This window comes from Ochrobactrum sp. XJ1, from assembly GCF_024701725.1.
Classification (GTDB): Bacteria; Pseudomonadota; Alphaproteobacteria; order Rhizobiales; family Rhizobiaceae; genus Brucella; species Brucella anthropi.
Genome location: NZ_VDGD01000007.1, coordinates 115343 through 346028 on the forward strand (window position 1 = coordinate 115343; position 230686 = coordinate 346028).

The window sequence follows — 230686 nt, forward strand, 5'->3', positions numbered from 1 at the left end:
AAGACAGAAGGGTTTTCATTTCATTTTCTCCTAAGTGATCGTATCGCGATCACGGGCGATGCCCGTTCCGAGCGCCCGGCTGGACGCATCTTTCCAGATCGTCGACGCCCGACGGGCGACGGCAAATTTCTTGGGAAAACAGATTCGGAACAGGCAAGAACGATATGCTCTGGTTACCCAGGAGCGGGAGAAAGAAAAGCTCCATCGATCCACCTCCGAAATTCCCCTTGCCGGTTGCGTTGCTTGCTTATCCGGCTTGTTTGTTTTCAAGCACGCTAACGGAGCAAAGGATCAACGAAAACGTCAATTCTGTATAGAAATGTCCAGCAATCTGCGATAAACGCAATCAAACTGACGAAATCGTCAAATGGCGGTGTGGTGATGGATGATCTGGATCAACGATTAATATCGGAACTGCGCATCAATGCGCGTGCGTCCATTCCGACTCTCGCCAGCATTTTGGGTGTGGCGCGGGGCACGATCCAAAGCCGGATGGAGCGCCTGATCGCATCGGGCGTCATTGCAGGCTTTACAGTCAGATTGAAGGATCATGGTGCCACCGACATGATCCGCGGCATCATGATGATCGAATTGACCGGGAGAAACATCAAAAGCGTGATAGCGACTTTACGCAAGAACCCCGGCTTTTCCGCGGTGAACACCACGAATGGTACGTGGGACCTGATCGCCGAGATCGAAGTCCCCAACATGAATGAATTTCACCGGCTGGTAACAGGTATCCGCGCCATGGACGGGATCGCGAAATCCGAGACACACATCTTTCTCGGACCCGCCTGAACCTTCGGCTGCCTATTCCGCCGCTTCAGCCACATAACCGAACTGCATGATGGCATCCGGCGCAGCAACACCCGGCAGAATACGACCGTCATTCACCGGCGCGCCCATCTGGGTGGTCATGGGAATGACGCCCGCCCAGATTGGCAGGGCATAATCGGCATCGTCATCCTTCGGCGGACCGGAGCGAACCTTTGCTGACGCTTCATTCAGTTCCAGTTCCAGAAGCATGGTGGCCTTCAGCTCCTTTGCCATCATCGGCCGCAGGCTTTCCCAGCGACCCGGAAAAAGGCCGTTTACGAAGCTGCGCAAGTGATGTTCCTTCACCGCGATGTCCGAAACTTTGCGCGCTGTCCCGAAAGCCATGACCGAACGGTAATTGCAGGAGTGGTGAAACGCCGAGCGAGCGAGGACCAGCCCGTCGAGCAACGTAAAGCTTACGCACACTTCTGCTTCGTCGCAGCTTTCCAGCATACGACTGGCGGATGATCCGTGCCAGTAAATGAAATCGCCTTCACGCCAGACCAGCGTGGGCGTGACATAGGGCGTTCCGTTGAACACATAGGCCACATGCGCCAGAGGCTGCGCATCGATGATTGCGTGAACCGTGGCTGCGTCATAGGCACCGCGCTCATGCAAGCGTTTTACACGGCTGCGTTCTGAAGGGGCTGTCGTCATGGCCGATTTTTCTCCTTTGTATTCGGCCAAACTGCCCTCATAGTGGCTTTGAGAAAATAGCCACTTTAAGAGAATACTATGATGCCAATTTCGAATACACTTCCAGAATTCGGGATTGATCGCTCCAGCGATGTCTCGCTGACCGCCCAACTGGTTGATCAGATAAGACAAGCGGTTTTAGCCGGACGCCTGAAACCCGATTCAAGATTGCCGTCTACCCGCGCCTTATCTCTGGAACTCGGCCTGTCACGAACAACCGTTCTCGCGGCATTCGACCAGTTGATTGCCGAGGGCTATCTCGAAGGACGTCAAGGTTCCGGAACCCATGTCACCGCCGAACTTCCCGACACCAGTCTGACAGTCGACCATCCGCCCCTCGACGCGATAGTCCAGCCGCAGTTACATCAAGAGGAAGCCAAACCTTTTCATCTTGGTGTATTTGATAGTGATCATTTCCCACACGACGAGTGGGGGAAGCTGCTCGGGCGCATCTGGCGCAACCCATCCCCTGAGCTGCTAAGCAGTGATGATGTGTTCGGCTTTCATCCTTTGCGATCTTCACTTGCCCGTCATTTGCACGAGTGGCGCGGGATGATTGTGTCACCAGAGCAGATTATCATTACCGGCGGCAGCGCGGACGCTCTTTCCCTCATTCGGGAGGCCCTGTTTGTACCGGGTGACAGACTGTGGATGGAGGAACCGGGCTACCCGCCTGCGCGCAAGATCCTTGGCGTCAATGGCCTTGACATCATTCCCGTCCCCATTGATGGCGGGGGTCTCGATGTTTCGACCGCGCGAGACAAGGCCAACAATGCGCGTGGAGCGTTTGTCACACCGGCACGGCACCACCCGACAGGCGTGACCATGCCATTAGGGCGCCGGCTGGAGCTGCTTGCCTGGGCAAGGGAACGCGACGCCATCATCATCGAGGACGATTATGACAGCGAGCACCGTTATGTCGGCCAGCCATTGCCATCTCTGATGTCGCTTGATCCAGATCGCATCCTTTATATCGGAAGTTTCTCCAAGGTCTTTTCGCCACTCCTGCGGCTCGGTTTTCTGATTGTACCGTCGCACATGACCACTCGATTCAGGGCGCTGCGACAAACCTTGTTCCCAGCGCCATCGCCCTTGGCCCAACCGGCATTGGCCAGTTTTATCGAAACGGGAGCCTTTGCACAGCACATCAGGCGCATGCGGCGCATACATGCATCGCGGCGGCGTAAACTGATTGCAGCACTGGCGCCCGGAGAGCCGGAACTGTTCCAGATTGAGGCCCCTCCTGCCGGGCTTTCATTGCTGCTGGCTTTGCCAGACGGGAAAAGCGATACGCGCCTTGCCACTGTTCTCGCAGATGCTGGTATCGAGGTTTATCCGCTATCAACGCTCTATACAAAACTGACGCCACGTCAGGGGCTTATCCTCGGATTCTCAGGATTTGATGAAACCGCATTGGAGAATTCGGCAACAGCGCTGATAAAAATTCTTCAACAATCGAATTAGAGAATGTGCATTAGCAATTTCGTAAACTTTGGATTCAGCATTTCCCGGTAAGCTTTGATTAGCAATTAGCTCGGAGGGAGCGTTGCAGCCCATTTGTTTTGCGTTACGGGTGCTCATGCGTTCTTCGGTTGTATCAGTCATTGCCCTTGCCTGCGCCGCTTTGACGGGCTGTACGTCAAGTTCGGGCATCGACAGCATTATGCTCCAGTCGAAGACATCGGCTGAGACCACAAGTTCGGTGGCTCGCCCGGTTCCGCCCGCCCCCTTGAGCGAAATGGCGAGCGCACCGCAGCCGATGCCAGCTGCCGAGCAGGAAGAAGTTCTGGCTTGGGCCGGCCCCATTCCGGATGCGGGTCCGTTCAAGGCAGAACCGCCTGCTCCCGTTACACCGCAACCGCAGTTGCAGGAACGCCCTCAGGTGCGCATCTCTGTTCCAAAGCCGGAAGTCGCAGCCTATCCGCCGGTGCGCCTCGCACCACAGGAACGATCGAAAGTCTACAGCCACCGCTTTCGTGATGCGAAACCAATCAATTTCGGACGCTCATCGCCGCGCAAGCTGGCAGTGCACGGTGTGGACGTCTCCCGCTGGCAGGGTGATATCGATTGGGTGAGACTGCGCACGCAAGGTGCAAACTTCGCCTACATCAAGGCGACCGACGGCGGCGACCACCTCGATCCCATGTTCCGCAAGAACTGGCGCGAAGCGAAAGCAGCGGGCATCAAACGCGGTGCATACCACTTTTTCTACTGGTGCCGCGTGGCAAGCCAGCAGGCCGATTGGTTCATCCGCAATGTTCCAAAGGAAGCCGATGCGCTTCCACCTGTCATCGACGTAGAATGGAACGGCGATTCCTCCTGCAAGCGTCGGCCTTCTCCGGCGCAGGTGCGGGAAAAGATGCAGGTCTTCATGGACAGGCTGGAGCAGCATTATGGCAAGCGGCCAATCATCTATACAGCTCCGGACTTCTATGACGATAACCTGAAAGGTGCCTTCACCAACTATCCATTCTGGCTGCGTGCCGTTGCCCAGCATCCGTCGAAGGTCTATCCGGGTCGCCCATGGACCTTCTGGCAGTATTCCGGGTCGGGTCTGTCGCAGGGCGTGAACGGTAAGATTGACCTGAACGTTTTCCACGGCTCAGAGGACGACTGGCACAGATGGCTGGCGCGTGCCGCCAGCTAAACAGCAAGAAACTGGCCAGAAGCCGGTTTGGATGTTATGAAGTTATATCAGGGATAACCGAAGCTTTGCCTCGAAACCCGGCATGCAATATCGCCATGCCGGGCCATTTGCTGCCCGCATGGTGTTACCATGAAAGGGAATGGCAAATATGGACATCCGGTTATTTGTGCTGGCGCTGGCAACCTTCGTTACCGGCACCGCCGAGAACATTATCGTCGGCATTCTTCCGGGCATCGCACCCGGTTTGAATGTCTCAGTCAGTGCTGCTGGGCAGCTCACATCAATCTTCTCGATTACCTTTGCGCTTACCGCTCCAATGGCACTCGTTCTCACAACGCGCTTCGAACGGAAAGCCATCCTCGTCTTCGCCTTGGGCGTTTTCGTCGCAAGCAATATCATCGCGAGCATTAGCTCCAATTATGCTGTCCTGTTTATCGCGCGCATCGGCATGGCCTCCGCAAGTGCAGTCGTCTGCCTGATTGCCACCATGCTGGCGACAGAGCTGGTTAGTCCCGCAATGCGCGGACGCGCCATCGGGATCATATTCATGGGTATAAGCGGATCGATGGTGGCCGGTGTCCCCACGGGAATGATTGTCAACGATTGGCTGGGCTGGCGTGCGGTCTTCCTGTGCCTGGCACTGGCGGCAGCTTTGGTGCTGCTCCTGTCGTTGCTTTCCCTGCCCCGTGCAGGACGAAGCCTGCGTGGCTTGCCACCTTATATGCCGCACCTGAAATCCTTTCGGCTGGTATCAGCACAATTGGTTTCCATCCTGATGATCGGCGGTCATTTCGTCTTGTTCGCCTATCTGTCACCCTATCTTCTGGAGGCTGTCCACATCTCTTCACAGAAAGTCATCTGGGCGATGGTGGCGTTCGGCATGGCCGGAATGACAGGCGGTTATCTCGGTGGTTTGCTCGTCGACAAGTTGTCGCCTCGGCTGGCTATCGTGCTGACGCCGCTCCTCTATTTGACGGCGTTAGCAACGATACCACTTGCAACAGGGTCCAGCACTATTTTCGGCGCGGTACTGATGATCTGGGCTTGTATCAGCTGGATGATATCACCCGTCGTTCAGAGCTTTCTCATCACGACCGATCCCGCAACGGCAGATGCCGGTGTCGGGATCAATCTATCTGCCATGCACATAGGCGTAGCGCTTGGCACGGCCACGGGCGGACTTGCTTTACGGCACTGGCACTTGCAAGCCCTGCCGTGGATCGGATGCATTCTGGTCGCGCTTTCCTTACTGTGTGCCCTTAACGCTTCCCGATATTTTGCAGGTCGTAAGGCGTCGATTGATACATCTCGTTGATCCAGTTTCCAAACAGAAGATGCGCGTGGCTGCGCCAGCGGTTTTCCGGCTGGCGCGTCGCGTCATCTCCGGGGAAATAGTTCGCTGGAACCTTTGTTTCAGGCTGAGCCTGAATGTCGCGGAAATACTCATCGGCAAGCGACGTTGTGTCGTACTCCACGTGATTGAACATATGCAGCGCGCGATGACGTGGATCGTCCAGCAGGCAAAGGCCCGTTTCCGGACTATCGACCAAAACCTTCAGCTCACTCTCGGCTGGAATGTCGCTCTTGCGCACTTCGGTCCAGCGTGAAACCGGGATTTTGAAATCATCCGAGAACCCGCGAAGGTAGGGAGACGACGGCGCAAGATTGCGCTGGCTATAGACGCCCGACGCCTTGCCCGGCAGCTCGTACTTGCCCATGCCGTGGAAATGATGGACCGCAGCCTGTGCGGCCCAGCATATATTCAGTGACCGGTGCACATGGGTCTGCGTCCAATCGAAGACACGCTGCATCTCATCCCAATAGGTGACTTCCTCGAACTCGAGGCGTTCGACCGGAGCACCGGTGATGACAAAACCGTCAAAGCGTTGGTCCCGCACCTCTTCCCACGGCTGGTAGAACGACAACATGTGATCGGCAGGCGTATGGCGCGCCACATGGTTGGTGATACGAACAAGAGTTAGCTCGACCTGCAGCGGTGTCGCGCCAAGCAGACGCGCAATCTGCGTCTCTGTCGTGACCTTGTTCGGCATCAGATTGAGAAGGCCGATCTTCAGCGGACGAATATCCTGACGAATGGCATCTGCTTCGCGCATGACCATGACGCCCTCGGCCTGGAGAACACTGGTTGCTGGCAGATCGTCAGGAATTTTAATCGGCATGTCGCGTCGGTCCCTAGTTTATGTTGGGGGAGGACGCGAGTGGCTTTATCCGTATATTTGCCGGTTTGGCCACATCCTCTCTTTACAGAGAGTACCACCTTGCCCGGAGAGGCAGGTTGGCGTTGGGCGTCTCCCCAACTCTTGATGTGATGTCACTTCTACTCAAACTCTTTCGGAGTGGCAATAGGGTTTAAGTGTCGCCTTAAAGTGTATGAGAAATTTCCATTTCTTTTGCCGATCAGTTTATGAATGTTGCACTCAGCGACTTACAAAATTTGGAATGAACGTCCTTCAAATTTTTTCTATGGCGGCTTTCAACGCGCTTACACGCTGAACTGATGTCCGAAATGATTGTTCTGCGGCAAAACCGAAAGCGATAGCGCGAGAATCCTTCTCTTCGACCGGGACACGGCATGAAGCATGAATCTCTGCCGCGCCCGTTGCCTCCACGATCCGTCTCGCATTCTCCGCGTTGACGCCGCTGCCGGGCATGATGCGGATTCGGCCACCAGCCAACTCAGCCAGCACCCGCAGATTATCCAACCCCTTTTCCGCAGTTTGTGACAGACCAGACGTCAGAATGCGCTCGAAGTCGAGTGCAATTGCTTGCTGTACGGCAATCTCCATATTCGGAACGAGATCGAATGCGCGATGAAGCGTCGTTCCAAGGCCTTTTGCTTCTGCAACCAGTCTTTCCAACATGGCGACATCAAGAGAACCGTCGCTCAGCGAAGCTCCAATGACAACACCGGCCAAACCGGCATTTCTGGCATTACGAATATCCGACACCATGATGGCTTCATCTTCTGTCGAAAAGCAGAAATTGCCCGCGCGCGGTCTGATCATTGCGTAAACCGGGATTGGCGCTTTCAAGGCAAGCTCCATCAATCCCAGCGAAGGCGTCAAACCACCAAGCTCAAGCGCAGAACAGAGCTCGATACGATCCGCACCACCTTCTATTGCCGACCGCAACCCTTCGGCGCTATCTACGCAGACTTCAAGTAACACGCTCACGTCTGATGCCCCAATATTGCGGCCCCAACCAAACCGCCATCACTGCCGAATACACCCGGAACGACCAATGGCTGGTTCATTTTCCGCAAAATTCTGGCCCTGACGGCCGTATCAAGTGCGGAGATCAATTCGGAAGCAGTAGCAAGTCCACCACCAACCGGAATAATCGACGTGCCTGTTATGTTGACGACGGCTGCAAGCGGATCGGCAACCAGCTGGAGATAAGCGGTAATCGTCCGTCTCGCCTCCGGTCTGCCTTCCAGCCATTCCTGCAGGACCGCATGGCTACTCGCATCTATACCGTTCAAAAACTGGTGCAGTTTTTCGATCCCGCGCGCGCCGCCAATCGTATCGACGCAACCGCTCTGGCCGCAGCCGCAATCGAAGCGAGGAACCGACACTGTTTGTCCGTCTATTTCTACATACGTGTTGAGGATCGGGCCATGCCCCCATTCGCCAGTCAAACCGGCTTTACCGCGAACCAATCGACCGTCGATAACAAGCCCGCCGCCAACACCTGTGCCCAGCACTGCGCAAAAAACTATGTCGTGCCCCTTACCGGCCCCTTCGATAGCTTCTGCAAGGGCCAGACAATCAGCATCATTGGCGGCGATCACCTGTCGCTCCAATCGCTCGCCGAGTTCAAGGCTTAATCTGTGATCGGTGATGCAAGGAATGTTCGCCGAGAAAGCGGAACTTGTTACTGGATCAACCAATCCAGCGATGGAAAGTGCAAGTGGCCCCACCTCGTCCGATGCGCGGGTTCGAAGCACAGTTTCCAATGCGCCCCCGAACTCATCCCAACTGCTTGCAGGGGTCGGCAACTTTTCAAGAAGTTCGATGTGTCCCGGATGTACAGAGCGGGCCAGCCGAATGAAGGACCCACCAACATCCGCGGCAAAAACAGTACCTGCCTGCCGAGACTGACGCATCCTTCTGTCGTGCATGATCGATCTTCCGCCGATACGTTTCGATGGTCCAACCAATCATCGCAAATGTATCGGCAGTCAATCGCAAGGCGCAATTATCCTACGGTTTTGGCGCCACGAGCGAGATGTTCACACCTTGCGGATCCTTGCATTGAACAACCCATTCCCCGTTCGGCACTTCCATCGGCTCTTGCAAAACCGCTCCGCCGAGAGACTTGACCCGGCTGGCAGCATTCTTCACGCCATCGACCATGAAATAGAAACCCCAGCCAACAGGAGTGCCGGGAGGTGCGGTCATGATACCGCCGTGATCGGCGCCATCGACACTGAACACCTTGTAATTGCCCATAGGCCCCATGTCGAAATTTCGTGAGAGCTTCCAGCCGAAAACTTTCTCATAGAACGGAAATACCGTCTCGCAGTTTTGAGCATACAGTTCATGCCAGCCCGGATGCCCCGGTTTGCGCGAACCGAAGTCAGCCGGTGGCGGCATGTCGTCTTTCGGTTCAAAAAGTGCAAAGATACCACCTTGCGGGTCCGAAACGATCGCAAACCGTCCAATGTCCGGGATATCCTGCGCTGCTCTGAGCACCTTGCCACCTTCAGCTTCAACCTTTTTGGCATATTCGTCTGCATTTGCGACACCGACATAACCGATCCAGCCGGGTTCGCCTCCGCAATCTTCCTTTGGCATATCCGCCATCGACATCATGCCTGCAATCATGCATCCGGGCACTTCGAACAATGTATATTTCATGCCGGGAACCCCGGCATCTTTCGCTGTCCAGCCGACAACTTTTGTATAAAAATCCTGTGCGTTGTCAGTATCTGTTGTCATAAGTTCGTACCAGACGAACGGAGAAGAGCCGTTTTTCATTGAAAGTACTCCCTTGGATTTATTTTACGGTTGAATGATCAGCCGCAGCAGCTGTGCTTGGAAGCCTGTGCTTCATACTCATCATGCCGTTTGACGAAATGCATCGTGCCATTTTCATTCCGGCCCTTGGGGGCTCGGTCGAGGATCATCAAAGTGCCTATCCACTCCTCGATGCCTCGGGCATAGCTGGAATAGGTGTGATAGATGGCACCGCTTTCGTCCTTGTAGAAAGCGCTCATGCCGGGCAGCTCATCAAAAGCATCTTCTGCAGCCAGCTTGTCGAAATTGTAGAAAACGCGGTTATTCTCGAGTTCATCCTTGGTAAAGGAGACGTGGTAATCGAAGTTGAAATCACTGCCTTCTGACGAAACCCATGGGAAATGCCAGCCCATCCGCTTCTTATAGGCTTCCAGCTTTGCCAGAGGCCCGCGCGAAACGGCAACTAGCGTGACGTCGTGATTGTTGAGATGAGTCACGGCACCATCAAGATTGTCGGCAAGGAACGAACATCCGGTGCAACCTTGATCCCAGTCGGGTCCGAACATGAAATGGTAGATCAGCAACTGGCTACGCCCGTCGAACAGTTCGGAAAGCGACTTCCGACCCGAAGGCGTATCGAATGCATAATCCTTATCAACCTTCACCCATGGCAGTGCCTGCCGCTCACGATTGACCTTGTCGCGCAGATGGGTGGCTTCTTTTTCACTTGCCAGAAGCGCACGTCGCGCCTCAAGCCAAACTTCTCGGGATACGACCTCATTCATGGTGCAAGCCCTCCTCCGGCTTTTGCTCCCTGTCTATGCCCAGATATCAATGTTCCCGCTTGACGATTTACATTGATATCAATATTAATAAGTCATGTCAAATAGCCTCGATGTACCTTTTGAAACAACACTTCTGGTTCGTGATACCTGCCTTTGCTTGCATGTTCAGCGCGCCGCACGTGCGCTCGCCCGCCGCTTTGACGACGCTCTGCGTCCAGTTGGGCTGACCAACGGTCAATTCTCGCTGATGATGTCGCTCAATCGCCCGTCACCGCCGCCAATGAAGCCGGTGGCAGAACTGTTGGCCATGGATCAGACGACTTTGACCGCAGCGTTGAAGCCATTGCAACGGCAAGGTTGGGTGGAGATCGTTATCAACCCGAAGGACAGGCGCGAGCGTTTATTGCAACTCACGCCTGAGGGAAAAGCAGCTCTTGCTGCAGCGGTGCCGATATGGAAGGCCACACATGCGGATATCGAGAAGCAGCTCATAAGCGGCAACGGTGATGACGTCCGCCGCGACTTGCTGGTTCTGTCGTCAGCCTAATGGCTGAAGGGGCGCTTTTCGCGCCCCTGCCCAACAACTTATTTGTTTTTCTTCTTTGGCTTGAATTCCTTGTCGTAAACCTCTTCCGCCATACGCCGGAGCGAACGCCCGATAGCGGCATATTCATACTCATTGAGGTTCGCCAGCGAGATACGCCCTGCAGGCTGCAAAGTACCGAAGCCAGTGCCCGGAAGCATAACAATGCCGGTTTCATCTGCGATACGGAAAAGCAATTCTGTTGGAGAGATATTCTTCTTCACCCAGGCCGCGAAATCATCGCCATAGAGGCGGCGAACGATATCCTCCAGATCGAGCAGCGTATAATAATCGACTTCATTCTCGTCGGACTGTGGTTCCAGCCCAAGCTCGCGGTAAAGCGCCGCTTCACGGTGACGGATCAACTTCTTGAGTTCGGCCTTGTAGGAATCCTTTTCGTCCATCAGACCGAAAAGCGAGAACAGAACCATCTGCACTTGCTGCGGCGTTGATAGCCCTGCTGTGTGGTTAAGCGCGACAGTGCGGCTGTCGGCAACAAGCCTGTCAATAAACTTCAGTTTTGAGACATCCGGCGTTAGTGAGGAATAGCGCTCATTCATTTCCTTCTTCGCCGATGACGGGAGGTTCTTGAGCTTTTCATCCAGAAGATTGTCCTTCTGCATGGCGACAACACCAAGACGCCAGCCGGTTGCTCCGAAGTACTTGGAAAAAGAATAGACGAGCATTGTATTGTAAGGGCAGATCGCAAAGAGCGACTTGAAGTCATCTGCAAAAGTGCCGTAGACGTCATCCGTCAAGATCATGAGATCGGGACGCTTTTCCTTGACGATCCGCGCGATTTGCTCAAGGCCGCGTTGATCCATCTTGACCGACGGCGGGTTGCTCGGATTGATCAGGAAGAAGACCTTGACCGACTTGTCGAGCAGCTTGTTCAGCTCCGCTTCCGGATATTGCCAGCCCTGGTGCGGGTCGGCATTGATGTGCACTTCTTTCAACCGATAATTGTTCAGTTCCGGTATTTCGATGTAGGGCGTGAAAGCTGGCATGCCGATGGCGACTGTATCGCCTTCATCAAGTATCTTGTTCTGTTTCAGCGTGTCGAAAATATAGGTCATGGCAGCAGTTCCGCCTTCGACCGCGAATATATCGAGTTTATCGGAACTCATGTAACCGCCGATCATCTCGCGCACGAGATAATGCTTCACGATCTCTTCGCTGATCTTCAGCATGCGCGGTGGAACCGGATAGTTACACCCAAGAATGCCTTCCACCATTTCATGCAGATATTCTGATGGGGAAAGGCCCAGCTGATCGCGTACATAAGACAGTGCACGCCCGAGAAACTTCACCCCGGGCTGGTCGCCATTATCTGAAAGAAATCTCTGGAAACGCCCTTCAATTCCCTCGACTTTCGGCAAACCGCCCACGCTTGTCGACATATAGGAATAGGAAAGTTCGGCTTCTGCGACTGCAAATAGCCCCAGCCGCAGAAAGGCACGACGTGGTAAGGTGGCAAGAAAGTTCGGATTGCCGCGCCCGGCGTTCAGCATGGTCAGATCAGCTTTGCTTGAAGCCAGCTGGATCAGTGCGTCCTTGAGTTCGAACGGGCTTAGCTTTGCATATTTGCTATAATCAGTCTTCGCCATGATCTACTCCTCAGGAGAAAGCGACCACCAACGGCCCGAGCAATGTCAAAAAGACATTGGCAAGCGCATAGGTGATTGCGAACGGGGTGGTAGGAATGGAATTGCCTGCCTTGTCGAGCACTTCGCCGAAGGCAGGATTTGCGCTGCGCGACCCGGAAAGAGCGCCAGCAAATATAGCCACATTGTCATATTTCAGCACGTAACGGCCAAAGAACATCGTGATGATCAGCGGCAGAATGGTTACGACCACACCGATCAGGAAAATGGTGAGACCGCTGCTGATAATTGTCTGCACGGCCTGCAGACCTGATTGGAGGCCGACAACTGCAACAAAGCCAGCGAGGCCCAAATCGCGCAGCAATGTGGAGGCACCCGTCGGCATGTTGCCGATGGTCATGTTCCGGCTGCGATACCAACCGAAGAGCAGACCTGACAGAAGCGCTCCGCCGCCGCTGCCGAGTGTCAGCGGTATCGAACCAATGCGCACGACAGCCAGACCAATCAGAAGACCGAATGCGATACCAAGACCATGAAACACGAAATCGGTCTTGTCACTCGGAACGATCACCGGACCGATAGACTTCGCCGCACGCTGCAAATCCTGATCGGTTCCGTAGAGTGAAACGACATCGCCAGCACTGATGACCGTATCAGGTTGCAGCGGCAAAGGCTTGTCGGCACGTTTGACACCGATAACATAGACGCCATGGCGCAGTTCAGAGCTTATATTCTCCTTGATCGCAGCAACGGTCTTGCCGACATAATCCGGTGAAGTGATCGTCACGTCACGGATTTGCACGACGACATCCATGCCTTCAGAAGATTGCAATTCGGTGCCGATCTTGTTGCCAGAAGCGACAACGCCTGAGCGCCTGCCGGCCACAAGAACGATGTCGTCCCTTTCCAGATGGAGATTGGGTGCGAGGCCGATGATCTTGCCAGCACGTTTGACCCGTTCAATGGTTATGGCGTCTTCAACAGAGGTCATCGCCTCAATCTGGGCCACGGTCTTTCCTGATGCCTGTTCCACCTTATAGATGCGCCCCACAAGATCAGGAGCTGCTTCGCTTTCGCCCTGCCCCAAGACCCTTATGCCAGCCAAAAGTTCGGCTTCCGCCTTGATGGCATCGTCGCGGATAGTGCGTCCCATGAATTTCGGCAGCAGATTGACGCAGACAATGATCGCTCCGAAGGAACCGAAAATATAGGTCACAGCATATCCAACAGCGACATTGGCCTGCAATCGCTGTACTTCGTCAGCTGCCAGACCAAGCTTGGAAATGGCCGAACTTGCCGTTCCGATGATTGCAGATTGCGTCAGCCCACCTGCTGCGATACCCGCCGCAAGACCTTTGTCCAAACCGAATATGCGCGCCATGATGACGACGGTCGCGAGACCGCTGATAGCGAGCACCGCGGCCATTGCGATCTCACGCAAGGATTGCCGCCCGAGTGATCTAAAGAATTGCGGACCACTTTCGAAACCGACCGCATAAATAAAAAGGGCGAAGAGCAGAGCCTTCACCCCATTATCGATCTGAACGCCCACCTGGCTGATTATCACCGCGACAAGCAGTGACCCGGCAACCCCTCCTAACTGGAACTTGCCGAAGTGTATCTTGCCGACCGCATACCCGCCGGCCAGGGAAAGGAACAAAGCAATTTCGGGTGCCTGCTGAAATATTGCCTGAAGCCAATGCATCCGTCCCTCCAAGCTCCGATAACAACCTAGGGTTAGCTAGAGCGGAAACACCAAAGACAAGAGGCCGCAAACACAAAATGTTAAAAGAAATGACAGCAAACACAAGATCGCTCAAAAAGTTGAAAGTGCTTTCTGGAATTGTTCTATTCTGGAACGGAGACAATCTCTTTACACCGTTCTGTGATGAAAACTTAAAATAGATCAATATCGGGGTAAGATGTCTGGAAAAAGCAGGACACAGACATAAAATATGTCTGACGACGATCCTCCTCTTGCAACAGGGTGATTGACGAGCATTTTAAGGATGAAAGCAGGCTGAAGTAATGAGTGAAAAGCGAGCCCCCCATCTCGTTGTCGTCGGCGCCGGTTTTGGCGGATTGCAACTGATCCACGATCTTAGAAACGTCGACGTGCGAATAACGCTGATCGATCAGCGTAATCATCACCTGTTCCAGCCGCTTCTCTATCAGGTTGCAACAACTATCCTGGCCACGTCCGAAATTGCCTGGCCGATCCGGCATCTGTTCAAAGATCGCAAGGAAGTGACCACGCTATTGGGCACAGTCACCGATGTTGACACCGAGCACCGTCAGGTGCTGCTCGAAAACGGCACCGAAATTTCGTACGACATGCTCGTACTCGCCACCGGAGCACGACACGCCTATTTCGGCAATGATCAGTGGGAGGCGCTAGCACCCGGACTGAAGGCGCTTGAGGACGCAACCACCATTCGCCGTCGCCTGCTTCTCGCCTTTGAGCGTGCAGAACGTGAAAGCGATGAAGCAAAGCGGCAAGCATTGTTGACATTTGCCATCGTGGGTGGCGGGCCGACGGGCGTTGAACTAGCAGGCATTATCGCTGAGTTGGCCAAGCAAACCATATGGCCGGAGTTTCGCAATATAGACACGCGGCAGACACGCGTGATGCTGCTTGAAGCCGGTCCGCGCATTCTGGCGGCGTTTCCAGAAGACCTGTCCAGTTATGCGTTGAAAGCGCTCGAAAAACTGGGGGTGGAAGTACGGCTCGGAATTCCGGTCAAGGACATCACAGCCGAGGGCGTGACTGTCGGCGAAGAGTTCATTCCATGCCGGACGGCAATCTGGGCAGCAGGCGTGGCTGCCTCTCCAGCTGCGACGTGGCTCAACGCCGAGAGTGACCGAGCGGGGCGCGTAAAGGTGTTATCCAACCTCAATGTACCTGGCCATGAGGATATCTTCGTCATTGGTGATACCGCATGGGTCGAGGGACCGGACGGCAAGCCGGTTCCGGGTATTGCCCCTGCCGCCAAGCAGCAAGGTGCCTATGTTGCGAAGGTCATCAAAAGCCGCATTGAAGGAAAGACCCCACCGATGCCATTCCGTTATAAGCATCAGGGCAATCTTGCGACCATCGGCAGAGGCGCCGCTGTGGTCGATATGGGGCGCTTCAAGCTCAAGGGACTCATCGCCTGGTGGTTCTGGGGCATTGCGCACATCTTCTTCCTTATTGGAACGCGAAGCCGTGCCGCCGTCGCCTGGAGCTGGCTCTGGACTTACATCTCCGGCCAGCATAGCGCCCGGTTGATAACGCAAGGCAAACCTGTAGAACGCTAGATGGAAGACGGCCCGCCAGAAGCGGGCCATTTCTCTTACTGTCTGACGTGCTGATATGGCGTTATTCGGCAGGTTCCATCTGCGGAACAAGGTCTGTGACAACAGGCGTTCCGTTCATCGCTGCGGCCAACTTGTCGGTGTCGAGTTCATTTTCCCAACGTGCCACGACGATGGTTGCGACCGCGTTGCCAACGAGATTGGTCAGAGCGCGGCATTCTGACATGAAGCGGTCGATACCGAGGATCAGGGCCATGCCCGCGACTGGAACGGCTGGAACGACGGACAGTGTCGCCGCAAGCGTGATGAAACCGGCACCCGTAATGCCTGCTGCACCTTTTGAGCTCAGCATTGCCACCAGTAGAAGCAGTATCTGATCACTCAGTGACAGTGGAATATCCGTCGCCTGCGCGATGAAGAGGGCTGCCAGCGTCATGTAGATATTTGTGCCGTCGAGATTGAACGAATAGCCCGTCGGAATGACGAGGCCAACGACAGAGCGCTTGCAGCCAGCCTTCTCCATCTTGTCCATCAGCGCGGGAAGTGCGGCTTCAGACGAAGATGTGCCCAGAACCAGCAGCAGCTCTTCCTTGATATAGCGGATAAGCGCGAGGATCGAGAAGCCATTGTAACGGGCGACAGCTCCCAGAACGACAAGCACGAACAGCAGGGCCGTGAGATAGAATGTGCCGATCAAAAGCGCGAGATTGGCAATCGAGCCGATGCCGTATTTGCCGATGGTGAATGCCATGGCACCGAAAGCCCCGATTGGAGCGGCCTTCATGAGGATCGAAACCAGCTTGAAAACGGGTGCTGTCAGGACGTGAAGAAAATCGGTGACAGGCTTGCCCTTGTCGCCGACCAGAGCCAGCGCAATACCAAACAGAACCGAGAAGAACAGCACCTGCAGAATGTCGCCGTCTGCGAATGCTCCAACAATCGTTGTCGGGATGATGTTGCTCAGAAAGCCGGTGATGGTCTGCTCATGTGCCTTGGCGGCGTAGTTGGCAACGGCCTTCGGATCAAGCGAAGCCGGGTCGATGTGCATCCCGGCGCCCGGCTGCACGACGTTGGCGACGATAAGCCCAATAATTAAGGCAAGCGTCGAAAACGTCAGGAAGTAGATCATTGCCTTACCGGCAACGCGACCGACCTTTTTCATGTCGGTCATTCCGGCGATGCCGGTTGCAACGGTCAGGAAGATGACAGGCGCGATAATCATCTTCACGAGCTTGATGAACGCATCGCCAAGCGGCTTCAACTGCGTGCCCAGCTCGGGATAAAAATGGCCAAGCAGAATACCGGCAGCAATAGCCACCAATACTTGTACATAAAGATGCTTATAAAAGGGGATTGGGCCGCGCGGCGCAGCCGCGGCACCTGTCGGTACTGCAATCATGATGTCCTCCGTTCGGCTCAGTCCGGAACCTGTCCAGCCTCCCAAGCCTTCAGTCTCGAATTCCAGCGGTCCCAGCCGCTGCTGAACTAATTGATTGCAATGTCCGTGCCAGTTTGGAGATAGATCACTAACGTGTTGTTTTCTTTAAATTTGTGAGTTTTCGCATCGAAGTAAATCTAGCAGAAGTGCGATTATCCGCACATTTGGATTTCCTATTTGTGTGAAATATTGCACAATGAGAGCAATGAGTTCGAACCCCTCCCCAGCGGACAGCCGCACCCGACCCACAAACATCAACCGACGGACATGGGCGTTGTTCGGATTGTTTTGGGCTGCGGTTTTCGCGCTTGCATTCTGGGTCGTCGGCGACATGGCACGAGACAAGGCCGTCCTCGCATTAAGCGAGCAGACAAGGATCGATGCCAACCTCAACACTGCGTTGTTGCGCGCTGTTCTCGACAAGCAACGTGCTTTGCCTCTGGTGCTGTCAAAGGATAAGGCGCTGGAAGCTGCATTACTGGACAAAACAGCCACAACAATCGATCCCTTGAATGAGAAACTCGAAGCATTGGCGGATGGGACACAAGCGGCCGTCATTTATCTTGTCGGCATGGACGGCATTGCCATCGCGGCAAGCAACTGGCGCGGACCAACGAGTTTTGTCGGCAACGACTACAAGTTTCGCCCCTATTTTCACAACGCTTTGAAAAACGGGGATGCAGAGTACTTTGCGCTCGGCAATGTCAGCAATCGCCCCGGTCTTTACATATCCCGTCGCATCGATGGCCCAAGCGGTCCGTTGGGGGTGATCGTTGTCAAGCTGGAGTTCGACAGGCTGGAAAGTGACTGGAACAATGCCGGACGACCGACCTTCGTGACGGATGAACGAAATATCGTTCTGATTACAAGCTTGCCGTCCTGGCGTTTCATGACCATTAGCTCGATCAATCAGGAGCAGCTTCAGTCTATCCGCGATAGCCTGCAGTTTGGTGACGCGCCACTTAAACCCTTGCCCCTGTCGATCAAGTCAATTGACGGCGAGGATGTACAGTTGATTGATGCGCTGCTGCCCGGCAATGCGCGCAATACCGACTTTCTCGCAATCCGTTCGATCGTGCCTTCCACTCCCTGGCAGATGTACAGTCTCGCGCCAATTCGCCCGCAGATTCCTTCCGCCATTCGTGAATCCCGGTTGTTCACCTTTATCATCCTTTCAGCTATCGCAATGGTTGCCGGACTTCTTCTACGTCGCAGGCAGAAAATCGCGACACGCATCGCCAATGCACAGCGTACACAGATAGAACTGGAAGAACGCGTGGAAGAGCGCACCCGCGATCTCAGTCTGGCACGCGACAGACTGCAAGCTGAGATCAGCGACCATCGTCGCACCGAAACAATGCTGCAAGGGGTGCAGCAGGACCTCGTGCACGCCAATCGCCTGGCCATCATGGGGCAAGTAGCGGCTGGCGTGGCGCATGAAATCAACCAGCCCGTCGCAACTATTCGCGCCTATGCAGACAACGCAAAAACCTTCATCGAACGGAAATGCCTTTCCAACGCAACCGAAAACCTCAGTGAAATCGCCGCATTAACAGACCGCATAGGTACAATCACGGGTGACCTTAAAGCACTTGCCCGCAAGGGACGTACTCCTTCCGAACCGACTTCGCTCAGTCAGGTCATTTCGGGTGCGCTGGTACTGTTGCGAAGCAGGTTCTCTGGGCGCATGGATCAGCTCGATATCGCACTACCACCGCCGGAACTGCAAGTTATCGGTCATTCAATCCGGCTGGAACAGGTTTTCATCAACCTGTTCCAGAATGCACTGGAAGCCATTGATTTAAAACAGAATGATGGAAAAATAGAAGTCCGCACTCATGTAGATCGTGACAAAGTCATCATATTGGTTTCCGACAATGGACCGGGTATGCCGCAGCATATTCGCGACAATCTGTTTTCGCCTTTCAATACATCGAAGGAAAAAGGTCTCGGTCTAGGTCTTGTGATCGTCAAGGAGATCGTCACTGACTATGGCGGGACCATCTCTGCCGAAAGTAATGCCGCAGGCACGTCTTTCCGTATTGAACTGAGAAAAGCATGATGGACAAGTCACCCTTCGTTATCCTTGTCGACGATGACAAGGCCCTCCGCCGCGCCACTCGTCAAACGCTTGAGCTTGCCGGTTTCGAGGTTGCTGATTTTCCAAGCGCACTGGATGCGTTGAACAGCGTTACTTTTGAGTATGATGGCGTTGTTGTTACCGATGTCCGCATGCCGCAGATCGACGGTCTCCAATTCTTTGCCCGGATCAAAACCATTGACCCCGATTTGCCAGTAATCCTGATTACTGGCCACGGTGATATTCCGATGGCGGTGCAAGCCATTCAGGACGGTGCCTATGATTTCATCGCCAAGCCGTTTGCAGCCGACAGGCTCGTGCACAGCATCCGTCGTGCATGGGAAAAGCGACAGCTTATCGTTGAAAACCGCGCCTTACGCGAAGCCGCCGAGAATGTGGAGGGCGATCTGCCGTTGATCGGCCAGACACCGGCGATGGAAAATCTGCGCCGTACCTTGCGCGATATAGCCGATACGGATGTTGATGTGCTCGTGGCTGGTGAAACTGGCAGTGGCAAGGAAGTCGTCGCACAGTTGCTGCACAACTGGGGCCATCGTCGCAAAGGCAATTTCGTAGCACTCAACTGCGGGGCCTTGCCCGAAACGGTGATTGAAAGCGAACTGTTCGGTCACGAGGCAGGTGCTTTCACGGGAGCTCAGAAAAAGCGGCTCGGACGGGTTGAACATGCAAGTGGTGGCACGCTGTTTCTCGATGAAATTGAAAGCATGCCTGCAGCAACGCAAGTGAAACTGCTGCGCGTCCTTGAGATGCGCGAAATCACTCCACTCGGCACGAATGAGGTTCGCCCGGTCGATCTGCGGGTTGTGGCTGCAGCAAAGATCGACCTCGGTGACCCCGCCCAGAGAGGCGACTTCCGTGAGGACCTCTATTACCGGCTGAATGTCGTCACGCTTTCCATCCCGCCGCTGAGAGAAAGACGAGACGACATTCCGTTGCTTTTCGCACATTTCCTGACGCGAGCGTCGAAACGCTTCAATCGCGATGTGCCCGCTATCGATGCAGCGACACACCGACATCTCATGAACCATAGCTGGCCGGGAAATGTCCGCGAGTTGGCACATTTTGCCGACCGCGTAGCGCTTGGCGTTGCGAAACCGGCTCACTTGCTGCAATCGATGGTCGGCAATCAAGAAACACTTCCAAAACGGCTCGAGCGCTACGAAGAAACGCTTATCCGCGAAACGCTTGCCGCCCATAATGGCAATGTTCAGGAAACGATTGAGGCGCTCGGTATTCCGCGAAAGACCTTTTACGATAAGATGCAGCGTCATGGCATCAATCGCGCGGACTATCGCGCCAACGGCGATTGAAGTTCATCTGCCATCTGTCTGGGAGGACCACGATGACCTTGAAACTCTACCTTCATCCCTTTTCGTCATACTGCCAAAAAGCGATAACCGCCTTCTATGAAAAGGACATAGCTTTCGAAGCAAGAATTCTTGATGGTACGGAACCGGTAGCGAGCGAGTTCAACGCCGTTTGGCCCTTCGGTAAATTCCCCGTGCTAACGCATAATGGAAAACTGGTGTTTGAAGCGACCGGTATCATCGAGTATCTCGACGCCACCCATCCCCACACCAGACAACTGATCCCATCGGACCCGCTTGTCAGCGCGGACGTGAGAATGTGGGATCGTTTCTTCGATAATTACATAAACTACCCGCAGCAACGCCTCGTCTATATCGCACTTGGTCGCGAGCATGACGACGGGGGCAACCGCTGGCGAGCAGCCTTCGATACAGCCTATGCGTTTCTGGATCGACATATGGAAGGGCGCAAATGGGTCTCGGGGGATGATTTCAGCCTTGCCGACTGCGCTGCGGCGCCTGCCCTGCTCTACGCAGACTGGACCTATGCCATTCCCGAAAAATTCGCCAATGTGTGGACCTATCGCAAACGTCTGCTTGCACGGCCGAGCTATGCCCGCGCACTCGATGAAGCGCGACCATTCCGTCATCTGTTTCCGTTAGGAGCGCCCGAAGAAGGTAGGGACTGACAGCCTATCGCGGCGAAGCGATCAACTGTCCCGTAGAAGTGTGCTGCATGACTTCCATCGGAATGCCATAGATTTCCTCCAGGCGTTCTGGCACCATAATTCCCTTAGGCGTGGATTGTGCGATCAATCTGCCGCTGTGGAGTGCAAACACTTCATCGCAAAAGCGTGCGGCCATATTGACATCATGCAAGACGACGAAGACGCTCAGGTCCCTTTCGTGTGACAGCTTACGCACAAGCGAGAGAACTTCGATCTGGTGCGCGATATCCAGCGCCGAAGTCGGTTCATCAAGCAGAAGGCATTCCGCATCCTGAGCAACCAGCATGGCGAGCCAGACGCGCTGACGCTCACCGCCCGAAAGGGTGTCGACCAATCGGTCCGCGAAGGCTCCGATCCCGGTCAGTTCGATGGCTTCTTCCACCTTCTGACGGTCTGTTACACCGAAGCGCCCAAGAGCACCGTGCCAGGGGTAACGCCCCAAAGCGACAAGTTCCCTGACCAGCATGCCTGCCGCAGGTGCAGTCTGCTGTGGCAGATAGGCAAGCTTACGCGCAAACTCACGGTCACCCCAATCACCAAGCGCCTTACCCGCAAAGCGTACAGTCCCGCCGGACACTGGCTGCTGCCGAGCCAAAATTTTCAGAAGTGTTGATTTGCCTGAACCATTATGCCCGATAAGCGCTGTCAGACTTCCCACCGGTATCGACATCGTCAGCGGTTGCAACAGGATGCGCCCGGCGGCTGAAAAGGTGACATTCTCGAGTTCGAACAGAGCGGAGGTCATCATTCTCATTCCTGATTTTGGTCCACTCTAGGGTCAGGACCTAGATATCTGCCCTGCAATAAAGCAGTTCATCGAAGGTTGATAGCAAAATATGAGAAAGATATACATGTTTTGAGAAACACCATCGGGAAGAAGAGTTTGGGCTTCCATCCGCATATGAAAAGTCACATTGAAGACGTCAGCTTACTGGACGATCTCCATTATCGCGTTTGGAATGGCGCAATAGCCGACGTATGGTCGGTCGATTGCGGACCAGGCGCACGTGGAGAATATGTTTCGGAAGCGCCGCGCCTTTTTCTTGTGCTTGAAAGCCGAGGGGAACTGGCAATCCGCCCCGAACAAACCAACCATACGCTGGCGAGTGTTCAACCGCGGCAAAGGCTTTGCTACGTCCCTGCTGGCATGACGATCTGGAGCCGCGTAACACGTCCGGGAAAACTAAAGCATCTCGATCTGCATTTCGATATTGCTGCCCTACAACAACGCTTCGGTCACGTACTGGACAAAAGTAGCATCGAAAAGCCTCGCCTGTTCTTTTCGAACTCGAAGATCGAACAGATTGGTTCCTTGCTGGCCGAAGAATGCATTTCAAAAGCACCGATGCATGACCTTTATGGAGAGGGCCTGCTAACCGCACTTGTAACAGAACTCTTTGAAGCGCAGTTGGAACAAAGGACACTTAACAGCAAGCTTTCACCGCGACAGCTTCGCCGCGTTACTGAATTCATGGAGGATAATTACGCGCGCGTTATCCGCCTTCAAGAACTGGCAACGCTCGCCGGATTGTCCGAATCCTATTTCTGCAGCGCCTTCAAGGCCTCGACAGGCGTTTCACCGCACGCCTGGCAGATGCGGAAGCGCATTGATCAAGCGCAGATGCTGCTTCTGCAACCAAACGTGTCCCTACCCCATATCGCAGCTCTCACGGGCTTCGCCGATCAGGCGCATTTCACCCGTGTTTTCAAGAAACTGACCGGCACTACGCCTGCCGCCTGGGTCAGACAACACCAACAGTAAACCCAGCGCGAGCGATATTTGAGGACATTTTACATTAGCCAAAGATCATTCAATTGGGCGAAATAACGAACAATCTTCTAGCAATATCTTGATGTAAATACTCATATTAATTCGCAATGCGTTGCAGCGCTGACGCATTCGCCGTACCTGGCTGTTGTCTTATCGGACGTTGGCAAGTTGGGTCAGATATAGGATTTCTCAAGGGGCTTGCACCGAATGACCACATCGATAAAGCAACACTTCCTGATGCTGCTGGCCGGCAACGCAGCATTTGCGTTTCTGCCGCTTTCGACAACCTACGCGCAAGAGACTAACAATACAGTTCGCCTTGACACGGTTGTCGTACAGACGGGAAATGGTCGTAGTGATGAGGGTATTGCGCCGGTAAACGGCTTTGTTCCAACAGTAACGACAACCGGCTCGAAAGACAGCGTTGCCATCGAAAAGATTCCACAATCCGTATCAGTTGTAGGGCGCAAGCAGATGGATGCCATCGGCGCGCAAAAGCTGGACGAAGCATTGCGCTATACGCCAGGTGTGCTCGGACAGCCTTTCGGTGTCGATAACGATACCGACTGGCTCTATATTCGCGGTTTCGAAGCCACCCAATACGGCACCTATCTCGACGGTTTGCAGAACTTCAGCTACGGCTTCGGTGGTTTCCTGATCGATAGCTTTGGCATTGAACGTATCGACGTTCTGCGTGGTGCATCGTCTGCCCTTTACGGCGGGTCCAATCCGGGCGGCATTGTCAACTATATCAGCAAGCGTCCGACCGACGAGCGGCTGCGATATCTAGAAACGGGCGTCAATAGTTACGGTAATGCCTATCTTGGCTTCGACATCGGCGACAAAGCCAGCGATACGGTCAATTACCGTGTGAACGGCAAGATTCAGGGTGGCGATAATTATACAGACTTCGCCAAGGAATTTCGCGGCGTCATCTCGCCAAGCATTGAATACAAGCCGGACGAAGCGACGAAGCTGACCATTCTCGGCAACTATACCCATCTTGATCTGACCCACGATGGCGGAGGCTTTCTTCCCTACTACGGCACTGTCGTTCCAACCGAGTTCGGCAAGATTTCGCGCAAGCGAAATTTCACCGAGCCCGACATTGATTCCTACGAGCGCGAGCAGGCCTCCATCGGCTATGAATTCGAGCATCAGTTCGACAATGACTGGACTGTACGGCAGAACGTTCGCTATGGTTTTTCACATGTGAAAGAACACACCCTTTACGCCTATGGTTATGAAGGTTTCTTGCCGCAGCCGGCACCAGGAAATCCGAACATTGCGCGCATCAATTTCAGGCACGATACGACGGTCAATACCTTCCTTGCCGGCAACCAGCTTGAGGGAACAGTCGAGACCGATGCTCTGACACACAATCTTCTGTTTGGTGTCGAGTACCGTTATTTCCGTATTGAACAGATGCAGCAGACCGGCGGGGCGACTGTTATCGATGGTTTCAATCCGGTATATGGTGAACCACAGGGCCCGATGTTCGACCCTTATATCGATCAGGATCTGCGACGTCACCAGATCGGCATTTACGCACAGGATCGAGTAGAGTTCGGCGACGGCTGGATCGCAACATTCAACGGTCGCTACGACTATGTCAAAACTGACGCGGCAGGATTGCCGAGCTACGAATATAACAAGGGCAAAGCTTCAGGCCGCGCTGGACTGGGCTACGAGTTCGACAATGGCATAACGCCTTATGTCAGCGTCGCGACCTTCTTCAATCCGATCATCGAAACGCTGGCAGATGGCAGCTATGCTCAACCGGAGACGGGAACACAGTATGAAGTGGGCGTCAAATACCGTCCGGAATTGTTCGACGGCTTGATCACCGCTTCACTGTTTGATTTGACCAAGGAGAATGCCCTCACTGGCTCCAGCTTCGCGCGTGAGCAGCTTGGCAAGGTCAACTCGCGCGGTTTCGAACTGGAAGTTCAGGCCAATATCACCGATGCTTGGAAAGTGACTGCTTCGGTTACTGCCTACGACCTGAAAATCAAAGAGAATGACAGCAACCCCGATATTATCGGCAATCGTCCTTACCTCTTGCCGGAACAACAGGCCTCCGTCTTTGTCGAGTACAAGGTGCCAGACGGTGCTTTTCAAGGGGTGACGCTCGGCGGCGGTGTACGCTACCTCGGTTCCTCTTATGCCGATGAGGAAAATACACTCAAGGTGCCAGCTGTGGCGCTTGCCGACCTGAAGCTCGGTTACGAAAAAGACAATTGGGGGGTCGACCTCAACGTCACCAATCTGTTCGACAAGAACTATGTCGCTGGTTGTCAGGGCATTTATGTCTGCGGCTATGGTGAAGGGCGTAAAGCGCTACTCAAGGTCCACACCAAGTGGTGATTTTGAGATTGAATACCAAAGAGTGCCACGGTTGTGGCACTCTTTGAGGCCGTCTACAGAGTTTGCATGAATTCATGCAAGACGACAGCTTGATTATGCTCTTCGTCTTTCGCGCCATATAAGAGCGTTAGTCGCCCACCTCTTGCCTTGGCGGTCGCGATCAAATCCTTCAGTGCTGGCTTGTTACCTTCCAACTCTTCGCGATATTTTATCTGAAAATCATTCCATTTCGCCGGATCATGGCAGAACCATTTGCGAAGATTGGCGGTCGGGGCAATATCTTTGGCCCAAAGATCTATATCCGCCTTCTCCTTTGTCATACCGCGCGGCCAAACACGATCCACGAGTACACGGTAGCCATCGTTCGGTGAAGGAGCTTCATAAATACGCTTCAAGCCAATCGTCGTCATAGGAATGGTTCCTCAATGCCTCACCAACACATATGGCGAATGGAACGGCTTCGACAAGGCGACATTTCTGTTCTGGCGAACAAAGAGAAAAGCCGTGGCTGTCAGACATTGAATATCCGACAGCCACGGCTTTTACTGGCTCAAGCAAAGACGGTCGCAACCGCCTTTTTCGTCGCGGCAACAACCTTGTCTGCTTCTTCACGCGTCAAGCAGAGTGGTGGAGCAAATCCGAGAATATCGCCTTCAGGCATAGCGCGAGCGATAACGCCGTTGGCAAGAAGTGCCGTTGAAACCTGTGCGCCGATCTTCAGCGAAGGATCGAAGAATTTGCGGTCGTCGCGATCTCCCACGAATTCGATTGCCGCCATCAGACCTTCGCCGCGAATTTCGCCGACATGCTTGTGATCGCCAAGAGCATCCTGCAGTGCCTTGCGGAAATAGGCGCCTGTGGAGCCGGCATTTTCAACCAGTTTCAACTCGTCGATGAGCTTGAGATTGGCTACGCCTGCTGCAGCGCAGATCGGATGGGCAGAATAGGTCCAGCCATGGCCAATTGGCCCCATCTTGTCTGATCCCTGAACCAGCACCTGCCACATGCGGTCCGATACAATCGAGCCGGAAAGCGGTGCATAGGCCGAGGTTAATCCCTTGGCGATGGTAATCAGATCTGGCTTCATGCCGTAATGGTCGGAACCAAACATGCTGCCGAGACGGCCGAAGCCGGTAACGACCTCATCGGCAACGAGCAGAATATCGTAGCGATCAAGAACAGCCTGAATCTTCTGCCAGTAACCAGCCGGTGGCGGCACAATGCCCCCCGTACCCAGAACCGGCTCACCAATAAAGGCAGCAATCGTATCCGGACCTTCAGCAAGGATCATTTCTTCGAGCTTGTCGGCGCAATGTTGCGAAAACTGCTCTTCGCTCATCGAGCGGTCCGCGCGACGGAAATAATAAGGGGATTCAGTATGCAAGATCGGAGCGCGCGGCAGATCGAATGCATTATGGAAGGTTGCAAGACCCGTCATGCTTCCCGTCATCACGCCCGAACCATGATATCCGCGCCATCGAGAAATGATCTTCTTCTTTTCCGGGCGGCCAAGAATATTGTTGTAATACCAGATCAGCTTGATGTTGGTTTCGTTGGCATCCGAACCGGACAGACCAAAATAGACGCGGCTCATATGGTCTGGTGCACGGTCGATGATCATCTTGGCAAGCGTGATCGACACTTCAGTGCCATGACCGACATAGGCATGATAATAGGCAAGTTTGCGCGCCTGTTCTGCAATCGCATCCGCAATTTCTGTGCGGCCATAACCAACATTGACGCAATAAAGACCCGCGAAGGCATCAAGGCTCTTCCGACCATTCACGTCGGCAATATACACGCCCTCGCCGCCTTCCAGCACGCGCGTTGGCGTTTCACCACGGGCATGCATCCCCATATGCGTGGACGGATGAAAGAAATGATCCCGATCCCAAGCGGTCAGTTCATTGCTATTATTCAACATGGTTGTGTTCCTTTCCTGTCGCCACGCTTTCACGCGGCGGTATCGATGCAGAGATACTTGAGTTCGGTGAAGGCTTCGATGCCCTGATGGGAGCCTTCGCGGCCAAGACCGGATTGCTTCCAGCCGCCGAAAGGGATCGGTGCGCCGGTAATTTTTGCGCGGTTGATGGCTACCATTCCATATTCGAGTGCGCGCCCCATACGGAGCTGTCGGGCGCCATTCGCCGTTACGACATAGGCAACGAGACCATATTGTGTGGCATTGGCGCGGGCGATGACTTCGTCCTCATCGTCAAAAACCGTGACGGCAGCTACCGGTCCGAATGTCTCTTCGTGCATAATCGCCGCATCGTCAGGCACATCGACCAGCAATGTCGGTTCAAAGAAAAGCGAATTCTCTCTCAGCCGGTTGCCGCCGACGAGTATCTTACTGCCTCGCTTTTCAGCGTCCCGCACGTGCTCTTCGACCTTGTCCACCGCCCGGCTGTGCATCAGAGGCCCAATCTCCACCGTCGGATTAATCCCATTGCCGACCTTCAGCGCCTCAATGCGCACAGCAAAAGCCTTTGTGAACGCTTTCAGGATACCGCGCTGAACAAAGATACGGTTTGCAGCAAGGCAATCCTGACCAGAGGTCGCAAATTTGGCGGCCATAGCAACATCGACCGCCCGCTCGATATCGGCATCATCGAAGATGATTAAAGGTGCATGTCCGCCAAGCTCCATGACAAGCCGCTTCATCGTGTTCGCACATTTGGTGGCAATCAGCCTGCCGATGTCCGTAGAACCGGTGAAGCTCAGCGCCCGTACACGCTCGTCGCGGCACAATACATCGACGATAGGCGCGGCTTTGCCCGTCACCACATTGAATATGCCCGCAGGCATTCCCGCACGTTCGGCCAGTTCGGCGAGGGCGAATGCAGAAAGCGGTGTTTCAGAAGACGGATGCACGACGACCGGGCAACCGGCGGCAATCGCTGCAGCCGCCTTGCGGGTGATCATGGCATGCGGAAAATTCCATGGCGTTACAAGTGCTACGACACCCAACGCCTCGCGGCGCACGAGCATCTCGGCATTTGGGAGATGGCTCGCTATGGTTTCGCCGTTAAGACGCTTGGCCTCTTCTGCAAACCATTCGATGAAAGATGCGCCATAGTCGATTTCGCCGCGCGATTCCGCCAGCGGCTTGCCCTGCTCCAGCGTCATCAGCAATGCGAGATCTTCGCGATTTGCCGTGACCAGCTCGAACCAACGCCGCAAGACCGCGGATCGTTCCTGGGGCAGCTTATCACGCCAGGCCGAAAAGGCCTTTACTGCCGCATCGATCGCGAGCGTCGTCTCAGCTTCGCCAAGACTAGCCACACGGGCAAGCCGTTGACCCGTTGCAGGATCGAGAACAGGGAAGGTTTCGGCCTTTTGTCCCGCAAACCAGCGTCCATCAATATAGCCAAGCTCGCGAAAAAGATGCTTATCGCGAAGCCTGCCAAGCCCATCATGTTGTATCGGATGATCCAGAACGGCATTCATTGTTCTTCTCCCAATTCAGGAAGAAGTTTGTCACAGGATAGCTCTGGATTCGGACCAAAGGCAGCCCGACGAACATGCGAATTGGACTAAATTTAAAAGCAAGACAGCCTGTTTGGGCTAGTCCGCGACTTCCTTGAACAGCGACAAAGGTGCGCTCGCTTTCTCGTCCTTGACCAGCTTGGTCACGATATAGGTGAAGTAGCGTTCTATGCCGATATTCTGGTCCAGAAGACGGTCAATCAGACGCTGATAGCCATCAATATCGCGCGCCACGATCATCAGAAAATAGTCCACCCCACCGCCAACCGACCAGCAGGACACGATTTCGGGTACTACTGTGACGGCTCTTTCGAACCGGTCAAAATCGCTTTGACGATGATTGCCCAGAGTGATCTGCACAATGACATTCGCGATGGGAGCAATTTTACGGTAGGCGATGCGTGCATGATAGCCCGTGACAATCCCCGCCTCTTCCAGCTTGCGCAGTCGTAGCCAGCAGGGTGTCGCAGAAAGCCCGACCTTCTCCGCCAAGGCAAGCTTGGTGATCCGCGCATTCTCCTGAACGGCTTCGAGAATACGCAAATCGACGGCGTCGAGCTTCAAGGCGGCTTTCATTCTGTTGATCCAGCATCTGCAAACATTCCAGTTCTCATTGGCACGCGCCTGCGCCGCTGACAAGGCTCCAACATCGAAAAGTCGTGACAGATCAAAATTGTAATGATCCAATATAATTATTGACATGATCCTATAGGTCTTTCACACATAGAGCCAAGAACAAAAAATCAAACATATGGGGAACGAGGATGCGGCCTTACGGTTTCGCACGTGGTGTATTATTGCGCCCTCAATTTGCTCGCCTGCAGCGAAGACGTGCTTTGCTTGGTGCGGCGCTCCCCATTGTCACGCCGCTTTGAACGGCGGTGCGGATGTCGGGAAGTGTGTCGCAAATGATCAGTCTCAACGAAATAGAGCAAGCCCAAGACAGGCTGAATGGTCATGTCCAAAGAACACCGCTGATCCACTCCGAAAGTCTCAGCAGGCGATCAGGCGCGCCGGTTTTTCTCAAGCTTGAAAACCGACAACCAACGGGTAGTTTCAAGCTTCGCGGTGCAACAAATGCCGTTCTCAGCCTGTCCGAAAATGAACGCAAGCAGGGACTCGTGACCGCGTCTACCGGCAATCATGGGCGCGCGTTGGCTCATGCGGCGTCCATGCAAAGGTTGACCGCCACAATCTGTCTTTCATCGCTTGTACCGCGCAATAAGGTCGAGGCAATCCGCGATCTTGGTGCGGATGTGCGCATCGTTGGGAACTCACAGGACGATGCGATGGAAGAAGTCGTGCGACTTGTGCGTGATGAAAGCATGAATGCCATCCCACCATTCGACGATCCGCGCATCATTGCCGGACAGGGAACGATGGGATTGGAAATTGTCAAAGACCTCCCTGAACTGGACACCGTGCTTGTTCCGCTTTCTGGTGGTGGACTTGCCGCCGGAGTGGCTGCAGCAGTGAAAGCAAAACGCTCACTAGCGCGGGTAATTGGAATTTCCATGCGCCGCGGCGCGGCGATGCAAGCGAGCCTTGAAGCGGGCAGACCAGTCAATGTTGAGGAACAGGATACGCTGGCAGATTCCCTCGGTGGTGGCATAGGCCTCGATAACCGTTGGACTTTTGAGATGTGCCGCTCGCTGCTGGACGACGTGATCCTGCTGGACGAGGAAGAGATCGCAGCAGGCATCCGCCATGCGGCGCGGCTGGAAAGCGAGATTATTGAGGGCGCGGCAGCTGTTGGTATTGCCGCCTTGCTTGCTGGAAAAATCAAGCCGACAGGACCGACCGTCATCATAGTCTCAGGTGGCAATATCGATCCTGAACAACACCGCGCAATCATGGAAGACCGCTATCGGAGGGCAGGCTGATGGCTGAAATGCGAATTCTGACCGAAGCTGATCTGCGACAGATCATAGCCCTCGAACTTGAAAGCGTGGCGTGCGTGGAGGATGCTTTCCGGGCACTCGCGAGTAGCGGTGTCAGCATGCCGCCCATTCTTCGGTTGGATATCCCCGCAGAACGTGGCGAAGTCGATGTGAAGACGGCCTATATTCCCGGGATAGACAGCTTTGCCATCAAAGTAAGTCCCGGCTTCTTCAATAATCCTTCCATCGGCTTACCATCCACCAATGGGCTGATGATCCAGTTTTCGGCAAAGACAGGGCTTATCGAAGCATTGTTGCTGGATAATGGCTATCTGACCGATGTGCGTACAGCGGCTGCCGGTGCTGTCGCAGCAAAATATCTGGCGCGGGAAAATGCCCGTGTCGCCACCATCATCGGTGCGGGCATGCAGGCTGGAATGCAGCTTGAAGCGCTGACGCTCGTGCGCCCCATCACCGAGGCGCGGATTTGGGCACGCAACTTCGATAGCGCGAAAAAAGCCGCGCAAAACTTCACCCAAAAGCTCGGAATACCGGTGACGGCGATTGCAGATGCAAAGGAAGCTTGTGATGGCACTGACATCATCGTCACGACCACGCCATCGGAAACGCCACTCATAAAGGCTGAATGGCTTGCACCCGGTCAGCACGTTACTGCTATGGGATCGGATGCCGAACATAAGAACGAGATCGACCCCACCCTTTTCCAGCGATCAATCATCTATGTCGCTGACAGCCTCTCCCAGACACGCAGGCTTGGCGAACTGCACCACGCAATTTCGGCTGGGATTGTTGCAGCGGATACTGTCTTTCCAGAACTGGGCCAGATCGTTCTCAATGCCCCCACATTCCAGCGGAAGGCAGAGGACATAACCTTCTGCGACCTCACGGGCACCGGGGTTCAGGATACTGCAATCGCCCGTCTTGCGACGGAGCGCGCCAGCCTGCGCGACGCAGGCACGAAAATTGATTCAACCAAAACTGCAGGAGCCAGTCGATGAGTGTGGAACTCAACTTCACCCGCGCGGAATATGATGAGCGGATAGCCAAAACCCGTCGCGCCATGGAGAAGGCAGGCTTCGATGTCATCATCGTCACAGACCCGTCCAACATGCACTGGCTTACCGGTTATGATGGCTGGTCCTTCTATGTCCATCAATGCGTTGTGCTTTCGATGGAAGGCGAACCGATCTGGTATGGTCGTGGTCAGGATGGCAACGGTGCTAAACGCACCGCGTGGATCAGCCATGACAACATTATCGGCTATCCCGACCATTACGTGCAATCGCTGGAACGCCACCCGATGGACCTTCTGGCCTCAATCCTTGAGGAAAAGGGATGGGGTAACAAGACGATAGCCGTCGAGTTCGACAATTACTGGTACACTGCTGCGGCCCACCATGCTCTGCAGAAGCATCTGCCCAATGCACAGTTCAAAGATGCGCAAGGTCTCGTCAACTGGCAGCGGGCGGTGAAGAGTTCAACCGAGATCGGCTATATGCGCAAAGCCGGTCGCATCGTGGAAGCCATGCACCAGCGCATCGTCGATAAAATCGAGCCGGGCATGCGTAAATGCGATCTGGTTGCCGAAATCTACGATGCAGGCACGCGCGGCGTTGACGATTTCGGCGGCGATTATCCTGCCATCGTGCCACTGCTGCCTTCTGGACCTGATGCCTCCGCCCCGCATCTCACCTGGAATGATCTACCGATGAAGACCGGAGAAGGTACTTTCTTCGAAATCGCCGGCTGCTATAAGCGTTATCATTGCCCACTGTCGCGGACTGTATTTCTCGGCAAGCCGACGCAGGCTTTTCTTGATGCAGAAAAAGCAACGCTCGAAGGTATGGAAGCGGGACTTTCTGCTGCTCGCCCCGGCAACACGTGCGAAGATATCGCCAACGGCTTCTTCGCTGTGCTGAAGAAATACGGGATCATCAAGGACAACCGCACCGGCTATTCAATCGGTCTGTCCTATCCGCCGGATTGGGGCGAGCGCACCATGAGCCTGCGCCCCGGCGATCACACCGAGTTGCAGCCCGGGATGACCTTCCATTTCATGACAGGTCTCTGGCTGGAAACCATGGGGCTGGAGATCACCGAGAGCGTCGTGATCACCGAAACCGGCGTCGAATGCCTGTCGAATGTGCCACGCAAGCTCGTGGTCAAGGATTAGGACGCTGCGATGATGCTTAGCTCGCCTCCATCACGTCCCTCCCCGATCACGCCGACTGTCGATCTTGACCGCGACGGCGTACAGCACGGGCATTTGCGGCTGCCTTGGTCCAGAGACGATTCCGCCTGGGGATCGCTGATGCTGCCCATCTGCGTCATTCGCAATGGCGATGGACCCACAGCCCTTCTTACGGGTGGCAATCACGGCGATGAATATGAGGGGCCGGTTGCACTCTACGATCTAGCCGCCAATCTGAAACCAGCTGAGATCAACGGACGCGTTATCATTGTTCCTGCAATGAATTTCCCGGCCTTCATGGCCGGAACACGCACATCGCCGATAGATAAAGGCAATCTCAATCGTAGTTTCCCCGGCCGCCCGGATGGCACGGTAACTGAAAAGATCGCCGATTATTTCACCCGCTATCTGCTGCCCACAGCCGATATCGTCATGGATTTTCATTCCGGCGGACGAACACTCGATTTCCTGCCCTATGCCGCAGCACATGCCCTGCCCGATGCAACTCAGGAAGCCCAATGCTTTGCTGCCGTCAAAGCATTCTCCGCCCCCTTTTCCATGCGAATGATCGAGATCGATGCTGTAGGCATGTACGACACGACCGCTGAGGAAGCCGGGAAGGTGTTTGTGACGACCGAGCTTTCCGGCGGTGGCACGATTTCAGCACGATCGGCAGCAATCGCCAAGCGTGGCATTCGCAACCTATTGCGCCACGCTGGCATTTTGCATGGTGATGTGGAGTATTCGCCCACTACATGGCTCGATATGCCATCGCAGGAATGCTTCGGCTTTGCCGATACCGAGGGGTTGCTTGAACCTTTGGTCGATCTTGGCGCGGAAATACGCAAAGGCGACCTCATTGCCCGCGTTCATAATGTGGCGTGCACCGGCGTGGCTCCGCAAGAGTACCGCGCGGCACTCGACGGAATTCTCGCGGCACGGCACTTTCCGGGTCTCATCAAGATGGGTGATTGCCTTTCGGTCATCGCCACGATCAGCGAGGAGCCGTCTTCGTCTTAAATCAATCAGTACCGACCAATTGAAAAGCCGGACCAAAAACAACCGGCATCCATAAAGAGGAGTGAACACCATGCGCATGAAACTTCATACGATTTCCGCTCTGCTTTCCGCGGCAGCATTTGCAGCTCTTACAATCCCGTCACAGGCCGTCACCATTGACGATCTGAAAAGCGCAGGGTTTGTGCGAGGAGCGACCGCCAACGAAGTGCCCTATGGTTATATGGACGCGAGTGGCGCAGCCAAAGGCATCGGCCCAGACGTTGCCGCAGCAATCTTCAAAAAACTCGGAATTGAAGAAGTCGATTGGACTGTTACGCCTTTCGGCTCGCTTATTCCCGGATTGAAGGCCAAACGCTTTGAGTTTGTCGCCGCCGAGCAGAATGTTTTGCCCGACCGCTGCAAACAGGTTCAGTTCACGGTCGCCAATTCCAGCTACGGTGAAGGTCTCCTGGTGCCAAAAGGCAATCCAAAAAACATTCATTCCTATGATGACATCAAGAAAGATCCGTCTCTGAAAGTCGCAATTGTTTCGGGTGCCGATCAGATCGATTTCCTGCATGGAATGGGTATCGATGAATCGCAGATCGTCATGATTCAGGGCAATGCTGACGCTCCATCCACGGTTCAGACTGGTCGTGCGGATGCCTACGCCGCTACAGAGCTGACAGTGGCCAAGCTCGTTGAAAATTCGCCACAACTGGAACAGGCACATCCGTTTACCGACCCGGTTGTGGATGGCAAGTCCGCGCGCAGTTTTGGCGCTTTCAGCTTCCGTCCGGAGGACAAGGAATTCTACGACGCCTTCAACAAGGAACTCATCGAGTTCAAGAAGACCGATGACTACAAGAAAATCCTGATGACCTATGGGCTTAGCGAAGAGAGCGTCGAAGCGGCGCGGACTGTTGATACAGCCAGCCTCTGCAACGCAAAATAACGCTTTTGTCGCCCGCCGTGCCATGATGATTGGTTCGGCGGGCCTTGTCTCATCTCTATCGGGAGAAGACCATATGCACTGGACGGAGTATCTTCCCGCCCTTTTCAAAGGCGCACAAATCACCGTCGTTCTTGCCCTCAGTTCGATGGCTATCGGCACTCTGCTGGCGTTCGCAGCCGGTATTGCCCGTTTTGCGGGTGGGCCGATCCTTTCCACGATTGCGGTGATCTATATCGAGATATTCCGGGGTACTTCACTGCTCGTGCAATTGTTCTGGCTCTATTACGCCCTGCCATTGATCGGCATTTCATTCGATCCGATCACGACCGGCATTATGGGGCTTGGCCTTAACATTGGTGCTTATGGTGCTGAGGTCGTGCGTGGTGCCTTGCAGGCCGTTCCTGAAGCGCAACATGAAGCCGCAAGAGCCCTCAACTTCAGCAGAGGCCACACATTGTTTCACATTGTCCTGCCACAGGCGGTTGTCGAGATGATGCCGGCTTTCGGCAATCTGGCTATTCATAATCTGAAAGATACAGCACTCGCCTCGCTTATCGCCATCAGCGATCTCACTTTCCAGGCCCAGCGTTTGCGCAATCTGACGCTGGACAATGTAACGATCTACTCACTGACATTACTCGGCTATTTTGCAATGGCTCTGGTGCTCGCCTCCGCTATTCGCTGGCTTGAGCGACGACTGAAACGCCAGACAATGGCAGGAGGTTTCGCATGATCTACGGCTATGCATGGGACACCTCGTCCACGCTTTCCTTTGCGATTTCTATTCTGCCAATTTTGGCAATTGGTCTGACGGTAACCCTGAAAGCGGCAGCCACCGGCTTTGCTATTGCATTGGTGCTCGGCCTTGTCTTTGCGCTTCTGCGCCGCAGCCCATACAAAATCATATCCTGGCCGACTGTGGTCGTTGTGGAGTTTCTGCGCGATACGCCGCTGCTGGTACAGTTGTTTTTCCTGTATTACGTGCTGCCTGTCTATGGCATTGTTCTGCCCGCATTCCTGACCGGCGCTCTGGCGCTTGGCCTTCAATATTCGGCCTATACGTCGGAGGTTTACCGCGGAGGTATAGAGGCCATTCCGCGCGGACAATGGGAAGCAGCGCGCGCCCTGAACCTTACGCCATGGCGCACTTATCGCGACATTGTCATTCCGCAAGCCATACCCCGGATCATCCCGGCTATGGGCAATTACCTCGTCTCGATGCTGAAGGAGACCCCGGTTCTGTCTGTCGTCAGTATCGTCGACATGCTGAACCTCGCCAATCTGATCGGCGACCGCACCTTCGAATATCTGGTGCCGCTGTCGATGGTTGGCCTGATCTTCCTCATCCTGACACTTATCTGCTCGGCGCTCATACGCCTGCTCGAACGCACACTTCCAAAGAACGGGATCGCTCTCAAATGACCCAGGAAATTATCCGCTTTCAGGACGTAGCCAAGCGTTTCGGCGCACTGACTGTGCTGGATCAATTCAATTTCTCGGTCAAGACAGGCGAGAAAGTAACACTGATCGGCCCATCAGGATCGGGAAAATCGACGGTGCTCCGTATTCTCATGACACTGGAGCCGTTTCAGGAGGGTACGCTCGAACTCGCAGATATGTCCTATCACCAACCAAACGGCAAAGGACAGTTTCGGGCGAGCGAAGCCCACTTGCGTAGAATCAGATCGCATGTCGGTATGGTGTTCCAGAGCTTCAACCTGTTTCCGCACATGTCTGTGCTGCGCAATATCATCGAAGCGCCAGTACACGTTCTCGGTATGAAGCGGGACGAAGCCGAGGCACGTGCACTCGATCTTCTCGCTCTTGTCGGCCTGACAGACAAGAAAGATCACTACCCTTCACAGCTGTCAGGTGGCCAGCAGCAGCGCGTTGCGATTGCGCGTTCATTGGCTATGCGTCCGCGTGTTCTACTCTTTGACGAGCCTACATCGGCACTTGATCCGCAACTTGTCGGCGAAGTTCTGGCGGTCATTCGCAGTCTGGCACAAGAACATGATCTGACAATGCTCCTCGTCACCCATGAGATGCGCTTTGCACGCGAAGTGTCTGATCGTGTCTGTTTTTTCGACAAGGGACGCATCTGCGAACAGGGCACGCCCGAACAGATATTCCAGTCTCCGACCGAAGAGCGGACGAAAGAGTTTCTGCAGTCAGTTCTATAGCGCTCAGGCTATAGAACTGACATCATAGACCGGCGGCAGTTGCGCGAAGGTTTCGCGAATAGTTTCAAGAGCTGTCTGCAAGGCAGATCGCGAAAGCCTTCCGCCGAGGCAAATGCGGATGCCCCCATCCCCCCGCTCACCGCCCGCCACGAACGGATCAGAAGGTGTGACAGCAACGCCTTTGCTTGCCAGAGCACGGACCAGACCATCCTCCGACCAGTTGCGCGGGATCTTCAACCACGCACAAAGCGACAGCGGATTGCTGCCTGCAATGTGCGGTTCAAGAATATCGGCTACCAATGTCTGCCTTGAACGCAATTCGCTACGCTGAATATCCAGAAGCCCGGTCGCCGTTCCGTCCTCGATCCAGCGGCTGGCCATCTCTGCAACGAGATTAACGCCGCTCCAGCTCGTGACGCGCAAAATCGACGTTACGCGGATGGAATAATGCGCAGGCACCACAAGATAGCCTGTCCGCAAGCCGGTCATAACCGTCTTGGTGAAGCTGGTTACGAAGAAGCCCAGTTCTGGCAGCAGTTCCGGCATTGATGGCAGAGGCTCTTCAAGGATCGGCTTATAGACTTCATCCTCGATGACACAAACGCCGTATCGCCGGGCAATATCCGCAACAGCAATGCGCCTTTCAGCGCCCATCAAATGACTGGTCGGATTGCCAAGTGTCGGGATGAGCACCAACGCCCTTACATCTCCCGCCTTACATGCAATTTCAAAAGCATCGGGCAGAATACCTTCTCTATCCGTCGGCAGCGCACGCAGCGTGAAGCCAAGCACATTGGCAAGACCAATGATTCCATGGTCGGTCAGGCTTTCCGTCAGTACCACCTCTCCCGGCTGGACGACAGCAGCGACGGCAAGAAACAAGCCATGAGCAGCGCCATTCGTAATGATGATCCGGCCCGGATCGACATCCACGGAAAGACCACGCAACCAGTCCCGCGCGACAGCACGATGCCGATCCAGCCCCGCAATCGGACGGCAAGGGCGCATGAAGCTCGCATTGTCCGACTGGCTCATTTCCTCCAGCAGACGACGCGATGCATTCTCGTGGGCTTCTGTATAGACGGCGCGAATGATCGACAGATCCGCCGTCCCGCTCGGATCCCGATCAAGCATGAAGCGATCAGCCCGCTCCGTCACCCGGTTACAAACATAGGTTCCCCGGCCGACTTCGCCGCGCAAATAGCCGCGCCGCTCGGCTTCCTTGTAGCTGATACTGACCGTCTGTACCGAAAGCCCGAGTTTGTGTGCCAGATCGCGATGGGTCGGCATACGCGTGGCGGGCAAAAGAACACCCTTCTCGATGTCGTCGACAATTTTATCTGTCAAAAGCCTATGCTTGGTGACGCCCTTGCGCATTTCCAACATGGGTTCCCACATGCGTCTACCAACTCCATCATGACATATCCAGAATTGTCCTATTATACTGAAATTTATTCATGACAATCTAGTCAAAACAGCGTTCAAGGAGAAGTTCTTATCGCTGGCAATGACAAGCACCGAGACGATGGAAAGCATGCCTCAGCGAGTACGTGCGGAGCGCAATAAAAACCGTTCGAAATGGTATCTGAAAATATCGATTCAACATCATAAAAGATGACAAGTCCGTTAAAACAAGCTATTGATAGATAAAGCGAATTCTAGCTTTTTCCCGTACACATCGTTCCTCGCTGCCGGACGAAATACGCATGAATGAAAAACGGAGCCCGCAGGCTTCCAAGCCGCAAAATCCAGCCAAATCGTTCTTTGAAAATGAACGTCCAACGCTGAAGACAATTGCATTCATGACCGGCCTTGGCGTGACCACGGTTTCGCGTGCTTTAAAGGATGCACCGGAAATCGGTCCGGAAACACGAAAACGCGTACAACTGATCGCCCGACAGATCGGCTATCGTCCCAATCGTGCCGGTGTGCGCCTTCGAACCGGCAAGACGAATGTCATTGCCCTTGTCCTGAACACACAGGACGAGATCATGGGCTTTACCAGCCAGGTCATTCATGGCGTCGCGGATGTTCTTGCCGAAACGCAATACCATCTCATTCTGACACCCTATTTTCATTCGCGGGCACCAATCGAACCAATCCGCTACATCGTGGAAACGGGTTCAGCCGACGGTATTATTTTTTCGCGTACAGAACCGGACGATCAGCGCGTTCATTATCTGACGGAACATGATTTTCCGTTTGCCACCCATGGTCGCACTGATACGGGCATTGAGCACCCTTTTCACGACTTTGATAATTTCACTTTCGCGCTGGATATGGTTGGCAAACTGGCGGCGCGCGGACGAAAGCGGCTCGCTTTACTGACTCCACCCGCGCATCTCACCTATTACCGGCATATGGTAGGTGGATTTTATGAAGGTCTGCGTGCCTTTCACTGTGGTGGATCGCCGCTCGAAGACGTTGATCTCGATACACCGCTTGAGGATTTGCGACAGCATATAGCTCAATTGATGAAAAGACCTGATCGACCGGACGGTATCATCTGCTCTGGCAGTGCAGCCGCTCTGGCAATTGTTGCCGGTGTAGAAGATGCGGGATTGAGTATCGGTAATGAAGTCGATGTCGCAGCCAAACAATCGACGCAGATTTTGCATTGGTTTCGCCCGGGGCTGATTGTCGTCGAGGAAAGTTTCAAGCTGGCCGGGCAGCAGCTTGGCAAAGCCATTCTGGGCCGGATTAACGGCATCGATGTGAGGTCCTTGCAGACCATCGGATAAGAATGGGCGGAGGCCACTCCGGACCCGTGAGCCCTGAATAGCCTCCTATCGCTCGGGAGGAGCGATGCAAAATCAGTTCGCCGCCCGTTTTTCTCGGTTTTCTGCTGGTCGAAGCAAAGCTTCTGCCGCGGCAATATCCAGTGCCTCCGGGCGCGTACAGCGCGTTTCGATGTCAATGAAACGCTTTTCCTCGCCTGATCTCAAAATAGCCAGCATGACATCGACCCCATGCAGTGCACGCTCCAGTGAACAACGTATATCGCGGCCATTCAGAATAGCAGCCGCCATATCTGCCAGACCAGCCGTTCTATAGTTAGCCATCATACCTTGAGAATGCTGTTCATTGGCAACACCAAATGGATGCTCCCAATTTTTAACTGGCTCTACTGGTTCGCCCGGCTTAGCCATTTGAACTTCTCCGCCAAAAAAATTGGGATCGGGCAGGTAAAGCGATCCTTCGGTGCCATACAACTCCATGTTCGCATGGCGATGCGCCCAGACATCCCAACTGGCTGATAGTGTTACTGTTGCGCCCTGTTCGAATTCCAATAATGCGTGAATGGTCGTCGGCGTCTCCACAGGAATGGCTTCGCCCTTGCGTGGTTCAGAGCTAATCGTCCGCGTCGGTGTAGCTGCAGAAGTCAAAGCGGCGACGCGCTTCACGGGGCCAATCAGATTAACGAGATTGGCGATGTAATACGGTCCAAGATCAAGGATCGGCCCACCGCCCTTTCGGAAGAAAAAGTCGGGATTCGGATGCCAATGTTCCATGCCATGGCTCATGACATGGCATGTACCGGAGGTGATGCGACCGACATTACCATTATCGATTTCGCGCCGCGCAAGCTGATGGGCTCCACCCAGAAACGTATCCGGCGCGCACCCCACTTTCAGGTTGCGACCGTCAGCAAGCGCCTTCAGTTCCAGCCCCTGCTCCATCGAGAGAACCAAAGGTTTTTCTGAGTATGCATGTTTGCCTGCGGCCAGAATTTGCTTCGTGACAGCATAATGAGCATCGGGAACTGTCAGGTTGACGACGATATCAATGCCGTCATTCTGAAGCAGCTCGTCGATAGTCTGCGCCTTTACACCAAACTCGTCTGCGCGCGCTTTTGCTGCAGCAGGATTTATATCCGCGCACGCCATTATTTCGATACCTCGAAACATGGGAGACAGTCGCAGATAGGCAGCGGATATATTACCACAACCGATAATGCCGACACCAAGTGTCTTGGTCATTTCGTTCTCCAACTCAGAAATTCTTTACGGTTTCGATGGAACGGCTCGCAAATCGGGTGTCGTCCGACGGATTATCGTGTTCCATGATGAAATAGCGGACGGGCGTCTTGCGCAAAGCCGTAAACAATTCAGCCCAGTCCACAGTGCCATGTCCGACGTCTTCCCAGCCGTCTTCGTCGGTTTTTTCACCGGCTATGGCGATATCTTTGACATGGACCGCAAGGATTCGGTCGCCATAGCGCCTGATCCATTCAAGCGGGTCGGCACCACCTTTGATAATCCACGCAATATCCGCCTCCCATGCAAGATCGGGGGAAGCATCGAGGATATGTTCCTGTGGTACGGAACCGTCGGCCAACGGGCGGAATTCGAAATCATGGTTGTGCCAGCCAAATGCATAGCCCGCCTTGCGATAATGCTCTCCAGCGATAGCAAGGCGTTTTCCGAACTCCTGCCAACCGGCAACACTATCCGGGCGGCGGTCTGCATCGAGATATGGGCAGAAAATAGCCTTCATATCGGCGACCTTGGCAATCTCCAGAACACGGTCGACTTCGTTCTCCAGCATATCCAGACCAAAGTGCCCGGTAGGCATGGAAAGTCCCAATGCGTCGAGGTCCTTCTTTAATCGAACAGGATCACCATAAATCCCCCCATAGCCTTCCACCCGACGATAGCCGAGATCCCGCAGCATGGTGAGCGTTCGTTCCAACGGTTGGAAGTTGCGGGAGCTGTAAAGTTGATAGGAATATCCGTTCATGTCCTCGTCCTCAGAACTCTATCCAGAATTGTGTCGGGCCTTGTTGCGAGCAAAAAATCCCCGCACGGTCCGAGGCAAGCCCTCGTGCCGTCCATTGAAAGCCAATAGCCTCGCCTCTCGCAGGAGAGGCTCTTAAGGGGAGCGTTCTTCGCTATTCATCTAAAGCCTCTCCTCCGTTTGCGCATCGAAAAGCGACAGGGCATCCGGCTTGAAACCGATCCTGACCTTCTCACCTGCCCGATAGCGCTTCCCCGCTTCCACCCGTGCGGATAGCGAATGTCCGTTCAGGCGAAGCCAGACCAAACTGTCGGCACCCATCGGCTCGTCCAGATCGACGGTCGCCTCAAAACCATCTTCGACATCAAGTCTAGTATGCTCAGGACGAACCCCGAGAGTGGCCTTACGTCCGGGTGTCAGCCCACCGTCATATCCATCAAGCTGAACGGCGGTCTCGCCAACATGGAAGACTGGCTTGCCATTTGTAGCCGTAATTTCTCCCGTAAAGAAATTCATCGACGGCGAGCCGAGAAAACCCGCTACGAACCTGTTCTTTGGGCGATTGTAAATCGTCGACGGATCAGCCAGTTGTTGGACCACCCCACCTTTCATGACTGCGATGCGGTCCGCCAATGTCAGGGCTTCGATCTGGTCGTGCGTGACGTAGATCATGGTATTGCCGAGTTTCTGGTGAAGGCGCTTGATCTCAACGCGTAACTCAGAACGTAATTTTGCATCCAGATTGGAAAGCGGTTCATCGAACAAAAACACGTCGACATCGCGCACCAGCGCACGACCGATCGCAACACGCTGACGTTGTCCGCCGGACAGGGCTGAGGGTTTACGTTGCAGCAAAGGTTCGATCTGGAGAATTTCAGCAGCACGCTTGATACGCTTATCGATCTCTCCTTTGGGCAGCCCGGCAACACGTAAACCAAAGGAAAGGTTCTTTTCGACAGTCATCTGCGGATAAAGCGCATAGGATTGAAACACCATGCCGATACCGCGATCCTTCGGTTCTTCCCACGTAACGTTACGCCCCTTGATGAAGATGCTGCCTTCCGAAATATCGAGAAGGCCCGCCACGCAATTGAGCAGCGTAGACTTGCCGCAACCGGAAGGCCCAAGAAGCACGAGGAATTCACCCTCCCCGATCTCCAGATTGAGATTTTGCAGCACATTGACCGAGCCGAAGCCGAGCGATAGGTCCTGGATGGAAACGCTGGAGTTCATCAGTTCATCCTTTCACTGCGCCAGCGGCAATGCCGCGTACAAAATACCGACCAGAAACAAAATAGACGAGCAATGGCACAGCCCCGGTAAGAATGGTGGCGGCCATATTGACGTTGTATTCCTTCACGCCCTGCATGGCGTTGACGATATTGTTCAGCTGGACGGTCATCGGAAAATTCTGGGTTCCCGCAAATACCACGCCGAACAGAAAGTCGTTCCAGATACCGGTCACCTGCAGAATGATTGCAACCACGAAGATCGGCAGCGACATCGGCAGCATGATCTGAAAGAAAATGCGCCAGAACCCGGCTCCGTCGACACGCGCTGCCTTGAAGAGTTCCGGCGGCAGGCCGGCGAAATAGTTGCGGAACAACAACGTCAAGATCGGCATTCCAAAGATGGTATGGATGAAGACAACGCCTGTCAGTGTACCGAATATGCCAAGCTCGCGGGTTATGATCACGAGCGGATACAGCATGACCTGATACGGAATGAACGCCCCAAACAACAAGACTGAAAAGAATATTTCCGATCCTTTGAACTTCCAGTTGGCCAGCGCGTAACCATTGACCGAAGCAATGGTGATGGAAACGATCACGCTCGGCACGGTGATCTTGATCGAATTCCAGAAACCCGCGCTAATGCCTTCACAATAAAGGCCGGTACAAGCCTGACTCCATGCCTTGACCCATGGCTCAAAGGTGATTTCGACTGGCGGTGAAAAGATGTTGCCGAGCCGGATCTCCGGCATACCCTTCAGAGAAGTGACTACCATCACGTAAAGCGGCAACAGATAATAGACGGCAGCAACGAACAAAATGCTGTAGAGCATGATGGTGGCCGGTGCAAAGCGCCGTTTTGGCTTACGACCCCACGGCTGCGAAGCCCGCTTTTGTGCCGGACGAGCCTGGGCTGCTACAGCCTCAGTTTCGGCTGGCCTCTTCCTGTTGAGGACAGCTTCAGTCATCGCGCTTTCCTCCGACTATATTCCAGCATTGTCCAAGGAACGAGAATGATCAGAACCGTGGTCAGCATGACGGTAGAAGCAGCAAGCCCCTGCCCCAAATTGGCCCAGCCGAACATGAAGTCGTAAACATATTTTGCTGGTACTTCCGACGCTATGCCGGGTCCGCCATTGGTCATGGCAACCACCAGATCGTATAGTTTGACGATGCCTGTCGCGATAAGAACGACGGTCGTCACCAGAACGGGGCGCATCATCGGCAGGATGATGAAGAGATAGGCTTTCCACTTCGGAATGCCGTCAACTCGTGCAGCCTTCCAGATTTCATCATCGACATTGCGCAGCCCGGCCAGCATCAGAACCATGACCAACCCCGTCATCTGCCAGAGCCCGGCAATGACAATTGCATAGATGACGTAGGTGCGGCTCGACAGGATAGCCATCTGGAAGTTGTCGAAGCCTATATCGCGAATGACTTTCTCCAGTCCGAGTTGGGGATTGAATATCCACTGCCAGACAAGGCCCGTCACAATGAACGACAGGGCATAGGGATAGAGGAAAATCGTGCGAAATGTGTTCTCGAAGCGGATTTTCTGGTCCATCAGGGCAGCAAGGACAAACCCCGCCACAAGGGAAAAGCCCATGCAGAGGACGCCATAGATCGCCAGATTGCGGACTGACACATGCCAGCGGGTCGCAGAAAACAGGCGCGTATATTGATCGAAGCCGACAAAATTCAACATAGGCAGCGATTTGGAGGACGTGAAGGAATAAACAACCGTCCAGAGCGTGCAGCCAATGAAGACCACGAGAACCGTCGCGATCATCGGAAGTGCTGCAACCTTTGCATTCAGATTGCGAAATATTCCCGACGGCTTTCCACGACTGCCCTCTTCCATGACGGCCATGATACTCCTCCCTGTTCCGGTTCTCGGAGTGTCCTGTACCGTCGTCCTCATCGACAGCGCAGGACTTGAACGTGACTATTGTGCCTGTTCGATAATCTCCGCAAAACGTTCCTGAATATCATCGACCGTCATGTCTGGATTGGAGAAAAACTCGGCAGCCAGACTTTCGATTTGCCCTTGGGTATCCGGCGCACGCAACTGCTCCACAGAGGGAACGATGTTGTCCGGGTTCTTCAGAATATCGATACCCGCACGCATGCAGCTCGAGGCTGAATCGAGATCCACATCGCCACGGATCGGCAGCGAACCCTTGGCCAGATTGAAGGCAACCTGCGTCTCCTTGGAAACGAGCATGCTTGCCAGCTTGAGCTGTGCCTTGGTGACTTCCTGATCCTTGTTCTTCGGGAAGTAGATCGCATCACCGCCAGTATCCAGATATTGATGAACGCCGAGTCCTGGCAAGCAGTCATAATCCTTGCCTGCAACCTTGCCTGCTGTCCCAAACTCGCCTTGCGCCCAGTCTCCCATGATCTGCGTACCGGCGCGGCCGGTCAGCACCATGTTGGTCGCCTCGTTCCATGAACGGCCCACATAACCCGGGTCAGCCAATGAGCGCGCCTGAGCCAGCGCTTCAAAAACCTTCTTCATTTCAGGACCGCGTGCCGCATCGGCGTTCTTGTCCTTATTGACCTTTAGATAGAGGTCCTTACCGCCAATCGCAGTTGTCAGGACAGTCAGCATGCCATTCACCTGCCAACCGTCACCGGTCGCCAACGGCACAATGTTCTTTTCCTTCAGCTTGGGAGCTGCAGCTATAAGGTCATTCCAGTTCTTTGGAGGTTCGGTTCCGGCCTCGCGAAAGGCTTGCGGATTGATCCACATCCATTCCCACGAGTGAATATTCAGCGGTACACAGTAGAGGCGCCCTTCATAAGTACAGGATTCCAAGAGACTCTTCGGGCGAATGAAGTTGGCCCAGTCTTCCTTTTCGGCGAGCTCGGTCAAATCCGTCATCAATCCGCCCTGAACCAGTTCTTCAGCCTGCCGTCCATGATTGAGCTGGGTCGCTCCCATTGGATTACCGCCGAGAATACGGCTGATAATGATCGGGCGGGCTGTAGCGCCGCTACCGGCAATCGCCCCATCGACCCACTTGTCGCCGCCGAGCGCATCATATTTTTCAGCGAGAACTTTGACAGCTGCCGCTTCACCGCCAGATGTCCACCAATGCGTAACTTCAAGATTAGCCGCAGAAGCTGAAGCTGCCATTGTCAACGTTGTCATAGCGAGACAAACGGATGTGGTGAGAACTTTTGCTCTTTCTGGTAACATTCCATATCCTCCCAAATCTGAAACGTTACAGATATGGTATTCAAAACGATTTCGCTTGCAAGTCCTTAATTTCCAACGAGTGGAATCTAGCGCTCAGGAAGAGTTTAACATATTGATATTCTGTTATTTTCCTGAAAGAGATTTTTCGGCGCGAAAGGATCATCTTGTGTTTTATATCGTTTGATATTCAGTATGAAACACTCAAGATCTATGAATCTGTAACGTTACAGTTTGAAACAATCACAAACGAAAAGGGCGCTCGTGAGAGCGCCCTTCCTGCATTTCGAAATCGACTTGAATCAGGCCACCTTGCTCAAAAGGCCATGCGGATCGAGAACGAATTTCTTCGCAGCGCCCTGATCGAAACTTTCATAGCCCTTCGCCGCGTCTTCAAGTGAAATGACCTGAGCGTTTACGATCTCGGCGATATTCAGGCGCCCATGCAGGATCGCCTGCATCAGCTGGCGATTGTACTTCAGAACCGGTGTCTGTCCGGTATGGAATGACTGCGCCTTGGCCCAACCGAGGCCAAAGCGTAACGACAGGCTGCCTTGTTTCGCAGCATTGTCGACAGCACCTGGGTCTTCGGTGACATAAAGCCCCGGAATACCGATTGCCCCGGCGGGACGAGTTATCTCCATCATCTGGTTCAGCACGATCGCCGGTTGCTCGCCACCGCTATGACCGCGCGCCTCGAACCCAACAGCATCAATAGCACTATCCACTTCGTTGCTGCCTGTGACTTCTGCAATCATGTCGCCGAGACGATCACTTGCCGAAAGATCGATTGGTTCGAAACCCACTTTCCGCGCGTGATCGAGCCGTTCCTTGTTGAAGTCACCAACCATAACGACCGCAGCGCCCAGAATGCGAGCGGATGCCGCAGCAGCAAGCCCCACCGGTCCCGCACCCGCGACATATACAACCGAACCAACCCCGACGCCGGCTTTCACCGCACCGTGAAAGCCGGTCGGCAAGATGTCAGAAAGCATCGTCAGGTCGCGGATTTTTTCCATCGCCTGCTCGCGATCGGGGAACTTGAGCAGATTGAAATCGGCATAGGGCACCGTGACATAGCGGGCCTGCCCACCAATCCAGCCTCCCATATCAACATATCCATAGGCGCCCCCGGCACGCGACGGGTTGACCGTCAGGCAAACACCTGTGTCCTGGGATTTGCAGCAGCGGCAGCGACCGCAAGCGACATTGAACGGGACTGAAACGATGTCGCCCACATCGAGCATCTCAACATCGCTGCCTTTTTCAATAATTTCACCGGTAATTTCATGCCCCAGCACGAGACCGGGCATCGCAGTCGTGCGTCCGCGAACCATATGCTGGTCGGAACCACAAATATTTGTCGAGATTACCTTCAATATAACGGCGTGGTCCAGCTTCCTCCCGTCCGGTGCCGCTAACGCTGGATCTTCAATATCGCGTACTTCGACTGTCCCGGGCCGCAAATAAACGACGCCACGGTTCTTGCTCATGTCTACCTCCTCCAGGTCGAACAACACTGACAGATTTCAAACAATGCAATGATCGATGGTCTCCGGACGCAAATTGACAACGCCCGTTTCAGGGAGGTTACAGACGGAAAGCGAGCGGCTCAGTCCCAATCGCGACACGTCTCATTCAAATTGAACTTGAGGATTTGGTGCATCACCGTCAGTGTGCAGTAAGCTTCATGTTTCCCGCGCCGTCATCAAAAATGAAGGCAGGGCCGACAACACGTACACTACGGTCTGTTATGGGAGCAAAAGACGCCGCTGAAGCAGCTGTGTCATCACTACGAGTCGGTCGAGCATTTGGCATGGGAACAACGACATTTTTGAGCGCGCGACCGCCCTTGCTACTGGCCCGCAGCTCACTGATCTTGTCGACATAACCGGCCCAGTTGCATCTTCTGAAATCACCGCTTCCCTGATAGTTATATGCGGTAGACAACTCGACATAGGGCTTACCGTTCGAGACCGACACCATATCGGCCGTTTCGCCGTTCGGATCATTCAGAACGTAGAGATCGACATTCTCCCCCTGACAAATAAAACGGCATTGTGCCACTGTTTCCGTCACGCTGTCGGACTTCTGAAACTGTGAATGCGGAGCTGGGAAAAGATAACCATCCGACAAACGCACACAATAAGTCAGGGCGCCTTTGATACCATTCGGCACCCATGGCTTGTCGTTCGTTGCGACAGACGCAACTTTGGGACGGTCAAGTTTCACTTTTGCTGCCGGACTGGCAGCCGGTTGCTCTACGCATGATCGGGAAGAAAGCGAACTGGATGAAAGCTGCCGCTGTATTTCAGCTATTCTTTGAGAAAGATCGCGGCAAGGATTGAAAAAACCGCCGCGTTCGTCGCCACCCTTGCAACCACGGCTGCGTTCCAGCGCGCGCAGTGCCGAAAGCTGGCGCTGCGTCATCATATCCGCAGCACCGGCTGCACGCGTGCAGGACGCGGCAGCCAATTGCGGGAAACAGAACAGTCCAATCAAAAGAAGCAAGGCGAAAGATTTTGCCACCACAACACCTTTGAAACCCATAACTTTTGATGATCACCTCACCGACAAGAGCTGACGAGGTGCTTCCATTTCTGAACTCCCTCGTTTGGAGTTCAGCACTTGATCCGGATCCATTTCCGATACCAAAGCGGCCAATGCCAATCGAAGATAAAGCGGCGCATCAGTGCGATCTATCGCTTTCAGCGCAACTCGCGAAATACCGAGAGAGTGGGCCAGCTCCTGCTCGGATGTGTTTAGGGATGCACAGATTCTCGCGAGCTTTTCGTATGCACGTCTACCCATTACCGTTGTTCCCTCCTCTGTCATTACAGCGATCATCTCCGATCGCCATTGCCTTCACCATTTTATATTCAGCCCCAAGTTACCCTCCCATATCCGGTTGCGTTCGCCACCAAGATTGGTCGTGTAGTCCGCAGTCGCAAACAAACTGGCTTTCTCGGTAATATCCAAGGTCAGCCCACCACCCAGTTCCAGCGATGTGCCCTTGAGATCAGTCACAATCGGATCGGTGGCAAAACGCACAGTCTGATCCGATGAAAAATTCTGCCAAAGATTGGCTTTCAGATATGGCCGTAATTTCCCGACCGAAGTTTCTTGTTCACCCTGCAATCTGAACCCGATCCGGCCCGTCCACGCATTATCTGTATCAAACGCTACCGAGGAATAACGATCAGCTTGATCATCAAGCGAGAGATGCTGCCAGATCAGTTGCGCCTGCGGCTCCAGTGTCCAGCTTTCGCTTAGGGCGACAGGATAGCCTCCTTCGAGCGAAGCCGTAACCCCATGCCCGTCGAGGTCAATACTCTGACCTTCATTCGAGGTTGCATCACCACCGAACCACGTTCCCATAAGTATGGCGTCGAGATACCAGCCTTGCGGCCCGATATGAGTCCAGTACCCGCCGAAACTCGTACCCGTAACTTCGAGATCGCCAACAGCGAGATCGTTCCAGCCGAGCGCTTGCCCGGTGATATCACCTGTTGCGCGGGCATAACCGAAAAACAGACCGAAACGGTCAAAATGTCCGCCATCCGTTTCGCGACCCAGAATATCCTGTCCCGCCTGAATACCAAAGAGCTTTCCGTCGAGACCCGGTGCAACCGTTCCTCGCCATTTCATATCAATATCCTGCCCGAAGACTCTGCCCCAGCTCGCAGGCAGATATCCGGCAGTTTTCAGCAAATCCTGCTCGCCACGACGTTCATGAAACGTACCGAGAGTAGAAAGCGCCAGATGGTACGCCACAGGCGGCAATGCTGAATAAACCGGCACTTCCTTGCGATAGAGAGAAATCACGTCGCCCTTAACCCTCGTTGCACCAGGTGAAGGCGGAACTGCTCCGTCGAATGGAAGGACAACATTCCGTTGTTGACCCGTCGTATTGTCGGGTGGATTAGGAGCCTCCGCCGATACGGGAGGTGGAGGCGCATCGGGAGCAGAAGCATCTTCTGTTACCGGCGTTTCTGTATCCGGGTCGACAGGCAAAGCCGCTGGAGGCTGCTCGAGTGCGGGTGGCGGCGCAGTTGTTTCGGGCTCTTCCGGCGAAACGGATGTTCCCCCCGTCGAAGCAGGCGGCTCGCTTCCACGAACCAAAGTTGATCTCAGATACCAGTTCTCGGTGGTATTCGCCGTTACCCCGCCCTTGAACAGAAAATATTCGTAGGCACCGGCAGCAGCACGACCGTTCAGCGAAAAAGCATTCTGACTGGTGGAACCACCATTCAATGCTTGTACGACCATAATGCCGTCCGCATTTGTTGCAGCGCCTGCCCCACCCGCGTTGGTAACCGCAATGGCGGTGTTACCTGATGCAACACCTGTATCGATCACAAGCTTGTCCGAAGGAGCGCCATCAGAAGCCAGAACGGTATCTAAAAACAGAAGACCGTTCTGCCCGACGTAATTGCCCTTGATCGTAAATGTGTCAGTAGTGCTCGTCCCTCCATTGGTGAGGTCAATACGCCCGGCGTTGAAGACACTAGCCAGTTGGCTTACTGCGAACGGGTTCACACTACCCATTGCAGCACCGCCATAGACGGTGCTCGTCGCATCGATATTGAGCGTCCCCGTTCCCGTTCCGGCGTCGCCCAACGTAAGAGCGCTGTCGAAAACAAGGCGCGTATCGTCAGTAAGGTTGATTGTTTCCCAGCTGTCAAAACGGGAGACTTTTCCTGTTTTCACATTATTGAACGTGAGAACATCATTCCCCTCGCCGCCGCTAAGCCGTGCAGTAGCGCCTATATTGGCATCGGTAAGGTTGGCAAGAACGGCCGTATCGTTATCCGGGCCAAGATCAATCTTCCCATAGATTATGCCGCCACCACTCCATGAAAACTGATCATTACCGAAACCGAGCAGAACATCACCTGCAACCGTGCCGCCCGTCATGGTTACACTGTCGGTTCCACTACTGATGCTTATATTGCCGCCGATCATACCGCCAGAAACGATAATCGTATCATTACCAAGTCCGGCAATCAGGTTGCGGTCAATTGTTCCGCCAGACATGTTGAAATAATTATCATCTAGCTTGAGATTGACGCGTCCGATGCGTCCATCCGTCATCACTGCATAATCGCCATCGTCAAAGGCATCGACGATACGTCCACCCGACATAAAAAATTGGTCGTATCCGTTACCCTGATTGAGCGAACCAATCTCGCCGCCCGTTATACGGAACTCGTCAATATCATTTCCCTGACGAACATTGCCTGTAACGCTTCCGCCCGTAATGAGAAAGCTGTTGAGACCATCGCCCTGATTGACATTCCCTACAATCGAACCGGAATGGACTTCCACGCGGTCCACACCGGAGCCGAACGCTACATCTCCGCTGACGGTGCCTGTCCCTCCAGTCGGCAAAAGCAATGTATTGTTACCATTGAGGTCGGTAAGACCGCCGGGAGATGTGCCGCTGTCGCAAATGAATGTGTCATCACCTAGCGTCGGCGAAAACGAACATGCAGCCATGCCGGGAGTGCTTTGTAGCAAAACCGTTCCTAAGGATATGAGCGCTGTGCTGGACAGAAAACGGATGGCGCGCGAGCCGATGTTGCGACAATGCATTGAAACCCCTCAGCTCTTTGCAGTGCTCCACTCAAAACAATAGAAGGGTATTTTCTTTCATTAGGCAACGTAAAATATCACTTCAAAAGTGAAACTACTTCCACAAAACAAAGATAATCAAAAGTTCAAAGCAACCATATCGATTACCAAAATATGACACCTTTTCTTCCGAGTAAAATAGTATGAAATATATTTTATAGCGTAAACTGCTAATTTTGCTCATATATTCGCCTTGACCCCCCTGAATAGGGGGATTCACACGCTACCGCACACAGCGCGCTCTGGTTGAAATTGGTGTAAGCAACCGAATACCAACTGAATGTGATCGAAACCTTCTAAAAGAGCCCAATATTAGCTTTATCTACGAAACCCCTGTCAGCCGGACAGATTTGAACGTCTCTTGACCCAGAATCCGAGAAGCGGATTCATTAACAATTAAATCAATGTAGATTCGCGGGCGAGATGAACGGCAGCACAATGACGAGCAAAGCGGACTTGATCAGAATTAGAACATTCCAGACGGGCGACGCGGACAGTGTTTTTGCTGTAATCTTGCCAATACAACAATGCGAGTTCGACATTCCGATCAGCGCAGACGACCAACCTGATATACGAGACGTGGAGGGGTTCTATCGTCAGGGAAGCGGTGAATTTTGGGTAGCCGAAGCCGATGGTCACATCGTCGGCACCATAGCCCTCAAGGATATAGGGCAAGGTCAGGCTGCTTTGCGGAAAATGTTTGTCGCCAAGGCTTATCGCGGTTCCGAATTCGGTACTGCGCACAAATTGCTTGCAACGCTCATTTCGCACGCTCACGAACGAGGCGTTACCAAAGTATTGCTTGGAACGACCGAGAAGTTTCTGGGCGCACATCGGTTTTATGAAAAGAACGGCTTCGTGGAAATCTCCCATACAGATTTACCGGAAGATTTTCCGCGGATGGCTGTCGATACAAAATTCTATGCAATAGAATTATCTTGAAGCACGCGACCACTCGCCTGCTTCAAGATAAGAGCAGCTTTCCGTCAGCTATGCTTGCGTTCTAGAAGTCGTCCCTATGCCGTATCGATTGCACATAAGCGTAGGCAGTGCCCAGAAGCACAGGAACGATTACCAAAGCGGTCCAGAATAGAATGTTGCTCATCTCTGCCCTCCCTCCCGTGGTGCGTAGCGATGTGCTTTCTGCATTTCTGCAGGCTCTATTCTAACACGTAAGAAGCCATCTTGTTCCAAATTCTTAATGAGGGGTTAACGGCCTCAATTGTTCTGACGGGCGAGTATCATGGCAATCCAGTCGATAAATACCCTGACCCGGGGAGAAAGTTGCCGATCGCGCGGATATACAACAGATACCGGTGAGGAGCTGGGCGGATAAGCGTGGAGTATCTGTACTAATTTTCCATCCGCAATATGTCGTATCGCATGATAGCGAGGTATCTGAATGATCCCAAGGCCCAAGCTGGCCGCAGCCGTATAGCTTTCAGCGGCATTGACCGAAACCGGAGCCGGTATCGTCACTGTTCGCAATTTGCCGTCGACCATAAACTCCAGGGGCATACGGGCTATGCTGCCGCTGGCTCGGAAGCCGATCATCTGATGGCCATCAGTCAGTTGATCTGGATGTCGGGGTTCCCCAAATCGTGCAAGATAGGCAGGAGATGCGACGGTAACCTCATCCAGCATCGCAACACGCCGGGCAATCATGTCGCTATCCTGCAGGAGACCCACACGCAGAACGCAATCGATACCTTCCCGAACCGGATCAACGAACCGATCGCCCTCGGTCATATAAAGTTCAATATCCGGATACTTTTCCAGAAAAGCTGGCAATTCCGGTAGCAGAAAATGCCGCGCAAGCGTGCCCTGCACTTCCACCCGAAGCAAACCTCTCGGCATTGCGCCAGAAAATCCGCCTTCGGCATCCTCGATACTAGCTATGATTTCTATGCAGCGCTGATAATAGGCCTGACCATCAAGCGTTGGATTAACGTGACGCGTAGTGCGCAAGAACAATTGCGTGCCCAATCGTCTTTCGAGCTGCTTGATCGCGTCGGTGACGGTTGAACGCGGGATCCCTAGATCTTCCGCCGCCAATGTGAAACTGCGTCGTTCCAGTACACGGGTAAAAACCCGCATCGCATCAAACCGGTCCATCTGATTGTTCGCTACTTTCGGATAGTAATGACAAATAATGCCGGATTAAACGGTGTTAGGAAAGTGCGATCTTGCTGTGGGTTGTACAAACCCAAACCACCGGAACGGAGCAGACAATGTCCGATATGAAAAACAAGGTTGCCATCGTCACTGGAGCATCGCGCGGCATTGGCGCTGCCATTGCCGAAAGACTGAGCCACGACGGTTTTACTATCATCGTTAACTATGCAGGCAATGCCGCTCTCGCCGACGCCGTCGTCAACAAGATCGAGGCTTCGGGCGGCATTGCGCGAGCAGCACAGGCTGATGTTGCCGATCCTGCCGCAGTAAAGAGAATGTTCGATGCGGCCGAAGACGCTTTCGGCGGCGTGGATGTTCTCGTCAACAATGCCGGTATCATGACCCTGTCGCCTCTCGCCACAACAGAGGACGTAGATTTCGACAAGCTCGTTTCGGTCAACCTCAAGGGCACCTTCAATACCATGCGGGAGGCTGGTAAACGACTGCGCGACAATGGGCGTATTATCAATTTTTCCACCACTGTCGTCGGCCTGAAATTGGAAAACTACGGTGTTTATGCCGCAACCAAGGCCGCAGTCGAAACCTTGACGGCGATCATGACCAAGGAAATGCGCGGTCGAAACATCAGCGTCAATGCCATTGCGCCCGGCCCCACTGCGACCGATCTCTTTCTCGATGGAAAATCCGAAGAGCTGGTCGCACGCATGGCCAAGATGAGCCCGCTCGAACGTCTGGGGACCCCGGAAGACATTGCAGGGGTGGTTGCGTTCCTGGCCGGACCCGACGGTGCATGGGTAAATGGCCAGATATTGCGCGCCAATGGTGGGATCATCTAGATTACCCGTGCACGCTCTGCGAGGCATTTACCTCGTAGAGCGTATTATTCCCTAAACTTATCCTAATAGTTGTAGATAATCCCTATTCGCCTTGACAGTTTGTCGCGGTGAGGCTTCACATGAGCCGGATTCTTTTCGCCTTTTCTAATAGAATTGGAAATGGCACCGGTCGTCGTGAGGGGATGCAAATGCTTATTGGTTTCAACCGGCTTTTCTGGGCCTTTGCAGTCACAGCTTGCCTGTCGGCAGCTCCACACACTACACAAGCGGCCGAAACCCGGCGGATAGAGATCACCAAAGATAGCGATTATTTCGGCTTCGACTTGCGTACGGAAAAGAATGTCTCGCTCGACCAGTGCAAAAACATTTGTCTGGGCGACAATGCATGCCTCGCCTTCACCTATAATCCGAAGGTCAAGTGGTGTTTCTTGAAATCCGATTTCAACAAGCTCAATCAGTCCGTTGGCTCTATTGCGGGTAAGGTCGTCACGCAATCCGCTGCAGCCCGCGAAGTAGAAGATATTGGCGCTCCGCCCAGCATCTCGTTCTTCGCCGCCAATCTGATTGACGAAGCCCGTCGTCTGAAGCGCGCAATCAATGGCCTTGAAAGCTCCGACAGCCTGCGCACTTTGCGAAATGAAGCAGGTGCAGCGGGCCTAAATGGCGATCCGCGCACGGCAATGGAAAAGTTCCGCCTGGCTGCCAGCATGTCGCCGGATGAAAGCGAAATCTGGACCGGATATGCGCTTGCAGCGCTTGCGACCGAGCCGTCCAACGGTCAGGAACGTTCCAAGTTCCAGCGCGATGCGACGTCGGCCTCGTGGTTTGCCTACCAGACCTCACGCACCAAGGATGAGCGCGCGCAAGCGCTTGCCGTCATGGCGCAGGCACTGGAAAAGCGCGATGCATCGCGCCCGGCTTTGCAGGCTTATGAAGCGAGCCTTGATCTCGTCAATTCCGCATCTGTTCGTGCAGTCTATGAAGATCTGAAAGCCCGCAAAGGCTTCCGCATCGTCAATAATACGGTCGATAATGATAATGCCGCGCCGCGCATCTGCGCGCAGTTCTCCGAAGAACTGGTGAAAAGCGGTGTCGATTATTCGAGCTTCGTTACACTCGATAATGGCGCGCCAAAAGCTGTTGACGCCAAGGACCGCCAGATTTGCGTCGAGGGTCTGGAACATGGCCGCAATTATACGGTGACTTTTCGTCAGGGTTTGCCATCGGCTGTTGGCGAAGTGCTACCAGCTCCGGTCAATCTTTCGATCTATGTGCAGGACCGCGCGCCATCGGTGCGCTTTACCGGCGACAGCTTCGTGCTGCCTGCGAAAGCCCGTCGCGGCATTCCGCTGGTCAGCGTCAATTTGAGTGCAGCCAAGGTCAAGCTCTACCGCGTCGGCGACCGTTCGCTGGCACAGCTTCTCTCCGGCTACCAGTTCCTGCGCCAGTTGGACAGCTACGACATCAGCACGGTTTCCGATCAGATGGGTGCGCCTGTCTGGGAAGGTGAAATCGAGGTTGCAGGCAATGAGCTGAACAAGGAAGCAACGACCAGTTTCCCGGTTGATGAAGCACTGCCGGAACGCAAGCCCGGCGTCTATGTGTTGACCGCTGAACCTCTGGTTCAGAAGTCCGATGACGAATATGGCACCAAGGCAACGCAGTGGTTTGTTGTTTCCGACATCGGCCTTTCGACCTATACCGGACAGGACGGCATCAATGTGTTTGCCCGTTCGCTGGAAAGCGCAGAGCCGCTTAAAGGCGTGAAGCTGACGCTGCTTGCACGCAACAATGAAGTGCTGGGCGAAGCGACCACCGACAGCGATGGCCGTGCGACGTTTACGCCGGGACTGACACGCGGCACGGACGGCATGGTGCCAGCGGTGCTGATGGCAAGTCAGCATGATGAGGATTTCACATTCCTCGATATGGCGCGCGCCGGTTTCGATCTTTCCGATCGTGGTGTGACGGGCCGTGCCGTGCCGAAAGCGCTTGATCTTTATGCATGGACAGAGCGCGGTATCTACCGCGCTGGCGAAGTTGTGCATGTAGGCGCGCTTGCGCGTGACGACACCGCAACCGCAATTGAAGATCTGCCGCTCACCTTCATCTTCACGCGTCCCGATGGCGTGGAAGATCGCCGTCTCGTTTCCGACAGCAAACTGGCCGGTGGTCATGCCATCGACCTGACCTTGCCGTCGAACGCCATGCGCGGCACCTGGTCTGTATCGGTCTATACCGATCCCAAGCAACCAGCGATTGCCACGCAGATGTTCCTGGTTGAAGATTTCGTGCCGGACCGGATCGAGTTCGATCTGAGGTCTGACAAGCCGGAAATCGCTGTTGGCGAAACCGCCAGTATCACCGTGGACGGTCGTTTCCTCTATGGTGCGCCAGCCGCCGGTCTTGCGCTTGAAGGCGAAGTCACGCTTTCGACCAAACGCCAGTGGGACCGCTTCAAGGGCTATTATTTTGGCCTCGCCGATGAAGAACAGGGCGAAGCCACACGTCTGCCGCTCGATGGTCTGTCGAAGGTTGATGACAACGGCAAGGCGACTTTCCCGGTTGCAGTCGATGAAATGCCGTCAACGACGCGTCTCGTCAATGCAGCCGTCACCGTTCGTATGCGCGAAACCGGCGGTCGTGCGGTTGAGCGTAAGATCGATGTTGCCATTCAGCCGGAAACCGATCTCATCGGCATTCGTCCGGATTTCGCTGGCGATGAAGTTCCGCAGGGTGGCACTGCAAAGTTCAGCCTGATCGCCTCTGACAGCAAGGGTGATCGCAAGGCGCTTGATGGCGCACAATGGTCGCTGGTCAAGATCGAGCGTAATTATCAGTGGTATCGCAGTGGCAACAGCTGGAACTACGAGCCGGTCACTTTCACCAAGGCGATTGCCAACGGCAAGATTGACCTTAAAACCGATAGCGAGGCTGAAATCAGTCTGCCGGTCGATTGGGGTCGTTACCGTCTGGAAATCGAAACAGCTGATGCTTCGGGTCCGGCCACAAGCTATGAATTCGATGCGGGCTGGTTTGTCAGCTCAACCTCGACCGAAACGCCGGACGGGCTGGAAATCGCGCTCGACAAGGAACATTATGCGGCGGGTGACACGGCAGAACTGAAAATCTCCCCGCGTTTTGCCGGTGAGTTGCTCATCACCATTGGTGCAGAAAAGCTGCTCCAGACCATCACCGCCAGCGTGCCGGAAAGTGGTACGACCATCGATATTCCGGTGGGTGAGGATTGGGGTGCCGGCGCCTATGTTACGGCAACGCTGTTCCGTCCGGGTGAGGCGATTGAAAGCCGTATGCCTGCGCGTGCGATTGGTCTTAAATGGCTGAAAGTCGATCCTGCCGACAAGCAGCTTGCAGTCAAGCTGACCCCGCCTGAAAAGATCGCGCCGCGTTCCACACTTTCCATCCCGGTTTCGGTTGAAAATGCGGGTGGCGAACAGGCCTATGTCATGGTCGCGGCAGTCGATGTCGGCATTCTTAATCTGACACGTTATCAACCGCCGAACCCTGAAAACTGGTTCTTCGGCCAGCGTCAGCTGGGCCTTGAAATGCGCGATATGTACGGTCGCCTGATCGATGGCTCGCTCGGTGTCACCGGCAAGCTGCGCACAGGTGGCGATGGTGGCAATATGGCAGCCGAAGGCAGTCCGCCCACCGAAAAGCTGGTTGCGCTGTTCTCCGGTCCGGTTGAACTCGACAGCGACGGCAAGGCAACAGTCACTTTCGACATACCGCAGTTCAACGGCACCGCGCGCGTCATGGCGGTTGCATGGACCAAGAAGGCAGTCGGCCATGCGGTGACCGATGTCATCATCCGCGATCCGGTGGTCATCACCGCTGGTCTGCCACGCTTCATGGCCCCTGGCGATCAGGCCAATATCCGCTTCGATATTGCCAATACGGATGCACCGGACGGCGATTATCGTGTGAGCCTTGAGACCACCGATAATCTCGGTGTCGAGGTTGGCTCCTACCCTGAAAGCATCGCGCTTAAAGGTGGCAAACGACAGTCGATCACCGTTCCGCTCAATGCTGTGGCAACGGGTGCCGGTGGTGTGACGATCCGGCTTTCCAACGATGCAGGTCTCAATGTTGAACAGGCTTTGGCATTGCCGGTGCGTCCGGTCGATCTGCCGGTCACGAGCCGCCATGTCGTCAATCTCACGGCCAATGGCGGAAGTGTGCGAGTCGATGGCGGCCTTCTATCTGAAAGTCTGCTTGATGGTGCTTTTGTCAGCGTTGGTGTGACGCGAAGTGCCGCATTTGATGTGCCAGCTTTGTTGATGGCGCTCGACCGCTATCCGTATGGCTGCACCGAGCAGACCACCAGCCGCGCGTTACCGCTGCTCTATTTGAGCGAAATGGCGGCAGGCACAAAAGCCGCAGCGGGTCTGGAAAGTCAGGAAGAGCTCAAGAAGCGCGTACAGGATTCGATCTTCCGCGTGCTGAACAACCAGTCTTCAAGCGGTTCGTTTGGCCTGTGGTCGCCGGGGTCGGGCGATCTCTGGATGGACGCCTATGTGACCGACTTCCTCACGCGTGCCCGCGAAAAGGGTTATGACGTGCCGCAGCAGGCGATGCTGTCCGCACTTTCTAATCTGCAAAATGCGCTCGGCTATACCACCGACGTCAAGGAACGTGGCAACGACATTGCCTATGCGCTTTATGTTCTCTCCCGCAACAAGAAGGCTTCTGTTGGCGATCTGCGTTACTTCGCCGATACCCAGCTCGAAAACTTCGCAAGCCCGATGGCCGTCGCCCAGCTGGGTGCAGCATTAGCACTTTATGGCGATCAGCCGCGCTCGGAACGAGTGTTCAATGCGTCGCTCCAGCTTGCAACCAACCAGTCCAGCTACGACTATAACCGCTCCGATTATGGTTCGCCGCTGCGTGACGGTGCGGCCATGCTGGCGCTTGCTGCGGAAACCAAGCCTGCGCCGAAAGTGCTGCCGTCGCTGATTACGCTGGTCGAGTTCCAACGTGAGCGCGCGCGTTATCTGAGCACGCAGGATCAGGCATGGATGCTGCTTGCAGCACGTGGGCTTCAGGATGACAGTGGTGTAATCAGCCTCGACATCAATGGCACCGCGCATGAAGGTGCGTTCTCCGAGCGCCTCAATGGTGCAGCCCTTGAAGCGCAGCCTCTCGTCGTCACAAATATCGGCAAAGGCTCGGTCGATGCGGTCGTCACGGCTGTTGCTGCACCCGCTCAGTCACTGCCTGCGGGTGGTGAAGGTTTCAACATCGAGCGCACTTATTATACGCTTGATGGCGAACCGGCCAATGTCACCGGCGTCAACCAGAATGAGCGCTATGTTGTTGTTCTGAAAATCGACGATCTGCAGGAATGGCAGTCGCGTCTGCTTGTGACCGATCTGCTGCCAGCCGGTTTTGAGATCGACAATCCGGGCCTTGTTTCCAGCGCTGATCTTGGCAATTTCTCATGGCTCGAAAGCACGCAAGCGGCCCATCTCGAATTCCGCAATGATCGTTTCGTGGCTGCTTTCGACCGCTCCGCAGGCGAGAAGAAGCCGATCACACTCGCTTATGTGGTGCGTGCGGTGACGCCGGGTCTTTACACGCATCCGGCGGCAACGGTTGAGGATATGTATCGTCCGCAATTTGCAGCGCGCACGGCAACGGGCATGATGGAGGTGGCCGCGCCATAGCGCGGCCAGACGAATGAAAAGGCGGTGGAAAATAGTGATTGGCGGTGCCGTGTTTCTCGGCATCGCCGCTGTAGGAACGGTTGCTGGGCTTGACTGGCTCGACCGCGCTTATCCTCCGCCTTTGCCGGAACGGCTGACCATTTCCATCGAAGTCATGGATCGTGACGGCGCTTTGCTCCGCGCCTATGCAACGCCGGACGGCTATTGGCGGCTCAATACACGGATTGAGGATGTCGATCCGAAATTCGTGAAAATGCTGATCGCCTATGAGGACAAGCGGTTCTACGATCATGGCGGTATTGATGGCTGGGCGCTGTTGCGTGCCGCTTATCAGCTTGCAGGGAGTGCTCGTATTGTTTCCGGCGGCTCCACACTGTCCATGCAACTTGCCCGCCTGATAGAACCGCGCGAAAGCCGCAGCTTCGGCTCCAAGTTCCGGCAGCTGGCGCGTGCAGTTCAAATTGAGCGACGGCTGAGCAAATCTGAAATTCTCGAACGTTATCTGACACTCGCGCCCTATGGCGGCAATCTGGAAGGCGTACGGTCGGCATCATTAGCCTATTTTGGCAAGGAGCCGCTGCGCCTCACCATATCGGAAGCAGCGCTTCTTGTGGCTTTGCCGCAATTGCCGGAGCGCCGCCGCCCGGATCGCGAGATGGAGAACGCGGTTGCTGCGCGGGATCGCGTTCTAAAACGCATGGTTTCGTCTGATGTTTTCACGAGCGAAGAAGCCGAGCGTGCATCGCGTGAGCGCATATCCGCGACGCGTCATCCCTTGCCTTCATTGGCCGCTCACTTTGCCGATCTCGCTTTGAAACAGGCGCCGACCGAGGCCCGGCATCAGCTGACGCTTAAGAAGTCGGTGCAGGCTGGGCTTGAAGTTGTGGCACGCGAAGCTGCTGCGAAGCTTGGGCCAAAAGTATCGGTCGCCATGGTGCTGGCCGACAGTCGCAACGGCAATATCTTAGGCGAAGTCGGCTCCGCTGATTACTTCGATGGCAAGCGGCAGGGCTGGATCGATATGACCCGCGCCGTGCGCTCGCCGGGTTCAACGTTAAAACCTTTCATCTATGGGCTGGCCTTCGAGCAGGGACTGATTGCGCAGGAAACCATCATCGAGGACCGCCCGCAGGATTTTGCGGGTTATCGTCCGCGTAACTTCGATATGAGCTATCAGGGCGATGTCAGCATCCGCCAGGCGCTGCAAATGTCGCTGAATGTGCCGACCATCAGCCTGCTCGATGCAGTCGGTCCAGCACGGCTCACCGCGCGTATTCGTCAGGCGGCGGTTAATCTCCAATTGCCGAAAGGCGAAGCGCCGGGCCTTGCCATCGGACTTGGCGGTGCGGGCATCAGCCTGCGCGATCTGGTGCAGCTTTATACAGGCCTTGCCAATGGCGGTCGCAGTGCAGCCCTTCGTGACGGCACCGAAGGCTCAGAGCCGGTGCAGCCATCGGCCCCTATTCTCACCGAGCAGGCATCGTGGCAGATTGGCGATATTCTGGCCGGTGTCGTGCCGCCGCAGGGTGCTAAACGCCTCGGCCTCGCTTACAAGACCGGCACGTCCTATGGATATCGTGATGCATGGTCGGTCGGTTATGACGGGCGTTATGTGCTGGGTGTCTGGGTCGGGCGTGCCGATGGTGGCTCGGTGCCGGGCCTTGCCGGTTATGTTTCGGCAGCACCCATCCTGTTTGAAGCCTTTGTGCGCTCAGGCGTTGTTTCCGTGCCGTTACCGCGTGCGCCTGCTGGCGCATTTCGCACAGCACGCGCCGATCTTCCTGTAACGCAGATACGCTTTTCGTCTGCGAGCGATCCGCTGCCGGTTCTCAAAGCCACGATTGAGCCTGCGCCGCGCATCGTGTTTCCACCTGATGGCGCGCATGTCGAATTGAAAGCCCTGACCGATAATGCCTCGCCATTGGTGCTGAAATTACAGGGCGGACGCGCACCGTTTCGCTGGCTTGCCAATGGCAAGCCCATTGCTGAGATTGAGCGGCGGCGGACAACAAACTGGCAACCGGACGGAACCGGATATTCGACGTTGACCGTGGTCGACGCTGCCGGACGGGCCGCCAGCGTCAACATTTTCGTAGAATAACAGCTACTGGGCCGCTTCTGATAGAACAGCGCTTACAGCAGCCTTCTTCTCCAGCGACATGACTTTCAAATTGCCGGAAAACAGGATGCCGGTTATCGGAAGCACCGGCTCCACAGGCAGTTCCTCGTGATGGGCACTATCTTTGGGAACATGCAGCTTATGTTCCACGCCCTCTTCGGCACCAGATAGAGTAAGCGCCACATTCCCGCGTGCTTCCAGCAATTTAGTGCCGTAAAGAAACTCGAAACTCAGCATCGAAACCAGAAACTTGTAAGTTCCGTCGCGTACGCCGCCCTTCATCATTGCCGCGCGATGCACCTCCCCGCCCATCGCCACATCGAGCGGTGGAATGCGCGGATCACAGACATAGCCAAGCGCCAGCAGTTGTCCGTTATCAACTTCAAAGCGCATTCTGTCTGAACCGAGATCGAGAGCCGAAATCGAGAATCGGCGATTGCTGTATTGGACCGGCACGCGCCCCAGCCGCTTGCAAAGCTGCTCGCCGCTCAAAGCGCGTGCATTGGCGAAATGGTCCGGGTCGATAGCGAACGGCAGCGCTTTTGGACGATGTGGAACAGACAAGGCCGGTTCGAGAACATCTGCAATCAAGTTCGCAACGATGGTTGTCGAAACTGGGCGCGCATAATGACCCTGATCGAGATAGAAAGCCGGATTGCTTACGACATCACGGCCATATTGTTGCATCAGCATTCGCGAGACATCGGCTGAGATCGTTCCATACCATTGCGAAATGTAGTTGATGCCTGCATCAATAGAGGGAACGGAATTCAGAAATGAGCCATTGCGTGCGCCGAACACAAGCGTTGCAATACGCAAGTTTGGGTTGCGCTCAAGCGCGTAACGAATGATCCCTTCGTAAAACCGTGCCCAATGACGGAATGGACGCCGTTCATCGCCATAAACGAAGGCATCATTGATCGCATATTCGATCAGCAACAGCTCACACTCTTCGAGCTGTTCGAACTGCTTGAGCTGATAAAGGCCAAGAGCACTCGTCGTGCCCCCAACCGCGAGATCAGCGACGATGTCGAGTTCCACGCCGCGTTTCGCCATCGTCGATAAAAGCGTCGGCAGATAGCCGGGCAGCATGACGGTGTTTGAACCACCGATGATTACAGTCTTGAGTTTCATTTCGTCACCGTTGCAGCCTTACCGGCTGGCGTTAGCGAACCGCAACGCCACACACCGTAAGTGCTTGCATCCCAATCAAAATAATAAGCGGCTGCGATCTGGCCGCTATCCATCATCTGCCGAAAACGGTCGCGTGCTTTCTCGACCAGTTGTTCGCGATTATTGTCATTGGCCGGGCAGGCCTTGGACGTATTGGCAAAGCCCCATTCCGTGATCCAACAAGGCTTGCCATCCGCCCCACCGCAGAACGAAAGCGCATTGCTGATGTGCTTTGCACGTGCGGCCCGCGTGCCACTGCTGCCCGGATAGATGTGAATGCCGTAGCCGTCTGCAGCGCCATCCAAACCATACTTCTTGAGAAGATCAGTAAAGGCGGCGGGTTCGACAGTGTCGATTCCGCGCCGGTCGGCATCGATGAAGGGGATGTCGGACAAACCCGCAGATACAACCTTTGCCTCGGTGCTATGCTTGGTTTTCGCCAGCTCTGCCCGGACAATACGCAAAAGTTCAACGTATTTCTCTGCGCCTTTTTCGACCAGAGGAATCTCCTCCATCTCGCTTAAAGAGCGGGCAGTCTTCATCTTTTCCTTGGGCAGAATGGCAAGATCGCCATTATAAGCACCCCAGTTGATCTCATTGCCGGGTTCAATGGCAACGAGCGGAACCCCCAGCGCATCAATCTTTTGCAAGGCGGCACCCATTACCTGCTGAAAGTGCTCGGGGGATATGTCGGAAAGCCGATACATGTCCCAGATACGCCCACGCCCGGAACGGGGCTTCGTTCCTTCAGGATAGAAGTCTGCATTGTTGAGCGATATTTCGAGCAGAATAGCGAGGCCTTTTTCATGGGCAAGGCGTACGGCATCGATGCTTTGATCGAGCGGTCGTGTGAGTGACAGCCGAACCGCCACCACACCGTTCTCAATCATCTGATTGAAAATCAGCTCGCGCTCTGCCGGCTTGAGCCAGGCCATGTTGACCCTGTTGACGCCAAAGCGCGTATCGGCAAAAGCGCTCTCAGATTGGGCTGCTAACAACATGCCGCCTAAAAGCGCCACCGCTGCCACCACCCCACTCCCGATGCTCTTGCAGGTTTCCATCATCGGATACCGATATCCTTCAGCACGCCGTTGAAATTGGCTTCACATTCCGAATAACGATTGATGGCCGCTGGCACATCGATCCTGGAAAGGAAGTCGCGCAGATAGGCTTTTTTCTGCGGCTCGCGATTCCAGACGCTCGCATCGATATGCGGGAAGCCAACAAAACCGAGCATTTCGCGCATGCGATCATCGACAGCGATCATCAGTCCCGGGACACCCGACTGCATTCCGATGATCGTGCCGTGGAAACGGCGGCTCAGGCCGAAATCCTGACTGGAAATCCAGCTGCGCCATTTGTGCGTATCAAAGAACACCAGCAGCTCGTTCTTGCGCTGCCATTTTTCCATGTGTTTGTAATCGACCGGCGCCGTGATGCGGCTTGCGGCCTGATCATAGGCTTCGGAATGATCTTCACCCGCCATGTTCATGTTGTAGACGATGACCTCATCCTGAATGACATAGCTTGCAACGCTGTCCTTTTCGAGCAGTGCATGGGCATCAACAATCGTATCCGCCACACTGCCAAGATAGCCGCCGAAGGAAATTTTCTGCGCGTCTGCAAGGCTGGGATCGGCAAGGCGGCTCAGCGAGAGCTTCATCTGATCCGGCGCATAATAAAGCGATGGGCAGCCCGTCGGACGGACATATTTCATGCCCGCATCTTTCAGGAACTCTTCGGTGAAATGCCCGCGCGTGAGGAAAAAGCTCTCCTTGCGGCGCAGAATTTCGAGGAAACGGCGCGTACCTTCCGGCAACTCCGCTTTCAGATTTTCCTTCTTCTGAATACCGATGCCCATGACCACAATCGGCATGTTCAGCTTTTCAAAGACGAAGGATTCCGTCGTTGCCGCATAGCCGGGCCGCAGAAGATTGGCTGAGGCAAACAGGCAAAGATCAAAGCTTTCGTTGAGCTTCGCATAGGTATCCGGTGAATTGAGGCTGTTGGCCAGATGCCAGAACGGCACATAGGTCACATCATGGCCGCGCACTGCATTAGCTGCACCCTCACCGATGAGATAATTGCCCGTATTGGCAATCTTCTTGACCTGATCGATCACATCCTTCTTCGTGCGGATGGGTTCGAAATAGGGGCGATGCTTGACACTCGCCCCTGAAACGCTTTCGACGGTCCGCATCAAATAGGACGGGATGCCGGTGATCATTATGCGCATGGTGATCCATCTTCGCTGGAGTTAAGGCATGTCTCCCAAAAGTGGGAACCGGTTTTGGGACAAAGACATGCGAACAATAAAAATCTGAAGCCTGCTTCAGACCGAGGTGGACTGGGAGTTATCCAATGCCGATTTCTGAAAGCACGCTTCGGAAATTGCGTTCTCGCGCCGAGTAGTTTTCGATGACTTCGGGGATATTCATCGCGGCGATGTGGTCGCTCACGAAAGCCCTCCGATCGTTGGCCGCATTGAGATCGCGCGCGTCGATCTTCGGCAGACCGGAGAAATTCAGCATCTCTCGCATACGATCATCGACAGCGACCATCAGGCTCGGCACACCAGCCTGCATGGAAATAACATTGCCGTGGAAACGACGACCGAAGGAGAAATCCATAGTCGAGCACCAGGCACGCCATTGATTAGTATCGAGGAAGGCGTGAACGCTGATCTTCTTCTTGAGATCGTCCGAGCCCTTGTAGGTCAACGGACCGACGAGTTCGCCGGTTGTGGAATCGTAGGCGCGGCCATTGGCATCGGATTCAAGCTGCATGTCGAAGTGCAGCAGCTCATCTTGAACCACATAGGCTGAACGACCGTCATCCGAACTCAGCGCGTTCATATCGCCAATGGTTTCAAGTTCCGCCCCCATATAACCGGTGAAAACGGTACGGCCCTCGCCCACCTTCACATCGGGCAGACGGCTGATCGCCTTGCGCATATTATCCGGACGGAAATAGAGCGACGGACAGCCGACCGGACGAACATAGGAAAAGCCTTGATCGCGGAGATATCCGGCAGCATTTTCACCGCGCGTGAGGAAATAATGCTCGCGGGATTTGAGTACTTCCAAAAGCTTCTTCGTGCCCGCTGGCAGGCCGTCTTCGCCTTCAATGTCAGGACGGTTCTGGATGCCGATGCCGAGCATGACGACGGGCATATTAAGTTTGGATAGAACAAGCGCTTCCGCATCTGCGGACAGGCCCTTGCGCAGAAGGTTTGCGCAGGTGAAGACGCAGATATCGAAATCCTTGTTGACCTCTTCGAGACCCGTTCCATTGTTCACGCAATTATAGAGATGCCAGAACGGGATGTGCTTGGCGCTCGGCAGAAGCGCCGTCATCGCACCTTCGCCGATCAGATAATTGCCAGTATTGCTGATATTCTTCAGCTCCTGGATGAAATTATCCCTGGATTCGGAATCCCGCTGTTTTTCCGAATAATGGACCTGCGCTTTATCCGCACGTTGGATAAGGCGCGTCAGATGGCTCGGAATGCCTGTGACGAGGATTCTTGGATTGGTTGGGCGGCTCATAGGTCGACCTTTCTGATATAATCAGGCAACTGCACGGCCGGGAAGAGCGGCGATCGTGCTGGCAGCATCTGCAACATCCGGCTGGGAAGACCGGGATTTCGGATAAGCGGGGCGTATTTCATTCGCCCAATCGGTAAATTCGGAGAAAGCCGAGCTCCATGTGCGGTGAGCAGCGGAGGCGAGCGCACCTTCAGCGGTTCGCATCAGGGCTTCGCGATCCTGCGCAAGAATGGTCAGAATGCGCGTCATGTCGGAGACGATCTGCGCATCGTTGCCATTGCGGATGAGAATGCCATCGCGGCCATGATTGATCAGCTCATCGACAGCACCAACCGCCGTCGCAACCGGCACGCAGCCAAGCTGCTGTGCTTCGGCAATCATCAGCGGCGCACCTTCCCAGCGCGATGGCATCAAGAGAACATCAGCCCATGCGAGATGGTTCGCAATGTCCTTGCCGTCAAAGACTGGTGGCGAGACTTTCACACCCGCATCCTTCAGGCGCGTCATCCAAGAGGCACTTGGATCGTCGGAGAGGATTTCGCCGCCAATTGCCTGCGCTTCGAAGGGAATACCCTGCTCTTTCAGCTTGACGATTGCATCATGCAGCCTGTCGATACCCTTTTGGCGATCGAGACGCCCCATATAGAGCATTCGCATCGGTTCGCCCTTGCGGCCTTGCTTGCGCGCTGCGGTGACTTGCGCACGCAGTTTTGTATCGATTGAAAAACTAGCTCCGTTTGGCACGGAGAACACTTTTTCATACGGCACGCCAAAGCTGTGCAGATAGATTTTCAATTGATCCGAACAGGTCAGGAATGCATCATAGGCATGTTCAAAGGCAATCGCGGCATAGGGCTGCCCCGCCTGGCGGCGGAAGACCGTTTCATCCACCACATGCAGATAGCAGGCGGTGCGCGTGCCTTCAGAGCGAAGTTTACCCATCAACGGATGCGCCGCCATGACGTGATTGTTCACGACAAGGTCGAATCCTGAAAGCTGGCCACGCAGGATGCCCCAATCAAGCGGATGATCGTCGGTGATAAAATCCTGCCCCAAGAAGCGATTTGTGTCTCCCCAGGCGGGAATGCCATCCTTCCAGAAATGCAGGTAGTCGAAGGACTGGTCGAACTCGTCCAGCACATCCATCCGCTCATTGCCAAGCACGAAGAGGTGGGTTTCAAATCCTTGGTTTTTCAACTCACGCCCGGCGGCATAAGCAACCTTCTCCGCCCCGCCGAACGAGGCATTCGGCACCAGAACGGCAGCCGTTTTCTTCCTTGCTGCATTATGCGCAAGTGGCAGCACCGGCCCGCCACCAAGTTCATTGCGCAGCACCTGATACATCTCAGAAAGTGCGGGCAGGCGACGCGGACGCCATGTCCAGCGCATGGCCGCACTTTGCTTGAGCGGGCTGGTCGCAATCGACGTCACCAGATTGAGCATCGATTGTTCAGGCCGTGACAAGGCCCGGCGCTGACGCACACGCGGGAACGGGAAACGCACTTTCATCCGCGCTGATGTGGGCCACAATTGCTGCGTGCCCAATGATGCGAACCAATCCAGCGCATCGTTTTCGATGATGTCCTTGATCAGTTTCGTCGAGACGAAAATCAGATCAGCGTGCGGCTGGCGCGTGCCGGAAGGCATGATCTCAGTATCGATGCGCCGCTCGTCTTCGACATTGGTGAGTTCCACAAAGACGATATTGGCCTGTTCAGAAAGCTTTTCGAGCCGCGACAGGATATTCGGCAACAGTCGTGAACGCGCCAGAAGTTTCAATGTCTCTGTATTCGAAGAGGCTAGAAACGGCGGAAAGTGAAAATTGTCCGGTTCGGACACACTGCCCCAGAAGGCGCGAATGGCATCATCAAATTTAAGATCTGAGGTGCCAAGGCTGAGGTCGGTGAAAAGGCTGACCGTCCCCTCGCCTGCGCGGATCACGCCATAGCGCGGACATTCTTCATGCTCGAAACCCACAAGCGTCGGGCGACGGAACAGCGCCTTGTGCCGCTTGCGCAGGAAACTGATTGAGCCGGAGCGGTCACGATTGGCTTCCTTGAAACGGCTCTCCGCGCGCAGGCGATACTCGAAGCCGGTATCGTGGCAAGGCGCACCGACAAAGCCTGCCTCAATGGCGGACAGCCAGAACTCCCAGTCTTCAAAGCCATTTTGACGATCATCATCAAAACGGACACCGCTGCGGAAAACCTCCGCAGAAATCATCGATCCGGTATCGCAGATATTATCAGTGATGCAGTGGATCAGGCGCGAATAGCTGTCGCCATAATGAGCGCGCCAGTTGACCGAAAAGGTATCGATATTGGTGTAAACCCAGCCCGCATTCGACGCCAAAAGCTTGCGATAGAGCGTATCGATGGTGTGGGGCTGTACCCGGTTGTCGGCATCAACGAAATAAACCGCTTTAACATCCGGCATCTCTTCGAGAATATAGTCGACAGCACGATTGCGCGCCCCGCCGGGCCCTGCATTCTCGCCGAAGATGATGTGAATGTTTGGATGAGCCGCCGCATAAAGCGTCAGGCTATCAAACACTTCGCGGCGCGGATCACCATCGACGGACACCACGATCTGCGTGCGGAAAACCGTTTCTGACGCGAGAACGGTTTCCAGCGCTTCGAGAGCCAGCGCCGCATGACCATAGAGTGGCATGGCGACAACGATCAAATCTTTCGACCTATCGTACATTCGCGGCCTCTTTGGTTATTTCCTGACTGGGGCGCGCCTCAATGTGCTTGACCAGCCGGAAGTTGAACACTTTGAGCCAGGAAAAATCCACGGAACCTGCTGCGGCTTTGCTCAGGACGACGAGATCCATCGTGCGGTCGATCGGTTCCTCAAGCATGAAGTTGATGTCGATCGGACGATTGGGTGCAACTTCCGACCAGCCGCTGAACAACACCTGTTGGCGGCGGCGGTCGAGGCTGGAAATCGCATCGATTTCTTCCTTCACATCCGACGCCAGATTGACCAGCAGCAGTCCCACTGCGCAGGGCTGGCCTTCGGGATGATCAATCACAGCCCGCGCTGAAACTCGTACTGTGCCCGGCGCGACCACACGACGGATTGCAGCTGCGGTGACCCCCTCCTCAAGCGGATGGCAGCCGATGGCATCTTCATGTTCCAGAAACCGCACAGTCGGAAAGTCGGGCGTAATAGGTGTGACGGACACGTTGGCCACGTTACGCAGCAATTCAACGGGCAGACGGTAATCATCAACCTTGCGGCCATTGATCAGCGCAGTCGGTACAATGGCATTCGGCAGCGATGCCGGACGGACGCCCGGCAGGCCGGTGAAAATCCGCAATGCCAGAGGGCGCATGTCAAGATCAGCATGTGGAATACGCGCACGCGCCGCATAACGCTCATTGGCGATCACATTGCCCAACGACAATTCTGGTGGAACCCCGCCCGAAGCTGAGATGCGCAGACGCAATGTCCGATGGCTGCCATCGCACGCCTTCGGAAGCGAGAAGAAGTTCCACTCCGAATGCAGCGCACCGTAAGGCACCAGCCATTCGGCGATCCCTTCACCGTTTTCAAGATAGTCCAGCGTAACGATCAGCTGGCCATTGCGATTAGCAGGCAACTCACGGAAATGCAGGGCAAAACCGGAAACGGCATAGCTCGAAACCGGGAAAAGCTGTTCGATCTCCGATTCGCGCAGCAGACGCGCAAAGCCTTCGTCCTTCGGGTCGACCAGAGGGGCATGGCTGAAGATTTCCGTTGAGGAATCCCAGTTGCGAGCGTGAAACGCGTCTTCAATCGCCCGGTAATTCTCAAACATTGTCTCACGCTCGCGACGCAGCATGGCGAGCTCGGTGTGAACCTTGCTGACGTGGCCTACAAGGCGATCCAAACTGCTCTCAAGCAGTTGGGTGACCAGCAGGGGAACGGTTTCCGCCGTCGCATCGTCGATTCGCACAACGGGAAGTTCCGGAATGGTGCTCAGACGATAAACCTGTTGCAGAACCGTCTTCAGTTCGTCCTCGCCCTCTTGCGAAGCAGCAATCGCGATGAGCGGAAATGTATTCGCCAGCCGAAGACGTTTTCCATCCCCTTCAACAAAAGTGGTCAGCCCGCCCAGAGACGTCGCTTCCAGCGCTTCACGATCACGCATCGAAGCAATGGCATATCGGCGGGATTTCCGCGCCGAGATCGCAGGAAGTGGTGTGCTCAACATAATCATCCATTGTGTGATGGCCGACTTGGGAGTCTCGGCCTGCACTTGCAATGAGAAAATACAGTCAATGTATTGTCAACAGCCTTATAGCATCAACTATATGATAATATTGCGAATATTTGGAACAAGTTTAATTCAAAATTTGAAACAATGTGCATATATATTGCGTTTACGTCGTAAACACGCAGAAATACGGCATTTTATATTTTAGTATCACTGTTTGCACGCCCGATTGTCGCCACATACTGACTATCTCCCGTTCAATACTGCATCGATCAAGGTTTTTTGCTGCTGTAAACAATCCGACAGCCTGAACCGATTTTCGACTGTCCGGCGTGCGGCTGCACGCATCTGGAGGCATGCATCGGGATCGCGAAGGACATTCATGATCACTTCCGCCAACACATCCGAGTCAAAAAACGGCACGAGCAGCCCGTTTTGACCTGAGCGGATCACTTCCCGAACAGGCGGCGTGTCCGAACCGATGATAAGCGCGCCGCAGGCCATCGCTTCCACCACCGACCAGGACAGGACGAACGGATATGTCAGATAAATATGTGCGGTGGATATCTGGTAGAGCTTACGGAGTTGGGCGTGCGGAATTGTACCAGGAAATACAATGCGATCCGGCGGCAGATCCAAATTCTTGACCAGATGCTCGCGCCACGATCCGCCACCGGGCGGCGGCGTTCCATAGCTGACGCCATCACCGCCGACAAACACGAAGATCGCATCATCGTTCTGCCGAACGACCTTGGCAGCGGCTTCGAGTGCTTGCGGAAATCCACGATAGGGTTCGAGATCGCGTGCGACGAATGTAATCACGCGCGATTCTCCTGCCTTCAGCGTGCGTCCATCGGGTAGCTGAATCGTGGCGTGACGGTCTGGATAGAAGAGTTTTGTATCCACCCCTTCGTGCACCACGGCGATGCGATTCTGCACGGAACGCGGGTAGAGGCTTTTCTGCCAGTGTGTCGGGCTAAACCCACCATCGATTCCTTCAAGGGTGACGAGCTGGGCCATGTTGCGCAAACGCAGACGCTTGCGAGTTTCGATGTCTGGTCGGTCGCCGGGCGCAAATCCTACATCCGCACCATTGGCACGGTAGAAAAACTCGCAATAACCAAGAGCTGGTGCTGAGGGCAGCACGTCCTTGACGAACATCATGCTGCCCCAACCAATATGACCGATGACGATATCGGGCGCCTGGCCTTGATGAGCCATGGTTTCCAGGGTTTCGGCCACACGGTACCCGATCCTCGTATGATGATCGGGTACTTCGAGATATCTGGCCATCGCACCGCCGGTACGAGGACCAGATTCCACTCTGTGGCGGATGACGCGGACCGCTGGGAGGCGACGGTCCACTGTCTCGCAGATCAGGCTTACATCATGTCCGCTGGTAGCCAGACTTTCGGCTAAAGCAGCAAACTGGCCGAAACCGCGCCTGTGCACAAATGCTATACGCATGTTACGAAACGTGCTCGGCTAGTGGCCGAAAAGCATCGCAACATATCAAATGCCAAATCGTGCGGCGTTACCCCACACGAGTTCCAGTCTGTGCAGAGTCTGATAGGCGATCTCGAGATTTCTGAGATCGTCATCATCGCGAGTGAGGATATGGTTGTAGGCCCGGCTTGCATTCCGCAAGCTTGCACACAGCCGCTCACCCTTGTCCGTCAGGCGGATACGGGCAGACCGTTTGTCCCTCTGCGAGGCGACACGATCAACATACCCACCATCGGTAAGCTGTTTAAGATAATAGGAAATGTTGGAACCGACGTAATGTCCGCGATCCAGTAATTCACCCACAGTGAGCTCGACATCGCCGATAGCCATCAGAACCAGGGTCTGGGCCGGGCCGATATCTTCCACGCCCAACTTCGTCAGCTCGGTTTTTAGCAAGCTCACAAAGCGGCGGTTTACTCGTTCTATCATCCGGGCCAGTTCGAAATGCGTGATAACGACTGTATGGACCGGATGTCTGCGTTCCTGTTTTTCGGCGGTAACTTCAGGAAAATCAACGGCAGTAAAGCCATCGACTGATGTTTCGACTTCCACTCCCTCGTGTAGAAGTTTTTGCATCTTTTGCTCTCCATTTTCAATTTTACTTCAAATTTTGAAGAAATTTGCAGTTATATTTTCTTTGCTCCTTTCGCATTTCCCCGCCGTAAGAACCTTTTTTCTGTCACATTCTCTGCAGTATTACTTTACTGATCTTGAGAACTAGCACACAGTTTTTAGGGATATCCGCCACCTGTGACCATTCCAAGGCAGATAGCGTATGAATGATACTCGCGAATTCAAATCGATTGGCAAGAGCCCTGCGCACAAAAAGGGGCAGGACGATTCGGTAACTACGCCCAAAGGCCTGATTTTCAAGGCCCGCCGCGTTTTCCTGTCGGGACTACTTTATGCAGTGCTGCTGAGCGCCTGTATCAATTTGCTACAACTCACTGTACCTCTCTATATGTTGCAGGTTCATGATAGGGTGCTGAACAGCCGAAGCATGGACACGCTCACCATGCTGACCGTGCTCGCCATTGGTGCGATGCTGGTGTTCGGCGTGCTGGAATATATCCGCTCGCTTTCCTTCCAGGCCATGGGCAGCGCGCTCGTGCGCCGCCTGAACCTCGCGGTTCTGACAGCAGCGGTGCAGGCCTCTGTGAATCAGGGGATGCCGAAAGCGACGCAGACGTTGCGCGATCTCAACGAGTTGCGCAGTTTCCTTACATCCCCGGCCATCAATGCTCCGCTCGATGCGGCATGGTCGCCGATTTTCCTCGGCGTTCTGTTCCTGCTTCACCCGATGTTGGGCGTGATCGGTCTCGTCGCCGTCATCATTCTGGTGGCGTGTGGTCTGCTCACCGACCTTTTGACCCGAAATCTGATTCAGGAGGCGAATCAAGCTAACATCGAAGCGGTTTCCAAAATCGGCAGCAGCTTGCGCCACGCCGAAGTCATCGAAGCCATGGGCATGCTTCCAGCGCTCGCTCGTCGATGGCGAACGATGCAGGTTCAGGCGCTGGAAGTACTCGATCTTGGTGGAACACGCGCCCGTGCCCTATCCTCGATTGCCCGCACGGCACGTTTCATCATCCAGATTGGATCGCTCGGTATCGGCACGCTGCTTGCCATGCAGCAGGAAATCACTCCCGGCGCCATGATCGCAACCAGCATCATCATCGGTCGTTTGCTGATGCCGTTCGATCGAATCGTTGAAAACTGGCGCCAGTGGGTCAGCGCAATTGCCAGCTGGAAACGCGTTCAGTCATTGCTTTCGGAAAATCTGGCCGTTCGCCAGACCATGCCAACACCGCGACCCAACGGCGATCTCGTGATCGACAAGCTGATCTATGCAGCGCCGGGCGTCGACGTTCCGATCATCAAGGGCATCTCCTTCTCGATTTCGCCAGGTGAAGTGCTGGGCGTCGTCGGTCCTTCGGCTGCCGGTAAATCAACGCTGGCCCGACTGTTGATCGGTATCGTCAAACCCACGTCAGGCGGCGTTTTCCTCGACGGCAATAACGTTTATCTCTGGGAACGTGGCTCTTTCGGAGAGATTGCCGGCTATCTGCCGCAGTCGGTCTCACTTCTTGATGGAACCATCAAGGACAACATCGCCCGCATGGGTGACAGCGACCCGCATCGCGTGCTGGAAGCCGCGCGCCTTGCCGATGTGCACGAGATGATCGGACGCATGCCGCTCGGCTATGACACGCCGGTCGGCGACGGTCGCCTCACCCTCTCTGGCGGTCAGCGCCAGAGAATCGGGCTCGCCCGCTGCCTCTACAACCGCCCGCGCCTGATCGTTCTCGATGAGCCGAATTCAAATCTCGACGCCGTTGGCGAACGTGCACTGATTCGAGCCGTCGAACATGCCCGCGACGACGGCGCCATTGTCATCATGATCGCACATCGGCCATCTATCATGCAGGTCGCCGACAAGCTGCTGGTACTCGAAAACGGGCGGATTTCGCAGTTCGGTCCGCGCACCGATGTCGTCGCATCACTGACACCTGCCAATAACGGCCCGCAAATGGGAGCAGCGAACGCATGATGGGTAAATCAGTCATTTCTCGTCGTGTTTCCAGCCTGCTCGCACCGCGAGCAGAATCATCGGATCACAAAACTCTCACCCGTTTCGGCAGTGTCAAACCTGAATGGGCGCTTGATCTGGAACGAGAGGATTCGAGATCACCGCTGCGCGGTCTCATCATTGCAGGCCTCGCCACAATCGGTGTCGCTTTCGGTGGATTCTTCGCCTGGGCTTATTCCGCCAATCTGGGAAGTGCGGCAGTCGCAATGGGCACGGTGATTGTCGATTCCAAACGCAAGACAATCAGCCATCTCGAAGGTGGCATTCTTGATCGTCTGCTCGTGCAGGAAGGCGACATAGTCAAGGTCGGCCAGCCCCTGCTCCGGCTTGACGACACCAAGGCACGCTCCGATCTCCAATCTCTGGAGAGCAGGCGCATCGGCCTGATCGCAAAACTGGCCCGCCTGCGCGCCGAGCAATCCGGCGAAAAAGAAATCAGTTTTCCGGAAGGTTTCGCCGATGGCGGCGAGAATGCACAGAACGCCATTCGCGCCGAAAACATCTTCTTCCAGAAACGACTTGCGCAGAAACTGAGCAAGATCGACATCCAGCAGAAGACCATTGAGCAATATACTGAACAGGCCAAGGCCTCCACATCGCAGATAGCGGCAACCGACCGGCAGATCGAGCTTATCAGCGAACAGCGCAAGGCGATTGCCAGCCTTGTTGAAAAAGGCTTTGCCCAGAAATCGAAACTCACGGAAATCGATACACGCCTCAGCCAGCTTGCGGGCGACCGCGGTGAATATGCCGGTGACAAGGCGAAAGCCGAACAGGCAAAAGCCGGCGCAGAGTTCGCCCTGACAGGGATCGAAAGCGATCTCCAGTCGGAGATCGCAGGCGAAATCACCTCCAGTCAGGTCGAGCTTTCCGATGTGCAGGAACGTATCGTTGCCGCGAAGGACGTGATGCGTCGCGTGGAAGTTCGCTCGCCGCAGGATGGTATTGTCGCGAATATCCGGCTGCGAACACCGGGCGGCGTCATCGCACCCGGCGAGGCGATCATGGATATCGTTCCTGAGAACGAACCTTTGGTCGTTGAAATGAAGATCAGCCCGCGTGATATCGACAGCATCTCGGTTGGCGCAGGCGCACAGATCCGGTTAACTGCCTACAATCAGCGCTCAATGGCGCCGCTAGACGGCAAACTGACCTATATTGCCGCCGATCAATCACTCGATGAAAAGACAGATACCGCATTTTTTGTCGCTCGAGCCGAAATTACTCCGGCGTCACTTGCCGCAAATCCGACTGCCCGACTTTATCCTGGCATGCCCGCCGAGATAATCATCGTGCACAAGGAGCGTCGCGCCATCGATTACTTGGTCTCACCTATCACTGATAGTTTGAACCGGGCATTCCGTGAAGATTAATGATCAGATAATTTCAAAGTAAAACTCGATCATAGGTTGAAATTCTGAAAAGGAGGGACGCCGCGCATGACATTTCATGCGCGGCGTCATCTCATTGAAATATTTTCATTTTTCTTTTCATCACCTCGATATTTCAAATTTAGAACTATTTTCTCTGTAAATACAACTTAAATAGAAATTATAATGACTATAAATATCATTCATATTTTTGTTTACATAACTGTAATATAAATTAATGGTAATAATTTGTTACTTATCGTTGCCAAATTTATACCAATTACCAATGTTGCAATTCCAGTTAATGCAGAGCAGACTACTAAGAGCATAATGGTCGGAGCATTCCGGCTTGTGGAAACCCCATACAGGAACACAAGGAGAAGCAGATGGCCACTTTAGAAGGCGGCGCCTACGACGACGTGTTGTTCGGCTCCCGCTTTGACGATTTCATCCGCGCCCATGGCGGTGATGATCTCGTATTCGGAGGCGATGGTAACGACACTGTCTTCGGCGGTAACGGGAGTGACATCCTTTTCGGCGGCACGGGTAACGACACCCTGTTCGGCGAAAACGGGAACGACATTCTCTTCGGTAATGAAGGAAACGACGTCCTGAGCGGCGGCAATGGCAGCGACGTGCTGTATGGCGGCAATGGAGATGACATTCTCCAGGGCGGCAACGGCTCCGACCTGCTCTTTGGCGGCGCGCATAATGACATTCTCTACGGTGGGAATGGCAGCGATATCCTCGATGGCGGTGCCGGAAACGACGTTCTCATCGGCGGAAATGGCAGCGATACATTCCTGTTCAATGGTGGCGGCGGAAACGACGTCATTCTCGACTTCAATCCCGGCGAAGACATTCTGCAAATTCAGAAGGGTATCAATGGTCTTGATATCGCTTCCGCAGACGATCTTGCCGATCGTGTCACGCAGGTTGGTGGCAATGTCGTTGTCGATCTCGGCAATGGCGATTCCGTTACCCTCGTGAACACCAATGCAGACGATGTACAGGCTCATCCCGACCAGTACTTCACTGTTCACTGATTGAACAATTGAGAGCGTGCCCGGCAATCCTCCCGTCGGGCACGTTTCGTCTTTACCGGGCACGCATCTTCCCTAGTTTTGCGTGCCCGGAACTTCCTGCAAGCCGAACTTCCTGCAAGAATGAAAGGGCCTCACATTGAACCTCGATCATTCGGCGGACACTGAAAGCAAAACCGAGAACCTCTCTATTTGCCGTCTTTGCGCCGATGTCGCTGTGGTCATCTGGGATATCCCAGGCCCGGCTCGCACAACCACCAAATGTACATTTGAAATAGCGGTCCAGCCGGTTCCGCTGTTGAGCGTCGGCATTCCGCTCGAGAATGGCGGCCTACGCATGTTTTGGGCCATGCGCACGGGTAAAGAGCCCGTCGAACTTAGGCTCTCCGCAGGCTCTCTCGGCCCTACGGCTCAGGCTATCGTGTATCCGGCTAATGAGCTTGCTCCCTTTGACGTCGAGTATGTCGTGAGCGACCTCACCTTACCCGGCCACATCAAGCTTCTGACCAATATTCTGACCACGTGGCGCAGCACTTTCCGGCTGTCGCGAAACCAGACTTTCGCATCCCTCGTGCGTGACCTGACTTTCGCATTGACGCCGGAACCGCGCGAGGCCCAGCATTGCGGCGAACCGGTTCAGGGACATCACCTTCTTGAAACCGCAGTCGACCCGATGCTGGGCGAGATTTCGGCCATTTATGGCATCACACCCGGCAGCGTCACGGTTATTCCGCCACGATTTGTGGTGGGCAGGCAGGCTCGCAATGCCTGGCAGCCATGCCATTTTCTGCTGGAAGCAGCGCAAGACCTGCCGTCATCGCTGCTGCTGGTGTTCACCGGCCAGAAAGGCGTTGCCGTTCGCAAGCTTGCGGCAACGACCGGTGAACAAACAGATTTCGCCAAGTGGTGGACCAAATGGCAGGGCAATGGTGCTTTGCGGGAGTTTTTAGTTCGCCAGCTCGGCAAACTAAGCCCTTCCGGTGCTGCGGTCGCCATCGACCTGCAAACGCGCACTCCGCTCCCTGTTCGCCAGATAGCACAATCGGCCACCCATCCCGCAGCGGAAATCGATCTCGCATTGGCGCTCGATGGCGGACTGATTGTTGGCGGGTGGATGCATGACCCCGCCGCCATGCTTGCCGATATCGAATATATTCCCGAAAACGGAAGCGCACTGTCGCTGAAGCCGAACTTTCACAAGTTTCCAGCCAAAATTGCCAAGCGGGAAGATACGCCACAGCAGGACGTGACGGGCTTTGTCGCCTGGCTTCCTTCGGTGCAGAATCTTGGGCCGCTCTTGCAGCCGCGGTTCCAGATGCGTCTCGCGTCCGGCACCACCGCGCCCCTCGTCCCCGCACCGCAACCCTTCGAGCCATCGGCGCAGCGTAATCGCATCTTGCGGTCCGTGCCGCCGCAGCAGGCAAGGCCTCACGTCTTCTCGCATATTCTGGGACCAGCTCTCACCGAAGTTGAGAAGAAGCTCGCCGCAACGGTGCGGATATCCGAAGTGAAGGATTACGGGACAACGCCCGCCTCCGCACTCGCATCCATCGTTATTCCACTCTACCGCAACCTGGATTTTCTGCGTTTCCAGTTCTCGTCGATGGCGACGGACCCTTGGCTGACGGAGAATGCAGAGTTCATTTTCGTGCTGGATTCTCCTGAAATTCAGGACGACACCGAGCATATGCTGGGCGGCTTGCACATTCTGCACGATATGCCATTCAAGCTCGCCATCATGAACCGCAATGGTGGTTATGCGCGTGCCTGCAATGCAGGCGCCAGCATTGCGACTGGAGCGACTATCGTGATGCTGAATTCCGACGTCGTTCCTGCGGAACATGGCTGGCTGCAGCAGCTGATCCAGCCTCTGTTCGATCAGCCCAAGCTCGGAGCAATCGGTCCTCGCCTTCTTTTCGAGGATGGCTCGCTTCAACATGCGGGGCTTTATTTTGCCCGCGACCGTCAGGGTGTCTGGCTGAACCACCATTATTACAAGGGTATGCCGGGCAACTATCCGCCTGCGCTTCGTTCGAGGGAGGTGCCGGGGGTTACCGGTGCGTGCCTGATAACACGCAAGGATATCTTCGATCTCGTCGGCGGCTTTACGGAAGACTATGTTATCGGCGACTACGAGGACAGCGATCTCTGCCTGAAGATCAGGCAACTTGGCTTCCAGATATTCTATGAACCCGCCGTAGCACTTTACCATTTCGAGCGCCGTTCGATCCGCCGCAGCACGGATTACATGCGCGGCCTCGCCAGTCAATATAATTCCTGGCTCCACACACAGCGCTGGGATGATGACATTACCGAATTGATGGTCCTGCCCCAGGAACAGGAAGGCACTGCCGACCTGTCCAATGTGATCATGACCAAATCTGAAAGGAGCGCCGCTTGACGGACGTGGTAGCGCTGAAACAGCCAGAATTTGAAGCCAAACCAGCAATACCGGATGCGCAGATCGATTGGCTGATGCAGTCTGTTTTGAAGAACCGCTTTTTGCCCTCCCCCGACCCGAACAGCGTGTTCGTCGGCGACGGGGATTATCGTGCAGTCGGCGCCGAATTTCTCGGTCATTTCATTCGCAAGGGCGGGCTTCGACCCGATGCCCGTGTGCTCGATATCGGTTCGGGTATCGGTCGCATGGCAGTGCCGCTGACGCAATATCTCGACTCGGCAAAAGCGCGCTATTCCGGGATTGATCCCGTGGCAGGCGGCGTGAACTGGTGTCGCCAGAACATCACATCGCGTTATCCGAACTTCGAGTTCCGACACATCGATATTGCCCACGACCTCTATAACCCAAAAGGGGCGGTCAACGGGCTCAATCTCGTCCTGCCTTTCGCGGACAAGAGCTTCGACTTCATCATCATGACATCGGTGGTCACGCATCTGACGTCAGACGAGGTCAAGACCTATCTCGATCAGATTTCTCGCGTCCTCGTTCCCGGTGGAAAATTATTCATGACGGCCTTCGTCGTGGACGATGTGGCCGCGCGCGACCGCCTTGGCAAACGGGACAAACGACTTGCATTTGAACGCCATGGCAACGGACCGTGCTGGTTCGTACCGGAATTGCCGCCGCTTGCCGCGGTCGGGTTTGAAAACGGCTTTCTGGATCGTGCGCTTGCCGGCGCGAAACTGACACTAGAGACAAGATCCTTCGGTCACTGGCGCGGCATCGAAGCGGATCACTATCAGGATCTTTTCATCGCCTCGCGAGGTGCTGCCTGATGGCCCAGCGTGTGCTCATAGCAGCCCATAACCATCCATCTCTGCACCCTGGCGGAACTGAAATTTTCGCGCATGATCTATTCCGCGCCTATCAGCGCGCCGGTTGCGAAGCCATGTTCATGGGGGCCACTAACAAGGTGCATCGTGAGGCTCGTCCCGGTACGAGCTTTCAGAGCATCGGCAATGGCGGCGATGAAATCCTGCTCTGGTCCGGTCATTTCGACCGGTTCTACATGAGCCAGATCGACCTTTACGGGATCGTTCCCGACATTGTCGAACTACTGCAGGATTTTCGGCCTGATGTCGTCCATCTGCACCATCTGCTTTTGCTCGGCGCCGAATTCCCGCATATCGTGCGCCGAACTTTACCGGATTGCCGCATCATTCTGACTTTGCACGACTATTACCCCATCTGTCACCATGATGGCCTGATGGTTCGCACCACTGGAAAGGAACTGTGTCATGGGGCCGGTCCTGACCGCTGCCATGCCTGTTTCAAGGACATCGCGCTTGATAAATTCGTACTGCGTGAACGGCATATCAAATCGCTCCTCAGCGCAGTCGATGCATTCGTCTCACCGAGTGAGTTTCTGAAACAACGCTATGTCGAATGGGGACTTGCGGAAGAGCTGATCAGCGTCATTCCCAATGGCCAACCGGAACGCCCCGCAGCCGAAACGCGGCAGGTCGAGCGCAACAAACCGGTCTTCGGCTATTTCGGCAATCTCAATCCGTGGAAGGGCGCAACGGTCCTGCTTGAAGCAGCACAGCAACTTATTTCCGAGGGTTTCGATTTCGAATTGCGCGTGCATGGTGCAGCGCCATTTCAAAGCGAAAGCTTTGTCAGCGAAATCGACCGGCTCTTTGCCGAGACATCGCCGTTTGTCCAGCGTCGGGGTGCTTATCGTCGTGAGGACATTGCCCAGCTGATCCGGTCCGTCGACTGCGCCATCATGCCGTCGATCTGGTGGGAAAATGCTCCGCTCGTCATTCAGGAAGCACAGGGACAAAACCGTCCTGTCATATGCAGCAATATCGGCGGAATGGCCGAAATGATTGAGAATGAGGTCAATGGCCTTACCGTTCCGCCAAATGATCCGCTCGCGCTCGCCCAGGCGATGCGTCGAATGGCGGAAAACCCGGACTTGCGCCAGTCGCTCAGCGAGAATGCGCGTCATCCGGACACCATCGACACGACTGCTGCACGCTATCTCGATCTGATCGGGACACTGCGTATCGCGCGTGTCGAGGCAGCATAAGAGGTAAATCATGAACATCGCGACCAAAGTTCCATCCGAGGGGGAAACCAAACAGGCAGCGGCCCCCAATGCCGCTGCCGCGCCTCAAAGGACCGAAGCCATGAAAGGACGCGTTGACGCCATCGAGGAAGGCCGTCTCTATGGCTGGGCCTTCGATCCATCCGTTCCGACAGAACGGCTTCTGATCCGCGTTCTGCTGGACGATAAGCCTATTGCTGAAGCCCCCGCCGACAATGATCGCCCTGATCTGAAGCGCAACGGTATCGGCGATGGCAAGCATGCTTTTGAAGTGATGCTGCCGCAGTTTGCCGCTGCTCGGGCTGGCGAACTCGTTGTCGTCGCCGCCAATGCGTCTGGCGCGGAGCAGAAGCTACGTGTACCGAAGCCCGACGAACAGGCGGCCGAAGCGCTTATCGCCGCGCCGATGACGCGCATTCTGGACAAGCTCGACATGCTGATGGCAGCGCAGCGCCAGTTGCAAGTCAACCAACGTTCGTTGCAGCGCGTCGCGCCTACCCTTGATGCATCCGGCAATGCCGCCCCGGCAGAACTGCTGGACATTGCAAGCTCCGTCGACGGTCTGCGAACCGATCTCCATCAGCGCATGACCGAACTTGACGTGCACATCATGCGCATGGACGGCGTTGTTGCAGGATTGGAACAGCGTCTGGATGACGTGCGCAAGCGAAGCGGCGGCGACCTCAAGTTCCTGATCTTGCTGGCTGCCGTCTTGACGGGTTTTGTCGCAGGCGCATTGCTGACCCTTGCGGTCATGCCCTGAGGAAAAACCTTATGGCGCAAGACGAGAGACCTATCACGCAGCAGCCGACAGCAAGACCAACTCGTGCACCGGATCGCCCTCCCATGATGATGGAGGGTGAAATGGTCGTCGGCAGCGCGATCGAAGACACGCTGGCATTGGTGCTCGGCATCGGCAGTGCAACAAACGATCAGGTAACAGCGTTCCTGAATGGCGATCCTGCCATGAGCGTGAAGACGAACCTGATTACATGGCCACTCAGGGAGCCTTCACCTGCCGGAACACATGGTTTCGTCGCCATCGTGCCAACGGCTGCTTTGCGCCGTGGCACTCTCAAGACGATCATGTTCCAACACCGGGCAAAGGTCGCCCGCTACAATTTCGCATCGCGCTCCGCTTCTATTGCCGATTTTGTCGCCATGATCGGCGATCTAGCCGGACCGAGCTTGCCGGGCGTCATCGATGAACTGGTGGAAGGTCTGATTTCCGGCCCTATCAGCCGGAAGAAACTTTCGGCCATCACCGTTCTGCTGCAGGCGGGGGCCCGTTCTGACGGCTGCATCGAACTCATCGGCGGCAGCGATGAAGGCGAGATTTTCGTTCAGGGCTGGGCGCAGGATCTGACGCCCGCCGTAACCCGGCTGCTGATCAGCGGCAAGAATCCATCACTTGCGGAATGCGCAGTCAGCGTTTTCGCACGGCCAGATCTCAATGATGAAGCTTCCGGATTTGCAGGCCTTCTTCTTGCCAACGAACCGGTCGAACCGACTGATATCGAACGGCTTCTGTTTCGCGGGCGAAGGGGCTGGCGTTTTACCGAAGTCTACGACCGCAGGCTGCTGTCCGGCTCGCGTGAAACGCCGGGCCATATCCGGGCAATTCTGCCGCGGGTACGCAGCTCGACAGACATCCTGCTGCGCATGCGTTCCGCCGCAAACCGTTTCGATGGTGCCGACACGGTATCCAGCCTTCCCTTTCCTGTCCGGATGGGGATAGACAATGTCTTCCGGGTGGAAGGCAGCGGCATGCTGGTTTCGGGCTGGCTGCTCGATCCCGATAGCCACGTGGAAAGTGTGAAGCTGCGCCGTCATCGCGGTGAAATCCAGATCGATACCAGTTGGACCCGCATCGACCGGCCCGACGTCACCCACGAATTCGACAATCAGCCGCCATTCAATGCCGGGCTGGACCCCAGCCGTCACGCGCATGGTTTCGTTGCCTTTGCACCCGAGCTTGCAGGCGACAGCACATCGCCATTCTATCTAGAACTTGCAATCAGCGACGGACGGCGCGCATTTTTTCCATTGACGCCAACCCGTGTCACCTCGCGTGACGCTATCGTACGGCAAATCCGCGCGACCGATCCAAATGCATGGGCGCTGCGCCATATTGTCGACCAGCAGCTCGTGCCGCTGCTACGCGGCGTCAACCGTCCTGCGCCGGAAGTCTTTGGCGTAGTCGATCTCGGCCCCTTCGAAGATGCGATAGGGCCTGCGATCATCATCGGCATCGACGAGCGCGTCGAGGAAATCGAACCTTTGCTGGCGCTTCTCGCGCTTGATCCCGAAACCCGCATCGCGCCAATCGTAATCGCAGCTGCAACCGAGATCATCGACCGCATCGGCGTACAAATCAGGCGTCTTGCGGATTTCTACCGCCTGCGCATCAGGCTCGTTTCAGCTACGGGGTCGGAAGACCTCTACGATGCACTGGAAGTCGGCGCCCGCACGGTTTCGACAGATCAGGTCATATTTCTGGCCGGATCGCTGCTGCCGCGCCGCTCCGGATGGCTGAACAAGCTCATCAGCGCCTATGAAGCGCACAAGGACTGCGTGCTGTCTCCCACCCTTGCCTATGAGGATGATTCAATTCGCTGGGCGGGAACCTGGGTTGCCGGACCGCAATCCGGCATGTCGGCGGATCGCGCTCTGATTAGCCGCTACGCCGGTTATCCCATCGACGCCGTTTCAGGAATGTTCTTGACGGAAGTCGCAACGGCTACGTTCGAGTGCTGCATCCTTCCGCGTGAAGCCCTGTTTTCCGTCGGTGGTTTCACGCGCGGTTATCTCGGCACCCATGAAAAGGGACTGGATCTCGGATTGAAACTCAAACAATCGGGCTTGCGCTCCTATTGGTTACCATCAGCGCAGATGCTGGGAGCAGACGATACATCCGTAACTGACAGGGCATCGACCATAGCGCTCATTGAGCGCATTGACCGGCAGGTCTTCGATGCACGGTGGTCCTCCATTCTCGCTGGCAGGCGTAACGTACAGGTGGAGGAACCCGCATGAGCGATAAACTCCGTGTTCTCGTCATCTCGCACGCTCACCCATCGATCTCGCTCGGTGGCGGTGAAATCGCTTCCTACAATCTGCACAAGGGTTTGAACACCATTCCCGATGTGCAGTCAGTCTATCTGGCCCGAGCCGCTCATCCGATCCCTCGGCATGGCACGACGGCTCTCATGAGCATGCGGCGCGCCAGCGACGAAATCCTGTTCCATGCCGACGAATACGATCACTTCTATCTGTCGAACAAGAACACCGATGAAATCCGCCGTGACCTGCTGCGCTTTGTCCGCGACTTCGATCCGGACATCGTGCATTTCCATCATGTTCTCGGCCTCGGGCTTGAAACGCTCTATGCCATCCGCGAGGCACTGCCGGATCGCATCATTCTGGTAACGTTTCATGAATTCCTGTCGATCTGCAACAATGATGGCCAGATGGTCAAAGCTGGCACCTCCAAGCTCTGCAACGAGGCGTCCCCTATCGATTGCCACGGCTGTTTTCCGCAGATACCGCCAGCGCGTTTTCTCAAGCGCGAACGTTTCGTGCGCGGCATGCTGGAACTGGCCGACGCATTTGTGTCGCCGAGCGAGTTCCTTGCCAACCGCTATCTGGAATGGGGCCTCAACCCCGACAAGATGGCAGTCATCGAGAACGGCATCGCCATCCGTGATGTTACCCCTCCGCGTGAGCTGACCGGCCCGAACCCGCGTCGCAGTCGCTTTGCCTTTTTCGGTCAGATCAACCCGTTCAAGGGCATAGACGTTCTGGTCGATGCCGTATCGCGTGTGCCGGAACAGGTATGGGGCGAGGATTCCCGCCTGATGATCTTCGGCGGCAATCTGGAAAAGCAGCCACCCGCTTTTCAGGAACGCATGCAGAAATTGATTGAAGAGGCTGGTCCGCGTGTGCGTTTCTATGGTGCGTACCAGAATGCTGAAATGCCGCGCCTCATGCAGTCGGTCGACTGGGTGGTCATGCCCTCAATCTGGTGGGAAAATTCACCCATTGTCATTCAGGAGGCGCTGCACCATCGCCGTCCGGTCATCTGCTCGAATATTGGCGGCATGGCTGAGAAAATCCGCGATGGCGAAGACGGCCTGCATTTCCGTGTTCGCAGCGCCGAGGATCTGGCCGACCGTTTTACAGAAGTGCTCAGCGAGCCGAGCATATGGGATAGACTGCATCATTCCATCCGCAATCCGGTCCACTATGTCGATTGCGCAAAGGAACATCTGGACCTCTACAACCGGCTGCGTGGGTCAAAACCCCGCAGACAGAAACCGGCAGTTACGCAAACTGCTCTTTCTCAGGCAAGCTGAGCCTGGCTTGACCTTAGTGAAACAGAAGGAAGACCGTATGGCACGCGCCCTCGTCATGATCCCTGCGGGAGAAGTGTACGATCACGACAATGTCCGCTGGTATCGTCACACCGACGTTCAGGGCAGCATCAATCATTATCACAATATCGGCGATGCCTTCGTGTTCGAGTCATCGTTGAAACTGATGAATTACGAGAAGGCTTCCGAACTTCCGATCACCAATTTCTCACCTGAGAAAATTGATCAGCTGCGTGAAGAGTATGATTATGTGATCCTGCGCGGTTCGAACTATATCAACAAGGATATGAACTGGCGCGACACGATCCCGGTCTTGCAACGGCTTAAACTGCCGGTCATAGCATTCGGTATCGGAGCACAAGCGCCGGTCAGAGGGGAAATACAGCTTTCCGAAGAGACCAAGGCGGTCCTGCGCATCATTGCAGATTCGACGACATCCATCGGTGTGCGCGGCGCTTACACGGCGCAGGTACTGAACGATATCGGCATCCGCAATGTGCGCATCGTCGGTTGTCCGACTGCGTTTCGCCGCAACAACCAGCATTTGCGTATCAAGTTGCCACCACTGGAAAACGTGACTCAAGTCGGCGTTACGGTTCGCCGCGAGGTTTCACCAGCCTATGCACAGGATATCGAGCAATATCTGACGCGTCACCGCGACCTTATCAAAACCATGGCCGGGCGCTTCGATGTGACCTTGATGGCTCAGGGCGAGATCGATGAGAAGAAGATGGTCTTCGGCACTGCGGAGCAGAAGGAGGAGGCCATTGCAGCGCTCAAGAACCATCGCTGGACAGCAGACTGGTATTTCGACGAGACAATAGAAAACCTCTATCGCCATCGCATGTTCTATTCGGATGTCGTTGCCGATTACGAGGAACTGGTGCGCAGGCAACAGCTCGTTCTCGGCTATCGCTTGCATGGTAATCTGATGGCGCTGGCCAACGGCGTACCGTCCATCTATTTCACCTATGACAGCCGTACAGCCGAATTTGCCGAAACCTACAAGATACCGAGCTATGACGTCTTCAGCGACAAGCCTTTTCGGCTGGAAGACTATTGGGATCAGTCGTTGTTCGACAAGTATAACCGGGCATGGTTCGAGACCTATGCCGAAATGAAGCAGTTTCTCGATGAAAATGGTGTCGACAACAAGATGACCGAAACCGGACTTCCCATCGCGGAACTGAAGGTCGCGTAAGATTTAGTTCTTTGGCAGTTGAGCGGAGCTATTCCCCTTCTGCTCTTCTGCCAGAAGCGACCACGCAGCAATGAACATCGCGGCAATCAGCGGCCCGACCACAAAACCATTGATCCCGATCAGTGAAATGCCCCCAACCGTGGAGATCAGCACGACATAATCCGGCATGCGGGTGCCTTTTCCGACCAGAGGCGGGCGCAGGAGATTATCGACCAGTCCGATCACGAATACGCCCACGAAAACCAGAATACCTCCGCTGATCCATTCTCCGCTTGCAAAGAACCAGGCCGCTGCCGGCACCCAGACCAGTGCTGCGCCGACCGCTGGCAGCATGGAAAGGAATGTCATCAACACGCCCCAGAGCAAAGCCGCCTCGACGCCCAAGGACCAGAAAGTCACACCGCCGATCGTGCCCTGAATGATGGCAATGATGATATTGCCTTTCACCGTCGCGCGGATGACAGCGATGAACTTTTCCAGAAACTGCCGCGTGTAATCATCGTTGAGCGGAATGGCCTGCCTGATCTTCCGTCCAAGGTCCGCACCGTCGCGAAACAGGAAGAACAGCAGATAGAGCATGATGCCGAAGCCGATGAAGAATTGCAGCGTGTTCTGGCCGAAGCTGACCAGTTTTCCGGCAAAAAGCTGACTACCCTGCATGATCGCAGACGATATGCGCGCCCGCCATTCCGCGAAATCACCCAGCTCGAACCGGGTCAGCCACTCCTCCAGCGAATCCGGCAAGGCGCCCAGAACGCGTGAGATATAGCTGTTCAGATCAAACTCGCGACTGCTCAGGCGTTGATAGAGAGAATTCCCCTCCTGTACCAGCGAACCGAAAATCGCGAGCATTGGAATGATGACCAGACAGATGCACATCAGCACGGAAAGCAGAGCGGCAATGTTTTTCCTGCCGCCGAGCAGACGTTCCAGGCGCTGTTGTACTGGCGAAAAAACCACGGCGAGAATGACTGCCCAGAGAACCGCCGAATAATAAGGCAACAGCAGCCATGCAAAGGCGATGGTGACCAGTGCCAGTAGAATATAGAAGCTCGCGCGCTGGACGGACATAATCACCTGCTGCAGATTTCCGGGTCAGGAAACCCTGCCCGGAAAACCATTCCAATTCAATAGAGAAGCGCAGGCCCGGCAGGTTATGCCGCTTTCAGAGGCGCCCGCTTTTCATCGGGAAGTGAACGCGCGAGTGTGCTCAGAAGATCGCTTTGCGACACCAAACCAATGATGCGGCGCATTTCATCAACAACCACGACAGCATGCGCCAATCCATCGGTCAGGCTGGGCAGAAGGCTCATCACCGGATCGGCTTGCGCAGCGGTGGGCGCTTCCACGATATAGTTTCTGAAATCGTCACCCGGATGCATCAATTCGCGCAAACCGACTACGCCTTTCAGGCGACCGTCGGCCGTGTGTACCGGCAAGGTCAGTAGATTATGCCGCAAGATCAGGTCGCGCGCCTGGCTCGCCGTTGCGTCTTCATCGATACTGACGACATCACGAGACATAATATCGGCGCAGGTCAGGTCGCCGTGGGAACGAATGGACACTTCAAGCTCCACTTGCCGCAGCAGACGTCCAAGATCGTTGCGATCGATATCGAAGCTTTCATCCAGTGCAAGCAAGGCGCGGTCGATATCTTCCTCGCGGATACCCATCCGGACCGAAGGCGGCAAATCTTCGGTGCTGTGCTTGTTTACCGGCGCAGCCGCCGCCACGTGCGGATATTTCCGACGCGACAGTTTGTGAAAAAGGATACCAAGGCCGACCAGAAGGCAAGAGTTCAGCGCGACCGGCACAAGCGGAAACAGCAATCCCCACTTGGCAACCGCAGAACCACCCAGAACTGCAGTCAGCGCCGCTGCGCCGCCGGGCGGATGGAGGCTACGGGTAACCGACATTGCCGCGATGGCGAGCGCCACGCCAAGGCCGATCGCCAAAGCCGGATCATCAACAAACTGGGTGACGGCCAGTCCCACAAAGGCGGAAATCGTGTTGCCGCCGATGATCGACCACGGCTGCGCCAGCGGACTGGTTGGAACTGCGAAAAGCAGAACCGCCGAAGCACCGATTGGCGCTACGATCAAAGGCAGATGCGGACCGCTTCCCAGCAGCATGCTCGATATGAATCCGGTCAGCGCGATACCAATCAAGGCACCGAGGCAAGCAATCGAACGTTCTCGCAGCGTTGCACCGGCAAGAACCGGCTTGAACAGTCGGAGCGCACGCGACTGGTGTTGTTCTGGATCTCTCTGGGTCATTCCGTCAATCAGGCCGATGATAGGGGACGCTTCAGCGAAAACCCGTTGAAGCTAAAGACTGTTCTCTTGGAGGTGAGACAATATCCTGCCCTTGCCGGATTCGAACAAGAAAGCAAATCAGCATCCGCTTGCCGGAATAGAAAAATTGTTCCCCGTTCATCAACTCATCGAGAACAATGGTCTCAATGTCATTTCAAGCCCGAGGATCATAAGGCCGATCAGAAACCATCGACGGAAGTTTTCCGGTCGGATTTTGCGGCGACAAGCCTGCCCTAGGAACATGCCAACCAGTGAAGGAACAATGGCCAGAACAGACACCAGCAGGAGATCACCGGAATATGCCTGCCTGCTCGAAAGCCCGATCGCAAGTGCAGCAGTCGAGACAGTAAAGGAAAGCCCGAGCGACTGCACAAGATCATCTTTTCTGAATCCTAGCGATTGCAGATAGGGCACAGCCGGTATGACGAATATCCCTGTAGCGCCCGCAATCAAGCCGGTCAGCAGCCCGATGACAGGTGACAGCAGGCGTTCAAGCTTTTCCGACACCTGTAGCTGGCGGGCGAACAACGTGTAGGCTGCATAGATAACGAGCGAAAAGCCCAGCATCGATGTGGTGACTGCAATGTTCCCCCCGACCAGAACCGCAGTTCCCGCAATGGTCCCGACTGCAATGGCAAGCATCATGCTCCAGAGACGGAGCATAAGCTGACCGAAGCTAGGCCCCGCCAGAAGCTGCCAAAGATTGGTGATGAACGACGGAATAATCAGCAGGCTTGCAGCTGCGAGCGGAGATATCAGCGCGCCCAATATGCCCATGGCGACTGTGGGCAGCCCCATTCCTGTCACGCCTTTGACAAAGCCGGCACCGAGGAATGTAACCGCAATCGTCAGGATCAAGGATAAAGAATAAGTCATGCCCCTGCTATAGCGACTTGGCCATCAGACGGAATGCGGAAGTTCCTTATCGAGCCTTCGGCTTTCCCATAGGCAGAATTCGCGCTAACATTGCTTATGCGCTTTGATCTTACCGACCTTCGCCTCTTCCTCGCTGTCGCCGATACCGGCAGCATCACTCATGGTGCGGCTGAAGTCGGCCTGTCGCTTCCAGCGGCAAGCGAGCGCCTGCGTGACATGGAGGCCTCCGGGCAGGTTTTGCTTCTGGAGCGGGGACGACGCGGCGTTGCCCTTACCGAAGCAGGCGAAGCCCTTGTCCATCACGCAAGAGCGGTCATGCGGCAGATGGCCGACCTGCATAGCGAATTGGGCTCACATGCCAAAGCCATGCGCACAGCCATTCGCGTCGCGGCCAATACCGCTACCGTCACCGAATATCTTCCGGCAAAACTCGCCGCCTGGATGGCAAAAAATCCTCGCATCGATGTGGAGTTGAAAGAACGACAGAGCAGCGATATTGCTCGTGCCATTTTGCGCGGTTTTGTAGAGATCGGAATTTTATCGGATGCGGTGGAAACTGCGGGTTTGGAACTGGTTCCTTTTGCAATAGATCAGCTGGTACTGATCACTGCCAGAAGCCATCCGCTGGCTGAACATAAGCGCGTGAGTTTCTCTGACATCCTGCAGGAACAGTTCATCGGTCTATCAGCTGGCGCACTGCAGGAGCACCTCGAAATTCAGGCAACCCGGCTAGGCGGCAGGCTTAAAATCAGGACGAAACTCCGCACGTTTGAAGGGGTCGGTAATATGGTGGCTGCCAGCGTAGGTGTTGCGATCATTCCGCAGACCGCCGCCCGACGCCTTAGAAAGACACTCCCCATTGCAACGGTCGCTATCTCCGATGCTTGGGCAAGAAGAAATCTGGCAATAGCGGTGCAATCCTTAGAAGAACTAACCACACCGGCCAGGAGCCTCGTCGATCACCTCGTCTTGAATGCTGAGCTTCCCGCAATCAAAACTGCATAAGATTAGCCCCGATCAGAAAGAACCTTCAAGACGATACGCCAGCGCACAGCGAAAACATGACAAGCGAGCTACCCAGACTTTGGTAGTACAAGCGCTTTCATTGAAGGTCAGGCATTGGCAAGCCGCCGGGATACATCTACATTCTTTTTCAAGCGCACCGAATAATTCTGCCGATTCAAGAGCAACAACGGTGCAGAAACATTTTATTGCAGTCATTGAATAGTATCGCATCTGATTGCCCGAAGCGCCCAAAGAGGCGTGGGGAACCAAATTCAGAATACCGGCACGCCCGCCGCAACATAGTCTGGGAGGACGCTATGATGAAAACTATCGCCGCTCTGGCGACAACACTTGCTATTTCCACCGCAGCTTTCACCGCACAGGCACAAAATTATCCGGAACGGACGATCACCATGGTCGTGCCTTTCTCAGCCGGTGGGCCTACCGACACTGTCACGCGACTTGTGGCAGAATCCATGTCCAAGGATCTCGGACAACAGGTTATCGTCGAGAATGTTGGCGGCGCAGGTGGAACACTCGGTGCCGGGCGTGTCGCAACCGCCGATCCGGATGGCTATACGCTTCTGCTTCACCATATCGGCATGGCCACAAGCGCCACGCTTTACCGCAAGCTCGCCTATGACACGCTGAACGCGTTTGAATATGTCGGTCTTGTCACGGAAGTTCCGATGACGATTGTTGCACGCAAAGACCTTGAGCCAACCGATCTCAAGGGGCTGATCGAATATGCCAAGGCCAACAAGGATACGGCGACGGTCGCCAATGCCGGTATCGGCGCGGCATCGCATCTTTGCGGCATGTTGTTCATGAGCGCGATTGAAACGCCGCTCGTCACAGTTCCCTACAAGGGAACCGGCCCGGCCATGACCGATCTTCTCGGTGGACAGGTCGACATCATGTGTGACCAGACCACCAACACGACGAAGCAGATTCAGGCCGGCACGATCAAGGCTTATGCCGTTACCTCGCCTGAACGTCTGGACGTGCTGAAAGACCTTCCGACTACCAAGGAAGCCGGTCTGGACGGCATGGAAGTGGGCATCTGGCATGGCATCTATGCCCCCAAGGGAACCCCGGCGGAAGTCACCGAACGTCTGTCGAAGTCGCTTCAGGTGGCCTTGAAAGACCAGAATGTGGTTGCCCGTTTTGCCGAACTCGGCACAAAGCCGTCTCCGGAATCCGATGCGACACCGGCCGCGTTGAAGGCCAAGCTCGAAACCGAAATCGCGCGCTGGAAGCCGATTATCGAAGCCGCAGGACAATACGCGGACTGATCGTACAGGAAACAATCAAGGCATGTCATCTGACGCGCCTTGATTGTCGTTTTCCCTTCGGCTGCACATCAAACTGCAGTCGACGGGATACACGACCGACGTCATATGCCGATCTTCCGGCATAGCCCTTTCAACGGCAAATCCGAAAGACGATTGGCCATGAACGAGCCCTCAAGGAAATTCTCAATAGATCCGACCAACGGATTGTGCGGTGCACTGCTCGCACTGACAGGTGCCTTTTTTGCCTATCAGTCGCTTGGTCTGGACCTCGGCACATCGTTACGTATGGGACCGGGATATTTCCCACTTGTCCTTTCCGGTGTGCTAATCCTGCTTGGACTGGTCATCCTTATTCAGGCTACACGTGTCTCCGGCGAGCCTATCGGCCCGATCGCTTGGCGCGGCCTGTTCTTTATTCTGCCTGCGCCGATATTCTTCGGCCTGACCGTGCGCGGCCTCGGCTTCGTACCGTCGCTGTTTCTGACCTGTCTCATCGCCTCTTTCGCCTCGATGCGTATGAAACCACTTGCAGCAATCATTCTTGCCGCTGCAATCACGGTCTTTTCGGTCATTGTCTTCAGCTACGCGCTCGCGCTGCCATATCAGCGTTTCGGGCCCTGGTGGCCGTTCTAAAGGGGGCACGAGCATGGAGCTTTTCAACAATCTTGCGCTTGGCTTCTCAACAGCATCGACGCTTGCCAATCTCGGCTTTTGCCTTATCGGCGTATTGCTTGGCACGTTGATCGGCGTTTTGCCGGGCATCGGTGCCACCGCGACCATTGCCATGCTTCTTCCGATCACGTTCCAGATTGGCGATCCGGTTTCCGCACTGATCATGCTTGCTGGCATCTATTACGGTGCCCAATATGGCGGGTCGACAACCGCAATTCTCATCAACATGCCGGGAGAATCCTCGTCGGCGGTGACGGCCATCGACGGCTACCAGATGGCGCGCCGCGGGCGTGCCGGTGCAGCACTTGCAATCGCGGCAATCGGTTCATTCTTCGCCGGCACTGTCTCCACCTTTCTGGTGGCGATCTTCGCTCCGCCACTCACAGAAATCGCCCTGAAATTCGGCTCGGCTGAGTATTTCTCGCTGATGGTCGTCGGGCTGGTGTCGTCCGTGGCACTGGCGCACGGTTCGATCATCAAGGCTCTGGCGATGGTTGTACTGGGGCTGCTGCTCGGTCTTATCGGTACTGACATCTACACCGGCACACCGCGTTTCACGCTCGGCATTACAGAATATGCGGATGGCCTCAATTTCGTTGCCGTTGCTGTCGGCGTGTTCGGCATCGCTGAAATTCTGCGCAATCTCGAAAATGAACATGCGCGCGAAGTGCTGATGGCCAAAGTCACAGGACTGATGCCGACGCGCGACGATTTCAAGCGCATGACTGCGCCAATCCTGCGCGGAACGGTCATCGGTTCGGCGCTTGGTATCCTGCCCGGCGGTGGTGCCATTCTGGCGTCTTTTGCTTCCTACACGGTGGAAAAGCGTATTTCCGATACGCCGGAAGAGTTCGGAAAGGGCGCGATAGCAGGCGTTGCAGGACCGGAATCCGCCAACAATGCCGGTGCGCAGACATCCTTCATTCCGATGCTCACACTCGGCATTCCAGCCAATCCGGTCATGGCATTGATGATCGGCGCCATGATTATTCAGGGCATCGTGCCAGGCCCGAATGTTGCAACAGAACAACCCGCCTTGTTCTGGGGTGTGATTGCGTCGATGTGGATCGGCAATCTCATGCTCATCATCTTGAACCTGCCACTGATCGGCCTGTGGGTAAAGCTTCTGACAGTGCCCTATTATGTGCTTTTTCCGATTATCATGACTTTCTGTTCAATCGGCGTTTATAGCGTCAATTCGAATGTCTACGATCTCTACGCAGTCGCCTTCTTCGGCTTCATCGGCTATCTGCTGGCCAAACTGCGCTGCGAACCCGCCCCCCTGCTGCTTGGCTTCGTTCTCGGCCCGTTGCTGGAGGAACATCTGCGACGCGCCATGATCCTGTCACGCGGCGACCCGGCAACCTTTTTCACCCGCCCGATCAGCGCCATTCTGCTCGCCATAGCTGCGGCCGTTCTCGTGGTCGTGCTGCTTCCATCGGTACGCAAGAAGCGCGACGAGGTGTTCGTCGAGGAAGGTTAACCTAGGTTAAGCCAAAAGATGACGCTGGAGCATTGATATGCTATAGGAACCGGGGGCTTGGCCGGGGGCCTGTATTGTCGTTTGAATCGCCAGCACAGAGGGAGGTGTCATGGCGGACGAACAGCGTCGAAGCTTCCGGCAGCGACTGGCTGCCATCGTCATTGCGGGTATCGGCACGGCCGCCGCAAGCGTATTCTCCTATGCAGCAGCAATTTATGAAGCAGCCAATCCTGAGCCTATGCGGGAACTGAACCCCGGCGAGACGGTCGATACTGGACGCTGGCACGTGGCGATAACCGGCGCGCGCTTTAGCTCTGTTCCACCGACCGGTGTGAAACCTTACGAGCCCAAGAACTACCTCATGGTCGATGTCAATCTGGACAATCGCTCCGCGTCGTCAGCCTATGCATCGCGAAGGCTCCTCACCCTCGATCCGCCAAATCCGGCGCTGAAAGACCCAATCGTTTACATCATCAAGGACAAATGGATTGCGAGCCCGATCAATCCCGGCATGCCGGAAAAGCTGACCGTAGTATGGGAATGGCCGCAAGGTGAAACTCCGCCGCAGAAAGTGCGGCTCCTCATTGGCAGTGAAATCTACAAGAAGCGGGATAATCTCTATGGGGCCTCTACATGGCTTGATCGGGACCCCATCGCGGTCATCCAATTGCCTGTTCATATGTCATCTGCCGAGAGCGAAGGATGATGGGCTGGCTCAAAAACACTCTCATGCTGTGCGTGGCCGCCGCCGCGCTATATGGCATGCAGCATTCCACCCCCTATTACAGCGATATCTTTTCCTCCGTAACCATTGAAGGACAGCAGGGAAAGCCAGCAGAAACCAGTCGTTTTGTCGTCGGCATCGTGAATGTTTATCGGGCCCGGCAACTGACGACACCCGGCATCGGAAGCACCCGCGCCTATAATACGGATGGCGAATGGCTGGTCATCGAGGCCGCAGCCAAAGCAAAGATCGAGAGCCTTGGCCTCGCGGCTGTCGAATGGCTTGGGCCGAACGGTATCCGCTACGCCATGAGCAAACGTCCGACTTATGCGCCCGGTATAGTCGGCTCAGAACGACTGGAGCCGGGGATTCCACGTCCTATACTGATGGTGTTTGAATTGCCGCGTGACCAGATCGCAGGTGGAAAGCTGCTCATTGCCGAATCTTCACTGACCCCTCTTTCAGAACAGGTGCAGATCAGCATGAACTCCACGGCGCAGGACAATGTCAGCCAGTCAATCGCGATCAAACGCATGGGGACCATCATGCCCTGGCAATTGGAGGTCAGCCAATGAGTGAAGCAGCCTCTTCAGGCGAGCGAAAATCGTTCTGGATATGCCTTGCTCTCCTGATTATCGCCCTGCCCCTTGCTGTTTTCGTGCGTTCCGACGGCGGTTTGTTGCGATGGATCGAGCAGAACCTGCAAGAGCCGATTGTCGTGCCGCGTGGCGATGTGCAGACTTATGCTGGTGCCAACTGGAAACTGGTCGCATTGGACAAGTTTCCAGGCACATTGCCAAAGACGAATATCGTGCTTGCAGAAATCGAAGTGACTATTCAGGACGGTGAACAGTTGAAACAGTTGATCCCCTGTTTCGTAACTGTGACGGACACTGAAGGCCGCAGCTGGTCGACGTTGTATGTATCCAATCAAGTAATCCAAAAACTGAAACCGGAAGCCGCCGACAAGCCGAAATGCTACGATCTTGCCAATGAAAATGGCAGCGCCCCGGTTCGTATCGTCGAGAGCTTTCTTGTTCCCGAAAACGTCGGAGAGCTTTCGCTATCGCTCTCTATGCTGGGGAAACAGCCTGAGCATCTGGTTCTAAAATAGCCCTGTTCTTCTGGCTCACCAACGCATATTCGAGGACTGCCGCCAGAAGTGCGATACGTATTGCGTCAAGCAGGATGCCGCCATCAAGCTCCGTCGGGCTACCGATCAGAATAGCCAGAACATTGGCGATGCGTTGCCAAATTTCGATATCGTATGGTCCAAGATAATGGGTCGTACCGTACCAGATCCATGCGCCGGTCCAGCTTATGGCACGGTAGAGAACGATAAACGACAGCAGGGTTCCAAGCCCTGCCCCGACGACCAGTTTCAGGCAGGTCCATACAGGCCGGTAGCGGCTGCGATAACCGCCCAGATAATGTGCAGTGAAGTCGCTCAACCACTTCCGGAAGGTCGTTCCGCGAGATGGGGCTGGCGGAACCGGTGCTTTCCTGGCGGACAGATCATAGCCGTAGATGATTGCGGCCATCACCAGCCAGACCATCGGCAGGAGCGCATAGAAGAACAGATTCTGCGCCTGTACCCAGAAGCTCGGTTGCTGGAACTCCACGGGCACAAAATTTTCGGCAGCGTAAGCGCTCATCGAAAACCATGCAGCACTGACATCGAAACTGTCGAGCAGGGACCCGGCCCCAATCCAGCGGATGAGATCATCCTTCCACTTGTCGAGCGCAAACAGACCTATGAATATCCAGCTTGCGTCGGCGCCGACAATCAACAGCCGCAACCAAGGTGAATGGACTTTCTCATTCGCCCGTTTGGCAATCCAGCGGATCAGCCAGCAGACGAAAATTGCCGCGATCAGGCTACCGGAACGCACAAGGTCGAATATGTGCATCTTCTCGCCAAAGGCTGTGCGCTCAAAAGCAAGCCGCGAATATTCGCGCACTGTGTCGCCAAGAAAGCCCCATGCGGCGTAATAGGCGAAGAACGGCAGAATGACGGCTGCCGTCACCATCAGCATACGGTCGGCCTTGCGATTGTCGGGCGACGGTGCGGTTCCTGCCGTAGCGGTTTGGCGCAACGAAGCAAGCGCTGGCAATCCGGGGCGCAGCGTGGCGAACATCGTCACCACGACGAGCAGCTTCACAAGTACGACCAGCGAAAGCACGACCATTCCGGCGAGCGGAAAGTATCCGCCCGCGCGTACCGCAGCATCGAGCAGCAAGTCGCGTGCAATATAGCCCAGCGTACCGATAAGCAGCAGCTGGGGCCAGAACCGTGCCAGAAGACGGGCTGTCAGAGCGAGCAGACCGCCGATATCCTTGAGCATCGTCATGGCCGCAGTTTAGCCAGCTGATTGGTAGGGCTCAATATATTTTATTTGTCTAATATATAGACCCGCACTTATCCACGCCGCGTGCCGGAAGATACGATGTCGAGATAGACAGCCAGAACAAGAATGCTGCCCTTGATGATCTGCTGCCAGAACGTATCGACGCCGAGCATGGACATGCCGTTGTCGAGGCTCGACATGATGAGCGCGCCGACCAGTGCACCCAGCACGGAACCAACGCCGCCGCGCATGGAGGTGCCGCCGATGAAACAGGAGGCAATGGCGTCAAGTTCGCCGCCCATGCCTGCCGATGGCGTGCCTGCCGCGAGGCGTGAGGTCGTTGTCAGGCCAGCCACCGCCGCCATCAACCCCATCAGTGCGAAGACGGCCATTTTGACGAAATTGACGTTCACGCCGGAAAAGCGCGTCGCTTCTGTGTTGGAGCCGACCGCATAGATGTGGCGACCGAACACGGTCTGTTTTGCAATGACAGTGAAGACGCCAAGGATCACCAGCAGGATCAGCACCGGAACCGGCACACCCTGATAGCTGTTAAGGATCAGGATAAAACCGAGGATCAGGATACCAATACCGAGAAGCCTTGCGACTTCCATTCCGGATGAAAGTGTCTGGAGATTATGCTTGCGCTTGCTGGCCCGCGTGCGCAGTGTCATCAGGATCAGCACGCCGAACAGGGCAATAGCGCAGAGATTGCCAAGCCAGCCCGGCAGATAGCCCTGCCCGATATATTTGAACTCCGGAGAGATCGGCGCAATGGTGACGCCACCCATAATGCCGAGCACGATGCCGCGAAACACAAGCTGGCCGCCAAGCGTGACGATGAAGGACGGTATGCCGAGATAGGCAGTCAGCCAGCCGTTAAAGGCGCCAAGCGCCACGCCGAGAACCAGAACCGTGCTGATCGTCGCCCATAAGGGCCATCCGTAGATCACGTCGAGAACGGCGGCGATGCCGCCCAAAAGCCCCAAAAGTGCGCCAACCGAAAGATCGATTTCACCGGCAACGATGACGAAAACCATCGCCGATGCGAGCATTCCGGTAATGGCCATCTGGCGTAGAAGATTGGAGAAGTTGCGTGCCGTCAGGAACTGCGAACGTCCCATTTCAGGATCGTAGGTAAGGATCGCAAACAATGCCCAGATGAGCGCAACCACAATCAGCAGCGCGACAATCTTATAATCCGCCAGAAACTTCCGAAGGCTTTTGCCCGTCAATGTCATATCATGCACCGGTCAAATTTGAGCATTTCCAGCAAAGATGTGAAACGGTTTTGCATAAGGAAAATGCGTGAAAACAAAGAGTTATTCGAGGATCAGGCCGCATTGGTCATCGGTTTGCCGATTGCAGCGGCAAGCACCTTCTCCTGGGTAAGATTTTCATTGGGGAAATCGCCACGCAGCGTGCCCTCACCGATCACGAGAACACGGTCGCTGATGCCAAGAACTTCCGGCATTTCGGAAGAGACCATGAGCACCGCGACACCCTGTTTCGCGAGTGCGAAGATCAGTTTGTAGATTTCATATTTCGCACCAACATCGACGCCCCGCGTCGGCTCATCGAGAATGAGCACCTTGGGGTCTGGCAGCATCATCTTCGACAGCACCGCCTTCTGCTGGTTGCCACCGGACAGGGATGCAATTTCCAGCATCGGATCGGCAGTCTTCACCTTGAGGCGCAGAATTTCGCGCTGGATCGTGGCCAGTTCCGCTTCCTTGTCGAGCAATCCGCGCAAGGAAAAGCGATCCAGCACGGAGACCGTCATATTATAGCCCACAGGCATGATCGGCAGGATGCCATCCTTCTTTCGGTCCTCCGGCACCATGCAGATGCCCTGTCGAACCGCATCACGCGGTGTGCGGATCTTCAGCTCCTTGCCTTCCAGAAAGACTTGCCCGTCATGCGCTCCGGGCCAGACACCGAACAGGCTGGACACCAGTTCCGTGCGCCCCGCGCCCACCAGCCCGGCAATACCGAGAATTTCACCGCGTCGCAGCGCGAATGAAACATTGTCGACCACCTTGCGATCCGGATTGGTCACATCCCAGCAGTTGATATTGCGCGCCTCGAAAACAACCTCGCCAATATCGTGCGGCTCGCGCGGAAACAGGTTTTTCATCTCGCGCCCCACCATCATGGTGATGATGGCTGGCGTGGTGAGTTCCGCCATCGGCTTCGTCGCGATATGCGTTCCGTCGCGAATGACCGTCACCGTGTCGGAAATTTCGGCCACTTCATCCAGCTTGTGGGAGATGTAGACACAGGCCATGCCTTGCGCCTTGAAGTCCTTGATGAGATCGAGAAGGACGCGTGTTTCGGATGCCGTCAGCGCCGATGTCGGCTCATCCAGAATGAGCAGTTTCGCATTCTTGTTGATCGCCTTTGCGATCTCGATCAACTGCTGCTTGCCACCCGGATAATGATAGACCGGAAGCGCGACATTGATGTCATGGATCTTGAGGCGCGCCAGAAGTTCCGTCGCACGCGCATTCATCTGGTCATAATCGATGAAGCCTCCGCTTGTCGGCTCCGATCCCAGAAAGATGTTTTCCGCAACCGACAGATGCGGCACCATCATGAGTTCCTGATGGATGATGACGATACCCGCGGCTTCCGTATCGCGGATGCCCGTCGCCTTCAGTTCCTGGCCTTCCCAGAAAATTTCCCCGCTCCAGGTGCCATGGGGATAAACGCCGGAAAGCACTTTCATCAGCGTGGATTTGCCCGCGCCGTTCTCACCGCAAAGGCCGACACACTCCCCCGCGCGCACTTTCAGGTAAATACCGTCAAGCGCTTTCACGCCGTTGAAGTCCTTACCGATATTGCGCATCTCTAGAAGATATTCGGACATCGCATATGACCTTGCAGTAACGCAGCAGAATGAGCCGTCCGGTTTCAAACCACACCATCTTCAGGCGGAAATGTTCCGGACAACGCTGTCACAGACAGCATCGACAAGTCGGTGAGGCCAGAAGCTGGATCATGATTTCCAGACTTCCGGCCCCACTATTCTCTCAAGGATAAGTCGCCGGAAAAGCTTACTTCCCTTCAATCTGCTCCTTGGTGTAGAAGCCGTCCTGAACGTAGATGTCGATATTGTCCTTGGTCACGGCAGTCGGCGTCAGCAGAAGCGTGTCGACCTGCTTGCCGCCATTGTCGAGCTTGGAATTGAACTCAGGCGTTTCACCCTTGACCATCTGGACGGTCAGCTTGGCAGCTTCCGAAGCAATGAGTTTCAGCGGCTTGTAGACCGTAACGGTCTGCGTACCGTCAATCAGACGCTTGACGGCGGCAAGGTCGCTATCCTGACCGGAAACAGCAGTCTTTCCAGCCAGTCCCTGCGCGGCAAGAGCCTGAATGGCGCCGCCGGCGGTGCCGTCATTTGAAGCGACAACCGCATCAATCTTGTTCTGTGCAGCCGTCAGAGCATTTTCCATGATGGAGAGCGCTTCCGTCGGGCTCCACTCCTTCACCCACTGCGAGCCAATGACCTTCACCTTGCCGGAATCGATAGCTTCTTTCAGAGCCTTTTCCTGTCCGGCACGGAGAAGCTTGGCGTTGTTATCCGTCGGCGAGCCGCCAAGGAGATAATAATTGCCTTCCGGCTTGGCCTTCAGGACGGCTTCGGCCTGCATGAAGCCGACGCGCTCATTGTCGAACGAGATATAGGCATCGATATCCGCATTGAGGATCAGACGGTCATAGGACAGAACCTTGATGCCGGATGCCTTGGCGTCAGCCACGACCGCATCGAAAACCTTGGAGTTCATGGGCACGATGACGATGGCGTCAACACCCTGCGCAATCAGGTTTTCAACCTGCTTGACCTGCTTTTCCTCGTTGCCGTCAGCCGACTGTACATTGACCTTGGCGCCCAGCTTTTCTGCTGCTTCAATGAAATAGTCGCGGTCACGTGCCCAGCGCTCGACGCGAAGATCGTCGATGGAAAAGCCAATGACCGGGTTTTCCGGCGAAGCATAGACCGGCGTGGACGCCATGGCGCCAATGCCCAAAGCCGCGGCAACCAGCGCGCCGGTCAGAAAATTACGACGTTTCATGCAAATCTCCTCCAAACAACACCGGCTTGCTACCGGCTGATACCAAACCGCGCCCCCGAACGTATTCCGCCCCCGGAGTTCGGCACGATAAAACAGCCCTCTTCAGAGCTGCTTATTCCTTGAATGGCTGATCCTCCCAAAGGCGCGTTACGCCAAGATCACTCCATCGGGACAGCATGCAAAAGACACACTGCCCCATCCTCGGGAACCATTGATACGTGAAGAAAAATGAATAGCAAGCATTTTTTGATTTACGTACCTCATTTTTGATCTTATGGTCCGCATCGAGGAGCGAGGATGAAACCTACAGTCCATGATATAGCCAGAACAGCGGGCGTCAGCCTTGCCACGGTCGACCGGGTGCTGAACGAACGTCCGGGTGTGAGAGCGAAGACGCGCGACCGGGTTATGGAAGCGATGAACACGCTCGGCTATGTGCGCGATGTGGGCGCTGCCAATCTCGCACGCGGACGGCTTTATCAGTTCGATTTTATTTTGCCGGACAATGAAAATACCTTCATGCTGAGCCTGCGCGCGGAACTGCAATCCGCGACAGAACGGGCTTTGGCTGAGCGTGTGCTGGTCAATGTCGTACTCGTTCCGGCCTTCGATGAAGCAGCACTTGTCGCAGCACTGGACGAATGTGCCTCACGCAAGCCCGACGGCGTTGCATTCGTGGCAGTCGACACCGATCCCGTGCGCGAAGCCTGCGCCCGATTGGGTGAGCAAGGTATTCACGCCGTCACGCTCGTATCCGACCTTGGGCATTCCACACGAACGCATTATGTCGGCGTCGATAACGGCGCAGCCGGACGCACGGCAGCGCGGCTTCTGGGGCTCTTTGCCAACGGAACGGAGGGGGCTCTTGCGGTGGTCGCCGGCTCGTTGAAAGTCCGCGATCATCAGGAACGTTTCGACGGTTTTACGGCAGCCATGAAAGCAGACTTTCCGGGCCGTGAGATATTGCCCGTTCTGGAAGGATTCGATGAAGGATCGCGGGTGGAACAGCTTGTCGGCAAGCTGCTTGACGAGCGCAGCGACATTGCCGGGATCTATAGCCTCGGCGCTGGCAACAGCGGTCTTGTGAAGGCGTTGGCTGAACATACATCCAATCGACCGCTCGTCATCGCGCACGAACGCGACAGCGTGACCTCAAAAGCGCTGACAGATGGCATTATCCATGCGGTGCTGGCGCAGGATGCGGGCCATGAAATCCGTAGCGCCATCCGGGTTCTCAAAGCATCTGCGGATCGTCTGGCGATCGTTCCGGGACAGGAACACATCCGCATCGAAATTTTCCTTAAAGACAACCTGCCGCATTTCGACTGACGCGCGGGCCACAACGCCTTTCCAACAGGAGTAAATATGTATCTCGGGCTCGATCTAGGAACATCCGGTGTCAAGGCGCTATTGATCGACCACGCGCAGACGGTGATCGGTTCGGCCCATGGCGAACTGGACGTGTCCCGCCCCCATCCGGGCTGGAGCGAACAGGACCCGGTACAGTGGATCAAGGCCTGCCGCACTGCAATTGATGGCCTGCGCGCGGCCCATCCGAAAGAGTTTTCGGCGATTGCCGGTATCGGCCTTTCCGGCCAGATGCATGGTGCCACCCTGCTGGACGAACAGGATCAGGTATTGCGTCCCTGCATCCTCTGGAACGATACGCGCAGCTATCGCGAAGCGGCCAAACTCGATGCCGATCCGGCGTTTCGCGCCATCACCGGCAATATTGTCTTTCCCGGTTTTACCGCACCGAAGCTGGTTTGGGTTGCCAATAACGAACCGGATATTTTTGCGCGCATCCGCAAGGTGCTGCTGCCGAAGGACTACCTTCGCCTCTGGCTGACCGGGGAATATGTCTCCGACATGTCGGATTCGGCAGGCACGAGCTGGCTCGATACCGGGGCACGCCATTGGTCGCGCGAGCTTCTGGACAAGACCAACCTCGATGAGAGCCAGATGCCGCGCCTTGCCGAAGGCACGGACGCAACCGGACGGCTGCGGGCCGAACTTGCCGCCGAATGGGGTATCGCCGGTCAACCGGTCGTGGCGGGCGGCGCTGGCGACAATGCGGCCTCGGCCTGCGGCATGGGTACGGTCAAGCCCGGCCATGCCTTCGTTTCGCTCGGCACATCAGGCGTACTCTTTGCCGCAAATGGTGCCTATCAGCCGAAGCCTGAAAGTGCGGTTCATGCCTTCTGTCATGCCTTGCCCGACACATGGCACCAGATGGGTGTCATCCTGTCCGCGGCAAGCGCGCTCGACTGGTATGCACGGCTTGTCGGCAAAACGGCACATGAACTCGATAAGGAACTCGGCGACACGCTGAATGCGCCGGGCAGCGCGACATTCCTGCCCTATCTCTCGGGTGAACGCACCCCGTATAACGATGCGAAGATACGCGGCGTATTTTCAGGCCTTGAGCATGAATCCGATCAGCGCGCATTAACGCAAGCCGTTCTGGAAGGCGTCGCCTTCGCTATCCGTGACAATCTCGCCGCGCTGCAATCGGCTGGCACCGATATCAAGTCGCTGACCGCCGTCGGTGGTGGCTCGCGCTCCACCTATTGGCTGAAGGCAATCGCGACCGCGTTGAATGTACCGATTACCTTGCCGGAAGAAGGCGACTTCGGTGGCGCTTTTGGTGCCGCACGACTGGGCCTCATTGCGGCAACCGGCGTCGATCCATTTGCCGTCTGCACGCCACCGCGTACGGAGCGCACGATAGAGCCGGAAGCCGCCCTGCTCCCTGCCTATGAGGAAGCCTATCAGCGCTATCACGCCCTTTATCCGGTACTTCACGCCCTCGCCGGTTAGTGACGCTGCCGCAAACAATCAGACATGACGACATTCGAACGGGAGGACACAATGAGCACCGGATTTTTCGGCGACATTCAAAAGGTTAAATATGAGGGGCCGGACAGTGATAGCCCGCTGGCATTTCGCCACTATAATCCGGATGAAATCGTGCTGGGCAAGCGCATGGAAGACCATCTGCGCTTTGCGGTCGCCTACTGGCACAGCTTTGCCTGGGAGGGTGGCGACCCGTTCGGCGGACGTACCTTCGACCGTCCCTGGTATTCCAACGAGCTGGATGCGGCAAAGCTCAAGGCTGACGTGGCCTTCGAGTTTTTCTCCCTGCTTGGCGCGCCCTATTATTGCTTCCACGATGCCGATGTGCGGCCCGAAGGGCGCAACTTTGCGGAAAACACGCGATATCTCAATGAAATTGTCGATATCTTCGAGAATAAGCAGGCCGAAACCGGCGTAAAGCTGCTCTGGGGCACAGCCAATCTCTTTTCCAACCGCCGCTATATGGGCGGGGCCGCAACCAATCCAGATCCCGATGTGTTCGCCTTTGCCGCAGCGACCGTAAAAAGCTGCATCGACGCGACGAAACGGCTCGGTGGTGAGAACTACGTGCTCTGGGGTGGTCGCGAAGGCTATGAAACGCTGCTCAACACCGATCTTGGACGCGAACTCGACCAGATGGGACGGTTCCTCAATCTGGTGGTCGAATACAAGCACAAGATTGGCTTCAAGGGCACGATCCTGATCGAACCGAAGCCGCAGGAGCCGACCAAGCATCAATATGATTACGACGTCGCGACGGTTTATGGCTTCCTGAAGCGTTACGGCCTCGAAAACGAAGTGAAGGTCAATATCGAGCAGGGCCACGCCATTCTCGCCGGTCACTCGTTCGAGCATGAACTGGCGCTTGCTCGTGCACTTGGCATTTTTGGTTCCATCGACATGAACCGCAATGACTATCAGTCGGGCTGGGATACCGACCAGTTCCCGAACAATGTGCCGGAAATGGCGCTCGCCTATTATCAGGTCCTGCTTGCGGGCGGCTTCACCACCGGCGGCACGAATTTCGACGCCAAGCTGCGCCGTCAGTCGCTCGATCCGCAGGATCTGCTGATCGGCCATATCGGTGGCATGGATTGCTGTGCACGCGGGCTGAAAGCAGCCGCCGCAATGCTTGAAGACGGCGCATTGTCCAAGCCGCTCGATGAACGTTATGCAGGCTGGAACGGCGATTTCGGCAAGAAGCTTTTGACTGGCCTCTCGCTGGACCAGATCACAGCTGAAGTCGAAACGAAGGACATCAATCCGCAGCCGAAATCCGGCCGCCAGGAGTATCTCGAAAACGTCGTCAATCGCTACGTTTGAAGCCAATAATCGACGGATACAAAAAAGGGCGCCACCAGCGCCCTTTCTTCTATTACATGTCAATTTCTAAAGCTTGACCCAGCCGCCGTTTTTCTGTGACGAGCGCACGCAGGCATCGATGAAAGCAACGCCCTTCAATCCGTCATCGACGGTCGGATAGATCACGGCACTGTCCGGCTTTTTGCCGTTGCGATGAGCTTCGATGGCATTGGCCGCTTCCGAATAGATCGTAGCAAAAGCTTCCAGATAACCTTCAGGATGCCCAGCCGGCACGCGGGTCACGCGGGCGCTCGCAGAGCCAGTACCGGCACCACCCCGCGTGATGAGCCGCTTTTGCTCGCCAAAAGGCGTGAACCAGAGATAGTTCGGGTCTTCCTGCGCCCATTCGATGCCGCCCTTTGTGCCATAGACGCGCAGGCGCAGCGCATTTTCATTGCCGGGCGCAACCTGACTGCACCAGAGCATGCCCTTGGCGCCGCCCGCAAAACGCAGCATCACATGCGCATTGTCGTCCAGGCGACGTCCCTCGACAAAACTGTCGAGATCGGCGGCAAGGCTATCAAGCGTCAAGCCGGTCACGAAGGAGGCGAGATTGAACGCGTGCGTGCCAATATCGCCGGTCGCGCCGCCTAGTCCCGATTGCGCCGGATCGGTGCGCCAGACAGCGCCCTTGGCACCGGTTGCCTCAACCGCTTCGGTCAGCCAGTCCTGCGCATATTCCACCTGTACGACACGAAGATCACCAAGATCGCCATTGGCGATCATCTCGCGTGCCTGCCGCACCATCGGATAGCCGGTGTAATTATGCGTCAGAACAAACAAGGCGTCGCTTTCATCGGCAACCTTTTTCAGCTTCTTCGCATCGGCAAGCGTCGAGGTCAGCGGCTTGTCGCAGATGACGTGAATGCCGCGCCGCAGAAACTCCTTGGCAGCTTCATAGTGAACGTGGTTCGGCGTTACGATGGAAACGGCTTCAATGCCGTTTTTCAGCCGCGCCTCACGAATGGCCATGTCCTTGTAGCTGGAGTAGATGCGGTCTTCGGCCAGCCCCAGTTCACGCCCCGAGGCCTGCGCCTTTTCCGCTGATGACGACAAAGCGCCTGCCACCAGTTCGAACCGGTTGTCGAGCCGCGCCGCCATACGGTGAACGCCGCCGATAAACGCGCCAGCCCCACCGCCCACCATGCCGAGGCGGATACGGGGAGCAGCAGTTTCCGTGGTCTTTGCTTCGATGGTCATTGCGTCCTCATAATCCAAGCATACGGCGATTGGCAGCGTCATCGGTGCCGCCGGATGCGAAATCGTCAAATGCCTTGTCGGTGACGCGGATGATATGCGCCTTGACGAACTCCGCGCCTTCACGCGCTCCATCTTCAGGATGCTTCAGCGCGCATTCCCATTCGACAACGGCCCAGCCGTCAAAATCGTTCGCGGCCATCTTGGAGAATACAGCGCCGAAATCCACCTGCCCGTCACCGAGCGAGCGGAAGCGGCCTGCACGATTGACCCAGCCCTGATAGCCGCCATAGACACCTTGCCGCCCGGTCGGATTAAACTCCGCATCCTTGACGTGAAACATCTTGATGCGGTCCTTGTAGATGTCGATATTGTCCAGATAATCGAGGCACTGCAGGACATAATGCGACGGGTCGTAAAGCATATTGGCCCGCGGGTGATTTTTGACCTGCTCCAGAAACATCTCGAAGGTCACACCATCGTGCAGGTCTTCGCCCGGATGGATTTCATAGCAGATATCGACCCCGTGCTCGTCGGCATGATCGAGGATCGGCTTCCAGCGTCGGGCGAGTTCCTCAAATGCGGTTTCGACCAGACCGGCAGGACGCTGCGGCCATGGATAGACAAACGGCCAGGCCAGCGCGCCGGAAAAGGTTGCATGCGCGCCGATGCCGAGATTGCGCGAGGCGCGGATCGCCATCTTTACCTGCTCAACCGCCCAGGCCTGACGCGCCTTGGGATTGCCGCGCACTTCCGGCACTGCGAAACCGTCGAAAGCTTCATCATAGGCCGGGTGCACCGCAACGAGCTGGCCCTGCAAGTGGGTCGAAAGCTCCGTGACTTCGACGCCGTTCTGGCGAGCGACCCCGGCGAATTCGTCGCAATAATCCTTCGATTCAGAAGCCTTTTTCAGATCGATCAGTTGGCTGGCCCATGTGGGAACCTGAACCCCGGCATAGCCTTTTTCGGCAGCCCATTTGGTGATGCCATCCCATGTGTTGAACGGCGCTTCATCGCCTGCAAACTGCCCAAGAAAAATCCCGGGGCCCTTGATCGTCTTCATCAAATTTCTCCTGAATATGCTCGGACCCCGCCATCAACCGGCATCGAGCAATTTGAGAGCGCGATTCGCGCTGCATATCGGGAATGAAAAGAAAAGCCGTGCGCCCGCTTAGACAGGCGCACGGTCTTCAAGCACCTTAGAACGGCGAATCCGGGAAATAGAAATCCTTCGCATTGTCCTTGGTGACGAGTGTTGCATCGAGGATGTAGCTGCCGCTCACAGGAATCTGGTCATAGAAATGACCGGCGGCGAGTTCCATGGCAGTTGAAACCATTGCTGGCGGATAGAGAACATCAACCGGCACAAGCTTGTCGCCATCCATCACCTTCTTGATCATGTCCTTGGAGCCTGCACCGCCCACAACATACTGGATGTCGCTGCGGTTGGCCTGCTTGATGGCTTCGAGAACGCCGACAAGCATGTCGTCATCCTGTGCCCAGACCACATCGATCTTCGGATATTTGGTCAGGAAGTCCTGCATGACACGGAAAGCATCATCGCGGTTCCAGTTGCCATACTGGCGATCCAGAACCTTCACGTTGGAGCCTTCAATGCCCTTGTCGAAACCGTCCTGACGCTGCTGATCGATCGGGATCGGCAGGCCGCGAATGACGACGACCTGGGCATCGGGCGTGGTCTTCTTGATATATTCGCCGGCGACCTGTCCGAGCGCCGGATTGTTACCGGCCACATAGAGATCGCGGATGGAATTGTCGTTGCTGCTCGGTGCGCGGTCGACCAGAGCGACAAAGGTTCCCTTGTCCTTGATTTCCTTGATGGCGTTGACGAGCGGATCGGGATCGGTCGGCAGAACAACCAGCCCGTCGAGGCCCTGTACGGCCAGATCCTGCAACGCATTGGCCTGCGATGCCGCATCGGGCGACGTCTTGACGATGACGTTGAGGCCCGGATGCTCAGCCATCAGAAGCTTCGCCACACGTTCGGCATGATAGACGACACCTGCCGTCCAGCCATGATCGGCAGCCGGGATCGACACGCCGATCGTCACTTTCTTGTCCTGTGCGCTTGCTGCACCGCCAAAGGCCAGTGTACCCGCCGTCAATGCGGCGAAAGCAAGCTTCATCAAATTCCCTCGCATAGTCTTCCTCCCAGTAAACACGGGGCTCTCATTCCTCTCAGGCTGGAATCGCCCCAACAATTCCGCCAATCCTTAAAGCGTGCCGCATTTCATCGTACTCGTAAGACACGCTTTAAGCTTTTGTTTTCATGCATGTCTTTATCCCAAAACCGCTTCCCGCTTTTGGGAGACACACATTAGACCTATCTTCGCGACAGCGAACGCTGCACCAGCATGGCGATAATGATGATCGCGCCCTGAATAGCCCCGAGCAGATATTCGCTGACGAAGTTCGACAGGATCATGATGTTGCCGATGATCTCCAGAATGAACGCGCCGCAGATCGTGCCCCAGATACGGCCCACCCCGCCGCGTAGAGCTGTTCCGCCAACAACGACGGCGGTAATCGCCTGCAGTTCCCACATCAGGCCGGTCGTGGCCGAGGTAGAACCCAGACGCGGCACATAAAGAAGCACGGCCACAGCGACGCAAAGGCCCTGAATGATGAAGGCTATAGTGCGCACTTTCTTGACGGAAATGCCGGAATAGCGCGCTACATCCTCGTTCGATCCGACTGCAATGACATGGCGGCCATAACGGGTCCGATAAAGGACGAATGCCGCAAGTGCCGCCGTCACGAAGATCACGATAACCGGCACCGGCACGCCAAGAATAGAACCAAAATAGGCCGGGCGATAAAGCGCCTGAATGTCCGGATTGCGCAAGGTGATCGCGCCACCTTGCGACAACCATGTGGTGAGACCACGATAGATGCCCATAGTGCCGAGCGTGGCGATAAAAGGCTCGATGCCGCCAACCGTCGTTATCAGACCATTCAACAGGCCGCAGGCTGCACCGACAATCAGCGCCAGCATCACGGCCGCAATCAACATCATCACCGGATCGGCAATCACTCCACTATTCATGAACAGGATCATGATACTGGCGACAAATGCCACCATTGCACCCACGGATAGGTCGAGCCCGCCGGATGAAATCACATAGGTGGCACCAAGCGCGATAATGGCTATGAAAGCGCTACGCGTTGCGACATTGAGAAGATTGTCGATGCTGATGAAGTTCGGGTTGGCAATCGTGCCCAGAACAAGCAGCAGGGCGAGCGCGATGAACGGGGCAATTGCCCGCAGATCCCAATCCTTGGACGTCCTCGCCACTGAGCTTTTATCGGTCGCAACCTGTGTCATCTACTTCCCACTTTATTGTTTTTATGCGGCATTTTCGGCTTCAACGCCGGTTGCAAGCACGACGATGTCATGTTCCGTCATACGGTCGCCTGTCACCTCACCGGCAACCCGCCCCTCCCGCATCACGACGATGCGGTCGCAGATACCGATCAGTTCCGGCATTTCCGACGAAACGACGATGATTGATTTCCCGTCATCGGCCAGATTGGCGATGAACTGATAAATCTGTTCCTTCGTGCCGACATCGATGCCACGTGTCGGTTCATCAATGATGACGATGGACGGATCGAGCATCATCATCTTGGCAAGCAAAAGCTTCTGCTGGTTTCCGCCCGAAAGCTGACCTGCCAGAATGTCCTTGCGGCCTGTGCGAATATCGAACTCGCGGATCGCATCATCGAGCGCGGAGCGTTCCCGATTGCGATCAATCTGCAAACCGCTCACGAATTTCTTCAATGAAGCTAGCGTGAGATTGACGCCCAAGTCCTTGGACAGAAGCAGCCCTTTGCCCTTCCGATCCTCACTGAGATAAACAATCCCCGCCTTCTGGCTTTCATGCGCATTGCGGAAATGGACCGGCTTGCCATTGTGGCGTGCATCCCCCTTACCGGGTCGCAGACCGACGATCCCTTCCATCAGCTCCGTGCGTCCGGCGCCGACCAGACCGGCAAAGCCGAGTATCTCGCCCCGGTTGAGATGGAAGCTCGCATTTTGCACGTAGCCGGGTACGCTGAAGTTATCGACTTCGAGAATGGCAGCGTTGTCATGCTGGCTTGCGCGGTCAGGATAAAGCTTTGAAACGTCACGACCGACCATCAGGCGGGCCATGTCGGACGGCTGTAATTCCGAAGACAGATGTGCTGAAACAAGCTTGCCGTCGCGAAGCACAGTCACGCGATCGGATATTTCCTTCACTTCCGGCAGACGATGCGAGATATAAAGAACAGCGACGCCCTTTGCGCGAATGTCGCGAATGACTTTCAGCAGCGCCTCCGTCTCAAACGGTGTCAGCGAAGCGGTCGGTTCGTCAAAAATCACCACACGATGCGGCACCAGCAGCACGCGGGCGATCTGGACCAGCTGGCGCTGCGCAATCGACAGGGAGCCGACAACCGCATCCGGATCGATATCGGCGCCCAGATCATGAATGGCCTTGCGCGCACCTTCGCGCATCGATTTATCATCGACAACCAGTCCACGGTTAAGCTCGCGACCAAGATAGATGTTCTGCGCGACGGTCAGATCGGGTGCGAGGAGAATTTCCTGATGCACCAGCACAATGCCCTGCGCTTCGGCCTCCACCGGCCCCGAGAAAGTAACCGGCTTGCCGTCGATGCGGATTTCTCCGCTCGTAGGACGCTCATTGCCTGCAAGCAACTTCATCAGCGTCGATTTCCCGGCTCCATTCTCGCCGATGATCGCATGGACTTCGCCGCCGAAAATGCGCAAATCGATATTTTTCAGAACCTGAACAGGACCGAATGATTTGGAAAGCGACACAGCTTCCAACAGTGCTGGCCGGTCATCTTTATCTGGCGCACTCATGCGCAACCGCCCACAGCGAACTGCCGCATTTTTTGCGTCTTTAATATGCTCTTTGCCGATAGTTCTGGCTGCACGTGAACTCCTCCCAAAGCGTCACGATAAAAAGCTTAGCTTTCGTTTTGAGGTACGTAAAGCAAAATATGCACTCCAAGGTGTTATCAAACCGGAGGAGCCCTGACCTTACAAGGCTTCTGCCGTTAAACAGAAAGGTTCTGATCAATCATCCTGATGGATCGGTTCATCGACAAATGTACCGCCCTGATAGACCGCGAGTGCTGAATCCGGCGCTGGTCGCGGCGTTGTCTTCTCCAGCTCGACCCGGAAACGTTCCGCATTGTCCTTGGGGTGCCAGCCGAGAAAACGGGCATGGCTGTTGTTCCACCACGCCGAATCGTTGTTCGAAACACCCCAGATAACGGGACATCCCAGCATCGGCGCCCGGAAAACACACTCAATCAGACCGGCGAAATCGTCATACGACATCCAGGTCGAAAGCATGCGATGATTGCGCGGCTCCTCAAAACAGGAGCCGATGCGAACGATTGCCGTCTCCTGACCGAACTTGTCATGATACATGCTGGCAATGGACTCACCGAAGCATTTTGAAATGCCGTAAAGACCGTCTGGACGTGTGGGCGCCTTTGCGTCGATATATTCGTCCTGTCTATAGAAACCGATCGTATGGTTTGAGCTGGCAAAAATGATACGCGGATGGCCATGCGCCCGCGCAGCTTCATACAGATTGTACATCCCGACGATATTTGCGTTGAGTATTTTGCTGAAAGACGCCTCGGTCGAAATACCACCGAGATGCAGAATACCGTCGCAACCTTCGACAAGACGCATGACTGCATCTAAATCGCCGAGGTCGCATTGAACCAACTCTTCATTGAGTTTGGCTTTGCCGAGATCGGCAACGTCGGACAGGCGCAGCAGCTCGGCTTTGCCGGCCAGTTTATCTCGCATTACGCGCCCGAGTCCGCCCGCAGCACCGGTAATCAGAAGTCTTTTCACGAAAATCTCCAATCGGACGGGATAGGGCAAAATTCGACCGTTCGGCTTGTGGGCGTCAGAGCCCTCGTGAACGGTTATCTTAAGGATGGAAAAGCAGCGTCCCCTCCCAGGTACGTCGCCGCGACAACCATCATACATGTCCAAAAGTGACGGTCAACGCCGACACAGCCAGCAAACTATCGCTTCCGGCGACGGAACGGACATGATTACTGATCCGGCAACAGGCTAGTCAGATTATCGATGAGCGGCGACCGGTTGTTCTTCATCGAAACCAGCCCCAGCCGAGCCAGAAGCGGCTCGCCTTCGATTGGACGGTAAGTCACTCCGGCCAGCTTGATCTGGGCAATGGCAGCGGGAACAATCGAAACGCCAAGATCGGCGGCGACCAGGTTTACGACCGACGGCATCTGCGGTGCTTCCTGCGCGACGATCATTTCAAAGCCTGCATTTCGGCAAGCCTCAACCACATCGTCGTAAAGGCTAAGCCCCACAATGCGCGGGAAAAGCACGAATGCCTCATTTGCCAGAGCTGAAATCGGCAGCTTGGGATGGACGGCAAGCGGATGATGGCTCGGCAGGGCGATCAGCATCGGCTCATCAGCCAGCCGTTTCATGCGCACATCCTTGGGGTTTTCCAAACCGGGTCGGATGAAGGCGGCGTCCACTTCCCCCCTGACCAGCTTTTCCATCAGAAGATGGCTATTCATCTCCGTCAGGGTCAGCCGGACATCGGGCCATCTGGCGCGAAATTTACGGATCGTGCCGCTGACGACCGGATTGAAGGCAGACGAAGCGGTAAAGCCCAATGCCAGCCTGCCGGTTTCTCCCCGTGCCGCGCCTTGCGCTGCGAGCTTCGCCTTCTCGGCGGCAGCAAGAGAAGCCTTCGCTTCATCGAGGAAAGCCGTTCCTGCTGCGGTCAGTTCGGCTCCATGCGGCACGCGATGAAATAGCGCAACACCGATCTCGTTTTCGAGGTCGCGTATCTGCTGGCTGAGCGGTGGCTGGCCGATACCGAGCTTCGCAGCCGCGCGTGTAAAATTGCCCTCTTCGGCCACGGCCAGAAAATAACGCAGATGACGCAGTTCCATCGCCATATCCAAAAGCTATTACAATCGTCACTTCCATATATTGGACAAATGAAACATCTTTGACTAGATCAAAAAGCGGGAGGATTTGAAAAGGCAAAGTCATGTCACGCCTCGCAGAACGCAGCCTCGACAGCGTCAGAACACCGGAAAGCCAGCTCAAGCTCGTTTCAGCTCCCACGGCAACCGAACAGAAAAATTATCTCGTCAAGGGCACGCCGGCATTCCGCAATGCGAGCATCGCGCTGTTCCTGTCCGGCTTTGCGACCTTCTCCCTGCTTTACTGCGTCCAGCCGCTGATGCCGCTTTTCGCGCATGATTTTAACATCACGCCTGCAGCCAGCTCCTTGTCGCTTTCTGTTTCGACAGGCTTTCTAGCCTTTGCAATTTTCTGTGCCGCAGCTGTATCCGAACGCTTCGGACGCAGGACACTGATGTTCGCCTCGCTTCTCGGCTCCGCACTCTGCACAATAGCCAGTGCATTGGTGCCGGACTGGCATATGCTGCTCGTCATTCGCGCCCTGCAGGGCCTGCTGCTTGGCGGCGTGCCTGCGGTCGCCATGACCTATCTGGCAGAAGAAATCGACCCGCGTGGCCTTGGCGCGTCAATGGGACTTTATATTGCTGGCAATGCATTCGGCGGCATGGCGGGCCGTGTCATCGCCGGAACGCTCGCAGAGTATTTCTCCTGGCGCGTCGGCCTGGCAGGTATGGGCCTGCTGGGACTAGCCGCATCCATTGGTTTCCTCCTCCTGCTGCCCGCCTCGCAGAACTTCGTCCCGCGTCCCGGCTTCAATGCACGGTTTCACCTCGGCGCGTGGATCGGTCACATCCGCAACCCGGCCTTGCCACTGCTCTTTGCCATTGGCTTTCTCGTGATGGGTTCGTTCGTCACCATCTATAACTATATCGGTTTCCGCCTCGTGACGGCGCCTTATAGCCTCAGCCAGACAGCGCTCGGCGCCATTTTCACGGTCTATCTGTTCGGCATTGCAGCTTCATGGCTTGCTGGCAGAATGGGCGACAGGCTCGGCTATTTCACCGTGCTTCCCATCGGGCTTGCCATACAGGCTGCGGGCTGTCTTCTGACCCTCTTTGCACCGCTGCCTGTCATCATTGTGGGTATCATCCTCGTGACAGTCGGCTTCTTCGTCAGCCATTCGGTCGCCAGCGCTCTGGTCGGTCGGCTGGCACTCCACACAAAGGGACATGCGTCATCGCTCTATCTGCTCGCCTACTATCTCGGCTCCAGTGTTGCCGGTGCAGCAGGCGGCTATTTCTGGGTTGCGGATGGATGGTCTGCGGTTGCCGAATTCACCTTTGTCATGCTTGCCATTGCGTTCGCAGCGGCACTGGGTGCAGCCCGCCTGTCAAGCCGGAACTGAGATTGGACAAAAAGATAAAATTTTATGGAACCATCTTCATTCCAGCGCGTTCATGCGGCTCGGAAGGAGAATGATTGCATGCAAATTGTCGATGCTCTGGTCAAAAGATGCGGCAAGGAAAATTCCTATCAGGTAGAATTCATCGGTGAAGATGGCGAAACTGTTTGCGTATCCTTCCGCCACGATTCCGAGGAAGAGTTGAGCCACCACGACGCCATTGCGAGCGCGCTTGCCAAGATGGCGCCGCTCACAGCTTATGGTGCAGCGTTCATCAGCATCCTGTCGGCCAACAAGTTGAACACGGCCGCCACAGCGGCCTGATAAGTTCCAATAGGAAAGCCCTGCGCTCCAGCTGGAGCGCAGGGCTTTTTGTGTCTCTTGATCTGCCTTTTTGAACCGCTTTGGGATTGATATCCTTCTGAAAATTGCCTAGCTGCTTGACAGGAGCGAAGCAATTGACGGAGGTTCGGACATGAGCGAATTGGCCGACTGGCTATCGGACACACATCCGGTCACACGAAAGAATGCGGCTGAAGTTGTATTCGACGATATTCGCTCGGCCATCACATCCGGTCGCCTTGCCGTGGGCACCCGCCTGCCCTCTGAAACTCAACTCGCTGGCCGGTTCGGTGTCAGCCGCCCAATCGTGCGCGAGGCGCTGCGGTCACTACAGACACTGGGCCTCACCCAGACCCGGACAGGTAGTGGCACCTATGTCCTGAATGCTTCCCCCGCGAGCGAACTGAATTATGGCGGCTATTCCGCGCGTGATCTGATCGAGGCACGCCCATTCATCGAAGTGCCGGCGGCAGGCTGGGCAGCTTTACGACGCAGCGCCGAACAACTCGCCAACCTGCTTAAACTTTGCGACAAGATGGACCGCCAGACGGACCCACAGAAATGGGAATTGCTCGATTCCGAATTTCACTGCGCGATTGCCGAGGCTTCCGGAAACACGGTCTTCTCCAAGATTGTCGCTGATGCCCGCGAGGCGCTGATCCAGCAATCTGAACTCGTCAACCTGATGTCTGGCCGCCGCGAAGCTTCGAATGTCGAACATCGCCTGATTGTCGAAGCTATTGAGGCGGGATCGGAAACTGATGCCCGCGCTGCGATGGAAGCGCATCTGAGCAAAGTCAAGACTGCTGTAACGACGATCATCGGCAAGGATGAGGTCTGACACCACAATTGCAGGACCACTGCTTTACACAGGATTCGCGCAGATTATTCATGCCAATCTGGCTTGGCGCGGCATTTTCATACCAGATAAGCACATGCCGGTAACACTTTATTCCTGCTGATTTTTTCCCTGCCAGCCTATTTCGGAAATGCATGCGATGCTTCTCATTTGAAGCCGAATACTTGACGCGCGTTCTGCGATATGCGTTAAAACCGGCTTCAAAATCTGTCATGCAGCTTTACAGAATGCCCATCAAATAGGGATGAATTCCATACCCTCATTGAATGACCGGCGGCGCGCCCTAATTGGCCTTTCACGCCGAACGGTCGCCTGTCGAAACCGCGCTCTCAGGGAGGAGCAATGCCGATCGAAACCATGAAGGCCACCCCGGCCGAACGCGAAGTGTTCATTGAAGAGGACCGTGGTTATCACAAAGCCCTGAAACCGCGTCAGATCCAGATGATCGCCATCGGCGGCGCGATCGGAACAGGGCTCTTTCTCGGTGCAGGCGGACGCCTCGCAATGGCAGGTCCGGCCCTGGTCTTCGTCTATGCCCTCTGCGGCTTCTTTGCCTTTCTGGTGCTGCGTGCACTGGGCGAGCTCATCATGCATCGCCCCAGCTCCGGTTCCTTCGTCTCCTATGCCCGCGAATTCTACGGTGAAAAACTGGCGTTCGTGGCAGGCTGGATGTACTGGCTCAACTGGGCCATGACGTCGGTCGCGGACGTAACGGCTGTCGCGCTCTATATGAATTTCTTCAAGCACTATGTGCCGTGGCTGCAAGGCATTGACCAATGGGTGTTCGCACTGACGGCCCTTGTCATCGTGTTGTCGATGAACCTTCTGTCGGTGAAAGTGTTTGGCGAGCTGGAATTCTGGTTCAGTCTCGTCAAGGTCATTGCGCTCGTGACCTTTCTGGTTGTCGGCATTTACTTCGTTGTCTCCGGCACGCCGATTGACGGTCATTCGGCTGGCTTCAGCATCATCACGGATAGCGGAGGCCTTTTCCCGAACGGCATATTGCCTGCATTCATCATCATCCAGGGTGTGGTTTTCGCTTATGCATCCATCGAGTTGCTGGGTACCACAGCGGGAGAAACCGAAGACCCGCGCAAGGTCATGCCCCGCGCAATCCGCACCGTGGTCTTCCGCCTTCTCGTCTTTTATGTAGGTTCTGTTCTGCTGCTCTCGCTGCTTCTTCCCTACACAGCCTATTCTGCTGGCGAGAGCCCGTTTGTGACCTTTTTCGGCAAGATTGGCGTAGAGGGTGCGGATATCATCATGAACCTCGTCGTCCTGACCGCGGTTCTGTCGTCGCTGAATGCCGGGCTTTATTCCACAGGGCGCATCCTGCACTCCATGGCCATTTCCGGCTCGGCACCAGCCTCGCTGGCCAAAATGAACAAGAATGGCGTTCCCTATATGGGCATCGCGGTTACCGCTGTCGTCACTGTCATCGGTGTTGTTCTCAATGCTGTCGTGCCTGCGGCAGCTTTTGAAATCGCGCTTAATCTCTCCGCACTCGGCATCATCACGGCATGGGGTGTTATCGTCCTTTGTCAGCTGAAACTTTGGCACCTTGCGCGTCGCGGCGAAATCGTGCGCCCGGATTTCCGCATGTTCGGTGCACCTTACACCGGCATCCTCACACTCGCATTCCTGCTTGGCGTGCTTGTCCTGATGGCGCTCGACTATCCAGTCGGCACATGGACGATTGCTTCACTGGCAATCATCGGCCCTGCCCTCATCCTCGGCTGGTATATGATGCGTGAACGCATCCATCGACTTGCTACCGAACGTGCTGTAGACGCCAGCATTCCCGGTAAGTGAGAGGATTCGGAAATATGACGCTTGCAAAGCCTTCCATAGCGGTGATCGCCACTGGCGGCACCATCGCCAGCAAGCGTGGGAAAGACGGAGCAAGCACACCGGTCCTGTCCGGTGAGGATCTGCTGGAATTCGTACCGGGCCTTGAAGCGGAGCTTCGCCCGGTCGACCTGATGGCGAAGGATTCTGCAAGCCTCACCCTTTCCGACATGCAGCGCATCAGCGATGCCGTCGGTTCCTGCCTCAAGGATGGCGACGTCGACGGCATCGTCGTCCTGCACGGAACGGATGCCATGGAAGAAACGGCGCTGCTGGTGCATCTGCAGCGCCGCATCAGCAAACCCGTGATTTTCACCGGAGCACAGTTTACCGCCGACCACCCGCAGGCGGATGGGCCGGAAAATCTCGCCACCGCCATTCGGCTTGCCTGCGATCCGGCCAATGCCGACAAAGGCGTCCTTATTGCCTTCGGTGGACGGATCGTACCGGCTTGGGGGGCATACAAGTTCAGCAGCGACAGCGCCGACGCCTTCCGCTCTGCACGTATGATCCCTATCCAGAGCCCGACGCTTCCCGCTCCTGTCGGTGACCGCCGGATCGACACGATTGCCATTTATCCCGGCTGCGATGCCCTCCACATAGAAGCGAGCATTGCAGCCGGTGCCAGCGGCATCGTTCTTGCAGCGCTCGGTTCGGGCAATACCACACCCTGCGTTGTCGAAGCTGTCCGCGAATGCTCGCGCCGCAATATTCCCGTTGCAGTTTCAAGCCGCGTACCGGAAGGCCTATTGACACCCGGCTATGGCGGCGGCGGCGGCGGATATGATCTTGGCGAAGCTGGAGCCATTCACGCACATACGCTTCGCCCGGGTCAGGCGCGCATCCTGCTTGCCGCATTGATCGCGAGTGGCAGCTCAAAGGATGCGATGGTTCACGCTTTCAGCGACGACCGATAAGCAGGTCAACCCGGAAACTGGCGGTAGCATTCTTCCGCCACCTGCCGCAGCCGTTCGCGCGAAATCTCGCCGCTTACTGCATAACCAAGATCGTTGTCGATCCAGTAGAATGTTTCGACACCATCGCTTGAAGCAAAACGGAAACTCGTATCGCGGTTATCCGGATTGCGACCGACGATCACCGAAAGCCGTTTTCCTGCCTCGTCCTCATACATGAAGAAGGCGCCCGCATTGCCGTCAACCGGCAACAGGCGCCCACCGACAAGCTGAAAGCCCAACGAGCGGAGATCGGGAACACGAAGGTCGGGTATGTCGAGCCGTTTGCCAAGCCATGTCGCAAGATGCGCCTCTTCGTTGGAAAAGACCTCAACCGGATGCCGTACTTCGCTGGCATAGATGAGATATGCCGCCTGCGACTGCTGTGGCAGAGTCTGCACGCTCGCCAATTGCGGCTCGGCTTCCGCAAACAGGCGCGCACCTGCAAAGCCGCCTGCGGCGCCGATCAACAAGGCCGCCAGAACCGCTGCGGCAACAGCGCTGCGATAGGTGCGCGACTGGCGTATCCCCGCTGAGCGGATCATTCCGGGATCGTCGTTCTTTGCCTCGGCATAACCGGAAAAGAGTTGCCTGATACCTTCGTTCTGTCTGCGCCATTCGGCAGCCAGCGCCGCCTGCTCGGGGTTGCTTTCAAGAAGCCCGGCAATGCGCGCATGTTCTGCTTCGGACAATTGCCCGTCGACAAAGCCGAGCAGTTCCGCTTCGGTTATGGGAGAATTGCGTTCTGTCATCGGTTTCTCCGAAGCGTTACAATATTCGAGCCGCTCATATGTTCGGCAACGCGATGTCTTGCCCGTGAAAGCCGCGACATGACCGTTCCGACAGGTATGCCCAGCATTTCCGCCGCCTCGCCATAGCTGTAGCCTTCGACGACGATGAGCATCAGCACCGCGCGGTTATCGTCCGGCAGGGTGTTGATCGCCTCTTCAAGCTGCTGCAGCTGGAACGGATCCGTCTCCGTCGCAGCGACACTGACATTTTCAGCGGCATCCAGCGTTTCATGTCGGGTCCGGGCGCGGCTTTTGTAGCCATTGCGATAGAGGTTGGTCATCATCGTGAGTATCCACCCACGCAGATTGAGGCCACGCCACTGGCCGCGCCGCGACAACGCCTTCGCCACGCAATCCTGCAAAAGGTCCTCGCCTTCGGCATCGGACTTGGCAAGGCTACGCGAATAACGCCGCATGACCGGCAGGAGGGCCAGAAGCTGGCCCTCGAAACTTTCGGGAGCGGGATGGCTCACATCGGCCTCATGGCTTTGCTGCGTGCCAGACTCCATTAACGCCGTCTCCGGTGACATCGCCGGGCTTCTTGTCCTTCACCCAGTAATAGAGCGGCATTCCGTCTTTCGCCCATTGCTCGCTGCCATCCTTGCGCTTGACCAGCGTATATGCGCCGGAAGCCTTTGCTCCCTTCATCGCCATGAAGGGCGGCCAGTTCTTCGCGCAAGTATCATAGCAGCTGGATTCACCCTTGCTATCCTTGTCGAAAGTGTAGAGCGTCATATCCTTGGCGCCTGCCAGCACCTGCCCCTTCGAGCTTTCCATCGTCTTGACGGATGGCGCGGCCAGCGCGGCTGACGCCGCCACGGTAGCGATTGCCAGTACGGACATAAAACCAAACGTTTTCATGATCTGCCTCACGGGGTTCCAATCGCGACATGCGATATGGAGATAAGACAATCGACGACCGCGATTTATTCCCGAAGCCGCAAATATTTTTCCGTTCCTGCATCTGAGTGCCATCAAACCCATTGATTAGCAGGTTCTAAACATTATATATAGCTACACATATAATAGATAGCTATACAATGTCTCAGTCAAAACATGATCTCGAAGCGGCTTTCACGATGGAGCTTTCCACGGCCGCGCGCAAAATGCGTAACCTGTTCGATTCCCGCGTCCGGGAACGCGGGCTGACGCTGGCACGTGCCCGCATACTCCTGCTTCTCGCCCAGCAGCGCGACTGGAATCAGCGCGAGCTGGCAGATGCTCTGGAAATCGAGCACCCTTCCGTGGTGCGCCTTCTGGATGGGCTTGAAAAGCAGGGGTTGATCTATCGCGCCGCGGTTGAAAGCGATCGCCGCGCGAAACGTATCGAGCTGACGGGTGAAGCGCAGGCGCAGGTGCGCGAGCTGCAGGAAATCACCCGCAACATTCGGTCGGAGCTCTTGCAAAAGTTCGATCAGAAGTCACTTGAAACTGCCCTTACTGTTCTTCAGGAAATCAGCCAAACGGTGGAAACGACACTCGCGGGGAAAGACCGCTAGAACCATGTCGGAAGAAGACAACGATCAGCAAGGACAACAGGCTTCCCCGGCAAGCCAACCGGCTGCAACGCCTGCCGTTCCGCATATGCCGGTTTACATGTCCGCTATCTACATCGCCGCGTCTGTCCTCATGTGGTCGACGCGCGGTCTCAGCATGTATTTCATCTCGGCCAACACGCAGCAGATACAGGGATCACTCGGCGCAACGCTGACGGAAACCTCGTGGCTTATCGCAGCCTATATGGCTCCCTATGCCAGCCTGACGATCCTTCTCATCAAGATACGCACCCAGTTCGGTCTGCGCCGCTTTGCGGAAATCGCGATTGCCGTTTTCCTGATTTCTTCCCTGCTGCATCTGCTTGTCTATGATATCTGGTCGGCGATCCCGATCCGCTTCATTGCGGGCGCTGCTGCGGCGCCGATCTCGACCATCGGCTTTCTTTACATGCTCGAAGCCTTTCCGCCCGCCAAGAAAATGACTTGGGGCCTCAGCCTTGCGCTCACCTGTTCGGCTGCAGCAGGCCCACTGGCGCGTGTAATCTCACCGCTACTTTTCGATATCGGCCAATGGCAGCAGCTCTATATGGTCGAAATCGGCCTGTCGCTCGCAGCCTTCGCCGTGGTCTATATTTTGCCGATGACACAAGCGCCGCGTGCAAAAGTGTTGCACTGGCTGGATTTCGTCGCTTACGGACTGATTGCCATCGGCTTTGGGCTTCTCGCGGTCGTACTGGTTCAGGGCAAGAACTATTGGTGGTTCGAAGCCCCCTGGATCGGCATATGTCTGGCGATCTCAATCGCTGTTCTTGCCTGCGCTGCCGCAATCGAACTCAACCGCGAGCAGCCGCTGATGAACCTGCATTGGCTGTTCCAACCGGAAATCCTGCGCTTCACGCTGATCCTCTTCATATTCCGCATCGTGCTTGCCGAGCAGACAACCGGTGCGGTCGGCCTCTTTCAGGCATTCGGCCTGCAGGACGGCCAGAGCCGTGGCCTTTATCTCGTCATTCTCGCTGCATCCTTGGCGGGGGGCATTACCTGCGGCATGTGGATGAAGCTTGAACGCGTATCGTTCATCTTCGGGCTGGCGCTGGTCTTCATCGCGGTCGGTGCCTTTCTGGACAGCCATGCCACAAACCTGACCCGCCCGCACAACGCCTATCTCAGTCAGGGCCTGATAGCCTTCGGCGGCGCTCTGTTCCTGCCCCCGGCCATGCTTGCCGGCATCACCAAGGCGCTGAAACAAGGACCGACCTACATGACGAGTTTCATCGTCATCTTCCTGTTCACGCAGAACATCGGCGGTCTTATCGGCTCTGCCGTGTTCAGCACATTCATCGCGATCCGCGAAAAGTATCATTCCGCCTATCTGGTAGAGCAACTGGTCATGTCCAACCCCGTTGTCGCCCAGCGCGTTCAGGCGCTCTCCGGCACCTATGCAAAGGTTCTGGCTGATCAGGGACTGACGAAGGCCGAAGGGCTGGCGCTTCTCGGACAACAGGTCACCAAGGAAGCGACGGTGCTGTCCTATAACGATGCTTTTCTCGCAATCTCCGTCATTGCGGGCCTCTCACTCGTTTGCCTGATCGCCTATCGCTTCTATGAAAACATGCACACCCACCATAACGCTACGGTGGCTGGTTAAATCGACGAGTATTTGAAAATGTCAGTTGGAAAACAGTATATTCGCGGCGGCCTCGCCCTCATCATCGGCCTTGCAGGCGTTCTGATGGTGCTGTGGGCGTGGCAGTTGCCGCCTTTCAAACACACCGTCGAGACAACCGATAACGCCTATGTCCGTGGACAGGTGACGGTTATCAGTCCGCAGGTCGCCGGTTATGTCACCAAGGTCAATGTCAACGACTATCAAACAGTAAAACAGGGCGACCTACTGTTTGAGATCGACAGCCGCAGCTATCAGCAGAAGCTGGATCAGGCGCTGGCCGCACTCAACAGCAAGAAGGCAGCCCTGGCCAATTCAGAACAGAGCCAGCGTTCGGCTGAAGCGACGATCCAGTCGCGGCAGGCACAGATTTCCGGCGCCAAGGCAGCACTTGAGGTGGCCGAAGCCAATGCAAAGCGCGTCGAGGCTTTGCTGCCGCGCGGTGTGACCACGCAAAGTTCTGCCGATACGGCTCACGGCACCCTGCTTCAGGCGCAGGCCTCCGTCGAGGAAGCTCAGGCAGCGCTGGCCGTCGCACAACAGGACCTGCAGTCCATCATCGTCAATCGCGACAGCCTCAATGCCGATATCGCCAATGCGGAAGCAACCGTTGAACTGGCGCGGATCGACCTGCAGAACACCCATATCATTGCACCGCGTGACGGCACACTCGGCGAAGTGGGCGTGCGTCTCGGTCAATATGTGACAGCGGGAACGCAGCTCGTCTCCGTCGTACCGAAGATCAAATGGGTAATGGCGAATTTCAAGGAAACTCAGCTCTACGGCATGAAGATTGGCCAGCCGGTCACATTCACCGTCGATGCGCTGCGTCACGCAGAGCTGAAGGGGCACATCGAAGCCTTCGCGCCTGCTGCCGGTTCCGAATTCAGCGTCATCAAATCCGACAACGCGACCGGCAACTTCACCAAGATCACGCAGCGCCTTTCCGTTCGCATCGCAATCGATGAAGATCAGCCGGATGCGGCACATCTGGCGCCCGGCATGTCGGTGGTCGTCCGTGTCGACACCAATGCAGAGCCAGTTACAAACTAAAACAACCGCAGCTTACGGGCATGAAAAGCCTCGGCGTAGGTCTCAGGTGCACGGCATTCCATGCCGCGTAGCCGGGCAAGCCCGCGAAAGGTTTCCGCGTCAAACCAGTCCTTCGAGCGCTGCGTGCCGAAGTGTTTCATCAACAGGTCGATCTTGCGATCCATGATCGCAGCCGGTAGCGCCGAATAGGCGTTGGGCTGGCCCAGATCGCCATCCCATTTCGGGATTTCATATTCAAGGATCACCTGATCCCGAAACAGGTTCCATGTCAGCTCGTTGACCGTGCGGTGGTCCTGATGCGCATCGCCATGGCGATGAGTAAAGACCATATCCGGCTGCCCTCGCCCGCGCTGTTCGATCAGCCATTGCTTGATCTCACGGCTTTGCGCCGGGAAATAGCTATCCTCGAACGAGGCAAGATGAATGTTGAAACGGTCTATCCCGCGCAGAAAATCGCGCGCGGAAGCCTCTGCCTCCGCGCGCCTTTCCTCGTTTCCCGACAAAACACACCACTCCACATGCAATGGCGTGCCGCTCTCGATCAGGCTCAGAAGCGTGCCGCCGCAACCAATTTCGATATCGTCGGAATGCGCGCCCAGACAAAGCAACTGCAGCGGACGGCTCTGATTTGCGAGCGAGCGCAGATCGATCATAGCGCTATCGCGACATTGGTAGCGCGTCGTTCGGCCTCTTCCGCCTTGTGCCTCTTCCAGGGCATGTCGCCCTTTTCGACCATGTCCTCAAGCGTCTGCCAGTCGCGCAGCGTATCCATCGAGCGCCAGAAGCCCTCATATTTATAGGCCATCAGCTGGTTTTCGGCGATCAGACGGCCGAATGGCTCAAGCACCAGTTCCTCGCCTTCGCGCATATAGTCGAAGATTTCCTTGCGGAAGAGGAAGTAACCGCCATTGATCCAGATATCGGAGGTGTTCGACGTCCGGAAAGCCCGCACGTCGCCGCCTTCGGCAATATCAGCAAGATGATAGGTCAGCGGCGGGCGGACGGCGAGGAAACAGGCAATCTTGCCGCTGGCACGGAAACGTTCCGTCATGTCGTCGAGATCGACATCACTGAGCCCGTCACTGTAATTGGCAAGGAACATATCCTCATTCGCCACATGCGACCGCGCACTCCAGAGCCTCTCGCCGATATTGCGCCAGATCCCCGTATCGAGCAGCGTCACGCTCCAGTCACGATCCACTTCCTCAAGCAATTGCACATTGCGCCCGCCATCGGAAACCACACAGTCCGCGAAGGTCTGCGGGCGGATCGTCAGGAAGAAATCCTTCACGACATTGGCCTTGTAGCCCAGGCACAGAACGAACTCGTTGTGCCCGTAGTCGCTGTAATATTCCATAACGTGATGCAGGATCGGCTGATGGCCGAGCGGAATCATCGGCTTCGGGATGTTCTCCGAATATTCGCGGATTCTGGTTCCAAGACCGCCGCAGAACAGAACGACTTTCATGACTTACCGCTCCTCTGTGAGTAGTGCCGGGTCAATCAACGTGACGTGTGGGATCGGAATGATGAACTTTGCACCCCATTCGACCACGTGCTGCATCTGCCGGATGATCTCGTCCTTGAAGTTCCACGGCAGGATGAGGATGTAATCGGGCCGGTATTTGTCGATCGCCGACACATCGTAGATCGGAATGTGCATGCCTGGCGTGAAACGCCCGTGCTTGTACGGATTGCGATCGACTGTGAAATCCAGGAAATCCGTGCCAATGCCGCAATAGTTCAGAAGCGTATTGCCCTTGCCCGGCGCGCCATAACCGCAGATGCGCTTGCCGGCATTCTTGGCTGCAATCAGGAAGGACAGGAGATCGCGCTTGGTGCGCCGGGTCTTTTCGGCAAACTGCTCATAGGTCGAAATCTCGTTGAGGCCGAAACTCTCTTCGCGCTTCAGAAGGGCGGCCACACGCGGTCCTGCCTTCCGCTTGCTGCTGTTATGCGCAAGATACACCCGGAGCGACCCGCCATGGGTTGACAGTTCCTCCACGTCGATGACCTTCAGGTGATGGCGGTGCGCCATGTACCGGATCGTCAGCAACGAGAAATACGAGAAATGCTCGTGATAGATCGTGTCGAACTGGTTTTGTTCGATAAGATTGGCGAGATGCGGAAACTCCAGCGTAATCACGCCTTCCGGCTTCAGCAACAGCTGCAGACCGCGCACAAAGTCATTGAGATCAGGGACTTGCGCCAGAACGTTGTTACCGATCAGGAGGTCGGCCTTGCGTCCTGTGCCGACCAGTTCGGCAGCGAGCGTCGAACCAAAGAAATCCACGCGCGTCGGCACGCCCTTGGCAATGGCCGTTTCTGCCACATTGGCCGCCGGTTCGATGCCGAGGATCGGGATGCCCTTCGGCAGGAAATGCTGCAGGAGATAACCGTCATTGCTGGCAATCTCGACCACGAAGCTGTTTTCGTTCAGTCCCAACCGCTCGGTTATCTCGTCGCAATAGGTCTTCGCATGGCTGACCCAGCTGGTGGCGAAAGACGAGAAATAGGCATATTCAGTGAAAATCTCGGCAGGCGAGAAATACTCCTTCAACTGCACCAGATAACAATGATCGCAGACAAGCGCGTAGAGCGGGTAGTAAGGCTCCATGCGGTCGAGGCGATCCGCCGTAATGAAGCTTTCGCAAGGCGGCGACATCCCAAGATCAACAAAGGTGTGTTTGAGTAGTTTACCGCACAGGCGACAGCCGGTCTGCTCTTGCGCCATGCTCGTGCTCCGCGAAATATCCGGCGTCTGGATGGTCATACGTCGTTCCTCGCCTCAACGAACCTTCGGACTGGTCCGTTACGGGTTGATGGGGTTGAACTCCGATCCACGTCGGATAATCAAAACTACTAAGCGGCCTAAAAATTGCCGAGACTGTCATCAGGGGCGAGCCGTACATACGATCGGGCGCAACATTCACCGGACGGACTACGAGGAGTAGGTACCCGATCTTCACCCTATGGCGACGTGGGCGTAGGCACCTACCTCATTCGGACAGGTTGGCCTCGCCCGGAAGGCTATTTGGATGCATCGAAGAAACTTCTATCGCCCGATAATCCCGCTGTCAGAATGCGCATGTATGGAAATCGGAGCAAAACATGCGTTTCACTTCGCTCAACATCGATGGCGCCTGGTCTATCGAGCCGGAAAGGCTTGAGGACGAGCGCGGCTGGTTCGCGCGGGTCTATTGCGAAGCCGCCTTCGCGGAGCGACAGATGGAAACACATTTTCCGCAGCACAGCCTGTCTTTCTCACGCGAAGAAGGAACATTGCGCGGCCTTCACTACCAGAACGAGCCACATTCGGAGACCAAACTCGTCACCTGCCTGCAGGGCGTCATCTGGGATGTTCTGGTCGATCTGCGCCCGCATTCACCCACCTACAGGCGCTGGGCCGGCGTGGAACTATCCGCCGAAAACGGCGTCCAGCTCTACATCCCCGAAGGCTGCGCACATGGCTTCCAGACCCTGACATCTGACGTCCTCGTGCGCTACATGATCTCGAAGCCCTATGCACCTGATTATGCGACAGGCTTACGCTATGACGACCCGTCGCTCGGCATACCATGGCCGAACAGGCCCAGCGTCATTTCCGATAAGGATCTGGCCTGGCCGCTGCTTTAGCTCTCCACCAACAAGCCTGCATCGCGGAGCCGGTCTGCGGCATCGGCAAGGGTTGCGAATGGCAGTTTCGCACGTTCTGCCATATCGAGAATGGAGTGCTCGCCATCCGCCAGATTGAGCACCCACAGCAGCGCCATGGCGTTTTGCGCGGCGCGACTGTCTCCGCCCATGTTTCCATAAAGGCCACGCCGCCCGAGCTGCGGCTCCCCCTTTGGCGACGTGTTCAGCGGAAGCCAGTTTCGCTCAGCAATTTCAACAGCCTGCAAGACCATGTTGAACGATTGCTCAAGATAGTCCGGTTTGATGAAATCGAGATTGTCGGCTGATGTGTGATATTCCGGAAAGGTGGCATAAAGACTGCGCTGGAACATACCGACTGGCAGGTTGAATCCCGGAGAACAGAACTGGCGCTCATCATAGCCATAGGGCCAGAAATCATGAAGCGTCGCATTGGTACACTCGGCAAGAACATGGCCCATGATGCGATCAATCTCCGCATCACTGCGACGGCTGCGCTTGTAATTCGGCCCGCCAGCATCGCCGACGCAAGACAGGACCAGCCCGTGCCGGACCAGCCCCAGTTGCTCTTCATTCTGCTTTAGCCATGCAAGAGCGCCGAAAGTCGCCGGGCCGAAAAGCAGCCGATAGGTCAGGCGCGTGCGCTGTGATTGCAGCACTTCGCCAAGACGCGCCAGCAGCGCCAGCCCGGAACAATTGTCGTTGGCCAGCGACGGGTGGCAAAGATGAGCCGACAGGATGAACGTCTCGTCGGTTTCCCCCCGGTGAATGAACTCGCCGAAGGTCAGAAAACCGTCGCGGCGCTCCGCATCGATCACGACATCATAGTCGCCGTCCTGCATCGACAGAAACCCGTTATGCGTCATGCAGAAGCCCCAGCCCTCCGCATGGTAACAGGTGCGATAGGGAATGAGGTCCGGCTGGTCGGGCAGTGTATGAATATGCTCCTTCAACGCGCTGAGCGGTATTCGCGCCCGTACAGGCACGCTGAAATTCACCACATGCAGATTATGCCGGGCAAAGTCGACAATACGCCTGCCGTTCATATCCGCGATATAGGCCTCACGGATGATCCATTCCTGCGGCGCTTTCCAATCATAAAGCGGAGTGCCGGTTGGAACCTGATGAACCGTCAGCGGCAGATGGTCCCCGATGATGGCAAGCGTTTCACGCACGCCATCACCGGCGAGACTGCGGCAGACTGGATAGAGGCGGGCAGCAAGATCGTAGATGGCCATCCCGTTCGACAACGGCGGAATGGCAATTTCAATGCCCCTGTGCCCTGCCCCCGTATCCATCACGCCGTTGCCCGAAGCGGTTGCGGTTCATCGTCGGCGCGCCGCAGATCGGCATCCAAGACCCCTTCCGCAATCAGCTTGCGAATATGCGCGATGCGCTGGAAGCGCGGGCCCTCAAACTCCTCAAGTGTCAGCGTCGAGCGGCTATAGGCGGCAAGCAGTTCGCGTGTACCAGCAACGGCATCCCATTCCGGTTTTGCCTCTGGCAGCACCCGCGCCAGCTTTTCAAAACTGACGCGATAGGAACGCGTATCCGGTCCGGCATCATCCGCATATTCAATACGGCAATCGGGAACATTGTCGGCGACAATGCCCGCAATGTCGCGGATGCGGTAGTTATGCTCCGTCGAACCGACATTGAAAGCTTCGTTCCAGACTTTTTCGCGCGGTGCTTCCATAGCCGCCATGAAGGCGCGGGAAATATCGCGGATATGCACGATGGGTCGCCATGGCGTGCCATCCGATTTGAGATAGATCAGCCCCTTCGTCACCGCCCATGCCACGAGATTGTTGAGCACTATGTCGAAGCGCAGGAAAGGCGAAACACCGTAAGCCGTTGCTGGACGCAGATAGACCGGGCAGAAGCTTGCATCCGCCAGTTCCCGGATCTCCTGTTCCGCCCGCACCTTGGACCGGCCATAGGCCGTTACCGGTTTCAACTCTCCAGTTTCGTCGATCAAATCAGCATCGCTGATGCCGTAATTGCTACAGGATGATGCAAACAGAAAACGCCCGACACCTGCCCGTTTGGCCGCTTTCGCCACGGCGACACTTGCCCGGTGATTGATGTCGTAGGTCAATTCCTCATTGAGATTACCCAGCGGATCATTGGAGAGTGCGGCTAGATGAATGACCGCGTCAAACCCCTCCAGATCGCGCGGCGACACATCGCGCACGTCCTTTCGGATGGTCGGCACGTTCATAACGGCACCGCCTTCTTCAAAGAGGCAATGTTCGTAAAGGCCGATGTCATAGCCGGACACTTCATGCCCCGCATTCATGAGGACCGGTACCATGACCGATCCGATATAGCCCTGATTGCCCGTAACCAGTACTTTCATGTCCGACTCCTCAAGCTTTGATAAATGCATGTTAGCCAGAGAGGACAGGAGCGACGACTTGACCGAAGGCATGCCCGATTAGGACAAGCGTTTATGAAAAGCGTGAAAGGACGTATCGCCTACCTCTTTTGGATGGGTCGCAGACGCTCGTTGCTGCCGATCAGCAGAAGCCAATCGGTTCCGCCGCCGGAATTTTGCACCTGCTTTGGCGTGTAGGTGGCAATCGGCCCCTCCACCCTCGGCTGGCCTGCATCGGCAAACTTGCCGGAAACAGGGTCATACCAGACGGCCTTCCGGCCATCTTTCACGACATTTTTCTGTACCTTGAAATCGTTGGCGTCCCCGTAGACCACCGACAAAGTGCCATCAGGTAGTGATACGGCATAGCTTTTCGCGCTGACCAGAACAGCTCCTTCGCCATCTGGTTTAAGTTGCGGCCAGGGCAGTTTGTCGAAGAGCCTCTTCAACGCCGTCATCGACTGCGCGCCGGGGCTGTCGAGCGCTTCCTGCCAGCTGCGATCAGCAGTGAAAACACCCGGCCCGGTAAAATGCCAGATGGGATTATTGCCAAAGAACTGTCCGGCAGCACCGGCAAGCAAAGCACCATAGGCGTTGCGCCGGATCATTTGCGCGGTCGTCTCCCGCTCGAACTCATAGCCCCCCTCTAGCAAAATGACGGGCATTTTGTTCGGTTTGCGCCGCTCAGAAACCGTGGCATGCACATCGTCATAGGTATAAACCGTATCGAAACTCAGCCAGGACTGATCGGCCCAGAGTTCCGCCGTATTCGTCTTGCGGCCAGAGTGCACCGTCTGGAGGGCGTCTGGATCAACGCGCGCTATACCCTCGGCCATTTCAGAGACAAGCCGCTGATCCGGCGCATTAAAATCACCGCCCAAGACCCAGACTATATTATGAAATTCCTTAAATCGTTGGGCGATCGTCTCGCCATAGACGCGCATTTTCTGGGGACCGGCAACCTCAGCCTTCGAGAACCAACCCTGACTGTTACCGTTCACGCCCAGATAGGCGGGAGCCAGAAAAACAACTATCCCCAATTGCTCCGCCCGCCCGATCACCCAAGCGGCGTGGTCAAAATATTTCGGGTTGAGATCGCCAAAGGCATCGCCCTTGAACGGTTTTTCACCATAGGCATTGGCGGGTGGATCACGGGAGAAATAGTGTTCGACAAGATTGACCAGAATGGCGTTGAAACCGCGCTTCCGGCGATCCTGCAGATAGATCTCGACATCCTCGCGCTTCAGTTCGGCGATCAGCGACCAGGCAGTATCGCCCTGCAGCAAAAACGGCTTACCCGTCGCATCCTCGAAAATGCGCCGATCCTGGCTGATCTTGATCGGGAACGAAGCAGCTGCATCGGACGATCCTGCTGCCATTAACAGCAGGATCGTGGCGATAATGGCGACTACAAAACGCTTCATCGCATCGTCGGCGGATAGGTCGGCGCTTCATTGAAGCGGCGATAGACCACCTGTGAAGGACGTCCGGTCAGATAAGAGCTTACACCGTCGTTCAACGCCCGGACGTAAACGTCGAGCGCACCGTCGATGGCATCCACCGTGCGCGCAATGTCGGTGTCACTGTGCGTATAGCTCACCACCAGCGATGGCATCAGAACGCCGCGCCGGATTGTCTCCTGAAGGAACAAAGTGCGAAATTCCTGCGACGGCTGCCCTTGCTCGTCGAGCGTTCCATAGGCAAGGCAGCACGGACGCCCGAACAGGCGAACATGGTTCTGCAGGCCGTGACTGGCAATCGTTACATTCACACCCTCTGCCAGTTTGGAACCTTGCTCATAGAGCCTTTCGATCACCGGTTCGTCGCGATAGATCGTCATCGTGGCAATCGCCGCAGCCATGGCATGGGTTTCAGCGCCATGGGTGGTCGAAAGCAGGAACACACGTGGATGGTCGGTCTGGGTCAGACCACCAAGCTGCATATATTCCGCCTTACCTGCCAGCGCCGATATTGCAAAACCGTTGCCCAGCGCCTTGCCGAAACAGGACAGGTCCGGCTCGACATCATAAAGCTTCTGCGCGCCGCGCATATGCCAGCGGAAGCCGGTAATCATCTCGTCCAGAATGAACAAGGCTCCGTTTTCATGGGCGATGCGCTTTGCTTCCTGCAGGAAGTTGTTTTGCGGCTCGTCAGCCTTTGCAGGTTCGAGGATAATGGCCGCGATACGCCCCGGATAATCCTCAAACAGGGCTTCAACGCTTGCAATATCGTTGTAACGGAAAGTTGCCGTCAAAGCCGAAACCGAAGCTGGAATGCCTGCATTCATCTTCGTCGTTCCAATGAACCAGTCATCGGTCGAGAAAAATGGATGATCGGCACAACAGGCAATCATGTCACGTCCGGTATAGGCACGCGCCAATCGCACCGCGCCGGAGGTCGCATCCGAACCGTCCTTGCAGAATTTCACCATCTCGGCGCCATCGATCAGCTCCAGAAAACTTTCCGCGCATTCGACTTCGATGGCACTTGGGCGCGTAAAATTACATCCGTCCTGCAAGGCGTCGCGCACGGCGCGCACGACGGGCGGGTAGGCATGGCCAAGCCCGACCGCACGATTGCCCATGCCATATTCGATATATTCGTGGCCATCGACGTCGAAGACATGCGAACCGGACCCGCGCTGGATGAACCCGGGCGCGAGTACCGGATACTGGTCGTCACCCTTGGCATAGGTGTGACAGCCGCCCGGAATGAGCGCGTGCGCCTTGCTGGCGAGCAACTGAGAATTGCGGAACTGCGATGTGAAAAGGTTCATGCCCCTTCTCCTTTCTTATTCACAGATCATGCTGCCGACCATCTCGTATGCAGGCGCTCGCGCACCTGACGCAGCCAGTTCTTTACCGGTTTTGGCAAGCGACTGCGCAAACTGGAATGAAGTGCGTTCGGCATCGACCATTGCGAAAGCGCCAGTGGTGGCGCAATGGCTGGGCGATCCTCCGCGAGATGTTCGAGAAGACCGGCATAGGCTCGACCAGCAATATCGTTGTCGAAGACCGTTTCCACTTTCTGCTGGGCGGCGGCTGCCATGCCGGCAAGTAGCTCTCGGTCGCGTGCAAGCCGGTTTATATGACGCGCAGCCTGACGGAAATCGCCGACGGGAAACAAGAGCCCGTCCTCGCCATCGGTGACAATCGTATCAGTCACACCAGCGATCTTCGAGACGACCGCCGGGCATCCCTGGCTCATCGCTTCAATGAGCGTCAGGCCGAAACCTTCAAAGCGTGACGGCATGATCATGACGTCATGCTGGTTCACCAGCCAGGGAACATCGGCAGGCGCAACCCAGCCACTAAAACTCACCTTGTCGCCGAAAGGCGCAAGACGATGCCGCAGCTGTTCCAGATCGGGACCATTACCGGCGACCGTCAGGTGATAGGAGCAATCGAGCTCGCGCAGAATATTCGGCAGCCAGAAAATGCCCTTCGAGTTGTCTTCCATCCGCCCCAGATAAAGCAGGCGAAGCGGGCCGGACTCATCCGGCTTTTGAACATTGCGCGACAAGTGAATGTCCCGGTTCAGTCCATGCGGGATGACAAGCGTGCGCGACGCATCGAAACCATGCTGGCGCACGAGATCGTCACGGCAGCGTTTTGAAACGCCGACAGTTGCGTGAACATGATCGCGGATTGCCCGCGCCGCCGCGTAGGTGCCGGGTGTGATATTGTGCACGATCATGATGCGCAGAATATCGGCGGGCAGATAGCGCGCCAGATTGGTTTCGAAACGGTTCGCAAGAACATTGACGAAAACGGCGTCGAAATGGTTTTCGCGCAGGAAGCTGATCATATGCCTTGCGCGGGTTTCTTCATCCAGCACACCCATGCGGTCGATGGCATCGCCCTTGCGAAGCGCATCATCAAGGCCCTGCCCTGTCGGCACATTGACCGTATCGCCAGCAGCGCCTGCAGCAAGCCAGCGAAGCTCTATGCCCGACTGGGCAAGCGAGGCGCGCAGACGCGTGAAAACCGAATAGGTCCCGCCTATGTGAGGACGGACAAAGTAAGCACATTTCATGGCCAGAACCTTGTTGCCACAGAAACACCTCAGGGGAGACAAGACTTCGAGGGAACAACTCCCTCGAAGCCTTACTCCGGTATATCGGGGGGCAATGGATATACCGCTGGCCAGTGTATCGAAATTGCTCTGCCACGCATTTCGGCTATGAGGGGTACACCCCATCCTACAATAGAGTATGGTGTTCACCCTTCTGCCAGTTTTCCTGCAGGTCGGTCTGGCCTAAGCTTGTCGGTGCAGCGGGAGACACGCGCATGAGAATAGGACTTTTCGGGCAGTTTGGTTCCGGCAATACCGGCAATGACGGTTCGCTGGAAGCCATGTTGCAACTCTTGAAGCGTAACTGTCCCGACGCCCAGCTTGTCTGCATCTGCTCCAAACCCGATATCGTTGCGCAGACATTCGATCTTTCGGCTCATCCGGTCTCCCAGCCCGATCCATCCAACTGGCTGCTCCGGGCAGCCAACAAAGCGATGCTGCATTTTCCCCGACGAACAGTTGGTTTCAGTTGCGCGCTTCTGCTTGCTTCTCAGCTCGATCTCATCATTGTGCCGGGTACGGGCATACTGGATGACTTCAACGAGAACCCCTTTGGCTGGCCTTTTGCAGTACTGCGTTGGTCGCTGGCGGCCAGACTGACCGGCACGCGCATGATCTTCGTGTCGATCGGCGCCGGACCGGTCGATCATCGATGGAGCAGGTTCTTCATCCGTCAGGCTGCAATGCTGGCGTCTTTTCGTTCCTATAGAGATCAGATCTCTCATGACTTCATGAAACAGCTGGGCGTAAAACCCGCTCAGGATTTCGTCAGTGCTGATATCGCCTTTGCATTGCCAACGGTTCCAGATCAGAACCGGGATAGCCCGGAACAATGTGTGGGCATCGGCGTGATGACTTATCGCGGGTGGAAAAAGATGGAGAAGGATGGCGATGCCATCTACAGGGACTATGTCTCCAAAGTGACGACACTGGTGAACAGGCTTCTGGCCAGTGGGCGTCAGGTGCGTCTGCTGATCGGAGACAAGGGCGACATAGAGGCGGCCCGCGATATACTGGAGCAGCTCGCTCCGGCGGAAGCGAACAAAGTCGCATTTGAACCATCCGCTTCCCTGCACGAACTCATGCAACAGATCGCCAGAATCGACGTCGTTATCGCAAGCCGCTACCATAACATCGTCTGCGCGCTGGCCATGGGACGCCCCACAATCTCCACGGCTTATGCGAGCAAAAATGACGCTTTGTTGCACGATACCGGACTGGCGGCATTCTGCCACCGGATTGACAGTTTTGATCCTGAAACAATCCTCTCCCAGGTCGACTTTGCTTTCGAGCATCGAACGATTTTGACCACGCAGGTGAAAGCCGGTGTGGAGCGCTATCGCAGCCGGCTGGCACGACAGGAAGAGCTTCTTCACACCACATTTCTCGACAATGTCAGGAGTACGGCTGATCCAGCCGTTCAGTCACTACGACCGAACTAGTACGTGTTTGGAAATGCCCTATCTTTTTTACACGCACCTTGATCCGAACATCGTTTCGGATTTCTCGGGATGCGTTCTAGGCGCCACGTCCGCTTCGCCACGCGGAACGCTTCAACAGATAGTCGAAGGGGGGTATGACAGCGAGCAAGGGCTCCCGCTTCAGCGCGAATGCCATCAGCGAACCCGCCACTTTCGGCCTCCGCGCCAGATTGGAGATCGCTGACCAATAAGCCCGTTTGGTAAGGCAATCCTGAACCATTGCAAACAGACGGTATTGATGCGGCAAGCTGGCACCTTCATGATCGAAGAAGGACCGGAATCCAGCCTCGAACTCGCGGTTCCAGGACAGAATACCATTCACCGTCGCCGACCGGTTCTGGGGATGCGACCGCGCAAAAGCCTGTATCTGGCCGGTAGAGGCGACGGAACCGCGTGTGGCGATGCGAAGCCACATTTCGAGATCGTCAGTATGGGAAAGCGACGTGCGGTAATATCCCATCTGTTTCTGGATCGCAGTCCTCACAACCGCTGTCGGGCCTGTAACCGGGTTAAACGCATGCCTGCAGGCAAACTCAATGAATTCTTCCCCGGACCATATCCGCCACTCGTCCGAAGCGGGGGACGTGGCACCAGTCACGCGAGCTTCGCCATCGTCGGCTTTTATCCGGCCCGTCGCGCCATGCGCGAGATGAACGTCGTCGCGTTGCGACAGCATTCTTGTCGCCCTCTCCAGAGCTCCTTTCGCCAGCAGATCATCCGAACACAGGATCAGGAAATATTCCGATGCGGCCCAGTCTATGCCCTCGTTGAACGAAGCATGCGGCCCCAGATTTTTCTGACGGAGCAGCAGCTGGACACGGCTGTCGTCGGCCGCAAGGCTCTTTGCAACCTCGACGCTATTATCTGTCGAGGCATTGTCGATGATGAGCAGACGGACATTGACGCCTGATTGCTGCAAGGCGCTGTTGGCGCAGGCGGAAAGATAGCGACCATAGTTGAAGTTGGGAATAACAACGTCGATTGTCGGCTGTTCCAATTTGCATTTGTCCATGACAGGCCGTCCTATTCTGCAGGGGTCGACGCCGATCGGGGCATAAGCCGCGCCCGAAGCTTTCCGAAAAGCCAGCTCAGCGATGGCTCGACCTCGGCAGCGAAGGGATGGCGCACCACAAATAGCGCGCCCAGCCAACTCACCACCGCGATGAGGCCCATCACGACGCCTCTGGTCCAGGGGATTTCCAGCGAAAAACCATCAGCGGCAACCATTGCAAGCGGTATGGCCAGCGCAATCAGAGTCACAAGACCGCTTTTCAGCAATTCGCGACCAAGCACGGCATAGGAAAAGGCCACGTGCCTGCGCACGAAAACGATGGCTATGACCATCTGTATGGGCAAGCTGATGAACTGACCCAGCGCGACGGCAAGCAGCCCATAAAATGCAGCTGTGCCTATAACGGTGAGTGCGAGCAGCCGCGAAATGAGATTGGACAGGAAAGCTTCGCGGTTTTCACCCAATGCCATCAGCAAGGGATAGGTCAGAATCGCAGGAAACCAGAAGAGGCAGGCAAGGCTGAGGATCGCCACTATGGGCACGCATTCAGTCCAGTCGGGGCCGAGAACGATGTGCACTGCCGGATAGGCGAGCAGCGCCAGCAATGCCTGTGCCGGCCAGTAGGCGACGGTAATATAGGACAAGGCGCGGATGTATGACTGGCTGATATCCGCTCCGGCACGAACTTGCGCCGAAAGCATCGGGAACGCCACGGTGAAGACGGCTGAAAGGATGATGCGATCCGGCAGACCGCTCAAAGTGTCGGCACGGTTGTAAATGCCAACTGCCGATATGGGCATGAAACGCCCGAGCAATAGTTGCGGAAGCGTCATGCAGATCTTGTTCAGACCAGCATTGCCTCCAAGATAAATCCCGAACCGCCAGGCCGTGTCGAAACTGGCCAATGACGGGCGGAACAGATTCTTCAAAGGGTGGATCGAGACAGCCAGCCCCGTTGTTATCAACGCGCTTGCCAGCAGTCCGAAGGCAAAACACATATGCCCGAAACCGCTGAAGGCCATGGCAATGGTTACCAATGCGCCCAGACCGGCCCCGGCGGTGCGGATGCGCGCCAATGTTCCGAAGGCCATGTCGCGCTTCAGCAATGCGACAATCGGTAAGGACAGGCTTTCGACCAGCGCGGCCACAATCGTGATGCTGAGAAAAAGCTTCAACTTCGGATCGTTATAGGATTCGGCGAAGTATCCGAGTGCAAAATACAGGATCAGCGACAGCAGAACCGTTACACCCATCAGAAAAGTAAGCGAAGTCCGGATGTCCTGATCGCGTACCTTGTCGATCTTTATCAAAAATTCGGGACTGGCGAATTCGCGCAGCGAAAACACGACTGCCGTAAGGCTCAAGCCTATCACACCCATTCCGGTTTCGGCTGGCCCCAGAACACGTGACACCGCAGCCACCGTCACAAAGTTGAAGAGCAGCCCTGCATATTGTTCGAGCGCCGCCATGAGGAAACCCCTGCGACTGCCATTCATGATCCGCTCCAACAGGTATTCTCTGGCACCGCCAGCGTTTTCTGCATCATCGTTTCATCCCCCATTCATGACAGCGCGGGCAAAAGCGTCCGCAGGCGCAATTTTCCAATCCTCGCTCAGAATAATCCTTTGCCACAGGCACGAAATGTCGCCCTTGGTGTTAGCACCTGACCTGAAAGGAGTATGCGGCACGCTCTAAAGCCAAGTCGTGGATAGCAGTGTCAGTGCGTAAAAATTTCCGGAGTTTGATCTTTTGCACGCGCCTCGGAGGAGACATGACGAGTCTTTCCTGGATCACGCTTCTGGCCTTCGCTCTTTCCGTCGCTTTCTGCCTCGGCTTTCGGGGGCTGGCACGCGAATGGCATCTCATCGACATACCTGATGCCCGCAAGAGGCATGACGGGAATGTCCCGCTTTGCGGGGGCATTGCCATTTTCCTCTCGTTTTCCGCAGCCACGTTTCTGGCGTTTGGCGTTTCAGGACATGCCAATGCCATGGCCTTGCTGCCAGGGCTTGTGCTCATCCTCGTCGCCGGTGTTCTCGATGACCGTTTCAACCTGCCTGTCGCGCCGCGCCTTGCAATCCAGTTGCTCGCAGCCTTCCTGATAATTGCTATCACCGGGGTGACGCAGACCTATCTCGGGCTTGCTTCCGACGGCATCGAAACTGCCGCCACGTCCACTCCGGAAATGCTTATACAGGTGCTGACCGGACCGCTTTTCCTGATTATCGCGCTTGCTTTCATTGTCGGCCTTGTCAATGCGGTCAATATGAGTGACGGCGTGGACGGACTGGCAGGGTCGGCGAGTGCTGCCGCATTCTTCTGGCTGGCCGTCATCGGCTTCGGGATCGGCGAACATCGCCTCGGGCTTCAGGCGCTCGCCCTTGCTGCTGCCTGCCTCGGCTTTCTGGTCTTCAACATGCGGCATCGCTGGCGCGCACGAGCAAGCCTTTTCCTTGGCGATGGCGGCAGCACATTTCTCGGTGCAGCCCTTGCCGGATTTATCCTCATCCTTGCAAGCGGAACCGCCGCCGTCGCCTTTCCCGTCCTGATCTGGATCGTGATCGTGCCAGTCATTGATACGCTGAGCCTGATCGTGCGCCGCATGTCTGTACGCAGAAGCCCGTTCTCGCCGGACCGGCAGCATCTGCATCATCTGCTGATGGATGCGGGCCTTTCCTGCGGGCAAACAGCCGTAGCGGTCATGGCGCTCAATCTTCTGGCGGGAGCCATCGCCTACATCGCCATCCGGTTCGACATACCCGTCTGGCCGATGCTTCTGGCGCTGGCGATCCCTGCCGCAGCACACACGCTCTTCGTGCTGCGCATGACCAGAGGCGCACGTCCGATCGTTACCGCTTCGATGGCCGAGGCCAACCCGACCACCAAACCGAACATCACTTATCCAGGGGCAACTTCATGACTGTGTCCGTCCTCATCAGAACGCTTAACGAGGAAGTCAATCTACCTGCATGCCTCGCCTCACTCGACTGGTGCGACGATATCGTGGTGCTCGATTCATTCAGCACTGATCGTACCGTGGAAATCGCCAAAGCAGCGGGCGCGCGCGTCTATCAGCGCGTCTATGACACCGAGGACCGCCAGCGCATGTACGGGCTGACGGAAATCGAGTTCAAACATCTTTGGGTCTATACACCCGACGCGGACGAAATCACACCGCCGGACCTGCGAGATGAAATACTGTCGGTCACCGCTGATCCCGACCGACCGGAAGTGTTTTTCCGGCTTCGCTACAAGAACATGTTCATGGGGCGCTGGATACGCCATGCAAGCCTCTATCCGACATGGATCACCCGGCTGGTCAGGCCGGATCGCGTACGCTTCGAGCGTTCGATCCATGCACGCGCAACCGGAGGTCCGAGCGGCCAGTTACAGGCGCATTTCATCCATTACAGCTTCAACAAGGGGCTCGCCGCCTGGTACGACAAACACAATCTCTATTCCACCGTTGAAGCGGATTTGTCGGCAGCGCGGCTTCTTGAGCGGCGCGTCGATTGGGGTGGCCTCCTGTCGGGCAATCCGGAACGGCGTCGGCGCGCCATGAAATCCCTGTCCTACAATTTGCCGTGTCGGCCGACCTTGCGCTTCTTCTACATGTATGTGCTGCGCGGTGGTTTCCTCGACGGCAAGCCCGGCTATCTCTATTGCCGCTTGCTTTCGGCTTACGAGTTCATGATCGTGATCAAGATGGAAGAGCAACGCCAGCGCCAATCGGCGCTTCTGGCTGAATCTTCATCAGTCAGACGCCCTTTGGAAACCGAAGCACCAGAACGGCGTATGGTATGATGCTGCCCATTATTCTGCCCTGTGCCGTTTTGTTCGGACTGGTCGCCATGTTCTTCTCGGAACCTGTTCTGACCTTGCAGGATGATGGCGGCAGAGCTGATGTGATCGTCGTACCCGGCGGAGACGGACCACCCCGCGCGGCGGAGGCCGCACGTCTCTGGAAGGAAGGCCGCTCACCGGTGATCCTTGTTACCGGCGACGGGGATTGTCTCTCCAACAAACGGATCATGGTGCGCAAAGGCGTGACACCATCGGCGATTTTTGTGGAATGCCAATCGGGCAGCACCTGGCAGAATGCCCGATTTTCCGCGCCCCTCATGCGCGAAATACAGGCCAGAAGTGCGCTGATCGTGACCAACTGGTATCACTCGCGCCGCGCCATAGCGAGCTTTCGCGCCGCCTGCCCCCAGATGCGTTTCATCTCGTCTCCCATCGGCGGCGATGACGGTCGGCCCGGTTTTCCGACAACACCCACGGACATGGAACTCGTCGTCAAGGAATATGTGAAACTTGGCTGGTATCTGATTTCAGGCCGCATCTTCCCACACGACCTTTCCACGGACGAACCGGCACCCGATCTTTCGGATGTATGCGCTGATGCGGGGGTTACGCAATGAACCTCTCACTCACCTGGATTTTCGTCGGTTGCGTCCTCTGCCTTCTGGCTGGCGGTCTCTTCTCCAGACCGGAACGCATGTATCAGTTTCCGTTTCTTGCAGGGGTGATGACCTTCGGCTTCCTGCTGCCGCAGCTTCCCGCCCTCGTATATGATCAGTTTCTGCCTTCCGGCGCTTACGCCAAGACGATGATCATGGGCATTCTGTCGTTCGCAATGCTGATGCTTGGATGGCGTCTGACGAGAAAGCCGATTCAGTTTCTCAGCATGAGTTTCAGCGAACGCAGACTGCTCTGGGCTGCAGCCGGATTGTCGGCTTTCGGCGCTGTCTTCTATTTCCTCCTTAGCCGCCTTCCAGGAGACGTCTCCATCGGCGTACAAATGACTGGTATGCCGGTGGTGTACCTCTTCTTTGCACAGCTCATGCCCTATGGCCTGGCCATCGCCGTCCTGTGTTTCGCACGGCGGCCGTCATGGTTTGCCATCGCGATCATCCTGTTCGATCTGGTTTTCTATCTGGACCGTATTCTGGTCACAGGAAAACGCGCAGAGACCATCCAGCTGGTCCTCATGTTCCTTCTCGCCTTCTGGTTCTACCGACGGATTGTCGTACCTCGAACAATCATGGCAATCAGCATTCTGGCTGGCACATTTCTGATGACCAGTATGGGCGATTATCGACAGGTAACCCGTGCGGATGCGAGCTTTGTTCTCGATGAGATTCTGGAGATCGACTATGCCGCCAATTTTCGCGCTACCCTTGACCGTGGTGGTCCGGAAATGCGCAATGCCGTGCAACGTATTGATGAAATTGATCGGCGGCTCGAGTTTGATTACGGCAAATATCACTGGAACCGTATCGTCTTTACATTCGTTCCGGCGCAACTTGTGGGTAGTCGCATCAAGGAAGCGCTCTATCTCGATGTCCCGGAACCCAGCCGCGATTACAACCCTCTGACAGGCTCGACCGAAACGGGATTGGTCGATGCGTTCTTGTCATTCTGGTATTTCGGAGCCCTGAAATTCCTGTTGCTTGCCTGGGCCATGCGCAGACTTTGGGAAACGGCAATGGCAGGCGAGATGCTCGGACAATTGGTGTATATGCTTTCCATTGTTCCGGCCATGCACTCAATTTCTCATCACACGGATTGGGTCGTGCCTGTCTGGATTCACATGGCATTGTTCCTCATTCCCGTTCTGTCGTTCTGCGTAATCCGCAATCGATCAATCCAGCTCCCGCTTCCGCCATCACAAAGTGGCGCGATCAGCATTGCGGGGGCCAGGTTTCAGGAAGGATGGTCATCATGACCGTGACGTCAGACCACAAAGGGACGTTCGCCGGAGAAACCGGTAAATCGCGCCAACTGGATGGCATTTCAGGCAGAATGAACGCGTCGCGCCCCATGGAAGGCGGCGCGACCTTCACACTCGGACACCGTGTTCAGCGTCTGTGCTGGCAGGCAAGCTGGCTGTTACTGGCGGCATGGACGCCATCTTTCCTGTGGCGCTGGCGTGGCGCGGTGTTGCGTGCCTTCGGCGCGAAGGTTCACAAGACCGCCATCGTGCGCGGCAGTGCGCGTATCTGGTGGCCGGGCAATCTGACCATGGGTGCTCATTCATCGCTGGGACCGGGTGCGCTCTGCTATAACGTAGCGCACGTAACGCTTGCCCCATTCGCCATCGTTTCACAACGCGCGCATCTGTGCACGGCGGGGCACAATATCGATCAGGCGGATTTTCCCCTCATAGCAGCACCCATTCACATCGGGCCTTATGGCTGGGTTGCAGCTGAAGCCTTTGTCGGGCCGGGCGTGACCATCGGTGAAGGCGCAGTTCTTGGCGCACGCGGGGTCGGCTTCCGTGATATGGAACCATGGATGGTCTATGTCGGCAATCCGGCCAAGCCCGTGAGACCCCGACGGAAGCCCTGACAATCAGGAAGCAGGAACGGACCGGAGCGCCTTGCGGCCCGCAACGGCGCCGCTTTTTTGCGGTTGAAAGCTCTGATAGGCCGCAATTGTCTGGAGAGCGATGCGTGGCCAGGTGTAGTTGGCCCGCACAAGTCTGGCACCAGCCACACCCATGCGTTTCGCGCGATCCGGGTCTTCCAGAATTTGCTCAAGCGCTGAAGCCACAGCCATCGGGTCGAGTGAACAGACCACACCGGCACCGGCTTCAGCGACTTCCGGAAAATGGCACGCATCGGTAATCGCAACCGGTACGCCGCAGGCCAGCGCCTCGGTTATGGCGACACTGAATCCTTCCTGACGGCTTGGCAGGCAAAAACAGGCCGATTGTTTCAGGGCGGCGATCTTCGCCGGACCATAGAGCCCGCCTGTCATGTGTACCCGCGTCTCAAGCCCGTATTGACGAATACGCTGCCGAAAATCTTCTTCCGCACCACCATCGGGACCCGCGACAACCAGATCCACATCAGGGAACAAGGTGGCAACACGACGAAAGGCATCGGCAAGTATATCAAGACCTTTCTTGTAGTGCAGCCGCGACAGAAAAAGTATGTAGGGCCGTTCCGGCAATCCGCGCACGGCAATATCCTTGTCGCCCTCGACTTCATTGAGGAAAATTCCGTTCGGGATAATCATCGAGGGTGATTTCAGGCCAAGCGGCCGCATCAGCTCGATTTCATCCGCATTCAGTGCGTGGATGAAGGCCGCACCGTCGAGCATACGACGAAAGCCGAGCATCATCGCGATCTTCTTCTTCCATGCGCTCTGTTGCATGCTCCACACGTCGAGCATACCGCAACAACATACGCAATATGGCACACGATAGCGGCGGCAAAGCATTGATGCCCGCAACAGATTGGTTTCCCATATGCCATGAAGATGCACAAAATCTGCCGAGCGCAGCAGCATCTCCATTGCTTTTGCTGCAGCCCCGCCGAACAAGGTTTCCCGCAGGTCAGGCATTGGCAGAAGCAGGGTGCGCACCTTGTCGAAACCGGGGATTGTGGCCGTGGCGCTGACGGCGCGACCGCTCACTTCATCATCGCTATAGCTTACGATTGTCACTTCATGACCGAGCGTTGCCTGCGCTGCTGCAAGCCGCACCACGACGGCTTGCGGGCCGCCCTTGGCAGGGTCGTAGGAACCGATGACGTGGACAATGTTCATGCCGCCTTCTCCCGAAAGATTGCTGAGGTCAACCGTTCGCCATAACGCGATAAAGTAAAATCAGCCGCGCGTTCGCGGGCGCTTTCGCCCATCCGTTCCAGCGCTGCCGGATTGCCTGCAAGTTCCCGCAGGATTTCCGTTGTCTCCATGACATCCCGGATAGGCACGATATAGCCGTCGATACCGTTGCGAACGACACTGCCCGTATTCTCCGTACAAATTACAGGCAGCCCAGCGGCCAGCGCTTCATAAACGGAAATCGCCGACCCTTCGCATAACGAAGGCAACAGAAAAACATCGGCCCACTCAAATTGCTTGCGCATCTCGCTGCGCGGAATGGGGCCTGTCAATTCGACCGAGGCGGCGAGCTTCTTCTGTGCTTCCGGCAACAGTTCCAGCGGGCCGACCATCCGGAATTCCACCTCTCCCGCCAGTAATCGGGAAACCCCGCCGACATAAGGTGAACCTTTGCGCAAGCCAACCGCGCCCACTGTCAGCACGCGCAATTTGCCTGGTGCCCGTGGTTTCCGTTCAACCTGGAAACGCGTATCGACACCTGTCGGAACCACCACGATTTTTTCGGGAGCACAACCTTCTTCAACCACATGACGGGCAACAAAAGGTGATGGACACACAACCACATCGGCCAGCTGCCATTCAGCTCGTTCACGCTCCGCGAAAGCCTCGGAATATCCATCGCTTTCGAGCGGCAATTGCCAACCCGGGTTCAACAATTCCTCTTCATAACCAAGCTGGTCGACGATGGCGCGCGGCGCGATCACCTGATCGACCGCTGTCCAGAGACCCATTTTTCGTGCAGCCGACAACAGTTCAACAGCTTCACCGCTGAAGGCATAGACACCACTTGCGCCGTGAAATCCGCTTTCGGCGACCAGCCTTCCGAAGGTTTCACCAGCCCATATTGCATTGGCAGTGGATTTCGGCCCGGTCTGGTTCGCCAGTCTGCGTACTGCGGAATGCAGTCCGAAGCCCGGAAAGGTTGTCATCTGTTGTTGGGGAATTCCCTGGGGCTTGCGTCCAATCAATCTCCGAACAGAGGATGGGAGTGCATTGGAAGGCAAGCTGTTGAGGAAACGTGGCCATCCCTGAAAAGCGCATATGTCCGTATAAAAATGTGCCAGCTTCTGATTATTCGCAAAAATCCGCGGGACTGCATAGTGCCGGCGGGCGCCCAACTGGCTGACAACGACCGACCCATCCATCATAATTCCCTCGGCTGGAACTGCCGGTCGAGAACCGGCATGGCCTGTGGCACCACCTTTTCCTCAAGCCGCGAAATGGCCGATTGCCAGACGGCTGCGCCATATTCACGCGAATAGGCCGTTTCCATCAGATAGCGGGCATTGTTGCCCATCGACATGCGTCCCACCGGCGAATGGCGCAAATGAAGGATCGCGTTGATCAACGCATCGACATCGCCCGGTCTCAGCGCCATACCGCACTGAAAATCGCGGACAATCGTGCCGATCTCGCCTTCCGTATCACCGATGAAGATTGTCGGACGGGCCGCCGCAAGGACGCCATAGAACTTGCTGGGCACGATACAATGTTCCAGCTCCGGCTTCAGCGAAACCAGATGCACATTGGCCGCGCCAAGGCTCTCGGAGAGCTTTTCCACGGGCTGGAATGGTTTCATCATCACATTGGTCAAGCCGCGTCGCTTGACTTCACTTTCGACGAAACCACGCTGCTGCCCCTCGCCGATCATCAAAAAGACGATGCTTTTCATATGCCGGAGCCGCTCCGCAGCATCAAGCACCGTCTTGAACTCGTGTGCGCGCCCGAAGTTGCCCGAGTAACCGATGACGAATTTTCGACCAAGCCCCCAGCCACGGCGCAAGGGGTTCTGCGACGGCTCCACCGGAACGATTTCGTTGCGGTCGGCCCAGTGGTGAACCACGCTCAGGCTTTCCGCCGGAATATCCCGCGTCGAAAGATAATGCGCCATGCGTTCTATCGGACAGATTGTCAGTGCAGACTGGCGCATCGACCAGTTGCGCAGGATCAGGGCGAGCTTACCGGAAACGGTATCGGACTTGATGAGGCCGAGTTCCATCGCCGTTTCTGGAAAAAGATCCATCACCCAGTTGACCAGCTTTGCCCGTCGCAGGCGAACAGGCAGCGCTGCCGAAACGGAAAGAAGCGGCGGATCGGTACAGACGACGCAGACATCGTCCTTGCGGGCATTGGATGCAAACCAGGCGGCCGCGGACAGATGAAAGGTTGCATAATCGACCGCGCGCCCGACAAGCTTGCCCCGACCAAAGCCCGAGGTCCATATGCGATGCACATCTATGCCGTCGATCGTATCACGCGCGGGCAACACGTCCTTCCGCTTGTCGTGATAGCTGCGGCTTGCCAGCACTGTCGTCTCGATGCCTTCACGCACAAGCGTATGGGCAAGGCTCGTCACCATCCGGCTCGTCGCCGACTGGTCCGGGTAGAAGTAACGATTGGCAAGCACCACACGCATGATTTCACGTCCTGTTGTTCGATCCCGTTGAAACGAGCATCGCAACTGCGCAGCAGATACCGCAAGAAACACAAAGGCATGGCATGCACCGACACCGGGCGAACTGCCTACCTCTTTGGGTGAAACCGGACATACCGGGCGCGCCTCAAGCCTCATCCGAAGAGGGATGTTCCGGCCCGCAATTGCCGTTTTGGAGCCGTTCTGCCCACGCAGGAAATCGCTAACATGGTTTCATTGCAGCTTTGGAAAGCTTTGGTCGGAGGGAAGCCCTTGCAAGAGAAAACAGCTCTCATCGTCGGTGTGACCGGACAGGACGGCGCTTATCTAAGCGAGCTTCTGCTCAAAAAAGGCTATCGCGTACATGGTCTGAAACGGCGGTCTTCCTCGTTCAACACTGCGCGTATCGATCATCTCTATCAGGACCCGCATGAGGAGGACATTCGCTTCCGCCTGCATTTCGGTGACCTGACCGATGCAACCAATCTGTGCCGTGTCATTCAGGAAGTGCGGCCCGACGAGATTTATAATCTCGGCGCGCAAAGCCATGTTCAGGTAAGCTTTGAAACGCCTGAATATACGGCCAATGCCGATGCGCTCGGCACGCTGCGTCTGCTCGAATCCATGCGTATTCTGGGTCTCGGCAAGACATGCCGTTTCTATCAGGCTTCCACGTCGGAACTCTTCGGTAACAGCTCGCCCCAGGCACAGAACGAACAGACGCCTTTTGCCCCGCGCAGTCCTTATGCGACAGCAAAGCTCTATGCCTACTGGACGACGGTAAACTACCGCGACGCCTATGGCTTCCATGCCTCCAACGGCATTTTGTTCAATCACGAAAGCCCGCTTCGCGGCGAAACCTTCGTTACCCGCAAGATCACCCGTGCTGTCGCGGCCATTGAACGCGGCCTGCAAGACAGGCTTCGGCTCGGCAATCTCGATGCCCGTCGCGACTGGGGGCATGCGCGTGATTATGTCGAGGGCATGTGGCGTATCCTGCAGGAAGACACCGCCGACGACTACGTGCTGGCGACCGGCGAAACGCATACGGTGCGCGAGTTTGTCGAACACGCCTTCAAGGCCGTCGACAAGGAGATCGAGTGGCACGGTAACGGCGTGGAAGAAATCGGCCGCGACCGAAAATCCGGCAATTGCCTGATAGAGATTGATCCCCGCTATTTCCGTCCGAACGAGGTCGACTTCCTGCTCGGCGATGCATCCAAGGCGAAAAATCGCCTCGGCTGGCAGCATACAACGGGCTTCGACAATCTTGTCACCGAAATGGTCGACTGGGATTTGCGCAACATCATGCGGGAGGTTGGACGCAATGACTTCTACGGCTGACATCACCCCCGCTCCGTTTTATTCACTCGAAGGCAAGAAGGTGTTCGTTGCCGGGCACAAAGGCATGGTCGGTTCGGCCATTCTGCGCCGCCTGCAAGGCACGGATTGCGACATCATCACTGCAGCGCACAGCGCACTCGATCTGACCCGGCAGGGACCGACGGAGAATTTCATCAGCGGTCGCAAGCCGGATGTCATCATCATCGCTGCCGCCCGCGTTGGGGGCATCCTTGCCAATTCGCAATATCCGGCAGATTTTCTCTATGACAATCTCGCCATCGGCATGAACCTCATCCGCGCCGCCCATCAGAACGGTGTCGAACGCCTGTTGTGGCTCGGATCAAGCTGCATCTATCCCCGCGACGCAGCGCAGCCTCTCACCGAGGATGCCCTGATGACAGGCCCGCTGGAAGCGACCAACGAAGCTTATGCCGTCGCCAAGATCGCAGGGCTTGAATATGCTCGGGCTTGCGCACGGCAATATGGCAATCACTTCATGACGGCGATGCCGACCAATCTTTACGGTCCAAACGACAATTTTGATCCCAACACCTCGCATGTCCTGCCGGCATTGATCCGCCGGATTCACGAGGCCAAGGTGCGAGGGACCGACCATGTGACGCTCTGGGGCACCGGCAAGCCCTTGCGGGAGTTCCTGCATGTGGATGATCTTGCCGATGCCTGCCTGCACATGCTGCGTTTCTATGAAGGCGTCGAGCCGATGAACATCGGGACGGGTGAAGAGATTTCGATCAAGGATCTGGCACTGACCGTTGCCCGCGTCGTCGGTTACGAAGGTCGCTTTGAACACGACCTCAGCAAACCGGACGGTACACCGCGCAAACTCCTCGACACGTCGCGGATGCGGGCGCTGGGCTGGAAGCCGCAAATTCGTCTGGAGGACGGCCTGCGTGAAGTCTATCGCGATTGGTTGGAGGAAGCCGCCGATCCTGTCGCCGCTTGAAGCCCCCGGAAAGCGGGACCCGCTTTTCCGATCAAGCGCGACGTTTTCTTCGACATTGTCGATCCTGGACAAGTCTCCTCGGCATCCCTCATGCCGGGGAGACGCGCAGCGTCGTCCCGAAGCACGAAGAGACGCCCCGCCTTCCTAAGTTTCCATTGAAGTGAAACTCTCAACCTATGACGGCGAGCCGCCGACCCTGCTCATATCCAGCTCGACGCGCAGGATGTCACCCGGTTTGATTTCCGTGCTTTCGTTGGCGACGATATCCTGAAAGCTGCCATTCACGATACGACTGATCGAGAACACCAGTTTCTGGCGCAGCGTGGCTGCGGAAATATTACCGGAAGACTTGGCGATCTCGGCCATAGCCTGGAGTTGTGTATTGCTGCGGCGCTCCATGCGGGCAATGTTGAGGTCAATATCCTGCAAATTGGTAGCCGCTTCGCTTTTGCGAATTTCTTCCAGATTGGCGATGCGCTGCTCCATGGCAAGCTGGTTCTGTCTCGCCCGTGCAAGAAACGAAGCAAGCTCCAGCGCGGCTCGCCGTGTGGCCGACAGATCACGCTCCATATCGCGCAGGTTGGATTTTGCGGCCAGGCCGCGATCCACCAGCGACTTGCTGGAATCCACATTCTCCTGCAACAGCCCGATTTCGGTGTCGTGCAGCTTGATACTCTGCTGCAGGGTCTGGATTTCATCGCCATAGCTCGCTGCTTGCGCTTCAAGCGCCCGACGCTCGGCTGCAAGATTGTTGCGGCGGACGTTGAACACTGTCTTTTCACCGTCCAGCATCTTCTGCGTCAGGGCCACGGTTTCCTTGTTCGCAGCCGCCTGATCCGGCAGAGTATAAGTAAAATCCGTGCCGTTCAGTTCCGCCTCGAAACGGGCCCGCCGGATTGCCATGGCAGTGATCTGCATCTGCAGGTCGACATATTCCTGCTGCGCGGAAATAAGCTGCATCCCGGCAGTCAGGGCTGGAGACTCCGCTTTTCCGGCTCCGCCACCCAGCGCCATGAGTTCAAGCACCACCATTCCGGGCCGGAACTGATATTTTCCCGGCGCCTTCACATCGCCAACGACAAATACCGGCGCATACTGATTGATCGTTGCTGTGACCGTCAGTCCCGGAATATGCTGGGATAGAGATCCCGCGATCTTCTCGCTGATCTCATTGGTAGTCAGCCCGGTGACGGAAATATTGCCCACGACCGGATAACCGATATTGCCGTCCACATCGACCGGGTAAAGCCCGGTGAGTGACGGTTGCCCATAAACGGTTACCTGCAGCACGTCATTTGCGCCAACCCGATAGGCTTGTCCGTCCGCAAGCGCTCCAAAAGTCCCGCCGACCAGAATGAGGCCCGAAAGCATAGTGGACCGAAGATGGGTACCAATGCGATTCTTGATGATCCTGTATGACATGGTTTGCCCTCACGCCTGTTCCTGTGCGCCATCCGCATCTGGTTTCCGGCGCCGCGCGAATATCGCGCTTATGCTCCGCCGTGCTTTCTGCAAGCCCAGTCCGCAAAGCACCACGGGGAGCACTATCCAGCTGCGATAAGACGAAGAATTATGGTTCACGACCGCCAGCGCGGGCTTGCGCCCGAACGACGCCATCGTCTGTATCAATGCATTGGTCGCAAGCTGGTCCTGTCGGTCGGACGGAACCACAAGAAGCGCCGTATCCGTCGCCCGCGACAGGAGAACCGAGCGCTTGTCTTCCATGACCGCCGGCAGATCGACGAGGATGATCTTGTGATCCGCGCGCAACTGGGCAATCAGCTCGGCCAGCCAGTCTCCGTCACGCATCTGCCTGTTCGGCTTGATGATATCGATCCCCGAACCGTGATCATGCACGAGCGTTGCACCGGAAAGCGGACGCCCTGTAGAAACAGCGCCGTAATCGCCATGCGGAAGCCCGAAGGCCTCCGACAGGCCCGACCGCTTGTTTGTCGCATCGATGACTGCAACCGTTAAGCCGGTCGCGGCGATCTGTTGCGCGAGCGCGGTGATCAACAGGGTCTTTCCCTCGCCATCGGACAGGGATACGACGGACAGCGCCAAGGAATCCCGGCCCCGTGTCAGTGCCCGCAGACGATCGTGCACGGATTTGATTGCACGACCGAACGGGCTTGCCGGATCGAGACCGCGATTGACGAGAAGCGGCACAGTCAGCTGCGGCGAAACCGGCAGCAACGTCGCAGCCGGAATGCCGGGCAGCATCAGAGATGCCGTCTGTGCGGGCCTGATCTTGTCGAATGTTTCCTTCAGCATGGTGCCTGCAAGTGAAACCAGTCCACCCAACCCCAGCCCCAGCAGCAGCCAGTTGGCGAGGTTCGGGCTGGCCTTGGCCATCGCCGGCTCCGCAGGCGAGATCATCTGCGCTTCGGGCGCGGCAATGCCGTCCTGTTCGATCAGCTGCTTGTAACGCGTGAGATAGCTTTCATAGACCGTGCGGCTGGCATTGGCCTCGCGGTCCAGCTGCCCGGCCCTGACTTGTGCCTGATTGGCTTCGGCAAGATCGGCTTCCGCATCTTTCAATGCGCCTTCCAGTCCGCTGCGCCGCTGACGCGCAATCTGGATTTCATTGCCAAGGCTCTTGATGATTTCGCCGACCTGGCTCGAAATCTGCTGCTTCAACGCTTCCTGTTCCGCCTTCAGCACAGGAATTTCAGCGCTCTTCAACGCGCCATTCGACTGCAATTCGCCAAGCTGGCGTTCGACGCGTGCTGCCTCATTGCGCAAGGTCTGGATCGCAGGCGAAGCCAGAACCTCGGCCAGTGCAGGCGCTTCATTGTTGTTCTTCAGCTCTGATGCCGTGCGCAATCGCGCTTCGGCGAGCGAAACTGCTCCCGTTGCGGCGACAATTTCATTGTTCAGCGCCGCGACGCGTTGGGCCTGAAAGCTGATCTGTCCCTGATCGCCCGCAAGCCGCGACTTCTGGCGGAACTCTTCCGCAGCACTTTCGGCACTTTCAAGATCGCTGCGCAAGGTACCAAGCTTTTCGCCCAGCCATTCGCTGATACGCCGCGTGGCCGATTGTTGCACGTCGATCTGATGATTGAGATAGGCCGTGGCAAAGGCATTGGCGACCTGGGCTGCATAAACCCGATCGGAAGCGCGATAAGAAATGAAGATCGTATAGGAACGGCCATCATTGGTGACCCGTAACCGCGAAAGAAGAAGGTCGATCTGCTGGCGTTCCCGCATGGCCGGATCGACATCGCGTGCGCTCTTCGCCTGCGATCCTGTATTCGAAGCAGACGACAACACCGTGCGCGAACGGAATTCCGTCGGCACGACAATGTTCTCCGCTTGCAGAATGTCGATGACCTTGCGCGCCATCATACGCGAATTGATGATATCGAGTTCGGAACGCAGAACCGGGCTGTCCTGCGGCAGTGGCGTGATCGCGCTTTCATTGGGAAGCGCCTGCAATCGCCGCATATCCAGCACCAGCACAGACTCCGACACATAACTGACTGGTGCTGTAAGATATCCTGCGAAGCCGACACCGATGCCTGCAAGCACCGGTACAATCAGCATCATCCTTCTACGTTTTATAGTGTCGAGCAGGTCAGCCACCGGCTGCCGCCCGTTTCCTGCTGAAACGTCGGAGATAATCACCAAAAGTCTCCTTCACGGAACAATTCTATCCGTCGGCCGGGCGGCTTCGCTGCCGCCAGTTGCGCCCTACTGCAAGTCGGAAAATGATGTTTCCGACGGGAACAGCTCGTTGATGATGCAAGCCACTTCGGTACGGTTGGACGCCTTCAGCTTCTTCATGATGTTGCGGATATGAACCTTGACCGTGCTTTCCCGCAGCTTCAGCTCATAGGCGATGATCTTGTTCGCCTTGCCCCGGCGCAGCGCATTGACCACTTCGGCCTGACGCTGGGTGAACATTCCGCCGAGAGGTTGCAGCCGCTGTGAGTTCGGATCGGTGGCGTGACGCAGAGCGAGCACACTGCTGGCTGGAACAAAGGTTCCGCCCGCCATGGCAAGCCGCAATGCTTCAACGCAGACATTCACATTCACCGATGTTGGAATATACCCCTTCACGCCATGGTCGAGCGCTTTGAGAACCTGCGAGATTTCTTCCTTGTCGGCCAGAAGAATGACCGGTGCCGGAGCGCAGTCAGTAACAATGCGATTGAGATAATTTCCGACAGCCGGGTCCGAAACCTTCTGGCCACCGATGTTGAAGAGCACGGCACCTGCGGTGCGGCCCTTGCGCTGATGTTGCCACTGCTCGAACGAGCTGAATGTGGCGATCGACATTTCGATGCTGTGGTTTGTCAGTCCATGTGCGAGGCATTCGCGATCCAACGCACGGTTGTCTATGATGACCAGTAGCGGCAACATGCTGTCGTTAGGCTGTTCAGGTTTAAAAGAACTATCTTTTGACGCCCCTAAGCCACTATTCTTTAATTCACTCGTCCTGCTACTGAATTGTGGAGAAATGTTCATCTGTTCGCCCTCTAATCCGACTTATGCGCACGACCCCATTGTTTGCACATCACAATCACGGAAGCGCATCGGTTACCTGTTTTATTTTTCTTCTTGAGATCTAGACAAAACCCCGGAAGCAATTCTTGTTTTTGTTCTTATTTTGATGAAAAGACTGCCTGAAAATTCTTTGAGTGTCATTAACCTAGATTAAGGGTTTCGGCAAAATATGGTTTAGACAAAGCGCGGATATATACCCAATTAGTGGTAGAAATTACTACCTTGCCAAAACAAATGGCCTCGCTGAAACTCTTTAGATACCTGGCCTCCTTGGAAGAGCCGGGGGAAACGAACCGTGGGGGGCGCTCGACTTAAAACTTATATGCACTCATGCTGGGCGAAACGGCAGGTAGGCTCTATGGTGGTAAATGCCGACGAAGCAAAAACGCTGCGCCATTTTCTGGAAAGCGCGCCTATCAGTGCGGTTTTCAATGAAAGCGACCTGAGCGTTCTTAGCGCCCTGCCCATATCCTCAAAAAACTATGCCCCGCACACCGTGGTGAGCAGCCAGGGAGACTGGGCCAATTCGGTTCACATAATAAAGAGTGGTTGGGGCTGCATCTATCGCGATCTTCCCGATGGTGATCGCCAGATTCTGGACTTTCCCATGAAAGGAGATTTTCTGGGTTTCCGAACCGGGCTCGGCTTCAACTATTATACCCTGATTTCGGTTACCGAGCTTTCTGTCCTCGAAATCTCCCTGGATCATCTCACCGAAAGCCTTCTCAACTCCCCTCGTCTTGCCATGACATTCATGGAACTGATGGCGCGTCAGCGTGCCATTCTGATTGAGCATCTCATCAGCATAGGCCGCCGAAGTGCACTTGTGCGTATCGCGCATCTCCTGCTCGAACTGGGGCACAGGGCGCGGATCAACGGAACGGGCGATGAAAACAGCTTTTTCTGTCCGCTGACACAAAGCGAGCTGGCCGATGCGCTGGGGCTTACGCCGATCCATATCAACCGGATGCTGCGTGAACTTCGTGAGGACGATCTTCTCGTCTTCCGCAACAATGAGGTCGAATTTCTGAACCGGTCAGCTCTCGTCCATATTTCAAGCTTCGATGAGCACTATCTGACCATGGAAATTTTCCCGCGCGTAAGGATCAGCCGGTGAGCGACACGCAAAATCACGGATTATTCCAGCAGGAAACTATCGTTGATAAGTCATCAAAACTCGCATACTAAAAATATTATTCATATATAAATTATACCTCAACTTACACACAGAACCAAAGATTAAAGCAGCTGTCATCGCACCGGATATATCGCTAAAGCCTCAAATACGTCGCCACATATTCATATATGCGCTATATATTTATCAGAGAATTGTGACTAGTTTCCGCTTCACCATCGTGCCCGGAGGGGCAGCATTGAGGAGGAGGCTCAACGATGCAAGACAATCTCGTCGATTCCGCCGTTGGCAAGGCGACTAAGCGACTTCTGCCATTTCTGGCAATCATGCTGATCCTGGCCTTTCTGGACCGCGCCAATATCGGTTTCGCCAAGTCCGAGTTTCAGGCTGACACGGGCTTAAGTGATGCTGCCTATGCATTCGGAGCCGGCATATTCTTTATCGGATATGCGCTTTTTGAAGTTCCCAGCAACATCATCATGCACAAGGTCGGCGCACGCCTCTGGCTGAGCCGAATCATGATTTCGTGGGGTATCGTCTCCGCCGCCATGATGTTCGCTCATACGGAAGGCGTCTTCTACACGCTGCGTTTTCTGCTCGGCGTTTGCGAGGCCGGTTTCTATCCGGGCGTCCTGCTTTATCTGACCTATTGGTTCCCCGCGAAGCAGCGCGCACGCGCGACCGGTATCTTCTATCTTGGCGTTCCGCTGGCGCTCGTCCTGGGAAGCCCGCTTTCCGGCTGGTTGCTGACCCATCACGGTATTTTTGGCCTCACCAACTGGCAATGGATGTTCGTGGTCGAAGGGCTTGGCGCATCACTGGTCGGGATCATTGCCCTTTTCTACCTGACGGATCGCCCCGAAAAAGCGCGCTGGCTCTCGGTCGAGGAGCGCGATGCCCTCACACGGGTTATCGCCGCGGAAGAAGCCGCAAAAGAAACACAGGCCCAGCATTCAGCCATGTCGGTACTGAAAGACCGCCGCGTCTGGGCTTTCATTGGCATCTACTTCTTTCTGCAGATCGGCACCGCGCCTTTGACCTTCTATTTCCCATCGCGCTTCGCACAGGCAGCATCGAATGGGCAGATGAATCTTCTTGTCGGCTCGCTTCTCGCCCTTCCCTGGCTGTGCTCGGTCATCGCAACCCGTTATTTCACGGTTCTGGCCGACCAGACCAATCAGCATCGGCTTGTCTGCATGGGCATGGTCATCGCTGGAACAGTGGCGCTCGCCGTCATCGGGCTTACCGGCAACCCATGGCTGATGCTTCTTGCGGCCTGCATTGCCGTGCCGGGCCTCACAGCTTCGCAACCTGTATTCTGGAGCCTGCCTACCCGTTATCTGGGTGGGATCGGTGCGGCCAGCGGCATCGCCTTCATTGTTTCCATCGGTAATCTCGGTGCATTCTTCGCGCCGCAAATCAAGAATTGGGCCGATGTCGCAGTGGGCAATCATGATGCTGGTTTCTACACGCTTGCGGCCCTTTGCGGCATCGCTGTTCTGCTTCTCGCAGGTGCCCGCAAGGCCGCTCCTGCAGAGCGAGTGGTCACTGCCAAATAAGGTTCATCTTCGCGAAATTATTGAAACAGAACCCTCGCTCCGGCGGGGGTTTTTCTGTTCCAAATATGTGAAGTCACTCTATATTCAGCGATCGAAATCAACCTTCGAAAGGACTGCACAATGAGGATAAGCGCCCGCAATCGACTAAAGGGAACAATCGTCGAAGTCACCAAAGGGGCAACCACATCCCATGTCCGGATCGATATCGGCAATGGTGTGATCGTTACCTCGTCCATCACCAATGAGGCTGTCGACGAGCTTGGCCTGAAGGCCGGCGCCGCCGCTTATGCCGTGGTGAAGGCATCCGACGTGATGATCGCAGTTGACTGAACTCTGCAATTGAAGCGTTTGTTGCGTGTGAAGAAAATTTTCTTCGCACGCAACCTCCCTTCTTCAACAGTTCGTCACTTGCGACGGGCTGGAATAGTTGCTCCCTTCGTCCTAGATTCAGGGCACATATCAAGGGAGCGCATATCATGACCTACAGCAAGAACCCCGAAGCGATTGCGAAGCTCACGCCGGAGCAATATCGCGTCACGCAGGAAAGCGGCACCGAGCGCCCCGGGACCGGTGAATATCTCTACAACAAAGAGCCGGGAATTTACGTCGATATCGTTTCGGGCGAGCCGCTCTTCGCCTCGGCCGACAAATATGAGTCCCATTGCGGATGGCCCAGCTTCACCAAGCCGATCGAACCCGCCAATGTTGCCGAACTGAACGATATCTCGCATGGCATGGTACGGACCGAAGTGCGCTCGGCACATGGCGACAGTCATCTGGGCCATGTCTTCCCGGATGGGCCGGTTGATCGCGGCGGCCTTCGCTATTGCATCAATTCGGCCTCACTCCGTTTCGTTCCAAAAGACCGGATGGAAGCGGAGGGATATGGTCAGTATCTCGATCAGGTCGAAGATATCGGTTGATTTCTATGTCAGGCCCGGACCCGTTTCGGGCCTGAATGCTCTCCAAAGATAGAGGCGACCTTGCCAGACGAAACAAAGAATTCCGTTCGGATTTTAAACCCTGACAATGTCGCACCGCCTATAGCGGCCTATTCACATCTGGCAGTCATTCCGTCCGGCACGGAACTTCTGGTTATTGCAGGCCAGGTCGGCATGGACTTGAGCCGTACAGTTCCCGAAGAGCCGGAAAAGCAATATGAGCTGGCTCTGCGCAACATTGTCGGCATCCTCGACAGTCAGGGCCTCACACCGGCCAGTCTGGTGAAGCTGAACATCTTCCTCGTGGACCGGCTCGACCCGGAACGCGCCAAAAAAATCCGCGCTGAGTTGCTGGGTGACAGCCTTCCACCGACCACGCTCGTTTATGTCGCCGGACTGGCACGGCCTGAGTTGAAGGTCGAAATCGAGGGCATGGCCGCGCGAAGTATTTGAAATAAAATGCCTGCGATATGAAAATAATTTGCATACAAATTAATTGATCCACAGGCATTACATCGGGCCATGAAGTAAGACTTCTTTCTGTCGCAATGATCACTAATCTGATCCAGCGCACCGCTTCGGCGGAATCAGGCAAATGCGCAGCCTCGGTATGATTATGCTATCACCACACATACCGAGGCTTTCCGGGGCTTTTGGCCGTTTCATGTCCATTACGCCGCCCCATTCCAGATAATTCTTCACTCTGTTAGGTAAATCAACCGACACAATGGTTGCAGCCACAGCATGATTTCCATTGCAAATAGCGAAAAACTATATTCAATATACTGTCTTACTATTAAAGGACGACCGATTTCGATAACGCAACATTTTGGGAGGCAGCTTGGACAGCGCAGTTGGGGCCTACCGGATTTATTCTGAAAAGGAGTGCTCGGACGCACCTGCACTCGACTGGCCCTATGTTTGCGCACTGCACCTGCTCCGAGAGCCCTTCGAGAACGCGATTTCGGAGTTTCTCGCCTTCGTGGGCAATGCATCGCGGGCTGATCGCGCCTGGATGATTGAGTATTCGCCTGATCTGCTGCGGTTTTGTAACACGCATGAATGGTGCAAAGGCGATACAACCGCCTATATTTCCGAACTTCAGGAAACCCCAACCACGCTGATTGGCTGGCTGCACCGCTATCTGACCGAAGGACAGGCCGTCGCCGTCCACGATGTCAGGGGGCTGCCGCGCACCGCGCGCGCCATCCAGGCTGAATTCCTGCGTCAGGGCAATCAAAGCATACTCAGCATACCGGTTTTTCATCAGCGTCGGCTGCGAGGGATCGTCGGTTTCGATACGACCGTGGAAGCCAGACACTGGTCGCGCGCAGAAATCAAAGCCATGTTCCAATGTGCGTGCCTGATCGCACAGGCGAAATATTCGACCTCCGATGAGGAAGCGGTGTCAGACGAAGAGCCCGACCCGACATCAGTAATCTATGTCAGCAAACGCGGAGTAATGCGCGGAGTGTCCCCGGAGGAAATCATCGGGGTGCGCTCGGCTGGCAATTACAGCGAGATATGGCTTGGCGATGGTTCCTCCGTTCTTGATTCCAGACCGCTTGGCATATGGGCAGGCATTCTTCCCGCTAGCGTCTTCTTTCGCATTCACCGCACGACGTTCATAAACGTGCTGCATGTATCGGACTTGGACAGAAGTACCATCGACAAATGGCTGGTCAGGATGCGCGGCATCGATCAGTCGTGGCCAGTCTCGCGATCCTATCGAAAAGCGTTGCGGGAGCGTCTGGGCTTCTAGCCTTTGTTTCGCCTTGTTTTCGTCCGCCCGTCGCCACAAAATTTGATGCAAAATAAGCAGGTTTTGCTCCAAGAAATGCCGCTTCAGCGCCGAACGGACACAAATCCCGAACTTGCCTTAATTTGAAATCGGCGCTTGGTGCATAATCCGATCGAAGTGAAAAGAGGATCGGTAAGATTATGCTTTGGGAAGAAAGGTTTAGAGCACCGATCTGATTGAATCAGATCGGTGCTCTAAGACAGGTCCAGATGTGCCTTGAGCGGCATGTCGTCATGAACCGGAACAGTCTGCCTTTCGATCATGCGATGGACGAGCGGCGGCTTGTCCCCCTTGTGCAAAGAAAGGAGCCGTTCCGACACTTCGGCATCGGCCTGGGTGCGACGCTGGTTATGGCGGACATACTCGACCCAGGTTGGCACGTGATAACTTTCCGTCCAGGTTTCCGGGTTCTCCAGATCACGCAGCAGCACCCATTGCCGGGCACCGTCGCGGATGCGCATACGGCGGCGCAAAGCCATGGCGGAAAGGAAGGCTGGAACATCTTCCTGTGCGATCTTATAGTCGACCATGATCATGATCGGACCGCTGCGCGAACGCAAATCCAGCCGAAGCTGCGGCTCGCTGAAACGGTTGAGCGGATCGAGATTGAGGTCTTCAAATTCAGGCTGCGGCAGGAGCAGACCGATCAGCGCGCCGAACATCAGCACCACGGCAGCAGCCAGAAGCGCGCCTGGCACGCCATATTCATCTGCGACAGAGCCCCAGAGCCAGCTACCTGCCGCCATCCCGCCGAAAGTCGCCGTCTGATAGAGCGCCAGAGCACGCCCCACCACCCAGCGCGGCGTGGAAAGCTGCACGGTGACGTTGAACAGCGACAGTGCCAGAACCCACGAAACACCGGCAGGCAGCAGGAAAATGCAGCTCAGCCACATATTCCGGCTGATCGACAGCAAGGCACAACTGATCGCAAAGGCCACGAAAGCACCGCGCACCAACCATTCATTGCCGAGAAGTTCGCGAAGCCGGGCACTGAGCAAGGCGCCGCCAATGGCGCCAAGCCCGAAAAAGCCCAGCATGATACCGTAGGTGAGCGCTGTTCCGTGGACGAGATCGCGCGCGACGAGCGGCAAAAGCGCCAGAATGACAATCGCGGACAGGCCGAACAGAAACCCCCGGAACATCACCTTGAGCAGGTTCGGCGACATGGCGACATAACGCAGCCCTGCCACCATGGCCGGTCCCAGCGTTTCGCGCGGCAGGGTGGATTTGACCGTTTCCGGCTTCCACTGCCATAGCGCCAGAATAAGCGCACAATAGCTGAACGCATTGAAAATGAAGGCAAAAGCAGCACCCGCTGCCGCAACGATGATGCCGCCGATGGCAGGACCAATGCTGCGCATGAGATTGAAGCTCATGCTGTTGAGCGCTACAGCTGCGGGCAGATTGGTGCGGGGCACGATGTCCCCCATCGACGCCTGCCATGACGGGTTGTGCAAGGCCCCGCCGCAGCCGATCAGGAATGTGAAGCTGAGCAGCATCCATGGTGTGAGAATGCCAAGATAGGCAAAAACCGCCAGTGCAACCGAAACAATCAGTAGTAAAACCTGCGCGGTGAGCATGATGCGGCGGCGGTCGAAATTATCGGCCAAGGCGCCTGCAGCAACTGAAAAGATCATCACGGGCAGAGTTGTCGAAGCCTGCACCAGTGCAACCATATCGTCCGAATGGGCGATGGTTGCCATCATCCAGCCAGCACCGACCGTCTGCACCAGACCGCCGAGGTTGGAAACCAATGTAGCTGACCAGAGCGCCCGAAATGTTTTGTATTGGAAAGGCGCCAGGGGGGAAATTCTCTGCGGCACCGGACGACCTCCCGTTCCATCTGCCTAATAGAGCGGATACGTGAATCTCTCCCAAGGGACAAGGGGTTAAAACCAAAACCGGCGCAGAACTTCTCCTCCAGTGAGACTTCCAAACGGTTTTTCTCCCCCGATTGACTCCACCTTTCAATTAGGTAGACTGGTCTACCTAATTATTCGGATGAAATATGATGAGCGATCCCGCGACACCCAGTTCAAAACCGGCACGCGAGCGGCTTCTGCAAGCGGCAGCGGAATTGTTTTACGATGCAGGCATTTCGGCGACCGGGATCGACGCAATCATCCAGCGTGCGGGCGTGGCAAAGCAGAGCCTCTACAACAACTTCGCATCCAAGGCGGAGCTGGTGGCCACCTATCTGGAGCATCGCCATGCCGAATGGTTGGGCCTCTATGACAAGCGCCTGGAAAAGGCAGCAAGCCCGATGGATGGAATACTGGCCATATTCGACGCTTATCGCGACCATGCGGAATTTGCCTACGAACACGGGTTTCGCGGCTGCGGGCTGCTGAATGCGGCAGCAGAACTGCCCGCTGGCGATCCGGGCCGCAAGGCGGTGAGAAAACACAAGGAAGAAGTCGAAGGCCTGCTTGTGACACATCTCACCGGCTTGATCCCGGACGATCCGCCCCGGGTCCGCCAGCTCGCCGTGCAGCTCTCCTTCATTCTCGAAGGAGCAATCATGCGGGCTGGCCTTGAAGGCAATAGTGCGCGTCTTGGCGAGGCCAAGGCCATGGTCACGACAATTTTGAAACCAGTGTAAAATGCAATCATCAAAAAACTATCTTCTGGGAGTGACCGCCATCATCGTCGCTTCCACCATCTGGGGCACGACAGGCACCGCAGCAACCTTTGCGCCCGAGGTTGGCGCGGCGGCGATCGGCGCCGCGGCCATGGGACTTGGCGGACTGGCGCAGGCAGCAATCGCCTGGCGCGGGCTGATCGCTTCACGAAAGGCGCTGGCCGATCAATGGCGCGTCCTGTTAGTGGGAGCCGTCTGCGTCGCGATCTATCCCCTCGCCTTCTATGGCTCCATGCGGATGGCTGGCGTGACCATCGGAACGGTCATTTCGCTCGGTTCCGCCCCGCTTCTTTCGGCAGGGATTGAGTATCGGCAAAGCGGCTTTCGCCCTTCGCTGCGCTGGCTGGCAGGTGCGATCATCGGCATTGTCGGCATGGTCCTGCTCAGCATGTCGGAGGACGGCGGCGGCCATACCGCATCAGCAGAGGGCTCCGCGCTCATGGGGGCCTTGGTCGGATTGGTGGCGGGCTTCACCTATGCGCTTTATTCCTCATGCGCGCGCCAGCTGATGCAGGGCGGCATATCATCGACAACCGCCATGGGCGCGACTTTCGGTATAGGCGGTCTTTTGTTGATGCCGGTTCTGCTCGCAACCGGCGGACCGTTCCTCGCCTCGTGGAACAATGCAGCTGTCGGCCTATACATGGCCTTCGTGCCGATGTTCCTCGGCTATGTCTGCTTCGGTTACGGGTTGAGCCGCGTTGAAACCAGTGTGGCGACGACGATCACACTTTTTGAACCGGTTGTCGCCGCATTCTTCGCAGTGGTGATTGTCGGCGAACGCCTTTCCGCCCTCGGCTGGTTTGGTGTTCTTCTGGTTGTCATCTGCCTTGTCTGCATCACCATACCGACCCGCAGCCAGAAAGCCCCGCTGGAAGTGCCCGAGCCATCAACCTGACACGCACTGTCTGTCCGAAAACCATTTCACACTTTTCGGGATGCAGTTTGTTTCAACGCGCATCTTAGTCCGAAAACCGTTTCACACTTTTCGGGATGCGCTTTTTAACCAGGCTTTGACTGCATCGACCGATTCCGGATGACGCGGCTTTCGCAGGGAAACCGCATAGAAATCCGCGCCCACCCGCAGCTCGGTGGCCATTGGCTGGACGAGGCTGCCCGCTGCAACTTCCTTTTCCACGAAGAAGCGGCTTGCCAGCGCCAGCCCCTGCCCGGCAATCGCCGCATCGATGGCAAGTGACGTCTGGTTAAAGCGGATATTCTTCGGCGATGTCGACACGCCGTCCGGAAAAGCCTTTTCCAGATATTGCGGCCAGAAATTATGTGCGTCGTGCAGCAGCGGATAGCGTTCCAGGTTTTCCGGCAGCCCCGGATCACCAAGCCTTTCGACCAGCACCGGGCTTGCCACGGCGACAATCACGTGCTCGAAAAGCAGCTCCGCGTTCAGTCCCGGACCGAAAGGCGGCTCGCCGTAGCGTACCGCCAGATCGACGGCATCGGTCTGGAAATTGGCGACCTTGTCGCTGGCGACAATGCGCAATTCTATATCGGGATGTGTGTGCGTAAATTCCGCCAATCGCGGGATCAGCCACTTCGACGCGAAGGTCGGCGTCACGCTGATGGTCAGGTGCTGCGGCTCGGGTCGCAGCATTTCGGTCGCCTCCGAAAGCAGGTCGAAAGCCCGTCGCACATTGGCAATATATGCACGAGCCGGTTCGGTCATGACCAGCGTGCGGGGTTGGCGTTCAAAGAGTTTCAGTCCAAGCTCTGCCTCAAGCCCGCGTATCTGCTGGGCCACTGCTGCCTGTGTCACGCCAAGTTCTTCCGCTGCCAGCCGGAAATTCAGATGTCGCGTGACGACTTCAAACACACGCAGACCATTGAGCGAGGGAAGCCTTTTCATGAGTTAAACTCGATAGAATTTCTATTGATTAACGTTACGCGTTTTCGTTCGTCACGATAATGGCTCTCCGCTATAACGTCAAATAATGGTTGTCGACAGTTGCGACCTGGTGCAACATTTCGGAAAAAGGAACGCATCATGACAGTAGAAAAAGTAGCGATTGTAACGGCTGGCGGAAGCGGCATGGGTGCGGCCGCCGCACGCAGGCTTGCGCAAGACGGTTTCAAGGTTGCAATCCTCTCATCCTCCGGCAAGGGCGAAGCGCTGGCACAGGAGTTGGGTGGCCTCGGCGTCACCGGCTCGAACCAGTCGAATGATGATCTGAAGCGCCTCGTAGACCTTGTTCTGGAAAAATGGGGCCGTGTCGACGTGCTGGTAAACAGCGCAGGTCATGGCCCGCGTGCGCCGATCCTCGAAATTACCGATGAAGACTGGCACAAGGGAATGGACACTTATTTCCTGAATGCAGTTCGCCCGTCGCGTCTCGTCGTGCCGACGATGCAGAAGCAGAAGTCTGGTGTCATCATCAATATCTCGACCGCATGGGCATTCGAGCCGAGCGCCATGTTCCCAACCTCGGCGGTGTTCCGCGCAGGGCTCGCCTCTTTCACCAAGATTTTCGCCGACACCTATGCTGCCGACAATATTCGCATGAACAATGTTCTTCCGGGCTGGATCGACAGCCTGCCGAAGACGGAAGAGCGCCGGGCAAGCGTTCCATTGCAGCGCTATGGCAAGAGCGAGGAAATCGCGGCGACGATCGCCTTCCTCGCATCGGATGGCGCCGCCTACATCACCGGCCAGAACCTGCGTGTGGATGGCGGGTTGACGCGGGCTGTTTAAACTACGACTCGACGGTGAGCCGCCGCATGGCGGCTGCCGTTTCCTCATTGGCGGGGAAGAAGGTCTCGATGACCACTTCCGACAGCGTGATATCGACGGCGGTGCCGAATACCGTCGTCGCGCTCAAAAACTCCAGCGGGCCTTCACGGCTGTCGATCCTGAGCGGAATGGCCACCGGATTATCAGTGACAGTTCCCCCACCCGAAGACACCGCGCGCGCGGGGACCGGATAGGATTTCAGTTCATCGAGAAGTGCTGCCAGTCGCGGATCGGCTGAATTGTCCGCATCGCGAGCAAGGCGCGCAAGAATATGGCTGCGCCACTGCCGAAAATTCTGGATGCGCGGGGCCAGTCCTTCCGGGTGCAGGCTGAGGCGAAGCGCATTCACCTCCCCCTGCAGAAGATGTTCCGCCACACCCTCCGTGAGAACACCTACCGCCTTGTTCGCCAGAAGCAGGGTCCAATGCCTGTCGATTGCAAGGGCCGGATGCGGGTTGTGTCCGTGCAGCAGGGCTTCAATCACGCTTCGCGCGACGGCAAATTCCGGCGCTTCCAACCCTCGCTCGCTGTGAACGGGCGCATATCCGGCGGCAACCAGTATCCGGTTGCGCGCCCGCAGCGGCACGTCCAGATGTTCGACCAGACGCAGAACCATGTCGCGGCTCGGCACCGAGCGCCCCGATTCAAGAAAACTCAGATGACGCTGCGAAATCTCGGCGTCGACCGCCAAGGATAGCTGGCTGAAGCGGCGGCGCTGCCGCCATTCCCGGAGAAGCGAGCCGACTGTCTGTTGTGTTTCGGTCATAGGCTTGTCCGATCCCTTCAACGATTTGACTGCCCATCATGGCTGGCAGGTGCATTCTGGAATGCGCCGCAAAATTCATAGCAACAATTACCTCTCACGTAATCGACCCCAGAACGCAACAGGGCAAATATGCAGCCAGCCCGAAGAACGGGACGCCAAATTGAAAGGTCGATAGGATGAAAACCGCACACCCAATATTTGCCCTCAAACCGCTCGTCGCCGTTGATGCTGTTACCTGCGCAGCGATGGGTGCCGCGCTTGTCACTGCCTCAGCACCGGTGGGCGAACTGACTGGAATTCCAGCGTCGTTGCTTTACTGGGCAGGCGTACTGCTGCTGCCAGTCGCAGCCTTTATGGCCTGGGTGTCGCGGAGCGCAAATCCTCCCGCATGGGCGGTAAACCTCGTCATTCTTGGCAATGGCGCATGGGTAGCAGCCAGCCTTTTCCTGCCTGTTGCGGGGATGATTTTTCCCAATCTGTTCGGCTGGGTTTTTCTCGTTGGACAGGCCGCGGCTGTGACTGTGCTTACCTGGCTTGAAGTTCGCGCCGCCCGCATCCCTCAAACCGCATTCTGATCGAACGGAGACCTCAAATGACCGCTTATGCAATCGCCCAGCTTCGCAATGTCAGGGTCAATCAGGGAATTGTCGATTATCTGAAAGCCATCGATGGAACTCTGGCGCCCTTCGACGGACACTTCATCATTCACGGTGGACCGAAGGATGAACTGGAAGGTCTGTCACCGGACGATCTGATCGTCATCGCTTTTCCCGATCTAGCAACAGCACGCAACTGGTATGCCTCGCCTGCCTATCAGGCGATTATCGAATGGCGCCGGCAAGGATCGGAAGGAGAGGTGTTTCTGATCGACGGCGTCGATAAACATCACCGCGCCGCCGATATTCTGTGAAGCCGAACCAATCCGGCGACAGTTTTCGTTCTGTCGCCGGATTTTTCCGTCAGGCCGTGTAACGTCTGGTGCCATCCATCCAGGTTTCGCTGACCTTGATCTTGCCGATCTTCACATCCGGCGCAGTCGGGTCTTCTTCCAGAATGGCAAAGTCTGCGAACTTTCCGGTTTCCAGCGAACCGATCTGGTCTTCCATATGACACTGCCAGGCCGCATCGATGGTAACAGCGCGCAGCGCTGCATCCACCGGAATACGTTCTTCGGGGAAGAACACGTCGCCACCTTCGTTCATCACGCGGGTGACGGCATCCTCGACATAGCGCAGCGGCTCAATCGGTGTCACGTTCCAGTCGGAATGAAGCGAAATCTTGAGACCCGCAGCCAGCGCGGAAGCACACGGATCATAGAAGCGGGCGCGCTCAGGCCCCAGAAGACGGTCGCGGAACGCCTTGCCCCACCAGCGCACATGGCCGATCAGGAAGGACGGCGAAAGCCCCATATCCTTCATACGTACCATCTGCTCCGGGTGGAAAACGCTGCAATGTTCGATGCGATGGCGAAGATCGCTGTTCGAGGACTTTCCGAGAACGGCCTCGTAAGCATCCAGTACCATGTCGATTGCCGCATCGCCATTGGCGTGAACGCCAACCTGCCAGCCGCCTTCATGCGCCCGGCGGATCACTTCCGTTACCTGCTCAAGGCTGTAGTTCAGGGCGCCGCGCGCATCGGTGCCCAGATAGTTCTCGCGCTGATAACCGGTCTGCGCCTGATTGGAACCGTCGGCCCACGCCTTGATGCCATCGACGCGGAAAAGATCATTGCCGCGACCGGGTTTGATCCCCTCCTTTTCCCATTCGTCCATGATCGTTGACACGAGCATACCGCGATAGCGTACCGGGGCCTTGCCTTCGCCCAGAACCGCATCGAGGATTTTGAGATCCTGCGCACCGGCCATGATGCCGATGCCGCAATCGTGCAGCATGGTGCAACCGACAGAACTTGCATGATCTAGAAAACGCTGGACGCGACCGATCATATCCGCCGCCGAAGGAGACGGCATGACGCCAAGGAATTCCTGTTGCGCCGCCATCTCTTCCAGGCGCCCGGTCAGGCTGCCATCAGCATCCTTTACAAAGCGCGCGCCGGACGGATCAGGCGTCTCGCGGGTGATACCGGCGGCCTTGAAGGCGGCACTGTTGGCATAGGCGATATGGCCGTTGCTTTCCTGCATGAAGAATGGATTGTTGGGCGCAAGTGCATCCAGTTCGGCAATCGTCGGAATTTTGGCATCGCGGGTGATGCTGGCATCAAACTGCTGCGCGCGCACCCATTCCCCCGGCTTGGCATCAGCCACGCCTTTCTGCAACTTCGACCAGACGGTCGCGTAATCCGGTGTCGTGATCGGGCTGACATCGATCCAGTCCTCGAATGCCGTGAACACGAAATGCATATGCGGATCGATCAGGCCCGGCATCAGGATGCGGCCCTGAAGATCCACCACCTGCGCTCCGGAACCGATGGCGGATTGCACGTCATCCAGCTTGCCGACGGCCAATATCTTGTTGCCGCGAATGGCAATCGCTTCGGCACGCGGCGCCTTGTCATTCATGGTCAGGATTGTCCCGCCCTTGAAGATGATATCGCCCGCGGGTGCTGCAGCCTGCTGCGCGAATGCCATGCCCGGCGAAGAACAGGCAAAGGCCGAAGTCGCGGCGGCAGCGCCGAGATATTTGAGAAAATCGCGCCTTGAGGCCGTGGACCGCAGAAACGCCACCATACCCGGATTACAGGCTATACACATCTGAATATCCTCTTTACCGCCATAACAAAAAAGCCCTAGATCAAGTGGCAATTATTTTTGTATCGAAACGATACTTATACAATATTACAATTTATTAAATAGATATTATTGTTACTTTCATTAGTATTTACTAAAATAAACACTCTACAAGATGACCAATTATAAGAAATAAAGATAGACATAGATACATGTTTTGTCTTCGCGATTTCGTGTGCTCGTAACTTTGAGACTGCCTTTTGCACGACAGACACGCACCCGAGCATCGAAATGCGCATTAAAAAATCCGCCGCAAACCGACGGATTTCACAAAAATTCTCGCAAATTAGGGGGGGGGCAATCAGCTGCGTTTGGTTTTTCGCTGCGCCCGCTTGGCTGTATTATGCGCTATGGCAGCTTGAACGAGTGCGATGAAGGCATCTTCGTTGACCTCTTCACCTTCGCTTATGTCCAGCGCGCGGCGCGTATTGCCTTCAAGACTGGAATTAAAGATGCGGGTGGGATCGTTCAGCGCTGCGCCATTGGCAAAAGTCAGCTTCACGACCTTCTTGTAAGTCTCGCCGGTGCAGATGATGCCGTCATGCGACCATACCGGCACGCCACGCCATTTCCATTCCTCGATCACGTCGGGATCGGCCTTCTTTATGAGCGCCCGCATTCGGGCGAGCGTCTCGCCGCGCCAGTCATCGAGCTCGACAATCCGCCCGTCAATAAGCTTTGAAGCGTCATTATCATCTGTCATGAAACCCCTCCCAGAGCGTCTTTCGATCTGTGCTCCAACCTACATTTTCTCGCCCGGTAGCTGGCTTGCCTGCCTGATCCAGTCCGTCAGCTGGGCTTCATCCACATCGTCGTGCTCATGAATGTGGAAATAGCGCGTATCCTGGCTCTTGGATTCAACCGGCGGCACCGGCTTCAGCTTTGCGCCGCGAAAGAATGCCACCTTTATATATTTGTCGAAACAATGATAGCTGAGGAACCACCCCTCTCCCTTCATTCCGTAGAAGGGGGAATTCCATTTGACCGCTTTATGCACATCAGCAACGGTACGCACGATGAGAGCATCCAGGCGGCGACCTGCTTCGCTTTTCCATCCCGGCATGGCAGCGATATAGGTCTGAACCGGCGCATCCCCTTCTCCTTTTGCAATCTGGGGATTGCCGCCCGACAAAAGTACCGGACCGTCAGGTTTTTTATCGGTCATTACGTTTCCTCCACTGATCGCGTCTCCCGCCGGTTCTTCGTTGCTGGGACCATACATCTCATCCGGTTTGCGACCAAGCTTTGGATGACAGGAAAGAACAACTCCCGTTTCAGCCATGTCTCGTGTAAGCAAAGCTGACCACATCAAACAAGCAGATGGCAATGAGACGATTTTTCCACCTCGCGGCACTCGGAATTTGTCTGGCATTTCTATCGCCAGGCCTGACGAACCTTGCTTTCGCGGAAGAAAATCTTCCTCGCCTTCTGCCAGAACCGGGCGTGAGCGCGCATATCGAAAGACGCAAAGAGGGTTATGTTCTGACCCAGCCCGATGGATCGAAACTCGTTTTGCTGGATTCCGATTGGCTCAACGGACTGGACGGGCCTGTCAGCTTCGAAACCGGCGACTATGACTTCGATGGCTACACCGATTTTTCTTTGGGCGCCCGCGAAGCGGGAAGCCTCGACGTTGGCGTCGCGCTTTATCTCTATAATCCAAAAGCCAAAGCCTTTTCCCCACTGATTATCGAGGACGAACTTGGCGGAAAACTGAATTGCGGCGAGCTGTGGAATGTCGAACGCATCCCGGAACGAAAGCTGATCAAAAGCAGCTGTAGTCTGGATGGGCATTATAACCGCGTCGACATCCTGTCGATTGATCGCGACCAGACGGTGCGGCTTGTGGAACAATCGCGCCCGGAAGAGCAGATGTCTGGCTGGCCCTACCTGATGAAACCCATGCGCATGGTCACCTATGACGCACAGGGAAACAGCGTTCTTGAAGTGCCTTTGGCACCGGATGAAACGGAACAAGGCTGGGAGGTTCCTGTAGAAAAGCTGGCCCTGTACAGCGATCCTGACCGGCAAAGCACCACAAAATCCTATCTGGACAAGGGCGACAAGGCGCGCAAGCTTGTCTTTGCCGGCGATGACTGGATGAAAATTGCCTATCAGGGCAAAACCGGGTCGCTGGAGGGCTGGATATCCCTGAAAGAAGCCTACGATCTTGCGGCCTGGCAGGCGGAAAACGGGCAAAAACTACAATCCTTGCAGCTCGGTCTCGCGGATTACAGCGATGTCGACAAGGATCAGGATTATTACAAGCACCTGTTCACGCTGACGCTGGCCAATGAAAGCCGCGAAGCCGTAGAACTCGGCTATGGTGAATTGCACCTGATTTTCACATCTGCCGACGGCCAGCAGACCACGCATAAGCTCTATGATCTCTTCAACAAGACCCTTGAGCCGGGAAAGAGCGAAACACTCGATGATAATCCCGTACAGAAGCGCGGCGGGCAATTTGTGATCTATCACCCGGTCGGCGACGATGACGCCCATTCGCCGTTCTTTCCCGAAGGGCTGACTACAGGAAAATACAAGATCCGCCCCATCCTGACCGGCCCCAACCTGAAGAGCCCTATTTACGGTCAGGACGAAATCGAGATGGATTATCCACCTAAACTACCGGACAGCCTGATCGAACCGTGAGCTGGCACTCGCTTTGGCAAGGGCATCAAGAGCCATGCTCGCCGGCAAAGCTGGTGAAAACAGGAAGCCCTGCCCGGCATTGCAACCGAGCTTACAAAGCATGTCGCGATCTTCCTCGGTCTCGATCCCTTCGGCAGTGACCTTGATGCCAAGAGCATCGCCCAGCTCGACCATGGCGCGCACGATGTGCTGATCGCCTTCGGATTCGGCAATGCCGCGCACGAAAACCTTGTCGATCTTGATCTTGGTGATGAGGCCCTTCTTCAAGGAGGCGAAAGTAGCAAAGCCGGTGCCAAAATCGTCAAGTGCGATAGAGACACCAGCGCTCGACAGCACTCCGAGACTGTCACTCATCCCCCGCTGATCGAAGGGAGCTTCCTCCGTTATCTCGATTTCAAGCATGGACATCGGAAGTTCGCGTTTTTCCATCTGGGACAGGATTTCGTGCGGAATGCGTCCCCCCGCCAGTTCGCGAGGGGAAAGATTCATGGCAACTGTCAGATCGCTGCGCCCACCTTCGGTGAGCTTGTCGATCATCTCGCAGCAATTGAAGAGCACATTATTCGTCAGCTGACGCACCACACCCACTTCGCACGCAACATCGATGATTTCCGGCGGGGGAATTGTGCCGTGCTGTGGATGATCCCAGCGCAGCAATGCCTCAAAACCAACCATGCGCCCACTGGAGAGTTGCACCACCGGCTGAAAGTAGGTTTGCACCTGCCCGGTTTCGATTGCTATGCGCAGGTCTCGCTCGATGCTTTGCTTGCGCTCCCACTCGTGCTGCAGACGCTTCTCGAAAAAATAATATTCGTTGCGTCCGCGTTTCTTGGCCGCATAAAGCGCGAAGTCGGCGCGCAACAACATTTCGACCGGATCGAGACGCTCCAGCCGGCAAATGCCGACACAGGCGCCGATCTCCACCGACAGAATCCCCTCATAATGGGCGGTCAGGCTGCCGATGATGCGTGCGGCCACCAATCCGGCCTCGATCTTGGCTGAAGGCTCGGGATAAGCGAGCACGAATTCATCGCCGCCAATACGCGCCAGAACGGAACGCTCCGGCGAGACCTGACGGATACGCTGCGCAATGGCGACAAGGAGGTCGTCACCCACCTTGTGACCATAGGTGTCGTTGACGGACTTGAACCCGTCGAGATCGATCAGCATGACGATGAACGGGCCGTCTTTCACAGGATAGAGGCGAATGGAGGTTTCAAGGCCGCGCCGGTTGAAGAGCCCCGTCAACGGGTCCTCCTGCGACTTGAGTGCCATTTCGTCAGCCAGCTGCTTGGCTTCGTGTTTCAACCTGCTGGTCTGGATGAAGCGGTTCTGCCCCAAAAGTGCGCCACGCGTAAGCCCGAGCCAGAACAGAACAACAGCAACGGCAATCACGCCATATTGCAGGTCGGCTTGCAGGACCAGACACACCACCGTCACGACAAGCGGCGGCGTTATGAAATTGATTGCAACCGCGGCATAGGACGAGCCATAGGTGACGGCGCCCGCGCAGATACCGGCCAGAATGACCAGATAGACCGACGATTGCGGATCAGAGAACCCATGGGAAAGAATGGCGATACCGGCCCAGACGAAACCGGCCATAGCACCAAGCAGTTGAAAGCGGGCGAGCTGGCGCTGCAGAACCGCGATATTCTCAACTGGCGCAGCCGGGCTTCTATAATAGGCTATCGCATCGATAAAGCGCAGCGCATTGATGATATTGACCAGCGCGAACCAGATGATGGGCATCCAGAAATGCCCCGCAGCAATCTGGACCAGCAAAATGAGCACGGACAGAATCGTGCTGATGGGCATCGAGAAGCGCGCGCCGTCGCAAATCTCCCTGAGCTGGTCCGCAAGTATCTTGTCGGCTATCGGGCTGTCCTGCCTGCCATAGGCCGACCTGACCAGTTGAAGCCAATATTCAGTTCTCGACCCCATTTAAACGCCACCACTGGCCAGAGCACGTTCAGCTTTTTTCCAATCGGGACGCCCCTCGTGTCCTGATTAAAAAGGAATGACAGCAAACCTGCCCCCGACTGACAACTATAACATGCATACAATCTAAAATGCCAATGGTACGGCAGTTCAATCAAGACGATCACTTCGGCGGACAAGGCATACCATCGACATGCCGCTTGAGGCGCGCGCTCAACAATAGTTAGGGACGCGCAGGAACCCATGCCATGCGCCACAGGCGGGACACGATGGTGAGATAGCAGATACTGTAAAACAGGCTGATAGCGCATTGCCCCACAGTTCGGACAAACCGGGGAATGTTCTATCCCGGAATTACTCGGTCGACTGTTCTTCCGCCGTCAGCAGCAGCTTGTCGATGCGGCGTCCGTCAAGGTCAACGATTTCGAACACCCATCCGTTCTTGACGAAGGTTTCCCCCACATCCGGCAGATGCTTCAGTTCCTCAAGCGCCAGCCCGGCAACGGTGTTGTATTCCGCATCGTCGTCAATCGGGAAACGCAAAAACTCCGAGAACTCGTCAATCGGCATCCAGCCCGAGACGAGGTAAGAACCATCCGCCCGGCGCACGATAGCCTTTTCCTCGATATGGTCCTCCTGCATGGCGCCGATGATCGCTTCCATCACGTCGCCCGCAGTAATCACACCTTCAAAATGACCGTACTCGTCATAGACAAGCACCATATGCGTTGGCGTGCCGCGAATGGCTTCCACCACGTCGAGCGCATCGGAAAAGTCCGACACGACCGGAACATCACGGACGATCTCGCGCAGATTGACACTGCCCCTGGAGGACAGCTGATTGAAGAAGTCGCGCACCTGTAAGACGCCGATCACTTCATCGGAATCTTCGCCGCGCACAGGAAGCCGCGAGCGGCTTGTATTGTGCAGTTGCAGGCGAATTTCATCGAAACTATCGTCCACATCGACCATTTCGACATCCATGCGCGGCGTCATCAGCCCGCGTGCCGTTCGGTCCGCAAGGCGCATAACGCCTGCAATCATGCGGGATTCCTCCGTCTCGATCACGCCCGCGCTATGCGCTTCGGCCAGAACGGACTTGATCTCTTCGTCGGTCACGCCGTCGCTCGACTTGCCCGACTGGCCAAGCAGCCTCAAGACCAGACGGCCCGATGTATCGAGAAGCCAGACCAGAGGTGCTGCCATCTTGGACAGCAATGTCATGGTCGGCGCTACACGGCTTGCAACCGCTTCCGGCTCACGCAGTGCGATCTGCTTTGGCACGAGTTCGCCGACAATCAGCGACAGATAGGTGATGACCACGACCACCGAACCGACGCCAACAGCATCGGCAAGGGCTGGCGACAAGCCTTGCCCAAGAAGCCAGCCCGACAAACGGGCACCCAGCGTCGCGCCAGAAAATGCACCCGACAGAATGCCGACCAGCGTGATGCCGATCTGGACGGTGGACAGGAAACGGCCGGGATTATCGGCAAGCTCGATGGCCATGCGGGCGCCGCGGCTGCCCTTGTCGGCCATTACCCTCAGTCGTGCCGGGCGGGAGGAAACCACTGCGAGTTCCGACATGGCGAGAACACCATTGAGGATCGTCAACAGCACGACCGTAATTATTTCAAAGTACAAAACTGCCCCTCGGGATCAGATAATCGGAATATAATGATAGAAAGGAACCGCCCCTCTTTCCAGAGGCCGCGACACAAAATACTGCGATACTGTCGGAATTGCAGTACTTATGTGCTCTCTTCTCGCCAGCAGAAGCTGCCTTTTCTCTTCTTTCCAGTAAATGATTCACGATGCAGGTAAAACCGCAAAACCATCGTCTGGTCAGGCCAATTAGGTTTAATAACCGAAATTCTGGAGGGCCAGTCCGCCATGTAGCGGGTTTTTTGCTGCTCGCGCAAAATTGGCTTGACCAGAAACCAGCAGGCTTCTACTTCTTCCATTCATAGGTGACGAAACTTTGCGCGAGGGAGGAAGCGCGATGGGAGGATTGCCGTCAGCGACTGCGCGCGCCGATACCGCGCCTATCTTGCTCAAGCTGGATTCCGTTTCCAAAGAATTTCCAGGCGTCAAAGCCCTGTCGAATGTCAGCTTCGAATTGCGGGCGGGCGAGATTCATGCTGTCTGCGGCGAGAATGGTGCGGGCAAATCGACGCTGATGAAGATCGTCAGTGGCGTCTATCAGCCGGATGGCGGGATGATCCATTATCGCGACCAGACTGTCCGCTTTGCTTCCACGCTTGAATCGGAAGCGGCGGGCATCGCCATCATCCATCAGGAACTGAACCTCGTTCCGCACCTGAGCGTTGCCGAAAACATCTATCTCGCTCGCGAGCCGAAACGCGGCTTCTTCGTCGATCGCCGCAAGCTGAAGCAGGACGCACAGCACTGCCTCGACCGGCTTGGCGTCAAGATCGACCCGTCTGCACAGGTTCTGAACCTGTCCGTCGCCCAATGCCAGATGGTTGAAATCGCCAAGGCCCTCTCGCTCAATGCCTCCGTCCTCATCATGGACGAGCCGACCTCCTCGCTGACCGAGCAGGAAGCGCAGCTTCTGTTCAAGGTCATCCGCGAACTGAAAGCGCAAGGCACCGGCATCGTCTATATTTCGCACCGTCTCGATGAAATGGCGGAGATCGTCGACCGCGTCACCATCCTGCGCGACGGACGCTATGTCTGGACCAAGGACTTTGACGCTGTCACCGTCGATGAAATCGTGGCCGGGATGGTCGGGCGCTCGCTTGATGAAAAGTTTCCGGAACCGACCCGAAAGCCGACGGAGGAAGTGATTTTCTCCGTCGGCGGACTGACACGAAGCGGCCTCTTCGAGAATATCGGCTTTGAACTCCGGCGCGGAGAAATCCTCGGCTTTGCCGGACTGATGGGCGCAGGGCGCACGGAAGTAGCGCGGGCGATTTTCGGCGCCGATCCGCACGATGCCGGAACGATTGTGCTTGAAGGCGAGACGCTTTCCATCTCCAGCCCGCGCGACGCCATCGAGGCAGGCATTGCCTATCTGTCGGAAGACCGCAAGGCGCAAGGACTGGCGGTCAAGATGCCGGTCGATGCCAATCTCACACTCGCCAATATGGAAGCGGTCAGCAGTGCCTATGGCGTGATCGATTTCGAGCGACAGCGGCAGGCGAGCCAGCGTTATGTCGATCTTCTCAGTATCAAGACGCCGGGGCTGGCCCAGCCCGTTCGACTGCTTTCGGGCGGCAATCAGCAGAAGATCATCATCGGCAAATGGCTGTTCCGCGAACCGCGTATCATGTTCTTCGATGAACCGACGCGGGGCATTGATGTCGGTGCAAAATTCGCGATCTACCAGATCATGGACGAACTGGCCGCAAGGGGCATCGGCATTGTGCTGATCAGCTCGGAGCTACCGGAAATTCTTGGGCTTTCGGACCGTGTGGCGGTCTTTCACGAGGGGCGCATCACCGCCGTCCTGAACACGGCCGCGACATCGCAGGAAGAAATCATGACCTATGCCTCCGGTCGGGGCCGGCAGGACAAATGAGGACGCAGTAATGGCCGAAATCACTACGGACAAGCCCCAGCAGACGGTAAAATCCAAGGGGCTCAGCGACCGTCAGAAGGATATCATCCAGAAATTTGCGGCTGTCGGCAGCCTTATCATTCTGGCGGCGATCTTTTCCGTCACCAGCAGCGCCTTCATGACCGTCAACAATGCGATGACCATCGCCTTACAGGTGACCTCAATCGCGTTTCTCGGCATCGGCGCAACCTATGTCATCATAACCGGCGGCATCGATCTTTCGGTCGGCTCGGTTCTGGCACTCGCCGGTGTTGTGGCCGCACTTGCGGTCAAGGACCTTTCGCTGCCGATCCCGCTCGCCATGCTGCTCGGTATATTGACGGGATCGCTCTGCGGCCTCATCAACGGCGTCGTCATCACAAAACTCAAACTGCCGCCCTTCATCGCCACACTTGGCATGATGCTGATCGCGCGCGGTGTAGCCCTTCAGATCACTGGCGCACGCGCCGTCTCCGGCCTTGGCGAATCCTTCGGTGTGCTGGGCAACGGCTCGCTGTTTCGCATCGAGAGCATCGACGAACAGGGCTTTCCGGTCGTCACCTTCCCCGGCATCCCCTACCCGGTTGTGCTGATGATCGTGATCGCGATCGTGGCCGCACTCGTGTTGAACCGCACCGTGCTTGGCCGCCACATCTATGCCATCGGATCGAATGCCGAGGCTGCACGGCTTTCGGGCGTCAACATCGCCCGTGTAACGGCCTTCACCTATGTCGTATCGGGAACACTGGCGGGTCTGACGGGCTGCGTTCTCATGTCCCGCCTCGTGACCGCACAGCCCAATGAAGGCGTCGCCTATGAGCTCGACGCCATTGCGAGCGCGGTCATCGGCGGCACTTCGCTCATCGGTGGCGTTGGCACGATTTCGGGCACGTTCATCGGCTCGTTCGTCATCGGAATCCTGCGGAACGGCCTCAACATGAACGGCATTTCCGCTTTCACACAGCAGATCATCATCGGCCTCGTTATTCTGGTCACAGTATGGATCGACCAGATGCGCAACCGTCGATGAGAGGGGAGACGGAATGTGTCAGGCATTCCGGAAAAGGGTAGAGCCAAGAGCTCGATAACAGGAGGAAAACATGCGTAGACTGGTTTCTGCATTGATGGCTTCGGCCTTTGTGCTTACTGGAGCGGCAAGCGCTTCGGCGGGCGAAATCGCCGTTATCGTGAAGACCGTGAATTCGACTTTCTGGCAGAACGTCCAGAAGGGTGCCGAAGCTGCGATCAAGGATTCCAACGATCACACCATGACCTTCCAGGGTCCGGCGGCTGAATCGGCCATCGCCGATCAGGTGAACATGGTGGAAAATGCCGTGAACCGCAAAGTGGATGCAATCCTTCTTGCCCCGTCCGATCCGGATGCGCTGACGCCTGCTGTGAAGAAGGCGTGGGAAGCCCGCATTCCGGTCGTCATCATCGACTCGCAGCTCGCCGATGGCGCCGACAAATACTACCAGTCGTTCCTCGCCACCGATAACCGCAAGGCCGGTGAAGCCGCAGCCAAGGCCCTGATCGACAAGGCAGGCACGACCGGCAAGATCGCCGTCATGTCCTATGTTGCGGGCGCTGGCTCGGAAATCGGTCGCGTCGGCGGCTTCGTGGATTACATCAAGGCCAATTCCAAGCTGGAAGTCGTCGGTCCTTACTACTCGCAATCGCAGATGGCGACGGCGCTCAACCAGACCACCGACGTTCTGGCGGCCAATGGCGACCTCGTCGGCATCTTCGGTGCCAATGAACCGACCGCCATCGGCATGGGCCGCGCGATCAAGCAGGCAGGCAAGTCCGGCAAGCTGACCGCCATCGGCTTCGACGGCAATCAGGACCTGCAGGAATTCGTCAAGGACGGCACGCTCAATGCCATCGTGGTTCAGGGTTCCTACCAGATGGGCGAAAAGGGCATCGAAACCCTGTTGAAGGTGCTGAACAAGGAAAAGGTCGAGAAGGTTGTCGATACGGGCGCCGTCGTCGTCACCAAGGACAATATCGACCAGCCGGAAGCCAAGAACGTGCTCTACTAAAACACGGCAACAAAGCTGCATGAAAAAGGGAGGCGTAACGCCTTCCTTTTTTTTGTTTTGTCGCGATTCTTATCCGGAAACCGTTTCACACTTTTCGGGATGCGCTAACGGCCATTTTGTTCGCGCCAGTTCTCAAACTTGCGCTCGGTCTCTTCTTTCGTGCACGGATAGAGGCCGACAATGGTAGCGCCGTTCAGCACTTCTTCCAGCACGAAATCCTCATAAGTTTCCATGCTGATACATTCGGTTGCGATTTCATCCGCAAGACCAGCCGGAATGACCATGACACCGTCAGCATCGCCAACCAGCACATCGCCCGGAAACACTGCCGCATCGCCGCAGGCTATCGGCACATTGATATCCACCGCCTCATGCAACGTGAGATTGGTCGGCGCAGATGGCTTTGAGCAATAAGCAGGCATATCAAGCTCGCCGATCCCGCTGACATCGCGAAATCCGCCGTCAGAAACAATGCCCGCCGCGCCGCGCAAGGCAAGCCTTGTCACGAGGATAGACCCCGCAGTCGCCGCACGCGCATCCTTGCGCGCATCCATCACCAGCACGAAACCGGGTGGGCAAGTCTCTATCGCAACGCGCTGCTTGTGGTCCGGATTACGAAAAACCGTGATGGGATTCCGGTCCTCACGCGCCGGGATGTAGCGCAGCGTGAAGGCCTGACCGACCATGTTCTCGCGCTTGCGCGCCACCGGCAACACACCCTGAATGAACTGGTTGCGCAGGCCACGCTTGTAAAGCGCCGTCGCAACGGAAGCCGTCGAAACCGTCTTCAGCTTGGCCCGCGTTTCCTCGGAAAGCACATAATCTGACATCGAAACTGCCTCTCAATAGATGACCGGTTCGTCGACAGGACGGCCGAAATCGGTTTTCAGGAAGTCGAAATCGCAGCCCTTGTCAGCCTGTTCGACATGCTTGGAAAAGACAAAGCCATAGCCGCGTTCATATTTGGGTGGTGGCGTCTGCCAGGCTGCGCGCCGTGCCGCCAGTTCCTCGTTCGAAACCAGCATGTTGAGGCTGCGGGCTGGAATGTCGAGTTCGACGATGTCGCCCGTCTTCAGCAGGGCGAGTGGTCCCCCGATGAAGGATTCCGGCGCGACATGCAGAACACAGGCACCGAAACTGGTTCCCGACATGCGCGCATCCGAAATCCGCACCATATCGCGCAGCCCAAGTTTCAACAGCGCTTTCGGCATGGGGATCATGCCCCATTCCGGCATTCCCGGCCCGCCCTGCGGACCGGCATTACGCAGCACCAGAACCGTATCCGGCGTCATGGGATAATCGGGGTCGTCGATGATCTTTTTCAAGTCGGGGTAACTGTCCGCGACAAGCGCCGGGCCACTATGGCGGTGAAAGCGGGGGTCGCAGGCAGCAGGTTTTATCACCGCGCCATCGGGGCAGAGATTGCCTTTCAGCACCGCAAGCGAGCCTTCATGATAGACCGGATTGGAAAGCGGGCGGATCACGTCATCGTTCCAGATATGAGCCTCATCCAGACCGTCGGTCAGCGGCTTGCCGGTCACGGTCACGGCCGAAGGATCGAGTTTGTCGCCAAGCTGCTTCATGAGCGCTCGTAACCCTCCCGCATAGTAGAAATCTTCCATCAGATAGATCGTGCCGGAAGGCCTGATATTCGCGATCACAGGCGTCGTGCGTCCGATGCGATCCAGATCGTCCAGTTCCAGTGGCACGTCTGCCCGGCGCGCCATCGCAATCAGATGAATGATGGCATTTGTCGAACATCCCGTTGCCATCGCAACAGTGACCGCATTGGTTATTGCAGCGGGCGTCATAATCTTTTCCGGCGTCAGGTCTTCCCAGACCATTTCCACAATGCGGCGACCGCACTGCGTGGACATGCGCTGATGATTGGCATCCGCAGCCGGGATCGATGATGCACCGGGAAGCGTCAGCCCCATGGCTTCGGCAATCGCGGTCATGGTCGATGCGGTTCCCATGGTCATGCAATGGCCGTAGGACCGTGCGATGCCACCTTCAATCCCCTGCCATTCCTCCTTGGAAATGGTGCCTGCGCGGCGCTCGTCCCAGTATTTGAAGCCATCAGTGCCGGACCCCAGATATTTACCGGCATAATTGCCGCGCAGCATTGGTCCGGCGGGCAAGAAAATGAACGGCAGTCCCATACTGACGGCCCCCATGACGAGACCCGGCGTTGTCTTGTCACAACCGCCCATAAGCACCGCACCATCGACAGGATGCGAGCGCAGAAGTTCCTCGGTCTCCATCGCCAGCAGATTGCGATAGAGCATGGTTGTCGGCTTCACGAAGTTTTCCGACAGCGACAATGCTGGCAACTCCATCGGGAATCCGCCTGACTGCAGGATGCCGCGCTTGACCCATTCCACCCGATCCTTGAAATGCATGTGGCAAGGCTGGGCCTCGGACCAGGTGTTTATGATGGCGATGATCGGACGACCTTCCCAGTCGACCGGATCATATCCCATCTGCATGGTGCGCGAACGATGGCCGAACGAGCGTTGATCATCGGGCAGCATCCAGCGCGCCGAACGCAGATCTCCATAGGTCTTTCTGGTCATTTCCCTACCTTCCCGATCAGAAAATATCCCGAAGGGCGTAAAACGGCTTCGAGATGATATTCAATTCAAAACAAATATTCAGGAGTGCCTGCGCGATCACGTTACACTCCGTTCATCCGGGCCACAGGGGCTCCTGCAACCGAAGCCTGCGCCAGAAATACGCCACCCGACCGAGGTGCGGCCTCCAGGGTCGCTTCCAGCAGCTGGCGATGCGAGGTGATGGCCAGAAGTGTCAGGTCTGGTCCGCAAAAACAGGGCATTGTTGGAGCCGGAACCGGTACCGGAACCTTTTCAAGCAGATTACCCTCGCGGTCGAAGCGATTCAGAATGCCAGCGGATACACCCGCGCTCCAATAAGCACCCTCAGCATCGCAGGCGCCGCCATCCGGCCTGCCGCTTTGCTCATCGAGGTCGCAAATGCGCTTGCGCCCACTAATCTCACCGGTCTCCGGATCGAAGTCATAACGGTCGATCCACGGCCCGCGGGAATCCGTATGGAACATGGTTCTGCCGTCCGCCGTCCAAGCGAGACCATTAGAAATCTCAAAACCCTCGGCCTTAACAGAAGCCTCGCCGTCCCATGTTACTCGGTAGAGCCTCGCGATGGCTTCCCGCTCATGACGGCCATCCATGCTGCCGATCCAGAACGCACCGTCAGGACCGACCTTGCCGTCATTGAGGCGGGATGTTCCCGGCTCATCGTACCCCGCCCATAGCGGTTCACGAATGCCGGTTTCAGGATCAAACAGGACAACCTCACGTGAAAGCGCCACCACGAGACGTCCGCTTTCTGTCAATCCGAAGCTTGCTACCTCGCTTGTAAAGGACCATTCACGAAGCACACCCCTATCGGCGTAAATGTCGATTTCATATATGCGGCGCCCATAGATATCGCAGGCGAAAAGTGTTCCCCTGCGGTCATCCCAGACCGGACTTTCCATCAGTTGCCCACGCAGATCGGCTATGCAGCGAAACGGTCCCATCATTCAGCTCCCGTCTTTTTCCGAATGACATCGGGATGACTGAGTACGAAATCAGACAACTCCAATCCCAGACCCGCTCCTTCGAACGGATAGATCATGCCCTTCTCTATGCGCGGCATCACCGTCACCAGATCGCGATACCATGAGGTGTAATAGGCCCGCACAGATTCCTGAAAGATCGCGTTGGGCGCATTGAGCGACAGATGGACGGAGGCCGCGAACACCACCGGACCAGTGCAGTCATGCGGCGCAATGGGGCGCTGAAATGCTTCGGCCATGGTGGCGATCTTCTTCGCTTCCGAAAGCCCGCCACACCATGAAATGTCGAGCATGACATAATCGGAGGCATCGGCGCGTAGGACATCGAGAAATTGCGCACGCGTCGCCATGGTTTCGCTGGCACAGACCGGAATGCCGGACTGGCGTGCGTAAACGGCCAGCGCCTGCGGGTTCATCATCTTGATCGGGTCTTCCGACCAGAACGGTCGGAAGACTTTCAGTTCGCGCGCAATGGCCAGAGCCGACGTCAAGTCCCACATGGAGTGGAACTCGACCATGATTTCCATCCGCTCGCCGACCGCATCGCGTATCTGGCGAAACGGTGCCAGCGCCTTGTCGAGATCGCCGGCATGGATGAAGTTTCCGCCGGATGCGACAGCGAACGGGTCGAAGGGCCAGATTTTCATGGCCGTGATGCCTTCCGACAGAAGGCTTTCGGCAAGTGCACCTGCGTCCCTATGAAAAGCCAGCTGGTCCTCGTAGGGCCCTTCCGTTGCCTCATCGGCATCACCGATATATCGGCGCGCGCCGCTTTTGTTATAGGTGTAGCCCGCGCAGGTATTGTAGGTGCGGATCGATTGTCGAGACAGACCACCGAGCAACTGATGGATTGGCTGGCCGGTCACCTTGCCAAAAATATCCCAAAGCGCGATGTCTATCGCCGAGGCGGCACGGATTTCCACGCCTGACGAGCGAAAGCCGACATAAGGCTCCAGCAGCAGTTTGGAGATACGGTCGATCTCCAGCGGGTTCTGGCCGACGAGCAGCGGTGCGATATCGCTGTGGATATAGGCGGCAACCGCATTTGCACCACGGAAAGTCTCACCAAGTCCGACAATGCCCTCATTGGTGTGGACCTGCACCCACACTATGTTGTTGAGGTGCGGAAGCTGCACCGTTTCGATAGCGATGATTTTCATCCTGTTGTGCCTCAATGCGCGGACGGTTGACGGTTGCGCGCAACGATCTGCGTCGGATTGACGAAACGCAGGGCCAGAAGCAGCCAAACCAGCGAGGTGACCATGTAAATGACCGCCATGGCGTCGATGGACTGGACGGAGCGGACCCCGGCAGCGAACACCGAATAATAGAGCGCGACGACGAGCGTTTGCGATGTCGGTCCTGCGGTCAGGAAGGTCAGCTCGAACATCGCGACCGTGCGCACCAGAACCAGCAGCATGGCCGCAAGCACACCGGGCAACAGCATGGGCAGAAGCACATGGATGAAGAGCTTGAATGTGCCTGCGCCAAACACACGCGCCGCCGCCTCGACCTTCGGGTCGATCTGCTCGATGAAGGGGATCATCACCAGAATGACGAAGGGTACCGTCGGCACGAGATTGGCTAGAACGACGCCCCAGAAGGTACCGCCCACCCCGAACTTGTAAAGCACGGTTGCCAGCGGAATGCCGAAGGTTATCGGCGGCACCAGAAGCGGCAGCAGGAAGATCAGCAGCACAAGCTTTTTGCCGGGAAAATCGCGGCGCGCCATGGCGTAAGCTGCCGTGACGCCCAGAACACCCGACAGGATCACCACTGCAAAGACGACCTGAAAGGTGACCAGAAGCACTTGATCAAGCTGGAATTCGGCCCAGGCGGCTGCATACCAGCGCGTGGTAAACGCGTCTGGCAGCCATGTACCCAGCCAGCGCGTGCCGAAACTTGAAACCACCACGGCCACGATGACAGCAAGAACATTGAGCACGAAGAAGCCGGTTACGAGCCAGACGAGAGTGATCCAGAGCTTGGAAAGGGTGGAAGTATCGCGGATCATGATCTATCCCTTTCCGCCAGCGGTCGAGCCGCGATAGAAGAGCGAGCGCACACCGAGCAGTGCCCCGACGACGAGCAATTGCACTGCCGCCATGATCATGGCGATGGATGAAGCCATGGAGTCGTCATATTGCTCGAAGGCCGCCTGTGCTGCAGCGATGGATATCACGCGGGTCGGTCCCGACGGCGCGCCCAAGAGGACAGCGGATGGAAACACAGCAAATGCCTGCACGAAGGTGAGGCAGGCCGCGACCACCAGCCCCGGCACCAGCAATGGCAGCATGACATGGCGAAAGCGCTGCCAGCTATTGGCGCCATGCGTGGCGGCGGCCCGTTCCAGTGCGGGATCAATGCCGGTTATGTAGGAAAGCGTCAGCAGGAAGGTGAACGGAAAAACCGTAATGACCAGCGATGCAAAGACCCCCCAGTAATTATTAGTGAGCTTCAGCGGATTATCGATCAGGCCAATATAGATCAGCGTGCGGCTGAACCAGCCTTGCGGCCCCAGATAATTCAAAAGACCTTCAGCAATCAGAACCGTGCCGAGCGTCACCGGCAGAACGAGGATCGTGGTCAGCAGGCGCTGGCGCGGCATCAGACGCACGCGCATGGCGATGGGAACCGCGAAAAGAACACTGATGACGGTGACAGGAATCGCAAGCCAAAGCGTCGCGCCGATGGTCTTGTAAAGATAGGGATCGGAGAAGAACTTGGTGTAATTGGCCAGTGCACCGCCGCCATCAATTGGATTGAAGGACAGAACTAGCCCGTACAGAAACGGATAGATGAATACACCCACCACAAAGAGCAGCGCGGGCAGGATCAGAAGGGTGACGCCGTCGAAGCCGCGATTTGCAAGCCGTTGTCGCAAACCGGGCTTAAGCGGTGCATCCGCGTAGGTCTCAGCCACCATCGCTCAGCCCTCCGCCGGGAAAACCAGCGCATGGCCAGCATCGACGCCCAACACGATACGACTGCCGGGCTCCACGCCCTGCGGCCCATGAAAGATCAGCTCCATCCCGGTTTCGGTGCGGGCTGTACCGACATATTCGCGCCCTCGATATTCGATGGTCTCGACGGTCGCCTGCAGGTCATTGCGATGACCCGAACCGGACACGACATCATCGCCGCGTGCCATCAGCACGGCATCGTCACCCGGCTCAAGCCCATCCATCGCACGGCCAACGAGTTCGTTCCCCGCTACGGAAATGATCGCCTGCCCGTTCTCGACGCGCACGACCTTGCCTGGCAAGGCGTTGCGGAAACCCATGAAGGCGGCGACATCACGATAGCGGGGCTCTTCGTAAAGCTCGTGCGGTTTGCCGACCTGACGGATTTCACCGTCGCGCAAGACCACGATGCGGTCGGCCAGCGACAGGGCTTCGTCTTGATCGTGGGTCACATAGATCGTCGTTGAGCCGAGCTGGTTATGGATGCGGCGGATTTCAGCGCGCATCTCAAGCCGCAGCTTCGCATCGAGATTGGAAAGCGGCTCATCCATGAGAACCACCGGCGGCTCGATGACGATGGCGCGGGCAATTGCCACGCGCTGTTGCTGGCCACCGGAAAGCTGTCCCGGCAGTTTTTCTTCCTGTCCTTGCAAGCGCACCAAAGCCAATGCGGCGCGCGCACGTTCGTTGATCTCGCTTTTTGCCAGACCGCGCATCTTGAGACCGAACCCGACATTTTGCAGGACATTCATATGCGGAAACAGCGCATAGTTCTGGAACACCATGCCGAAACCGCGATCCTCCGGTTTCAACTGGTCCACGCGCCGTTCATCGATATAGATGCCGCCGCTCGTCGTGCCGAGAAGTCCGGCGATGCAATTGAGAGCCGTCGATTTCCCGCAGCCGGAAGGTCCCAGAAGTGCGATGAACTCGCCTTTCCGGATTGTGAGGTTGATTTCCCTCAGCGCATTGAAAGTTCCGAATGATCGGCTCATCCGGTCGAGCCGGAGTTCTTGAAAGGACATTGACACAAGCACCATGATTTAGAATTGGCGACTATCAGCGGCCAGTGGCGAGCCCTTCACGGCTCACCACCCAGCCTTCGGTCAATCAACCAGCGGCGACGTCTTCGTCCCAGCGGCGGAATGCAGCGACCAGCGCCTCCGGTTCGAGCGGCAGCTCGATCGGATTATTGGCAATCCAGTCGGCATATTCCGGACGGCCAAACTCCGCGATGATGTTCTGGCTTTCCTTCGGCGCCATTTCGATGGTGACGTCCTTCACAGCAGGACCCGGATAGAAATAACCGGCATCGTAGGAATAGGCCTGCTGGTCGGGCTTGAGCGAGAACTTGATGAACTCCATCAGCACTGCGATTTTTTCCTCGGACACGCCCTTGGGAATGGCGAAGTAATGCGCATCGCAAACCCAGTGGAAGCCTTCCAGCTTGCTGACGCCCATTTCCTTCGGCACCACACCGAGCGCACGCGGATTGATGTCCCAGCCAGTGGTGGTCACCGTCATATCGCGCGTGCCTTCGCCCAGTTCCTTCATGAGCGCGCCCGTACCTGCCGGGTAGTATTCAATATTCTTGTGCAGTTCCTTCAGATAGGCCCAGGTTTTGTCCCAGCCCTTGACCGGGTCCTTCGGATCACTATCACCCAGAAGATAGGGAAGCCCCATCAGGAAGGTGCGCCCCGGACCGGAATTGGCCGGGCGAGCATAGATGAACTTGTTCGGGTTTTCCTTCGTCCAGGCCAGCAGTTCTTCAGCGGTCTTGGGCGGTGTCTTCACCTTGTCGGGGTGATATTCAAGAAGGGGGCCAGATGGATAATAGGAAACCACAACGCCCTTGCCCTTCGACATTTCCTGCATACGCCATGCTGGTTCAAGATAGATATCCTGAAGCTTCGGCAAGCCGTTATCCGGCAACGCGATGATGTCGGTCCATATGTCATCGGCAAGTCCGGCGGAAAGCGCATCCGGCCCGACGATCACCATGTCTATGTCAATTCGGTTGGCGCGCTGCTGCGCCTTGATTTTCCCCGGCAGTTCCGGCGCCGGTGCCTTGTTGAAGGTGAAGCGCGAAACCAGCGCTTTCTGCTCGGCTGCGAAATTGTCGAAGATCGGTTGGGTCAGGGCCAGATTGCCAGCGGCATCAATGACGTTGAGCGCTACTGGCGACGACGGCAGTTTCGCCGACTGTGCCCATACGCCTTTCGGCAGCATGATACCCATGCCGGTCGCAATCCCGGCCCCCGCCATGAATGTACGACGTGAAATTCCCTTATTCATGTTCTCCTCCACTTTTTGGTTTTCCGGTGCGCCCCTCTTCTCCCTGTCAGGACGGCCGGGTTTCATTTGTCAGACAATGCCATCAGTCTCCCAGCCCGAGACGATTGTCTGGAGCACCTCGCGATCATTCGCTTCAAGCTGTGGCAATCCGGGTAGTCGCACTTTTCCGACCTCAAACCCCTGAATTTGCAACGCTTCCTTCACAACAGTCACGTTCGCGCCATTACGGTACTTGGTGCGCATGGTCTCGAAATCGGCAATGCTTTCGACTACCGCCCGCGCTTTTGCGAAATCTCCCGCTTCCAGCGCATTCCAGACCGCCAGCGAACGCTTCGGTGCAACATTCACGAGGCCAGAGGTAAAGCCGCGGCCACCAAGGGCATAGAAAGGCAAGGCCCAGCTTTCCGCCAAGCCGCAGATCCAGGTCGCATCCATGCCTTTTGTCGCCCGACAGCATTCGAAGAAAAGCATCGTGTTTTGCGATGCAAACTTGACGCCTGCGACCTTGGCATGGGTCGCAAGGCGCACCATTTCATCGAGCGGAATCAGATCCGAACGGATATAGGCAACGATTGGCAAGTCTATGGCTTCGGCAATCGCGATGAAATAATCCACCTGCGCATGCGGCGCCGCAAAGGGATCAAGCGGATGATGGATCATCACGCCATCGGCACCTTCGGCTTGTGCTGCTTGTGAAATCCTGATCGCATCACGCACGGAACGGCCGGCTGCGGCTGTCACAGCAGCCTTGCCATTTGCCGCTTTCACCGCGATAGCCTGCAAGCGGATGACCTCATCCACAGTCATGCTGTAGAACTCGCCCGTATTGCCGCCGGTAACGATATTATGCACACCGGCGCCGGCGATCCGCTCGACAATTTTCGCCGTCAGCGCGTCATCGATTTCACCATCTGTATCATAGGCAGTCGCGTGCACACCCGAAATGCCCCGAAGCACCCGGCGGTATTCCGCTAGATCCATTATTTCCTCCCAATGTACTGGTCAGAAGACCAGTTCGATATGCGTGTCTCCCGCTTTCACGATGTGTTCGCGCATCAGACGCTCAGCCAGATCGCCGTTACGTGCCGTAATTGCCTTCATGATTGCTTCGTGCTCGTTGAAGGACTGCCGACGCACATCCTCGCGCGACAGAACAGTCACCCTTGCGGCGTGGTCGTACATGCGCTGTGCATTTTGCAACCGGCGCAGATATTCACATCCCGATGCCTCATGGATGCCGTCGTGGAACTTCTCGTTCAGCTCGATCAGCTGATCGACATTGCCTGCCTCGACCGCCGCCCGCATTTCTTCAATCACCGCGCGAAGAAAGCCGAACGCCTCCTCGCCGCCATGCTTGGCCGCCTGCCGCGCAATGATGCTTTCAAGCGCGGCACGAGCGAGCGTCATCTCTTCGGCCTGCCGCGCATTGAACGACACGAACGTTCCACGACGGGCCTCCGTGCGCACCAGCCCTTCTCCTTCCAGCTGGCGCAGCGCTTCTTTCAAAGGGCTCGTGCTGATGCCCAGATCGGATGCCAGCTGCCTCTCATTCAGCTTTTCGCCGGACTTGATCCGCCCGGAAATAATCGCCTCCCGCAGATTGTCATGCACATGGTCTCTGAGGCTCTTCACCTTGATCGGAGAAAGGGGGGAAACGTTATCACCCAAGGCAACACCTGTTTGTCACTGAATTCACGCTCCGATCCTGAAACAGCGAATCTGATATGTCAATATCTGATACATCAGATATCAAAGGAAACTCTTCCGCTCGTTGTCAGACAATAAAAAAGACGGCCAAAGGCCGCCTTTATTAAGCGTATCCTGATATGCAGATCAGCCTATTCCGCCGCTGAATAATGCCCCTGATCCAGCCCGGCCTGCGCAATATGCAGGCGCTTGTAGCGTCCGTCCTTCATGGCCAGAAGCTCGGCATGACTTCCCTGTTCGGCAATCCGCCCGCCTTCCACCACCAGAATGCGGTCGGCATTGACGATGGTTGCAAGGCGATGTGCGATCACCAGCGTCGTGCGCCCCCGCGAAAGCTCGGCGAGCGATTGCTGGATGGCACGTTCGGTTTCCGTATCGAGTGCGGAGGTCGCCTCATCGAGGATCAGGATCGGCGGGTTTTTCAGGAATATGCGCGCAATGGCCATGCGCTGCTTCTGCCCGCCGGAAAGTTTTACGCCGCGCTCGCCAATGACGGTGTCGTAGCCTTCCGGCAGATTGGCAATCACGCCATCAAGTCGCGCGCGGCGCGCAGCATCGACGATTTCCGCGTCGGTCGCATCGAGACGGCCATAAGCGATGTTTTCCCGGATCGTTCCGGCGAACAGGAACACATCCTGACTGACAATACCGATATTCGACCGCAGAGACTTCAGGGTCATATCGCGAATGTCGCTGCCGTCGGCAAGAATCGCGCCCTTCGTCACATCATAGAAGCGCGGCAGCAGCGAGCAGATCGTCGTCTTGCCCGCACCTGAAGGACCAACAAAGGCAATCGTTTCACCAGCACGAATGGAAATATCGAGACCATCGACAATGGGGCGCTCGGTACTATAGCCGAAACTGACATCGCGATATTCGATATCGCCGGTCAGACGTGCAACGGACTGCGCACCGGGGCGGTCTGCAATATCCGGGCGCGTATCGAGAAATTCCGTATAACGCTGAAAACCGGCAATGCCCTTCGGATATGTTTCGATGACCGAATTGATCTTTTCAATCGGGCGGAAGAACACGTTCACCAGCAGCAGGAAGCCGACAAATCCACCAGCCGTCAGTTCGCCGCGCACCACGAACCATGCGCCCGCCAGCATCACCACGACCTGCACAAAGCGCATCGACAGATAGGACAGAGACATCGACGCGGCCATGATCTTGTAGGCGGCGAGCTTGGTGGTGAGATACTTGTCGTTGCTCTCCGCGAAAAGCTGGCGTTCATGATCTTCGTTCGTGAAGGCCTGAACGACACGGATGCCGCCGACATTCTCCTCGATACGCGCGTTGAAATCACCGACGCGCCGGTAAAGCGCGTGCCATGTGTGCGTCATGCGTCCGCCATAGCGGGCGGTGACATAGGCCGACAGCGGTACGATGACGGCGGTAATCAGCGCAAGCTGCGGATGCACCCACAGCATCAGGATGAAGGCGCCGATCACGGTCATGATCGCGATGAAGACATCTTCCGGCCCGTGATGCGCCACTTCGCCGATCTCTTCCAGATCCTTGGTCAGCCGCGCCACAAGATGGCCGGTCTTCTGATTATCGAAGAAGCCGAAGGAGAGTTTCTGCAGATGATCGAAGGCCTTGCGGCGCATCTCTGTCTCGATCTTGATACCAAGCATATGCCCCCAATAGGTCACGATGACCTGCAGGAAGGCATTGACGACGTAAATGGCCAGCAAGCCGACCGCAGCAATAGCGATCACACCAAGCTGGCCGGTCGGCAACAGCTTGTCGATGAAAAGCGTAACGGCAACCGGAAAGGCAAGCTCAAGCAGGCCGGACGCCACGGCGCTGGTGAAATCCAGCGCGAACAGCCCACGATGCGGACGATAATATCCGGCAAAACGTTTCAGCAATCCAGCCATGGCACGGTTCCCTCAAGATCGTTCAGAGGGTGCCTAACTCATTCATCTCCCTATTAAAAGGGTAATTTGACCAAAGAGTTCAAGATTTGAATGCTTCTACTGCCTTTTGTCCGGAATTTCGCCGCCCGGAATGATTTTCCTATGAATACTTCGTCATAATACGATCGTGGAAAATCATTCCCAAAACCATCATCGCAACGAAGAGCCATACCTGCGGCAACCCCATGGACAGTGCGGACACGACAGGGCCGGGACAAAAGCCTGCCAGCCCCCAACCCGCGCCGAAGATGGCAGAACCGGTAATCAACCGACGGTCGATCTCAGTATTCTCCGGCAAATGGAAAGACTGGTCCAGCACCGGCCGCGCCATACGCCGCTGCAACATCACGCCGGGGATAGCCACCAGGAGGGCACCGCCCAGCACGAAGGCAAGGCTCGAGTCCCAATGGCCGCTGGTAACATTCAGGAAGCCCGTCACCCGCGATGGATCGATCATGCCCGACAGCGACAGGCCAAAACCAAAGATCGCGCCCGCAAGCAGCGTCATGGCCAGACGCGCATATGCCGACTGTTTCATAGCAATGCTCCCGAAATGCTGGCCACCACAATGCCGGTTACAAGAAAGGTGAGCGTTGCGGCTATCGAACGCCTGGAAAACCGCGCCATGCCGAGGATGCCATGACCGGATGTGCAGCCCGATCCCATCCGCGTTCCGATGCCGACCAGAAGTCCTGCCACGACGATGACGGGCCAGGACATAGCCATCGTGACCGGGGGAAATGAACCATAAATCGCCGCATAGATAATCGGCCCCAGAACGAGGCCGACGACAAAGACCGCATTGGCTGGAATCTGTTTGCCACCCAGAAGCCGCCCGACGATGCCACTGATCCCGGCGATGCGCCCATTGAAGACGAGCAGCAGGACTGCGGAAAGACCGAGCAACATGCCGCCTGCCAATGATTGCAGATAGGTTGTGATCATGCCCGTTCCTCCGGTGCGCAAAAAATGCCGTAAAGCGCCTCGATGAGTTGTGCGGCCTTGGCTTCCGTCAGCCGGTAGAAAATCTGCTTCGCTTCGCGACGGGTTTCGACAATGCCCGCTTCGCGCAGCACGCCCAGCTGTTGCGACAACGTCGGCTGGTGAATGCCAAGCGCTTCCTCCAGCTCTCCAACCGAATATTCCCGTTCTGCAAGCGTGCAGGCCAGCATAAGCCGCGCCGGATGCGACAGCGTCTTGAGGAGTTCGGCAACCTCGGTTGCCCGCCCCTCCATTTCCGTGCGCGTCATCTTGTTTTCATGGGCTGGCACTCGGCCCGAAATCGCATCCATCATAGCACCCCACTTTCAATATACAATTAAATATAATGTATATTGTTTTTTACAAGAGAGCCAGAACAATAATGCCGCCGTCCAAAATTGAACGGCGGCTTTGAGCTCAATTCTGGAGCAGTGACTGAACGGCGGCCAGTTCCGTCTGGCGCAACTCGTGCCCGCCCGGATGCCAGACCAGCTCGACATCAGCTTTCTGGCGCTCGAAATAATGTGCAAGCGCTTCTGTCAGATCCGGCGGACAGATCGGGTCCATCCGCCCGGCAGTCATCAGAATTTTCGCGCCTTCGAGCGCCGGATTGTCCTTCGGCCTGAATGGCACCAGCGGATGCAGAAGTGCCGCCTTGTCGAACACCCTACCTTTCTCGATCAGCAGGTTCGCCATGATATTGGCGCCATTGGAATAGCCGAGCCCGATCACTTCGGATGGCTTGTGCTGAGCCACAAGGCCAGCGATGAAATCGGCCATCTTGTCGGTGGCGCGAGCGAGGTCTTCCATATCGTAGACGCCCTCGCCTGTGCGGCGGAAGAAGCGCGCAGCGCCATATTCCGACACATCACCGCGTGGCGACACGATGGTCGCTTCCGGCAAAAGCTGTTCCGCCAGACCGAAAAACTGGTTTTCATCGCCGCCCGTACCGTGAAACACGATGAACAGCGGCGCTCCGTTCGCACCGGCCTTCAGCCGGTGCTCATAGGTTTGGGTTGTCATGTTCGATCTCCTGTCCCGACGTCTTCAGATCTTGTCCAGATGCTCTTCGAGATAGCCACGCAGATGCTGGTGCTGCTCCGGCAGCTTCAGCGCTTCACCGAGATGGGCCGTATCCTCGTCGCGGTCGAAACCGGGTTCGTTGGTCGCCACCTCGAACAGCACGCCGCCCGGCGTGCGGAAATAGATCGCCCAGAAGTAATCGCGGTCGATGACCGGTGTGACGTGATAGCCCGTATCCATCAGCGCCTTGCGCACCTCCAGCTGCTTCTCGCGGTTTTCGACAGCGAATGCCACATGATGCACGGAACCGGCACCCTGCTGGTTGCGACCAACTGCTGGCAAGGTTTCCAGATCGATGACGCTCGCACCATTGCCTTCCGGCATGATGAGCCGGGTGACACCATCCTTCGCATCGAGCTTCTGGTATCCCATATATTTCAGCAATTCCGAGGTCGCGCCTTCGTCGCGAAGCCGCATTGAGACCGAATGAAAGCCACGGATGGCGTGCTCGGCATCAATCCCCTCATGTGCCCACGGCGCACGCGGATCGTCCTTCACTTCAACCAGTGCAAAACTGTCGCCATCCGGTCCACGGAAATGGATACGCTTTTCGCCGAACGCCTCGTCTCCGGATTCAATCTTGACGGCGGATTGCTCGAAACGATCCTTCCAGAAGCCAAGAGAACCCTGCGGCACGGCAAATACCGTCGTCCCCACCTCGCCCGTACCATCGCGACCGCGCGGCATGCCGGGAAATGGAAAATAGGTCATGACAGTGCCGGGCGTGCCTAGTTCATCACCATAATAGAGATGATAGACACTCGGATCGTCGAAATTGACGGTCTTCTTGACGCGGCGCAGTCCCAGAATATCGGTGAAAAAGCGGTTATTGGAGCGCGCATCGGCGGCAAGCGAGGTCACGTGGTGGAGGCCCTTGATCTGATTAAGCATGGCTATCTCTCCTGTTGTGTTACCGCCAATATAGCCATCAGTATGATCATTGAAACATTGACAATCATGCACAGATTGTATCGATTTCAGATACAGTTGCAGGCAATGATGATTTCCATCTAGACGTACTGCCCATTCAAAGTTTAGCTACCTGCAACAGCAATATAAAAAGGTTCCCCATGGCGTCCGGTTTGTTCGCGCTTCTCGATGATGTCGCAGCCATTGCGAAAATGGCGGCAGCTTCGCTCGACGATGTTGCAGGACAGACGGCAAAGGCCAGCGCCAAGGCAGCAGGCATCGTAATTGATGATACGGCCGTCACGCCGAAATATGTTGTGGGGCTGAAGCCGGAACGTGAATTGCCGGTCATCTGGAAAATCACCAAGGGATCGCTGCGCAACAAGCTCATCGTCCTGCTGCCGCTGGCGCTCATCCTCGGCTATTTCGCACCATCCTTCATCATGCCGCTTCTGATGATCGGCGGTGTCTATCTGGCCTTTGAAGGAACGGAAAAGCTGGTGGAGTTCTTCATCCCGCACAAGGAAGAGGAACATGAGGAAACCAAGGGCACGACTGCCAAGGAGATCGAGGAAACAACCGTCAGCGGTGCGATCCGCACGGACTTCATCCTGTCGGCGGAAATCATGGCGCTGACGCTGGCGGGCCTGGCTCCGTCGAGCATTTATACGCAGGCGGCCATCCTCGCCGCAGTCGGCATATTGATCACCTTCGCCGTTTATGGCGTGGTCGGCATCATCGTGAAGCTCGACGATATGGGCGTCTCGCTCGTGCGCAACAGTCACACGGCTTTCGGCAGGCAACTCGGCAAGGGGCTGGTCGCGGGCATGCCCATCATATTGAAGGTTCTGAGCACTGTCGGCACCATCGCCATGCTTTGGGTCGGCGGCAGCATCATCGTACATGGGCTGGATTCCATCGGCATCCATAGCGTTGAAGCCTTCATCCATTCCATCGTCTCGCACCTGCCGACCGAGGGCACCCGGTTTGCAGCCGCCTTCGAATGGATCGCCACCTCCTTCCTACAGGCTGTACTTGCGGTTCTAATCGGTATTGTCGTCGTGATAGCCGTCAACGTCTTCAAGGCCCTGAAAGCGAAGGCCTAGAGCGCGTTTCGATCTGATTGCATCAGATCGGCGCCCTATCTGTTTGTTTTCACGCATGTCTTCATCCCGAAACCGGTTCTCACTTTCGGGAGACATGCTCTAACTTCAGGCCAGATAGCGCTTGAACCATTCGATTGTCCGATCCCATGCGAGCTTCGCCGCCGCTTCGTCGTAGCGCGGTGTGGAATCGTTGTGGAAGCCATGATTGACGCCCGGATAGATGTAAGCCTCGTAGGTCTTGCCGTTCTTTTTCAACGCTTCCTCATAAGCGGGCCAGCCCTCATTGATGCGGGTATCCAGTTCGGCATAGTGCAACAGGATAGGCGCCTTGATGCGCGGCACTTCATCCGCCGGAGCCTGCCTGCCATAGAAAGGCACAGCGGCTGCGAGTTCCGGAAAGGCGACCGCCGCCGCATTGGCAACACCACCGCCATAGCAGAAGCCGGTAATGCCGACCTTTCCGGTCGTCAGATCGCTTTTCATCATGAAATCGACCGCCGCAAAGAAGTCGTTCATCAGCTTGGTCGGGTCGACCTGCTGCTGTAATTCGCGGCCCTTATCGTCATTGCCGGGATAGCCACCAACCGAAGTGAGACCGTCGGGCGCGAGTGCGATGAAACCGGCCTTTGCGACCCGGCGGGCGACGTCTTCGATATACGGGTTCAGTCCGCGATTTTCGTGCACGACCACGACGGCGGGCAGCTTGCCCTGCAGCTTGGCCGGTCGCACCAGATAGGCTCGAACCTCACCGTTTCCTTCCGGTGACGGATAGGTGATGTATTCGGGATGGATGTCGGGATCGGTGAATTCGACCTGTTGCGCCATCGCATAATCGGGACTGAGCGAGGCCAGTATGGTTGTGGCCGTCATGGTGCCGACCGCAAACTTTGCAGCCTTGTCCAGAAACTCTCGTTTGGTTATCCGGCCATGGGCATAGAAATCGTAGAGTTCGAGAAGTTCTTGCGGGAAATCCTTCGCCGTCAGACGTGTCATGGTCAGCCCTTCCTCTCAAAGAAGGTCAGTCTAGCACAAGGTTGAAATGGAGCCACACCGCTGCCAGCAATGCATGTCGGCAGCTTCTTCACATTGATTGAAACCAACTTTACTGCATTCGTCTTTCAAAACAAAAGGCCCGGCAAAAGCCGGGTCTTTTCAATGAATTATATCCGAGAGCATCAGATATTCGGCTCGATCTTGCCCTTGCCTTTAGCCCCGCCTTTATCCTTGGCCGTGAGCTTGTCGATATAGGCGAGGAACAGCGCCGAAAACACGAATGCCAGATGGATGATGGTGAACCACAGCAACTGGTTTGACGTGTAGGTGGTGGCGTTGAGGAATATCTGCAGCAGATGAATCGACGAGATCGCCACGATGGTCGAGGCAACCTTGATCTTGAGCGAGCCCGCATCGATGGTGCCAAGCCAGTGCACCTCGTCGCCAGCCTGATCGAAGCGGCTGACGAAATTCTCATAGCCCGAAATGATGACCATCACCACGAGGCTCGCAATCAACGCCGCGTCGATGAGCCCGAGGACTTTCAGGATCGTGTCGGTATCATTCAGCGCGGTAACTTTCGTTGCAAAATCGAACAGCTTGCCCACGAAGGATACAGCATAGATCGCCAGCGCAACGGCGAGGCCGAGATAGAAGACAACCAGCAGCCAGCGTGACGCCAGAATGATATTTTCGATCAGAAGTTCAATTCGTTTCATCGATCCGGTTCCAGGTAATCATATCGACACCTCTTAAAAAACCGCGCGCTTTTGGCAAGCGCGTCAGATATTGAATGATGTGCAAAAGTAGGATCGCGACTGCTTTCTTACAATATCAGCTTTCGTCTGCTGCTTGCAGCAATTCCAGTGCGAGCTTGCGCGCGCCCGCAGAAATATCCGGATTGAAGACCAGCCAATAACCCTTGTCGCTCGTCTGCGACACCTCGCAAGCATGGACAAGCTGCCCGCGCTGCACGGCCCCGTCGATCAGCCCCGCCCAGCCAAGCGCCACCCCCTGATCGGCAATGGCTGCCTCGATCACCAGATTATAGGTGTTGAAGACCAGCCCGTAATTGCCGTCCTCGATGTCCTCACCGATAGCATCGAGCCATGACTGCCATGTGAACCAGCGATCACCCTGCAGCGTATCCAGATGCAGCAGTGAAGCGGCGCCAAGCCGTTTCCCATCCGGAAACGGGCCATGCTCGGCAAGATAGGTTGGCGAACAGACCGGCACGACTTTTTCACCGATGAAGGCGATAGCGTCCTTCGGGAAATCCTCGCGACCGCCGAAAAGGACCGAAATATCCGCGTCACGCCGGTCGAGTGGCTGAAGCATGGATGATGCCGTGATGCGCACATCCACCTCCGGATGTTTCGGGCGAAACTGCGCGACACGCGGCATCAGCCAGAATGTCGCGAAGCCATAGTCGGTCGCGATCCGCAGTCCCGGCGCGCGCTGACGGCGTTTGATCTGCTGCACCGCCTCATCGATTCCATCGAGACCGGAGCGCACTGCCTCATAAAGAATGCGGCCTTCGGGTAATATCTCAACGCCGCGCGCCCGCCGGGCGAACAGCGCAACGCCCAGACGCTCCTCGATACGTTTTATTTGATAGCTGACCGCCGGTTGCGTCATGCCGAGTTCACGCGCTGCAAGGGTCAGATTTTCCAATCGTCCCACCGCTTCGAAAACGCCAAGGCTGCCAAGGTCCCAGGATGGAGAAACCATAAATACTTTCTATAGCTTCGATAAAAAATGAATGGGTTTTTCCTTAGCCTAAATGATGTTCTCCTTAAAGTAGAAACATAAGACATAACTGGTCTTAATCTATAGGAGGGGTCACAAAATGCGCTACTTGAAGATTGCGGCACTGGCGTTCACGGCACTGGCGGGGCTTTCAGGAGCGGCTTCTGCTGCCGATCCCGCCGCTTGCGAAACCATCCGGCTGTCCGATCCGGGCTGGACCGACATCACCTCCACCAACTCCGTCGCAAGCGTGCTGCTGGAAGGTCTCGGCTATAAGCCCGATGTAAAAACCATGTCCGTGCCCATCGGCTATGAGGCGCTCAAGACTGGCAATCTTGACGTTTTCCTCGGCAACTGGATGCCCGCACAACAGAAGTTCCGTGACGATCTCGACAAGGCGAAAGCCGCCGAAGTCATCGTGAAAAACCTCGAAGGGGCAAAGTTCACGCTGGCCGTGCCGGATTATGTGGCAAGCGAAGGCGTGAAGGACTTTGCCGACCTCGCCGCCCATGCGGACAAATTTGGCAAGGAAATCTACGGCATCGAGCCGGGTGCACCTGCCAACCAGAACATCCAGAAAATCATCGAGGACCACAAGTTCAAGCTCGACGGCTGGAAGCTGGTGGAATCGAGCGAGCAGGCCATGCTCGCGCAGGTGGATCGCAAGAACAAGGATAAGGCATGGGTCGTGTTTCTGGCCTGGGCGCCGCACCCGATGAACAACAAGCTCAAGATAGAATATCTGGCGGGTGGCGATGACTATTTCGGCCCGAATTTCGGCGGCGCGGAAGTCTACACGCTTGGCCGCACCGGCTGGGCCGCACAATGCCCCAATGCCGCAACGTTCTTCAAGAACCTCACTTTCACTGTCGATATCGAGAATGAGCTGATGGGCAAGATTCTCGATGAAGGTGCGGAAGGGCCTGCAGCCGCCAAGGAATGGCTGAAGGCGCATCCGGACCAGATCGACAAATGGCTTGCGGGCGTCACCACCTTCAAGGGCGAACCGGGCGCGGAAGCCGTCAAGGCAAACCTCGGTCTTTAACCGAGAACAACACGCACTTTGCAGGCGGGCGTTTCAGCGCCCGCCGTTTCGCGTTCCCACACTTGCCAACGGTCCCGCACAATGAAAAAGCCGAATATCCTCATCCTCATGGTCGATCAGCTGAACGGCACGTTCTTTCCGGACGGCCCGGCCGAATTCCTGCATGTTCCCAATCTGAGAAAGCTTGCCGAACGTTCCGCACGTTTTGCCAACTGCTACACGGCAAGCCCTCTTTGCGCCCCGGCGCGTGCGTCGTTCATGTCGGGCCAGTTGCCGTTTCGAACTGGCGTCTATGACAATGCGGCGGAGTTTTCGTCTGAAATCCCAACCTATGCGCATCACCTTCGCAACGCTGGCTACCAGACGGCGCTTTCCGGCAAGATGCATTTCGTCGGTCCGGATCAGCTGCACGGTTTCGAGCAGCGGCTCACCACCGACATCTACCCGGCAGATTTCGGCTGGACGCCGGATTATCGCAAGCCCGGTGAACGTATCGACTGGTGGTATCACAATCTCGGTTCGATCACCGGAGCGGGTTCCGCCGAAATCACCAACCAGCTCGAATATGACGATGAAGTTGCCTATCAGGCCGAAGCGAAGCTCTATGATCTGGCGCGCGGCCACGACGAGCGGCCATGGTGTCTGACTGTCAGCTTTACCCACCCACATGACCCTTACGTAGCGCGCAAGCGCTTCTTCGATCTCTATGCGGACATTCCCGAACTTGATCCGAAAATCGGACCGCTGGCTGAAAGCGAGATCGACCCGCACACCGAACGCCTGTTACGGGCCTGCAAGGCCGAGGACTACGATCTGACCCGCGAGCAGGTTCGCACGGCACGTCAGGCCTATTTCGCCAATATCTCCTATGTGGATGACAAGATCGGCGCCCTGCTCGATGTCGTCGAACGCTGCGGCATGGCGGAAGACACGATTGTCGTCTTCACTTCCGATCACGGCGATATGCTTGGCGAACGCGGCTTGTGGTTCAAGATGAGCTTCTTCGATGGCTCCGCTCGCGTCCCGTTGATGATTGCGGCCCCGCAATTGCGGGCTGGCCGCGTGGATGCGCCCGTCTCGACGCTCGACGTTCTGCCGACACTGGCCGACCTTGCCGGGATCGACCTCAAGGGCATCATGCCGTGGACCGACGGCGTTTCACTGACAGATGTTGCCTCTGGCGCGGAGCGCGGGGCGGTGCCTATGGAATATGCAGCCGAAGGCACCATTGCGCCAATGATCTCGCTGCGGGATGGCGACTGGAAGCTCAACCTGTGCCGCGCCGACCCGCCACAATTGTTCAACCTTGCCGACGATCCCGACGAGCTGCGCAATCTGGCGGAACTGCCGGAATTCAAAACCGCTCTGGACGACCTTCTGGCCAAAGCTGAAAAACGCTGGAATCTGGAACGCTACGATGCCGACGTCCGGGCCAGTCAGGCGCGTCGCCACGTCGTCTATCCGGCGTTGCGCAACGGCGCCTACTATCCATGGGACTACCAGCCGCTGCAAAAGGCGTCCGAGCGCTATATGCGCAACCACATGGACCTGAACGTGCTGGAAGAAAACCAGCGCTTTCCGCGCTGATTAGCAAAGCGGGGCCTCACAGCCCCGCTTGCTCAAACCCTTACTGTTCCGAGAACTCCAGAACCGTGCCGCTGGCATTTTCCGGCGCCACGGCGATGCCCGCAGATGTCTTCACGTGGGAAATTCCGTTGGTATCGAGAACGCCGCGCGCCTCGTCCAGCGAAGCGACCCGGATGCGCAGAACGGCGAAAGCCTTGCCCGGTGTCCGGGCAAAATCCACACCGGGATAGATTGCAGCGGCTTTCTCCTCACTCACAACCCATATGTCTGCCGAACGTGAGCCTGTCGAAACCTTCCAGCCACCATCCTGTACCTCTGCCTTGCCATTGGCGTACAGGCGGGCAAAACCATTGGCAGCAGCTTCCGGATCGGATGAGATGGCAACAATGGCGGAAAGGCCATTTGCACCATTTGCATGTTCGATCAGTTCCGGCAGCCAGACTGTTTCGCGGGTCTTGTGCTGGCACATGAAGACCATACCTTGCGGCACTTCACTTTCCGCGAAAGACACCGTTTCAAAAGCCGCAACACCCTCGCCGCCGCCCGGCAGTTCTACGGGACGCTGAAACGCGCCAACCTCGCCGGTCTTGATGCCAAGTGCGTCCAGTTCCGCCTTGGCATCGCGCGCATTGTCGATGCGGCAGGCAATGGCATGGAGTCCTTCGCCCTGCGCTGCCAGCTTCTCGCGCTGATGCAGATTGCCCGACGTCTCGGCGACGATGCCGAGCAGCTCGAAATAATCTTCCGGAAACATGATGGTGTAGTTGCCGGTGCCCTTTTCCTTGCTGTGGAGGCCACGTGGGCTCAGCGTAAATCCGAAACGGCGATATTGTTCGGCACTTTTCTCCAGATCGCCGACCAGCAGGAAAATATGATCGACGCCTTTGACCGGATGAGACATACAAAACTTCCTTTTCTATTTCTTGGTCGGAGCCAGAACGATCTCGTGGATCGTAACCTTGGGATTCATATTGGCAACATAGAGCGCGGTTTCAGCCATATCCTCGGGCTGGATGACATCATCCATGCGAGAGAGATCGAAGCCCGGACGACGCGCCAGAAGCGGCGTCGCCACCTCACCGGGGCATAGCACCGTCGACCGGATGCCGTTTGGTCCTTCCTGCGCATTCAGGCTGGCGCTCAGATCGTTGAGCGCATGTTTGGACGCACCATAGGGGACGCCGCCGCCGGGCGACGAGAACCGCCCTGCCCAGGACGATGTGTGGATCATCAACCCACCACCCTGTGCGCGCATGGGCGTCAGGGCAGCGGCAATCACATTGATCGCACCCTTGATGTTGATGTCGATGACATCGTCCCATGAATCGAAATCAATATCCGCCCAGCTACGGCGCGGAATATTGAGACCGGCATTGTTGCAGAGCACATCAAGACGACCTGCCCATTCGACGATAGCTCCGGCAGTAGCGGCAACTGCCTCCCGGTCGAGAACATCCGCCGGAAATATCTGCGCCTCGCCACCATTGGAGACGATCTCCTCGGCAATCGCTGCAAGTGCATCCGCCTTGCGGCCCGTCAGCGCGACGCGCCAGCCTTCACGCGCGAACCGTCGTGCCATGGCAGCGCCGATGCCGGACCCGGCGCCGGTGATCCAGACCGCGCCGCGCTCGTTTTTGCCCGAGTTTGCATTCTGCTCGGGGGAATTTTGGCTCATCAACAAACTCCGTCGTAGAAAATCGACATTTATTAACGCAGGCTGGTCGAGAAATTTTACCAATTTTGCCCGCGATATTAGTTTATCTTGACATTATCGCCACGGATTCTAGCATATCAATGCTTGCATACAATAAAGACCCTCTGAGGTGGCATTTCGTTGCGATTTCAGGGGCTTGAACAATATTGGGACGTGCGGGAAAAGAGGCTAGAAAGCCCTCCCTCAACGTCCTTCAGGGGAACAGAGAATGCATATCAGAAAAGCTGGCCTTGGCCTGTTTCTAGCGGCGTTTTCGCTTGCGACGGCGTCTTCGCACGCCGAAGAAGTGAAGCGCGGCGGCACTGTCATCGTCCATATGAACACCGAGCAGGGTGTGCTTAACCCTGCGCTGCGCGCCTCCACCGGCGTCTATCAGATCACCGGCCGCATCATGGAACCGCTGATCGACCGCACTTATGAGGGCTACGTGCCGGTTCTGGCGACCAGCTGGTCTTCCTCGGAAGACGGCAAGGCCATCACCTTCAAGCTGCGCGAGAATGTGCGCTGGCACGACGGCCAGCCCTTCACCTGCGATGACGTTTCGTACAGCGCGATGAATCTCTGGAAGAAGCTGCTCAACTATTCGACCACGCTTCAGGCCAATCTCGAAGCCGTCGATTGCACCGATCCGCACACGGCAGTGTTCCGCTATTCCAAGCCGATGCCGCTGGAGCTGCTCGTCGCCGCCATGCCTGATCTCGGTCATCCGGTGCCGAAGCATCTTTATGAAGGCACGGATATTCTCAAGAACAAGTACAACGCCGCACCGGTCGGCACGGGACCGTTCAAGTTCGTCGAATACGAGCGCGGCCAGCACATCATTGCCGAGCGCAACGACGATTACTGGCGTGGCAAGGAATATCCTTATCTCGACCGCATCGTCTGGCGTTTCATGCCGGACAAGGCCGCTGCTGCCGCAGCGCTTGAAGCCGGTGAAATGATGGAAACCGCCTTCAACGGTATTTCCATGTCGGATACCGAGCGCCTCCAGAAGGATGGCCGCTTCGACACCGGCACCAAGGGTTTCGAAAACAACGTTGCCCACTCGACCATCGAGTTCAATCTGCGCAATCCGATCCTTGCCAATCTGAAGGTTCGCCAGGCGATCTATCACGCGCTCGATATCGACTTTGCGATCAAGACGATCATGCGCGGCTATGCCAAGCCGGGCCGTGGCCCGATCCCAAGCGCCGGCGGCGCCAATTACACGGATCAGGTCCAAACCTACCCGTATGATGTTGAAAAAGCGAAGAAACTGCTCGACGAAGCCGGTTATCCGGCTGGCTCCGACGGCATCCGCTTCAAGCTGCGTCATCGCCCGGCACCATGGGGTGAATATACGCAGCTCTGGGCCGAATATTATGCTCAGGCGATGAAGGAAGTCGGTATCGACGTCCAGATCCTGACCAACGATGCGCCGGGCTTTCTGAACGGTGTCTATCGTGACCATGACTTCGACACGGCAAGCGGCTGGCACCAGTTCCGCTCCGATCCGGCTGTTTCCACCACCGTCTGGCTGCGTTCCGGCGCTCCGGTCGGCACCGCATGGTCCAACCAGTTCGACTACAAATCGGACGAAATGGACAGCCTGATCGACAAGGCCGCGAGCGAGCTCGACCCGACCAAGCGCGCCGATCTTTATCACCAGATCCAGCAGCTTGAGATGAAAGACCTGCCGGTCATCTTCGCCATCGAACATCCGTTCGTCGGCGTGACCAATAAGGTCTTGAAGAACCACCACAACACGCCGCGCTGGGATTCTTCCAGCTGGTACGATCTGTGGATTGATCAATAAACAATACCAGCCGCTGCCGGTCATCCGGCAGCGGCTCCCCAGTTTTATGAATGCTGAAATGAATATCTTGCAGGATAACCCGCAATGCCCCTGCCCCCGATCCTGACTTTTGCGCTGCGGCGCATCTTGCAGGCGATCCCCGTCATTCTTCTCATCATGATCGGGTCATTCCTGCTGATCAAGCTTGCCCCTGGCGATACGGTGGACGCGCTTGTTGGCGACATGGGCGGCGCAGACCCGCAATTCGTCGCCAATCTGCGCGCCGAATACGGCCTCGACCAGCCGGTCTGGACGCAGCTGTGGATCTACATGACCAAGCTGGCACAGTTCGATTTCGGCTGGTCCTATGTCTACGAGCAGCCGGTGCTGGACGTGTTGATGGCCCGCCTCGTGCCGACGCTCCTGCTCATGGTTTCCTCGCTTTCGGTGGCCTTCATTTTCGGCATTGCGCTCGGAGCTTTCGCCGCGCGCAAGGCTTATTCGCTGACCGACAATGCGATTTCCACGCTCGGCCTTGTCTTCTACGCCATGCCGAGCTTCTTCCTAAGCCTCATTTTGATGTTCATCTTTTCGGTCAAGCTGGGCTGGCTGCCGGTCGGTGGCTACAAGACGATTGCCGGTTTCTATACCGGCTGGAAGAATGTCTGGGATATTGCCGTGCACCTCGTCATGCCGACGACGGCGCTTTCGCTCATCTATCTCGCCTTCTACATGCGCCTGATGCGCACCAGTGTGCTGGAAGTGGCCGATCTTGATTATGTTCGCACCGCACGCGCCAAGGGTGCAAGCGGTGCAAGGCTGATGTTCCATCACATCATGCGTAACGCATTCCTGCCCGTCGTCACGCTGCTCGGACTGCAATTCTCGACTGTGCTTGGCGGCTCGGTCGTGATCGAGACAATCTTTTCGCTGCCCGGCCTCGGTCAGCTTGCCTACACTTCCGTGATCAAGCGCGACCTCAACACGCTGATGGGCATCATCTTTCTGTGCTCGGTGCTGGTGGTGATCGTGAATTTCATCACCGACCTCATCTATGCGCGGCTTGATTCCAGGATCGAACTGTCATGACTCCACAGGACCTCTCCCTCACCCGCCCGCAGGTCTCGCGCGCAAAAATTCTGTGGCAGCGCTTCAGCCGCAACCGCGCCGCCGTACTGGGCCTTATCCTCTTCATCGCCGTGGTCCTGATCGCGTTGCTGGCTGATGTCATTGCGCCCGGCGACCCGCTGCGGCGCGCAAGCGATCCACTCGTCTGGCCATTCGTCAATGCTGCAACGCCGCTTGGTACCGACCAGCTTGGGCGCGATATCATGGCAGGCATTGTCCATGGCGCGCGCATTTCGCTTCTGATCGGCGTGGTCGCCACCCTGATTTCTATCGTGATCGGCATCATCATCGGCGCTCTTGCCGGCTATTATGGCGGCTGGGTGGATGACGTTCTGATGCGCATCACCGAAGCCTTCCAGACCGTTCCAAGCTTCGTACTGCTTCTGACACTGGTGGCAATCTTCGGTTCATCGATCGAAAATATCATCATCTGCATCGGAATCGTGTCATGGACCGCGCCTGCCCGCATGGTACGCGCCGAATTTCTGGCGCTGCGCAAGCGCGAATTCATCGATGCAGCGCGCAATCTCGGTGTTGGCAATGCCTCAATAATCTTCCGTGAAATCCTGCCGAATGCCCTGCCGCCGGTGATTGTCTTCGCATCCGTGGTGATGGCCACCTCCATCCTGATGGAAAGCGCGCTCGCTTTCCTCGGTCTCGGTGACCCGAACTATGCGAGCTGGGGCAACATGATCGGTCAGGGTCGTGCCGTGCTGCGCACCGACTGGTTCTGCTCGGTCATTCCCGGCATCGCCATTCTGCTCACCGTTCTCTCCTTCAGCCTGCTTGGCGAAGGCCTGAACGACGCGCTCAATCCGAGGCAGAAAAAATAATGACCGTCGCACCTGTTCTCGAAATCAAAAACCTGCAGATCGCGCTGCCAAAGGGCGCCGACCGTCCTTACGCCCTGCAGGACCTGACACTGACCATCAACCCCGGTGAAATCGTCTGCCTCGTCGGCGAAAGCGGCTCCGGCAAATCGCTTTCGGCAGGCGCAATCATGCGCCTTCTGCCGGAACCGCATGTGCGCGTGACCAATGGCATAATCAGACTGGAAGGCACCGATCTCTATTCGCTCAGCGAAACCGACATGAAGAAGCTGCGCGGCGACCGCATCGGCATGATCTTTCAGGAGCCGATGACCGCACTCAACCCGCAGAAGACGGTCGGCTGGCAGATCGATGAAGTGTTGCGCCTGCACACGAAGCTCGGTCGCAAGGAACGTCGCGCCGCCGTGCTGAACATGCTGGCAGAAGTGAAAATTCCGGACCCGGAATCCGCTTACAACGCCTATCCGCACCAGATTTCGGGCGGACAGCGCCAGCGTGTCATGATCGCCATGGCGCTGATCCTGAAACCGCGCCTCATCATTGCCGATGAACCAACCACCGCGCTCGACGTGACCACGCAGGCACAAATCCTGAAACTGATCCGCGACCTGCAACGCGAACACGATACCGGCATCCTGTTCATCACGCATGACTTCGGCGTGGTGGCGGAAATTGCCGACCGCGTCGCCGTTCTGCGGCTTGGCGAACTGGTCGAGGAAGGCCCGGCAAACGACGTGCTGAACCATCCGCAGCACCCATATACCAAGGCGCTGATTGCATCGGTTCCAGCTCTCACTCCGCCCGAACCGAAGCCATCGGTAGACGCACAGCCAGTCATTCTCAAGGCGAGCGCTTTACACAAAACCTTCAAGGCGCGCGGCGGCTTGCTCACCGGCAAAAGAAGTGCCGTTCCTGCCGTGAAGGACCTTTCGTTTGAACTACGTCAGGGTGAAACGCTTGGCGTCGTGGGCGAAAGCGGGTCGGGCAAGACAACCGTTTCGCGCATCGTCACCCGTCTGCTTGAAGCCGATAGCGGCAAGGTCGATGTGAATGGCAAAGATTTTCTGAGCGCCAGCCCGCGTGAAGTGCGGGCCATGCGCAAGGACATCCAGATGGTCTTTCAGGACCCGATGGCCTCGCTCAACCCGCGCCGCCGCGTCGTGGACCTGATCGCACAGGGGCCAATCGTCCATGGCGTACCGAAGGCAGAGGCGCACGCAAAGGCCCGCGAGTTGCTGGAGCTGGTCGAGCTTTCGCCTGCCGCAGCCGACCGTTTTCCGCATGAATTTTCCGGCGGGCAGCGGCAGCGCATCGGCATCGCCCGCGCGCTGGCGCTGGAGCCGCGCATCATCGTCGCCGACGAACCGGTCTCCGCGCTCGATGTCTCCGTACAGGCTCAGGTGTTGCGGCTTCTGGCCGACCTCCGCGAACGGCTCAATCTGTCGCTTCTTTTCGTCACGCATGATCTGCGCGTCGCGGCCCAGCTTTGCGACCGCATCATCGTCATGTCCAAGGGTGAGATCGCCGAAGCAGGTCCGACGGCTGAGGTCTTCGCTAATCCGCAACATGAATATACACAGCGCCTCCTTGCCTCCATTCCCGGCAAGGGCTGGACGCCTCCTCGTTTGGAAAATGCGTGACACCATGCAGAACATAGTCTTTCCACCCTCCATCTGGGCTGCCACTGCCCCTGCCCGCACACAAGCAAAGCCGCTGACCAATGACGCGGAAGCCGATGTCGCCATCGTCGGCGGTGGCTTTACGGGACTTTCAGCAGCGCTCCATCTGGCGAAACGCGGCAAGCGTGTCATCCTGCTGGAAGGCAATGCGGTCGGCTGGGGCGCATCGGGGCGCAACAATGGACAGGTCATTCCGACCATGACTTCGGCGGAACCCGATGCAATCGCCAAACGCTACGGCGCATCGGGCGAACGTTTTGCTCGACTGATCGGCAATAGCGCCGACATTCTGTTTTCCATCGTGCGTGATGAAAACATCGAGGCCGAGGCCGAGCAGAACGGCTGGTTCCAGCCTGCCCATTCGCCGGGCCGGGTGAAGCTTTCGCAAACCCGCGTGGACGCATGGAAACGCTTCGGCTTCCCGGCGGAATTTTTCGACCGCGCCGCAACATCGCGGCTGTTGGGCAGCGATTTCTGGTATGGTGGCATGTTCAACCCGACCGGCGGTCATATCAATCCGCTGGCCTTCGCGCGCGGTCTTGCCACTGCTGCCGAACGCCACGGCGCGATCATTCACGAACAAAGCCCGGTCATCTCCTATGCCCAGGTGGGTGATCACTGGGAGGTCAAGACCGCCAGCGCCACAGTGCGCGCCAAGGGCTTTTTGCTCGCCACCAACGCCTATACCGGCGAGTTGCGTGAAGGGCTTGCTCCGCGCCTTGCCCGCACCATCGTGCCGGTGCTCTCGTGGCAGATGGCGACCGCGCCCGTCAGCGATAATCTGCGCGCAACGATTTTGCCCGGTCGGCAGGCCGTTTCCGACACCCGCGGCGACCTGCGTTTCTTCCGCTACGATGCCCGCAACCGGCTGATTACCGGCGGCGTGGTGATGGGCGATTTCAACATCGCAGAACGCGTCAAGCGCAAGACGGCGCGCAACATGGCGGAAGCCTTTCCAGCGCTTGGCGAGCCGGAAATCACCCATGTGTGGAGCGGCTATATCGGCATGACATGGGATCGCTTTCCACGCGTTCATCAGCTCGGCCCCAATGGCTGGGCCTGGATCGGCTGCAACGGGCGCGGCGTTGCGCTTGGCACATCGCTCGGGCGGGAATTTGCACGTGCGCTCGACGGCGAGCCTGTGCAGGAACTTGCCCTGCCCGTCTCGGAACCGGCACCGCTGCCTTTTCATAAAGTCGCGCGAAAGATTGCCCCGTTCTACCTCGCATGGCTTCGGCGCAAGGATCTCTCCGAGCCAAATCTCTAGTCCCGCTCATTTAACGTTCATGTGAAAGGTCAGGTCCATGAATCAAATGTCAATTCTCGAACGTCGCCGCATCGAAGCGCTGGTTCTCAAGAATGTTTACGAAGTTATTCGCGAACGCTCCGGTGAGGAAGAAGCGCAGGCTGCAATCGGCGAAGCCGTCAGCCGTTCGGCCATCGAACAGGGCAAGAGCTTTGCCGACGAGCTGGGCCGCACGCCAACGATACAGGACTTTGCCGATATCCAGCCGCTGTGGACGAAGGAAAACGCACTGGAGATCGACGTGATTTCGCAGGGCGAAGATCATTTCGATTTCAACGTTACGCGATGCCGTTATTCGGAAATGTACCGCGAGATGGGTCTTGGCCATATCGGCCACCTGCTCTCCTGCAATCGCGATGGCGATTTCTGCATCGGCTACAACCCAGAAATGAAGCTGGAACGCTCGCAGACCATCATGAAGGGCGCAAGCCACTGCGATTTCCGCTACCGTCTCGACAAGACTGAAGACAACACAAAAGGAGCCTGACATGCCGGTTGAAAACTGGACATCGAACCAGCTGGACGAACTCGTCGCGTTCCGTCGTGACCTGCACGAAAACCCGGAGCTGCTTTACGATGTAAACCGGACTGCAGAAAAAGTTGCCGAAGCGCTGCGCGCCGCAGGCGTCGATGAGGTGGTGGCCGGCATCGGACGCACCGGCGTCGTCGGCGTCATTCGCGGCCAGTCGAACCGTTCCGGTCGCGCCATCGGCCTGCGTGCCGACATGGATGCGCTGCCGATCCTCGAAGAAACCGGCGCGGAATGGTCATCGAAAGTGCCGGGGAAAATGCATGCCTGCGGCCATGACGGCCATACGACCATGCTTCTGGGCGCTGCCCGCGAACTGGCGCAAAGCCGCGCCTTCGACGGCACCGTCATCGTTATCTTCCAGCCTGCCGAAGAAGGCGGCGCAGGCGCAAAGGCGATGATCGACGACGGCCTGTTCAAGCGCTGGCCGGTCAATGAAGTCTACGGCATGCATAACCGCCCGAATCTTCCCGTCGGACACTTCATCATCAATTCCGGCCCGATCATGGGATCGGTTGACATTCTCGACATCACCATCGAGGGCGTTGGCGGACATGCGGCCTCCCCACACCAGACCATCGACCCCATCCCGGTGACGGCAGCACTCATTCAGGCAATCCAGACGCTGACCGCACGCACCGTCGACCCGCTGGATTCCGCAGTGATCTCGATCACCACCATTCAGGGTGGTGATGCTTTCAACGTGATTCCGCAGAAAATCCGGTTGACCGGTACGGTCCGCACGCTTCGTGAGGAAGTGCGCGACCATATCGAGGAAAAGCTGGCTCGCGCCGTGCAGGGCATTGCCGATGCTTTCGGCGCCAAGGCCACGCTCGACTATCAGCGCAGCTATCCGGTGACCGTTAATCACGAGCGCGAGACGGAACTGGCCGCAATCGCTGCCGATGCAGTTGCGGGCGCTGACCGCGTGGCTCGGGATATGCCGGCAACGCTTGGCGGTGAAGACTTTGCCTTCATGCTGAACGAGGTGCCGGGCGCGATGATCAATATCGGCAACGGCCCGAGCGCCAATCTCCATCATCCGAAATATGACTTCAACGACGATGTCATTGCCTGGGGTTGCTCGTACTGGACAACGCTCGTGCGCCATCGGCTGCCGACCGAGAACTGATAGCCGCCTATATATCTATTCAGGGCGGCGCCCCAAAGGGCCGCCCTTTGTATTTTTCGTAAAAAGCGAAGTGTTTTTACACTAAAACCTCTAGTTTATCTGAGCCTCACGTAATATAACGCGCTCCCAATAATCCATCGCGGCTTTTCCCGATGGGAAAAGAGAATCCGGTTTGGACGCATATCCTGAACGTCTCAGTTTCGGAAATGCGGGAAGCCAATGGTAGAGCGGGAAATCCATGAATATCGAGTCTGCCTTGAGCGACAGCGCCAATATTTTTGACCTTGCGCCAATCTCCCTGTGGCTTGAGGATTATAGCGGTCTGCGCAAGCAGTTCGAAGAATGGCGCGCGCTTGGCATTACCGATCTCGGGGCTTTCCTGCACGAAGACACAACCCGGCTGCGCATCTGTACCAGCCATATCCGGGTTCTGAAGGTCAACCGCAAGACGCTTTCGCTTTTCGAGGCGGACAGCGTCAGTCATCTGGTCGCCAACCTCGAACGCGTGTTTCGCGACGACATGCTGGACCCGCATATCGATGAGATGGTCCAGCTCTGGAACGGCGGCGGTACTTTCTCAAGCGACACCATCAACTATTCGCTCGGCGGCAAGCGGCTCGACATCCAGCTCAAGGGCGTCGTGCTTCCCGGCTATGAACACACTTGGGAGCGGGTTCTGCTTTCCATCGAGGATGTGACCGCTCGCGAGAATGCCCGCCGCGAGCAGGATCGGCACAAGCAGCACGCAGTGGGCCTTTTCGAACATTCACCGGTTTCGCTCTGGGTCGAGGATTTCAGCCGCATCAAGCAACTGATGGACGATGTGCGCCAGCGCGGCATCGTTGATTTTCGGGTGTTTACCGACGTGCATCCAGAATTCGTGCGCCAGTGCATGAGCGAAATCCGCGTGCTCGAAATCAACACCGAGACGACGGCCCTATTTCTCGCGTCCGACAAGAAAACGCTGCTGCAGAACCTGCCGCATATCTTCAAGGACGAGATGGAAGCCTCTTTCCGCGAACAGCTGATCGACCTGTGGAACGGGATCCTGTTCCAGCGTCGCGAAGTGGTGAACTATGCGCTCGATGGGTCCGAACGGCATGTTCTGCTGCAGTTCTCTGTTCTGCCGGGACATGAGACGGATTGGTCGCTGGTGCAGGTCGCACTTACCGACATCACGGCGCGCAAGAAGGCCGAGGCCTATCTGGAATATCTGGGCAAGCACGATGTGCTGACCAAGCTGCACAATCGCGCCTATTATGTCGATGAGCTTAACCGGCTTGAGCGCAAGGGCCATACGCCCGTTTCAGTCATCATCATCGATCTCAACGGCCTCAAGGCCGCGAATGATCAATGGGGCCATGCGACAGGCGACGGATTGCTGCGACGCATCGGAGAAGTGCTGAATGAAGCCGTGAAGCAGCCGGGCCATGCCGCACGCATTGGCGGTGACGAATTCGCGGTTGTGCTGCCTTATGTCGATGAGCGCGGCGCCGAGGCGATGGTCGAGGACATTCAGCGGCTGGTCGATATCAACAACCAGTATTATTCCCAACTCAAGCTCAATCTTTCCATCGGCTCTGCGACCAGCATGCCGGGCGAGAAGCTGGAAACCGTTGCCAAGCGCGCCGACCTGCTGATGTATGAGAACAAGCGCCAGCAGTATACGAGCGGTACAATCTAGAGCATTTCCTGTTTTGATTGAATCATTGGAAACACTCTATCTCTTTGTTTTTAAGCATGTCTTTATCCCAAAACCGGTCCCCACTTTTGGGAGACATGCTCTAGTCATCAAATGCGATAATCGTCTTGCCGCGCGTCAGATCGGTGACGAGGCGGGATAGTTCATCCCGCGCGGCGATGGGCATTGTGCCCGCCATTTTCACGCCGGTGCCGGTGAAATTCTCTTGCGCGATGGCAAGGTTTTCCACCGCTGTCAGGCGTGCTTTCAGCAGCGCATGATCTGAAAAATCGCAGGCGAACTGAAATCCGACCAGCGGAATAACTTCTGTTTTCTCAGCCTGTCGCAGACAGGTAGCGGCAGTGCCGCCATAGGCGCGCATCAGGCCACCACTTCCCAGAAGAATGCCGCCGAACCAGCGCGTAACCACGACTGCAATATTGTCCAGCTGCTGGCCGTCGATTGCCTGCAGGATCGGCTTTCCTGCCGTGCCGCTTGGCTCACCGTCGTCACTGAAACGGTAGTTCTGCCCCATGCGCCAGGCCCAGCAATTATGGCTCGCCGACAGATCGGAATGCTCGCTCAAAAAATCCTTCGCCGCCTGCTCGTTTGCGACAGGCGCAGCAATGGCCAGAAATCGACTTTTCTTGATCTCCTGACTAAAGGTTTCGACGCGACTGATCGTGAACATGGCAATCCTACAAAGATGATTGCGGGGCCTAGCATTTTCCATTGAGGATGACGACCCCTTCCAGCTTCCCCTGGCATTGCGCCCACCGGATATAGGGTATAAGGCAATTGAAAAATGAGCCCAAATTTTTGAGCTCTGTTCTTGCATATCCAGATGAAAGGTCCCGCCGATGTTCGATTTGATCGTGAGAAACGCCAATCTCCCCGACGGTCGCGAGAAGCAGGACATTTTGGTCAAGGACGGCAAGATTGCCGATATCGGGCCCTCCAAGGGGGAGCATCAGGCGGCTCAGGAAATCGATGCAACCGACCGGCTCGTGACCCCGCCTTTCATCGATCCGCATTTCCATATGGACGCGACCCTGTCGCTCGGCCTGCCGCGCCTCAACCGTTCCGGTACGCTTCTTGAAGGCATCGCGCTCTGGGGCGAACTGAAGCCGATGCTGACCGTTGAAGCCATGGTCGAGCGCGCGCTGCGTTATTGCGATCTGGCCGTTTCGCAGGGCCTGCTGGCCATTCGCAGCCATGTCGATGTCAGCGATCCGCGCCTTCTCACTGCTGAAGCGATGATTGAAGTGCGCGAGAAGGTGAAGCCTTACATCGACCTGCAGCTCGTGGCCTTCCCGCAGGATGGTTACTACCGTTCGCCGGGCGCAGTCGATCTCGTCAACCGCTCGCTCGATATGGGCCTCGACGTCGTCGGCGGCATTCCGCATTTTGAGCGCACCATGGCTGATGGCGCAGCCTCGCTGGAGGAACTCTGCCGCATTGCCGCTGAACGCGGGCTGCCGGTCGATATCCATTGCGACGAAAGCGACGATCCGATGTCGCGCCATGTCGAGACGCTGGCGGCGCAGACCATGCGTTTTGGCCTGCAGGGCCGCGTTTCCGGTTCGCACCTCACCTCCATGCATTCCATGGATAATTATTACGTCTCGAAGCTCATCCCGCTGATTGCGGAAGCAAAGATGAACGCCATCCCGAACCCGCTCATCAACATCACGCTTCAGGGCCGCGCGGACACCTATCCGAAGCGCCGCGGAATGACACGCGTGCCGGAGCTGATGGCTGCCGGTATCAATGTCGCTTTCGGCCACGATTGCGTGATGGACCCCTGGTACTCGATGGGTTCCGGCGACATGCTGGAAGTCGGTCACATGGCGATCCATGTCGCACAGATGACCTCCATCGAAGGCAAGAAACAGGTTTTCGATGCACTCACCGTCAATTCCGCCAAGGCACTGGGCCTCGACGGCTATGGCCTTGCCAAGGGCTGCAATGCCGATTTCGTAGTGCTGCAGGCGCGCGATCCGATTGAAGCGCTGCGGCTCAAGGCAAACCGCCTCAAGGTCGTGAAGCGCGGCAAGGTCATCGCCGAAACCCCGCAGCGCATAAGCCGCATCAATCTCGAAGGCCGTCCGTCTTCGGTTGACGGGGCTGATTACGCGCCAATCGGCTAACAATTTCAACAGTTTCGGCCTACCCGGCACATTGCCGGATGAACGAACCGGAACAGTCGCGGCTTGAAACCCCATGCCTAATTTTCAGGCCGCAGCCTAATTCGCTTGTATTCGAGGCAGATTGAGCAAAGATAGAACCGTTGCTCATACATTCTGCTCACACAAAACGAAGCAACCGGCAGTGCATTCCCGGCACGCCGAAAACACAAAAGAGGGGTCCTATGACCAAAATCATCAAAGCACCTAACTTTACCCGTCGCGACATTCTCGCAATGTCTGCAGCACTCGGCGCAACGGCAATGACCACTCGCGTCTTTGCGGCCGATGAAAAGCTGAAAGTCGCAGGCATCCACGCCTCGCCGGTCGAAAATGCCTGGAATTCCCGCCTTCACGAGGCACTGAAGCAGGCAAATGACGAAGGCGTCATCGAATATGTCTTTTCCGAAGGCGTTTCGGCGAGCGACTACCCCCGCGCCATGCGCGAATATGCCGAACAAGGCATCAAGCTGATTGTCGGCGAATCCTATGCCGTCGAACGCGAAGCGCGCCAGGTGGCAGGCGATTATCCGAAGACGGCTTTCGTCATGGGCTCCTCCGGCAAGCCGCAGGGCGATAATTTTGGTGTTTTCGGCACCTGGAACTTTGAATCTGCCTATCTCGCAGGCATGCTGGCAGGCGCGATGAGCAAGTCCGGCACCTTCGGCTCCGTCGGTGCCGTGCCGATCCCGGAAGTCAACATGCTCATCAATGCCTTTCAGGATGGCGTGAAGGAAACCCGTCCCGATGCGAAGTTCATCGCATCGTTCATTGGCACCTTCTTTGACCCACCGAAAGCACGCGAAGCCGGTCTTGCCCAGATCGACTCCGGTGCCGACATCCTGTTCGGTGAGCGCATCGGCACAGCCGATGCCGCCAAGGAACGCGGTATCAAGGCCATCGGCTCGCTGATCGACTATACGCCGCGCTATCCCGACACGGTCTTCGCCAATGCGATCTGGAATTTCCGCCCGATCCTGAATGCGGCTATCGCCGACGTGAAGGCCAGCCAGGCAACCGGCAAGGATTACACGCCGTTCAGCCTGATGAAGGAAGGCGGCAACGACATCATCTACGTCAAGGGCATTGCCCCTGCCGAAGCGGAAGCCAAGATGGAAGCCCGCCGTGTGGAACTGAAGGAAGGCAAGTTCGAGTACAAGCCGAACCCGGCCGAACCGAAGTAATCATTTAGGACGGGCAAGCATATCGTGGCAATCGACATGAACCAGCAGGATGCGACCGCGCTCGCGCAGGCGATTGTGGAAGGAATCCTCAGTGCCGAACAGGCCATGGATGCCGCTCTCGACGCAGCAGAAAAATGGCGCCCCTTGGGCGCCATTGCATATCTCGATCGCGATCTTGGCCGCGCCGGTGCCATCGCATTCGATGCAGCGCCATCCAGAGCTGCCTTCGCGGGCGTTCCCTCCTTGTTCAAGGATCTGGGCGGGCCCTGTGCCGGTCTGCCGATCCGACTCGGCTCGCAGGCATTCCTCAATGCCTCACCTCAGATGGATTCCGAACTCGGCCACCGGCTACGCGCAGCCGGATTGAATTTCTTCGGTACTACCACCGTTCCCGAATTCGGTCTGGCGCTTGCGAGCGAGCCAGCGGGAGCTCCTCCCGCACGCCACCCCTTCGATGAAACGCTTTCACCCGGTGGATCATCCGGCGGAGCAGCAGCAGCGGTTGCAACCGGGATAGTCGCAATTGCGCACGCTACCGACGCTGGTGGTTCCATCCGCGTACCCGCCGCAACCTGCGGGCTTGTCGGCCTGAAACCAAGTCGCGGTGCTATGCCCGCTGGTCCGCATTTCGGCAATTATCTCGCAGGCATTGCGAGCGAATTTGCGCTTTGCCGCTCGGTCCGTGATGCGAAAGCGTTACTGCCGCTTGTCGAAGGCAAAACAGAAGGCTTTCTGCCCGACCCGGCGATGCAGGCAGGCGATTTGCCGGACCGCCTTCGTATCGGCATAGTGACCGGCGATCTCGCAAACTATCCAATCACATCAGAGCGCTTGCAGGTTGTGGCAGAGGCGGCGCATTTCCTTGAGGTACAGGGGCACACAATCCGCGAAATCCCGGCTTCGGAATTCAGCCCGCTGATCGCTTCCAGCACGCGCGCATTCGACCGTATCATTTCCGTCAATCTTGCGGCTGCAATCGATTTTCTGGCCCTTGATGAAGACAAGCTTGAACCGCTCACCCGCGCCGTTGCGGAGCGCGGGCGGCGCATGGAAGCCACCGCGCTTTACCGCGCCATGAACGGAGCTGTCAGCGCCGCACATATGCTCTGGCAGATTTTCCGCGACATCGACGTGCTGATTACACCCATGCTCGCGCGCGGGCCAATGCCGCTCGGCTCCTTTCCCATGGATCACGGTGATGTCGATGCACATTGGCAGAAGATGAATGCTTTCGCACCTTATGCAGCGCTCGCCAATATTTCCGGTTTTCCGGCGCTCTCGCTTCCCTTTGCGACGGATACCAACAACATGCCGGTCGCCTTGCAGCTTGTAGCGCCGATGGGCGCGGACCGGCTGCTTTTGAGCCTTGGCCAGCGTCTGGAGGCGGACCAGCGCTGGCAGCACAGATTTCCCGTTGCGGGGTTGAACATATGACCACGACCGTTCTTGAACTGCAGAACATCACCAAGCGGTTTGGCCAGCTTACCGCCAATGACGATATTTCGCTGAAGCTTGAGCGCGGCGAAATCCTCGCTTTCCTGGGCGAGAATGGCGCAGGCAAAACCACGCTGATGAATATCCTGTTCGGCCATTATGTGCCGGATGAGGGCCGTGTCTTCGTCAAGGGTGCAGAAATCCCGCAGGGCAAGCCCCGCGCCGCCATCGATGCGGGCGTTGGCATGGTGCACCAGCATTTCACGCTCGCGCCCAATCTCACGGTTCTGGAAAACATCATCACCGGCACTGAAAGCCTCTGGAAGCTCAAATCTGCGCATGGTGCTGCGCGCGCCAAGATCGCGCAGATTGCCGAGCGTTTCGGCCTCAAGGTCGATCCGGATATGCGGCTTGGCGATCTTTCGGTCGGCGAACAACAGCGCGTGGAAATTCTCAAAGCGCTTTATAACGACGCCGACATTCTGATCCTCGACGAACCGACCGCCGTTCTGACCACGCAGGAAGCCGAAAACCTCTTCGCGACACTGAAAGAAATGGCACGTCAGGGCCTGTCGCTGATCTTCATCTCGCACAAGCTGCATGAAGTCATGTCGGCAGCCGACCGCGTTGTCGTCCTGCGCGGCGGAAAGCTTGTCGCTGAGCGCAAGGCCTCCGAAACCTCGAAGGAGGAACTCGCTGAACTGATGGTTGGCCGTCGTGTTTCGCGCCCTTCGCGTGCAGCGGCCACGCCCGGCGAAACCTTGCTGGAAGCAAAGAATGTAACAGTGGTGGAAGATGGCGCGACACGCTTGACTGATCTCGGCTTTCACCTTCGCGCTGGCGAAACGCTCGGCATCATCGGCGTTTCCGGCAACGGCCAGGCAGCGCTTGGGCGTCTCGTTTCGGGTCTCAGCCAGCCTGCGAGTGGCTCACTTGTCATGTTCGGCCAAACGGTCACCAAATTCGACCCGCGCCAGTTTGTGGCGGAAGGTGTTGGCCGCATCCCGGAAGATCGCAACGCTGAAGGCGCAATCGGTGACCTGACGCTTTGGGAAAATGCTGTGCTTGAACGCGTGCGTGATCCGCAGTTCTCCAATGGTCTTCTGGTCAATCGCGCGGCTGCGCGTGAATTTACCGACCGCATCATCAAGGATTTCGATGTGCGCGGCGGCACGCCTGATAGCCGCATTCGCCTGCTTTCCGGCGGCAACATGCAGAAGCTTATTCTGGGTCGCAATCTGGAAACGGCTCCGCGCATTCTGATCGCGGCGCAACCGACGCGTGGCCTTGATGAAGGTGCCGTCGCAGCCATTCATGCCCGTATTCTGGAAGCGCGGGCAAAGGGAGCAGCGGTTCTGCTAATCTCGGAAGATCTGGATGAAATTATCGGCCTTGCCGACCGCGTACAGGCCATCGTCAAGGGCCGCCTCTCGCCGCCGATTGACGCCGGAGAAGCCAATGCGCAACGGCTGGGCCTGATGATGGCTGGGGAATGGCAGACTAATCTCACGAAGGGGCTGAACTGATGCGTATTGAAAGACGCGAAACACGGCCCATGGCACTGGTAGCAACCGCACCAATTATCGCCGTTTTGACCGCCTTTGTGCTTGCCGGACTGCTCATTGCCGCTGCCGGTGCGCCGGTTTTGGAATCCTTCCGCCAGATAGCCATCGGCGCTTTCGGCAACAAGCTTTCGATCACCGAAACACTCACCCGCGCAACACCCCTGATGCTGACCGGCCTTGCCGCTGCCGTCGCCTTCCGCTCCAAACTCTGGAATATCGGCGCCGAAGGCCAGTTCTATATGGGTGCGCTGGCGGTGGTCGCCTGTGGGACGCAATTGCAGCTTCCAGCCGCTATTCTCATTCCGCTGCTGCTCGTGGTCGGCGCGATTGCAGGCATGATTTTCCTGCTCATCCCGCTCGGGCTTCGCCTGCGCTTCGGTGTCGATGAAGTGGTGACGACACTACTCTTGAACTTCGTTGCCGTGCTCATCGTCTCGATGATGATCGAAGGGCCGATGAAAGACCCCCTCGCCTTTGGCTGGCCGCAATCCGAGCCTGTGCCGGATGCGGCGGTGCTGCCGAAAATCATGGCGGGCATGCGGCTTCACATTGGCATAGTCATCGCTATCGCTCTTGCGCTCATCATCGCCTATGTGCAAAAGCGCACCGTGTTCGGGCTGGAAACCAAGGCTGCCGGTCTCAACCCGCAAGCCGCGCGTTTTGCAGGCGTTCCGCTTGGCAAGACACTGGTGAAAGTCGCCTGCATTTCCGGTGGTCTTGCAGGACTTGCAGGCGCAATACAGGTCATGGGCGTTAAGGGTTACGTCACGACCGATCTGTCGCCGGGCTTCGGCTATTCCGGCATCATTGTCGCCATGTTGGCCAATTTGAATCCTATCGGCGCGATCTTCTCCGCACTTTTTGCTGCCGCAATGTTTGTCGGTGCCGACGGCATGAGCCGTGCCATTGGCATTCCGAGCTTCATCGCCGATGTCACCGTGGCGCTGTCGCTTCTGACTATGCTGGTTGCTCTGTTCTTCACACAATACAGGATCGCCCGATGAACGAGTTGATGGATATCCTGCTCTCCGCAGGCCTCTGGGTCTCGGTCCTGCGCATTGCAACGCCACTGATCTTCGGCACGCTCGGTGCGCTTTATTGCGAACGGGCGGGCGTGCTCAATCTCGGTATCGAAGGAATCATGACCTTCGGCGCGATGATCGGCTGGCTGACTGTCTATAATGGTGCCGACCTGTGGGTCGGTGTGCTCGCCGCCGCCGCTTCCGGCGCTCTGTTCGGCCTGCTTCATGCAGCCCTCACCGTCCCGCTCGGCCTGTCACAGCATGTGGTCGGTCTTGGCATCACATTATTTGTATCGAGCCTTAGCTATTTCCTGTTTCGTCTTCTGGTGCCGCTCTCTTCAACTCCGCCGACGATCACACCATTCCAGCCGGTCAATCCGTCCTGGCTTGCGGATATTCCGTTCGTCGGACAGGTGCTTGGCACCCAAACGGCCCTCACATGGATCGCCATTCCGCTGGCTCTCCTGCTTGGTTATGTGCTTTTCCGCACGCCGCTCGGCCTTGCCATCCGCATGACCGGTGAAAACCCGCATGCCGCCGAAGCGCAGGGCATCAACCCGATCCGCGTGCGCATTTTCACAATCATGTTCGGCAGCGCGCTCATGGCTGTCGGCGGCGCGTTCCTTACGCTTTCCGCCTTCAATTCGTTTTTCCCGACGATGATGCAGGGACGCGGCTGGGTCTGTATCGCGCTCGTCGTTTTCGCTTCTTGGAAGCCTGCTCGTGCGCTTCTGGGTGCCTTGCTCTTTGCACTCTTCGATGCTTTCCAGCTGCGTCTGCAGACGGTCTACGGCAAGGTCGTTCCGTATCAGCTTTTCCTGATGATCCCTTATATCATGTCGATTGTGGCGCTCATCGTGATGGCGCGGCGGGCACGTGTCCCGCAGGCGCTGATGCAGCCCTATCGTCGCGGAGAACGTTGATCGCATAGTGCGCGATAAAATAGGCAATGGTGAAAACAGCCAGTCCACCAAAGACATCGCTCAGATGGTGTCCGCCGTGCAGCAGGATCGCGGGTACCATGAATATATTCAGAGCGAGTACCGGTAAACGCACCCATGCGATGCGCCATGTAAAGACCACGGACATGGCAGCCATGACGGTGTGGAACGACGGGAATCCGATCAGGCCGAGCACATTGGCTGGCGTCAGATAATCTACCCCTTCCTTCGACAAGCGGATCAATTCCAAGCCATAGGACGGACCGACAGCCAATCCTGCACTTCTCACAACATCATCAGGCAGGTTCCATACAGCCGATGTACCGAATGTTGGAAAAAAGGCCCACACCACGATGCTGAGAAGAGCGCCTACAATTCCAGTCATCAGGAAATGAGCAAGTTTTTCTGATTGCCCCGAAAAGCCGAGCAACAGAACAACCATCACCAACTGCGGCAGAGAAGTGAAGTAAACTATCTTCAACAGTGCTGAAACACCGGGCCACTGCGCAATGTATGTGACCAGACTTGGCCAATCATATCCCATCAGTCGATCGACCCCGACCAGGAATTCGTCAATTCGCGGGAAATGGATCGGCAGCAACATATAGTTAAAGACCGACCCGACCAGTGTGAACAATATGAAGCCCGCAGTCAGAATGAGTGTCTCCGCAATCCGGGCATCATTCCTTACGAAGCGATAAAACAGGCCGAGCATGATCGTTCCAAGACCGATCGCCCCGATCATTCCGTAGCCTGTCCAGTCTACGCGAATGCCCTTCGCGGCAATCAGAAGAATGTCGATTGCGCCCAACGCACCAACGACAGTCAGAACAAATCGCTCATAACGCGAGAATATCATCAGCGCCCCCAATTGATCTCATAATCGACCAAAGAGCTGAAGTTCACGTTAAACGTGCAAACAAAAACGGCGCCCGAAGGCGCCGTTTTCTTTTATGTTGTCGAACTTATGCAGCGCTGGACTTGCCGCTCTTTTCGAAGCGCTTGCGCTCATTCGGGTCGAGGTAGAGCTTGCGAAGACGGATCGACTTCGGCGTCACTTCAACCAGCTCGTCGTCCTGAATCCACGACAGAGCGCGTTCCAGCGTCATCTTGATCGGCGGGGTGAGCTTCACGGCTTCATCCTTGCCTGCGGCGCGGATGTTGGTGAGCTTCTTGCCCTTGAGCACGTTGACTTCCAGATCGTTGTCACGGCTGTGAATGCCGATCAGCATGCCCTGATAGACCTTGACACCAGCGTCGATGATCATCGGGCCGCGATCTTCAAGGTTGAACAATGCGTAAGCAACAGCTTCACCCTGATCGTTGGAGATCAGAACGCCATTGTTGCGACCAGCGATTTCACCCTTGTACGGCTGATAGTCGTGGAACAGACGGTTCATGATCGCCGTGCCGCGCGTATCGGTCAGAAGTTCCGATTGATAGCCGATCAGACCACGGGTCGGTGCGTAGAACACCATACGAACGCGGTTGCCGCCGGAAGGACGCAGCTCGACCATTTCGGCCTTGCGTTCGGACATCTTCTGCACAACCGTGCCGGAATATTCTTCATCGACGTCGATGACGACTTCTTCCACCGGCTCCAGCTTCTCGCCGTTCTCGCCGTCCTTCATGACGACGCGCGGACGCGAAACGCCAAGCTCGAAGCCCTCACGGCGCATGTTTTCGATCAGAACTGCAAGCTGCAATTCGCCACGACCGGACACGAAGAACGAATCCTTTTCGGTCGATTCCTCAATCTTCAGTGCAACGTTGCCTTCAGCTTCCTTGAGCAGACGGTCACGGATAACGCGGCTCGTCACCTTGTCGCCTTCGGTGCCCGCATAAGGGCTGTCATTGACGATGAAGGACATGGTCACGGTCGGCGGATCGATTGGCTGAGCAGCCAGCGGCTCGCTTACCGAAGGATCGCAGAAGGTGTCGGCAACGGTGCCCTTGGAAAGACCGGCGATAGCGACGATGTCACCTGCATGGGCTTCGTCAATGGCCTGACGCTCGATACCGCGGAATGCAAGGATCTTCGAGATACGGCCGTTTTCGAGCAACGAACCATCCTGACCGAGAACCTTGACGGCCTGGTTCGGCTTGATCGAGCCGGAATGGATACGACCGGTGATGATGCGGCCCAGGAACGGATCGGCTTCGAGGATCGTACCAATCATGCGGAACGGACCTTCAGCAACCTTCGGTGCCGGAACGTGCTTGAGCACGAGGTCGAACAGCGGAGCCAGACCTTCGTCCTGCGGGCCTTCCGGGTTCAGCGCCATCCAGCCGTTACGGCCTGAACCGTACAGGATCGGGAAGTCGAGCTGTTCGTCGGTCGCGTCGAGATTGGCGAAGAGGTCGAACACTTCGTTGATGACTTCTTCATGACGGCCATCCGGACGGTCGATCTTGTTGATCGCAACGATCGGACGCAGGCCGACTTTCAGCGCCTTGCCAACAACGAACTTCGTCTGTGGCATTGGACCTTCAGCAGCATCAACGAGAACGATAGCGCCGTCCACCATCGAGAGGATACGCTCAACTTCACCGCCGAAGTCGGCGTGGCCCGGCGTGTCGACGATGTTGATACGCGTGTTTTTCCAGACAACCGAAGTGGCCTTCGCGAGAATGGTGATCCCGCGTTCCTTTTCGATGTCGTTGGAATCCATCATGCGTTCTGCAACGCGCTGGTTGTCGCGGAACGAGCCGGACTGCTTCAGGAGTTCATCGACCAGAGTGGTTTTGCCATGATCGACGTGTGCGATAATAGCGATATTACGCAATTCCATATGGAGATCACTTCTATATGAGTTGGGAGCCGCGCCAACAAACCCGCGCGGAAAAACAATGCGGCGCTCTTACAGGTTTTTTTGCATTTTAGAAAGGGGCAGCGCGAAACTGCCCCCCCAATTAACCCGAAAAACCCGAATTTCATTGCATTTTTACACTGTCATTCTGACAGTTTTTTGAATTCTTTTTGGGCATGTCGTTATCGAAAAACCGGTTTCCACTTTTTTCGCGACATGCCCGAGCCTTACAAGAGCGTGCCTGACAAAATGACCAGCGCGACGCTGAAATAGATCACGAGACCGGTCACATCGACCAGTGTGGCGACGAAAGGCGCCGATGCGCTGGCCGGATCGAATCCGAGCCTTTGCAGGATGAAAGGCAGCATGGAGCCTGTCAGCGAGCCGAAAGTCACGATGCAGACCAGCGCCATACCGACGGTCGCGGCCACCAGAATCCAGTGTTCGCCATAGTCGTAGATGCCAAGCGTCTGCCAGATGGCGATGCGAATGATGCCAATGACGCCGAGGAAGCTGCCAAGGGCCAAGCCCGTTGGCAATTCGCGCAGGGCGACACGCCACCAGTCCTTGAGCTTGATTTCCTGCAAGGCCAGCGCGCGGATAATCAGCGACGTCGCCTGAGAGCCGGAGTTACCGCCCGATGACATGATGAGCGGGATGAACAGCGTCAGCACGAGAGCCTTTTCAAGCTCCAGCTCGAAATGCTGCATCGCGCTCGCGGTCAGCATCTCGCCGAGGAAAAGGATGCCGAGCCAGCCCGCACGCTTCTTCAGCATCTCGCCGAAGCCGATGCGCATATAGGGCTTGTCGAGCGCCTCCATACCGCCGAAACGGTAAGCGTCCTCGCTTGCCTCTTCCGTCATGGCGTCGAGCACGTCATCAACGGTCACAATGCCGATGATGTGACGGCTTTCGTCCACCACAGGTACGGCCAGAAGGTCGTGCTTGCGGAACAGGCGCGCCACTTCCTCACGACTTGCGAGAGGCGAAATGGTGATCGGCTCTTCGTCGCGGGCGATAGACAGAATCGGTTCGTCCGGCTGGCGGATGATGAGGCGGCGCAAGCTGACCACACCCAACAGAACACGGCTGGCCGGATCAACCACGTAGATTGCATAAACCGTCTCGCGCGTGCGTTCGACCTTGCGGATATATTCCAGCGTCTGGCCAACATTCCAGTTGGAAGGCACGGCAATGAATTCGATGGTCATGAGCGAGCCCGCCGTATTCGGCGGATAGCCCATCAATTTCTTCAGCGCGACCTTGGTTTCAGGCGCGAGAATGGGAAACAGGCGTGCGCGGTCGTCGTCTTCCAGTTCCTGAAAAACGTCGGTTGCACGGTCCGCCGACATACCATCGAGCAGGAGACTCGCGAGGCCGGGCGGCAGGGTAGCGATGATTTCGGTAGCACGGTGAAGTTCCGGCTGGTCGAGCAGACGGATGGCATCTTCGTGCGAAAGCTGCGCGATGACGGCGACTGCATCATCGGCATCGAGTTCGTTAACGAGTTCCACTGCGTCGCCGGTACGCATGTCCGCAATGCGGCTTGCGATGGCAGCAGCAGGGAGGTCGGCAACATTGAGTACTTCCGGGAAGAAGTTGTTGTCGGTCATGGGCTTGCCTTTCTGTCGATCCGCCGTCGAAGGCAGACCGTGCAAGCCGACCGCAAGCGATCAGATCACGAACTGCCTTGACGGCTGAAACAATCGACTGTGACTGTCGCTGGGCATAAGAGAATAAAACTCCGGTTGAAAATGCTGCCGCAGAAATTCGGCTGCGAGCGTGATTTGCGCTGGGTCGCCAATAAAGTCAAGCCCTGCAAGACGATGTCGAACGCTTTTTCCAAGCTCCTGCCCCGGCAGCGAGACGCCCGCGATGTGGAAACCGTGAAAGCGGCCTTCCAGCCCTTGCCCCTCTGCTACTTAACTCCTAAGTCTGATCCATATCGAATTCATCTGAACCGGAGTCTCATCATGTCCGACAAGACCGCTTACAATCGCGCCCTGACTGAATGGAGCGGACCGCTGGGCCTGCCGGATTTCACCGCTTTCAAGGATGACGATTTCGCGTCTGCATTCGATGCCGCGTTGGCTGCGGACCTCGCAGAAGTGGAAGTCATCGCGAAGGCGACCGATGAAGCGACCATCGATAATACGCTGAAAGCTCTGCAACTGACCGGCAAGGCGCTCGACCGCGTTTCATCGATTTTCTGGATGCGCGCTGGTGCGCATAGCAACGACACGATCCAGGCGCTCGAACGCGAGATCGCGCCGAAAATGTCACGTCATTATTCGCGCATCATGATGGACCCGGCGCTTTTCGCTCGCATCGACGCGCTCTATGAAAATCGCGATATGCTGGACCTCGACACCGAGACCAAACGCGTTCTTGAAAAGACATGGAAAGGTTTTGTCCGCTCCGGTGCGAAGCTCGATGAGGCGGGCAAAACGGAGCTTGCAGGCATCAATGAAAAGCTTGCCGGACTTGGCGCGCGCTTTGGTCAGAATGTGCTGAAGGATGAATCAAGCTGGGCCCTGTTCATCACCGATGAAGCCGACCTCGCCGGTCTGCCGGATTTCCTGAAGAACGCCATGCAAAGTGCCGCCGCTGAACGCGGCAAACCGGATGCCTGGGCGGTTACGCTATCACGCTCGATTGTCGAGCCATTCCTTTCCTTCTCCGAAAATCGTGAACTGCGCGAACAGGCGTTCAATGCCTGGGCGAAGCGCGGCGAGAATGGCGGCGAAAGCGACAATCGTGACATCGTGCGCGAAATGGTGGAACTGCGCGAGCGCAAGGCACATCTGCTCGGTTACGCCAATTTTGCCGCCTACAAGCTCGACGACACCATGGCCAAGACGCCGAAGGCGGTCATGGACCTGCTGGAACCCGTCTGGGACAAGGCACGCGCCAAGGCCCATGAAGAAGAAGTCGAACTGGAGCGCCTGATCGCAGCCGATGGCGGCAATCACAAGGTTGCGCCATGGGATTGGCGCTTCTATACTGAAAAGCTGCGTGCCGAACGCTTCGCCTTCGATGAGGCGGAACTGAAGCCTTATCTTCAGCTCGAAAAAATCATCGAAGCCGCTTTTGACGTGGCAGGCCGCCTGTTCGGCATCCGCTTCGAGGAAAAGAAGGGCATCGCTGCGTGGCATCCGGATGTGCGGGTGTTTCAGGTGTTCAATGCGGATGGCAGCGAACGCGGCCTTTTCCTCGGCGACTATTTCGCCCGCACCTCGAAGCGCTCAGGTGCATGGATGAGTTCTCTCCAATCGAGCCACAAGCTCGATGGCGGACAGAAGCCAATCATCTACAATGTGATGAATTTTGCAAAACCAAAGGCAGGTGAACCTGCCCTGCTCTCACTTGACGATGCGCGCACGCTGTTCCACGAGTTCGGCCATGCGCTGCATGGGCTTCTGTCGGATGTGACCTGGCCCGCCGTTTCCGGCACTGCCGTTTCGCGCGATTTCGTGGAACTGCCGTCGCAGCTTTACGAACACTGGTTGACCGTCCCGGCCGTTCTCGAGAAATACGCTGTGCATTATCGCACCGGCGAGGCCATGCCGAAGGCGCTCCTCGACAAGGTGCTTGCGGCCCGCACCTTCAATGCAGGCTTCAACACAGTCGAGTTCACCTCATCCGCGCTGGTGGATATGGCGTTCCATACCGGTAAGGAAAAGATCGCTGATCCGCTCGCTTTCGAGGTAAAGACGCTGGAAAAGCTTTCCATGCCGGATGCGATCATCATGCGCCATCGCACGCCGCATTTCACCCATGTCTTCTCCGGCGACGGTTATTCCGCTGGCTACTACTCCTATATGTGGTCGGAAGTGCTGGATGCGGACGCTTTCTCCGCATTCGAGGAGACCGGCGACGCCTTCAATCCTGAACTAGCGGCGAAGTTGAAGCAGCATATCTATGCCGCTGGCGGTAGCCGCGACCCGGAAGAGCTTTACAAGGCATTCCGTGGCAAGATGCCGACGCCGGACGCGATGATTGAAAAGCGCGGTTTGAACTAAAGCCAAAACAAAAGGCCGGGAAACCGGCCTTTTTTCAACTCTTGTGGGCTAGAATATTCACGAGCCGACCGTACGGGTCACGCGTGTAGAAGCGGCGCACGCCCCATTCCTCATCCGCCGGGCCATATTCAACGGGAAATCCCAACGCGATCGCGCGCTCCAGCACCGTATCGACATCATCGACCTCGATGGAAAGATCGGGCACCGGTGTGCCCGCCCCGCCCTCACTCATGATGCTCACCTGTACCCGTGCCTGCGCATCCGTGGCATAGGTGACGATCCAGCCGAAATCCATCGCCACATCAAGGCCAAGCAAGTCGCCGTAGAAGCGCTTTGCCGCCGCAGGATCGGCGGCTGCAATATTGGCAACGATGCGGCGGACGGCCATCAGTATTCGCCGAGCTTGATGTCCGGCGTGTAATCGACGCCGTCGACTTCCTTCACCACCGGCTGGCCGCAGTGCATGACGCCGGTTGCGGCGTTGAAAGCATAGGTCGGCGAACCATGGAGCAGCCAGCCCTTGTTGAGCGCCGCCGTGACGCGATGACAGAATGCGGAATCATCCGGACCTGTAATGAAACGATATAACTTCATGCTGTTACTTCCTCTGTTATAACTTTACGCCCGCTTTAGCGAGTACACGCTCGGCCATTTCGAGATGCAGACGTTCGACCATCTGCCCGTCGAGTGAGACGACGCCTTTCTCGGCATTTTCAGGCCGGGCAAAGACTTCAACGACAGCGCGGGCATGGGCCACCTCGTACTCGGTCGGTGAGAATGCGCGGTTAGCCGCTTCAATCTGGCCGGGATGAATCAGCGTCTTGCCATCGAACCCCATGGCGGCACCTTGCGCGCATTCCGCCTCGAAGCCAACGCTATCCCGAAAATCATTGTAAACACCGTCGAGAACGGTGATCCCGCCAGCGCGCGCTGCAAGAATGATCTGCATCAGCCATGGGACGAGATAGGGCCGCCCCGGTTGCGGACGCACGCCGGTTTCCCGCGCAATATCGTTCGGCCCGACGACGAAACAGGCAAGCCGCACCGCCGAACGATGTCCGAGAACCGCAATCTCGTCGGCATTGAGAATGCCACGCGCGGTTTCGATCATCGCCCAGACACCAAGTGCCGGATCGGCATCCTGACGATCAAGCCGGTTGGCCGCGTCGATTATGTCTTGCGGGCGTTCGACCTTGGGCAAAAGGATTGCATCTGCACCCATTTTCGCAGCCGCCGCGACATCATCCTTGCCCCACGGCGTTTCCGTCATATTGACCCGTACAATCCGCTCGAAACCAACCTTCGGATGGCTTGCGAAATGCGCGGCCAGCGCATCGCGTGCCGCGACCTTCGCCTCCGGCGCGACGGAATCCTCCAGATCATAGATCACGCAATCCGCTGACAGGGTCAGAGACTTTTCCAGAGCGCGAGCGTTGGCGGCAGGAACGAAAAGGACAGAACGACGGGGACGAACAATAGTTTTCATACCCCGATTTGTGCACCGAACCATCCTGCAGCGCAAGCGCCGAGAGCGCGAGCAGGCAGGCCCTTGAAATTCTGTATCGACGCGCCTATTTTCCAGCCTTCGGTTGGAATGCACCTGCCGTCCGCAGCCTTTGGCCATGGTAAAGCATTCCTGTTTCACGTTTTTGTTCCGGTGACGGCAGAAACGGCAATGCGGGCACCCGTTCATGAAAACGCCGCTCACAATCAGGAGCGAAAACAATGACCACAGCTATTATCGCTGGGACCAACAACGCTGACTTCAAGCATCAGGCCCGCCGTCTGCGGCAGGCTTTGAGCGAGGAAGGCATCAACATCAGCCACGGCAAGGCACTCGACCTTGTGGCGCGCCAGTCCGGCACACGCGACTGGAATACGCTGGCCGCCAATGACAGCAAGGTGGAGACCGCACCCGTCGAGGGCGATACCGCGCCTTACCGCGTCGGGCAGCGCATCACCGGCATGTTTCACACCACGCCGTTCGATGCCCGTATCATCGCCGTTGAGGAAACGATCAAGCCTGAACTGTGGCGCATCACGCTTCAGTTCGATCCGGCCATCGATGTGGCGGTTTCGCCGAACCTCTCAATGCGGCGCAGGCGTTATACGATCGTCGTTGGCACAGATGGCAAATCCCGCCGCCTGACCGGCAGCGAGACCGGTGGCGTCGCCCTCAATGTCTGATAATTGCGCAAACTGTATCAACGGCGCATGATCCGGAAAACTTGACGCGGTTTCCAGACAGGATTATGCGCATAACCCGACAGTCGAACTATCCGGCGCGCGG

At 56.3% G+C, this 230686-nt stretch carries 199 protein-coding genes and 1 riboswitch (1 of these 200 only partly in view); of the genes, 95 read left to right on the forward strand and 104 right to left on the reverse strand.

Annotated elements, in window-relative coordinates; genetic code table 11:
• Positions 1–19, reverse strand: the start of a protein-coding gene (locus FG152_RS14125) for a transporter substrate-binding domain-containing protein (RefSeq protein WP_010658694.1). Its footprint begins 758 nt before the window's first position; the window shows 19 of its 777 coding nt (coding positions 1–19); it begins with the start codon at positions 17–19; its stop codon lies beyond the left edge, outside the window.
• A 362-nt stretch (positions 20–381) separates the two neighbouring features.
• Here FG152_RS14125 and FG152_RS14130 point away from each other — a divergent pair, with 362 nt between their 5' ends.
• Complete coding sequence (locus FG152_RS14130; protein ID WP_010658693.1) at positions 382–798, forward strand: Lrp/AsnC family transcriptional regulator; 417 nt, start codon at positions 382–384, stop codon at positions 796–798.
• Between the two features lie 12 nt (positions 799–810).
• On the opposite strand, the gene FG152_RS14135 is transcribed toward FG152_RS14130, so the two are convergent.
• On the reverse strand, positions 811–1473 hold the full coding sequence (locus tag FG152_RS14135) for a pyridoxamine 5'-phosphate oxidase family protein (protein ID WP_010658692.1): 663 nt from the start codon (positions 1471–1473) through the stop codon (positions 811–813).
• Positions 1474–1551: 78 nt separating this feature from the next.
• Between FG152_RS14135 and pdxR the strand changes: the two genes are divergently transcribed.
• From pdxR to FG152_RS14150, 3 genes are all read left to right on the forward strand, one after another.
• Positions 1552–2976, forward strand: a complete 1425-nt coding sequence (gene pdxR, locus FG152_RS14140) for a MocR-like pyridoxine biosynthesis transcription factor PdxR (RefSeq protein WP_010658691.1) — start codon at positions 1552–1554, stop codon at positions 2974–2976.
• A gap of 115 nt (positions 2977–3091) precedes the next feature.
• Positions 3092–4159, forward strand: coding sequence for a glycoside hydrolase family 25 protein (locus tag FG152_RS14145; RefSeq protein WP_010658690.1), 1068 nt, complete (start codon positions 3092–3094; stop codon positions 4157–4159).
• A gap of 139 nt (positions 4160–4298) precedes the next feature.
• Complete coding sequence (locus tag FG152_RS14150) at positions 4299–5474, forward strand: MFS transporter (protein ID WP_010658689.1); 1176 nt, start codon at positions 4299–4301, stop codon at positions 5472–5474.
• Here the strand turns inward: FG152_RS14150 and metA are convergent.
• The 5 genes from metA to FG152_RS14175 all read right to left on the reverse strand — a co-directional run bounded on the left by metA (position 5419) and on the right by FG152_RS14175 (position 9923).
• Entirely contained in the window at positions 5419–6339 is a 921-nt protein-coding gene (metA, locus tag FG152_RS14155; protein WP_010658688.1) for a homoserine O-acetyltransferase MetA, read from the reverse strand. The two genes, FG152_RS14150 and metA, sit on opposite strands and share 56 nt — an antisense overlap.
• A gap of 43 nt (positions 6340–6382) precedes the next feature.
• A riboswitch (SAM-I-IV-variant riboswitch) is annotated at positions 6383–6492 on the reverse strand.
• A 138-nt stretch (positions 6493–6630) separates the two neighbouring features.
• Entirely contained in the window at positions 6631–7353 is a 723-nt protein-coding gene (locus FG152_RS14160) for a copper homeostasis protein CutC (protein ID WP_029375939.1), read from the reverse strand.
• On the reverse strand, positions 7350–8300 hold the full coding sequence (locus FG152_RS14165; protein ID WP_050897424.1) for an ROK family protein: 951 nt from the start codon (positions 8298–8300) through the stop codon (positions 7350–7352). The genes FG152_RS14160 and FG152_RS14165 overlap by 4 nt, the downstream gene beginning before the upstream one ends.
• 82 nt (positions 8301–8382) lie before the next feature.
• Positions 8383–9159, reverse strand: coding sequence for a VOC family protein (locus FG152_RS14170; RefSeq protein ID WP_498986928.1), 777 nt, complete (start codon positions 9157–9159; stop codon positions 8383–8385).
• Between the two features lie 38 nt (positions 9160–9197).
• The gene (locus FG152_RS14175) at positions 9198–9923 is read right to left on the reverse strand and encodes a DUF899 domain-containing protein (RefSeq protein WP_010658684.1); all 726 of its coding nucleotides are present in this window, start codon (positions 9921–9923) and stop codon (positions 9198–9200) included.
• Between the two features lie 94 nt (positions 9924–10017).
• On the opposite strand from FG152_RS14175, the gene FG152_RS14180 reads away from it, so the two are divergent.
• Complete coding sequence (locus FG152_RS14180) at positions 10018–10470, forward strand: MarR family winged helix-turn-helix transcriptional regulator (protein ID WP_010658683.1); 453 nt, start codon at positions 10018–10020, stop codon at positions 10468–10470.
• 38 nt (positions 10471–10508) lie between these two features.
• Here FG152_RS14180 and FG152_RS14185 read toward each other — a convergent pair whose 3' ends face one another.
• Complete coding sequence (locus FG152_RS14185) at positions 10509–12113, reverse strand: bifunctional aspartate transaminase/aspartate 4-decarboxylase (RefSeq protein ID WP_010658682.1); 1605 nt, start codon at positions 12111–12113, stop codon at positions 10509–10511.
• Positions 12114–12123: 10 nt separating this feature from the next.
• On the reverse strand, positions 12124–13815 hold the full coding sequence (gene aspT, locus FG152_RS14190) for an aspartate-alanine antiporter (protein WP_010658681.1): 1692 nt from the start codon (positions 13813–13815) through the stop codon (positions 12124–12126).
• 323 nt (positions 13816–14138) lie between these two features.
• Here aspT and FG152_RS14195 point away from each other — a divergent pair, with 323 nt between their 5' ends.
• On the forward strand, positions 14139–15407 hold the full coding sequence (locus tag FG152_RS14195; protein ID WP_010658680.1) for an NAD(P)/FAD-dependent oxidoreductase: 1269 nt from the start codon (positions 14139–14141) through the stop codon (positions 15405–15407).
• A gap of 61 nt (positions 15408–15468) precedes the next feature.
• On the opposite strand, the gene FG152_RS14200 is transcribed toward FG152_RS14195, so the two are convergent.
• Positions 15469–16803 carry a dicarboxylate/amino acid:cation symporter gene (locus FG152_RS14200; RefSeq protein WP_010658679.1) on the reverse strand — a complete coding sequence of 445 codons (1335 nt, stop codon included), beginning with the start codon at positions 16801–16803 and terminating at the stop codon, positions 15469–15471.
• 235 nt (positions 16804–17038) lie between these two features.
• Here FG152_RS14200 and FG152_RS14205 point away from each other — a divergent pair, with 235 nt between their 5' ends.
• Genes FG152_RS14205 through FG152_RS14215 form a run of 3 tightly spaced genes read left to right on the forward strand, consistent with a single transcriptional unit; the run spans position 17039 to position 20939 of the window.
• Positions 17039–18904, forward strand: a complete 1866-nt coding sequence (locus FG152_RS14205; protein ID WP_498986934.1) for a sensor histidine kinase — start codon at positions 17039–17041, stop codon at positions 18902–18904.
• Positions 18904–20253: a sigma-54-dependent transcriptional regulator gene (locus FG152_RS14210; protein WP_010658677.1), complete on the forward strand. Its 1350-nt coding sequence runs from the start codon at positions 18904–18906 to the stop codon at positions 20251–20253. Before FG152_RS14205 ends, FG152_RS14210 begins: the two co-directional genes overlap by 1 nt.
• Positions 20254–20285: 32 nt before the next feature.
• Positions 20286–20939 (forward strand): glutathione S-transferase family protein, encoded by a 654-nt coding sequence (locus tag FG152_RS14215; RefSeq protein ID WP_010658676.1) that lies wholly within the window; start codon positions 20286–20288, stop codon positions 20937–20939.
• Between the two features lie 4 nt (positions 20940–20943).
• On the opposite strand, the gene FG152_RS14220 is transcribed toward FG152_RS14215, so the two are convergent.
• Positions 20944–21723, reverse strand: coding sequence for an ATP-binding cassette domain-containing protein (locus FG152_RS14220; protein WP_010658675.1), 780 nt, complete (start codon positions 21721–21723; stop codon positions 20944–20946).
• A gap of 156 nt (positions 21724–21879) precedes the next feature.
• Here FG152_RS14220 and FG152_RS14225 point away from each other — a divergent pair, with 156 nt between their 5' ends.
• Positions 21880–22740 (forward strand): helix-turn-helix domain-containing protein, encoded by an 861-nt coding sequence (locus tag FG152_RS14225; RefSeq protein ID WP_226622719.1) that lies wholly within the window; start codon positions 21880–21882, stop codon positions 22738–22740.
• Positions 22741–22956: 216 nt separating this feature from the next.
• Positions 22957–25116 (forward strand): TonB-dependent siderophore receptor, encoded by a 2160-nt coding sequence (locus FG152_RS14230; RefSeq protein ID WP_036563453.1) that lies wholly within the window; start codon positions 22957–22959, stop codon positions 25114–25116.
• Between the two features lie 53 nt (positions 25117–25169).
• Here the strand turns inward: FG152_RS14230 and FG152_RS14235 are convergent, their stop codons facing one another.
• The 4 genes from FG152_RS14235 to FG152_RS14250 form a co-directional block, all read right to left on the reverse strand.
• Entirely contained in the window at positions 25170–25526 is a 357-nt protein-coding gene (locus FG152_RS14235; protein WP_010658672.1) for a DUF488 domain-containing protein, read from the reverse strand.
• 140 nt (positions 25527–25666) lie between these two features.
• Positions 25667–27040, reverse strand: a complete 1374-nt coding sequence (locus tag FG152_RS14240; RefSeq protein WP_010658671.1) for an aspartate aminotransferase family protein — start codon at positions 27038–27040, stop codon at positions 25667–25669.
• 29 nt (positions 27041–27069) lie between these two features.
• The gene (locus tag FG152_RS14245) at positions 27070–28566 is read right to left on the reverse strand and encodes an NAD-dependent succinate-semialdehyde dehydrogenase (RefSeq protein WP_010658670.1); all 1497 of its coding nucleotides are present in this window, start codon (positions 28564–28566) and stop codon (positions 27070–27072) included.
• 117 nt (positions 28567–28683) lie between these two features.
• Positions 28684–29169 (reverse strand): Lrp/AsnC family transcriptional regulator, encoded by a 486-nt coding sequence (locus tag FG152_RS14250; protein ID WP_029375938.1) that lies wholly within the window; start codon positions 29167–29169, stop codon positions 28684–28686.
• Between the two features lie 344 nt (positions 29170–29513).
• On the opposite strand from FG152_RS14250, the gene eutB reads away from it, so the two are divergent.
• The 8 genes from eutB (at position 29514) to ehuA (ending at position 36834) form a co-directional block, all read left to right on the forward strand.
• Positions 29514–30488, forward strand: coding sequence for a hydroxyectoine utilization dehydratase EutB (gene eutB, locus FG152_RS14255; protein WP_010658668.1), 975 nt, complete (start codon positions 29514–29516; stop codon positions 30486–30488).
• Positions 30488–31504, forward strand: a complete 1017-nt coding sequence (locus FG152_RS14260; RefSeq protein WP_010658667.1) for a cyclodeaminase — start codon at positions 30488–30490, stop codon at positions 31502–31504. Before eutB ends, FG152_RS14260 begins: the two co-directional genes overlap by 1 nt.
• Positions 31501–32679 (forward strand): ectoine hydrolase DoeA, encoded by a 1179-nt coding sequence (gene doeA, locus FG152_RS14265; protein WP_010658666.1) that lies wholly within the window; start codon positions 31501–31503, stop codon positions 32677–32679. Before FG152_RS14260 ends, doeA begins: the two co-directional genes overlap by 4 nt.
• 9 nt (positions 32680–32688) lie before the next feature.
• Positions 32689–33717, forward strand: a complete 1029-nt coding sequence (doeB, locus tag FG152_RS14270; RefSeq protein ID WP_029375937.1) for a N(2)-acetyl-L-2,4-diaminobutanoate deacetylase DoeB — start codon at positions 32689–32691, stop codon at positions 33715–33717.
• 70 nt (positions 33718–33787) lie between these two features.
• Complete coding sequence (ehuB, locus tag FG152_RS14275) at positions 33788–34651, forward strand: ectoine/hydroxyectoine ABC transporter substrate-binding protein EhuB (RefSeq protein ID WP_010658664.1); 864 nt, start codon at positions 33788–33790, stop codon at positions 34649–34651.
• 73 nt (positions 34652–34724) lie between these two features.
• Positions 34725–35384, forward strand: coding sequence for an ectoine/hydroxyectoine ABC transporter permease subunit EhuC (gene ehuC, locus FG152_RS14280; protein WP_010658663.1), 660 nt, complete (start codon positions 34725–34727; stop codon positions 35382–35384).
• Complete coding sequence (gene ehuD, locus FG152_RS14285) at positions 35381–36073, forward strand: ectoine/hydroxyectoine ABC transporter permease subunit EhuD (protein ID WP_010658662.1); 693 nt, start codon at positions 35381–35383, stop codon at positions 36071–36073. The genes ehuC and ehuD overlap by 4 nt, the downstream gene beginning before the upstream one ends.
• Entirely contained in the window at positions 36070–36834 is a 765-nt protein-coding gene (ehuA, locus tag FG152_RS14290; RefSeq protein ID WP_010658661.1) for an ectoine/hydroxyectoine ABC transporter ATP-binding protein EhuA, read from the forward strand. The genes ehuD and ehuA overlap by 4 nt, the downstream gene beginning before the upstream one ends.
• 3 nt (positions 36835–36837) lie before the next feature.
• Here the strand turns inward: ehuA and ehuR are convergent, their stop codons facing one another.
• A complete protein-coding gene (ehuR, locus tag FG152_RS14295) occupies positions 36838–38232 on the reverse strand; it encodes a MocR-like ectoine utilization transcription factor EhuR (RefSeq protein ID WP_010658660.1) in 1395 nt (464 codons plus the stop codon).
• 308 nt (positions 38233–38540) lie between these two features.
• Here ehuR and FG152_RS14300 point away from each other — a divergent pair, with 308 nt between their 5' ends.
• Positions 38541–39575 carry a LacI family transcriptional regulator gene (locus FG152_RS14300; protein ID WP_010658659.1) on the forward strand — a complete coding sequence of 345 codons (1035 nt, stop codon included), beginning with the start codon at positions 38541–38543 and terminating at the stop codon, positions 39573–39575.
• A gap of 72 nt (positions 39576–39647) precedes the next feature.
• On the opposite strand, the gene FG152_RS14305 is transcribed toward FG152_RS14300, so the two are convergent.
• The 9 genes from FG152_RS14305 to FG152_RS14345 all read right to left on the reverse strand — a co-directional run bounded on the left by FG152_RS14305 (position 39648) and on the right by FG152_RS14345 (position 51600).
• Complete coding sequence (locus tag FG152_RS14305; protein WP_010658658.1) at positions 39648–40814, reverse strand: Gfo/Idh/MocA family protein; 1167 nt, start codon at positions 40812–40814, stop codon at positions 39648–39650.
• A gap of 13 nt (positions 40815–40827) precedes the next feature.
• On the reverse strand, positions 40828–41574 hold the full coding sequence (locus tag FG152_RS14310) for a sugar phosphate isomerase/epimerase family protein (RefSeq protein WP_010658657.1): 747 nt from the start codon (positions 41572–41574) through the stop codon (positions 40828–40830).
• Positions 41575–41733: 159 nt separating this feature from the next.
• Positions 41734–42804, reverse strand: coding sequence for an ABC transporter ATP-binding protein (locus FG152_RS14315; RefSeq protein WP_010658656.1), 1071 nt, complete (start codon positions 42802–42804; stop codon positions 41734–41736).
• Positions 42805–42808: 4 nt separating this feature from the next.
• Positions 42809–43771: a carbohydrate ABC transporter permease gene (locus FG152_RS14320; RefSeq protein WP_010658655.1), complete on the reverse strand. Its 963-nt coding sequence runs from the start codon at positions 43769–43771 to the stop codon at positions 42809–42811.
• Positions 43768–44676 carry a carbohydrate ABC transporter permease gene (locus FG152_RS14325; RefSeq protein ID WP_010658654.1) on the reverse strand — a complete coding sequence of 303 codons (909 nt, stop codon included), beginning with the start codon at positions 44674–44676 and terminating at the stop codon, positions 43768–43770. The genes FG152_RS14320 and FG152_RS14325 overlap by 4 nt, the downstream gene beginning before the upstream one ends.
• A gap of 75 nt (positions 44677–44751) precedes the next feature.
• Positions 44752–46008, reverse strand: coding sequence for an ABC transporter substrate-binding protein (locus FG152_RS14330; RefSeq protein ID WP_029375936.1), 1257 nt, complete (start codon positions 46006–46008; stop codon positions 44752–44754).
• A gap of 299 nt (positions 46009–46307) precedes the next feature.
• A complete protein-coding gene (fdhA, locus tag FG152_RS14335; protein WP_010658652.1) occupies positions 46308–47498 on the reverse strand; it encodes a formaldehyde dehydrogenase, glutathione-independent in 1191 nt (396 codons plus the stop codon).
• Between the two features lie 178 nt (positions 47499–47676).
• Positions 47677–48435, reverse strand: a complete 759-nt coding sequence (locus FG152_RS14340) for a DUF2865 domain-containing protein (protein WP_235691741.1) — start codon at positions 48433–48435, stop codon at positions 47677–47679.
• A 435-nt stretch (positions 48436–48870) separates the two neighbouring features.
• Complete coding sequence (locus tag FG152_RS14345; protein ID WP_010658649.1) at positions 48871–51600, reverse strand: autotransporter family protein; 2730 nt, start codon at positions 51598–51600, stop codon at positions 48871–48873.
• A gap of 462 nt (positions 51601–52062) precedes the next feature.
• Between FG152_RS14345 and FG152_RS14350 the strand changes: the two genes are divergently transcribed.
• The gene (locus FG152_RS14350) at positions 52063–52581 is read left to right on the forward strand and encodes a GNAT family N-acetyltransferase (RefSeq protein ID WP_226622724.1); all 519 of its coding nucleotides are present in this window, start codon (positions 52063–52065) and stop codon (positions 52579–52581) included.
• A gap of 276 nt (positions 52582–52857) precedes the next feature.
• On the opposite strand, the gene FG152_RS14355 is transcribed toward FG152_RS14350, so the two are convergent.
• Positions 52858–53754 (reverse strand): LysR family transcriptional regulator, encoded by an 897-nt coding sequence (locus FG152_RS14355; protein WP_010658647.1) that lies wholly within the window; start codon positions 53752–53754, stop codon positions 52858–52860.
• Positions 53755–53870: 116 nt separating this feature from the next.
• On the opposite strand from FG152_RS14355, the gene FG152_RS14360 reads away from it, so the two are divergent.
• From FG152_RS14360 to pbpC, 3 genes are all read left to right on the forward strand, one after another.
• On the forward strand, positions 53871–54611 hold the full coding sequence (locus FG152_RS14360) for an SDR family oxidoreductase (protein WP_010658646.1): 741 nt from the start codon (positions 53871–53873) through the stop codon (positions 54609–54611).
• 182 nt (positions 54612–54793) lie between these two features.
• Positions 54794–60298 (forward strand): alpha-2-macroglobulin family protein, encoded by a 5505-nt coding sequence (locus FG152_RS14365; RefSeq protein ID WP_010658645.1) that lies wholly within the window; start codon positions 54794–54796, stop codon positions 60296–60298.
• Between the two features lie 13 nt (positions 60299–60311).
• Entirely contained in the window at positions 60312–62399 is a 2088-nt protein-coding gene (gene pbpC, locus FG152_RS14370; protein ID WP_036563451.1) for a penicillin-binding protein 1C, read from the forward strand.
• Between the two features lie 3 nt (positions 62400–62402).
• On the opposite strand, the gene FG152_RS14375 is transcribed toward pbpC, so the two are convergent.
• The 8 genes from FG152_RS14375 to FG152_RS14410 all read right to left on the reverse strand — a co-directional run bounded on the left by FG152_RS14375 (position 62403) and on the right by FG152_RS14410 (position 73424).
• Positions 62403–63551 (reverse strand): hypothetical protein, encoded by a 1149-nt coding sequence (locus tag FG152_RS14375; RefSeq protein ID WP_010658643.1) that lies wholly within the window; start codon positions 63549–63551, stop codon positions 62403–62405.
• Complete coding sequence (locus tag FG152_RS14380) at positions 63548–64654, reverse strand: hypothetical protein (RefSeq protein ID WP_010658642.1); 1107 nt, start codon at positions 64652–64654, stop codon at positions 63548–63550. Before FG152_RS14380 ends, FG152_RS14375 begins: the two co-directional genes overlap by 4 nt.
• Positions 64651–65826 (reverse strand): polysaccharide pyruvyl transferase family protein, encoded by a 1176-nt coding sequence (locus FG152_RS14385; RefSeq protein WP_036578860.1) that lies wholly within the window; start codon positions 65824–65826, stop codon positions 64651–64653. The genes FG152_RS14380 and FG152_RS14385 overlap by 4 nt, the downstream gene beginning before the upstream one ends.
• Positions 65827–65944: 118 nt before the next feature.
• On the reverse strand, positions 65945–67138 hold the full coding sequence (locus tag FG152_RS14390) for a polysaccharide pyruvyl transferase family protein (RefSeq protein ID WP_010658640.1): 1194 nt from the start codon (positions 67136–67138) through the stop codon (positions 65945–65947).
• A gap of 21 nt (positions 67139–67159) precedes the next feature.
• On the reverse strand, positions 67160–69844 hold the full coding sequence (locus FG152_RS14395) for a glycosyltransferase (RefSeq protein ID WP_036578861.1): 2685 nt from the start codon (positions 69842–69844) through the stop codon (positions 67160–67162).
• Positions 69834–71339: a DUF6212 domain-containing protein gene (locus FG152_RS14400; RefSeq protein ID WP_010658638.1), complete on the reverse strand. Its 1506-nt coding sequence runs from the start codon at positions 71337–71339 to the stop codon at positions 69834–69836. Before FG152_RS14400 ends, FG152_RS14395 begins: the two co-directional genes overlap by 11 nt.
• 249 nt (positions 71340–71588) lie before the next feature.
• Positions 71589–72809 carry a glycosyltransferase family 4 protein gene (locus tag FG152_RS14405; RefSeq protein ID WP_151576816.1) on the reverse strand — a complete coding sequence of 407 codons (1221 nt, stop codon included), beginning with the start codon at positions 72807–72809 and terminating at the stop codon, positions 71589–71591.
• A gap of 45 nt (positions 72810–72854) precedes the next feature.
• Positions 72855–73424 (reverse strand): MarR family winged helix-turn-helix transcriptional regulator, encoded by a 570-nt coding sequence (locus tag FG152_RS14410; RefSeq protein WP_010658636.1) that lies wholly within the window; start codon positions 73422–73424, stop codon positions 72855–72857.
• 199 nt (positions 73425–73623) lie between these two features.
• Between FG152_RS14410 and FG152_RS14415 the strand changes: the two genes are divergently transcribed.
• From FG152_RS14415 to FG152_RS14460, 10 genes are all read left to right on the forward strand, one after another.
• Positions 73624–75399, forward strand: coding sequence for a type I secretion system permease/ATPase (locus FG152_RS14415; protein ID WP_012092860.1), 1776 nt, complete (start codon positions 73624–73626; stop codon positions 75397–75399).
• A complete protein-coding gene (locus FG152_RS14420; RefSeq protein WP_010658634.1) occupies positions 75396–76811 on the forward strand; it encodes an HlyD family type I secretion periplasmic adaptor subunit in 1416 nt (471 codons plus the stop codon). The genes FG152_RS14415 and FG152_RS14420 overlap by 4 nt, the downstream gene beginning before the upstream one ends.
• A 383-nt stretch (positions 76812–77194) precedes the next feature.
• Positions 77195–77854 carry a calcium-binding protein gene (locus FG152_RS14425; RefSeq protein WP_010658633.1) on the forward strand — a complete coding sequence of 220 codons (660 nt, stop codon included), beginning with the start codon at positions 77195–77197 and terminating at the stop codon, positions 77852–77854.
• Between the two features lie 136 nt (positions 77855–77990).
• Complete coding sequence (locus FG152_RS14430; RefSeq protein WP_151576815.1) at positions 77991–80252, forward strand: glycosyltransferase family 2 protein; 2262 nt, start codon at positions 77991–77993, stop codon at positions 80250–80252.
• Positions 80249–81088, forward strand: coding sequence for a class I SAM-dependent methyltransferase (locus tag FG152_RS14435; protein WP_010658631.1), 840 nt, complete (start codon positions 80249–80251; stop codon positions 81086–81088). The genes FG152_RS14430 and FG152_RS14435 overlap by 4 nt, the downstream gene beginning before the upstream one ends.
• Complete coding sequence (locus FG152_RS14440; RefSeq protein ID WP_010658630.1) at positions 81088–82347, forward strand: glycosyltransferase family 4 protein; 1260 nt, start codon at positions 81088–81090, stop codon at positions 82345–82347. The genes FG152_RS14435 and FG152_RS14440 overlap by 1 nt, the downstream gene beginning before the upstream one ends.
• Before the next feature lie 10 nt (positions 82348–82357).
• Positions 82358–83128 (forward strand): hypothetical protein, encoded by a 771-nt coding sequence (locus FG152_RS14445; protein ID WP_010658629.1) that lies wholly within the window; start codon positions 82358–82360, stop codon positions 83126–83128.
• A gap of 101 nt (positions 83129–83229) precedes the next feature.
• Positions 83230–85401 carry a glycosyltransferase family 2 protein gene (locus tag FG152_RS14450; RefSeq protein WP_235926205.1) on the forward strand — a complete coding sequence of 724 codons (2172 nt, stop codon included), beginning with the start codon at positions 83230–83232 and terminating at the stop codon, positions 85399–85401.
• Positions 85398–86720, forward strand: a complete 1323-nt coding sequence (locus FG152_RS14455; RefSeq protein ID WP_010658627.1) for a glycosyltransferase family 4 protein — start codon at positions 85398–85400, stop codon at positions 86718–86720. The genes FG152_RS14450 and FG152_RS14455 overlap by 4 nt, the downstream gene beginning before the upstream one ends.
• A gap of 37 nt (positions 86721–86757) precedes the next feature.
• Positions 86758–87939: a polysaccharide pyruvyl transferase family protein gene (locus FG152_RS14460; RefSeq protein ID WP_010658626.1), complete on the forward strand. Its 1182-nt coding sequence runs from the start codon at positions 86758–86760 to the stop codon at positions 87937–87939.
• A 3-nt stretch (positions 87940–87942) separates the two neighbouring features.
• On the opposite strand, the gene FG152_RS14465 is transcribed toward FG152_RS14460, so the two are convergent.
• The 3 genes from FG152_RS14465 to FG152_RS14475 form a co-directional block, all read right to left on the reverse strand.
• Positions 87943–89010, reverse strand: a complete 1068-nt coding sequence (locus tag FG152_RS14465; protein ID WP_010658625.1) for an AI-2E family transporter — start codon at positions 89008–89010, stop codon at positions 87943–87945.
• 83 nt (positions 89011–89093) lie between these two features.
• Entirely contained in the window at positions 89094–90215 is a 1122-nt protein-coding gene (locus tag FG152_RS14470; RefSeq protein ID WP_010658624.1) for an HPP family protein, read from the reverse strand.
• 159 nt (positions 90216–90374) lie between these two features.
• Positions 90375–91130, reverse strand: a complete 756-nt coding sequence (locus tag FG152_RS14475) for a sulfite exporter TauE/SafE family protein (RefSeq protein WP_010658623.1) — start codon at positions 91128–91130, stop codon at positions 90375–90377.
• 96 nt (positions 91131–91226) lie between these two features.
• On the opposite strand from FG152_RS14475, the gene FG152_RS14480 reads away from it, so the two are divergent.
• The 7 genes from FG152_RS14480 to FG152_RS14510 all read left to right on the forward strand — a co-directional run bounded on the left by FG152_RS14480 (position 91227) and on the right by FG152_RS14510 (position 97423).
• Positions 91227–92135 carry a LysR substrate-binding domain-containing protein gene (locus FG152_RS14480; protein ID WP_010658622.1) on the forward strand — a complete coding sequence of 303 codons (909 nt, stop codon included), beginning with the start codon at positions 91227–91229 and terminating at the stop codon, positions 92133–92135.
• 317 nt (positions 92136–92452) lie between these two features.
• Positions 92453–93430: a tripartite tricarboxylate transporter substrate-binding protein gene (locus FG152_RS14485; protein WP_010658621.1), complete on the forward strand. Its 978-nt coding sequence runs from the start codon at positions 92453–92455 to the stop codon at positions 93428–93430.
• Between the two features lie 159 nt (positions 93431–93589).
• The gene (locus FG152_RS14490) at positions 93590–94063 is read left to right on the forward strand and encodes a tripartite tricarboxylate transporter TctB family protein (RefSeq protein ID WP_010658620.1); all 474 of its coding nucleotides are present in this window, start codon (positions 93590–93592) and stop codon (positions 94061–94063) included.
• 13 nt (positions 94064–94076) lie between these two features.
• Positions 94077–95585 carry a tripartite tricarboxylate transporter permease gene (locus tag FG152_RS14495; protein WP_010658619.1) on the forward strand — a complete coding sequence of 503 codons (1509 nt, stop codon included), beginning with the start codon at positions 94077–94079 and terminating at the stop codon, positions 95583–95585.
• Positions 95586–95694: 109 nt separating this feature from the next.
• Positions 95695–96291, forward strand: coding sequence for a hypothetical protein (locus FG152_RS14500; RefSeq protein WP_010658618.1), 597 nt, complete (start codon positions 95695–95697; stop codon positions 96289–96291).
• The gene (locus tag FG152_RS14505; protein ID WP_010658617.1) at positions 96291–96884 is read left to right on the forward strand and encodes a hypothetical protein; all 594 of its coding nucleotides are present in this window, start codon (positions 96291–96293) and stop codon (positions 96882–96884) included. Before FG152_RS14500 ends, FG152_RS14505 begins: the two co-directional genes overlap by 1 nt.
• Positions 96881–97423, forward strand: a complete 543-nt coding sequence (locus FG152_RS14510) for a hypothetical protein (protein ID WP_498986964.1) — start codon at positions 96881–96883, stop codon at positions 97421–97423. The genes FG152_RS14505 and FG152_RS14510 overlap by 4 nt, the downstream gene beginning before the upstream one ends.
• Here the strand turns inward: FG152_RS14510 and FG152_RS14515 are convergent.
• The 4 genes from FG152_RS14515 to xylF form a co-directional block, all read right to left on the reverse strand.
• Positions 97383–98660 (reverse strand): hypothetical protein, encoded by a 1278-nt coding sequence (locus FG152_RS14515; RefSeq protein ID WP_151576813.1) that lies wholly within the window; start codon positions 98658–98660, stop codon positions 97383–97385. The two genes, FG152_RS14510 and FG152_RS14515, sit on opposite strands and share 41 nt — an antisense overlap.
• Positions 98661–98728: 68 nt before the next feature.
• Positions 98729–99898 (reverse strand): sugar ABC transporter permease, encoded by a 1170-nt coding sequence (locus tag FG152_RS14520; RefSeq protein ID WP_010658614.1) that lies wholly within the window; start codon positions 99896–99898, stop codon positions 98729–98731.
• A gap of 92 nt (positions 99899–99990) precedes the next feature.
• Positions 99991–101526: a xylose ABC transporter ATP-binding protein gene (locus tag FG152_RS14525; RefSeq protein ID WP_010658613.1), complete on the reverse strand. Its 1536-nt coding sequence runs from the start codon at positions 101524–101526 to the stop codon at positions 99991–99993.
• Between the two features lie 187 nt (positions 101527–101713).
• Positions 101714–102733: a D-xylose ABC transporter substrate-binding protein gene (gene xylF / locus FG152_RS14530; RefSeq protein WP_010658612.1), complete on the reverse strand. Its 1020-nt coding sequence runs from the start codon at positions 102731–102733 to the stop codon at positions 101714–101716.
• A 297-nt stretch (positions 102734–103030) separates the two neighbouring features.
• Between xylF and FG152_RS14535 the strand changes: the two genes are divergently transcribed.
• From FG152_RS14535 to xylA, 3 genes are read left to right on the forward strand one after another with little or no spacing between them, the layout of a single operon-like run.
• The gene (locus tag FG152_RS14535; RefSeq protein WP_010658611.1) at positions 103031–104062 is read left to right on the forward strand and encodes a LacI family DNA-binding transcriptional regulator; all 1032 of its coding nucleotides are present in this window, start codon (positions 103031–103033) and stop codon (positions 104060–104062) included.
• A gap of 36 nt (positions 104063–104098) precedes the next feature.
• Positions 104099–105553: a xylulokinase gene (gene xylB / locus FG152_RS14540; RefSeq protein ID WP_498986970.1), complete on the forward strand. Its 1455-nt coding sequence runs from the start codon at positions 104099–104101 to the stop codon at positions 105551–105553.
• A gap of 51 nt (positions 105554–105604) precedes the next feature.
• A complete protein-coding gene (xylA, locus tag FG152_RS14545) occupies positions 105605–106912 on the forward strand; it encodes a xylose isomerase (RefSeq protein WP_010658609.1) in 1308 nt (435 codons plus the stop codon).
• A gap of 66 nt (positions 106913–106978) precedes the next feature.
• Here the strand turns inward: xylA and FG152_RS14550 are convergent, their stop codons facing one another.
• The 7 genes from FG152_RS14550 to FG152_RS14580 all read right to left on the reverse strand — a co-directional run bounded on the left by FG152_RS14550 (position 106979) and on the right by FG152_RS14580 (position 115141).
• Complete coding sequence (locus FG152_RS14550; protein WP_010658608.1) at positions 106979–108151, reverse strand: Gfo/Idh/MocA family protein; 1173 nt, start codon at positions 108149–108151, stop codon at positions 106979–106981.
• 7 nt (positions 108152–108158) lie between these two features.
• Entirely contained in the window at positions 108159–109211 is a 1053-nt protein-coding gene (locus FG152_RS14555) for a sugar phosphate isomerase/epimerase family protein (RefSeq protein WP_010658607.1), read from the reverse strand.
• A gap of 136 nt (positions 109212–109347) precedes the next feature.
• Complete coding sequence (locus tag FG152_RS14560) at positions 109348–110310, reverse strand: substrate-binding domain-containing protein (RefSeq protein WP_010658606.1); 963 nt, start codon at positions 110308–110310, stop codon at positions 109348–109350.
• A 182-nt stretch (positions 110311–110492) separates the two neighbouring features.
• On the reverse strand, positions 110493–111494 hold the full coding sequence (locus FG152_RS14565; RefSeq protein ID WP_010658605.1) for an ABC transporter permease: 1002 nt from the start codon (positions 111492–111494) through the stop codon (positions 110493–110495).
• 21 nt (positions 111495–111515) lie between these two features.
• Positions 111516–113039, reverse strand: a complete 1524-nt coding sequence (locus FG152_RS14570) for a sugar ABC transporter ATP-binding protein (protein WP_010658604.1) — start codon at positions 113037–113039, stop codon at positions 111516–111518.
• 216 nt (positions 113040–113255) lie between these two features.
• Positions 113256–114053: an NAD-dependent epimerase/dehydratase family protein gene (locus tag FG152_RS14575; protein WP_010658603.1), complete on the reverse strand. Its 798-nt coding sequence runs from the start codon at positions 114051–114053 to the stop codon at positions 113256–113258.
• A 206-nt stretch (positions 114054–114259) separates the two neighbouring features.
• Entirely contained in the window at positions 114260–115141 is an 882-nt protein-coding gene (locus FG152_RS14580) for a LysR family transcriptional regulator (protein ID WP_010658602.1), read from the reverse strand.
• A gap of 101 nt (positions 115142–115242) precedes the next feature.
• Between FG152_RS14580 and FG152_RS14585 the strand changes: the two genes are divergently transcribed.
• The 5 genes from FG152_RS14585 to FG152_RS14605 all read left to right on the forward strand — a co-directional run bounded on the left by FG152_RS14585 (position 115243) and on the right by FG152_RS14605 (position 120486).
• Entirely contained in the window at positions 115243–116523 is a 1281-nt protein-coding gene (locus FG152_RS14585) for an MFS transporter (RefSeq protein WP_010658601.1), read from the forward strand.
• A 78-nt stretch (positions 116524–116601) separates the two neighbouring features.
• Positions 116602–116844 carry a hypothetical protein gene (locus FG152_RS14590; protein WP_010658600.1) on the forward strand — a complete coding sequence of 81 codons (243 nt, stop codon included), beginning with the start codon at positions 116602–116604 and terminating at the stop codon, positions 116842–116844.
• Positions 116845–116995: 151 nt separating this feature from the next.
• Positions 116996–117703, forward strand: coding sequence for a FadR/GntR family transcriptional regulator (locus FG152_RS14595; RefSeq protein ID WP_010658599.1), 708 nt, complete (start codon positions 116996–116998; stop codon positions 117701–117703).
• 360 nt (positions 117704–118063) lie between these two features.
• Positions 118064–119533, forward strand: a complete 1470-nt coding sequence (locus FG152_RS14600) for an amino acid permease (RefSeq protein WP_010658598.1) — start codon at positions 118064–118066, stop codon at positions 119531–119533.
• 14 nt (positions 119534–119547) lie between these two features.
• Complete coding sequence (locus tag FG152_RS14605) at positions 119548–120486, forward strand: asparaginase (RefSeq protein WP_010658597.1); 939 nt, start codon at positions 119548–119550, stop codon at positions 120484–120486.
• Between the two features lie 5 nt (positions 120487–120491).
• Here FG152_RS14605 and FG152_RS14610 read toward each other — a convergent pair whose 3' ends face one another.
• Genes FG152_RS14610 through FG152_RS14620 form a run of 3 tightly spaced genes read right to left on the reverse strand, consistent with a single transcriptional unit; the run spans position 120492 to position 122174 of the window.
• Positions 120492–121274, reverse strand: coding sequence for an anti-sigma factor family protein (locus FG152_RS14610; protein ID WP_010658596.1), 783 nt, complete (start codon positions 121272–121274; stop codon positions 120492–120494).
• Complete coding sequence (locus tag FG152_RS14615; RefSeq protein WP_010658595.1) at positions 121271–121822, reverse strand: RNA polymerase sigma factor; 552 nt, start codon at positions 121820–121822, stop codon at positions 121271–121273. Before FG152_RS14615 ends, FG152_RS14610 begins: the two co-directional genes overlap by 4 nt.
• Positions 121794–122174: a COG4315 family predicted lipoprotein gene (locus FG152_RS14620; protein WP_012092824.1), complete on the reverse strand. Its 381-nt coding sequence runs from the start codon at positions 122172–122174 to the stop codon at positions 121794–121796. The genes FG152_RS14615 and FG152_RS14620 overlap by 29 nt, the downstream gene beginning before the upstream one ends.
• A 179-nt stretch (positions 122175–122353) precedes the next feature.
• Here FG152_RS14620 and FG152_RS14625 point away from each other — a divergent pair, with 179 nt between their 5' ends.
• The 3 genes from FG152_RS14625 to FG152_RS14635 are packed head-to-tail and all read left to right on the forward strand — an operon-like array spanning position 122354 to position 125528.
• Entirely contained in the window at positions 122354–122812 is a 459-nt protein-coding gene (locus FG152_RS14625) for a MarR family winged helix-turn-helix transcriptional regulator (protein ID WP_010658593.1), read from the forward strand.
• A 4-nt stretch (positions 122813–122816) separates the two neighbouring features.
• Positions 122817–124457, forward strand: coding sequence for an MFS transporter (locus FG152_RS14630; protein WP_010658592.1), 1641 nt, complete (start codon positions 122817–122819; stop codon positions 124455–124457).
• 18 nt (positions 124458–124475) lie between these two features.
• The gene (locus tag FG152_RS14635; protein WP_010658591.1) at positions 124476–125528 is read left to right on the forward strand and encodes an HlyD family secretion protein; all 1053 of its coding nucleotides are present in this window, start codon (positions 124476–124478) and stop codon (positions 125526–125528) included.
• Here FG152_RS14635 and FG152_RS14640 read toward each other — a convergent pair.
• Genes FG152_RS14640 through FG152_RS14650 form a run of 3 tightly spaced genes read right to left on the reverse strand, consistent with a single transcriptional unit; the run spans position 125525 to position 128301 of the window.
• Positions 125525–126181, reverse strand: a complete 657-nt coding sequence (locus FG152_RS14640; RefSeq protein WP_010658590.1) for a PIG-L deacetylase family protein — start codon at positions 126179–126181, stop codon at positions 125525–125527. The genes FG152_RS14635 and FG152_RS14640 overlap by 4 nt on opposite strands.
• Positions 126178–126996: a sugar phosphate nucleotidyltransferase gene (locus tag FG152_RS14645; protein WP_010658589.1), complete on the reverse strand. Its 819-nt coding sequence runs from the start codon at positions 126994–126996 to the stop codon at positions 126178–126180. The genes FG152_RS14640 and FG152_RS14645 overlap by 4 nt, the downstream gene beginning before the upstream one ends.
• A 3-nt stretch (positions 126997–126999) precedes the next feature.
• Positions 127000–128301 carry a class I SAM-dependent methyltransferase gene (locus tag FG152_RS14650; protein WP_010658588.1) on the reverse strand — a complete coding sequence of 434 codons (1302 nt, stop codon included), beginning with the start codon at positions 128299–128301 and terminating at the stop codon, positions 127000–127002.
• 338 nt (positions 128302–128639) lie between these two features.
• Between FG152_RS14650 and rfbC the strand changes: the two genes are divergently transcribed.
• Positions 128640–129164, forward strand: a complete 525-nt coding sequence (rfbC, locus tag FG152_RS14655; protein ID WP_010658587.1) for a dTDP-4-dehydrorhamnose 3,5-epimerase — start codon at positions 128640–128642, stop codon at positions 129162–129164.
• On the opposite strand, the gene FG152_RS14660 is transcribed toward rfbC, so the two are convergent.
• The 5 genes from FG152_RS14660 to FG152_RS14680 all read right to left on the reverse strand — a co-directional run bounded on the left by FG152_RS14660 (position 129161) and on the right by FG152_RS14680 (position 135594).
• Entirely contained in the window at positions 129161–130480 is a 1320-nt protein-coding gene (locus tag FG152_RS14660; RefSeq protein WP_010658586.1) for a DUF4910 domain-containing protein, read from the reverse strand. The genes rfbC and FG152_RS14660 overlap by 4 nt on opposite strands.
• A complete protein-coding gene (locus tag FG152_RS14665) occupies positions 130480–131541 on the reverse strand; it encodes an NAD-dependent epimerase/dehydratase family protein (protein ID WP_010658585.1) in 1062 nt (353 codons plus the stop codon). The genes FG152_RS14660 and FG152_RS14665 overlap by 1 nt, the downstream gene beginning before the upstream one ends.
• A 119-nt stretch (positions 131542–131660) precedes the next feature.
• Positions 131661–132983, reverse strand: a complete 1323-nt coding sequence (locus FG152_RS14670; protein ID WP_010658584.1) for a glycoside hydrolase family 140 protein — start codon at positions 132981–132983, stop codon at positions 131661–131663.
• A complete protein-coding gene (locus FG152_RS14675) occupies positions 132980–134335 on the reverse strand; it encodes a glutamate-1-semialdehyde 2,1-aminomutase (RefSeq protein WP_010658583.1) in 1356 nt (451 codons plus the stop codon). The genes FG152_RS14670 and FG152_RS14675 overlap by 4 nt, the downstream gene beginning before the upstream one ends.
• A 26-nt stretch (positions 134336–134361) precedes the next feature.
• A complete protein-coding gene (locus tag FG152_RS14680; RefSeq protein WP_010658582.1) occupies positions 134362–135594 on the reverse strand; it encodes a glycosyltransferase family 4 protein in 1233 nt (410 codons plus the stop codon).
• Positions 135595–135848: 254 nt separating this feature from the next.
• Here FG152_RS14680 and FG152_RS14685 point away from each other — a divergent pair, with 254 nt between their 5' ends.
• Positions 135849–137075, forward strand: coding sequence for a polysaccharide pyruvyl transferase family protein (locus FG152_RS14685; RefSeq protein ID WP_010658581.1), 1227 nt, complete (start codon positions 135849–135851; stop codon positions 137073–137075).
• A gap of 76 nt (positions 137076–137151) precedes the next feature.
• On the opposite strand, the gene FG152_RS14690 is transcribed toward FG152_RS14685, so the two are convergent.
• Positions 137152–138126: a glycosyltransferase gene (locus FG152_RS14690; protein ID WP_498986989.1), complete on the reverse strand. Its 975-nt coding sequence runs from the start codon at positions 138124–138126 to the stop codon at positions 137152–137154.
• An 11-nt stretch (positions 138127–138137) separates the two neighbouring features.
• The gene (locus tag FG152_RS14695) at positions 138138–139622 is read right to left on the reverse strand and encodes an oligosaccharide flippase family protein (protein ID WP_010658579.1); all 1485 of its coding nucleotides are present in this window, start codon (positions 139620–139622) and stop codon (positions 138138–138140) included.
• Positions 139623–139897: 275 nt separating this feature from the next.
• Between FG152_RS14695 and FG152_RS14700 the strand changes: the two genes are divergently transcribed.
• The 5 genes from FG152_RS14700 to FG152_RS14720 all read left to right on the forward strand — a co-directional run bounded on the left by FG152_RS14700 (position 139898) and on the right by FG152_RS14720 (position 144477).
• Positions 139898–141046: an MraY family glycosyltransferase gene (locus FG152_RS14700; protein WP_010658578.1), complete on the forward strand. Its 1149-nt coding sequence runs from the start codon at positions 139898–139900 to the stop codon at positions 141044–141046.
• On the forward strand, positions 141043–141930 hold the full coding sequence (locus FG152_RS14705) for a glycosyltransferase family 2 protein (protein WP_010658577.1): 888 nt from the start codon (positions 141043–141045) through the stop codon (positions 141928–141930). The genes FG152_RS14700 and FG152_RS14705 overlap by 4 nt, the downstream gene beginning before the upstream one ends.
• Positions 141927–142547, forward strand: coding sequence for a YdcF family protein (locus FG152_RS14710; protein ID WP_010658576.1), 621 nt, complete (start codon positions 141927–141929; stop codon positions 142545–142547). The genes FG152_RS14705 and FG152_RS14710 overlap by 4 nt, the downstream gene beginning before the upstream one ends.
• Positions 142544–143854, forward strand: coding sequence for a hypothetical protein (locus tag FG152_RS14715; protein ID WP_010658575.1), 1311 nt, complete (start codon positions 142544–142546; stop codon positions 143852–143854). The genes FG152_RS14710 and FG152_RS14715 overlap by 4 nt, the downstream gene beginning before the upstream one ends.
• Before the next feature lie 77 nt (positions 143855–143931).
• Complete coding sequence (locus FG152_RS14720) at positions 143932–144477, forward strand: LbetaH domain-containing protein (protein WP_050897427.1); 546 nt, start codon at positions 143932–143934, stop codon at positions 144475–144477.
• A 3-nt stretch (positions 144478–144480) separates the two neighbouring features.
• On the opposite strand, the gene FG152_RS14725 is transcribed toward FG152_RS14720, so the two are convergent.
• Genes FG152_RS14725 through FG152_RS14735 form a run of 3 tightly spaced genes read right to left on the reverse strand, consistent with a single transcriptional unit; the run spans position 144481 to position 148174 of the window.
• The gene (locus tag FG152_RS14725; RefSeq protein ID WP_010658573.1) at positions 144481–145680 is read right to left on the reverse strand and encodes a glycosyltransferase; all 1200 of its coding nucleotides are present in this window, start codon (positions 145678–145680) and stop codon (positions 144481–144483) included.
• On the reverse strand, positions 145677–146903 hold the full coding sequence (locus FG152_RS14730) for a glycosyltransferase family 4 protein (protein WP_010658572.1): 1227 nt from the start codon (positions 146901–146903) through the stop codon (positions 145677–145679). The genes FG152_RS14725 and FG152_RS14730 overlap by 4 nt, the downstream gene beginning before the upstream one ends.
• Entirely contained in the window at positions 146903–148174 is a 1272-nt protein-coding gene (locus FG152_RS14735) for a glycosyltransferase family 4 protein (protein ID WP_010658571.1), read from the reverse strand. Before FG152_RS14735 ends, FG152_RS14730 begins: the two co-directional genes overlap by 1 nt.
• A gap of 270 nt (positions 148175–148444) precedes the next feature.
• On the opposite strand from FG152_RS14735, the gene gmd reads away from it, so the two are divergent.
• Positions 148445–149515 (forward strand): GDP-mannose 4,6-dehydratase, encoded by a 1071-nt coding sequence (gene gmd, locus FG152_RS14740; RefSeq protein ID WP_010658570.1) that lies wholly within the window; start codon positions 148445–148447, stop codon positions 149513–149515.
• A complete protein-coding gene (locus tag FG152_RS14745) occupies positions 149499–150479 on the forward strand; it encodes a GDP-L-fucose synthase family protein (protein ID WP_010658569.1) in 981 nt (326 codons plus the stop codon). Before gmd ends, FG152_RS14745 begins: the two co-directional genes overlap by 17 nt.
• Before the next feature lie 174 nt (positions 150480–150653).
• On the opposite strand, the gene FG152_RS14750 is transcribed toward FG152_RS14745, so the two are convergent.
• The 3 genes from FG152_RS14750 to FG152_RS14760 form a co-directional block, all read right to left on the reverse strand.
• Complete coding sequence (locus FG152_RS14750) at positions 150654–151901, reverse strand: polysaccharide biosynthesis/export family protein (RefSeq protein ID WP_010658568.1); 1248 nt, start codon at positions 151899–151901, stop codon at positions 150654–150656.
• Positions 151902–151910: 9 nt separating this feature from the next.
• Positions 151911–154106 carry a GumC family protein gene (locus tag FG152_RS14755; protein WP_010658567.1) on the reverse strand — a complete coding sequence of 732 codons (2196 nt, stop codon included), beginning with the start codon at positions 154104–154106 and terminating at the stop codon, positions 151911–151913.
• A gap of 66 nt (positions 154107–154172) precedes the next feature.
• Positions 154173–154844, reverse strand: a complete 672-nt coding sequence (locus tag FG152_RS14760; protein WP_010658566.1) for a response regulator transcription factor — start codon at positions 154842–154844, stop codon at positions 154173–154175.
• A 502-nt stretch (positions 154845–155346) separates the two neighbouring features.
• Here FG152_RS14760 and FG152_RS14765 point away from each other — a divergent pair.
• The 6 genes from FG152_RS14765 to FG152_RS14790 all read left to right on the forward strand — a co-directional run bounded on the left by FG152_RS14765 (position 155347) and on the right by FG152_RS14790 (position 160385).
• Positions 155347–156105, forward strand: coding sequence for a Crp/Fnr family transcriptional regulator (locus FG152_RS14765; RefSeq protein WP_010658565.1), 759 nt, complete (start codon positions 155347–155349; stop codon positions 156103–156105).
• Positions 156106–156380: 275 nt separating this feature from the next.
• Positions 156381–157682, forward strand: a complete 1302-nt coding sequence (locus FG152_RS14770) for an MFS transporter (protein ID WP_010658564.1) — start codon at positions 156381–156383, stop codon at positions 157680–157682.
• Positions 157683–157802: 120 nt separating this feature from the next.
• On the forward strand, positions 157803–158012 hold the full coding sequence (locus FG152_RS14775) for a TOBE domain-containing protein (protein WP_010658563.1): 210 nt from the start codon (positions 157803–157805) through the stop codon (positions 158010–158012).
• 146 nt (positions 158013–158158) lie between these two features.
• Complete coding sequence (gene msrB, locus FG152_RS14780) at positions 158159–158605, forward strand: peptide-methionine (R)-S-oxide reductase MsrB (protein WP_010658562.1); 447 nt, start codon at positions 158159–158161, stop codon at positions 158603–158605.
• Between the two features lie 60 nt (positions 158606–158665).
• Complete coding sequence (locus tag FG152_RS14785; RefSeq protein WP_010658561.1) at positions 158666–159076, forward strand: RidA family protein; 411 nt, start codon at positions 158666–158668, stop codon at positions 159074–159076.
• 388 nt (positions 159077–159464) lie between these two features.
• Positions 159465–160385: a LytTR family transcriptional regulator DNA-binding domain-containing protein gene (locus FG152_RS14790; RefSeq protein ID WP_010658560.1), complete on the forward strand. Its 921-nt coding sequence runs from the start codon at positions 159465–159467 to the stop codon at positions 160383–160385.
• Between the two features lie 233 nt (positions 160386–160618).
• Here the strand turns inward: FG152_RS14790 and FG152_RS14795 are convergent, their stop codons facing one another.
• The gene (locus tag FG152_RS14795) at positions 160619–162247 is read right to left on the reverse strand and encodes an MFS transporter (protein ID WP_010658559.1); all 1629 of its coding nucleotides are present in this window, start codon (positions 162245–162247) and stop codon (positions 160619–160621) included.
• A 188-nt stretch (positions 162248–162435) separates the two neighbouring features.
• Here FG152_RS14795 and FG152_RS14800 point away from each other — a divergent pair, with 188 nt between their 5' ends.
• Together FG152_RS14800 and FG152_RS14805 are read left to right on the forward strand one after the other, a co-directional pair.
• Entirely contained in the window at positions 162436–163026 is a 591-nt protein-coding gene (locus FG152_RS14800) for a TetR/AcrR family transcriptional regulator (protein WP_010658558.1), read from the forward strand.
• Position 163027: 1 nt separating this feature from the next.
• A complete protein-coding gene (locus FG152_RS14805) occupies positions 163028–163963 on the forward strand; it encodes a DMT family transporter (RefSeq protein WP_010658557.1) in 936 nt (311 codons plus the stop codon).
• Positions 163964–164044: 81 nt separating this feature from the next.
• Here FG152_RS14805 and FG152_RS14810 read toward each other — a convergent pair whose 3' ends face one another.
• The gene (locus tag FG152_RS14810) at positions 164045–164926 is read right to left on the reverse strand and encodes a LysR substrate-binding domain-containing protein (protein WP_010658556.1); all 882 of its coding nucleotides are present in this window, start codon (positions 164924–164926) and stop codon (positions 164045–164047) included.
• A gap of 138 nt (positions 164927–165064) precedes the next feature.
• Here FG152_RS14810 and FG152_RS14815 point away from each other — a divergent pair, with 138 nt between their 5' ends.
• Positions 165065–165769, forward strand: coding sequence for an SDR family oxidoreductase (locus FG152_RS14815; RefSeq protein ID WP_010658555.1), 705 nt, complete (start codon positions 165065–165067; stop codon positions 165767–165769).
• A 1-nt stretch (position 165770) separates the two neighbouring features.
• Here the strand turns inward: FG152_RS14815 and FG152_RS14820 are convergent, their stop codons facing one another.
• Complete coding sequence (locus FG152_RS14820) at positions 165771–166574, reverse strand: helix-turn-helix domain-containing protein (RefSeq protein WP_010658554.1); 804 nt, start codon at positions 166572–166574, stop codon at positions 165771–165773.
• Positions 166575–166750: 176 nt separating this feature from the next.
• Here FG152_RS14820 and FG152_RS14825 point away from each other — a divergent pair, with 176 nt between their 5' ends.
• Together FG152_RS14825 and FG152_RS14830 are read left to right on the forward strand one after the other, a co-directional pair.
• Entirely contained in the window at positions 166751–167149 is a 399-nt protein-coding gene (locus FG152_RS14825; RefSeq protein WP_010658553.1) for a hypothetical protein, read from the forward strand.
• Between the two features lie 17 nt (positions 167150–167166).
• On the forward strand, positions 167167–167484 hold the full coding sequence (locus FG152_RS14830; protein WP_010658552.1) for a DUF1330 domain-containing protein: 318 nt from the start codon (positions 167167–167169) through the stop codon (positions 167482–167484).
• 49 nt (positions 167485–167533) lie between these two features.
• Here FG152_RS14830 and FG152_RS14835 read toward each other — a convergent pair whose 3' ends face one another.
• The 3 genes from FG152_RS14835 to FG152_RS14845 form a co-directional block, all read right to left on the reverse strand.
• Positions 167534–169285, reverse strand: a complete 1752-nt coding sequence (locus FG152_RS14835) for an amidohydrolase (RefSeq protein WP_029375923.1) — start codon at positions 169283–169285, stop codon at positions 167534–167536.
• Between the two features lie 337 nt (positions 169286–169622).
• Positions 169623–170024: a DUF1801 domain-containing protein gene (locus tag FG152_RS14840; protein WP_010658550.1), complete on the reverse strand. Its 402-nt coding sequence runs from the start codon at positions 170022–170024 to the stop codon at positions 169623–169625.
• Positions 170025–170063: 39 nt separating this feature from the next.
• A complete protein-coding gene (locus FG152_RS14845) occupies positions 170064–170486 on the reverse strand; it encodes a DUF1801 domain-containing protein (RefSeq protein ID WP_010658549.1) in 423 nt (140 codons plus the stop codon).
• Between the two features lie 161 nt (positions 170487–170647).
• Between FG152_RS14845 and FG152_RS14850 the strand changes: the two genes are divergently transcribed.
• Positions 170648–171973: a hypothetical protein gene (locus tag FG152_RS14850; protein ID WP_235691740.1), complete on the forward strand. Its 1326-nt coding sequence runs from the start codon at positions 170648–170650 to the stop codon at positions 171971–171973.
• Here the strand turns inward: FG152_RS14850 and FG152_RS14855 are convergent.
• From FG152_RS14855 to FG152_RS14865, 3 genes are all read right to left on the reverse strand, one after another.
• Positions 171947–173917 carry a putative bifunctional diguanylate cyclase/phosphodiesterase gene (locus tag FG152_RS14855; RefSeq protein ID WP_010658547.1) on the reverse strand — a complete coding sequence of 657 codons (1971 nt, stop codon included), beginning with the start codon at positions 173915–173917 and terminating at the stop codon, positions 171947–171949. The genes FG152_RS14850 and FG152_RS14855 overlap by 27 nt on opposite strands.
• Before the next feature lie 351 nt (positions 173918–174268).
• Positions 174269–175558, reverse strand: coding sequence for a hemolysin family protein (locus FG152_RS14860; protein ID WP_012092780.1), 1290 nt, complete (start codon positions 175556–175558; stop codon positions 174269–174271).
• Positions 175559–175665: 107 nt separating this feature from the next.
• Positions 175666–175878 (reverse strand): hypothetical protein, encoded by a 213-nt coding sequence (locus tag FG152_RS14865; RefSeq protein ID WP_146113257.1) that lies wholly within the window; start codon positions 175876–175878, stop codon positions 175666–175668.
• 38 nt (positions 175879–175916) lie between these two features.
• Here FG152_RS14865 and FG152_RS14870 point away from each other — a divergent pair, with 38 nt between their 5' ends.
• The 3 genes from FG152_RS14870 to FG152_RS14880 all read left to right on the forward strand — a co-directional run bounded on the left by FG152_RS14870 (position 175917) and on the right by FG152_RS14880 (position 179518).
• Positions 175917–177458: a sugar ABC transporter ATP-binding protein gene (locus tag FG152_RS14870; RefSeq protein WP_010658545.1), complete on the forward strand. Its 1542-nt coding sequence runs from the start codon at positions 175917–175919 to the stop codon at positions 177456–177458.
• A 10-nt stretch (positions 177459–177468) separates the two neighbouring features.
• Positions 177469–178506 (forward strand): ABC transporter permease, encoded by a 1038-nt coding sequence (locus tag FG152_RS14875; RefSeq protein WP_498987009.1) that lies wholly within the window; start codon positions 177469–177471, stop codon positions 178504–178506.
• A 70-nt stretch (positions 178507–178576) separates the two neighbouring features.
• Positions 178577–179518, forward strand: coding sequence for an ABC transporter substrate-binding protein (locus FG152_RS14880; protein ID WP_010658543.1), 942 nt, complete (start codon positions 178577–178579; stop codon positions 179516–179518).
• Between the two features lie 104 nt (positions 179519–179622).
• On the opposite strand, the gene FG152_RS14885 is transcribed toward FG152_RS14880, so the two are convergent.
• The 16 genes from FG152_RS14885 to FG152_RS14960 form a co-directional block, all read right to left on the reverse strand.
• Positions 179623–180348 carry a ribonuclease activity regulator RraA gene (locus tag FG152_RS14885; RefSeq protein ID WP_010658542.1) on the reverse strand — a complete coding sequence of 242 codons (726 nt, stop codon included), beginning with the start codon at positions 180346–180348 and terminating at the stop codon, positions 179623–179625.
• A gap of 12 nt (positions 180349–180360) precedes the next feature.
• On the reverse strand, positions 180361–182094 hold the full coding sequence (gene araD, locus FG152_RS14890; RefSeq protein WP_010658541.1) for an L-arabinonate dehydratase: 1734 nt from the start codon (positions 182092–182094) through the stop codon (positions 180361–180363).
• Positions 182095–182195: 101 nt separating this feature from the next.
• Entirely contained in the window at positions 182196–183080 is an 885-nt protein-coding gene (locus FG152_RS14895; RefSeq protein ID WP_029375921.1) for an SMP-30/gluconolactonase/LRE family protein, read from the reverse strand.
• The gene (locus tag FG152_RS14900; RefSeq protein ID WP_010658539.1) at positions 183077–184276 is read right to left on the reverse strand and encodes a mandelate racemase/muconate lactonizing enzyme family protein; all 1200 of its coding nucleotides are present in this window, start codon (positions 184274–184276) and stop codon (positions 183077–183079) included. The genes FG152_RS14895 and FG152_RS14900 overlap by 4 nt, the downstream gene beginning before the upstream one ends.
• Positions 184277–184287: 11 nt before the next feature.
• Positions 184288–185130, reverse strand: coding sequence for an ABC transporter permease (locus tag FG152_RS14905; protein WP_010658538.1), 843 nt, complete (start codon positions 185128–185130; stop codon positions 184288–184290).
• 3 nt (positions 185131–185133) lie between these two features.
• A complete protein-coding gene (locus FG152_RS14910) occupies positions 185134–186042 on the reverse strand; it encodes an ABC transporter permease (protein ID WP_010658537.1) in 909 nt (302 codons plus the stop codon).
• Between the two features lie 3 nt (positions 186043–186045).
• On the reverse strand, positions 186046–187119 hold the full coding sequence (locus FG152_RS14915) for an ABC transporter ATP-binding protein (RefSeq protein ID WP_029375919.1): 1074 nt from the start codon (positions 187117–187119) through the stop codon (positions 186046–186048).
• 70 nt (positions 187120–187189) lie between these two features.
• Complete coding sequence (locus tag FG152_RS14920) at positions 187190–188344, reverse strand: extracellular solute-binding protein (protein WP_043063088.1); 1155 nt, start codon at positions 188342–188344, stop codon at positions 187190–187192.
• A gap of 99 nt (positions 188345–188443) precedes the next feature.
• Positions 188444–189355 (reverse strand): dihydrodipicolinate synthase family protein, encoded by a 912-nt coding sequence (locus tag FG152_RS14925; protein ID WP_010658534.1) that lies wholly within the window; start codon positions 189353–189355, stop codon positions 188444–188446.
• Positions 189356–189376: 21 nt separating this feature from the next.
• Positions 189377–189985: a GntR family transcriptional regulator gene (locus tag FG152_RS14930; RefSeq protein WP_010658533.1), complete on the reverse strand. Its 609-nt coding sequence runs from the start codon at positions 189983–189985 to the stop codon at positions 189377–189379.
• 227 nt (positions 189986–190212) lie between these two features.
• Positions 190213–191967, reverse strand: coding sequence for an ABC transporter ATP-binding protein (locus FG152_RS14935; protein ID WP_010658532.1), 1755 nt, complete (start codon positions 191965–191967; stop codon positions 190213–190215).
• A gap of 139 nt (positions 191968–192106) precedes the next feature.
• Complete coding sequence (locus tag FG152_RS14940) at positions 192107–192544, reverse strand: YeeE/YedE family protein (protein WP_010658531.1); 438 nt, start codon at positions 192542–192544, stop codon at positions 192107–192109.
• A complete protein-coding gene (locus FG152_RS14945; RefSeq protein WP_010658530.1) occupies positions 192541–192951 on the reverse strand; it encodes a YeeE/YedE family protein in 411 nt (136 codons plus the stop codon). Before FG152_RS14945 ends, FG152_RS14940 begins: the two co-directional genes overlap by 4 nt.
• On the reverse strand, positions 192948–193298 hold the full coding sequence (gene bigR, locus FG152_RS14950; RefSeq protein WP_036563524.1) for a sulfite-sensing transcriptional repressor BigR: 351 nt from the start codon (positions 193296–193298) through the stop codon (positions 192948–192950). The genes FG152_RS14945 and bigR overlap by 4 nt, the downstream gene beginning before the upstream one ends.
• A 106-nt stretch (positions 193299–193404) precedes the next feature.
• Positions 193405–194010: an alpha/beta hydrolase gene (locus FG152_RS14955; RefSeq protein ID WP_010658528.1), complete on the reverse strand. Its 606-nt coding sequence runs from the start codon at positions 194008–194010 to the stop codon at positions 193405–193407.
• A 24-nt stretch (positions 194011–194034) separates the two neighbouring features.
• Positions 194035–194961, reverse strand: coding sequence for a VOC family protein (locus FG152_RS14960; protein WP_010658527.1), 927 nt, complete (start codon positions 194959–194961; stop codon positions 194035–194037).
• A gap of 179 nt (positions 194962–195140) precedes the next feature.
• Here FG152_RS14960 and FG152_RS14965 point away from each other — a divergent pair, with 179 nt between their 5' ends.
• Positions 195141–196085 carry a DUF808 domain-containing protein gene (locus FG152_RS14965; RefSeq protein WP_010658526.1) on the forward strand — a complete coding sequence of 315 codons (945 nt, stop codon included), beginning with the start codon at positions 195141–195143 and terminating at the stop codon, positions 196083–196085.
• Positions 196086–196190: 105 nt separating this feature from the next.
• Here FG152_RS14965 and yghX read toward each other — a convergent pair whose 3' ends face one another.
• The 3 genes from yghX to FG152_RS14980 all read right to left on the reverse strand — a co-directional run bounded on the left by yghX (position 196191) and on the right by FG152_RS14980 (position 198809).
• Positions 196191–197078 carry a YghX family hydrolase gene (yghX, locus tag FG152_RS14970; protein WP_010658525.1) on the reverse strand — a complete coding sequence of 296 codons (888 nt, stop codon included), beginning with the start codon at positions 197076–197078 and terminating at the stop codon, positions 196191–196193.
• A 182-nt stretch (positions 197079–197260) separates the two neighbouring features.
• The gene (locus FG152_RS14975) at positions 197261–197797 is read right to left on the reverse strand and encodes a TIGR00645 family protein (protein WP_010658524.1); all 537 of its coding nucleotides are present in this window, start codon (positions 197795–197797) and stop codon (positions 197261–197263) included.
• A gap of 115 nt (positions 197798–197912) precedes the next feature.
• Positions 197913–198809: a LysR substrate-binding domain-containing protein gene (locus FG152_RS14980; protein WP_010658523.1), complete on the reverse strand. Its 897-nt coding sequence runs from the start codon at positions 198807–198809 to the stop codon at positions 197913–197915.
• 118 nt (positions 198810–198927) lie between these two features.
• Here FG152_RS14980 and choX point away from each other — a divergent pair, with 118 nt between their 5' ends.
• On the forward strand, positions 198928–199872 hold the full coding sequence (choX, locus tag FG152_RS14985; protein ID WP_010658522.1) for a choline ABC transporter substrate-binding protein: 945 nt from the start codon (positions 198928–198930) through the stop codon (positions 199870–199872).
• A gap of 81 nt (positions 199873–199953) precedes the next feature.
• On the forward strand, positions 199954–201459 hold the full coding sequence (gene betC, locus FG152_RS14990) for a choline-sulfatase (RefSeq protein ID WP_010658521.1): 1506 nt from the start codon (positions 199954–199956) through the stop codon (positions 201457–201459).
• Between the two features lie 40 nt (positions 201460–201499).
• Here the strand turns inward: betC and FG152_RS14995 are convergent, their stop codons facing one another.
• Together FG152_RS14995 and FG152_RS15000 are read right to left on the reverse strand one after the other, a co-directional pair.
• Positions 201500–202360: a VOC family protein gene (locus FG152_RS14995; protein ID WP_010658520.1), complete on the reverse strand. Its 861-nt coding sequence runs from the start codon at positions 202358–202360 to the stop codon at positions 201500–201502.
• A 15-nt stretch (positions 202361–202375) separates the two neighbouring features.
• The gene (locus FG152_RS15000) at positions 202376–203134 is read right to left on the reverse strand and encodes an SDR family oxidoreductase (protein ID WP_010658519.1); all 759 of its coding nucleotides are present in this window, start codon (positions 203132–203134) and stop codon (positions 202376–202378) included.
• 247 nt (positions 203135–203381) lie between these two features.
• Here FG152_RS15000 and FG152_RS15005 point away from each other — a divergent pair, with 247 nt between their 5' ends.
• The 8 genes from FG152_RS15005 to FG152_RS15040 all read left to right on the forward strand — a co-directional run bounded on the left by FG152_RS15005 (position 203382) and on the right by FG152_RS15040 (position 213235).
• Positions 203382–204968 carry an ABC transporter substrate-binding protein gene (locus tag FG152_RS15005; RefSeq protein ID WP_151576805.1) on the forward strand — a complete coding sequence of 529 codons (1587 nt, stop codon included), beginning with the start codon at positions 203382–203384 and terminating at the stop codon, positions 204966–204968.
• A gap of 84 nt (positions 204969–205052) precedes the next feature.
• Positions 205053–206036 carry an ABC transporter permease gene (locus tag FG152_RS15010; protein WP_010658517.1) on the forward strand — a complete coding sequence of 328 codons (984 nt, stop codon included), beginning with the start codon at positions 205053–205055 and terminating at the stop codon, positions 206034–206036.
• Complete coding sequence (locus FG152_RS15015) at positions 206033–206908, forward strand: ABC transporter permease (protein WP_010658516.1); 876 nt, start codon at positions 206033–206035, stop codon at positions 206906–206908. The genes FG152_RS15010 and FG152_RS15015 overlap by 4 nt, the downstream gene beginning before the upstream one ends.
• Complete coding sequence (locus FG152_RS15020) at positions 206908–208545, forward strand: ABC transporter ATP-binding protein (RefSeq protein WP_010658515.1); 1638 nt, start codon at positions 206908–206910, stop codon at positions 208543–208545. Before FG152_RS15015 ends, FG152_RS15020 begins: the two co-directional genes overlap by 1 nt.
• Positions 208546–208549: 4 nt before the next feature.
• A complete protein-coding gene (locus FG152_RS15025) occupies positions 208550–209851 on the forward strand; it encodes an NAD(P)/FAD-dependent oxidoreductase (protein WP_010658514.1) in 1302 nt (433 codons plus the stop codon).
• A 37-nt stretch (positions 209852–209888) separates the two neighbouring features.
• A complete protein-coding gene (locus FG152_RS15030; protein WP_010658513.1) occupies positions 209889–210377 on the forward strand; it encodes an L-2-amino-thiazoline-4-carboxylic acid hydrolase in 489 nt (162 codons plus the stop codon).
• 1 nt (position 210378) lies between these two features.
• Complete coding sequence (locus tag FG152_RS15035) at positions 210379–211551, forward strand: M20 aminoacylase family protein (protein WP_010658512.1); 1173 nt, start codon at positions 210379–210381, stop codon at positions 211549–211551.
• A 238-nt stretch (positions 211552–211789) separates the two neighbouring features.
• Positions 211790–213235, forward strand: a complete 1446-nt coding sequence (locus FG152_RS15040) for a sensor domain-containing diguanylate cyclase (protein ID WP_010658511.1) — start codon at positions 211790–211792, stop codon at positions 213233–213235.
• A gap of 100 nt (positions 213236–213335) precedes the next feature.
• On the opposite strand, the gene FG152_RS15045 is transcribed toward FG152_RS15040, so the two are convergent.
• Complete coding sequence (locus FG152_RS15045) at positions 213336–213923, reverse strand: IMPACT family protein (protein WP_010658510.1); 588 nt, start codon at positions 213921–213923, stop codon at positions 213336–213338.
• Positions 213924–214092: 169 nt separating this feature from the next.
• Here FG152_RS15045 and FG152_RS15050 point away from each other — a divergent pair, with 169 nt between their 5' ends.
• From FG152_RS15050 to FG152_RS15075, 6 genes are all read left to right on the forward strand, one after another.
• Positions 214093–215382, forward strand: a complete 1290-nt coding sequence (locus tag FG152_RS15050; RefSeq protein ID WP_010658509.1) for an amidohydrolase family protein — start codon at positions 214093–214095, stop codon at positions 215380–215382.
• Positions 215383–215603: 221 nt separating this feature from the next.
• Positions 215604–216602, forward strand: coding sequence for a BMP family protein (locus FG152_RS15055; RefSeq protein WP_010658508.1), 999 nt, complete (start codon positions 215604–215606; stop codon positions 216600–216602).
• A gap of 36 nt (positions 216603–216638) precedes the next feature.
• On the forward strand, positions 216639–218036 hold the full coding sequence (locus tag FG152_RS15060) for an amidase (protein WP_036563440.1): 1398 nt from the start codon (positions 216639–216641) through the stop codon (positions 218034–218036).
• Positions 218033–219562, forward strand: coding sequence for an ABC transporter ATP-binding protein (locus tag FG152_RS15065; RefSeq protein WP_010658506.1), 1530 nt, complete (start codon positions 218033–218035; stop codon positions 219560–219562). The genes FG152_RS15060 and FG152_RS15065 overlap by 4 nt, the downstream gene beginning before the upstream one ends.
• The gene (locus FG152_RS15070) at positions 219562–220605 is read left to right on the forward strand and encodes an ABC transporter permease (RefSeq protein ID WP_010658505.1); all 1044 of its coding nucleotides are present in this window, start codon (positions 219562–219564) and stop codon (positions 220603–220605) included. The genes FG152_RS15065 and FG152_RS15070 overlap by 1 nt, the downstream gene beginning before the upstream one ends.
• The gene (locus FG152_RS15075; RefSeq protein ID WP_010658504.1) at positions 220602–221546 is read left to right on the forward strand and encodes an ABC transporter permease; all 945 of its coding nucleotides are present in this window, start codon (positions 220602–220604) and stop codon (positions 221544–221546) included. The genes FG152_RS15070 and FG152_RS15075 overlap by 4 nt, the downstream gene beginning before the upstream one ends.
• On the opposite strand, the gene FG152_RS15080 is transcribed toward FG152_RS15075, so the two are convergent.
• From FG152_RS15080 to mgtE, 3 genes are all read right to left on the reverse strand, one after another.
• On the reverse strand, positions 221476–222423 hold the full coding sequence (locus FG152_RS15080) for a phosphatase PAP2 family protein (protein WP_010658503.1): 948 nt from the start codon (positions 222421–222423) through the stop codon (positions 221476–221478). The genes FG152_RS15075 and FG152_RS15080 overlap by 71 nt on opposite strands.
• 106 nt (positions 222424–222529) lie before the next feature.
• Entirely contained in the window at positions 222530–224356 is a 1827-nt protein-coding gene (typA, locus tag FG152_RS15085; RefSeq protein ID WP_010658502.1) for a translational GTPase TypA, read from the reverse strand.
• Between the two features lie 245 nt (positions 224357–224601).
• On the reverse strand, positions 224602–225987 hold the full coding sequence (gene mgtE / locus FG152_RS15090) for a magnesium transporter (RefSeq protein WP_010658501.1): 1386 nt from the start codon (positions 225985–225987) through the stop codon (positions 224602–224604).
• Positions 225988–226347: 360 nt separating this feature from the next.
• Here mgtE and FG152_RS15095 point away from each other — a divergent pair, with 360 nt between their 5' ends.
• Positions 226348–228396, forward strand: coding sequence for a M3 family metallopeptidase (locus FG152_RS15095; protein WP_105529300.1), 2049 nt, complete (start codon positions 226348–226350; stop codon positions 228394–228396).
• A gap of 34 nt (positions 228397–228430) precedes the next feature.
• Here FG152_RS15095 and FG152_RS15100 read toward each other — a convergent pair whose 3' ends face one another.
• Genes FG152_RS15100 through FG152_RS15110 form a run of 3 tightly spaced genes read right to left on the reverse strand, consistent with a single transcriptional unit; the run spans position 228431 to position 229882 of the window.
• Positions 228431–228784, reverse strand: a complete 354-nt coding sequence (locus FG152_RS15100) for a VOC family protein (RefSeq protein ID WP_010658499.1) — start codon at positions 228782–228784, stop codon at positions 228431–228433.
• Positions 228784–228990: a DUF1737 domain-containing protein gene (locus FG152_RS15105; RefSeq protein WP_010658498.1), complete on the reverse strand. Its 207-nt coding sequence runs from the start codon at positions 228988–228990 to the stop codon at positions 228784–228786. The genes FG152_RS15100 and FG152_RS15105 overlap by 1 nt, the downstream gene beginning before the upstream one ends.
• Before the next feature lie 16 nt (positions 228991–229006).
• Positions 229007–229882, reverse strand: a complete 876-nt coding sequence (locus FG152_RS15110) for an HpcH/HpaI aldolase/citrate lyase family protein (RefSeq protein WP_010658497.1) — start codon at positions 229880–229882, stop codon at positions 229007–229009.
• A gap of 239 nt (positions 229883–230121) precedes the next feature.
• Here FG152_RS15110 and FG152_RS15115 point away from each other — a divergent pair, with 239 nt between their 5' ends.
• On the forward strand, positions 230122–230583 hold the full coding sequence (locus tag FG152_RS15115) for a glyoxalase superfamily protein (protein WP_010658496.1): 462 nt from the start codon (positions 230122–230124) through the stop codon (positions 230581–230583).
• Positions 230584–230686: the final 103 nt, after the last annotated feature.

Excerpts from the sequence above, each read along its gene's own strand:
- yghX (WP_010658525.1), bottom strand. The coding sequence starts at position 197,078 with ATGACACGTCTGACGGCGAAGGATTTCCCGCAAGAACTTCTCGAACTC.
- FG152_RS14845 (WP_010658549.1), bottom strand. The coding sequence starts at position 170,486 with ATGACCGATAAAAAACCTGACGGTCCGGTACTTTTGTCGGGCGGCAAT.
- FG152_RS14770 (WP_010658564.1), top strand. The coding sequence starts at position 156,381 with ATGCAAGACAATCTCGTCGATTCCGCCGTTGGCAAGGCGACTAAGCGA.
- FG152_RS14405 (WP_151576816.1), bottom strand. The coding sequence starts at position 72,809 with ATGCGTATAGCATTTGTGCACAGGCGCGGTTTCGGCCAGTTTGCTGCT.
- FG152_RS14980 (WP_010658523.1), bottom strand. The coding sequence starts at position 198,809 with ATGGTTTCTCCATCCTGGGACCTTGGCAGCCTTGGCGTTTTCGAAGCG.
- FG152_RS15015 (WP_010658516.1), top strand. The coding sequence starts at position 206,033 with ATGACTCCACAGGACCTCTCCCTCACCCGCCCGCAGGTCTCGCGCGCA.
- FG152_RS14805 (WP_010658557.1), top strand. The coding sequence starts at position 163,028 with ATGCAATCATCAAAAAACTATCTTCTGGGAGTGACCGCCATCATCGTC.
- FG152_RS14920 (WP_043063088.1), bottom strand. The coding sequence starts at position 188,344 with ATGGCGGGGGCCGGGATTGCGACCGGCATGGGTATCATGCTGCCGAAA.
- FG152_RS14345 (WP_010658649.1), bottom strand. The coding sequence starts at position 51,600 with ATGCATTGTCGCAACATCGGCTCGCGCGCCATCCGTTTTCTGTCCAGC.
- FG152_RS14825 (WP_010658553.1), top strand. The coding sequence starts at position 166,751 with ATGAAAACCGCACACCCAATATTTGCCCTCAAACCGCTCGTCGCCGTT.
- FG152_RS14590 (WP_010658600.1), top strand. The coding sequence starts at position 116,602 with ATGCAAATTGTCGATGCTCTGGTCAAAAGATGCGGCAAGGAAAATTCC.
- pdxR (WP_010658691.1), top strand. The coding sequence starts at position 1,552 with ATGATGCCAATTTCGAATACACTTCCAGAATTCGGGATTGATCGCTCC.
- FG152_RS14245 (WP_010658670.1), bottom strand. The coding sequence starts at position 28,566 with ATGAATGCCGTTCTGGATCATCCGATACAACATGATGGGCTTGGCAGG.
- FG152_RS14360 (WP_010658646.1), top strand. The coding sequence starts at position 53,871 with ATGTCCGATATGAAAAACAAGGTTGCCATCGTCACTGGAGCATCGCGC.
- FG152_RS14640 (WP_010658590.1), bottom strand. The coding sequence starts at position 126,181 with ATGATCGATCTGCGCTCGCTCGCAAATCAGAGCCGTCCGCTGCAGTTG.
- FG152_RS15050 (WP_010658509.1), top strand. The coding sequence starts at position 214,093 with ATGTTCGATTTGATCGTGAGAAACGCCAATCTCCCCGACGGTCGCGAG.
- ehuC (WP_010658663.1), top strand. The coding sequence starts at position 34,725 with ATGCACTGGACGGAGTATCTTCCCGCCCTTTTCAAAGGCGCACAAATC.
- FG152_RS14515 (WP_151576813.1), bottom strand. The coding sequence starts at position 98,660 with ATGACGATGCTCAAGGATATCGGCGGTCTGCTCGCTCTGACAGCCCGT.
- FG152_RS14670 (WP_010658584.1), bottom strand. The coding sequence starts at position 132,983 with ATGAAGCGTTTTGTAGTCGCCATTATCGCCACGATCCTGCTGTTAATG.
- FG152_RS14705 (WP_010658577.1), top strand. The coding sequence starts at position 141,043 with ATGACTGTGTCCGTCCTCATCAGAACGCTTAACGAGGAAGTCAATCTA.
- FG152_RS15075 (WP_010658504.1), top strand. The coding sequence starts at position 220,602 with ATGAACGAGTTGATGGATATCCTGCTCTCCGCAGGCCTCTGGGTCTCG.
- FG152_RS14415 (WP_012092860.1), top strand. The coding sequence starts at position 73,624 with ATGAATGATACTCGCGAATTCAAATCGATTGGCAAGAGCCCTGCGCAC.
- FG152_RS14600 (WP_010658598.1), top strand. The coding sequence starts at position 118,064 with ATGCCGATCGAAACCATGAAGGCCACCCCGGCCGAACGCGAAGTGTTC.
- FG152_RS14355 (WP_010658647.1), bottom strand. The coding sequence starts at position 53,754 with ATGGACCGGTTTGATGCGATGCGGGTTTTTACCCGTGTACTGGAACGA.
- FG152_RS14830 (WP_010658552.1), top strand. The coding sequence starts at position 167,167 with ATGACCGCTTATGCAATCGCCCAGCTTCGCAATGTCAGGGTCAATCAG.
- FG152_RS14555 (WP_010658607.1), bottom strand. The coding sequence starts at position 109,211 with ATGAAGACGATCAAGGGCCCCGGGATTTTTCTTGGGCAGTTTGCAGGC.
- FG152_RS14340 (WP_235691741.1), bottom strand. The coding sequence starts at position 48,435 with ATGACGCAGCGCCAGCTTTCGGCACTGCGCGCGCTGGAACGCAGCCGT.
- FG152_RS14815 (WP_010658555.1), top strand. The coding sequence starts at position 165,065 with ATGACAGTAGAAAAAGTAGCGATTGTAACGGCTGGCGGAAGCGGCATG.
- FG152_RS15105 (WP_010658498.1), bottom strand. The coding sequence starts at position 228,990 with ATGAAGTTATATCGTTTCATTACAGGTCCGGATGATTCCGCATTCTGT.
- FG152_RS14870 (WP_010658545.1), top strand. The coding sequence starts at position 175,917 with ATGGGAGGATTGCCGTCAGCGACTGCGCGCGCCGATACCGCGCCTATC.
- rfbC (WP_010658587.1), top strand. The coding sequence starts at position 128,640 with ATGCGTTTCACTTCGCTCAACATCGATGGCGCCTGGTCTATCGAGCCG.
- FG152_RS14510 (WP_498986964.1), top strand. The coding sequence starts at position 96,881 with ATGAGTGAAGCAGCCTCTTCAGGCGAGCGAAAATCGTTCTGGATATGC.
- FG152_RS14565 (WP_010658605.1), bottom strand. The coding sequence starts at position 111,494 with ATGACACAGGTTGCGACCGATAAAAGCTCAGTGGCGAGGACGTCCAAG.
- FG152_RS14330 (WP_029375936.1), bottom strand. The coding sequence starts at position 46,008 with ATGTTACCAGAAAGAGCAAAAGTTCTCACCACATCCGTTTGTCTCGCT.
- FG152_RS14820 (WP_010658554.1), bottom strand. The coding sequence starts at position 166,574 with ATGACCGAAACACAACAGACAGTCGGCTCGCTTCTCCGGGAATGGCGG.
- FG152_RS14200 (WP_010658679.1), bottom strand. The coding sequence starts at position 16,803 with ATGATTGCAGTACCGACAGGTGCCGCGGCTGCGCCGCGCGGCCCAATC.
- FG152_RS15025 (WP_010658514.1), top strand. The coding sequence starts at position 208,550 with ATGCAGAACATAGTCTTTCCACCCTCCATCTGGGCTGCCACTGCCCCT.
- bigR (WP_036563524.1), bottom strand. The coding sequence starts at position 193,298 with ATGGATGCGATTTCGGGCCGAGTGCCAGCCCATGAAAACAAGATGACG.
- FG152_RS14570 (WP_010658604.1), bottom strand. The coding sequence starts at position 113,039 with ATGAGTGCGCCAGATAAAGATGACCGGCCAGCACTGTTGGAAGCTGTG.
- FG152_RS14180 (WP_010658683.1), top strand. The coding sequence starts at position 10,018 with ATGTCAAATAGCCTCGATGTACCTTTTGAAACAACACTTCTGGTTCGT.
- FG152_RS14150 (WP_010658689.1), top strand. The coding sequence starts at position 4,299 with ATGGCAAATATGGACATCCGGTTATTTGTGCTGGCGCTGGCAACCTTC.
- FG152_RS14240 (WP_010658671.1), bottom strand. The coding sequence starts at position 27,040 with ATGTTGAATAATAGCAATGAACTGACCGCTTGGGATCGGGATCATTTC.
- FG152_RS15000 (WP_010658519.1), bottom strand. The coding sequence starts at position 203,134 with ATGAGCCAAAATTCCCCCGAGCAGAATGCAAACTCGGGCAAAAACGAG.
- FG152_RS15115 (WP_010658496.1), top strand. The coding sequence starts at position 230,122 with ATGACCACAGCTATTATCGCTGGGACCAACAACGCTGACTTCAAGCAT.
- FG152_RS14225 (WP_226622719.1), top strand. The coding sequence starts at position 21,880 with ATGAAAAGTCACATTGAAGACGTCAGCTTACTGGACGATCTCCATTAT.
- FG152_RS14690 (WP_498986989.1), bottom strand. The coding sequence starts at position 138,126 with ATGGACAAATGCAAATTGGAACAGCCGACAATCGACGTTGTTATTCCC.
- choX (WP_010658522.1), top strand. The coding sequence starts at position 198,928 with ATGCGCTACTTGAAGATTGCGGCACTGGCGTTCACGGCACTGGCGGGG.
- FG152_RS14135 (WP_010658692.1), bottom strand. The coding sequence starts at position 1,473 with ATGACGACAGCCCCTTCAGAACGCAGCCGTGTAAAACGCTTGCATGAG.
- FG152_RS14900 (WP_010658539.1), bottom strand. The coding sequence starts at position 184,276 with ATGAAAATCATCGCTATCGAAACGGTGCAGCTTCCGCACCTCAACAAC.
- FG152_RS14260 (WP_010658667.1), top strand. The coding sequence starts at position 30,488 with ATGGCTGAAATGCGAATTCTGACCGAAGCTGATCTGCGACAGATCATA.
- FG152_RS14230 (WP_036563453.1), top strand. The coding sequence starts at position 22,957 with ATGACCACATCGATAAAGCAACACTTCCTGATGCTGCTGGCCGGCAAC.
- metA (WP_010658688.1), bottom strand. The coding sequence starts at position 6,339 with ATGCCGATTAAAATTCCTGACGATCTGCCAGCAACCAGTGTTCTCCAG.
- FG152_RS14730 (WP_010658572.1), bottom strand. The coding sequence starts at position 146,903 with ATGGATGGGTCGGTCGTTGTCAGCCAGTTGGGCGCCCGCCGGCACTAT.
- araD (WP_010658541.1), bottom strand. The coding sequence starts at position 182,094 with ATGACCAGAAAGACCTATGGAGATCTGCGTTCGGCGCGCTGGATGCTG.
- FG152_RS14385 (WP_036578860.1), bottom strand. The coding sequence starts at position 65,826 with ATGCGCATAATGATCACCGGCATCCCGTCCTATTTGATGCGGACCGTC.
- FG152_RS15060 (WP_036563440.1), top strand. The coding sequence starts at position 216,639 with ATGAACCAGCAGGATGCGACCGCGCTCGCGCAGGCGATTGTGGAAGGA.
- FG152_RS14205 (WP_498986934.1), top strand. The coding sequence starts at position 17,039 with ATGAGAGCAATGAGTTCGAACCCCTCCCCAGCGGACAGCCGCACCCGA.
- FG152_RS14725 (WP_010658573.1), bottom strand. The coding sequence starts at position 145,680 with ATGAACATTGTCCACGTCATCGGTTCCTACGACCCTGCCAAGGGCGGC.
- eutB (WP_010658668.1), top strand. The coding sequence starts at position 29,514 with ATGATCAGTCTCAACGAAATAGAGCAAGCCCAAGACAGGCTGAATGGT.
- xylB (WP_498986970.1), top strand. The coding sequence starts at position 104,099 with ATGTATCTCGGGCTCGATCTAGGAACATCCGGTGTCAAGGCGCTATTG.
- FG152_RS14895 (WP_029375921.1), bottom strand. The coding sequence starts at position 183,080 with ATGATGGGACCGTTTCGCTGCATAGCCGATCTGCGTGGGCAACTGATG.
- FG152_RS15045 (WP_010658510.1), bottom strand. The coding sequence starts at position 213,923 with ATGTTCACGATCAGTCGCGTCGAAACCTTTAGTCAGGAGATCAAGAAA.
- FG152_RS14925 (WP_010658534.1), bottom strand. The coding sequence starts at position 189,355 with ATGGATCTAGCGGAATACCGCCGGGTGCTTCGGGGCATTTCGGGTGTG.
- FG152_RS14420 (WP_010658634.1), top strand. The coding sequence starts at position 75,396 with ATGATGGGTAAATCAGTCATTTCTCGTCGTGTTTCCAGCCTGCTCGCA.
- FG152_RS14620 (WP_012092824.1), bottom strand. The coding sequence starts at position 122,174 with ATGAAAACGTTTGGTTTTATGTCCGTACTGGCAATCGCTACCGTGGCG.
- doeB (WP_029375937.1), top strand. The coding sequence starts at position 32,689 with ATGATGCTTAGCTCGCCTCCATCACGTCCCTCCCCGATCACGCCGACT.
- FG152_RS15095 (WP_105529300.1), top strand. The coding sequence starts at position 226,348 with ATGTCCGACAAGACCGCTTACAATCGCGCCCTGACTGAATGGAGCGGA.
- FG152_RS14185 (WP_010658682.1), bottom strand. The coding sequence starts at position 12,113 with ATGGCGAAGACTGATTATAGCAAATATGCAAAGCTAAGCCCGTTCGAA.
- FG152_RS14465 (WP_010658625.1), bottom strand. The coding sequence starts at position 89,010 with ATGTCCGTCCAGCGCGCGAGCTTCTATATTCTACTGGCACTGGTCACC.
- FG152_RS14215 (WP_010658676.1), top strand. The coding sequence starts at position 20,286 with ATGACCTTGAAACTCTACCTTCATCCCTTTTCGTCATACTGCCAAAAA.
- FG152_RS15010 (WP_010658517.1), top strand. The coding sequence starts at position 205,053 with ATGCCCCTGCCCCCGATCCTGACTTTTGCGCTGCGGCGCATCTTGCAG.
- FG152_RS14645 (WP_010658589.1), bottom strand. The coding sequence starts at position 126,996 with ATGAAAGTCGTTCTGTTCTGCGGCGGTCTTGGAACCAGAATCCGCGAA.
- FG152_RS14390 (WP_010658640.1), bottom strand. The coding sequence starts at position 67,138 with ATGAGCCGCCCAACCAATCCAAGAATCCTCGTCACAGGCATTCCGAGC.
- FG152_RS14470 (WP_010658624.1), bottom strand. The coding sequence starts at position 90,215 with ATGACCCAGAGAGATCCAGAACAACACCAGTCGCGTGCGCTCCGACTG.
- FG152_RS14765 (WP_010658565.1), top strand. The coding sequence starts at position 155,347 with ATGGTGGTAAATGCCGACGAAGCAAAAACGCTGCGCCATTTTCTGGAA.
- FG152_RS14375 (WP_010658643.1), bottom strand. The coding sequence starts at position 63,551 with ATGAAACTCAAGACTGTAATCATCGGTGGTTCAAACACCGTCATGCTG.
- FG152_RS14630 (WP_010658592.1), top strand. The coding sequence starts at position 122,817 with ATGTCGGAAGAAGACAACGATCAGCAAGGACAACAGGCTTCCCCGGCA.
- FG152_RS14875 (WP_498987009.1), top strand. The coding sequence starts at position 177,469 with ATGGCCGAAATCACTACGGACAAGCCCCAGCAGACGGTAAAATCCAAG.
- FG152_RS15065 (WP_010658506.1), top strand. The coding sequence starts at position 218,033 with ATGACCACGACCGTTCTTGAACTGCAGAACATCACCAAGCGGTTTGGC.
- FG152_RS14195 (WP_010658680.1), top strand. The coding sequence starts at position 14,139 with ATGAGTGAAAAGCGAGCCCCCCATCTCGTTGTCGTCGGCGCCGGTTTT.
- FG152_RS14880 (WP_010658543.1), top strand. The coding sequence starts at position 178,577 with ATGCGTAGACTGGTTTCTGCATTGATGGCTTCGGCCTTTGTGCTTACT.
- FG152_RS14490 (WP_010658620.1), top strand. The coding sequence starts at position 93,590 with ATGAACGAGCCCTCAAGGAAATTCTCAATAGATCCGACCAACGGATTG.
- FG152_RS14835 (WP_029375923.1), bottom strand. The coding sequence starts at position 169,285 with ATGTGTATAGCCTGTAATCCGGGTATGGTGGCGTTTCTGCGGTCCACG.
- FG152_RS14400 (WP_010658638.1), bottom strand. The coding sequence starts at position 71,339 with ATGTTGAGCACACCACTTCCTGCGATCTCGGCGCGGAAATCCCGCCGA.
- FG152_RS14165 (WP_050897424.1), bottom strand. The coding sequence starts at position 8,300 with ATGCACGACAGAAGGATGCGTCAGTCTCGGCAGGCAGGTACTGTTTTT.
- FG152_RS14210 (WP_010658677.1), top strand. The coding sequence starts at position 18,904 with ATGGACAAGTCACCCTTCGTTATCCTTGTCGACGATGACAAGGCCCTC.
- FG152_RS14995 (WP_010658520.1), bottom strand. The coding sequence starts at position 202,360 with ATGTCTCATCCGGTCAAAGGCGTCGATCATATTTTCCTGCTGGTCGGC.
- FG152_RS15100 (WP_010658499.1), bottom strand. The coding sequence starts at position 228,784 with ATGGCCGTCCGCCGCATCGTTGCCAATATTGCAGCCGCCGATCCTGCG.
- FG152_RS14145 (WP_010658690.1), top strand. The coding sequence starts at position 3,092 with ATGCGTTCTTCGGTTGTATCAGTCATTGCCCTTGCCTGCGCCGCTTTG.
- FG152_RS14650 (WP_010658588.1), bottom strand. The coding sequence starts at position 128,301 with ATGACCATCCAGACGCCGGATATTTCGCGGAGCACGAGCATGGCGCAA.
- doeA (WP_010658666.1), top strand. The coding sequence starts at position 31,501 with ATGAGTGTGGAACTCAACTTCACCCGCGCGGAATATGATGAGCGGATA.
- FG152_RS14720 (WP_050897427.1), top strand. The coding sequence starts at position 143,932 with ATGAACGCGTCGCGCCCCATGGAAGGCGGCGCGACCTTCACACTCGGA.
- FG152_RS14310 (WP_010658657.1), bottom strand. The coding sequence starts at position 41,574 with ATGAACGGATATTCCTATCAACTTTACAGCTCCCGCAACTTCCAACCG.
- FG152_RS14960 (WP_010658527.1), bottom strand. The coding sequence starts at position 194,961 with ATGCTTAATCAGATCAAGGGCCTCCACCACGTGACCTCGCTTGCCGCC.
- FG152_RS14170 (WP_498986928.1), bottom strand. The coding sequence starts at position 9,159 with ATGAAAAACGGCTCTTCTCCGTTCGTCTGGTACGAACTTATGACAACA.
- ehuD (WP_010658662.1), top strand. The coding sequence starts at position 35,381 with ATGATCTACGGCTATGCATGGGACACCTCGTCCACGCTTTCCTTTGCG.
- FG152_RS14445 (WP_010658629.1), top strand. The coding sequence starts at position 82,358 with ATGAACATCGCGACCAAAGTTCCATCCGAGGGGGAAACCAAACAGGCA.
- FG152_RS15080 (WP_010658503.1), bottom strand. The coding sequence starts at position 222,423 with ATGATATTCTCGCGTTATGAGCGATTTGTTCTGACTGTCGTTGGTGCG.
- FG152_RS14520 (WP_010658614.1), bottom strand. The coding sequence starts at position 99,898 with ATGACATTGACGGGCAAAAGCCTTCGGAAGTTTCTGGCGGATTATAAG.
- FG152_RS15040 (WP_010658511.1), top strand. The coding sequence starts at position 211,790 with ATGAATATCGAGTCTGCCTTGAGCGACAGCGCCAATATTTTTGACCTT.
- FG152_RS14615 (WP_010658595.1), bottom strand. The coding sequence starts at position 121,822 with ATGGAGTCTGGCACGCAGCAAAGCCATGAGGCCGATGTGAGCCATCCC.
- FG152_RS14480 (WP_010658622.1), top strand. The coding sequence starts at position 91,227 with ATGCGCTTTGATCTTACCGACCTTCGCCTCTTCCTCGCTGTCGCCGAT.
- FG152_RS14460 (WP_010658626.1), top strand. The coding sequence starts at position 86,758 with ATGGCACGCGCCCTCGTCATGATCCCTGCGGGAGAAGTGTACGATCAC.
- FG152_RS15035 (WP_010658512.1), top strand. The coding sequence starts at position 210,379 with ATGCCGGTTGAAAACTGGACATCGAACCAGCTGGACGAACTCGTCGCG.
- FG152_RS14840 (WP_010658550.1), bottom strand. The coding sequence starts at position 170,024 with ATGACAGATGATAATGACGCTTCAAAGCTTATTGACGGGCGGATTGTC.
- FG152_RS14710 (WP_010658576.1), top strand. The coding sequence starts at position 141,927 with ATGATGCTGCCCATTATTCTGCCCTGTGCCGTTTTGTTCGGACTGGTC.
- FG152_RS14300 (WP_010658659.1), top strand. The coding sequence starts at position 38,541 with ATGAATGAAAAACGGAGCCCGCAGGCTTCCAAGCCGCAAAATCCAGCC.
- msrB (WP_010658562.1), top strand. The coding sequence starts at position 158,159 with ATGACCTACAGCAAGAACCCCGAAGCGATTGCGAAGCTCACGCCGGAG.
- FG152_RS14855 (WP_010658547.1), bottom strand. The coding sequence starts at position 173,917 with ATGGGGTCGAGAACTGAATATTGGCTTCAACTGGTCAGGTCGGCCTAT.
- FG152_RS14680 (WP_010658582.1), bottom strand. The coding sequence starts at position 135,594 with ATGAAATGTGCTTACTTTGTCCGTCCTCACATAGGCGGGACCTATTCG.
- aspT (WP_010658681.1), bottom strand. The coding sequence starts at position 13,815 with ATGCATTGGCTTCAGGCAATATTTCAGCAGGCACCCGAAATTGCTTTG.
- FG152_RS14350 (WP_226622724.1), top strand. The coding sequence starts at position 52,063 with ATGAACGGCAGCACAATGACGAGCAAAGCGGACTTGATCAGAATTAGA.
- FG152_RS14945 (WP_010658530.1), bottom strand. The coding sequence starts at position 192,951 with ATGATCACAACCTATCTGCAATCATTGGCAGGCGGCATGTTGCTCGGT.
- FG152_RS14700 (WP_010658578.1), top strand. The coding sequence starts at position 139,898 with ATGACGAGTCTTTCCTGGATCACGCTTCTGGCCTTCGCTCTTTCCGTC.
- FG152_RS14885 (WP_010658542.1), bottom strand. The coding sequence starts at position 180,348 with ATGTCAGATTATGTGCTTTCCGAGGAAACGCGGGCCAAGCTGAAGACG.
- FG152_RS14745 (WP_010658569.1), top strand. The coding sequence starts at position 149,499 with ATGACTTCTACGGCTGACATCACCCCCGCTCCGTTTTATTCACTCGAA.
- FG152_RS14440 (WP_010658630.1), top strand. The coding sequence starts at position 81,088 with ATGGCCCAGCGTGTGCTCATAGCAGCCCATAACCATCCATCTCTGCAC.
- FG152_RS14235 (WP_010658672.1), bottom strand. The coding sequence starts at position 25,526 with ATGACGACGATTGGCTTGAAGCGTATTTATGAAGCTCCTTCACCGAAC.
- FG152_RS15030 (WP_010658513.1), top strand. The coding sequence starts at position 209,889 with ATGAATCAAATGTCAATTCTCGAACGTCGCCGCATCGAAGCGCTGGTT.
- fdhA (WP_010658652.1), bottom strand. The coding sequence starts at position 47,498 with ATGAGCAAGAACCGTGGCGTCGTTTATTTGCGGCCCGGGACAGTCGAA.
- typA (WP_010658502.1), bottom strand. The coding sequence starts at position 224,356 with ATGGAATTGCGTAATATCGCTATTATCGCACACGTCGATCATGGCAAA.
- FG152_RS14905 (WP_010658538.1), bottom strand. The coding sequence starts at position 185,130 with ATGATCCGCGATACTTCCACCCTTTCCAAGCTCTGGATCACTCTCGTC.
- FG152_RS14580 (WP_010658602.1), bottom strand. The coding sequence starts at position 115,141 with ATGGAACTGCGTCATCTGCGTTATTTTCTGGCCGTGGCCGAAGAGGGC.
- mgtE (WP_010658501.1), bottom strand. The coding sequence starts at position 225,987 with ATGACCGACAACAACTTCTTCCCGGAAGTACTCAATGTTGCCGACCTC.
- FG152_RS14560 (WP_010658606.1), bottom strand. The coding sequence starts at position 110,310 with ATGCGAGGGAATTTGATGAAGCTTGCTTTCGCCGCATTGACGGCGGGT.
- FG152_RS14525 (WP_010658613.1), bottom strand. The coding sequence starts at position 101,526 with ATGTCCGAATATCTTCTAGAGATGCGCAATATCGGTAAGGACTTCAAC.
- FG152_RS14595 (WP_010658599.1), top strand. The coding sequence starts at position 116,996 with ATGAGCGAATTGGCCGACTGGCTATCGGACACACATCCGGTCACACGA.
- FG152_RS14320 (WP_010658655.1), bottom strand. The coding sequence starts at position 43,771 with ATGACTGAAGCTGTCCTCAACAGGAAGAGGCCAGCCGAAACTGAGGCT.
- FG152_RS15110 (WP_010658497.1), bottom strand. The coding sequence starts at position 229,882 with ATGAAAACTATTGTTCGTCCCCGTCGTTCTGTCCTTTTCGTTCCTGCC.
- ehuA (WP_010658661.1), top strand. The coding sequence starts at position 36,070 with ATGACCCAGGAAATTATCCGCTTTCAGGACGTAGCCAAGCGTTTCGGC.
- FG152_RS14380 (WP_010658642.1), bottom strand. The coding sequence starts at position 64,654 with ATGATGGAAACCTGCAAGAGCATCGGGAGTGGGGTGGTGGCAGCGGTG.
- FG152_RS14810 (WP_010658556.1), bottom strand. The coding sequence starts at position 164,926 with ATGAAAAGGCTTCCCTCGCTCAATGGTCTGCGTGTGTTTGAAGTCGTC.
- ehuR (WP_010658660.1), bottom strand. The coding sequence starts at position 38,232 with ATGTGGGAACCCATGTTGGAAATGCGCAAGGGCGTCACCAAGCATAGG.
- FG152_RS14675 (WP_010658583.1), bottom strand. The coding sequence starts at position 134,335 with ATGAACCTTTTCACATCGCAGTTCCGCAATTCTCAGTTGCTCGCCAGC.
- FG152_RS14550 (WP_010658608.1), bottom strand. The coding sequence starts at position 108,151 with ATGACCATCGAAGCAAAGACCACGGAAACTGCTGCTCCCCGTATCCGC.
- FG152_RS14485 (WP_010658621.1), top strand. The coding sequence starts at position 92,453 with ATGATGAAAACTATCGCCGCTCTGGCGACAACACTTGCTATTTCCACC.
- FG152_RS14425 (WP_010658633.1), top strand. The coding sequence starts at position 77,195 with ATGGCCACTTTAGAAGGCGGCGCCTACGACGACGTGTTGTTCGGCTCC.
- FG152_RS14685 (WP_010658581.1), top strand. The coding sequence starts at position 135,849 with ATGAGAATAGGACTTTTCGGGCAGTTTGGTTCCGGCAATACCGGCAAT.
- FG152_RS15005 (WP_151576805.1), top strand. The coding sequence starts at position 203,382 with ATGCATATCAGAAAAGCTGGCCTTGGCCTGTTTCTAGCGGCGTTTTCG.
- FG152_RS14175 (WP_010658684.1), bottom strand. The coding sequence starts at position 9,923 with ATGAATGAGGTCGTATCCCGAGAAGTTTGGCTTGAGGCGCGACGTGCG.
- FG152_RS14130 (WP_010658693.1), top strand. The coding sequence starts at position 382 with ATGGATGATCTGGATCAACGATTAATATCGGAACTGCGCATCAATGCG.
- FG152_RS14910 (WP_010658537.1), bottom strand. The coding sequence starts at position 186,042 with ATGGTGGCTGAGACCTACGCGGATGCACCGCTTAAGCCCGGTTTGCGA.
- FG152_RS14635 (WP_010658591.1), top strand. The coding sequence starts at position 124,476 with ATGTCAGTTGGAAAACAGTATATTCGCGGCGGCCTCGCCCTCATCATC.
- FG152_RS14775 (WP_010658563.1), top strand. The coding sequence starts at position 157,803 with ATGAGGATAAGCGCCCGCAATCGACTAAAGGGAACAATCGTCGAAGTC.
- FG152_RS14940 (WP_010658531.1), bottom strand. The coding sequence starts at position 192,544 with ATGAAACAGTCGGCATATGCGCGTCTGGCCATGACGCTGCTTGCGGGC.
- FG152_RS14495 (WP_010658619.1), top strand. The coding sequence starts at position 94,077 with ATGGAGCTTTTCAACAATCTTGCGCTTGGCTTCTCAACAGCATCGACG.
- FG152_RS14610 (WP_010658596.1), bottom strand. The coding sequence starts at position 121,274 with ATGACAGAACGCAATTCTCCCATAACCGAAGCGGAACTGCTCGGCTTT.
- FG152_RS14665 (WP_010658585.1), bottom strand. The coding sequence starts at position 131,541 with ATGAAAGTACTGGTTACGGGCAATCAGGGCTATATCGGATCGGTCATG.
- FG152_RS14455 (WP_010658627.1), top strand. The coding sequence starts at position 85,398 with ATGAGCGATAAACTCCGTGTTCTCGTCATCTCGCACGCTCACCCATCG.
- pbpC (WP_036563451.1), top strand. The coding sequence starts at position 60,312 with ATGAAAAGGCGGTGGAAAATAGTGATTGGCGGTGCCGTGTTTCTCGGC.
- FG152_RS14975 (WP_010658524.1), bottom strand. The coding sequence starts at position 197,797 with ATGAAACGAATTGAACTTCTGATCGAAAATATCATTCTGGCGTCACGC.
- FG152_RS14585 (WP_010658601.1), top strand. The coding sequence starts at position 115,243 with ATGTCACGCCTCGCAGAACGCAGCCTCGACAGCGTCAGAACACCGGAA.
- betC (WP_010658521.1), top strand. The coding sequence starts at position 199,954 with ATGAAAAAGCCGAATATCCTCATCCTCATGGTCGATCAGCTGAACGGC.
- FG152_RS14735 (WP_010658571.1), bottom strand. The coding sequence starts at position 148,174 with ATGCGTGTGGTGCTTGCCAATCGTTACTTCTACCCGGACCAGTCGGCG.
- FG152_RS14605 (WP_010658597.1), top strand. The coding sequence starts at position 119,548 with ATGACGCTTGCAAAGCCTTCCATAGCGGTGATCGCCACTGGCGGCACC.
- FG152_RS14955 (WP_010658528.1), bottom strand. The coding sequence starts at position 194,010 with ATGACAACCCAAACCTATGAGCACCGGCTGAAGGCCGGTGCGAACGGA.
- FG152_RS14800 (WP_010658558.1), top strand. The coding sequence starts at position 162,436 with ATGAGCGATCCCGCGACACCCAGTTCAAAACCGGCACGCGAGCGGCTT.
- FG152_RS15055 (WP_010658508.1), top strand. The coding sequence starts at position 215,604 with ATGACCAAAATCATCAAAGCACCTAACTTTACCCGTCGCGACATTCTC.
- xylF (WP_010658612.1), bottom strand. The coding sequence starts at position 102,733 with ATGAAACGTCGTAATTTTCTGACCGGCGCGCTGGTTGCCGCGGCTTTG.
- FG152_RS14505 (WP_010658617.1), top strand. The coding sequence starts at position 96,291 with ATGGGCTGGCTCAAAAACACTCTCATGCTGTGCGTGGCCGCCGCCGCG.
- FG152_RS14625 (WP_010658593.1), top strand. The coding sequence starts at position 122,354 with ATGTCTCAGTCAAAACATGATCTCGAAGCGGCTTTCACGATGGAGCTT.
- FG152_RS14715 (WP_010658575.1), top strand. The coding sequence starts at position 142,544 with ATGAACCTCTCACTCACCTGGATTTTCGTCGGTTGCGTCCTCTGCCTT.
- FG152_RS14750 (WP_010658568.1), bottom strand. The coding sequence starts at position 151,901 with ATGTCATACAGGATCATCAAGAATCGCATTGGTACCCATCTTCGGTCC.
- FG152_RS14535 (WP_010658611.1), top strand. The coding sequence starts at position 103,031 with ATGAAACCTACAGTCCATGATATAGCCAGAACAGCGGGCGTCAGCCTT.
- FG152_RS14450 (WP_235926205.1), top strand. The coding sequence starts at position 83,230 with ATGGTCGTCGGCAGCGCGATCGAAGACACGCTGGCATTGGTGCTCGGC.
- FG152_RS14660 (WP_010658586.1), bottom strand. The coding sequence starts at position 130,480 with ATGGATACGGGGGCAGGGCACAGGGGCATTGAAATTGCCATTCCGCCG.
- FG152_RS14695 (WP_010658579.1), bottom strand. The coding sequence starts at position 139,622 with ATGAATGGCAGTCGCAGGGGTTTCCTCATGGCGGCGCTCGAACAATAT.
- FG152_RS14365 (WP_010658645.1), top strand. The coding sequence starts at position 54,794 with ATGCAAATGCTTATTGGTTTCAACCGGCTTTTCTGGGCCTTTGCAGTC.
- FG152_RS15070 (WP_010658505.1), top strand. The coding sequence starts at position 219,562 with ATGCGTATTGAAAGACGCGAAACACGGCCCATGGCACTGGTAGCAACC.
- FG152_RS14315 (WP_010658656.1), bottom strand. The coding sequence starts at position 42,804 with ATGAACTCCAGCGTTTCCATCCAGGACCTATCGCTCGGCTTCGGCTCG.
- FG152_RS14935 (WP_010658532.1), bottom strand. The coding sequence starts at position 191,967 with ATGGCTGGATTGCTGAAACGTTTTGCCGGATATTATCGTCCGCATCGT.
- FG152_RS14325 (WP_010658654.1), bottom strand. The coding sequence starts at position 44,676 with ATGGCCGTCATGGAAGAGGGCAGTCGTGGAAAGCCGTCGGGAATATTT.
- FG152_RS14865 (WP_146113257.1), bottom strand. The coding sequence starts at position 175,878 with ATGGAAGAAGTAGAAGCCTGCTGGTTTCTGGTCAAGCCAATTTTGCGC.
- FG152_RS14410 (WP_010658636.1), bottom strand. The coding sequence starts at position 73,424 with ATGCAAAAACTTCTACACGAGGGAGTGGAAGTCGAAACATCAGTCGAT.
- FG152_RS14850 (WP_235691740.1), top strand. The coding sequence starts at position 170,648 with ATGAGACGATTTTTCCACCTCGCGGCACTCGGAATTTGTCTGGCATTT.
- FG152_RS14475 (WP_010658623.1), bottom strand. The coding sequence starts at position 91,130 with ATGACTTATTCTTTATCCTTGATCCTGACGATTGCGGTTACATTCCTC.
- FG152_RS14500 (WP_010658618.1), top strand. The coding sequence starts at position 95,695 with ATGGCGGACGAACAGCGTCGAAGCTTCCGGCAGCGACTGGCTGCCATC.
- FG152_RS14220 (WP_010658675.1), bottom strand. The coding sequence starts at position 21,723 with ATGACCTCCGCTCTGTTCGAACTCGAGAATGTCACCTTTTCAGCCGCC.
- FG152_RS14395 (WP_036578861.1), bottom strand. The coding sequence starts at position 69,844 with ATGTACGATAGGTCGAAAGATTTGATCGTTGTCGCCATGCCACTCTAT.
- FG152_RS14965 (WP_010658526.1), top strand. The coding sequence starts at position 195,141 with ATGGCGTCCGGTTTGTTCGCGCTTCTCGATGATGTCGCAGCCATTGCG.
- xylA (WP_010658609.1), top strand. The coding sequence starts at position 105,605 with ATGAGCACCGGATTTTTCGGCGACATTCAAAAGGTTAAATATGAGGGG.
- ehuB (WP_010658664.1), top strand. The coding sequence starts at position 33,788 with ATGCGCATGAAACTTCATACGATTTCCGCTCTGCTTTCCGCGGCAGCA.
- FG152_RS14305 (WP_010658658.1), bottom strand. The coding sequence starts at position 40,814 with ATGACCAAGACACTTGGTGTCGGCATTATCGGTTGTGGTAATATATCC.
- FG152_RS14760 (WP_010658566.1), bottom strand. The coding sequence starts at position 154,844 with ATGTTGCCGCTACTGGTCATCATAGACAACCGTGCGTTGGATCGCGAA.
- FG152_RS14915 (WP_029375919.1), bottom strand. The coding sequence starts at position 187,119 with ATGGTGCTTGTGTCAATGTCCTTTCAAGAACTCCGGCTCGACCGGATG.
- FG152_RS15020 (WP_010658515.1), top strand. The coding sequence starts at position 206,908 with ATGACCGTCGCACCTGTTCTCGAAATCAAAAACCTGCAGATCGCGCTG.